This window comes from Shewanella sp. UCD-KL12 (assembly GCF_001957125.1).
Lineage (GTDB): Bacteria > Pseudomonadota > Gammaproteobacteria > Enterobacterales > Shewanellaceae > Shewanella.
Genome location: NZ_MPHJ01000001.1, coordinates 1210414 through 1439284 on the forward strand (window position 1 = coordinate 1210414; position 228871 = coordinate 1439284).

196 protein-coding genes and 1 pseudogene are annotated in these 228871 nt (G+C 41.8%); 118 read left to right on the plus strand and 79 right to left on the minus strand.

Annotated features, from left to right (window positions below; all coding sequences use genetic code 11):
- Positions 1-298: 298 nt before the first annotated feature.
- The 6 genes from BM736_RS05125 to BM736_RS05150 all read right to left on the minus strand — a co-directional run bounded on the left by BM736_RS05125 (position 299) and on the right by BM736_RS05150 (position 7546).
- Positions 299-1600, minus strand: a complete 1302-nt coding sequence (locus BM736_RS05125) for an anaerobic C4-dicarboxylate transporter (protein WP_076409373.1) — start codon at positions 1598-1600, stop codon at positions 299-301.
- Positions 1601-1879: 279 nt separating this feature from the next.
- Positions 1880-2200: a YdbL family protein gene (locus BM736_RS05130; protein WP_076409375.1), complete on the minus strand. Its 321-nt coding sequence runs from the start codon at positions 2198-2200 to the stop codon at positions 1880-1882.
- A 29-nt stretch (positions 2201-2229) separates the two neighbouring features.
- On the minus strand, positions 2230-2430 hold the full coding sequence (locus BM736_RS05135) for a YnbE family lipoprotein (protein WP_076409378.1): 201 nt from the start codon (positions 2428-2430) through the stop codon (positions 2230-2232).
- Positions 2431-2554: 124 nt separating this feature from the next.
- Positions 2555-6175: a YdbH domain-containing protein gene (locus BM736_RS05140; protein WP_076409380.1), complete on the minus strand. Its 3621-nt coding sequence runs from the start codon at positions 6173-6175 to the stop codon at positions 2555-2557.
- 152 nt (positions 6176-6327) lie between these two features.
- Positions 6328-6603 (minus strand): hypothetical protein, encoded by a 276-nt coding sequence (locus tag BM736_RS05145; RefSeq protein WP_076409383.1) that lies wholly within the window; start codon positions 6601-6603, stop codon positions 6328-6330.
- A 94-nt stretch (positions 6604-6697) separates the two neighbouring features.
- Positions 6698-7546 (minus strand): D-hexose-6-phosphate mutarotase, encoded by an 849-nt coding sequence (locus BM736_RS05150; RefSeq protein WP_076409386.1) that lies wholly within the window; start codon positions 7544-7546, stop codon positions 6698-6700.
- Between the two features lie 390 nt (positions 7547-7936).
- Here BM736_RS05150 and BM736_RS05155 point away from each other — a divergent pair, with 390 nt between their 5' ends.
- Entirely contained in the window at positions 7937-9727 is a 1791-nt protein-coding gene (locus BM736_RS05155; protein WP_076409389.1) for an acyl-CoA dehydrogenase C-terminal domain-containing protein, read from the plus strand.
- A gap of 161 nt (positions 9728-9888) precedes the next feature.
- The gene (locus BM736_RS05160; RefSeq protein WP_076409391.1) at positions 9889-11931 is read left to right on the plus strand and encodes a methyl-accepting chemotaxis protein; all 2043 of its coding nucleotides are present in this window, start codon (positions 9889-9891) and stop codon (positions 11929-11931) included.
- 38 nt (positions 11932-11969) lie between these two features.
- Here the strand turns inward: BM736_RS05160 and BM736_RS05165 are convergent, their stop codons facing one another.
- On the minus strand, positions 11970-12596 hold the full coding sequence (locus BM736_RS05165) for a DUF938 domain-containing protein (protein ID WP_076409392.1): 627 nt from the start codon (positions 12594-12596) through the stop codon (positions 11970-11972).
- Between the two features lie 214 nt (positions 12597-12810).
- Between BM736_RS05165 and BM736_RS05170 the strand changes: the two genes are divergently transcribed.
- The 5 genes from BM736_RS05170 (at position 12811) to BM736_RS05190 (ending at position 15748) form a co-directional block, all read left to right on the plus strand.
- Positions 12811-13308, plus strand: coding sequence for an N-acetyltransferase (locus tag BM736_RS05170; protein ID WP_076409395.1), 498 nt, complete (start codon positions 12811-12813; stop codon positions 13306-13308).
- 11 nt (positions 13309-13319) lie between these two features.
- On the plus strand, positions 13320-13790 hold the full coding sequence (locus tag BM736_RS05175) for an OsmC family protein (protein ID WP_076409396.1): 471 nt from the start codon (positions 13320-13322) through the stop codon (positions 13788-13790).
- 43 nt (positions 13791-13833) lie between these two features.
- Complete coding sequence (locus BM736_RS05180) at positions 13834-14184, plus strand: 5-carboxymethyl-2-hydroxymuconate Delta-isomerase (RefSeq protein WP_076409399.1); 351 nt, start codon at positions 13834-13836, stop codon at positions 14182-14184.
- Between the two features lie 64 nt (positions 14185-14248).
- The gene (locus BM736_RS05185) at positions 14249-14659 is read left to right on the plus strand and encodes a GFA family protein (protein ID WP_179079008.1); all 411 of its coding nucleotides are present in this window, start codon (positions 14249-14251) and stop codon (positions 14657-14659) included.
- A 240-nt stretch (positions 14660-14899) separates the two neighbouring features.
- Positions 14900-15748, plus strand: a complete 849-nt coding sequence (locus BM736_RS05190; RefSeq protein WP_076409403.1) for a 2',3'-cyclic-nucleotide 2'-phosphodiesterase — start codon at positions 14900-14902, stop codon at positions 15746-15748.
- Positions 15749-15810: 62 nt separating this feature from the next.
- Here the strand turns inward: BM736_RS05190 and BM736_RS05195 are convergent, their stop codons facing one another.
- The 4 genes and pseudogenes from BM736_RS05195 to BM736_RS05210 all read right to left on the minus strand — a co-directional run bounded on the left by BM736_RS05195 (position 15811) and on the right by BM736_RS05210 (position 23561).
- Positions 15811-17889, minus strand: coding sequence for a bifunctional 2',3'-cyclic-nucleotide 2'-phosphodiesterase/3'-nucleotidase (locus BM736_RS05195; RefSeq protein WP_076409950.1), 2079 nt, complete (start codon positions 17887-17889; stop codon positions 15811-15813).
- Between the two features lie 387 nt (positions 17890-18276).
- A pseudogene (locus tag BM736_RS05200) lies at positions 18277-18690 on the minus strand (M3 family metallopeptidase); the annotation flags it as partial.
- Between the two features lie 261 nt (positions 18691-18951).
- Entirely contained in the window at positions 18952-21003 is a 2052-nt protein-coding gene (locus tag BM736_RS05205; RefSeq protein WP_076409407.1) for a bifunctional 2',3'-cyclic-nucleotide 2'-phosphodiesterase/3'-nucleotidase, read from the minus strand.
- A gap of 377 nt (positions 21004-21380) precedes the next feature.
- A complete protein-coding gene (locus tag BM736_RS05210) occupies positions 21381-23561 on the minus strand; it encodes a M3 family metallopeptidase (RefSeq protein WP_076409409.1) in 2181 nt (726 codons plus the stop codon).
- A gap of 528 nt (positions 23562-24089) precedes the next feature.
- On the opposite strand from BM736_RS05210, the gene BM736_RS05215 reads away from it, so the two are divergent.
- Entirely contained in the window at positions 24090-25670 is a 1581-nt protein-coding gene (locus BM736_RS05215) for a PAS domain-containing methyl-accepting chemotaxis protein (protein WP_076409411.1), read from the plus strand.
- A gap of 69 nt (positions 25671-25739) precedes the next feature.
- Here BM736_RS05215 and ggt read toward each other — a convergent pair whose 3' ends face one another.
- A complete protein-coding gene (gene ggt, locus BM736_RS05220; protein WP_076409413.1) occupies positions 25740-27488 on the minus strand; it encodes a gamma-glutamyltransferase in 1749 nt (582 codons plus the stop codon).
- A 95-nt stretch (positions 27489-27583) separates the two neighbouring features.
- On the opposite strand from ggt, the gene BM736_RS05225 reads away from it, so the two are divergent.
- The gene (locus BM736_RS05225; protein ID WP_143562321.1) at positions 27584-28885 is read left to right on the plus strand and encodes a GNAT family N-acetyltransferase; all 1302 of its coding nucleotides are present in this window, start codon (positions 27584-27586) and stop codon (positions 28883-28885) included.
- 22 nt (positions 28886-28907) lie between these two features.
- Here the strand turns inward: BM736_RS05225 and BM736_RS05230 are convergent, their stop codons facing one another.
- Together BM736_RS05230 and hppD are read right to left on the minus strand one after the other, a co-directional pair.
- Complete coding sequence (locus BM736_RS05230; protein ID WP_076409415.1) at positions 28908-29525, minus strand: LysE family translocator; 618 nt, start codon at positions 29523-29525, stop codon at positions 28908-28910.
- 150 nt (positions 29526-29675) lie between these two features.
- Entirely contained in the window at positions 29676-30716 is a 1041-nt protein-coding gene (gene hppD / locus BM736_RS05235) for a 4-hydroxyphenylpyruvate dioxygenase (protein WP_076409417.1), read from the minus strand.
- A 278-nt stretch (positions 30717-30994) separates the two neighbouring features.
- Here hppD and BM736_RS05240 point away from each other — a divergent pair, with 278 nt between their 5' ends.
- The 3 genes from BM736_RS05240 to BM736_RS05250 all read left to right on the plus strand — a co-directional run bounded on the left by BM736_RS05240 (position 30995) and on the right by BM736_RS05250 (position 32727).
- The gene (locus tag BM736_RS05240) at positions 30995-31888 is read left to right on the plus strand and encodes a LysR family transcriptional regulator (RefSeq protein ID WP_076409419.1); all 894 of its coding nucleotides are present in this window, start codon (positions 30995-30997) and stop codon (positions 31886-31888) included.
- A 60-nt stretch (positions 31889-31948) separates the two neighbouring features.
- A complete protein-coding gene (locus BM736_RS05245) occupies positions 31949-32188 on the plus strand; it encodes a hypothetical protein (protein ID WP_076409421.1) in 240 nt (79 codons plus the stop codon).
- Between the two features lie 182 nt (positions 32189-32370).
- Positions 32371-32727, plus strand: coding sequence for a DUF6508 domain-containing protein (locus BM736_RS05250; protein ID WP_076409423.1), 357 nt, complete (start codon positions 32371-32373; stop codon positions 32725-32727).
- 344 nt (positions 32728-33071) lie between these two features.
- Here BM736_RS05250 and BM736_RS05255 read toward each other — a convergent pair whose 3' ends face one another.
- Together BM736_RS05255 and BM736_RS05260 are read right to left on the minus strand one after the other, a co-directional pair.
- Positions 33072-34064 (minus strand): cytochrome-c peroxidase, encoded by a 993-nt coding sequence (locus BM736_RS05255; RefSeq protein ID WP_076409425.1) that lies wholly within the window; start codon positions 34062-34064, stop codon positions 33072-33074.
- Positions 34065-34300: 236 nt separating this feature from the next.
- Positions 34301-34525, minus strand: a complete 225-nt coding sequence (locus tag BM736_RS05260) for a PGPGW domain-containing protein (protein WP_076409427.1) — start codon at positions 34523-34525, stop codon at positions 34301-34303.
- A 177-nt stretch (positions 34526-34702) separates the two neighbouring features.
- On the opposite strand from BM736_RS05260, the gene BM736_RS05265 reads away from it, so the two are divergent.
- Positions 34703-35491, plus strand: coding sequence for a transporter substrate-binding domain-containing protein (locus tag BM736_RS05265; protein ID WP_083699844.1), 789 nt, complete (start codon positions 34703-34705; stop codon positions 35489-35491).
- 143 nt (positions 35492-35634) lie between these two features.
- On the opposite strand, the gene BM736_RS05270 is transcribed toward BM736_RS05265, so the two are convergent.
- Positions 35635-36222 carry a carboxymuconolactone decarboxylase family protein gene (locus BM736_RS05270; RefSeq protein ID WP_076409432.1) on the minus strand — a complete coding sequence of 196 codons (588 nt, stop codon included), beginning with the start codon at positions 36220-36222 and terminating at the stop codon, positions 35635-35637.
- A gap of 170 nt (positions 36223-36392) precedes the next feature.
- Between BM736_RS05270 and BM736_RS05275 the strand changes: the two genes are divergently transcribed.
- Positions 36393-37814, plus strand: a complete 1422-nt coding sequence (locus BM736_RS05275; RefSeq protein ID WP_179079009.1) for a PLP-dependent aminotransferase family protein — start codon at positions 36393-36395, stop codon at positions 37812-37814.
- Between the two features lie 60 nt (positions 37815-37874).
- Here the strand turns inward: BM736_RS05275 and BM736_RS05280 are convergent, their stop codons facing one another.
- Positions 37875-38282 carry a YccF domain-containing protein gene (locus tag BM736_RS05280; protein WP_076409437.1) on the minus strand — a complete coding sequence of 136 codons (408 nt, stop codon included), beginning with the start codon at positions 38280-38282 and terminating at the stop codon, positions 37875-37877.
- Between the two features lie 218 nt (positions 38283-38500).
- Here BM736_RS05280 and BM736_RS05285 point away from each other — a divergent pair, with 218 nt between their 5' ends.
- Entirely contained in the window at positions 38501-39427 is a 927-nt protein-coding gene (locus BM736_RS05285; RefSeq protein ID WP_076409439.1) for a pyridoxal-phosphate dependent enzyme, read from the plus strand.
- Here BM736_RS05285 and BM736_RS05290 read toward each other — a convergent pair.
- Both BM736_RS05290 and BM736_RS24960 read right to left on the minus strand, forming a co-directional pair.
- Positions 39420-39677: a hypothetical protein gene (locus BM736_RS05290; RefSeq protein ID WP_076409441.1), complete on the minus strand. Its 258-nt coding sequence runs from the start codon at positions 39675-39677 to the stop codon at positions 39420-39422. The genes BM736_RS05285 and BM736_RS05290 overlap by 8 nt on opposite strands.
- A 272-nt stretch (positions 39678-39949) precedes the next feature.
- On the minus strand, positions 39950-40123 hold the full coding sequence (locus BM736_RS24960; protein WP_143562322.1) for a hypothetical protein: 174 nt from the start codon (positions 40121-40123) through the stop codon (positions 39950-39952).
- A 563-nt stretch (positions 40124-40686) separates the two neighbouring features.
- On the opposite strand from BM736_RS24960, the gene BM736_RS05300 reads away from it, so the two are divergent.
- Positions 40687-42216, plus strand: coding sequence for a mechanosensitive ion channel family protein (locus BM736_RS05300; protein WP_256717722.1), 1530 nt, complete (start codon positions 40687-40689; stop codon positions 42214-42216).
- 118 nt (positions 42217-42334) lie between these two features.
- A complete protein-coding gene (locus tag BM736_RS05305; RefSeq protein ID WP_076409447.1) occupies positions 42335-43276 on the plus strand; it encodes a chemotaxis protein CheV in 942 nt (313 codons plus the stop codon).
- A gap of 23 nt (positions 43277-43299) precedes the next feature.
- Here BM736_RS05305 and BM736_RS05310 read toward each other — a convergent pair whose 3' ends face one another.
- Together BM736_RS05310 and BM736_RS05315 are read right to left on the minus strand one after the other, a co-directional pair.
- Complete coding sequence (locus BM736_RS05310) at positions 43300-43971, minus strand: hypothetical protein (RefSeq protein WP_076409449.1); 672 nt, start codon at positions 43969-43971, stop codon at positions 43300-43302.
- A 66-nt stretch (positions 43972-44037) separates the two neighbouring features.
- Positions 44038-44397, minus strand: coding sequence for a DUF2750 domain-containing protein (locus tag BM736_RS05315; RefSeq protein WP_076409451.1), 360 nt, complete (start codon positions 44395-44397; stop codon positions 44038-44040).
- Positions 44398-44712: 315 nt separating this feature from the next.
- Between BM736_RS05315 and BM736_RS05320 the strand changes: the two genes are divergently transcribed.
- The 8 genes from BM736_RS05320 to BM736_RS05355 all read left to right on the plus strand — a co-directional run bounded on the left by BM736_RS05320 (position 44713) and on the right by BM736_RS05355 (position 53927).
- Complete coding sequence (locus BM736_RS05320; protein ID WP_083699886.1) at positions 44713-45846, plus strand: lytic murein transglycosylase; 1134 nt, start codon at positions 44713-44715, stop codon at positions 45844-45846.
- A gap of 169 nt (positions 45847-46015) precedes the next feature.
- Complete coding sequence (locus BM736_RS05325; RefSeq protein ID WP_076409456.1) at positions 46016-46891, plus strand: WYL domain-containing protein; 876 nt, start codon at positions 46016-46018, stop codon at positions 46889-46891.
- 150 nt (positions 46892-47041) lie between these two features.
- A complete protein-coding gene (locus tag BM736_RS05330) occupies positions 47042-47524 on the plus strand; it encodes a peptidylprolyl isomerase (RefSeq protein WP_076409458.1) in 483 nt (160 codons plus the stop codon).
- A gap of 177 nt (positions 47525-47701) precedes the next feature.
- Positions 47702-47920, plus strand: a complete 219-nt coding sequence (locus tag BM736_RS05335) for a DUF3389 family protein (protein WP_076409460.1) — start codon at positions 47702-47704, stop codon at positions 47918-47920.
- 130 nt (positions 47921-48050) lie between these two features.
- On the plus strand, positions 48051-48722 hold the full coding sequence (locus tag BM736_RS05340; RefSeq protein ID WP_076409462.1) for an alpha/beta hydrolase: 672 nt from the start codon (positions 48051-48053) through the stop codon (positions 48720-48722).
- Between the two features lie 362 nt (positions 48723-49084).
- On the plus strand, positions 49085-50851 hold the full coding sequence (gene ushA / locus BM736_RS05345; protein ID WP_076409464.1) for a bifunctional UDP-sugar hydrolase/5'-nucleotidase UshA: 1767 nt from the start codon (positions 49085-49087) through the stop codon (positions 50849-50851).
- 621 nt (positions 50852-51472) lie between these two features.
- Entirely contained in the window at positions 51473-53197 is a 1725-nt protein-coding gene (gene ushA / locus BM736_RS05350; protein WP_076409466.1) for a bifunctional UDP-sugar hydrolase/5'-nucleotidase UshA, read from the plus strand.
- A 289-nt stretch (positions 53198-53486) separates the two neighbouring features.
- On the plus strand, positions 53487-53927 hold the full coding sequence (locus tag BM736_RS05355) for an Hsp20 family protein (protein ID WP_076409468.1): 441 nt from the start codon (positions 53487-53489) through the stop codon (positions 53925-53927).
- Positions 53928-54074: 147 nt separating this feature from the next.
- On the opposite strand, the gene ilvN is transcribed toward BM736_RS05355, so the two are convergent.
- The 4 genes from ilvN to BM736_RS05375 all read right to left on the minus strand — a co-directional run bounded on the left by ilvN (position 54075) and on the right by BM736_RS05375 (position 59675).
- Positions 54075-54569: an acetolactate synthase small subunit gene (ilvN, locus tag BM736_RS05360; protein WP_076409470.1), complete on the minus strand. Its 495-nt coding sequence runs from the start codon at positions 54567-54569 to the stop codon at positions 54075-54077.
- Positions 54569-56290 (minus strand): acetolactate synthase 3 large subunit, encoded by a 1722-nt coding sequence (locus tag BM736_RS05365; RefSeq protein ID WP_076409472.1) that lies wholly within the window; start codon positions 56288-56290, stop codon positions 54569-54571. Before BM736_RS05365 ends, ilvN begins: the two co-directional genes overlap by 1 nt.
- Positions 56291-56692: 402 nt before the next feature.
- Positions 56693-57913: a multidrug effflux MFS transporter gene (locus BM736_RS05370; RefSeq protein WP_076409474.1), complete on the minus strand. Its 1221-nt coding sequence runs from the start codon at positions 57911-57913 to the stop codon at positions 56693-56695.
- Between the two features lie 391 nt (positions 57914-58304).
- Positions 58305-59675, minus strand: a complete 1371-nt coding sequence (locus tag BM736_RS05375) for a PLP-dependent aminotransferase family protein (RefSeq protein WP_076409476.1) — start codon at positions 59673-59675, stop codon at positions 58305-58307.
- Positions 59676-59792: 117 nt separating this feature from the next.
- Between BM736_RS05375 and BM736_RS05380 the strand changes: the two genes are divergently transcribed.
- Positions 59793-60401 (plus strand): LysE family translocator, encoded by a 609-nt coding sequence (locus tag BM736_RS05380; protein WP_076409478.1) that lies wholly within the window; start codon positions 59793-59795, stop codon positions 60399-60401.
- Positions 60402-60483: 82 nt separating this feature from the next.
- On the opposite strand, the gene BM736_RS05385 is transcribed toward BM736_RS05380, so the two are convergent.
- Positions 60484-61122, minus strand: coding sequence for a class I SAM-dependent methyltransferase (locus BM736_RS05385; protein ID WP_076409480.1), 639 nt, complete (start codon positions 61120-61122; stop codon positions 60484-60486).
- Between the two features lie 353 nt (positions 61123-61475).
- Here BM736_RS05385 and BM736_RS05390 point away from each other — a divergent pair, with 353 nt between their 5' ends.
- Positions 61476-62078 (plus strand): DUF4124 domain-containing protein, encoded by a 603-nt coding sequence (locus BM736_RS05390; protein WP_076409482.1) that lies wholly within the window; start codon positions 61476-61478, stop codon positions 62076-62078.
- A 197-nt stretch (positions 62079-62275) separates the two neighbouring features.
- On the opposite strand, the gene BM736_RS05395 is transcribed toward BM736_RS05390, so the two are convergent.
- Complete coding sequence (locus BM736_RS05395) at positions 62276-62926, minus strand: glutathione S-transferase (RefSeq protein WP_076409484.1); 651 nt, start codon at positions 62924-62926, stop codon at positions 62276-62278.
- Positions 62927-63179: 253 nt separating this feature from the next.
- Here BM736_RS05395 and BM736_RS05400 point away from each other — a divergent pair, with 253 nt between their 5' ends.
- The gene (locus BM736_RS05400; RefSeq protein WP_076409487.1) at positions 63180-64166 is read left to right on the plus strand and encodes a rhodanese-related sulfurtransferase; all 987 of its coding nucleotides are present in this window, start codon (positions 63180-63182) and stop codon (positions 64164-64166) included.
- Positions 64167-64317: 151 nt separating this feature from the next.
- On the opposite strand, the gene BM736_RS05405 is transcribed toward BM736_RS05400, so the two are convergent.
- Positions 64318-65115, minus strand: a complete 798-nt coding sequence (locus BM736_RS05405) for a slipin family protein (RefSeq protein ID WP_076409489.1) — start codon at positions 65113-65115, stop codon at positions 64318-64320.
- Entirely contained in the window at positions 65096-66550 is a 1455-nt protein-coding gene (locus BM736_RS05410) for a nodulation protein NfeD (RefSeq protein WP_076409491.1), read from the minus strand. Before BM736_RS05410 ends, BM736_RS05405 begins: the two co-directional genes overlap by 20 nt.
- Before the next feature lie 186 nt (positions 66551-66736).
- Between BM736_RS05410 and BM736_RS05415 the strand changes: the two genes are divergently transcribed.
- From BM736_RS05415 to BM736_RS05435, 6 genes are all read left to right on the plus strand, one after another.
- Positions 66737-67282 (plus strand): aminoacyl-tRNA deacylase, encoded by a 546-nt coding sequence (locus BM736_RS05415; protein WP_076409493.1) that lies wholly within the window; start codon positions 66737-66739, stop codon positions 67280-67282.
- A 229-nt stretch (positions 67283-67511) separates the two neighbouring features.
- Complete coding sequence (gene yegD, locus BM736_RS05420; RefSeq protein ID WP_076409495.1) at positions 67512-68894, plus strand: molecular chaperone; 1383 nt, start codon at positions 67512-67514, stop codon at positions 68892-68894.
- Positions 68891-69385, plus strand: coding sequence for a CreA family protein (locus BM736_RS05425; RefSeq protein WP_076409497.1), 495 nt, complete (start codon positions 68891-68893; stop codon positions 69383-69385). Before yegD ends, BM736_RS05425 begins: the two co-directional genes overlap by 4 nt.
- 273 nt (positions 69386-69658) lie before the next feature.
- Positions 69659-69850 carry a hypothetical protein gene (locus BM736_RS25110; protein ID WP_179079010.1) on the plus strand — a complete coding sequence of 64 codons (192 nt, stop codon included), beginning with the start codon at positions 69659-69661 and terminating at the stop codon, positions 69848-69850.
- A gap of 272 nt (positions 69851-70122) precedes the next feature.
- Positions 70123-70575, plus strand: a complete 453-nt coding sequence (locus tag BM736_RS05430) for a GNAT family N-acetyltransferase (RefSeq protein WP_076409955.1) — start codon at positions 70123-70125, stop codon at positions 70573-70575.
- A 74-nt stretch (positions 70576-70649) separates the two neighbouring features.
- A complete protein-coding gene (locus tag BM736_RS05435; RefSeq protein WP_076409500.1) occupies positions 70650-71531 on the plus strand; it encodes a sulfurtransferase in 882 nt (293 codons plus the stop codon).
- A 42-nt stretch (positions 71532-71573) separates the two neighbouring features.
- Here BM736_RS05435 and BM736_RS05440 read toward each other — a convergent pair whose 3' ends face one another.
- Positions 71574-72827: a diguanylate cyclase domain-containing protein gene (locus BM736_RS05440; RefSeq protein WP_076409502.1), complete on the minus strand. Its 1254-nt coding sequence runs from the start codon at positions 72825-72827 to the stop codon at positions 71574-71576.
- 260 nt (positions 72828-73087) lie between these two features.
- The gene (metG, locus tag BM736_RS05445; RefSeq protein WP_076409504.1) at positions 73088-75160 is read right to left on the minus strand and encodes a methionine--tRNA ligase; all 2073 of its coding nucleotides are present in this window, start codon (positions 75158-75160) and stop codon (positions 73088-73090) included.
- A gap of 161 nt (positions 75161-75321) precedes the next feature.
- Between metG and apbC the strand changes: the two genes are divergently transcribed.
- The 8 genes from apbC to BM736_RS05485 all read left to right on the plus strand — a co-directional run bounded on the left by apbC (position 75322) and on the right by BM736_RS05485 (position 81765).
- Positions 75322-76437, plus strand: a complete 1116-nt coding sequence (apbC, locus tag BM736_RS05450; protein WP_076409506.1) for an iron-sulfur cluster carrier protein ApbC — start codon at positions 75322-75324, stop codon at positions 76435-76437.
- An 8-nt stretch (positions 76438-76445) separates the two neighbouring features.
- Complete coding sequence (udk, locus tag BM736_RS05455; protein WP_076409508.1) at positions 76446-77081, plus strand: uridine kinase; 636 nt, start codon at positions 76446-76448, stop codon at positions 77079-77081.
- 146 nt (positions 77082-77227) lie between these two features.
- The gene (pabC, locus tag BM736_RS05460) at positions 77228-78043 is read left to right on the plus strand and encodes an aminodeoxychorismate lyase (RefSeq protein ID WP_076409510.1); all 816 of its coding nucleotides are present in this window, start codon (positions 77228-77230) and stop codon (positions 78041-78043) included.
- Entirely contained in the window at positions 78040-79047 is a 1008-nt protein-coding gene (gene mltG, locus BM736_RS05465; protein WP_076409512.1) for an endolytic transglycosylase MltG, read from the plus strand. Before pabC ends, mltG begins: the two co-directional genes overlap by 4 nt.
- Positions 79044-79676 (plus strand): dTMP kinase, encoded by a 633-nt coding sequence (tmk, locus tag BM736_RS05470; protein WP_076409514.1) that lies wholly within the window; start codon positions 79044-79046, stop codon positions 79674-79676. The genes mltG and tmk overlap by 4 nt, the downstream gene beginning before the upstream one ends.
- Positions 79676-80593 (plus strand): DNA polymerase III subunit delta', encoded by a 918-nt coding sequence (gene holB / locus BM736_RS05475; protein WP_076409516.1) that lies wholly within the window; start codon positions 79676-79678, stop codon positions 80591-80593. The genes tmk and holB overlap by 1 nt, the downstream gene beginning before the upstream one ends.
- Before the next feature lie 7 nt (positions 80594-80600).
- Positions 80601-80927 carry a PilZ domain-containing protein gene (locus BM736_RS05480; RefSeq protein WP_076409518.1) on the plus strand — a complete coding sequence of 109 codons (327 nt, stop codon included), beginning with the start codon at positions 80601-80603 and terminating at the stop codon, positions 80925-80927.
- 49 nt (positions 80928-80976) lie between these two features.
- A complete protein-coding gene (locus BM736_RS05485) occupies positions 80977-81765 on the plus strand; it encodes a TatD family hydrolase (RefSeq protein WP_076409521.1) in 789 nt (262 codons plus the stop codon).
- 202 nt (positions 81766-81967) lie between these two features.
- Here BM736_RS05485 and rsmF read toward each other — a convergent pair whose 3' ends face one another.
- Entirely contained in the window at positions 81968-83398 is a 1431-nt protein-coding gene (gene rsmF, locus BM736_RS05490) for a 16S rRNA (cytosine(1407)-C(5))-methyltransferase RsmF (RefSeq protein WP_076409523.1), read from the minus strand.
- A 229-nt stretch (positions 83399-83627) separates the two neighbouring features.
- Here rsmF and BM736_RS05495 point away from each other — a divergent pair, with 229 nt between their 5' ends.
- Positions 83628-84854, plus strand: coding sequence for a nucleoside recognition domain-containing protein (locus BM736_RS05495; RefSeq protein ID WP_076409525.1), 1227 nt, complete (start codon positions 83628-83630; stop codon positions 84852-84854).
- Between the two features lie 79 nt (positions 84855-84933).
- Here BM736_RS05495 and BM736_RS05500 read toward each other — a convergent pair whose 3' ends face one another.
- The 3 genes from BM736_RS05500 to BM736_RS05510 form a co-directional block, all read right to left on the minus strand.
- Entirely contained in the window at positions 84934-85368 is a 435-nt protein-coding gene (locus BM736_RS05500; protein ID WP_076409528.1) for a hypothetical protein, read from the minus strand.
- 281 nt (positions 85369-85649) lie between these two features.
- A complete protein-coding gene (locus BM736_RS05505) occupies positions 85650-86558 on the minus strand; it encodes a hypothetical protein (RefSeq protein ID WP_179079011.1) in 909 nt (302 codons plus the stop codon).
- 299 nt (positions 86559-86857) lie between these two features.
- Positions 86858-87229, minus strand: a complete 372-nt coding sequence (locus BM736_RS05510) for a diacylglycerol kinase (RefSeq protein ID WP_076409530.1) — start codon at positions 87227-87229, stop codon at positions 86858-86860.
- 164 nt (positions 87230-87393) lie between these two features.
- On the opposite strand from BM736_RS05510, the gene BM736_RS05515 reads away from it, so the two are divergent.
- Positions 87394-88353 carry a DNA ligase gene (locus tag BM736_RS05515; RefSeq protein WP_256717724.1) on the plus strand — a complete coding sequence of 320 codons (960 nt, stop codon included), beginning with the start codon at positions 87394-87396 and terminating at the stop codon, positions 88351-88353.
- 354 nt (positions 88354-88707) lie between these two features.
- Here the strand turns inward: BM736_RS05515 and BM736_RS05520 are convergent, their stop codons facing one another.
- Entirely contained in the window at positions 88708-89658 is a 951-nt protein-coding gene (locus BM736_RS05520) for a hypothetical protein (protein ID WP_076409532.1), read from the minus strand.
- Between the two features lie 502 nt (positions 89659-90160).
- Between BM736_RS05520 and BM736_RS05525 the strand changes: the two genes are divergently transcribed.
- The 7 genes from BM736_RS05525 (at position 90161) to BM736_RS05555 (ending at position 100095) form a co-directional block, all read left to right on the plus strand.
- Positions 90161-90940: a hypothetical protein gene (locus BM736_RS05525; RefSeq protein ID WP_143562325.1), complete on the plus strand. Its 780-nt coding sequence runs from the start codon at positions 90161-90163 to the stop codon at positions 90938-90940.
- Between the two features lie 309 nt (positions 90941-91249).
- A complete protein-coding gene (locus BM736_RS05530; protein ID WP_076409536.1) occupies positions 91250-91831 on the plus strand; it encodes a hypothetical protein in 582 nt (193 codons plus the stop codon).
- Between the two features lie 82 nt (positions 91832-91913).
- Positions 91914-92456: a hypothetical protein gene (locus BM736_RS05535; protein WP_076409538.1), complete on the plus strand. Its 543-nt coding sequence runs from the start codon at positions 91914-91916 to the stop codon at positions 92454-92456.
- Positions 92453-95236 (plus strand): TcfC E-set like domain-containing protein, encoded by a 2784-nt coding sequence (locus BM736_RS05540; protein WP_076409540.1) that lies wholly within the window; start codon positions 92453-92455, stop codon positions 95234-95236. The genes BM736_RS05535 and BM736_RS05540 overlap by 4 nt, the downstream gene beginning before the upstream one ends.
- A 77-nt stretch (positions 95237-95313) precedes the next feature.
- Positions 95314-95961, plus strand: a complete 648-nt coding sequence (locus BM736_RS05545) for a hypothetical protein (RefSeq protein WP_256717736.1) — start codon at positions 95314-95316, stop codon at positions 95959-95961.
- A gap of 7 nt (positions 95962-95968) precedes the next feature.
- Positions 95969-97021, plus strand: a complete 1053-nt coding sequence (locus BM736_RS05550; RefSeq protein ID WP_076409544.1) for a hypothetical protein — start codon at positions 95969-95971, stop codon at positions 97019-97021.
- A 152-nt stretch (positions 97022-97173) separates the two neighbouring features.
- Positions 97174-100095 (plus strand): hypothetical protein, encoded by a 2922-nt coding sequence (locus BM736_RS05555; protein WP_076409546.1) that lies wholly within the window; start codon positions 97174-97176, stop codon positions 100093-100095.
- A 202-nt stretch (positions 100096-100297) separates the two neighbouring features.
- Here the strand turns inward: BM736_RS05555 and BM736_RS05560 are convergent, their stop codons facing one another.
- Positions 100298-101182, minus strand: coding sequence for a helix-turn-helix transcriptional regulator (locus BM736_RS05560; RefSeq protein ID WP_076409548.1), 885 nt, complete (start codon positions 101180-101182; stop codon positions 100298-100300).
- A gap of 757 nt (positions 101183-101939) precedes the next feature.
- Between BM736_RS05560 and BM736_RS05565 the strand changes: the two genes are divergently transcribed.
- The gene (locus BM736_RS05565; protein WP_076409550.1) at positions 101940-102413 is read left to right on the plus strand and encodes a low molecular weight protein-tyrosine-phosphatase; all 474 of its coding nucleotides are present in this window, start codon (positions 101940-101942) and stop codon (positions 102411-102413) included.
- A 57-nt stretch (positions 102414-102470) separates the two neighbouring features.
- Here BM736_RS05565 and ylqF read toward each other — a convergent pair whose 3' ends face one another.
- Both ylqF and BM736_RS05575 read right to left on the minus strand, forming a co-directional pair.
- Complete coding sequence (gene ylqF, locus BM736_RS05570) at positions 102471-103409, minus strand: ribosome biogenesis GTPase YlqF (RefSeq protein ID WP_076409552.1); 939 nt, start codon at positions 103407-103409, stop codon at positions 102471-102473.
- A 248-nt stretch (positions 103410-103657) separates the two neighbouring features.
- Positions 103658-104497, minus strand: a complete 840-nt coding sequence (locus tag BM736_RS05575) for an isopenicillin N synthase family oxygenase (RefSeq protein ID WP_076409554.1) — start codon at positions 104495-104497, stop codon at positions 103658-103660.
- Between the two features lie 317 nt (positions 104498-104814).
- Between BM736_RS05575 and BM736_RS05580 the strand changes: the two genes are divergently transcribed.
- On the plus strand, positions 104815-105717 hold the full coding sequence (locus BM736_RS05580) for a bifunctional methionine sulfoxide reductase B/A protein (protein ID WP_076409556.1): 903 nt from the start codon (positions 104815-104817) through the stop codon (positions 105715-105717).
- Positions 105718-105798: 81 nt separating this feature from the next.
- Here the strand turns inward: BM736_RS05580 and BM736_RS05585 are convergent, their stop codons facing one another.
- The gene (locus BM736_RS05585; protein WP_076409558.1) at positions 105799-107355 is read right to left on the minus strand and encodes a SulP family inorganic anion transporter; all 1557 of its coding nucleotides are present in this window, start codon (positions 107353-107355) and stop codon (positions 105799-105801) included.
- 129 nt (positions 107356-107484) lie between these two features.
- On the minus strand, positions 107485-110994 hold the full coding sequence (gene rne, locus BM736_RS05590; protein ID WP_076409560.1) for a ribonuclease E: 3510 nt from the start codon (positions 110992-110994) through the stop codon (positions 107485-107487).
- Positions 110995-111588: 594 nt separating this feature from the next.
- Here rne and rluC point away from each other — a divergent pair.
- Both rluC and BM736_RS05605 read left to right on the plus strand, forming a co-directional pair.
- Positions 111589-112548, plus strand: a complete 960-nt coding sequence (rluC, locus tag BM736_RS05600; RefSeq protein WP_076409562.1) for a 23S rRNA pseudouridine(955/2504/2580) synthase RluC — start codon at positions 111589-111591, stop codon at positions 112546-112548.
- Positions 112545-113195, plus strand: a complete 651-nt coding sequence (locus BM736_RS05605; RefSeq protein WP_076409563.1) for an HAD-IA family hydrolase — start codon at positions 112545-112547, stop codon at positions 113193-113195. Before rluC ends, BM736_RS05605 begins: the two co-directional genes overlap by 4 nt.
- Positions 113196-113677: 482 nt before the next feature.
- Here BM736_RS05605 and BM736_RS05615 read toward each other — a convergent pair whose 3' ends face one another.
- Entirely contained in the window at positions 113678-115033 is a 1356-nt protein-coding gene (locus tag BM736_RS05615) for a GGDEF domain-containing protein (protein WP_076409565.1), read from the minus strand.
- Between the two features lie 293 nt (positions 115034-115326).
- Positions 115327-115911 carry a nucleoside triphosphate pyrophosphatase gene (locus tag BM736_RS05620; RefSeq protein WP_076409567.1) on the minus strand — a complete coding sequence of 195 codons (585 nt, stop codon included), beginning with the start codon at positions 115909-115911 and terminating at the stop codon, positions 115327-115329.
- A gap of 279 nt (positions 115912-116190) precedes the next feature.
- Between BM736_RS05620 and yceD the strand changes: the two genes are divergently transcribed.
- The 11 genes from yceD (at position 116191) to BM736_RS05675 (ending at position 124688) form a co-directional block, all read left to right on the plus strand.
- A complete protein-coding gene (yceD, locus tag BM736_RS05625) occupies positions 116191-116715 on the plus strand; it encodes a 23S rRNA accumulation protein YceD (RefSeq protein WP_076409570.1) in 525 nt (174 codons plus the stop codon).
- Positions 116716-116732: 17 nt separating this feature from the next.
- Positions 116733-116903, plus strand: a complete 171-nt coding sequence (rpmF, locus tag BM736_RS05630; RefSeq protein WP_020913118.1) for a 50S ribosomal protein L32 — start codon at positions 116733-116735, stop codon at positions 116901-116903.
- Between the two features lie 15 nt (positions 116904-116918).
- Complete coding sequence (plsX, locus tag BM736_RS05635; RefSeq protein WP_076409572.1) at positions 116919-117947, plus strand: phosphate acyltransferase PlsX; 1029 nt, start codon at positions 116919-116921, stop codon at positions 117945-117947.
- Positions 117948-117958: 11 nt separating this feature from the next.
- Positions 117959-118918 carry a beta-ketoacyl-ACP synthase III gene (locus tag BM736_RS05640; RefSeq protein ID WP_076409574.1) on the plus strand — a complete coding sequence of 320 codons (960 nt, stop codon included), beginning with the start codon at positions 117959-117961 and terminating at the stop codon, positions 118916-118918.
- Between the two features lie 86 nt (positions 118919-119004).
- Positions 119005-119931 carry an ACP S-malonyltransferase gene (fabD, locus tag BM736_RS05645; protein WP_076409576.1) on the plus strand — a complete coding sequence of 309 codons (927 nt, stop codon included), beginning with the start codon at positions 119005-119007 and terminating at the stop codon, positions 119929-119931.
- A 9-nt stretch (positions 119932-119940) separates the two neighbouring features.
- On the plus strand, positions 119941-120687 hold the full coding sequence (gene fabG / locus BM736_RS05650) for a 3-oxoacyl-ACP reductase FabG (protein WP_076409578.1): 747 nt from the start codon (positions 119941-119943) through the stop codon (positions 120685-120687).
- Between the two features lie 263 nt (positions 120688-120950).
- Positions 120951-121184 carry an acyl carrier protein gene (gene acpP / locus BM736_RS05655; RefSeq protein WP_011496723.1) on the plus strand — a complete coding sequence of 78 codons (234 nt, stop codon included), beginning with the start codon at positions 120951-120953 and terminating at the stop codon, positions 121182-121184.
- Between the two features lie 167 nt (positions 121185-121351).
- Positions 121352-122590 carry a beta-ketoacyl-ACP synthase II gene (gene fabF, locus BM736_RS05660; protein WP_076409960.1) on the plus strand — a complete coding sequence of 413 codons (1239 nt, stop codon included), beginning with the start codon at positions 121352-121354 and terminating at the stop codon, positions 122588-122590.
- Positions 122591-122793: 203 nt separating this feature from the next.
- Positions 122794-123162 carry a hypothetical protein gene (locus tag BM736_RS05665; RefSeq protein WP_076409580.1) on the plus strand — a complete coding sequence of 123 codons (369 nt, stop codon included), beginning with the start codon at positions 122794-122796 and terminating at the stop codon, positions 123160-123162.
- Between the two features lie 103 nt (positions 123163-123265).
- On the plus strand, positions 123266-123742 hold the full coding sequence (locus BM736_RS05670; RefSeq protein ID WP_076409962.1) for an acyl-CoA thioesterase: 477 nt from the start codon (positions 123266-123268) through the stop codon (positions 123740-123742).
- Positions 123743-123812: 70 nt separating this feature from the next.
- Positions 123813-124688, plus strand: coding sequence for an NAD(P)-dependent oxidoreductase (locus tag BM736_RS05675; RefSeq protein WP_076409582.1), 876 nt, complete (start codon positions 123813-123815; stop codon positions 124686-124688).
- 65 nt (positions 124689-124753) lie between these two features.
- On the opposite strand, the gene cdd is transcribed toward BM736_RS05675, so the two are convergent.
- Together cdd and sbcB are read right to left on the minus strand one after the other, a co-directional pair.
- On the minus strand, positions 124754-125644 hold the full coding sequence (gene cdd / locus BM736_RS05680; protein ID WP_076409584.1) for a cytidine deaminase: 891 nt from the start codon (positions 125642-125644) through the stop codon (positions 124754-124756).
- Positions 125645-125738: 94 nt separating this feature from the next.
- Positions 125739-127151 (minus strand): exodeoxyribonuclease I, encoded by a 1413-nt coding sequence (sbcB, locus tag BM736_RS05685; protein ID WP_076409585.1) that lies wholly within the window; start codon positions 127149-127151, stop codon positions 125739-125741.
- A gap of 266 nt (positions 127152-127417) precedes the next feature.
- Here sbcB and BM736_RS05690 point away from each other — a divergent pair, with 266 nt between their 5' ends.
- The 3 genes from BM736_RS05690 (at position 127418) to BM736_RS05700 (ending at position 129601) form a co-directional block, all read left to right on the plus strand.
- Positions 127418-128260 carry a hypothetical protein gene (locus BM736_RS05690; RefSeq protein ID WP_076409588.1) on the plus strand — a complete coding sequence of 281 codons (843 nt, stop codon included), beginning with the start codon at positions 127418-127420 and terminating at the stop codon, positions 128258-128260.
- 29 nt (positions 128261-128289) lie between these two features.
- On the plus strand, positions 128290-129093 hold the full coding sequence (gene rlmA / locus BM736_RS05695; RefSeq protein WP_076409590.1) for a 23S rRNA (guanine(745)-N(1))-methyltransferase: 804 nt from the start codon (positions 128290-128292) through the stop codon (positions 129091-129093).
- A 301-nt stretch (positions 129094-129394) separates the two neighbouring features.
- Positions 129395-129601, plus strand: coding sequence for a cold-shock protein (locus BM736_RS05700; protein WP_076409593.1), 207 nt, complete (start codon positions 129395-129397; stop codon positions 129599-129601).
- A gap of 308 nt (positions 129602-129909) precedes the next feature.
- Here the strand turns inward: BM736_RS05700 and BM736_RS25115 are convergent, their stop codons facing one another.
- The 5 genes from BM736_RS25115 to BM736_RS05720 all read right to left on the minus strand — a co-directional run bounded on the left by BM736_RS25115 (position 129910) and on the right by BM736_RS05720 (position 133996).
- The gene (locus tag BM736_RS25115; RefSeq protein WP_179079012.1) at positions 129910-130056 is read right to left on the minus strand and encodes a hypothetical protein; all 147 of its coding nucleotides are present in this window, start codon (positions 130054-130056) and stop codon (positions 129910-129912) included.
- Between the two features lie 450 nt (positions 130057-130506).
- Positions 130507-131409 (minus strand): ABC transporter ATP-binding protein, encoded by a 903-nt coding sequence (locus BM736_RS05705; protein ID WP_076409596.1) that lies wholly within the window; start codon positions 131407-131409, stop codon positions 130507-130509.
- Complete coding sequence (locus BM736_RS05710; protein ID WP_179079013.1) at positions 131406-132248, minus strand: ABC transporter permease subunit; 843 nt, start codon at positions 132246-132248, stop codon at positions 131406-131408. The genes BM736_RS05705 and BM736_RS05710 overlap by 4 nt, the downstream gene beginning before the upstream one ends.
- 121 nt (positions 132249-132369) lie before the next feature.
- Positions 132370-133032: a YceH family protein gene (locus BM736_RS05715; protein WP_076409598.1), complete on the minus strand. Its 663-nt coding sequence runs from the start codon at positions 133030-133032 to the stop codon at positions 132370-132372.
- A 127-nt stretch (positions 133033-133159) separates the two neighbouring features.
- Entirely contained in the window at positions 133160-133996 is an 837-nt protein-coding gene (locus BM736_RS05720) for a S1 RNA-binding domain-containing protein (RefSeq protein ID WP_076409601.1), read from the minus strand.
- A gap of 361 nt (positions 133997-134357) precedes the next feature.
- Between BM736_RS05720 and speA the strand changes: the two genes are divergently transcribed.
- From speA to BM736_RS05765, 8 genes are all read left to right on the plus strand, one after another.
- Positions 134358-136268 (plus strand): biosynthetic arginine decarboxylase, encoded by a 1911-nt coding sequence (speA, locus tag BM736_RS05725; RefSeq protein WP_076409603.1) that lies wholly within the window; start codon positions 134358-134360, stop codon positions 136266-136268.
- A gap of 116 nt (positions 136269-136384) precedes the next feature.
- Positions 136385-137311 carry a hypothetical protein gene (locus BM736_RS05730; protein ID WP_076409606.1) on the plus strand — a complete coding sequence of 309 codons (927 nt, stop codon included), beginning with the start codon at positions 136385-136387 and terminating at the stop codon, positions 137309-137311.
- A 23-nt stretch (positions 137312-137334) separates the two neighbouring features.
- Positions 137335-138270: an agmatinase gene (gene speB, locus BM736_RS05735; protein ID WP_076409608.1), complete on the plus strand. Its 936-nt coding sequence runs from the start codon at positions 137335-137337 to the stop codon at positions 138268-138270.
- 17 nt (positions 138271-138287) lie between these two features.
- A complete protein-coding gene (gene pdxH, locus BM736_RS05740) occupies positions 138288-138929 on the plus strand; it encodes a pyridoxamine 5'-phosphate oxidase (protein ID WP_076409610.1) in 642 nt (213 codons plus the stop codon).
- 192 nt (positions 138930-139121) lie between these two features.
- Positions 139122-139697: a YceI family protein gene (locus BM736_RS05745; protein WP_076409613.1), complete on the plus strand. Its 576-nt coding sequence runs from the start codon at positions 139122-139124 to the stop codon at positions 139695-139697.
- A gap of 123 nt (positions 139698-139820) precedes the next feature.
- A complete protein-coding gene (locus BM736_RS05750; protein ID WP_076409616.1) occupies positions 139821-140174 on the plus strand; it encodes a DUF3802 family protein in 354 nt (117 codons plus the stop codon).
- Between the two features lie 423 nt (positions 140175-140597).
- Positions 140598-140969 (plus strand): STAS/SEC14 domain-containing protein, encoded by a 372-nt coding sequence (locus tag BM736_RS05760; RefSeq protein WP_076409621.1) that lies wholly within the window; start codon positions 140598-140600, stop codon positions 140967-140969.
- 118 nt (positions 140970-141087) lie between these two features.
- Entirely contained in the window at positions 141088-141957 is an 870-nt protein-coding gene (locus BM736_RS05765; protein WP_076409623.1) for a RimK/LysX family protein, read from the plus strand.
- Positions 141958-142402: 445 nt separating this feature from the next.
- Here BM736_RS05765 and BM736_RS05770 read toward each other — a convergent pair whose 3' ends face one another.
- Both BM736_RS05770 and BM736_RS05775 read right to left on the minus strand, forming a co-directional pair.
- Positions 142403-145018, minus strand: a complete 2616-nt coding sequence (locus BM736_RS05770) for a PAS domain-containing protein (protein WP_076409625.1) — start codon at positions 145016-145018, stop codon at positions 142403-142405.
- 231 nt (positions 145019-145249) lie between these two features.
- Complete coding sequence (locus BM736_RS05775; RefSeq protein ID WP_076409966.1) at positions 145250-146650, minus strand: methyl-accepting chemotaxis protein; 1401 nt, start codon at positions 146648-146650, stop codon at positions 145250-145252.
- Positions 146651-147077: 427 nt separating this feature from the next.
- On the opposite strand from BM736_RS05775, the gene pheS reads away from it, so the two are divergent.
- The 4 genes from pheS to lpxM all read left to right on the plus strand — a co-directional run bounded on the left by pheS (position 147078) and on the right by lpxM (position 151890).
- Complete coding sequence (gene pheS, locus BM736_RS05780) at positions 147078-148061, plus strand: phenylalanine--tRNA ligase subunit alpha (protein ID WP_076409627.1); 984 nt, start codon at positions 147078-147080, stop codon at positions 148059-148061.
- Between the two features lie 14 nt (positions 148062-148075).
- Entirely contained in the window at positions 148076-150463 is a 2388-nt protein-coding gene (gene pheT, locus BM736_RS05785; RefSeq protein ID WP_076409630.1) for a phenylalanine--tRNA ligase subunit beta, read from the plus strand.
- A gap of 4 nt (positions 150464-150467) precedes the next feature.
- Entirely contained in the window at positions 150468-150764 is a 297-nt protein-coding gene (gene ihfA, locus BM736_RS05790; protein WP_012142935.1) for an integration host factor subunit alpha, read from the plus strand.
- Positions 150765-150954: 190 nt separating this feature from the next.
- Positions 150955-151890 carry a lauroyl-Kdo(2)-lipid IV(A) myristoyltransferase gene (gene lpxM, locus BM736_RS05795; protein WP_076409632.1) on the plus strand — a complete coding sequence of 312 codons (936 nt, stop codon included), beginning with the start codon at positions 150955-150957 and terminating at the stop codon, positions 151888-151890.
- Positions 151891-152076: 186 nt separating this feature from the next.
- Here the strand turns inward: lpxM and BM736_RS05800 are convergent, their stop codons facing one another.
- On the minus strand, positions 152077-153183 hold the full coding sequence (locus tag BM736_RS05800; RefSeq protein ID WP_076409635.1) for a phosphoribosylaminoimidazolesuccinocarboxamide synthase: 1107 nt from the start codon (positions 153181-153183) through the stop codon (positions 152077-152079).
- 365 nt (positions 153184-153548) lie between these two features.
- Between BM736_RS05800 and BM736_RS05805 the strand changes: the two genes are divergently transcribed.
- Positions 153549-154337, plus strand: coding sequence for an ABC transporter substrate-binding protein (locus BM736_RS05805; RefSeq protein WP_256717725.1), 789 nt, complete (start codon positions 153549-153551; stop codon positions 154335-154337).
- A 34-nt stretch (positions 154338-154371) separates the two neighbouring features.
- Here BM736_RS05805 and BM736_RS05810 read toward each other — a convergent pair whose 3' ends face one another.
- The 11 genes from BM736_RS05810 to BM736_RS24970 all read right to left on the minus strand — a co-directional run bounded on the left by BM736_RS05810 (position 154372) and on the right by BM736_RS24970 (position 164353).
- The gene (locus BM736_RS05810; RefSeq protein ID WP_083699848.1) at positions 154372-155133 is read right to left on the minus strand and encodes an ABC transporter substrate-binding protein; all 762 of its coding nucleotides are present in this window, start codon (positions 155131-155133) and stop codon (positions 154372-154374) included.
- 177 nt (positions 155134-155310) lie between these two features.
- Positions 155311-156093, minus strand: a complete 783-nt coding sequence (locus BM736_RS05815) for an ABC transporter substrate-binding protein (protein ID WP_076409641.1) — start codon at positions 156091-156093, stop codon at positions 155311-155313.
- Between the two features lie 143 nt (positions 156094-156236).
- Positions 156237-156878 (minus strand): bifunctional phosphoribosyl-AMP cyclohydrolase/phosphoribosyl-ATP diphosphatase HisIE, encoded by a 642-nt coding sequence (gene hisIE, locus BM736_RS05820; protein ID WP_076409643.1) that lies wholly within the window; start codon positions 156876-156878, stop codon positions 156237-156239.
- Positions 156879-156939: 61 nt separating this feature from the next.
- The gene (gene hisF / locus BM736_RS05825; RefSeq protein ID WP_076409645.1) at positions 156940-157713 is read right to left on the minus strand and encodes an imidazole glycerol phosphate synthase subunit HisF; all 774 of its coding nucleotides are present in this window, start codon (positions 157711-157713) and stop codon (positions 156940-156942) included.
- Positions 157703-158461, minus strand: coding sequence for a 1-(5-phosphoribosyl)-5-[(5-phosphoribosylamino)methylideneamino]imidazole-4-carboxamide isomerase (hisA, locus tag BM736_RS05830; protein ID WP_076409648.1), 759 nt, complete (start codon positions 158459-158461; stop codon positions 157703-157705). The genes hisF and hisA overlap by 11 nt, the downstream gene beginning before the upstream one ends.
- Complete coding sequence (gene hisH / locus BM736_RS05835; RefSeq protein ID WP_076409650.1) at positions 158458-159153, minus strand: imidazole glycerol phosphate synthase subunit HisH; 696 nt, start codon at positions 159151-159153, stop codon at positions 158458-158460. Before hisH ends, hisA begins: the two co-directional genes overlap by 4 nt.
- Positions 159150-160229: a bifunctional histidinol-phosphatase/imidazoleglycerol-phosphate dehydratase HisB gene (gene hisB, locus BM736_RS05840; RefSeq protein ID WP_076409652.1), complete on the minus strand. Its 1080-nt coding sequence runs from the start codon at positions 160227-160229 to the stop codon at positions 159150-159152. The genes hisH and hisB overlap by 4 nt, the downstream gene beginning before the upstream one ends.
- Positions 160230-160291: 62 nt before the next feature.
- Positions 160292-161374 carry a histidinol-phosphate transaminase gene (gene hisC / locus BM736_RS05845; RefSeq protein WP_256717726.1) on the minus strand — a complete coding sequence of 361 codons (1083 nt, stop codon included), beginning with the start codon at positions 161372-161374 and terminating at the stop codon, positions 160292-160294.
- Positions 161371-162666 carry a histidinol dehydrogenase gene (hisD, locus tag BM736_RS05850; RefSeq protein WP_076409969.1) on the minus strand — a complete coding sequence of 432 codons (1296 nt, stop codon included), beginning with the start codon at positions 162664-162666 and terminating at the stop codon, positions 161371-161373. Before hisD ends, hisC begins: the two co-directional genes overlap by 4 nt.
- A 5-nt stretch (positions 162667-162671) precedes the next feature.
- On the minus strand, positions 162672-163571 hold the full coding sequence (hisG, locus tag BM736_RS05855) for an ATP phosphoribosyltransferase (RefSeq protein ID WP_076409656.1): 900 nt from the start codon (positions 163569-163571) through the stop codon (positions 162672-162674).
- 653 nt (positions 163572-164224) lie between these two features.
- Positions 164225-164353, minus strand: a complete 129-nt coding sequence (locus tag BM736_RS24970; protein ID WP_076409658.1) for an AzlD domain-containing protein — start codon at positions 164351-164353, stop codon at positions 164225-164227.
- A gap of 520 nt (positions 164354-164873) precedes the next feature.
- Here BM736_RS24970 and BM736_RS05865 point away from each other — a divergent pair.
- From BM736_RS05865 to BM736_RS05935, 15 genes are all read left to right on the plus strand, one after another.
- Positions 164874-165254, plus strand: a complete 381-nt coding sequence (locus tag BM736_RS05865) for a Rid family detoxifying hydrolase (protein ID WP_076409660.1) — start codon at positions 164874-164876, stop codon at positions 165252-165254.
- 135 nt (positions 165255-165389) lie between these two features.
- Complete coding sequence (locus BM736_RS05870; RefSeq protein WP_076409662.1) at positions 165390-166664, plus strand: serine dehydratase subunit alpha family protein; 1275 nt, start codon at positions 165390-165392, stop codon at positions 166662-166664.
- Between the two features lie 59 nt (positions 166665-166723).
- Positions 166724-167368, plus strand: a complete 645-nt coding sequence (locus BM736_RS05875) for a transcriptional regulator (RefSeq protein WP_076409664.1) — start codon at positions 166724-166726, stop codon at positions 167366-167368.
- A gap of 414 nt (positions 167369-167782) precedes the next feature.
- Entirely contained in the window at positions 167783-169846 is a 2064-nt protein-coding gene (gene nosR, locus BM736_RS05880; RefSeq protein WP_083699850.1) for a transcriptional regulator NosR, read from the plus strand.
- Positions 169847-169927: 81 nt separating this feature from the next.
- Positions 169928-171829 (plus strand): TAT-dependent nitrous-oxide reductase, encoded by a 1902-nt coding sequence (nosZ, locus tag BM736_RS05885; RefSeq protein ID WP_083699852.1) that lies wholly within the window; start codon positions 169928-169930, stop codon positions 171827-171829.
- A gap of 157 nt (positions 171830-171986) precedes the next feature.
- Positions 171987-173351, plus strand: coding sequence for a nitrous oxide reductase family maturation protein NosD (locus BM736_RS05890; RefSeq protein WP_143562327.1), 1365 nt, complete (start codon positions 171987-171989; stop codon positions 173349-173351).
- Between the two features lie 4 nt (positions 173352-173355).
- Positions 173356-174330 carry an ABC transporter ATP-binding protein gene (locus BM736_RS05895; RefSeq protein ID WP_076409668.1) on the plus strand — a complete coding sequence of 325 codons (975 nt, stop codon included), beginning with the start codon at positions 173356-173358 and terminating at the stop codon, positions 174328-174330.
- Positions 174327-175145 carry an ABC transporter permease gene (locus tag BM736_RS05900; protein WP_076409670.1) on the plus strand — a complete coding sequence of 273 codons (819 nt, stop codon included), beginning with the start codon at positions 174327-174329 and terminating at the stop codon, positions 175143-175145. The genes BM736_RS05895 and BM736_RS05900 overlap by 4 nt, the downstream gene beginning before the upstream one ends.
- An 85-nt stretch (positions 175146-175230) precedes the next feature.
- Entirely contained in the window at positions 175231-175725 is a 495-nt protein-coding gene (locus BM736_RS05905; RefSeq protein ID WP_076409672.1) for a nitrous oxide reductase accessory protein NosL, read from the plus strand.
- Positions 175726-175802: 77 nt separating this feature from the next.
- Positions 175803-177017, plus strand: coding sequence for an HD-GYP domain-containing protein (locus tag BM736_RS05910; RefSeq protein ID WP_076409674.1), 1215 nt, complete (start codon positions 175803-175805; stop codon positions 177015-177017).
- Positions 177018-177111: 94 nt separating this feature from the next.
- Complete coding sequence (locus tag BM736_RS05915; RefSeq protein WP_076409676.1) at positions 177112-179037, plus strand: ATP-dependent DNA helicase; 1926 nt, start codon at positions 177112-177114, stop codon at positions 179035-179037.
- 378 nt (positions 179038-179415) lie between these two features.
- Complete coding sequence (locus tag BM736_RS05920) at positions 179416-184473, plus strand: PAS domain S-box protein (RefSeq protein WP_256717727.1); 5058 nt, start codon at positions 179416-179418, stop codon at positions 184471-184473.
- A gap of 8 nt (positions 184474-184481) precedes the next feature.
- Positions 184482-185315, plus strand: a complete 834-nt coding sequence (locus tag BM736_RS05925; RefSeq protein WP_218638745.1) for a protein-glutamate O-methyltransferase CheR — start codon at positions 184482-184484, stop codon at positions 185313-185315.
- Positions 185308-185883, plus strand: a complete 576-nt coding sequence (locus BM736_RS05930; RefSeq protein WP_076409680.1) for a chemotaxis protein CheB — start codon at positions 185308-185310, stop codon at positions 185881-185883. Before BM736_RS05925 ends, BM736_RS05930 begins: the two co-directional genes overlap by 8 nt.
- Positions 185884-185900: 17 nt before the next feature.
- A complete protein-coding gene (locus BM736_RS05935; protein ID WP_076409683.1) occupies positions 185901-187184 on the plus strand; it encodes a hybrid sensor histidine kinase/response regulator in 1284 nt (427 codons plus the stop codon).
- 16 nt (positions 187185-187200) lie between these two features.
- Here BM736_RS05935 and BM736_RS05940 read toward each other — a convergent pair whose 3' ends face one another.
- Entirely contained in the window at positions 187201-188502 is a 1302-nt protein-coding gene (locus BM736_RS05940; RefSeq protein WP_076409685.1) for an NAD(P)/FAD-dependent oxidoreductase, read from the minus strand.
- A gap of 283 nt (positions 188503-188785) precedes the next feature.
- Here BM736_RS05940 and BM736_RS05945 point away from each other — a divergent pair, with 283 nt between their 5' ends.
- From BM736_RS05945 to rnd, 13 genes are all read left to right on the plus strand, one after another.
- Positions 188786-189760 (plus strand): LysR family transcriptional regulator, encoded by a 975-nt coding sequence (locus tag BM736_RS05945; RefSeq protein ID WP_076409687.1) that lies wholly within the window; start codon positions 188786-188788, stop codon positions 189758-189760.
- Positions 189761-189951: 191 nt separating this feature from the next.
- Complete coding sequence (eat, locus tag BM736_RS05950) at positions 189952-191412, plus strand: ethanolamine permease (RefSeq protein WP_076409690.1); 1461 nt, start codon at positions 189952-189954, stop codon at positions 191410-191412.
- Positions 191413-191668: 256 nt separating this feature from the next.
- Positions 191669-193036: a glutamine synthetase family protein gene (locus BM736_RS05955; protein ID WP_076409691.1), complete on the plus strand. Its 1368-nt coding sequence runs from the start codon at positions 191669-191671 to the stop codon at positions 193034-193036.
- A gap of 87 nt (positions 193037-193123) precedes the next feature.
- Positions 193124-194626, plus strand: coding sequence for an aldehyde dehydrogenase family protein (locus BM736_RS05960; protein ID WP_083699854.1), 1503 nt, complete (start codon positions 193124-193126; stop codon positions 194624-194626).
- Positions 194627-194694: 68 nt separating this feature from the next.
- Entirely contained in the window at positions 194695-195864 is a 1170-nt protein-coding gene (locus tag BM736_RS05965; RefSeq protein WP_076409692.1) for an iron-containing alcohol dehydrogenase, read from the plus strand.
- 62 nt (positions 195865-195926) lie between these two features.
- Complete coding sequence (locus BM736_RS05970; RefSeq protein ID WP_076409693.1) at positions 195927-196625, plus strand: GMP synthase; 699 nt, start codon at positions 195927-195929, stop codon at positions 196623-196625.
- Between the two features lie 258 nt (positions 196626-196883).
- Complete coding sequence (tsaB, locus tag BM736_RS05975) at positions 196884-197603, plus strand: tRNA (adenosine(37)-N6)-threonylcarbamoyltransferase complex dimerization subunit type 1 TsaB (RefSeq protein WP_076409694.1); 720 nt, start codon at positions 196884-196886, stop codon at positions 197601-197603.
- A gap of 112 nt (positions 197604-197715) precedes the next feature.
- Positions 197716-198090: a hypothetical protein gene (locus BM736_RS05980; RefSeq protein WP_076409695.1), complete on the plus strand. Its 375-nt coding sequence runs from the start codon at positions 197716-197718 to the stop codon at positions 198088-198090.
- Complete coding sequence (locus tag BM736_RS05985) at positions 198083-198787, plus strand: M50 family metallopeptidase (protein ID WP_076409697.1); 705 nt, start codon at positions 198083-198085, stop codon at positions 198785-198787. The genes BM736_RS05980 and BM736_RS05985 overlap by 8 nt, the downstream gene beginning before the upstream one ends.
- Positions 198788-198928: 141 nt before the next feature.
- Complete coding sequence (locus BM736_RS05990) at positions 198929-199759, plus strand: class I SAM-dependent methyltransferase (protein WP_076409700.1); 831 nt, start codon at positions 198929-198931, stop codon at positions 199757-199759.
- Positions 199760-200128: 369 nt separating this feature from the next.
- Entirely contained in the window at positions 200129-201004 is an 876-nt protein-coding gene (locus BM736_RS05995; RefSeq protein ID WP_076409976.1) for an alpha/beta fold hydrolase, read from the plus strand.
- A 195-nt stretch (positions 201005-201199) separates the two neighbouring features.
- Complete coding sequence (fadD, locus tag BM736_RS06000) at positions 201200-202873, plus strand: long-chain-fatty-acid--CoA ligase FadD (RefSeq protein ID WP_076409702.1); 1674 nt, start codon at positions 201200-201202, stop codon at positions 202871-202873.
- 78 nt (positions 202874-202951) lie between these two features.
- Positions 202952-204070: a ribonuclease D gene (gene rnd, locus BM736_RS06005; RefSeq protein WP_179079014.1), complete on the plus strand. Its 1119-nt coding sequence runs from the start codon at positions 202952-202954 to the stop codon at positions 204068-204070.
- A gap of 75 nt (positions 204071-204145) precedes the next feature.
- Here the strand turns inward: rnd and minE are convergent, their stop codons facing one another.
- From minE to minC, 3 genes are read right to left on the minus strand one after another with little or no spacing between them, the layout of a single operon-like run.
- Entirely contained in the window at positions 204146-204403 is a 258-nt protein-coding gene (gene minE / locus BM736_RS06010) for a cell division topological specificity factor MinE (RefSeq protein ID WP_076409706.1), read from the minus strand.
- 2 nt (positions 204404-204405) lie between these two features.
- Positions 204406-205215 carry a septum site-determining protein MinD gene (minD, locus tag BM736_RS06015; protein ID WP_076409708.1) on the minus strand — a complete coding sequence of 270 codons (810 nt, stop codon included), beginning with the start codon at positions 205213-205215 and terminating at the stop codon, positions 204406-204408.
- 27 nt (positions 205216-205242) lie between these two features.
- On the minus strand, positions 205243-205908 hold the full coding sequence (minC, locus tag BM736_RS06020) for a septum site-determining protein MinC (RefSeq protein ID WP_076409711.1): 666 nt from the start codon (positions 205906-205908) through the stop codon (positions 205243-205245).
- 121 nt (positions 205909-206029) lie between these two features.
- Here minC and BM736_RS06025 point away from each other — a divergent pair, with 121 nt between their 5' ends.
- The 4 genes from BM736_RS06025 (at position 206030) to BM736_RS25365 (ending at position 208101) form a co-directional block, all read left to right on the plus strand.
- Complete coding sequence (locus BM736_RS06025; RefSeq protein WP_076409713.1) at positions 206030-206311, plus strand: YcgL domain-containing protein; 282 nt, start codon at positions 206030-206032, stop codon at positions 206309-206311.
- 23 nt (positions 206312-206334) lie between these two features.
- On the plus strand, positions 206335-207330 hold the full coding sequence (locus tag BM736_RS06030) for a lytic transglycosylase domain-containing protein (protein WP_083699856.1): 996 nt from the start codon (positions 206335-206337) through the stop codon (positions 207328-207330).
- A gap of 105 nt (positions 207331-207435) precedes the next feature.
- Positions 207436-207876: a YcgN family cysteine cluster protein gene (locus BM736_RS06035; RefSeq protein ID WP_076409715.1), complete on the plus strand. Its 441-nt coding sequence runs from the start codon at positions 207436-207438 to the stop codon at positions 207874-207876.
- 93 nt (positions 207877-207969) lie between these two features.
- A complete protein-coding gene (locus BM736_RS25365; protein ID WP_256717728.1) occupies positions 207970-208101 on the plus strand; it encodes a hypothetical protein in 132 nt (43 codons plus the stop codon).
- Positions 208102-208187: 86 nt separating this feature from the next.
- On the opposite strand, the gene dsbB is transcribed toward BM736_RS25365, so the two are convergent.
- Both dsbB and nhaB read right to left on the minus strand, forming a co-directional pair.
- Positions 208188-208736 carry a disulfide bond formation protein DsbB gene (gene dsbB, locus BM736_RS06040; protein ID WP_372828345.1) on the minus strand — a complete coding sequence of 183 codons (549 nt, stop codon included), beginning with the start codon at positions 208734-208736 and terminating at the stop codon, positions 208188-208190.
- A 130-nt stretch (positions 208737-208866) separates the two neighbouring features.
- Positions 208867-210453: a sodium/proton antiporter NhaB gene (gene nhaB, locus BM736_RS06045; RefSeq protein ID WP_076409719.1), complete on the minus strand. Its 1587-nt coding sequence runs from the start codon at positions 210451-210453 to the stop codon at positions 208867-208869.
- Positions 210454-210758: 305 nt separating this feature from the next.
- Here nhaB and fadR point away from each other — a divergent pair, with 305 nt between their 5' ends.
- Positions 210759-211514 (plus strand): fatty acid metabolism transcriptional regulator FadR, encoded by a 756-nt coding sequence (fadR, locus tag BM736_RS06050; protein WP_076409721.1) that lies wholly within the window; start codon positions 210759-210761, stop codon positions 211512-211514.
- Positions 211515-211951: 437 nt separating this feature from the next.
- Here fadR and BM736_RS06055 read toward each other — a convergent pair whose 3' ends face one another.
- Both BM736_RS06055 and BM736_RS06060 read right to left on the minus strand, forming a co-directional pair.
- A complete protein-coding gene (locus BM736_RS06055; protein ID WP_076409723.1) occupies positions 211952-215986 on the minus strand; it encodes a translocation/assembly module TamB domain-containing protein in 4035 nt (1344 codons plus the stop codon).
- Complete coding sequence (locus BM736_RS06060) at positions 215983-217755, minus strand: autotransporter assembly complex family protein (protein WP_143562328.1); 1773 nt, start codon at positions 217753-217755, stop codon at positions 215983-215985. Before BM736_RS06060 ends, BM736_RS06055 begins: the two co-directional genes overlap by 4 nt.
- Before the next feature lie 211 nt (positions 217756-217966).
- Between BM736_RS06060 and BM736_RS06065 the strand changes: the two genes are divergently transcribed.
- A complete protein-coding gene (locus BM736_RS06065; RefSeq protein ID WP_076409726.1) occupies positions 217967-219004 on the plus strand; it encodes an isoaspartyl peptidase/L-asparaginase family protein in 1038 nt (345 codons plus the stop codon).
- A gap of 73 nt (positions 219005-219077) precedes the next feature.
- Here the strand turns inward: BM736_RS06065 and BM736_RS06070 are convergent, their stop codons facing one another.
- The 5 genes from BM736_RS06070 to hyaA all read right to left on the minus strand — a co-directional run bounded on the left by BM736_RS06070 (position 219078) and on the right by hyaA (position 224962).
- On the minus strand, positions 219078-220802 hold the full coding sequence (locus tag BM736_RS06070; protein WP_076409727.1) for a NiFe hydrogenase: 1725 nt from the start codon (positions 220800-220802) through the stop codon (positions 219078-219080).
- Complete coding sequence (locus tag BM736_RS06075; protein ID WP_076409728.1) at positions 220789-221346, minus strand: HyaD/HybD family hydrogenase maturation endopeptidase; 558 nt, start codon at positions 221344-221346, stop codon at positions 220789-220791. The genes BM736_RS06070 and BM736_RS06075 overlap by 14 nt, the downstream gene beginning before the upstream one ends.
- An 89-nt stretch (positions 221347-221435) precedes the next feature.
- The gene (gene cybH / locus BM736_RS06080) at positions 221436-222098 is read right to left on the minus strand and encodes a Ni/Fe-hydrogenase, b-type cytochrome subunit (RefSeq protein ID WP_076409729.1); all 663 of its coding nucleotides are present in this window, start codon (positions 222096-222098) and stop codon (positions 221436-221438) included.
- A gap of 20 nt (positions 222099-222118) precedes the next feature.
- Positions 222119-223822, minus strand: a complete 1704-nt coding sequence (gene hyaB / locus BM736_RS06085; RefSeq protein WP_076409731.1) for a nickel-dependent hydrogenase large subunit — start codon at positions 223820-223822, stop codon at positions 222119-222121.
- 3 nt (positions 223823-223825) lie between these two features.
- Positions 223826-224962 carry a nickel-dependent hydrogenase small subunit gene (gene hyaA, locus BM736_RS06090; RefSeq protein WP_076409734.1) on the minus strand — a complete coding sequence of 379 codons (1137 nt, stop codon included), beginning with the start codon at positions 224960-224962 and terminating at the stop codon, positions 223826-223828.
- Between the two features lie 419 nt (positions 224963-225381).
- Here hyaA and BM736_RS06095 point away from each other — a divergent pair, with 419 nt between their 5' ends.
- Positions 225382-225798: a CBS domain-containing protein gene (locus BM736_RS06095; protein WP_076409736.1), complete on the plus strand. Its 417-nt coding sequence runs from the start codon at positions 225382-225384 to the stop codon at positions 225796-225798.
- Between the two features lie 875 nt (positions 225799-226673).
- On the opposite strand, the gene BM736_RS06100 is transcribed toward BM736_RS06095, so the two are convergent.
- Positions 226674-227045 carry a hypothetical protein gene (locus BM736_RS06100; RefSeq protein ID WP_076409739.1) on the minus strand — a complete coding sequence of 124 codons (372 nt, stop codon included), beginning with the start codon at positions 227043-227045 and terminating at the stop codon, positions 226674-226676.
- A 617-nt stretch (positions 227046-227662) separates the two neighbouring features.
- Here BM736_RS06100 and BM736_RS06105 point away from each other — a divergent pair.
- Positions 227663-228475, plus strand: a complete 813-nt coding sequence (locus BM736_RS06105) for a TIR domain-containing protein (protein WP_076409743.1) — start codon at positions 227663-227665, stop codon at positions 228473-228475.
- Positions 228476-228871: the final 396 nt, after the last annotated feature.

Sequence of the window (228871 nt, forward strand, 5' to 3'; positions counted from 1 at the left end):
AACAAGAGTGCACATGCCTCGCCGGACAGGCGTTAGGTTACATTGAAGGCGCGAGCTTCAAATGCACGACTAAAGATAAGTAAGTTATATAAAAATGAATGAGCCTTCATACGAAGCCTTACTTACATTAGTTTAGAGAGTAAATCAGAGTACTGCTCCGCCAATGACAAATCCCAAAGCTACCGATGTCGATATTGTCACTAGGCCTGGGATAAAGAGTAATGCATGGTTAGACACTAAAATGCTAATTCTCAATTTATAGCATTAGCCCATCAATTTATAACACTAGTCCGCCAATTTATAATACCAGTCCACCAATCAAGAATCCTAAAGCTACCGAGGTCGAAATAGTCACTAGACCAGGTATAAAGAAAGGGTGATTAAAGACTAAGTTGCCAATACGGGTGGAGCCTGTGTCATCCATCTCCACAGCGGCGAGCAGTGTCGGATAAGTGGGCAGTACAAACAGGGCGCTAACCGCGGCAAATGAGGCTATTGCTGTGATAGGAGCCACGCCAATAGCGAGTGCAGCTGGCATTAAGGCTGTGGTGGTTGCGCCTTGTGAGTAGAGCAACATAGAGGCAAAGAATAGGGTGACAGCGAGCATCCAAGGGTACTGATTGAGGATATCTGCTGAGAATGTTTTTATCGCTTCAATGTGGCTTGATACGAACGTATCACCAAGCCAAGCGACACCGAGTACACAGATACAGGCGCTCATGCCTGATTTAAATGTGGCGGCATTAGCTATTTGTGATGCATCAATTTTAGTGAAGGTCACGATAGCTGTTGCGGCTGATAACATAAATACCATGATGGCATCGTTGCGGCCCAAGGTTGGGTTTTCTATGATATTGACCGCATCAGAGATCAAGGTTGCGTAGACAATCACCCCTATAATGGCGGTAACAAAAATCCCTGTTGCCAGTTTTGCACTGGGTAATATCTCTCTGTGTGTTTGACCCTTTAATTTGACCAAGCCTTTGGCTAGTCGCTGCTGATAGATGGCATCATCTTTTAGCTCACAGCCTAAGAAGTTAGCCACGAACGCGCCTACCATACAGGCGATAAAGGTTGTTGGGATACAGATGGCCAAGAGAGTGAGATACCCCACACCGAGTGGCTCTAAAATACCAGAGAAAAACACTACTGCCGCTGAGATAGGCGATGCAGTGATGGCAATTTGTGAGGCGACCACTGAGATACTTAAGGGCCTTGATGGGCGTATGCCTTGCTCTTTTGCCACTTCCGCGATGACAGGAAGTGTTGAGAATGCAGTATGACCCGTCCCAGCGAGTAAGGTCATAAAGTAGGTGACTATAGGGGCATAAAACGTGATTCTTTTAGGGTGTCTGCGCAGGAATCGCTCTGAGAGTTCGACTAACCAATCTAAGCCTCCTGCGACCTGCATTGCAGCAATGGCTGCAATGACAGACATAATAATTAATATAACATCGACAGGAATGTGGCCGCTGTCGACACCCATAAACAGGGTTAACACCAAAACGCCAGCACCGCCAGCTAGGCCAATACCGATACCGCCAATTCGAGCGCCAAGATAGATAAAAGCAAGGACAACAAAGAACTCTATAGCGATCATAAATAACCTTAGTTTGAACAAAAAATGGCGAGTATGTTTGGTTTTATTACTATGAGTCTAATCGTTGGAGAAAGTGAATTAGACAGAGGAATACTACTCTTGTTATCGCTTAAGTAGAGGAGGGTAATTCACTATTTGTTAAAGCTGTGAGTTCTCTCACGTGTGGTGGGCTGTAACCTTGCGCTTGTGCACAAAAATAGCCGCGACAGAAAAACAAAAGCCCTTAAAGAAGGGCTTATGATCGTGTTTGAGCGACTACAGAAAAGCGATATTGCTGGGTTACTTCTTTATCCACTTGCCATTTTTGCTCTGGATATATTGACCCTTCTTGGTTGCCTTCATGGCCTTTTCAGCAGCTAGTTTGGCAACTTCATTGACTGATATGCCATTTTTCTTAGCAATTTTTTGATAATGCGCTTTACGCTTACTATTGACCTGTTTAGCCAAAGCATTAGCATCTGAGCTGGACTTCACTATGCCAAGATAGCCATTGGTCTGCTCGCCAACGAGCCCTTGTGTTTTGGCATCTTGCAGTGAAATTGCAAATGCATTTAGGCTTAATAGTAATCCAGTAACTAGTACTAATAACTTAGTTTTCATTTTATATTCCTTCAATGTCAAAGCCGAGATTAAAACAGTTCGTCGTTGCTGAGTAGTTCGTCTAGTTCTTTGTCGACTTTGATTTTTATCTCATGTTCAATCTTTACGTTGAGATTGATAACGATCGGTTTATCTGGTGGCTCAATCTTTACTGTTGGTGTACAGGCTGTAAGCGCCAGTAGAGCAACCGTCGCGCTTATTGCTATTCGTAATTTAGTCAGTCTCTTCACTGAATGTTCCTTATTATCTGACAAAGCGCTGTAAGGTCTTTGCTTAAGCTAAATGATAAATTAATTATGGCGTAAATTTACTATATGCGGTTCAAGATGACGATAAGCTGAACGTCAAAATGAGTTAATTCATCGATTGCTCGATTTGGGTCTGCAATTTATCGCCAATCTGTAAGCTCTTTAACAGTTGCAGCATGTTCTCCTCTTGAGAGTAATTCAAGTGGATAGGCCGTTCAATACCTTTTGCTTTTCCCTTCACACTCACCTTTAATACCGCATCGCCAGTGGTATCCATATCGAAGGTGCTTGCCAGTTCTGAGTACGCGAGGTGCTCCATGGTTGAGAATGCAAAATCTAAATAGGGTTGTGACAGTCGCATCTGATCCACCGCAGGATTACCGCTGACAGATATCAGTCCGCCTGGCGCCCTGGCAGCTAAGCGGCCGCCAGATACTGCGACCTCTCCTTTGATAAAGTCTACTGGCAGGACACCATCAAATACACCATCGGCGTATACACCTATTTGAGGTTGTATTGCTAGAAGTTGCTCAAGCTCTAACCCTTGCAGTACGAGGTAGCCATGGGACTTATCATGTAGCCTTAAATTAAACTCAGGTAATAGCAGTTGTCCCCCAAGAAGTGCGCCACTGGCATTAACCTGTATATCGGCAGCGCTGAGCGTGTCAGGCACAGCTGCAATCTTATTTTTGGCTCCGTGAGCAGGAGGAACCTCATTTTGTAAATCATCACCCAACACTGGATTGCTGTCATCATGGGAGATGCTAAAGTCTGCCTGTGCTTTAATATCTGTGATTAGCACGCCGGGATTAAACGCTGCAGCTGAAAATTGTATATCTGGGCAGGCTAACGTGCTGCTGTTTTTCTCTTTAGGCTCCTGAAGTTTTGATTGATTTAGTTTTTCCATCTGATAGTGACAGCGGGCCTGAATATCAGCTTGCTCGAAAGGTAGATCATTAATGCTACCGCTCAAAGAGGTGAGTTCAGGTGAAAAGTTGATATTTACTCGGGTTAAATGCTCGCTTTTATTCAGTACATAGTCAGCTTGCAGCTGAGTCTCGCCAGTCATAAATAGCGACTCTGGCAAGGTGTAGTTATTGTTCACCAGAGACAAAATATTACCTAGATCGCTGACTAAGTTAACACTTCCTGTCAGCATTAACGCTGAGTCGTCATCTGGGTGGTTTGCATCAGCAGTCATTAGAGGCTGTAAGCTATGTTCACTCGAAAATTCTAGGCCATCGAACGACCAGCTTTCTTGGGTATCTAATTGAGTACCGCTCCAGTCTAATGGTTGTGAAAGGCTCACAGTGTAGAGGTCTAGTAGTTTATCAGCGCGTTTTCTTCTGTTTTTAAGGTGATGGTGAGTCAGTGCTAAACCATTGAGTTCATAGCGGGCAAGATTGTGCCATCGGTTTTTGTCTAAAAGCCTGCTTAACATCGCATTGGCGCCTAGTGATGTAAGCCCAGGTATGACTAATGAACTTGGCTTTTCTAGTGCAAAATGCAGATCTGTTAACTGACCGATATATTCACTTTTGTCAGCTGTTGGCAAAGGCTTAAAAGCTAGCGCATTGTCAACTTGCGCTAAACTTATTGGCGGAATGCTTATCTCGAGGTCTTGAGAGTCTTTACTCTTTGAGTGAGCGACTTGTTTAATGACCATTTGATCTTGGCTGATAAAGCGCGTTATCCCCGTTGATACCGAGAGGCTTTTACCTGACTTATACACTTGCTCAAATGCAGCTTGAGTAGACGCTAAGCTGAAGGGGGCTAATGTAAACGAGCTTGATGTAAAAGAGCTCAATGTGAACAGGCTCATTTCGTGGGTGGCAAGCTCAAGCTCATTCACATCGAAGCTTATCTCGTTATCTAGCGAGCCTGTATCCTTGTGTATGCTGTGCTGATAATGGCTAGGACCCGTTGATAATGTTAGCCTTGGCAGCGCTATGTTTATCGGTTTTTTTTCATTTGAGGTCATCACCATCTCGTCATGGCTAACGAGTTTAAGTTTGCTAAGTTCAAATGTGAACCTAGGCTGATTGCCCTTGTGACTGACACTGTTTATTTGTGCCTGTAGATCAGGCTTGATACTCAGCGTAAATTGAGATGCTTGCTTTGCATCTGTGTCTATATCGATATGACCTGCCATGGAAATAGAGGAAGCACCTAGCTCTATATCGGTAACCGCTTTACGGTCACAATCACTCATATTGTCACTGTCACTGTCACTTTTGCCTTCACCTTCATTGCCACCGCCAGAACCACAAACATCATCAGTGAAAACGTTCAGCTTGTTAGGCATGGGCATGTTAGGAATGAGCTTGTTAGGCATTAGCTGACTAAGTCGCAATGTTTGTTCCCGGGATGCGGCGAACTGCCATTCACTTTGCAGTGCAAACCCTTGACTGTCAGTAGGAAGCTGTAGTGTTAAGTCATTCGCTGATAATTGCGCATCGACAATGGCATCATGAATAGACAACTGGGCATGATTCATCACCATCTCTTTTGATGAAAACGCATACTCTAACGGCTCAGATAGCGTTAATGAGAGCTTGATTGCTTGAGGTGCATGACTTAGCTGTTGAGACTTATCACTTGGCTGATTGCCTGACTTTTCGCTTGGCTTATTGTCTGGTTGGGGAGTCATTGCTCTGGGCTCAAGCATTGCTTTGATAAGTGGCGTGATGCCATCATTATGAATAAGTGGCAGCAAGCTGTTTATCTGTCGGGTACTCGGATTCACCTCTAGGGTAAAAGGGTGTACAAGCAAATTAAGCTGCGCAAGGTGCCCTGAAATTTCAAATTTCAAGCTGTCTATCGCTGAAGGTGCTTGATTCAATGAGCTTAGTGATTGAGGGGCCAAGACAAGCCCCTCGAACTGCTTCAGTGTTAGGCTCGATTTTTTTAACGTGTGAGAAGATGTTAATTGCGCCGATTTCAAATCTAGCGTCGCGGATGATGCCAGTGTGCCATTTAACGCGAGTCCAGCTTGCTCACTCTCTTGTTTAAATGTGAGTAGAGGGGCAAGGGCGCTTTTATCGAGCTTTTTCTGTGCAGCAAGCTTACCAAGAAATGTGTATAGCTCACCGAAAACGAGTTGGCTCGAAACGTGCCATTGATCTTCTGTTAGCTGAGCATCCAATTGGAAGATACTACTGCCTTGTCGGCTGATGGCTGTACTTAGGTGACCTGTTTCATCTAAAGTTAAATGCTCCATGGTCAAACTGAGTGTTGAAGGGGGAATGCCTGCTAAGCTCAGTGACGTTGCGCCTATCTCTATTTGGGGCAGTGCATTGAGATCCAGCGCCGCAGTTGGCCCTTGCTCATCGACATTTTTGCCCTCATCAGTCAGCACACTCGGGTTGAGGTCGACTTGAATCGCTTTGATAGCGATCGCTTCAATTGAGCTCATCACTTGACTGGCTGAGAGCGGCTGCGACAAAAGACTAAAAAGGTTTATATCTTCATCTAAGGTTAGCGCTAAATCTTTAATTATTATCTGACTATCATGAACCGTTAGAGAGAGTTCAGGTACATGCCATTGATGCAGTGAGGTGGGGCGAATGCTGAGGTGACTTATTTGCGTATTATATTCAGCAAAGTAATGATTGGCCACTTTCTTAGCCAGCAATTCATAGGTGTTCAGGAGTATGAGTACCAAGGCAATTAGGCTAAATAATATGGCCAGTAGTCGTCGCTTTGCCGAAAATGAGTGACTCAACATGTAAGGTGGTTTATTTAATCGATAATATCATTTGAGTTTAGCATGGAGTGAACTTGAACCGAAGTAGGCGATAACAAGAATCTAAGATCAATGATAAAGCCTATAACTCAGTAGATTACTCAATTCAGTTGGTTATTTAATAGAGTATCAGCTTACTTGGTAAAGCCTTTCGTGATAGCGGTGATAGAGAGGTGTGCTAAGGCTGCAATAACCGCAAGATAGAGAAAGCTTGGCATAAACCAACTGCTGGCAGTATCAAACACAAATGACCAGTTAAGCCCTTGCTCATTATGAAAAATACCACCTGGGTTTTCAATGAGCTCCCAGATAGTGATCACACTGGTGATAAGCGATGCGCCAACAAGTCCAACCAAGAGGCCGAAAAACCAAAACTGGCTTGATAAGGCTTTTATATTACTCAGAGTCATTCGAACTCCATTATTTAGTATCCCTCAAATCACAAAAAGGGCCTATTGCAGATGAATAAGCCCTTTACCCAGATGTGAGTGATGAAAAATTGATTTAACCCTTCCAGGCTATCTTAGTGGTCAACACATGGGTTTCATCTGGTGCCAATGTGAGTTTGTCTTCTAACACATTTGCCGCCTCTAAACAGACCATGCTTTGATAATCATCGCTGTTAAAACGAGAAAGGCGTTGAGATTTTTCTATCCAAGGGTTCCACAGCACTGCTGAGTGGCTATTCTCACGACTAACGCTAATGATGCCATCAGGTGTGTGCAGCTCTTGCATATCACTAAGCTGGGTATATACCCTATCAGTCTCTTTATCGAAAAGAACATGATCGCCATTTTGTTTAAACGGTCCCTCACCAAATTCGATATATTGTGAACCTTCAAACCCTGTGGCTTTGAGCTGGCTGATATCAGAGATAGGGAAGTAGGTATGTAATGCTTGAGTAAGGCTTACTGGATAACTTGCAAGGTTAGTGTTTTTAAGTGAGACAGTGAGTGTATCCGTTAAGGTAAATAACATCTCAACACGGGTATCGTGAGGCCAGTAGAGCTTATCTTCTTCACTAATGTTGAGCGTGAGTTTAAGTTCGACGGCTTGGTTTTTCATCTGGACCGACTCTAATGCCCAGAGGCGAGTTCTAGCAAAGCCATGTTGTGGCCAGTCAGGTGTATCACTCATTCCAAACCAAGGCCAACAAACTGGAATACCACCGCGGATCCCTGCGCCAGGCTGATAATCATCGGCGCTAGAGACCCAAAGAAGCGGTGCTTTATCCGTGGGTTGAAAAAAATCTATTTGGGCACCTTGCAAGAAGATTCTGGCTTTACATAGTGGTGTATTAACATCGACATATTCTAAGCCATTGGCATGTTTTTTAGTGGTTACTGAGCCCATTTACTGCTTCCTCATTCCGTCAATACGAGCGGTATATACAGGAAACCTAAACAATTTAGGCTTGTTGTATCTACTGCGGACCAATCTTGGATGATTAGCTTACCCTGTTTTACGCCCTTCTTTAAGGGGTCGTTATGCTGAATTTATGGTTACGCTGTTCTAGGCGCGAAACAAACTTGTGAGAAGGCTATTTTTTAGTCTCAATTTAATATGAATGTTAGATGAAAATGGTTAGATTCTGCTCTTGTAAAATACAAAAATTAAACGCATGATTGAAACCTGTGTATGAAAGCGTCACTTCGATGAATAGATGTACGCAATTGTAAGCCGCAAGACCTGATTAAAAATACCTGAGCTTTACCATTTAGTATAAAAATAAAGGGAACAGGAATGCCAACATATCAAGCGCCACTTCGAGACTATCAGTTTGTACTCAACGAACTTCTGAATATTTATCAACGTACTGAGCTTAAGGGGTTCGATGAGATCGATGCCGAACTCGGTGATGCTATTTTACAAGGCGTCGCCGATTTCACGACTGAAGTGATGTTACCACTTAACAGTAGTGGTGATGTGGAAGGGTGCAAGCTTGTTGATGGTAAGGTGATAGCGCCTAAAGGCTTTGCCGATGCTTATCAGCAGTATGTTGATAACGGTTGGGCAACGCTGACCTGTGATCCTGAATATGGCGGTCAAGGGCTTCCTGAGTCGATTGGTGTTTTTGCCACCGAGATGAAAACAGCAACGAATATGGCTTTTGCTATGTATCCGGGCCTCACACATGGTGCTTATGCAGCGATCCATGCCCATGGCAGTGATAGCCTGAAACAGAAATATTTAGATAAACTGGTTTCTGGCGAATGGACAGGCACCATGAACCTGACAGAGTCCCATGCGGGAACAGATCTGGCTTTGCTAAGAACCAAAGCGGTGGCAGCGGGTGAAGGGTTATTTGCCATTTCAGGCGAGAAGATATTTATCTCATCTGGCGATCATGATTTGGCCGAAAATATCATTCACTTAGTACTGGCAAGGCTGCCCGATGCGCCAGAAGGCGTGAAAGGGATCTCATTGTTTGCTGTGCCTAAAATAATGGTTAACGCTGATGGCAGTTTAGGACAAGCCAATAGCCTGTGCGCTTCGGCGCTCGAGCATAAAATGGGGATCCACGGTAACTCAACCTGTGTGATGAATTTCGATGGTGCGATTGGTGAATTGATTGGCGAAGCCCATGAAGGTTTAAGAGCCATGTTTACCATGATGAACCAAGCCAGGCTCGGTGTTGGGGTTCAAGGTTTAGGTGTGTCAGAAATTGCTTATCAAAATGCACTTATTTATGCCAAAGATAGAATTCAAGGCCGTGGCTTAAGTGGCGTAAAAGATCCCCAACAAGCTGCGGATCCAATTTTAGTCCACGGTGATGTCAGACGTATGCTAATGGCGCAGAAGTCTTTTAACGAGGGGGCCAGAGCATTAATTGGTCAGCAAGCCTTGTGGTTAGATGAAGCGGAGCGCCACCCAGATGCTGAAAAGGCCAAAGCGGCGAATAAGCTTGCTGCACTTTTTACGCCTATAGTGAAAGGTTTTATCACAGACAGAGGCTTCAATGCTTGTGTCGATGCGCAGCAGGTTTTCGGCGGACATGGTTATATTCATGAGTGGGGGATGGAGCAGTTTGTACGCGATATTCGAATTGCTATGCTCTATGAAGGCACTAACGGCGTGCAGGCGCTCGATCTCGTGGGTCGTAAGCTGATGTCTGATAAGGGAGCAACCTTAATGGCTTGGTCTGAGATGGTTAAAACCCTTATCGCTGAGAATATGAATAATGATGCGATGAAACCTTATCTCGCAGGGTTAATGGATGCATCAGGGGATCTCGAAAAAGCCACCCAGTTTATGGCTGTTAATGCTGCTAAAAATCCAGATGTGCTGGGCGCTGGCTCTATGCCTTATATGCAAATACTTGGGATCACTGTTCTGGCTTGGATGTGGACTCGAACAGCTGCAACGGCATTAGCTGCACTAGAGGCTGGTACGCAAGATACTGCTTTTTATCAGGGTAAGCTTAAAACCGCACAGTTTTATATGAGTTACTGGGCGGTGCAGACGCGCAGTTTACGTAAGCAGATAGAGTCTAGTAGTGAGCTCATCACTCAATTTGATGAAGCTGATTTTTAAATAAAGTGAAGTAAACTAACCGTTTACAACTCATCGAAATAAAAGAGCGCCACTTTTAAAAGTGGCGCTTTTTTTTATGCGAAAAGTTAACTAGTTGTTGCAATAAAAGCGATGTCCTTCAGGTCTCAATACTCTCTATCATTGCGAATGGACGCTTTTAAATGTCAGTATTGTTTTCTTTCGGCGTAGGTATAGCTAACAAGCTTAGCTTTAAAAAGAAATTTACCTTGCTAGCCATTGCAACACTATTGCCACTATCAATAGGTGCTGCGTATTTAATTGCTCTGCAGCTTCAACAAGTGACTAAGGTCCAAGATGAGCTCAATGGTTTATCGTTTGTTGAACAGTTAACGAGTATAGAGCAGCTGGTGGAGCGACTCAGGCTAGCAAGTGTTGAGCAAGAGGGCCAAACAAATACTCATCAGCAGATGTTATCTGAGCTGCTCGCTCAACTTTCTGCTCAATCAGAGCAGTACTTAATGGTTAGCCCACAGGCAGTGAGATCATTACAGGCTAATATTGTGTCAAACAGCCGACAACTTTTATCTGATGAGCAAGATGTTAGCCGCTCTGTTCATCAGCTAAATAGGTTTGGCGATCAAATTCAGGATTTAAAAGAAGACATAGGTGCTGAGTCAGGTTTGTCATTAGATGCTAAGCCGAGTGGATTTTACCTCTCTGAGCTCTATTTAGTTCGCCTATCTAGTATTAAAGATTTCAGTGAGAGAGTATCGGCAGTGTCGGCTCAAGTGCTTATAAATGAAGGGTTTACCCAAGACTCATACACACAACTCGTGGCCTTAAATAATCGGTTAGCCGAACTATTACAAAGTAGTGAAAAGACGCTCTCTAGGTTGAGTGAACTGCAAAGCGATGAAGTAAGCAACTTACTGATTGCTGACATTGAACAGAGCCATCAAGCGACTGCAAACTTTATTCAAACGGTAAATAAAAAGCTGATTGAACCTGATGACTTAGCCATTAATTTCCAACTGTTTAAGCGAGCATCTCAGCAGCTCAATGAGCAGCTTAAACAGGCTAAGCTGCAAACGTATCAGTTTCTTAAATCACAGTTGATGGCACGTGAAAAGAGCAAGTTGATGACGATGATGTGGTTAATTGGGATTGTGGTCATCGTGGTTGTCGGTTCTCTTTATTCTCTTATCGTTATCTATCGAGCCATTGCGACTAATGTTGAACAGATTAAGCTCATTGCCAACCGAGTTTCAAAGGGGGACTTAAGTCATGATATTAGTTTATCCAATAGTGACTCTGCTAGTGGGGCTAATACTGCCAAAAATGGTGATGAGTTTGCGCAAATTGCTAATGCGTTTAATGTCATGCTAGTGAGTATCCGCAGTTTGATCACTGAGGTGCAGACGCTAAGTGAGCAAGTTGTGTCAGCCAGTCACGCTATGTTGGAGGTGACCCAAGATGTCGAGTCTACATTGACGGCGCAGCGTGTTGAAAGTCATGATGTCGCAAGTGCTGTAGGCCAAGTTTTAGTATCAGTAAATAGTGTCGAAGTGAGTATGGGAGAAGCTACTCAAATTACTGAAAAAGCGCAGCAGGCAGTGATGCAAGGTCAAACCGTTATTTTAGATACGGTTCAAGGAATAGATAACATTGCCAAGGAGGTCACTTCCGGTTCTGAGGTGGTTAATCAACTTGCGATTCATACTGGAGAGATTGGCAATGTGGTCGATGTGATCCGCGCTATTGCTGAGCAAACTAACCTGCTGGCACTCAATGCTGCTATTGAAGCTGCTAGAGCAGGAGAGCAGGGAAGAGGCTTTGCTGTCGTCGCTGACGAAGTCCGGTCATTAGCGAGCCGCACGCAAGCATCGACCCAAGAGATCCAATCCATGATTGAACAGGTGCAGACTGGCGTAAAACAGGCTGTTGCGGCAATGGAGTCGGGGACATTTCAGGCAGATAAAGGGGTATTGCAGGCAAAGGAGGTCAGTGCAAGCATGACTCAGCTAACTGCTAATATGCAGCAAATTGTAGGCGTGACCCAAGAGGTAGCTCATGCTGTCGCTGAGCAGCGTTTAGCGACAACACAAATTGACAACAAAACCCTTACGATAGGCAAAGGCGCTGATGATGCGTTACTCTCTGCACAAGGTGCATCTGAGATCTGTGTAAACTTAGCAGTCGATGCCAAGAAGTTGGCTGCGCAGATAGAAGGCTTTAAGCTGTAAATAACAGTAAAGCCAATTTGTACTAAATTAAATTGGAGTTACTCCTTCGTAAAGTGCAGGAGTCGGTTATTAGCAGGCATTTGGTGATCGTCAATTAACTTAAGTCCCTGCTTATTAGCAAGCTGAGTTATCCACTCTATGTCACGTATCGCACTGCTAGGGTCTTGCTGTGCTAGCCAGATATCAAACCTAGCATTACTGTCACTGGTGTAGTCACCATTATAATTAAATGGTCCATAAATACATAAGCTGCCACCTGTTTGCAGATGTTTACCTGCACCGGTAAAGAAAGCTTCTACCATCTCTTTAGCCATAATATGCAGAGTATTAGCGGTAAAAATACCCTCTACTTTCCCCTTAAGTTCATCTAGTGGCCAAGATTGAGTGACATCTAATGTCAATGGGCTTTCAATATTTACGATTGGGCTTGCTTCATTAATGTTTGAGGCGTGTTCGATTTGATTGTTTATGCCGTCAATATAGCAAGCTTGATCGCTGGTTTGCCAAGTTAAGTGTGGCATAGCTTGAGCAAAATGTACCGCATGTTGACCCGTTCCTGTACCTATCTCTAAAACAAGTTGAGCGTTTGAGAAAACCTCAATGATGACGTTGAGTATTGCTGACTTGTTGTTTTCACATGATTGTGAGAAGGGGACTAATGACATAAATGTGAACCTTAATGGATTAGATTATTTCGTTACAACAAATTATAAAAAATAGAAGGTAAAGGGTTAAAAATCTTACTTTATCTTTTGTGAATACTGTACATTGGAAAGTCATAGACAGATAGTGATTTATGTCACTTATTCTAGGCCAGCTTTAGGTTGCTTTGATACAGAGTGTGGGATTTGGAAACCGCTAAGGGATAGGAACATTATTATGGAGCTGGTAAGTGTTGATAAGGCACATCTACAACAGATGATGAGTTGGTTTACAGACCAAAGCGAACTGCAGACTTGGGCGGGACCAGGTTTTAGCTATCCATTCACTGCTGAGAGTTTTAAAAAAGATCTTAATCTTACCGAGTTACGCTCATTGTCATTAGTCAACAGCGTAGGCGAATTAGTCGGTTTTGGTCAGTGTTATCTTCGTAATGAAAAGTGCCATTTAGGCCGTTTAGTCATTGCGCCTGAATGTCGCGGACAACATTGCGGCTCAGGTCGCTTTTTAGGACAAAAATACAGTCATATTTTGATTAGTTTTCTGAGTGAGCTGGGTTGTCATCATTTAAATGTCCCCAATATGCCAGGCAATGTCTCGCTATTTGTGCTCAGTCATAACTTACCCGCCCTGAACCTATATCTAAACCTTGGCTTTGTACAAACTCAATACCCTGAGCCTATAGGTCTAGATGATTGCCTTTATCTGGTTAAATAAAGAGGAATAGCATGTCTGAATATTTTGCAAAAGTGACTTGGCGTAGGCAAGGGTCAGAAAACTTTGTCGATAACCAATATAGCCGTGGTCATGAGTGGATTTTTGATGGCGGCGTTGTGGTGCCAGCCTCATCATCGCCCCATATTGTTCCTCTGCCATTTTCTGTCGAGATCAACGTTGATCCAGAAGAAGCTTTTGTGGCGTCATTATCAAGCTGTCATATGCTGTTTTTTCTCTCGATTGCCGCTAAGCGTAAGTTTGTCGTCGATGATTATACCGATAATGCCCTTGGAATAATGGGCACGGATGGGGAGGGGAAAATGGCTATGACTCACGTTTTTTTAAGACCTAGAGTTATTTTTTCTGGGAGTAAGCAACCCACTGATACGCAATTGGAGAAGATGCACCATCAGTCCCATGAGTTATGTTTTATCGCTAACTCAGTTAAGACTGAAGTGATCACTGAAATTGTGCCGGCATAATAGATAGCTTGCGTGTTCAAACCATTAAACTTAGGAGTTGTTCGTGCCCCATTGTGTGATTGAGTGTCCAATTGAACTTAAGTCTGTCGTGGATTTTAATTTACTTGTCTCAGCGGTGCATGAGGCTGCTGTATCATCAAATTTATTTGAACAAGGCGATGTAAAAGCCAGGCTCAACGTCGCTGAATATTATGTGGTTGGTGGTATTAAAGCGCCCTATGTACATACCTTAGTGCATCTTTTGAGCGGGCGAACTGAAGCACAAAAGAAGCGATTAGCCGATTCGGTCACTAAAGCGGTTTGTGAACTGTTACCGAGTGTCAGAATGGTTTCCACAGAGGTGAGAGATATTCCTAAACTTGCTTATAGTAATCGAGGTGCAATAAGCGGATAAAAGCGTGTATTAATTATCAGTTTTTTTTCAATGGCAAATACCAATCAAAATAATAGGAAATGTGATGTATCAAGGAAAGTGCTTATGTGGTGAGGTTGAAGTATCAATAAAGGGGAAAATCTCCGATATCATTCATTGTCACTGCTCGTTATGTCGTAAAAATAGCGGAACGGCATATGCAACTAATGGCTTTGTGAATAGTGAGGATTTTAATGTGGTTAAAGGCTTAGAGAAATTGAGCCAATTTAGCTTCAAACCAGGGCGTACTCGCCATTTTTGCCAGCATTGTGGCTCACCTGTATATAGCACTAATAGCGACGATAAGAGCCGAATTCGATTGCGCTTAGGCATTTTAGATACTGCTATTTTAGAGCGACCTATGTCTCATAACTTTGTGTCTTCAAAAGCTAACTGGGATGATCTCGACGCTGAAATACCTCGATATGATGGACTAGAGCCAAACCGTAGAGGATAAAACCGATAATAAGGCTGTAAGACTTAAGCAAAGAGGTTTGCATTAGGTTTTCTATTTGAGGATAAGGAAAAATTCACTTTAATCAGAATAACTGTTTTTTACTGCTATAGTTTTAATAACGAGCTGTTGAAATTTTAGGTTCCAGGATAGGGGCTGCAAATTATCAAGATCACAGCATCCTATGAGCCAAGTGTTGAAGCTAACATTATCTGCTCGTACAGTAAGATACAGGGAAGTAGCATGATTAAATATCGATCCCCAAGCCAGCAAAGCCAATATGTTATCTGGGCGCTCACCTTCACTATTTTCATTTTTACTACCTTCTGGTCTGTATTGTTTTTTGAATACATTGACCCTGATTCCTATTTATGGAAACAGTTTGAACAAGTTGAGATTATTGAGCCCCGCTTGGTCGCCGAAGGTGTGTTAGAGCATCTATTTAATGCCGTATTATTCAGCGCTTTTCTGAGTATAAGCATCTATTTTGTACTTAAGCATTTGTTTATTAAAGTGTCACAAAGAGGGTTGCCTGAGGGGTTTTATACGCAAAACTCTTGGTTGGACGTTGATGATAAGTATTTAGTGTTAATCCAAGCTGATGAATTAGTATTTTTTAAGTTTGAACGAAAAGTGGCTAAACGGCTGCAAATTGAGTATCAGCATGGTGAAACAATTGATGCGCTGATTGCTTTAGCCGAACCTCACGAAGTCCAGCGAATTCCCTTTGATGAGATTAACGAACTCGTGAGTGATCATAATTCAGATATCTTTTATGTTAAGCACCACGGAGTGCGACATAAAGTGGTTTTTATTAATCAAGCAGTCAAAGCTCACGCGCTAGAGTTGGTGCAGCTATTGTTGCCTGAAGAGTTAGCCTACCACCGTAATGAGAGAACTAAGTTTAAGGCTGCACTTCCATTTTTGACAGCGTTCATCGGTCTCGTCATCTTTGCCATGACGGTTGATATGGTACTCATTCGCTATCTGTTCAGTCTAACAGCGCTATTTATTGCCATGCCTAAACTGTTTTCTAGCTATATGGATCCCAAAGTGACAGAAACCTGGTCCCACAATGAGGTCAGCACTTAAATTCATACTAAGTAAAAAGGCTCCCTAGGGAGCCTTTTTACTTACAAGCATCACCAAGAAAACTACTTAGTGACTGGATCTAAGGTTAAATTGATTTGATATACGGCGAAACCTAGTTCATCTACAGACACTTTGGTCATAGTGCGCTGCTTTGTTTCATCGATGAAGGTAGCGGCTTTATCTGTGTTTTGAGTTTCGAAGCGAATATCCAGCGCGGTGTTCGTATCGATAGTCTTAAAGCTCCAGTTATGGTCGGCTGCGGTATTGACCTGGCCATGTGCTTCAGTTTGAGCCGTAATGTACTGAGCAAGTACGTCACGGTTTTCATCTGGTAGCTCAAGGACAACATGCTCAGGGCCTGTTCCTGCAAATTTACCACCAAATGCACGGTAGTTATTTGTGGCGACAATAAATTCCATAGCGGCAAGATCTTCGCCGGTATGAATCATCCCTTGTGCATCTTCAAAGCTCAGCTCTGTAATACGTTCAGCGTTTTCGTTACCTTCGACAATCGCACAATCGTTATCAAACTTTGATGGTTGAGTCACATCAATTTGATAAGTCACGCCATCAATCACATCAAAGTTATACGTTCTATGGGTATCCCAGTTAATCAAGCTTTGCGGCTCAGTTGAGCTGGCATCAATTTGATTGAATTGATTCGCACTACACTCTAACCAGTCTTTAAGCTCGGCGCCATTGAGTTTTACCGCAACCATAGTATTTGGGTAGAGGTAAAGGTCAGCAGCATTTTTGTAGGTTAGCTCGCCTTTATCAACCTGTACGTATTGGTCTGCATCGCTTGGTACTTCATGGCGACCACCGGCTTTAAATGGCGCGGCAGCTGAAAGTACAGGTATATCTTTCAATGAAGGGATACTGGCTATTTGCTGCTTAACTTTGTCGATTTGTGCATCTGAGACAATCTGAACAGTTGGATCGTCTTGGACTAAGGTTAAGAAGCTATACATGTTGGCAGAACCCACACCAATAGGCTGATCAACAAAGTCTAGCGTGCCTAAATGTTCCTGTTCAACGGCATCACGGATAGATTGATCAGCTTCAACGTAGGCATTTTCACCATTTTCGTCAGTCCAAGCTATCGGTCTTGCTTCTGATTGAGAACCAACCACAGACCACTTACCGTCTTTAAGCTCGAGCTTAAGATCGACAACACCTAAGTTATCGCCCCAACGCCCAGGCATAACAGCTGCAACGCCATTGATTGTTCCTTTTTCGATATCAATATTTTCGATACCGCCATAGTTAGCACCAGGGAACACTGAATGGCTATGACCAAACATAATGGCGTCGATACCCTCGACAAGACTCAATGCATAAGTGGCATTTTCAGCTTCAATTTCACCTGGATTCTCAGGAGAACCTATACCTGAATGCGGAATGGCGATGATCACATCAGCACCTTCAGCTTTCATCTGAGGGACGAATTTTTCTGCAGTTTTGATAATGTCATCAGCTCTGACTTTGCCTTCAAGATGCTGCTTATCCCACTGTAAAATTTGTGGTGGAACAAAACCAATGTAACCAATCTTGATGGTGTGCTTGTTACCTTTATTGTCGATAACTTCTTTATCTTGGATCAGGTATGGCGTGAATAGGTTATCGCCGCGCTGTAGATCGTTCCAACAATCATATGCATCACAATACACATTAGCATTGATATACGGGAAGTCAGCCCCTGAGATGGCTTGCTCTAAAAAATCTAAGCCGTAGTTAAACTCATGGTTACCTATGTTACCCACAGCATAATCTAACGTGTTCATTGCCTTATAAGCGGGGTGTGTCTCACCTGCTGCAACGCCCAAATCTTTCTTAAATTGGTCGGCAACATAATCCCCCATAGGGCTACCTTGTAGTAGATCGCCATTATCAACCAGTACGAAGTTCTCGCTCTCAGTACCGGCCGCTGCAATTAATGTGGCAGTACGGGCTAGACCAATGGTCTTGTCTTCTTGACCACTGTAGTAGTTGAAATCCATGATATTGGTGTGTAGATCAGTGGTTTCTAGGATGCGAAGATCAACCTGCGCGGAAGTGATCATGTCATCATCAGAATTACTACAAGCGGCTAGACCGAGTGTAGATGCAATTACTACAGCTAAAGCTTTTTTATTAAACATATCCATCATTCTCATTTTATTTAAGACCCCGAAACAGACTCATTGAAAAGTCTTGTCTCATGTAACTAACGTGATATTTCTTGTGATAGCACTGTAAGCTTGGTCGCAAGTATATGCTCAATGAGTTTCAGAAATGTGATTTAGAGTAAGGCTTTAGTGGATTATTTGCGATCTAGGTATTGTTTGCTTGTTATCTGTACGCATGTGTATCACCTCGTTGATACGGGTGTGTTTTTAATGCTGGTTTTGTGTGGGAACAAGTTGCTGGTGTGAGCAAACATGATAGGCATCTGTGCTTTGCCATTTTATTTACGTTTTATGCCTGCAATATAAAGAGCCCTAAAACGGGCGCTTTATAAAATGACAAAATGATATTTGTGTCAGCAATTACTTAGCAAGTAGTCCACGGCTGCGAAGTAGTGGGTCGATGCCAGCTTCTTTACCACGGAATTGCTTGTATAACAGCATAGGATCTTTACTGCCACCTTGAGACAAGGTGTTGTTTCTGAACGCTTCTGCAGTAGATTGATCGAAAATGCCATTCTCTTTAAATGCTTCGAATGCATCGGCACCTAAGATATCAGACCAAAGGTAGCTGTAGTAACCAGCTGAATAACCACCTGAGAAGATATGTGAGAAGAACGTACTGCGGTAACGCGGTGCTATCTCGTTAATCAGTCCCATTTTATTTAATGACTCAGCTTCAAATTTAGCCGCATCTTTCGGGGTGAAATCAGTCACTGTATGCCAGTCTAGATCCAGTTTTGTTGCAGCCATATATTCAACACTCACAAAACATTGGATACAAAGGAAATATTGTGTGAATGGTATCAATGCTATGTTGCGTAGGTGTTCTTGGGAAAAGTGAGTCAAGCAATAGATAGTTAAGTGAAAGCTCTACACATTAGTCGAGACGGACTTTACAGCAATAGTAATAGTTTTGTGTATTAAGTAGCTGAAACTAAAGTAGGTGTTACTTTTCAATTCTTGCCTTACTTTCAAATAAAAAGGCTCCGAAGAGCCTTTATCTAATTAAATAGCGTTATTTATGAAACGTACATGCTAACTTTTTGTTAGATCGATTTGATAAACAGCAAAGCCAAATTCATCGCTTTCAGCGAGTTTAGTCAAGCTACGCTGTTGAGTTTGTTCAATGAATGCATCAGCTTTTTCACTGTTTTGGGTCTCGAAGCGAATATCAAGGGTAGTAGCTGGAGTGATAGTGACAAAGCCCCAGTTGTTATCAGCTGTAGGATCGACTTCTCCGTTCGCCTCTGTTTCTGCCGTTATGTATTGAGAAAGTGCCTCACGGTTTGTATCAGGTAGCTCCATAATCACATAGTCTGATCCTGTACCGGCAAATTTGCCACCAAACGCACGATAGTTATTTGAAGCAATGATGAACTCTTTACTGGAAAAGTCGTCTCCAGTGAAGATTGTTGTACCGTCTGAGTATGCTAAATCGACAATACGGTTTGCATCACTATTAATGACTTTACAGTCACCATCAAACTTAGCTGGTTGTGTGACATCAATTTTGTAGCTGACACCATCTATAACATCGAAGTTATATGTTCTGTGTGTATCCCAGTTAATTAAGTACTGAGGCGCAGCAGAATTTGGATCTATCTGATTAAACTGATTTGCACTGCACTCTAGCCAATCTTTTACTTCTGCCCCTGTTACTTTTAAGGCGACCATAGTATTTGGGTATAGGTAAAGATCTGCAGCATTTTTGTAGGTTAAATCTCCTGCTGGTACCTGTACATAAGAGTCTGCGTCAGCTGTTGTGCTATGACGGCCCCCCGCTTTAAATGGTGCAGAAGCAGAAAGAACCGGAATGTGCTTAAGATCCTCAGTTAAGTTAGCTTGTACTTTAGCTATCTGAGCATCTGAAACAATTTGAACTGATGGATCGTCTTGAACTAATGTTAGGAAGCTGTACATATCGGTAGATGCTTTACCGATTGGTTGGTTAACGTACTCGAGTGTTCCTTGATGCTCCATTGCTACAGCATCACGGATCGCAATATCTGCGTTAACCAATTCTGGTGTTTCTGCATTTTTATCATAGATAGGGGCAGCTTTTGCTACACGGTCAATGACAACCCAGCCATCATCTTTCATTTCAAGTGTTAGGTCGATAATTCCTAAGTTATCTCCCCAGCGCCCAGGCATAACCGCCGCCACGCCGTTGATGGTACCTTTTTCTAGATCTGCGTTTTCTAGTCCTTCAAAAGTAGATGATGGGAATACTGAATGGCTGTGACCAAATGCAATAGCGTCAATACCTTCAACAAGCGAAAGTGTATAAGTTGCGTTTTCATCATTCACATCAGCAGGATTAGATGGCGTGCCGATACCTGAGTGTGGAATAGCGACAATAACATCAGCGCCTTCAGCCTTCATCATCGGAACAAATTTCTCAGCGGACTCAACAATTCCCATCACAGAGACACGGCCGGTAAGGTTTTGCTTATCCCATAAAAGAATTTGCGGTGGTACAAAGCCGATATAACCAATTTTAACGATCTGCTCATTGCCAAGGCTATCAATGACTGTTTTTTCTTCGATAATGTAAGGGGTGAAAAGGTTGTCGCCTTTCTCTTTACCATCCCAGCAATCTGCTTCACATAGGACGTTAGCATTTATATAGGGAAAATTAGCACCTGCTAGGGATTCTTCAAGGAAGTCTAGACCATAGTTAAACTCATGGTTACCAATATTACCTACTGAATAGCCTAAGGTGTTCATCGCTTTATATGCTGGATGAGTACCACCTATGGTGTTATCTCGCTTAAAGTTAGCGGCAACATAATCTCCCATAGGGCTACCTTGTAGAAGATCGCCATTATCGACAAGAACCACATTATTCACATCACTACCGTGTGCTTTAATTAAGCTGGCAGTACGAGCAAGACCAATTTTGGCATCGTACTTTGTCTTATAGTAATCATAATCCATGATGTTGGTATGGATATCACTGGTTTCTAGAATACGTAGGTCTACCTGTGCAACGGGCTCAACAGGTGTACTATTATCGTTATCTGAACCGCAAGCTGTTACGCCTAGTGCTGATGCGATGACAACCGCTAAAACATTTTTAGTTAACATATTTAAATTCCATCAATTTTTGACCCCAAGCCATTCTGCATTTTTATGTAGATATGGCTCATTTATGCCGCAAAGTTACTTTTTTGGTTTATATGCTGGCATTGTGGTTATTATATGATGCAAATATGTTTAATTATGTGATCTGGATGAGGGCTTTACACTCTTTACAGTAGCAAAAATACCAAATACCTTTTTAAATGGTGTTTTAGTAAACAATTGATTGGATTTCTCAGGGGGAGAATAGCAATATTGAGGTATGTTATTAACGAGTTTGTATTAAAAATACACCGCGAGGCGTTTACTCCTGGGTTTACAATCAATAAAAAAGAGCCCTGAAGGCTCTTTTTTATAAAGGGGTTAACGAAAAAAAATTAACCTTATTTTGCCAACAGACCTCGGCTGCGAAGCAGTGGGTCGATGCCAGCTTCTTTACCACGGAACTGCTTGTATAACAGCATAGGATCTTTACTTCCACCTTGAGACAAGATGTTGTTTCTGAATGCTTCTGCAGTAGATTGGTCGAAAATGCCATTCTCTTTAAATGCTTCGAAGGCATCGGCACCTAAGATATCAGACCAGAGGTAGCTGTAGTAACCAGCTGAATAACCACCCGAGAAGATATGTGAGAAGTACGTACTGCGGTAACGCGGTGCTATCTCATTAATCAGCCCCATTTTATTTAATGACTCAGCTTCAAATTTAGCCGCATCTTTCGGGGTGAAATCAGTCACTGTATGCCAGTCTAGATCCAGTTTTGTTGCAGCCATATATTCAACAGTCGCAAAACCTTGGTTGAACTTACTAGCAGCTTGGATCTTCTTCACAAGCTCCTGTGGGATCACTTCACCTGTTTTATAGTGCTTAGCAAATTGAGCCAAAACTTCAGGTTGTGTCATCCAGTTTTCCATCACCTGTGAAGGGAACTCCACATAGTCACGAGGTACTGAGGTACCAGCCTGAGAGCGATACTCAACATCAGACATCATGCCGTGAAGCGCATGGCCAAATTCATGGAATAGGGTGCTTGCTTCATCAAATGTCAGTAATGATGGCTCACCCGCAGCAGGACGTGGGTAGTTAAGCACGTTAACAATAATTGGCTTAGAGTCGACACCGTTCATATTGTACTGTTGGCGATATGAGTTCATCCATGCGCCACCACGCTTGCTGTCACGGACATAATAATCGCCCATGAAGATAGCCATCAGCGAGCCGTCTTTGTCGTAAACTTCCCATGTACGAACTTCATCGTTGTACTTAGGTAGGTCAGTACGCTCTTTTACTGTGATCCCAAAGAGGCGGTTTGCTGTATAGAAGACACCTTTAAGGGTATTTTCTAGTGAGAAGTAAGGGCGGGTCTGTTGCTCATTAAAGCTGTACTTTGCAACGCGGATCTTATCTGAGTAGTACCACCAGTCCCAACCAGCAAGTTTGAAGTCGCCGCCTTCACTATCGATAAGCTCTTGCATAGTAGCAACTTCTGCTTCTGCTTGACCAAGCGCTGCAGGCCATACCTTATTAAGCAGTTCATAGACATTTTCAGGTGTCTTAGCTGTACGCTCTTCTAACACAAAATGTGCATGGGTCTTGTAACCCATAAGTTGAGCTCGTTCTGCTCGAAGGGCCGCCATCTTAGCTAAGATTTTCTTGTTATCGTTAGCATTGTCGTTGTTACCACGCATGATATAGCCGTTGTAGATCTTCTCACGAAGCTCACGGTTATCAGCGTAGGTTAGGAACGGAGTGATTGATGGACGTGAAGTGGTAAATACCCACTTGCCTTCATGGCCACGCTTTTTAGCGGTCTCTGCAGCAGTGCTGATGACATCTTTTGGTAGGCCTGAAAGATCATCGACATTATCGATAATTAGCTCAAATGAATTTGTTTCAGCAAGCAAGTTATCACCAAACTCTAGGCTTAACTTACCAATCTGCTCATTAAGGCCACGAAGCTTAGTTTTATCAGCTTCATTTAAGTTTGCGCCGCCACGGGTAAATGATTTATAGGTATCATCAAGTAGTTTAGATTGCGCCGTGTTAAGGTTTAGGCTATCACGTGAGTCATAAACCGCTTTCACTTTTTTAAACAGCTTGTCATTAAGTAACACATCATCGCTAGCAGATGACAGCATTGGAGAGACCTCTTTCGAGATCTTCTGCAGCGCATCATTGGTATCAGCACCTGTTAGGTTATAGAAAACGCTGGCAACTTTTGAGGTTAACTCACCTGAAAATTCCATCGCTTCGATAGTGTTAGCAAACGTTGGCTTTTCTGGGTTATCGATAATAACTTGAATTTCAGCTTTGTGCTGAGCAATACCGGCTTTAAAAGCAGGTAGGTAGTGCTCTGGCTTGATTTTGTCGAAATCAGGGATCCCGAGATAAGTATCGTATGGCTTAAAGAATGGGTTACCGGCATTATTTTCAATTATCTGCTGTGCAACAACATTAGGCGCTTGATTAAGATCACTGCTGCCAGTTGTTGAAGAGCTACATGCGCCTAAAGTAATGGTCAATGCCATAGCTGCCACGAGTGGTTTGAGGGTTAATCCCTTCATAATATAATATCCCCGGATTTATTGGTTTAATTGCTTGCGTTGTGAATTTTATCGCAGTGTCACATTTGAGTTAACACGAGCGGAATTTCTAGGTAAATCTTATACGTCAAAAGTCTTAAGTAGACGTTAAAGGCTTTTAAGTATCATGGTTGAAGGTGTTAAAGCTATCAAAATAATGTTTTGTTTGTAACAAATGTTTTGAATGCCTTGTTTTTATACAAGATAAGCCTGGTTACTTGTACTTATATGGGCTTTATCATCGATGCCCTTCAAACCGATTAACTATAATCGTTTGAATGTAATTTAGGCATAACCAACTAATTATATGAGGTTTAATTTAGCTTTGTTTAAAGTTTTTTCGGGAATATTGCTCAGCGCTGTCATTGAACATTGATTAGAAATAGTGCGAATGGTTTAAAGCTGTGAATGCCATTTTAACAATTGATGTAAATATTGACGGTTGTCAATATTGTTCCTCTCATCATTTGTGAGAATGTTGCGACATTTATAACCATAAGACCCAAATGAATGAATGAACATCGAGCTGTAACGCAGAAAGAGAAGCTGCTTAGCGAAGACTGTATCTTACTATCAACGACAGATCTGAAGGGTAAGATTAAATATGCCAATGAAGATTTTTTGCGGTTGAGTGAATACAGCGACGAAGAAGTTCATCGACAGCCTCACAATATGTTAAGACACCCAGATATGCCAAAGGCGGCATTTCAATCGATGTGGCAACGTATTGAGCAGGGGAAGCCTTGGGTAGGTATAGTCAAAAACCGTTCAAAGAGTGGCGATCATTATTGGGTAAATGCCTATGTTGCGCCCGTTTTTGAGAAGGGTGAGATTCATGAGTTTCAGTCAGTAAGACGTAAAGCCACCCCTGAGCAGATAGCCTCTGCAAGCAGTATCTATCAAGACTTAAATGAAGATAAAAAGCCTAAAGCGTTAAAATCGCCAGTTCTTGGGTTTAGTGGGCGCTTATTTTTATGGTTCTTCCTCACAATAGTATTAGGCGTTAGCTTGGCGGGGATCTCTGTGGTGCTGGCGGTTATCGCGGCAACGATATTCGGCGCGATTGGATTAACCATGATACTTTCGCCCTTTAAAGAGCTTGTCGATATGGCGAGTAATATTGTTGATGATCCGCTCGCAACAGGGGTATTTACTGGCAGGCAAGATGAGTTAGGAAAATTGAGCTTCGCTATGCAGTTTCTCGTCACTGAAACTGGTGGTGTCGTCGGCCGTATGGCTGATTCTGCTGGTGCTATTCAGCACCAAAGCCACAGCCTAAATCAAACTATCTCTAGCACTCGCGAACGCGCCGATAGTCAAAGCATGCAGACCAATCAAGCAGCGACAGCGATTGAAGAGATGAGCAGTAGCTTTTCAGAAGTGAATCAAAATATTCATTTAGCCGCTCAAGAGATGGTCAAAAGCTTTGAGTCAGCAGAGAGTGGACATCAAAGAATGCTTGCCGTGATCGATGCTATTAATAAACTGAGTGATGAAGTCGGTAACTTTTCATCGGTTGTAGCATCAATCGAGCAAGATAGTCGCGATATCAACGAGGTATTAGAAGTGATCCGTGGTATTGCCGAGCAAACTAACTTGTTAGCCTTAAATGCTGCTATTGAAGCTGCACGGGCTGGAGAGTCAGGGCGAGGCTTTGCCGTTGTTGCTGATGAGGTGAGACAGCTATCGAGCCGAACAAGCGATTCAACATCGCACATTGAGTCTATCGTAAGTAAGTTTAAAGAAAGTACAACGCGAGCCACTCAAACGATGGAGTCGGGACTAGAAAAAGCGGCACATTCAGTAAGTTTGGCTGAACAAGCGGATACCGCGTTTAATCAATTAAGAACCTCGATGGGTAAGATAAATGTGATGAGTGATGCTAACGCAGCTGCCATGTCACAACAAACCTCAGTGGCCGGTGAGATCAGTCAGTCAATTCAACTGATCAATGAACTGGCGATGGACAGTTTAAATCAAACCCAAGATGCGACGGCAAGAGGCGAGCAAGTGTCTAGGTTGTCGACTAAAACCCATAATTTGTCACAGCAGTTTTGGCGTCAAAGTGTTCAGCGAAATATTGCAAGCTAACATTAAATGATAGTAACTAAGCCTATTTTACAGGCTTAGTTACTCGAGGACGTGCTTATCGTGATGGGGTTAGTAGCCTAACGTTTGGGCTCCTGCACGGCGAGGATCGGACGAGCCAAATATTCCCTGCTCAGTAACCATGATTGATTGGGTTGAGCCGATGGCATTCCCCACTTTGACCTTATGGCCTTTAGCTTCGAGTAACGTAATCGTGTCACGGTTTAAACTCTGCTCGACGCGTAACAGGTCAGGTAACCACTGATGATGAATACGTGGGGCGGCGGTGGCTTCAGCGATGTTCAAGTCATGATCTATCACATTCATTATCACTTGCATTGTCGTCGTGATAATACGTGAGCCACCTGGGCTTCCCGTTATAATAAACGGTTTACCATCTTTCATTACAATGGTTGGGCTCATTGAGCTTAAGGGGCGCTTGTTACCTTCTACAGCGTTGGCTTCTCCACCGACAAGGCCATAGCCGTTAGGCGTGCCAGGCTTTGCTGAAAAGTCATCCATCTCATTATTGAGTAAAATACCTGTGCCTTTCGCGACTAAGCCTGAGCCATAACTGAAATTAAGTGTATAGGTGTTTGATACGGCATTGCCCCACTTATCGACGACAGAGTAGTGGGTGGTTTGATTGCTTTCATAGGGGGCGAGTTTACCCGGTTTAATTTCACTGCTCGGGGTTGCTCTATTCATCGCAATTTGGCTTGCTAATTTCTTCGCATAATCTTTACTGGTTAACGCTGCAACTGGGACATCATAAAAGTCAGGATCGCCGAGGTACTCACTTCTATCTGCATAAGCTCGTCTCATCGATTCTGTCATAAGGTGCAGAGTCGCCGCAGTATTGTGCCCAAGTTTATCTATGGGGTAGGGCTCTAACATGTTGAGCATTTCAATGATGTGTACACCGCCTGATGAGGGCGGCGGCATTGACACCACTTGATAACCTCGATAATCACCTGTGACGGGCTTACGCTCGACAACCTTATACTGTTTTAGATCGTCTAGCGTCATAATCCCACCGGCACCTTGGATAGCAGAGACTAGCTTTTCGGCAGTTTCACCTTCGTAGAACCCACTGCTGCCATGCTCAGCAATCAAAGATAACGAGTGAGCTAGCTCAGGCTGTTTAAGTGTTTCACCGACCTGATAGTCGCTGCCATCTTTCTTGTAAAAGATTTCGGCTGAGCTAGGCCATTGGGCAATACGTCTTTTAAGGCTTGTTAAAGAGGTTGAAAGGTCTGGCGTTACCGAAATCCCTTTTGAGGCCATTTCAATAGCTGCTGAGGTGACCTGTTTCATGGTCATGGTGCCATATTTCTCTAATGCTAACTCCATTCCCATTACGGTACCTGGAACGCCAACGGCCAGTCCGTGCTCTCGACTGAGTGTAGGGTTTACATCGCCTTGCTCATTAAGAAAGATATCTCTGTGGGCTTTTGAAGGCGCCATCTCTCGGTAATCGATAGCAACTGTTTTATTAGACTCACCAAGATGAACAAGCATAAAGCCGCCGCCACCGATATTACCCGCTCTTGGCAAGGTCACAGCGAGCGCAAAACCGACAGCAACAGCGGCATCTATGGCATTACCGCCTTGCTTTAATATTTCAACGCCAGCTTGAGTCGCCAATGCCTCTTGACTCGATACCATTCCATGCTGCGCCCAAATGGGTTGCACCGTCGCCATGTGGCTGTATATTGAAGATTCAGTAGCTTGTGCTGGCACACTAGTCAGTGCAGAGGAAGCCCCAATGAGAGGCAGAGCCACGGAGATGGCAACAAATAGACGTTTAAGCGAGCGCATGGCGATCCCTTCTCTTATATTAGAAAGTTATAGTTATATATCAGCAATGTGACGTTAATCATATTAAATTGCAAGTCAAATAAGCGGAGAGCAGATTGTTAATCTCAGAGTTGAAAGTGGAGTTTTTAGCGTCAATTGAACTTATTCCAACCACACAGTGGAATAGCTTGATGCAGGGGAGTGCAAACTCAGTGAACCCTTTCACTCGTCATCAATATCTGTCGGCTCTGGAAAAAAGTCGATGCGTGTGCACTAAGTCTGGCTGGACGCCTATGCATCTATCTGTGCTTTACAAAGGAAAACGGATTGCGGTCATGCCTTTGTATAATAAAACACACTCCTATGGGGAGTATGTGTTTGACTGGGCTTGGGCCGAAGCATACGAGAGGAATCATATCGAGTATTACCCTAAGTTATTGAGTGCAATTCCGTTTACTCCTGTAACGGGTAATCGAATGGGGATTGACGTGAGCTTATCGGGTAAAGCGACTGCTGATGTCATTACATTCATTTTTCAAAGTCTGAACCAAGAGGTGACGCGTGGTGAGTATTCAGGATGGCATTGTTTATTTATGCCCAAGACTCAACATAACTGCATTAGCAACACTCAGCGCAGTCTATTGCCCATATCGACGAGTATACAAAGCCCATTAGAAACCAGTTTAGGGCTAGAGCAAGCCACACCGCCGCTTAAGCGCACCGGGACACAGTTTCACTGGCAAAACCATGATTATCGTGATTTTGCTGATTTTTTATCAACAATGAGCTCAAGAAAACGGAAAAATATAATCAAAGAGCGAGCAAAGGCAATAAACCAAGGTTATACATTTAGATTTATTGAAGGTGAGTTAGTGACCGATGCGCAATGGCAGGCGTTCTATTACTGTTATCAGATCACTTATGCAAAACGATCAGGACATTACGGCTACCTGAATCTAGAGTTTTTCAAGTTGCTTGGTAAAACCATGGCGGAGCAGGTACTGCTGCTTGTGGTTGAGAAGCCAATCACATTAGCAGATAACACATCCTCTCTAATCAATGAATCTGATACGAGTCAAATCGTTGCTGCGGCAATCTATTTTAAAAGTGATACTCATCTATACGGCCGTTATTGGGGAGCGTTAGAATCAGCTGATGTGTTGCATTTTGAAGCTTGTTATTACCAGGGAATAGAATACTGCATCAAGCATGGGTTAGATACGTTCGATGCTGGTGCGCAAGGGGAGCACAAAATTGCTAGAGGCTTTGAACCCGTAGTAACTTATTCAAACCACGAAATTGCACACCCCGCTTTTAGGGAGGCCATTGAAGGCTTTGTCCAACAGGAATCAGAACAAAATCGTCGTTATATGATTGAGGCTGCTAAATTGTTGCCGTTTAAGGATAAGGGCAAATAAGCCGATAGCCCCAATCTCGCAGTTAACCCAGTGCCAACCAGAAACCCACGCCAACCATCAATGAGCCTGCAATACGGTTCATCCACTTGATGTTGTCACCTTTGGTTAAGAATACTTTTAAGGTTTTCCCACCGGTGGCGTAGGCAGTCATGCTAACAAACTCGGTAAACATGATGATACTTAGCAGCGCAATAAACTGAGGGGCAAGATCGCGGTCAACATTTATAAAAGGCGGTAGCAGTGAGATCATAAATGCCCAGCCTTTAGGGTTGGCAATGGCTGTGATAAAGCCCTGAGACATGAGTGCTTTATTGCTGATGTTGTTTGACTGCTCATCTAGGCTAGCCATTTTGCCTTTTGCACGCCACATCTGAACGCCGATATAGGCGAGATAGATGCCACCGACCCATTTTAGTATTTCAAAAATGTGTGGGTAGTTAAGCATGATACTTGCGACACCCATTACAGCTGCAACAGCGACTAAGGCCACACCGACTAGCTCACCAATCATCATCCAAAGGGTACGCTTGATGCCGATACTCATGCCTAACGTCATGGCTAAGGTCATACACATTCCTGGCGTGATAGACACAAAGAAAAAGGTAGGTAGGAAAACGGCAAGTAGGGCGATATCAGGCATCAGTCAGTCATTTCTTAGTTTTGTTATCAAGGGTTGTCAGTCTAGTGAATATTGTCTGCAGTGAAAACAAAAAACCAGCCCCATGGGCTGGTTTTACATCTAGCTAACTAAAGAGTGCACACTAGTTAACCTGATATGGACTCATTTTGATTAGAGGACACCGCGGCGCTTCTGGTCACGCTCAATTGATTGGAATAGGGCGGTAAAGTTACCTTCACCGAAACCTAAATTATTCTTGCGCTGGATGATCTCAATAAAGATTGGACCAAATAGGTTCTTAGTGAAAATTTGCAGTAAGTAACCATCTTCATCGCCGTCAATCAAGATTTGATGATGTTTAATACGCTCTCTGTCTTCAGTTACTTGAGGCAGCTTGTCGAAGATGGTGTCGTAATACTCAGGGATAATATCTAATGTTTGAATTGATGAGCCTTCCATCGCATCTAGAGAGTGGACTATGTCACGGCTTCTAAAAGCTAAATGCTGTACACCTGGGCCATCATACTCTTTTAAATATTCATCGATCTGGTTTTTCTCGCTGCCTTTACCTTCGTTAATCGGAATGCAGAAACTGCCATCTGGTGAACGAAGGGCATATGAGATAAGTGCAGTTTGGCTTCCTTTGATATCGAAATAGCGAACTTCAGTAAAGCCAAAGATATCTTTATAGAAGTTAGACCAAAATTCCATAGTGCCTTGGTAGACATTGTTAGTTAAGTGGTCAACTTCGATAAAGCCTTTCTCTTGGGTGATGATTGGCTCTTCAAGATCGACAAAGTCTTTCTGGTAGATATTGTTCTCTTCACCGAAAACGTCGATGAAATAAATTAGACTGTCACCGATACCATAAATAGCAGGATAAGGGTGGTCTTTCTTATCATCAGCAGCAGGTTTTGCACCACGTGCTACAGCGCCTTCAAAAGCAAACTGTGCATCTTCAACACGCCAACCCATCGAACAGATAGCTGGGCCGTGGCTCTTAGCAAATTCAGCCGAAAACCCTTGCTTCTCATTGTTAAGCAGAAAGTTAATATCGTTTTGTTTGTAGTAGCTAATGTCTTTACTTTTACTCTTTTTGAGCTTAGAAAAACCAAAGTCGATAAATACTTGGTGCATGAAATTAAGATCTGGTGTGGCAAATTCGGTAAACTCGATGCCAAGTAATCCCAGTGGGTTCTGTTCGCTAGCCATTATAATATCCTCTTTCGATGTTTCTACTCGCAACCGTTCTTTGGCGGTTTTCAGGAGCTTATGTGATGTCCTCGTGGAGCAACATCATCATTCCGTGATAGGCGGTAGTCGTAGGTCTTTACTGCCTTAACTCTCAATGACTCAAAGCAATCAGTTCAATCAATTTGTGATCTACTTATCAATTTAGTTGCTTGAATGAGCAAAAAAAAGAATAATAATTGGTGTGACTCCATCTATTTAATTGATGGTAATGTAAGCTTTACAGACTTGAGGTTAATATGCGTATTGATGTAGATGCATTTAAGGTGCTCGAAGTATTGGTTGAAGAGGGCAGCTTTGCTAAGGCTGCAGAGCGTTTACATAAGGCGCAGTCGGCGGTGAGTTATCAGGTTAAGAAGCTTGAACAACACTTAGGTGTAAATCTTTTTTGTCGCGATCAATACCGAGCAGAATTAACCGCTGAGGGGAAAGTTATTCTTGCTGAGGGGCAAAGGCTACTTCAATACTTGAATAACATTGAACACTTAGCGAGCAGGTTCAGTGAAGGGTGGGAGCCAAAGCTTGAGCTAATTATCGACGGTTCACTGCCTATGCAGCCAATTATGAAAGCCTTAAAGCGGATGGCGGCTCAAGATATCCCGACAAAGATCCAGCTCAATATGGAGTTTCTTGGTGGTGTTCAGGACAGGTTTGAGCGTGATAATGCCGATTTGATGTTGGTTAAAGACTATCGTACTGGTCCTAATTATCGCCCCCAATCTTTGCCAGATGTAACCAGTTTATTGGTGGCCAGTGCTCAACATCCCTTAGCATCCGATACTAATATCTCCCTTTTTGAACTTCAAAGGCATGTAGAGTTAACCATTGAAGACTCCTCGCCCGAAATAAACTATCAAGATGAACTGCAATTTGGCGGAGATAAAGTATTTTACCTTTCGGGGTTTATGATGAAGAAGAACGCGCTGCAGATGGGACTGGGGTTTGGTTGGATGCCTGACTTCTTAATCAAAGATGAGCTTGAAAGTGGGGAGCTCATTGTGGTTGATTTTAATGGAGGCAGTAAGCACAGCTTTACGCCTAAACTCGTTTCTACGATGCAACGTCCTTTAGGTAAAGCGGGTCGATTATTTACAGAGCTCATTTTAGAAGAGTTCGATAATGCCAAGCTCTGAATGCATAAGCTTGCATTAGTTAAGTTGGAATAATACCAGTTTGGATTGTAGCAAAGAGTGATGGCAACAGACTTTAATGTCACTGGGATAAGCAGATTTTTAGAATGCTATTTTAATAATCGACTTGCTTCGCAAATTGATAAAGCATTGAACCATTTTGCGCTGTTTGATTTTTTATCAAATAAAAACGCAAGTTTTGATTGTTCTACAGCACAAATTAAAACAGTAAAAATGGGAAAAATCACAGTAGTGGTTAAGGCTGAAACGCTAAAGAAAACGAGGACTAGTGCCGATATTTAAGACATAACGTACCGTTAAGCTTAGGTTCAGACCCCCTCGATTAGCATGGGCTTATATTATGAGTGGTACGGCATATGCAGGCTATCTAAGTAAGAATGAAAAATGATAGCGAACATATGTGTAAGTGACATTTCATTGGAAATAGCTCACTTCACTCAGGGCCTGTTCGTTGGAGGTGTCAGATGAATGCATTAATAACTCGCCATACATCAAATCTTTATACTAAATATGTTGGTAATTTTGCTTGCGGAGAAAAGCCCGTTTCAGTGTGTAAGCTTCAAGAATTTCTGGCCGACCTTAGCAAGAGTGAGCTGTTGTTAACCGACTTTAAATGGGATGAGTGGTATCACAATAGCCATTTGGTTGACAGACCCGAATACATCGCGGATGCCAGCCTATATGAATGTCAGCTTTTATTGACCGCTATGGTCCGCTTAGAGAAGTTTAGCCCAGGTGTGATGGACAATATGAGGCGGCAGGGGGTGGTGATTGCCATCCTTGAACGGATCAATATGTTCTCAATGAAGCTGGCATGCTAATTCAAATGCTGAAATGAACAAGGCACAAAGTCGATTATGTATCGTCCGGGTTAATCGGCACGCTTTGTTTAATTGAAAGAGGTGTTCCAGACACAAAGTCGATTATGTACCATCCATGGTAAATCGACACGCTTTGTTTAATTGAAAGAGGTGTTCCTGACACAAAGTCGATTATGTATCATCCATGGTTAATCGACACGCTTTGTTCAATTGAAAGAGGTGTTCCAGACACAAAGTCGATTATGTACCATCCATGGTTAATCGACACGCTTTGCTTAATTGAAAGAGGTGTTCCTGACACAAAAATGCCAGCTGATGCTGGCATTTTTTATTGTTGACTAAGTTTACTTGTCAAAAGGAACTGGTCTTGGCGTGTTGGCATTAGATGGTGGCAAAATTGGTAATACTATCTGAGGTTGCTCACCTGTTAGAGATTTAAGGAAATCGACCATTTGAGCCGTTTCATTCTCTGTTAGTGCCTGGCCTAATTGAATATCTGCCATTGTATTTACCGCTTCCTCTAATGTCCAAGTCGCTCCATCATGGAAGTAGGGGTAGGTCAGTTCAATATTTCGCAGTGTCGGAACTTTAAATACGAACTTATCAGCATCTTTACCGGTTACACCTTTACGGCCAATTGCAGGGTTATCTGTATGGAAAGGCTTTACTAACCCCATCTTCATATACATGGTGCCGCCAACAGCTGGGCCATTGTGACAACTCGTACAACCTTTATCTTTAAACAGTTGATAACCCGCTTGAGCACTTTCAGTGATTGCGTTTTTGTCACCCTGTAAGTACTTATCGAATGGGCTGTGTGGTGTTACCAGTGTTTTTTCAAACTCAGCAATCGCATCGGTAATATTATCGATATTGACAGAGTTTTCACCGTAAATAGCCGCAAATCTTGCTTGATAAGCCGGCATTGAGTTTACAGTCGATACTGCAAGTTCATGGGTATATCCCATCTCTCCCGGGTTCGCAATTGGACCACCTGCTTGCTCTTTGAGATCTTTTGCGCGGCCATCCCAGAACTGAGCTAAACCATATTCAGCATTCAATACTGTTGGTGAATTGATTGGACCTTCCTGCCAGTTGTGGCCAATTGAGGTCGGTAATGCATCAACACCACCTAATGAAAGGTTATGGCAAGAGTTACATGAAATAAAACCTGACTGTGATAGGCGTGGTTCAAAAAACAGCATTTTTCCAAGCTCTACTTTTTCAGGCGCTGTGATTTTAGCAGGTTCAATTATCTGTATTGGTTCATTGGCAATAGCGGGTGCTGCGCTTATTGCTGCGATAATTCCGATAGCGATAGGGGTTAATAGTTTCATGTACGACCTCACATTAGGACTTGTTTTTTTATCTATATTTCGATGTGAGGCAGTGTATTTCTTTTTAGGTAGGTTAGGGTAACGCATTGTTTCGATAGAGACTATCGCAGCTTTGGATTAAGTTTGTGTGAGCTTTGTCTCGGACATGTTGAAGGTTCTCAGGCAGGATAAGCTCGCGGCTTCAAATTAAATTCAATAAAGAGACCTATATCACTGTCACGCCTGTTGGAAGTTTGTTATCTCATCTTTCTTAATAGCATTTTTCTATCGAGCCAAGCTGCTGAGCGGTAAAATTGTCGCTGACTTTTACGTAACCAAAATTTAGCCCATGGGTATTCTAGACTTAAAATGGCTAAACCTACGGGTAAAAGTAACCATGCCGGTCCAGGCAATATCAATAGGGCTGCACCGAGTAGGGTTAGGCTCCCCCCGATAATTGTTACAGCGGCTTTCTTTAGCATTCGATTCCCCACTCTCAGTCTTCTTAAGCTTCACTTTTGCTACTTTCTCATTAATAAGTCTAGTTGGGCTAGTTGATTAATGTAACAAAGGATAATTTTCTCTCGCTGTGAACTGTCTATAATTATACCTATTAGAAATTCGGATCGCTTGTATACGGGCAGGAGGCGTAGCTGTTGATGTTCTTATCAGTAACTATTTTTGCAAAAGTGAAATGTCGTACAGTGAGCTACCTATTACCTGTGATGGCATTACTGCTAGGTTTGCCCACTAAGGCTGAAACTTTGTTGCTAACTTCTCTGCATTGGCCACCCTATTCCAGTAGTCAACTTGATCAACAGGGAGCATCGATTGCTGTAGCGAGAGCGGCAGTGATTGCAATGGGGCACCAAGTGAAAGTTGAGTTTTATCCATGGAGCAGGGCTGTAAGGCTAGTGGGTAGAGCAAGTTCAAAATATTTAGGCTACCTTCCTGCTTACTCTTATCCAACGGAGGATTTTATCTTTTCTAACAGTTTAGGGAGTAGCCCCCTAGGAATTGTTGAGCGAGAGGTTTACCCAATTAGGTGGTCTGAGCTTAATGATTTAAATCAATACACCTTGGGGGTCGTAAGGGATTACGTCAATACTGCAGAGCTCGATACGATGATTAAACTTGGCACTCAGAAAGTAGAGGTTGTGACATCAGATGAACATAATGTAAGAAAGGTCGCTTCAGCTAGAGTGGATGCTGCGGTGATAGACCTACACGTTCTTCGGTATATCCTTTCACAAGGTGAACTGCAGAAAGTCGCTAAGAAGCTTCAAGTAAACAAAAAACTATTACAAGATAAACAACTGTTTATTGCATTTAGAAATAGCCCTGAAGGTATCTATTGGCGTGATATTTTTAACCAGGGACTAGCTAAGATTGATGCAAAACTGATTTTAGATGAGTATATGGAAAAAGTGACAAAGCAGTATGAGTGAATGAGAGAGTAGAAAAGTGCTAAATGGGTCATTTAGCACACTCTATCGATAGAGAAAGGGCATTTATTTTAAACGCCTATTTTTTAGTTTTTATTTTTATCTCCTTGAATGATTGCAGATAAACCCACCAGAAACTGACTCTATCAAGTGTGTTTTCCAACTTCCCAGCCCTGTAGGGATAATAAACTGTCACCAGAATTGATAGCACCTTCCTCTAGGGTTGTAGCCATTGAATCATTCCAGCGATTAAGATACCCAAAAAGTGAAATAACACCGAGGATTTCGACAATTTCTCCCTCGTCCCAGTGTGAGTGCAATCGCTGATTTAACTCATCATCGACACCGTTCGGTATGGTGGAGGCTGCAACAGAAAAATCGAGTGCAACACGCTCTGCATCTGTGAAAGCATTATGGGTTCTGTATTCCCATATATTATCTAGCTGTAGTTGCTCCGCTTCATAACGCTCTGCGGCACGTATTGTATGTGCCTGGCAGTAACGACAACCCGTTACATTACTTGATACGTAAGCGATAAGCCTTTTAAGGGCACTGGTTACTCGCCCCTTATTATCCATGACCGCCATATTGAGATTGATAAAAGCGGTCGCGATTTTTGGTCTTCTCATCATTGTCAGGACGCTGTTAGGGCAAAAGCCTAAGGTCTCATTAAAAAACTTTGCAAGCTCAATGACCTCAGCATCTGTTTCTTGTAGGGGGGTGACTAACGGCATAAATAACTCGAGTTGTGTAGGTTGATAATTAACTTACCTTGGCAACAGCTAACAAAAAATAGACAGAAATGACTTGAAAAAGCGGTACAGTTGGCACTATCTTGATTTATTTGTCTAAGTTTGCTCACTGTATGGTAATGCAACAAGTTAACACTGGGGATTTAGTCGTAATGAAAAGCAAATATCGACAGATAGCATCGAGCTTATCCAGGCAGATTTTGGCAGGCAATATTCAACCTGGAGAAAAGATCCCTTCTGTGCGTGTCAGTTGTGAATTACATGGTGTTAGCATGACGACGATACAGGCTGCCTATCTTCTATTAGAGGGGGAGGGCCTCATCTTTGGAAGGGCGGGGGCTGGTTATTATGTTTCTGACTTTAGTCAAATTGACCTTCATGAGCTTACTGAACCTGTGGGGCTATCAGTTCATAATCGGGTGCTAGAGGTACTCTCTCAATGCCACAAAGAGGGAGTGTGTAATCTAGGTACAGCGGTGATAGACCCTAAACTACTACCTATTAATCAGTTGCGTTCAGTGTTAAACAAACTCAGTCGATACCATATGGAGGAGCTTGTTTCTGCTGAGTTTTCATCGGGATTTCAACCACTAAGAAGACAGTTTGCCAAGAAAATGCTTAACGCCAGCATACATGCACACCCGGATGAGATATTGATAACGGGTGGATGCCAGGATGCTATTTCACTTGCTTTATCGGCGGTGGCCAAACCTGGAGGCATTATCGCTGTTGAGAGTCCCTGTTTTCCTGGTCTGCTGCAGATCATTGAAGCTTTAAATATGAAGGCATTAGAGATCCCGACCTCTTTGCGATCGGGAATGGATATTAATGCTTTAAAAGAAGCACTATCCCAATGGACTGTGTCGGCAGTTGTGCTTGTACCTTCCTTTAGCAACCCTACTGGCAGTCTTATGCCTATAGCAACAAGGAGAGCGCTTGTTGAGCTTAGTGCTAGCATGAAATTGCCATTGATAGAAGACGATCTATTTTCTGAATTGAATTTCAGTGGTAAGCCTAAACCCTCGCTGAAATCTATGGATAAAGCAGGTTATGTTATCTACTGCTCTTCAGTGTCTAAGTCATTAGGCTCTGGCTTTAGGCTTGGCTGGTTGTCAGGAGGCAGGTTTCATAAAGAGATTATTAAGCTTAAGGCATTTAGAAATGTATCAGAGCCACTAGTAATACAGATGCTGATCACTGAGTTTCTAAAAAGTGGTGGTTATGAACGACACTTAAAGCGGTTAAAGTCTAAATTGATAGATAACTATCGCCAAATGAGCGAATGCATTAAACAGCACTTCCCTAAGGGTACCATGATAAATACGGTTCAAGGTGGCTATCTTGTTTGGGTAAAATTACCCCCAGACTGTGACTCTAGGGTGCTATTTAAACAGGCAATATTTAAAAACGTGGCATTTTTCCCCGGCGATCTGTTTTCACAGCATGGTCATTACATTAACTATATAAGATTAAATTTGGCTATCTGCTGGAGTGAGTCTGTTGAGCAATCTATTATCGTATTGGGAAATATTGTATCGAGAATGGTCAGAAGTGAGTCGCTCAGTAAGTGCTAGTTTTTTATAAAATGGCTCAATACAATGTATTGAGCCAAATAAAATCAAGACTGAGTACCTTTAGGCTTTTGAAACAACCGTTTGTCCGATTGGGGTTAAGCTTAGCATAGCGAGTTTAAGGTGTTGAATCCCGAAGGGAATACCAATAATTGTAACGAAACAAGCTAATGCATGGGTTAAATGACCTATCGCTAACCAGATCCCAAAGAGTAAGAACCAGATAATATTACCAACTGTGCCGAATGCACCAGTACCTAAGTCCTCTTGACCCGTAAGGTGCCTTCTATTCATCTGCTCTTGGCCAAATGGCCAAAATGTCATCTCTCCGATGACAAAACATGCTCGGCCAAATGGAATACCAATGATGCTAATGAAACACAGTAATCCTGCAAGCCACCATGCTAGTCCCATGACAAATCCACCTAATACGAACCATGCGATGTTAAAGATTAATCTTAATACTGCCATTAAGGCCTCCAAATGAATGCAAAAACAGGTCAAAAATAGAAAATTCAATTACAAATAGTTAAGCTAAAATCGTGCCATATTTATTTATTTTAAATATCAGTGCTTTAATCTTATTGTTGGCATGTTTGTTTGGTGGTTTTCATCATGATTTAGTACTTTTAGTCGATTATTTGCAGTGGTAAAATCTCCTTATATATCCTTTTTCGTTAGATAAAAAGATGAAGCTAAGTCAAACCCGAGTAGATTCAATTGAAATGTTCAACAGGGTCATTCACGTAAAGCGTGATGATCTGCTTCACCCTGAATTCTCAGGCAATAAAGCCCGTAAGTTTGCTTACTTTCTTGAAAACGACTTTCCTGATGTAAAGACACTGATTGGTTATGGCTCTGCTCAGGCTAACTCTTTGTACTCAATGTCTGCATTGGCAAAACTAAAGGGCTGGCAATTAGACTTTTATGTCGATCATATCGCTTCATACATAAAGCAGCAGCCAAGAGGGAATTATAGGGCTGCATTGGAGAATGGAGCCAAGATTATTGCGTTAGATGAACAAGGAGATAGAGAGGGGAGAGATACGCTGGATTACATTACAGAAGTTGTGTTGCCGAAAACTGAAAATGCCGTTTTTGTTCCTGAAGGCGGACGTTGTGAGTTTGCCAAGCACGGTGTGTATCGACTGGCCAGAGAAATTGCTTTATGGTCAGAAGCACAAGGTTTACCTCAGCTTACGGTCTTTTTACCTTCAGGAACCGGCACTACAGCCCTTTTCTTAAATCAATACTTTGTCGAGCATGAACGAGATATTCAGGTATTAACCTGTGCGACCGTTGGAGGGGATGACTATCTTCATAGTCAGTTTTCTGAATTAACGGACAACTCCCTCTACCACCCTAAATCCGTCATGCTCCCCAAGAAATACCATTTCGGCAAGCTGTACCGAGAGTGTTATGAAATGTGGAATAAGGTATCTGGAGCGGGGATTGAATTTGAATTACTTTATGATCCCGTCGGCTGGATAGCCCTTGAACAGTATTTACAGTCAGATGAAAGCAATGGGGCGATACTTTATCTACACCAAGGTGGAATGCTTGGCAATGAGACGATGTTGCCTAGGTATCGACGGAAGTACCCTGATCTTAAATAAGCTTATTACGTTCAAGTATTTTATGGGTACGCTTACTTAAGGTGGTTAGTTCACCAAGATCCACAAGTCCAGGCTTCTCTTGTGATGATTCCCAATAGCCCAGCTCTGTATCTAACATCTCGAGCATCTTCTTGCTGCAGCCTAAGCAGCGACCTTGGCACATCTGTGCTTCATCTAAATGAAAGGGAATCGTGGCTCTAATCTTCGTGATTAGCAGAACCATGGCTGTGCTTACGTCAGGCTTGGGCATATAAAGGAATATATGTTTGTGGGTTGTTTGATAGTGTAAAGCTGAGGGTATTTTAGAGCAAGTGGGTTTTTACCGTTTGGTCAGGCTAAGTATCTGTGAAAGTGATACAGCCTGGACCAAAGGTAGGTACTGCTTGAGTTGCTGAGTAGCCAGCTTAATGGTGCCGGTCCTACTTGTCGTTAGCGTAACCCGCTTCAGACATTCGATACAGATGAGAGGAGGTGTATCGATTAGCTTAGGTGTAACTATAATTCAGTACTTTGATAACGCTTTTATTTATTGCCTGAAAGTAGCCAGTTCATAAATTTAAGTGCTTCAGTACGTTTTGAGAACGTTTGTTTATTTTTTCCATGGCTATCGGTAAATGCGATAGAAGATTTATTTACTGAAATAGAATCTACTGGAAAATTAACTGTGATCTCATGACCGTTTACATTGTACGACATAGGTCATACTCCTTATTGATTGCTGCTAAAAATAACTAGCAGGCATTTGTATTTAATAATAAAAATCCTTAGCGAATTGCAAAAGATGAGCATTAAGTGTGTCTTGAGACTACCCAGCTTCAACATCTTAATCAAGTTATCTAGATTCAAACTGTGTGACTAATTGTAACAAGATGAATATAGCTATCTTCAATCCTGTTCAGTTCAACATAGTGATATGACAGTCTGATGACGAAAGATGATGTATCGGAGCTTTTTATATTTTGCGAGGCGGAGACGATAATAGGTCTAGCGAAAGGAAAATATAGCAGTTATCTCAAATCTGTTGGTGATTATATAGACACAAGCATACTTGTCAATATACGAATGCACAAATTTGGTCATTTTCGTTGGAGTGAGGAAATTGTGTTGTGAAACTGTTGTTTATGGAAATTGGTGGTAGAATTTGTCTGTGTTTTGTTAATTAACGGTCGTAGTGAATGAGATTGAGTTGCTGGAGCATTGTCCTTTTATCGTTTTCTTTATTATTTTGCTCGCACGGTTTTGCTGCGGGAACGCCAAGTATGGCGAGTGTGCTTAAAGGTGCTTCAACTGAAGAGGAGAAACCTGCTGAACTTTCTGTTCATAAGAAGTATGAATATAAAGATAAGTTAAAGCGTGATACGCCAAGAGGAACCTTAGAAGGTTTTACTCAAGCATCCTATGAACAAGACTATGAGCTAGCTGCAGAATTTCTTGATCTTAGATACCTCCCTGAGGGGATGACAAAGGCGCAAGGTGCTGAATATGCATCAAAGCTTCAGGCGATTATTGACAGAAATATCTGGGTCGATCTTGACGAAATTAATGACTCCCCCCGTGGTCTAGATAACGATATGTTGCCTGCATACCGTGATGCTTTTGGCCGTATTAAAGTTGAAAGTGGCGAGGTTTCCCTCCTTTTGCAGCGAGTTCCTGGCGAGCAAGGCTCTATCTGGAAAATCTCGAATGCCACGGTTGCAAAAATCCCGACCTTATATGAACAGCTTGGTTACGGGCCTGTCGTTGAATGGTTTGTCGATAATATTCCCGAAGGCCGTTTGTTTAAGGTTAATCTGTGGGAGCTAACCTTATTACTGGTTTATTTAGCCGCCGCATTTTTAATTGTGGTCCCAATAACTTGGGTCACAAAGCTCATCATATTGAAGAGCCAGTATTCCCTTAAACAAGAACTATCATACATAGTGGCAGGCCCATTACGCTTCTTTTTAGCGGTTGTCTTAGATAGAGCGTGGATAGCGAACAGTAGCATCTCTGCCATGGCATTAGAGATGATAAACACTGGCTTTTTGATGTTTATCGCGATCATATGGCTGGTGTGGTCCTCTTTAGGCATTTTACAAGCTGGGCTAAAAAGGCGATGGCTTGATAAAGATAATCAACAAGGGGCTTCTCTGCTTGGCCCGCTAACTAACTTTGTCAGGGTCATTTTTGTCGCACTTGCTACCTTGGTCTGGCTTGAACATCTTGGGTTCAGTGCCAGCGCGATTTTAGCTGGTATGGGGATAGGTGGCGTCGCTATCGCACTGGCATCTAAGCAATCTATTGAGAACTTTATTGGCACAATAACCTTATACTCAGCAGCACCGATTAGGGTTGGACACCTGTGCCGCTTCGGGGCTATTAACGGTACTGTCGAGGAGATAGGTTTAAGGTGCACGCAAATAAGAACGCTAGATAGAACGCTCATCCATGTGCCTAATGCTAAGTTGGCGGAGATGGAGATAGAAAATATCTCAGAGCGCGAAAAGATAAGGTTTAAAGCTGATATTAGACTCGAATATGGCACTTCATCAGAGCAACTTAAGGCGATAATTTCCGATATTACTTCAATGTTAGAACAACATGATAATGTTGATGAAAGCCCATTGAGAGTGACATTCCAAGGCTTTGGTTTGCATGGATTACAGGTTAATGTTTTCGCCTATGTCGGCACAACAAGTTACCCAACTTATCAATTGGTCGCTGAAGAGCTTCATTTAGGCATTATGGATATAGTGGTTAATCACGGCTCAAGGATTATTCCAGTAGCGCCTATAGCGGCAAAAATCTAGCGGTTTTTCAATGATAGTATGATATAAACTTGTTTAAAATCAGTTATCGCAGCTTAATAAATACTATAATAAGCAAGAATGATTTTTTAGTTTTTCCAATTTTTTGAGAGTAAACATAATGGCTAAAGTACTTGATTCAGTAAACCAACGCACACAACTGGTTGGTGAAAATCGGCTGGAACTATTACTCTTCAGAATCAATGCTACTCAACTATTTGCCATTAATGTTTTTAAGGTTAAAGAGGTGGTTAAGCTCCCTGTGCTAAGTGGCATGCCAGGAAGTCATTCTCATATTAGCGGTGTCGCCAATATTCGAGGCTCCTCTATTCCCGTTATCGATCTGCGCAGTGCTATCGGTTTTCGCCCGATAACAGGTGAGCATGAAGCAAATATGATCATTACTGAGTATAACCGCAGTGTACAAGGCTTTAAGGTTGGAAAAGTTGAACATATTGTTAATTTAACTTGGGGGGATATCTTACCTCCACCAAAGTCTGCTGGAAATCATAATTATTTAACGGCAATCACTCATATTGAAATGGATGGTAAACAGCAACTGGTTTCCATTATAGATGTAGAGAAGGTATTAGCTGAGATCATCCATTATGATATCACCTTATCGGAAGGTGTATTAGATGAACAACTTAGCCATGAGATGGTTGGGCGTAAGATACTTATTGCCGATGACTCATCTACCGCAAGGCGACAAATAAAAGAGACCCTTGAGCCTTTAGGTATTGAGATCTTAGAGGTCTCTGACGGCCTGCAAGCGTTAAGAACATTGCAAAAATGGTGTGATGAGGGAAAAACAATTCAAGAAGAGATCTTGATGTTGATCACAGATGCCGAAATGCCTGAAATGGACGGTTATAAGCTCACCCATGAGATCCGTAATGACAAACGAATGAAAGATCTGTATATCACGTTAAACACATCATTAAGTGGCAGTTTTAATAACGCTATGGTGGAGAAAGTAGGCTGCGATCGATTTATTTCAAAATTCCAACCTGATCTTTTAGTTGATGTCGTACAGCAACGACTTAGAGAGATCTTATCTTAAGCTAGCTAAGTGAAAAACCAATTTTAAAACCAGGTTTTTTTATTTAACTCGTTGCCTTGTTCAACAGCGATATCCTTGACCACTTCTTGTTTAACGCGTTTTGTGGAGGCTATATTGATGCGGGCTATTCTAACCGCATAACCAAAGCGCTGCCGGCCCACTTGGGATAAGATGGCTTCAAAAAAAGGTCTATCTAACCCTAAGGTTTGGCTGTAATGGGTGACAGCCTTCGACATTGAGCTATATTTGACACCGTCAAATTCGAAACCTGGTGAATAACTCGCTGTGTCTATGGTTATCCCATCTAAAATTATTGGCCATCCTGTGGCATTGACTCTATCTCGGGCGATAAGGTACATCATCCAAGCGCTTTTCTTGAATCCTTCAAATACCTTACAAGAAAATTCAGAGTCTATGAGTTCTTGCTCGGTCCAATTCACGCCTATGGCTAAATGCTTTGCATAGATCCGCATGAGTTCATCTTTAACCGCTATTTGACAGTCCCAAATTGAAGTTAACGGACTTTTTTGGGCCAGTTTCAAGCACTCTTTACAGGCTGGAATGCCAAGGCTTGGATGCGGAGTATGGACGCTGGCATGGTATTCAAATACACAGTTACTTGGCTCACTGCAGAACCAACAGGTATGACGAAGTTCAAAGGGAACATCGATTAGGGGAACTGATTGCGTCACCATTTTATTGAAGTGACGCAATAGGAGAGCAAAAACTCATTTGCAGATAATTAGAAGTAAGCTTTGAGCTTACTCCTCTTCGACATTAACTAAAGAGGTCGCAAGTTCGATAGGATCGATCTCTAGGCATTCTTGATCCGCTAGCCAATCGGTACCGACAAGTACACCATCATCGTTCAAATCGGATACCCAGAACTCTAAAAATTCAACTAAAGTGATAGATACAGGCTGGTAATCTGCCCACTCTTCACTACAGTGAACCTTTGCTCGCTCTTCAGAAGACCAAAGAGGCATAACATCAGTGTTTTCATACTCTGATGAATCACATACTACCCAACCTTCACCTGTCTCATCTTGTAATCCCCAGACGACTTGATGTTGTTTTACATTTTCGATAAAGCTAGCTAGTTCAGGGGTTATTTCGCTCATGATAGGTCTCTTAAGTGTGATTTTAACCGGGCCATTATACGGCAAGTACGAGGTTCGCCAAGGAAATCTTCAAAGAAGTCACCTGGAAAAGCAAACATTAAGTAAAAATAACCTTTTTCTAGCAAAAAACGCGGATTAATACTTAATATATGTTGTTCGTATAGTTATTATGGCTCAGATTGTTGTCGTTATAGCGATACAGAGAGTTTTTTCTTTCTTCATTATGGTCAAATTTTTTATTGCATTCTTGGAGTTGTCGTTTTGAATAAAAATGTCCCAATAGCATCCGCTTTATTTCTTTCCTCTCTGTGGGTGATGCCCGCCGTAGCCAATGATTTTGCCAGTTGTGTGGTTAAGCTAAAGGAAACAGCGCAGCAGCAAGGTTTGTCACAAGATACCATCGACAATACTTTAGCTAATGTTAAGTACGTTTCTAGAGTGATTGAGCTCGATAAGAAGCAACCTGAGTTTAGTCAGACTTTCGATAACTATTTTAGTAAGCGAGTGACTGATTGGCGGGTGCAACAGGGCCGCAAGATGCTTAAAGAGAATAAGGTGTTGCTGGAGCAATTACAGGATACCTATGGTATTCCACCTCAGTATCTGATGGCGTTTTGGGGGCTTGAAACAAATTTCGGTTCTTATAAAGGCAAAATGCCTGTTTTAGATTCATTAGCGACTTTGGCTTGCGATCCGCGCCGCAGTAAATATTTCACTGGCGAACTGATGAAGGCTCTGAAGCTCAAAGAGAAGTATGATTTCGATGCGTCTCAAATGGTTGGCTCTTGGGCTGGTGCTATGGGGCATACTCAGTTTATGCCGAGTGCTTACACCCATTATGCTGTAGACGGTGATGGTGATGGCAAAGCTGATCTTTGGAACAGTACGGCAGATGCGTTAACCTCAGCAGCAAACTTTTTGAATCAACTTGGCTGGCAGCGTAATGAGCGTTGGGGCAGGGAGGTTAGCTTGCCCGAGAATTTTGATTATGACTACTTGGGCAAAGCAAAATCACAGTCGCTTATAGAGTGGCAAAAGCTTGGTGTTATGCAGAGTAATGGCGGTGCTCTTTCTACACCAGATATGAATGCAGCACTTTATCTTCCCGCCGGATATACAGGGCCAGCATTTCTTGGTTATAAGAACTTTGATGTGATAATGCGCTGGAATCGTTCTATATTTTACGCCATCGCCGTTGGACATTTAGCGGATAGAATCAATGGTGGTGTGAGTTTAGTGGTATCTCCGCCTAAGCAGGATAACTTGAGCCGTGCGAGAGTGAAAACACTGCAAGCAAAGCTAAATGCAAAAGGTTTTGATGTCGGTAAGCCTGATGGCGTCATGGGCACTAATTCAAAAGCTGGTTTACGTGCTTATCAGAAAAGCATTGGTTTAGTTGCTGATGGTTTCCCTAGTGAAGCCACATTTAAAGCCATTGGGGTAAATTAATCAGGCTAGTTTTATAATGTTCGCCTGAACCTACTTAGCGCTGTGCTTTCCTATAAAGGTGTAATCATTATGATTGCACCTTTTTGTTTTATCCATTACATTATTGCTATCAACAGTATGCACTGAAATCATTTCTGCTGCAGAGAACAATACAAAGAGAGAACAGTATATGACTCAAATGGATAACCTTTCTCATGCACAGAAACAGCGTCTTGCATTTATCGACTTTAGCCTACAGTATTTTGGTCAAGTCTCTCGCCAAGATTTAATTAAAAAATTTGCTACAGGGCTGGCTGCTGCAACTCGGGATTTTTCCAGTTACCGCACCTTAGCACCAGATAATATGGCTTTGGTCCATCAGACTAAAAGTTATCATCGTAAACCCGAGTTCACTGCGTTATTTAGCCATGAACCTGAAGGGATATTGCATGGCTTGGCTAAAGGGTTTGGTGATGGTTTATCACACCCAATCTCTCCGAGTGAAATCTGTATTGACGCTGTGCAGCTTATTCACCCAAATACCGAAATTATTGCCGCCTTGATGCGTGCAATACAAAACAAGCAAGCAATTAAGATCAAATATGTATCAGTATCATCGGGTGAGAAGAGCCGGGAAGTCGTTCCCCATGCACTCGTTAATAATGGTCAGCGTTGGCATGTTCGCGCTTTTGATCGTGAGCATCAGGTATTTACTGATTTTGTTGTTACACGTATTAAGTTAATTGCTGCAGCTGAAACCGTGCCTAGTTTCAATGAAACCCAGGCTAAAGATCGCCAGTGGGATAATGTCGTCACATTAAAACTGATCCCCCATCCAAGCCTTAAGCATCCCGAAGCGATAGCACTCGATTATCAGATGCAAGATAATCAACTCGAAGTACAAACTCGTGCGGCGTTAGCGGGTTATCTGTTAAGGCAGTGGAGTGTCGATTGCTCTGCTAAGCATCAAATTACCTCTGGGGTATGCCAGCTAGCCTTGTCTAATACAGAAGTGCTTAATGAAGTTGAGCATATCGCTATAGTGCCAGGTGGAGCAAGCCGTTAAAGCCTGTTCACATTATGGATATAGTGTCGGTTGTGCACAGAGAAAACAGTCCATTGAATGGACTAATGTTAGATATAACTAGAGAGCTTTATGTACTTTTGTTAAGCTCTTTCACCAAAATTTAGTAAGCATGAATTCAAAGGACATTCGATGAGCATTAAAAATGATATGGTTGTGCAGTTCAACTATACCTTACGTGACGAAAAGGGAGAGGTATTGGAGACAAACGAAGGCTTAGATCCTATCGCTTATCTGCATGGACATGACAACATGATGCCTGGTGTTGAGGATTCAATCGAAGGTAAAGCTGTGGGGGAAAGTTTTTCTGTCACACTCGCGCCAGAAACGACTTATGGCATTCGCAATGAAGAAGCTGTTCAACGTGTATCTGTGAAGCACCTTCAGGGAGCTAAAACTTGGAAAGCGGGTATGAGAGCCCTCATCGACACTGATCAAGGCCAACGTCAGGTTACAATCATCAAGATGGGCAAGTTTATGGCCACAGTTGATGTTAATCACCCACTAGCTGGACGTGAGCTAACCTTTGATATTGAGATAATTGATGCTCGTGATGCAACTGAAGAAGAGATTGCACACGGTCATGCTCATGGTAAAGGTGGCCATCAACACTAAGTAGAGTTTGATACTACTTTTGTTAAACATAAACCAGCTTTTAGCTGGTTTTTTTCAATGTTTAGATTTTATACCAGTTGCTCACTAATGCGCCTTGAATTGAAAAGCCTAAGGCGCTCTGAATTGTTCAAATACTTAATGCAATTGGTATTAAATAAACGACGATAAGAAGATGATATGGTTATTGAGTTTTCTCAAGGTAAAATCATAATTACCCCATTTGAGATCCAGATAAGACTTGGTCTCTCAGGCTCAGGTTTATATGCCATGGTTGAAGATATTAAGTTTAATGAACAAGCTTTGATTATCTTCGCCGATGCAGGTGCTGTTCGCTGGAGCCTGAAATTAGATAGCATTGAGCAACTTAAGCTACTTCGTGATGAGTTAGGTATATAGTTTTTATTCAGTAAACTACTTCTAGGTACTCATCGTCACTTGTCGATAATCAAACCATGTATGGGCTAGCTATACGAGCTAAGCGTAGGCATTGTTTTGCAGAAAACATAAGAACAGAAAAGGAAGCAGAATGTCCGCAACACCATTAGAGAGGATCACAATCGAGCCAAGCACACAGGCTAATGCCTGTGTGATCTGGCTACATGGCTTAGGAGATTCAGGTGCAGGTTTTGCGCCTGTTGTGCCAGCCCTAGGTTTACCAGATGATCATAGTATCCGTTTCGTGTTTCCTCATGCGCCAGAGCAAGCTGTAACGATTAACCAAGGTTATATCATGCGAGCTTGGTACGATATTAAAAGCATGGATCTACATAACCGAGCAGATATGCCAGGCGTCTTAGCATCAGAGCAAGCAGTGATAGCCTTAATTCAAGAGCAGATAGACTCAGGGATCCCAGCTAATAAAATAGTGCTTGCAGGTTTTAGCCAAGGTGGCGTTATGAGCCTCTTCACTGCACTAAGGTACCCTGAGACTCTTGCAGGTATTATGGCCTTATCTTGCTATCTTCCTACTGGGGATGTTTTACCAACAGACTTAAGCCAAGCTAATAAGCAAACACCGATATTACAACATCACGGCGAGCAGGATGATGTGGTGCCTCTGTTTGCTGGAAAGATGGCTAATGATCTGCTTAATCAAGCTGGTTATCTAACACAGTGGCAAACCTATACAATGGGGCATAGTGTTTTACCTGAACAACTGCAAGATATTGCCAAATGGTTGTCTTTGCGTTTGCTATAGGTTTATTTCGTGTTCTTGAGTTGTTTTTGAATTGATTCTGATACAAGTTGTTTCTTTTGGCTGCTGTTTTAATTTTGGTATAGTCAAAAGTAACAGCGTGTATTTATCACGCCTTGTTCTATAAGTATTTTCTTCGCCGCACATTCCGTAATCATCTCCTTTTAAACTTGTCTCAATGCGCGCTTTACTCTGCTGTTTTTTATCTGAAACACACTTTGTTAATGGTGGGCTGGTTTTGGTTACATTTTAGCTGAGCTATCAATTAATTAGATAAAAACTGTCATACCTCTTTGGTATCATTTTGCCAGCTGGATCAGAGAATCCTACTTTCTAAGTAAAGTGAAAACCTAGGGGTTGATGTAATGACAAATAAACTTATTAAAGGCGTAGTAGCCACAGCTGTTTTAGCGGCTTTAGCGGGTTGTAATTCAAGCGATAATGACACGCCACAAACAGGTTGTGAATCAGGCAGTGATACATGTACCGGTTTTACTGTTATTCATACAAACGATAACCATGGCCGCTTCTGGCAAAATAGCGATGGTGAATATGGTATGGCTGCACGTAAAACTGTCATCGATCAGATACGTGATGAAGTTGAACGTAGCGGTGGTGAAACCATTTTGCTCTCTGGCGGTGACATAAACACAGGTGTTCCAGAGTCAGATATGCAAGACGCTGTGCCTGACTTTATCGGTATGAGCATCTTAGGTTATGATGCTATGGCTGTCGGTAATCATGAGTTTGATAACCCGTTAACTACATTAGATATGCAAGCTAATATTGCTCAGTTCCCAATGCTTGCTGCAAACATCTATAAAAAAGATATTGATGGCAATATCACCGAAGAGCGTTATTTTGAACCATATCGTGTGTTTGAAGTGAATGGTTTGCAAGTTGCCATTATAGGCTTCACAACCGTTGATACCCCTAAGGTTGTAAGCCCTGATAATGTAGCCAGCTTGTACTTTACTGATCCGCAAGATGAAATTCAGACCGTGCTTGCTGAGATTGAAGCCAATGAAACCGTTGATATGGTATTTGCTTTGACTCATATGGGTCACTATGCCGATGGTAATCATGGAACAGAAGCTGCTGGCGATGTGATGTTAGCGCGCTCTTTAGAGCAAGGTAAACTTCAAGCAATAATTGGCGGCCACTCACAAAACCCTGTCTGTATGGAAGGTGATGGTTATGATGAAAACTTCCAGCCTGGTGATGAGTGTAAGCCAGATATTCAAAATGGCACCTTTATCATGCAAGCCCATGAGTGGGGCAAATACGTTGGCCGTGCAGATTTTGAATACCAGGACGGTGAATTAACCCTAGTTAGCTACAACCTGATCCCAATTAACCTTAAGGTCGAAGATGAGAACGGCGACAAAGTCTTTGCTACCGAAGAGATAGAGCAGGACCAAATCGTTATTGATGCATTACAGCATTATCAAGATATTGGTCAGGAGCTTTTAGATGTTGTCATTTCAAGCACTGATGGCAAGCTAGAGGGTGATCGTGATGTAGTGCGCGTTGAACAAACTAATCTTGGTCAGTTGTTGACACGTGCATACGGTGACTGGGTTACAGAGAACTTTGAGCCGACAGTTGATTTTGGCGTGATGAACTCAGGCGGTATTCGTGCTTCAATTGCTGCTGGTGATGTCTCTTACCGTGATGTATTGACTGTACAGCCGTTTGGCAATGATGTTGCTTTTGTGACTATGTCAGGCACAGAAGTTGAGTCATATTTGGCAAACGTGGCACAGAAGACGGGTGGCGGTATGCCACAGCTCTATCCTATGGATATGATTGTTCGTTGTGATGCGGTTGAAATTAACCCTGATGCTACACCTGCGGATATTGTAGAAATTAGTTCTTTAGGTGGCCGAGAGTTTAATCTTGAAAGTGACTACACCTTCTCATTGATTAACTTTAGTGCCTCTGGTGGTGATGATTACCCTGTGATCACAGGCCATGCAAACTATATTGATACTCAACGTAGCGATGCATCAGTTCTTCGTGAGTACTTTGAAAAAAATCCAAGTATTGAAACTGCTGATTACGCGCCAACGAATGGCGGACATCCGGTATTTATGCGTGGTAATGACGTAGTGAAGAGTTGTGCTAAATAAATAGCGAGTGACGAGTAACACCCGTTGAATAAAAGCAGCCTGCGGGCTGCTTTTTTGTCTCTGCAGATTTTGTAAAACGAGCCCTTAACTTGGCCAGTTTTATTGGGAGGCAAAACCCTATATAAATCTCCATTTAAATCTTAAAGGGCTAATTTAACAACTCCTTATCTTTTGGCTGGAAAAACCTGAATTTTGTTATTTGAGTACAGTATTTCACCGGCTGTAACTAGATTAGCATCGCGGTAATGTAAAATAATCCATTTAAATTTATCAAAACCATTTAGTTGCGCCTTACCACTGTTCTCATTATGCGTATTCAGTTTACATATGCTTGAGTGAGTTAATTGACTGAAAAATAAAGTAAGAGTTGCTTTGTTTAATCAGCCTCTTGAAACAAGCCTATAGCCTTTAAAAAATATCATTGAGCTTGTTCTTTATTGAGAACAATAATTGATATAAATCACTGTAATTGCATACATTAATCTCACATTTATTCATGAAAATGACACATTAACCAAATATTCTTTGCTATCATGTTGCCAGCGAGATCGAAGAATCCGTAATTGTAAACAATGATGGTTACCAAAAAGATATTTAAAAATAATCTAGGGGTTGATAGTAATGACAAATAAGCTAATTAAAGGTTTAGTTGCAACTGCAGTTTTAGCAGCATTATCAGGTTGTGGTAGTGATAACGATGATGTAACAGTACCAAAGACATGCGCCGAAGCGGGTGATGCTTGTACGACTTTTACCGTACTTCACACTAACGACAACCATGGTCGCTTCTGGGAAAACAGCAATGGTGAGTACGGCATGGCTGCTCGTATGACCCTGATTGAACAGATCCGCGCAGAAGTAGAGGCGAATGGTGGTGAAACTATTCTTCTTTCTGGTGGTGATATCAACACCGGCGTCCCTGAGTCTGATATGCAAAATGCAGTACCTGACTTTGTCGGTATGAACTTGATTGGTTACGATGCAATGGCTATCGGTAACCACGAGTTTGATAACGATCTTGACGTGCTTGATATGCAGGCACAACTTGCAGATTTCCCAATGCTTGCTGCAAACATCTATCATAAAGATGATGAAGGTAATGTAACCGATGAGCGTTACTTTGACCCATATAAGGTGTTTGATGTAAATGGTCTTAAAGTTGCCGTTATTGGTCTAACAACCAAAGATACCGCTAAGCTAGTTAATCCTGACAACGTGGCTAAGATCCACTTTGCAGATCCTGAAGTTGAAATTGCTAAGGCAATTGCAGAAATTAAGGCTAATGAAACTGTTGACCTTATTTTTGCAACAACCCATATGGGTCACTATGCAGATGGCCAACACGGTAGTGAAGCACCTGGTGATGTCACGCTTGCACGCTCTTTAGAGGCGGGTCAATTAAACGCAATCATTGGTGGTCACTCTCAGAACCCTGTTTGTATGGAAGGTGATGCATACGACCCTGAATTTACTCCAGGTGGCGAATGTAAGCCAGATGTTCAAAATGGTACTTACATTATGCAAGCCCATGAATGGGGTAAGTATGTTGGCCGTGCAGATTTTGAATACTTCAATGGTGAACTCACACTGGCAAGCTATGATCTAATTCCAGTGAACCTTAAAGCAAAAGATGAAAATGGCGTTCGTCAGTTCATTCAAGATGAGATCAAGCCTGATGCGACTGTAAAGGCTATCTTGCTTCCATACCAGCTGGAAGGCCAAGAGCTACTTGATGTAGAAATCTCAGAGACTGATGGGAAGCTTGAAGGTGACCGTGGTGTTGTGCGTGCTCAACAGACAAACTTAGGCCATCTTCTTGGTCATGCCTACAGAACATATAACTTAGTGAACGCTGATTTTGGTGTCATGAACTCTGGTGGTGTTCGTGACTCTATTGCTGAAGGTACTATTACATACCGCGATGTATTAACTGTACAGCCTTTCGGTAACTTCGTTACTAAAGCAACAATGACAGGTGCTGAAGTTAAAGATTACCTTAATGTTGTTGCAACTAAGACGGCAGGTTCTGGTGCTTATGCTCAGCTAGACAACATCACTATGACCGTTGATTGTACTGCAGGTGAAGTTGATATTACTGATATCAATGGCAAAGGCTTTAAAGCTGAAGATACATACACATTCTCAGTGATAAGCTTTAGCGCCGCTGGTGGTGATGATTATCCTGTGATTGATGTTGAATCAACTCAGATAACTGACGCTGCAGTATTACGCCAGTTCTTTGTAGATACACCGACTGTTATTGCTGCTGATTATGAGCCAACGCCTGGTCAGCTAGTTTATATGGACAATGGTACTGAAGTTGCGGGTTGCCCAGCTTCTAACTAAATCATTTTAGTCTGTCCTTAAGGTCGCCATTGGCGGCCTTTTTTTATGGGAGCATTTTATTTTTCTGGTAATAAATTTTTCTTTTTTTAATTTATTCCCTTGAAAAGGAAATTTTCGTCTACATATATTGATTATGGAGCGCTCAATGAGGTTCCTCAGTTAACTTAAATCGTGATGCCTTCGGGGTCATAGAAGTTAACAACAATCAAAGCGGCGCAACAACATACTGTTTTAACAGTTGAGTTGGCCAACTTAAATTAAATATATTGCTTAAGACAAGGATATAACTATGCGTAATTATGATCTCACTCCCCTATACCGCAGTGCCATTGGTTTCGATCGTTTAGCCCAGCTTGCAGAGCATGCTGCATCGAATAAAGGCAACTCAGGTTACCCACCTTATAACATCGAGCTACTTAACGAGAACCGTTATCGTATCACTATGGCCGTTGCAGGCTTTACTATGGACGAGCTTGATATCACCAGCCAAGGTGAAAAGTTATTAGTGAAGGGCACAAAAGCGGCAGAAGATAAATCCCGCAAATACCTGTATCAAGGTATTGCAGAGCGTGGATTTGAACGTACTTTTCAACTCGCCGATTATGTCACAGTGATAGGTGCAAACCTTGAAAATGGTCTACTCAATATTGATCTTCAGCGGGAGATCCCTGAGGCGTTAAAACCTAGAAAGATTGAGATAGGCGGTGCACAGGTGCTTGAGTCTAAATAGATACTCACACGCTTTGGCGAATAAACGGGTTAATGCTCATTGTATTGAGTGATGGCCTGGACTCCGTACTCGTTTATTGCTGAAGACGTAAAAAAGGGAGCTATCGCTCCCTTTTTAGTGTTTGTATCAGCCTAACACTGATTAGTGTTAGGCTTTCATTGCCTTTTCGCCGCGCGAGAGACCCACGACGCCAGAGCGCGATACTTCAACAACTTTCGTCACTTCGCCAACAGCCTGGATAAAGGCATCTAGCTTATCTGTAGTACCAGTAAGTTGTACGGTATAAAGATCTGCTGTCACATCAACTATCTGGCCTCTAAAGATGTCTGCAGAGCGTTTAACCTCTTCACGCAAATTACCTTTAGCTTTCACTTTGACTAATGCAATTTCACGCTCAATGTGATCAGACTCGGTGATATTAGATACTTTTAAAATATCAATGAGCTTATGTAGCTGCTTTTCTATCTGCTCTAATGAGGCTTCATTTGCTACAACAGTAATGTTAAGGCGAGATAGGGTTGGATCGTCAGTAGGCGCAACGGTTAAGGTTTCGATGTTATAGCCACGCTGAGAAAATAGGCCAACAACGCGTGATAGGGCGCCTGGCTGGTTTTCGAGTAATACAGATATTATACGACGCATTAGCTTTTCTCCGTTTTACTTAACCACATTTCATTCATTGCTCCGCCTCGGATCAACATGGGGTAGACGTGTTCGGTTTGATCGACATTGATGTCAACAAAGACCAGCCTATCTTTCATGGCTAACGCTTTTTCAAGTCCAGACTCAAGTTCTGACGGATCGCTGATAGTGATGCCTACGTGTCCATATGCTTCAGCAATCTTGGCAAAGTTGGGGACTGAGTCCATATAGGAGTGAGAATGGCGACCAGAGTAGATCATATCTTGCCATTGCTTAACCATACCTAGGAAACGGTTGTTTAAGTTGATGATTTTCACTGGAATATCATATTGAAGCGCCGTTGAAAGCTCCTGAATATTCATCTGAATAGAGCCATCACCCGTTACACAAAGGACAGTTTCATCAGGTTTCGCAAGTTTCACACCCATAGCGGCAGGCAATCCGAACCCCATGGTGCCAAGTCCACCTGAGTTTATCCAGCGGCGTGGTTTATCAAATGGGTAATATAAAGCAGCAAACATCTGATGTTGGCCTACATCTGAGGCAACATAGGCATCACCATTGGTGAGTTTATGAAGTGCTTCAATCACTTGTTGAGGCTTAATTTTGTCTGTGGTTGTGTCGTAGGCTAAGCTCTTTCGTGCTTGCCATTGATTTATCTCACTCCACCAGCAATCGATGGCAGCTTCATCTTCATTTTTATCATTACTTGAAGCTAACTGTACCAGCATTTCATCCAAGATTTTGTCAGCAGAGCCAACGATTGGAATATCGACTCTGATCGTTTTCGAGATAGAAGATGGATCGATATCAATATGCAAAATGGTTGCATTGGGACAATATTTCTCGACATTGTTGGTAGTGCGGTCATCGAAACGAACACCTATACCAAAAATAAGGTCGGTATTGTGCATCGCCATATTGGCTTCATAGCAGCCATGCATGCCGAGCATACCTAGGCTATTTTTATGACTTGCAGGAAATGCGCCTAGCCCCATTAAGGTACTGACAACAGGAATATTAAGCTTTTCTGAGATGGCCAAGATCTGTTTGTCACACTCAGAGATCACCGCACCGCCACCCACATAAAGTACTGGCTTCTTGGCCTTTAACAGCGCTTGAAGGCCACGACGGATCTGGCCTTTGTGGCCCGACGTTGTCGGATTATATGAACGCATACTGATATCTTTTGGGTATTGATATTCATGTAAAATTTCAGGGTTCATACAGTCTTTAGGGACATCGACAACTACTGGACCTGGGCGGCCGCTGGCTGCAATAAAGAAAGCCTTTTTGATGATAGTTGGGATATCTCTAGCATCTGTAACCAAAAAGCTATGTTTAACCACAGGACGTGAAATACCAATCATGTCACACTCTTGGAATGCGTCATTACCAATCAAGTTACTGGGCACTTGACCTGATATTATTACCAATGGGATAGAATCTGTATAGGCGGTGGCGATACCTGTAATGGTGTTAGTAGCACCGGGCCCCGATGTGACTAAAACAACACCGACTTCACCGGTTGATCGCGCATAACCATCAGCCATATGGACAGCCGCTTGTTCATGGCGAACCAAAATATGTTCAATTTTTGATTTTTCGTGGAGGGCATCATAGATATCTAACACAGAACCGCCAGGATAGCCGAAAATGTGTTTAACGCCTTCATCGATAAGAGAACGGACGACCATGCTGGCCCCTGATAACTTCTCCATTTTTAAACCCTCATAAGTTACCGCTACGGTATGCAGTATCTAGCTACAGCGACGGTAATCGCAGTAAAAAATTAAGTTTGAACGGTTATTCAAACTCTCGGTGTGCCAGGCAACGTTTTGATTAAAAGTTGTTTTCACTCTGTAAAGTGTGACACCTGTTTCAAATGAACAGATTTTCATCATTATAAAAATAACAGTGTTTTTCAAGCCTTTTATGCAAAAAAAGGCCTAAATATGACAAAAATTCATATTAACTATGCATTTTAGGTGGAAAAGTAGGCGTGAGTAGAGTGTTTTTAGTAGTTTTTATTTAAAGATTTAACGAATTAACTTGAGTGGTTAACCTGATGAAACATTGAGGTCTACTGGGTTATCAGTAGACCTCAGATGTGAGGCTGTTAGCTATTCAATAATTTGCCTGTTGGCAAAAAACTGGCAAATCGCGACTAAGAGCACTGCACTTAACATTAAGGCAGAAAAGGGGACTGCAGTGCCAGTATAGAACATGGCTAATAAGGGACCCGCTAAAGCGCCAAAACCAAATCTTAGCGTACCCACAACAGCGGTTGCTGTTCCAGTTTCTTTTTGAAACTTCATAAGTACTATAGCGTCAGCATTGACAGACATGATGCCTAGGCAGGCCATAAATGGCAGTAAGGTTATCACGGTATAATGAAAGCTCATTCCCAGCCAATTGACACTAAACAGTGCGGTTCCTGCAATGATACCAAGCAGTGTTGACACTTTTAGCATACGCCTTGAGCCATAGTGGACCACGATTCGACTATTAACAACATTTGCCAACATCAGTGCGCCAACATTGATACTAAAAAGGATAGCAAATACTGATTTATCTAGACCAAACACTTCCATATACACAAAAGGTGAAGCGGTCAGGTAACAGAAGAAAGCAAACGAGGTTAACACACCGCTGGCAATATGCAGTTTTACGCCGGGTTTAGTAAATACGACGGCATAAGCGCCAAAGAATGATTTTTGGCTGCGACTCGTTAAGTCCTTGTCACTTGGCATTCTTAGCTTCCAAAAGACTAAAAGGACTAAACCTGCCGCATAAAAAGCCAGAATAAAAAAGATAAGGTGCCATTCACCAAATTCTAAAATAAGGCTGCCGATACTCGGGGCTATGAGGGGGGCGAGCATCATGATGAGGCTGACATATGACATCCCTTTCGCCGTATTCTTACCATAAACTTCTTTGATGTAACCAGGCACAACAACGGTGGCTGCAGCGCCTATAAAAGCTTGTAAAAACCGAAGAGATAAAAACCACTCAATGCTGGTGACAAAGGCGAGAAATAAGCTCACGATACTAAAGCCTGTTAATCCCAGTATGACCAAGGGCCGTCGACCAATTCTGTCAGCAAGAGGGCCAAAACATAGCATTCCCAAGGCATATCCAGCTAAATAGATACTCAGTGATTGTTGCACCATGGTGATGTCGGTATGGAAGCTTGTTGCTAACGTTGCCATTGCTGGTAGGTAGAGATCAATAGCCAAAGGGGTTATGGCGATGATCGCTGATAACATAGGGATTAATATGGCAAGATTTAACTGTGCTGTAGATTTTGTCAACGCGTGTGCTTGAGTAGGTGTACTTTTCACTAATACCTCATTAAGTTTATGTCTATTTGTATTTATTCCCTATCCGGGGTTAGGAGCAGAAAATCTACTGACAACAAATATAAAAAAGACAACCTATTTGATGAATTGAAGCCTATGCTGGTGTCGTTATTTTGATTGAATCGCTTAGCTGGGCGTCACTGAGTAAATCGATTAAACAGCAAGTGTAGGAGAGGAGCTTGCTGCTAGAAAGATGGATTATTTTACGACTAATGCCCACTATTAGCCATTGTAAATTTAACTTTAAGCTTATTTTAATCGTTTTAAATTGTAACCAAATACAGCCTTACTTTACTGCGGTAGAGTAAGGCGTTGATGATGGAATAGTTATTATTTTCGGGTGTATCTATGCACCTGCTACATTTAGCTAAGTTCACACCACCGAGTAGGTGTTTTGAGATAAGTTCGTGATACTTGACTCAATCTGTAATAGTGAAGACTCAAACTCTGTCTCACTATTCGCACCACCGATGCTTAGCCGTATATGGTTATCATGGTTGTCAAAGTCATCACCATTACGAACCAAAATTCCACTACTTGCTAAAGAGGTCACTAAATGATGCGCTTTTACACCGGGCATGAGTTGGACCCAACCATTTAAGCCGCGCCAATTGCTAGTGAGTCCGAGCCTTTCACACATTTCAATGCAGCGTTGTTGTCTATGGGCTATCAGTTTCTCCCTGTCTCCCATCAAGGCCTTAGCGCTAATGAGTTGTGTTGCCAGTTCAATATTTAATGGCGAAACCATCCAGCACTGGCTATGAAGCGCTTGTTTTATTTTTGGCCTAAGTGGTTCAGGTATTAACACGAAGCCTTGTCTTAGGCCGCCCGAAAAAAGTTTAGATAAACTTGATAGGTAGATGACTCGATGAGGCCGCTCTTTTGTTGTTTGCTTAACTGACAAATTCCAAAGCGGGCCTTTCCACTCATGGGGCAAACAATAATTGACATCATCCTCTATGATATAAAAATCATGTTCTTGAGCCAACTTCAACAAGGCGTGCCTTTGTTCATCAGAGTATTGAATGCACGTTGGATTTTGATTATTTAGAGTCAGATACAGAAGTTTTGGTTGATGTTTTTTGACCAATTTTAGTAAGGCGTCAAGATCTAACCCGTCCTGACTCAAAGGCGCGCCGTAACTTGTTATTCCTAATTGCCTTGAAGCAAGTTTTATTCCTGGGTAACAATTTTCTTCATGTAATAGCACCTCTCCAGCTTGCATCAAGCCATTAATGATGGCGAAAAGCCCTTGCTGCGCTCCATGAGTGAAGAGTAGATCTTCACTAGACTGTACTATCCCACGATTTGTTAACCATTGATGAAAGGCAAACTGTTGCTGAGGCAAGGGGTTGGCATGGTATCCAAGCAATACGCTTAATTTATGCGGATCTTTTGCGAGTTGACTTAGTGCTTCACCTAGCGCATCGACTTGATTGGTTAATGGCTGCTGACACGTGGCGAAATTAGTTTGTTGCTGTGCGAGTGTCGGTTTGAACTGCGGTTTTACGTAGGTACCAGCACCCACTTTAGCTTCGACGAGCCCTTTGAGCTCAGCTTGTGCATAAGCTCGAGTGATAGTGCCTACGGTAAAGCCAAGTTTATCGGCAAGTAGCCTTTGAGGAGGAAGTTTGACCCCGTCAATCAACTCTCCGCGTTTAATTGCCTCTTCAATGGCATCAAATAAACGTAAATATTTTGGCCCGGTGAACGTGCTGAGGTCTGGAATCCAAATTGTACCCATGACAATAAAACCATTGATCCATTTTTAGTAGTCGTTATTATGCGTTTACCAACTAACTGTGTCAATTATTGTATGCATACAATAATTGGTGAAACGAGTAATACTAAGGAGAAATAGATGGATCAATCGTTATGGGCATTGATGATCTCAGCAGGAATATTTGGCGCTACGATGACAATGACCCCAGGGCCGAACAATATTTTACTGGCACAGTCTGGCGCAAACTATGGAATAAAAAGCTCCTTACCCCATATCTTGGGAATACGAGTTGGGCAGACGACCTTGCATGTGTCTATTTTATTAGGTCTAGGGACACTCTTTGAAACGTGGCCAGTGTTTCATCAGGTACTTAAATATTTATCGATCGCTTATCTGTTATTTTTGGCTTATCGAGTGGCCACATCCTCTGTGTCAGAGACGCAAGCGGATAGTCATGCAAGGCCGATGACCTTAAAGGAAGCAGCTTTATTTCAATGGGTAAACCCAAAGTCTTGGATGGCGACCATCACGCTTTGTAGTGCTTTTACCATAGCGGGTGAGGCGTTTTGGCTTAGTGCTATTTTAGGTGTAATTGTTTTTAATTTGGTCGGTTTCCCAGCCTCCTTTACTTGGGTATTTCTTGGGGCGGCTATTCGTAAATTATTGAGTTCAGCCAAGAGACGCTTACATTTTAACTGGATGATGGCAGCGCTGTTAGTCGCATCTATCCCTATGGTTATTAAGTGATTGCCATTCACAGCTCAATAGAAGTGACTGACTATTGCGAAGAGATGACGGTTTACACTTATACGGCTAATGGCTAGGGCGTTTACTCCGTTAACTTGGCAATAATAAATAGATCATTTTCGCTGCTACCTTGTTGGGCTGGACTGGTTTTACGAATAAGTTTGAGTATTTCAAATCCATTGGCTTCTAAGTGCCTGATTAAATGGTCAGCTTGATGGTAATGGGTATACACTTTATCGCCATCACTGTTTTCTGAATACTTAGATTTGTCATAATCATCTTCCATAGTACTAAGGTAGATGACGCCATTTGATGTTAATAGAGATGCACTGGATTTTATTAGTTTCTCTGCATCAGATTTGGATAAATAAGGCAGGCAGAAACCGCTCATAATGGCGTCAAAGCGTTCATCAAGTTGAGCTATCTCACGGCTGTCCATGACATCAACCTTTACGCTTGGGTTGTTTATCTGTGCGAGCCTAACCATATTTGGGGAAAGATCTGTCGCATATATCGATAGTTCAGGTAGCTGCTCATTGAGCAAACGTGTGATATTTCCGGGACCGCAAGCCATCTCAAATAGTGTACCTGCTTTGTTGAGCCTTAATTGTTCAATAAAGGCGTCAAAGGTATCTTGGTAAAGGGACAGTTCCATATATTTGTCTTGATACTTTTCAGCTAATTTATCGAACGTACTAACAGTGTGCTCATATTTGTCCATATTATCCCTTTTGAACGATTTTTAACTTAGATCTAAACTGAAAGACTGACTTCAATTTAACTGTCCTTACAATCTAACAGCCATATATATCAAGCGTCGATAGTGCTAATTACAGTTAGTCTAGTGCTGTGTACTGTCATACAAGGTTTGATACGCATATGACGGTAAAGCCACAATCTATCAGTTTGGGACTATAGATAATAATGACCCCTTAATAGATTTGTACACGAATTAAGTTATGTTACTTTATATCAGCTGACTGTTTACATACTAACTTTGCTGCTAGGTAAAAATAGGCGGCAAGTAAAAATGAGTGACAGGTAAAATGGACTAGTAAGATCAGGGAGATAAGTATGGATACTAGGGGCATTAATAGAAATGCAATGGCAATTTGTTTGCTCGCGATAGGTTTTTTCACTTCAACTTTAGCGAATTCTGCCGTATATAAATGTATTGATGAAAATAACAAGCCTACCTTTAGTGATAGACCTTGTGCTGACGATGCGGTCAGAATTGATAAGCTGATCCCTGAGATCGAGGGGCTCGAGAGACTCACTAAAGAGAATGTAAAAGCAGCATTTTTACTATTAGCTAAATATCAGAAGAACAGTGATATAAGTAAGATCAGAAACTTTCTCCATGTCGACGCCAAACTCTCAATCGATCTTCCTGAGGAGATGGGAGGCCTTCAAACTTACTCAGTAGAAGAGTATTTACGCTCAGCTAAAGGCAATAAGAACAAGAATAATGTCTCTTATGATGTTGAAATTACAGCTATAGATATTAAAAATGATGGCTATAGTGCAAGGGTTGAAGCCAATATTATTCAAGTTGGCAAGGTTGAAGGTCAGCGTTTACAGCTGATAACCTCTGAAGTCGATGAGATAAAGCTCATTGGAAAGTCACTTCGTATTACTAAGGTTACAGCTAAGCTCAATGATATGAAGCTACTTTAAGGCTCGTTATCCAAGGGAAGTACAAATTTATCCAAGAATTGTGCAAAACGTTATCAGTTAAATAGTGTGAAACCCATTGAGCAGGAGTGGCCTTAACCTCACGACCTGATGGGTTTCGACTGTTCTAGAGGTGCTTTGATCTCGCGGAACCTTGATCTAGAAGAGTTTCGCAACAATTTTCAATTCAGAAGTAACATCTAATGCGGAAATGTAAATGATTCGCCGCTCTCTAACCAAGTGGGATATTTATTCATAATAGCCTTAAATGTTGGGCTATTAACATGTTCATTTAACCACCTTTGGACATTAGGATAAGGTGCTTGGTTAAACCACATAGTATCTACTGCTGCAAATTGACGAATAAAGGGGAAAATGGCTATGTCGGCAATACTCATCGAGTCGGCTAAAATGTTTTTCTGTTTACTTAATAAGTGATCCAACTGAGCAATAAACTTCTCACCTTGGCTTCGATAAAACACCTCTGTGTTTTCAGGGTACCTGTCGGCATATTTATACTTGTCTAACCATGGCTTAAAGTCATTATCATTACTTTCTATCAAAGCTTTTGCTACCTCTTGCTGCCTTTGATTATCTGCGAGCAAAAGGTTGTTGGGATCTGACTGATGCAGTGCCCAGCACATAATATCGAGACTTTCTTCAATAACCTCTCCGTTTGCTAGTAGTAGCACTGGCACTGTTCCCTTAGGGGAGGCATCAAGCATAGGTTGAGGCTTATGTTTAAGTACAATCTCTCGTAAATCAACACAAGTGTTAGACAGGTAAATACCTAAGCGTGCGCGCATGGCGTAAGGGCATCGCCTAAAAGAGTAAAGTGTGGGTAGTGGCATTGTGTTTGTCTAATCTTATTCATTTTTAACAATTATTTTTGACTGACAGCGTAAAAATAACAAGCATTAAATAGCTTGTTTATCAAAAAATGGACTGTTAATTAGAGATAGTGCCAATAACCTTACATTTTATACCTGTTTGTAAACATGTGACTCATGTAGAATTCCCGCTGTTTTTGTGGCCTAGCACATGCCTAAGGTCGTCACTATTTTATGCACAGGAGATTAAGCTCCTGCCAGCATTGAGGTTAATATGTCCCAAGTTGTTGTATGCGCGTTATATAAATTTGTTTCTCTGCCAAACTTTGAATCCATTCAAGCACCATTACTTGATGTGATGACTGATGCGGGGATTATGGGAACCTTGTTACTGGCCAGCGAAGGGATCAATGGCACCGTTGCTGGTTCACAAGACTCTATTGATAAGTTATTGAGTTGGCTAGAAAGCCAGCCGGGGCTCGATAACATAGTACACAAACTCTCTTTTGATGATGCGATGCCATTTTATCGTACTAAAGTAAAATTGAAGAAAGAGATAGTGACTATGGGGGTCGAAGGTATAGATCCACTAAAAGTCGTTGGCACGTATGTAAAGCCTAAAGACTGGAATGAATTAATTTCAGATCCGGATGTCATTGTTGTTGATACTCGAAATGAGTATGAAGTTCAGATTGGTACTTTCAAGAACGCCATAGACCCGAAAACAGATACATTCCGCGAGTTTCCTGCTTACGTTAAAGAGAATCTTAACCCGGAAAAACATAAGAAAGTAGCGATGTTTTGTACCGGTGGAATACGTTGTGAAAAGTCCACTGCTTACCTAAAAGAGCAAGGTTTTGATGATGTATACCATCTAGAAGGTGGCGTACTGAAATACCTTGAAGAGGTTAAGCAGGAAGATAGCTTATGGGAAGGTGAGTGTTTCGTATTCGATAATAGAGTTGCGGTTAACCACGATCTAGAAAAAGGTCAATATGATCAATGTAATGCCTGTCGTATGCCGATAACAGAGTCTGAAAAGGCCAGCGAATCGTACGTAAAAGGGGTCAGCTGTCCGCACTGTGTTGGTAGTATAACGGATAAGCAACGTCAGCGTTTCGAAGAGCGTGAGCGTCAGATGCAACTGGCTGAAAAGCGCGGAGAAGCGCATATCGGCAGTGAAGTTAAGACTGTGATTCAATCTCGTCGTAATGAGAAAGAAACCTTAAAACAAGCTCAGCTTGAATTGAATAAAAAATAACTTAGTCGGTTACGGGCATATTAAAAATAACTTGCTATAGTTAGTTGGCATTTGAGTTTATTGAACCCTGTATCGGGCGATTCATACCTCATTGATGCAGCTAAAAAGCCGTCGCAAGACGGCTTTTTTATTGGTGAAAATTAGGTTTTGGTTATTTTTCTTTATCTGGTTTATCTGGTTTATCTAGGTTCTTCTTCATCACTCCTTCAAGAAGATCCATAGGCAGAGGAAATAAAATCGTAGAGTTCTTCTCGCCAGCGATTTCAGTTAAAGTTTGTAGGTATCTGAGTAATATGGCATTAGGCTCTTCGGCAAGTTTATTAGCAGCTTCAACCAGCTTAGCCGATGCTTCCATCTCTCCCGATGCATGAATGACTTTTGCACGACGTGTCCGCTCAGCTTCTGCTTGTCTTGCGATAGCCCTGACCATCGTCTCGTTAAGATCCACATGCTTTATTTCAACATTCGAGACTTTTATCCCCCAGCCATCGGTGCGGGTATCGAGAATACTTTGTATATCGGTATTCAACATCTCCCTATTGGCGAGCATCTCATCGAGATCGTGCTGACCTAAAACGGATCGCAAGGTAGTTTGGGCTAATTGAGAGGTTGCTTGAAGGAAGTCTTCGACATTAATTATTGCTTTTTGAGAGTCCAAAACCCGAAAATAGATCACCGCATTGACACGTACCGACACGTTATCTCGACTGATCACATCCTGAGTTGGGACATCCATGACTATGGTTCTCAGATCGACTCGTACCATCTGTTGAATGATCGGAATGACTATGATGAGACCAGGGCCTTTCACTCGGTAAAACCGGCCTAACATAAAGATAACGCCTCGTTCATATTCTCTGAGGATCTTAAATGCACTGAGTAGCAGAGCAAGAAATAGTACCAATACAGCTAGGGTAAACATGGCACCATTAGGCAGAATGTGATCCATCATTTGTCTCCTTATCAACCCCTTTATGACTCGAGGTTGCTTCATCGTTGCTATATTGTCCAAGGATCAGAGTGAGGTTATCGACATCACTCACTTTAACCCACTTACCTTTTAACATGGGAGCCTCGCTTTTAGCTGCCCAGCGTTCCCCACCAAGTAAAACAAACCCTTGGCCAGTAAAGTCTTCTAATACTTTAGCATTAGCCCCAATCATAGATTCACGGCCACTGACAACCTTGTTATGGCGTGCGCGCCACAAGTAACCTAAGCAGAGTATGACAAAAGCGGCGCTGACAAAGGTCACAGCGGCAATAACGGGGAGAGATATCTGAAAGTCTGTGTTTTTGGTATCAATAAGAAATATAGAACCTAAGGCAAAGGCGATTACACCACCTACACCAAACACACCGATACTCGGGGCCATTGACTCTGCAACCATTAAACCTATACCTAAAAGTAGTAAGAGTAGGCCTGCGTAATTTACTGGAAGCATCTGAAAAGCATACATGGCGACGACAAGTGCTATGGCACCTGTTATGCCCGCAACACCCACACCTGGGCTATAAAACTCTAAGATCAGACCGTAAACACCAATTAACATTAAAATATACGCAATATTGGGATTAGTAATGGTTGCAATGAAATCATTGCGCCAATCAGGTTTTATCTGGGTCAATTTTGATGAAGAGAGTTCAAGTTGTTTTGCTTGCTGGCCAATTGTGATCGTCCACCCATCTATCTGTTTAATTAAGTCAGAGCTTGAGGTGGCGATAAGATTAATCACATTTTTTTCTAACGCTTCTTGTGCTGTTAGTGTTGCAGCGTCAGTGACGGCCAGCTCTGCCCACTCTTCGTTACGCCCTCTAAGTTGTGCTAAAGAGCGGATATAGGCGATGGAATCATTAAGAACCTTTTTTTCCATTGCTGATGGCGAGCTTGGTTGCGTTTCTTTATCTTGGGGACTGGGCGATTTGGGTGAGCCGCCTATGCTGACAGGAGTTGCTGCGCCTAAAGTTGTGGCGTGGGTCATCGCGGCAATATGACAGGCATAGAGAATGTAAGTACCAGCACTTGCTGCTCTTGCCCCTGATGGGTGAACCAAGCAAGCAATAGGAATACTTGAGGTTAATATAGCCTGATTAATATCACGTAAACTGGATACTAAGCCACCCGGGGTATCGATAACAATAATAAGCAGTGGTGAATTTAGCTGATTGGCAACTGTTATCTCACTGGTTAAGTAATCACTGACTGCAGGGCCAATAGCCCCTTTAATATTAAGGATCGGGATAATATCTGTTTGTGCTGTTTTTTCGACGGGAGCTTGCAGTTGTTTTTCAGATGCCGTTAAGGAATATGAGATAACTAGCATAAAAAACAGCATGCTAGTTAAGCATAGTTGTAATGAATGATATTGCTGAGTCGCTGGTTTCATGGGTGAGTAACTTAACAGCCATTATTGTATAGTTTAGCCAAGAATAAGCTTCACTGCTTAATACCTAGTCTCGCTGAGCTTTACTATAATTATACCTAGACTAGGCTAAGGCTTGACTCAAAGCCTCAATACGAACTGTTGGTTTTTTCGTGGTAGGGAGCATTGAGGTAAGTAGAGGGTGTTTCTATGGCTATCGCAATGACTTTGTCATCATTTCTAAACAAAAATCATGTTGACTACTCTGTGGTGAAACATAGAAAAACGCTCTCTTCGCTCGACTCATCAGCTTCTGCACATATACCGAGTTCTCAACTAATTAAAGCGCTGCTATTAGTCAACGAAGAGGGTGATTACATGTTAGCCGGTATTAGTGCTGGCCACAGGTTATCAATACTTAAAGTCAGTGAGCTAATGGGAGAGGTTTACCATCTAGCCGATGAGAGTGAGTTATTGTCACTGTTCTATGATTGCGAAAGAGGTGCAACCCCTGGACTTGCAGAAGCTTATGGCGTCAAGATGATGTTAGATAAACAGCTTATTGATGAAGAGGCTGTGTATATCGAAGCTGGCGATCATTGTCATCTAATCAAAATCAATCATCTTCAGTACGCGCCTTTACTCTGTGGGACTTTACTTGCCGATATCAGCGGTGAACTGATCGGTGCGCCTGCATTTGGTGATTATGATAATGCCTACAGCAGGGATGAGCGGAAAATTGCACATGTAAACTAGCTAACAGTAAACAGAAATCATTTGTTTAGCGTTTGTTTATGGAACTTATCCGCGATGTCATGTTCCTTGCTACCTGTTGCTGAAGAAAAAGCCAGACAGTAATCTACGTGGATATTAAAGCAAATTTTGGCTGTTTACTCTTGCAATTCTATGTTACTTTTCTCGGCTTTTTTATCTCTTTTCGTTTCTGCTTCTGTTGAACGGATCCTTTAATTATTGGGGCGAGTGAATGTTTGTTGGTTTTGATTATGGCAGTGCCAATTGTGCCATAGGTATCATGGAAGATAGTGAAGTTCGGTTGCTCCCATTATCAGCTACCTCTAATTATCTGACTTCCACCCTTTATGCGCTCGACAGAGAGCTGATCGCCGAAGCTGTTTACCAGCAGATGCCACAACATCAAAAAGCGGATTATGCCAAACTGCGAGGAGCACAATTAAGTCGTGCCAAGCATGCAAGGCGAGAGTTAGACCTCGATAGCGGTGAGCAAGCTGTTTTTGTGGGTGAACAAGCTGTTAAGGCGTATTTGGAGATGCCAGAAGAGGGCTTTTATGTTCGCTCCCCTAAATCATTTCTTGGAGCGAGTGGGTTAAGGCTAGATCAAGTTGCCCTGTTCGAAGATATCGTCACCATGATGATGTTGCATGTTAAGCAGCTGGCGGAGTCAAATACAGGTCTCAAGCAGCAAGGAATCATTACACATGCGGTGATAGGTAGACCGGTCAATTTCCAAGGTATTGGCGGTGAAGATAGCAATCTTCAAGCCGAGGCCATACTGCGCCTCGCTGCGCAGCGTGCAGGCTTTATCGATGTGGATTTTTTGTTTGAACCCCTCGCTGCCGGTATGGATTTTGAGGCCACGTTAACCGAAGATAAAGTCGTGCTAGTGGTTGATGTTGGTGGTGGTACTACCGATTGCTCTGTGGTGCGAATGGGTCCATCCCATATTCATTTAAATGAACGCAGCCAAGACTTTTTGGGGCACAGCGGCCAACGAATTGGCGGTAATGATCTAGATATCGCTTTATCGATGAAGGCCTTTATGATCCATTTAGGTTTAGGGTGCCATATGGTTAATGGTTTACCTGTTCCTAGTAAACCTTTTTGGAATGCGGTTGCAGTAAATGATATCAGTGCTCAACGTGATTTTGTGTCATTAAGCTCAAAGAAGATGATAGAGGAGCTTATTAAAGATGCTGAAAGCCCAGAGCTACTACAAAGGTTACTCAAAGTTCAGCATGACCAATTAGGTTACCGCATTGTTCGAAGTGCTGAGCAAGCCAAAATAGCACTATCAGAGTCAGAGTCTGTGGTGACTAAACTTGATTATATTTGCCCTTCACTGGATGCTGAGGTGACACGTCAACTCTTTAGCGATGCCATTGAGCTACCAAGTGCCAAGATTGAAGTCTTGATGAAACAAGCGTTAAGTGCTGCAGATGTCGATGCCGACATTATCTATGTCACTGGCGGGACGGCAAGAAGCCCTGCTATTTACGATAAAATTGCGGGATTACATCCTCAGACTCCTATTGTAGTCGGTGATCACTTTGGTAGTGTTACAGCAGGCTTAACCCGTTGGGCACAGAAAGTATTTAAGGAGAACACATGAAAATCCTTGCAAGGTTAACGAAAATATCAACTGCAGCTGTTATTTTTCTCGGCTTAACTGCGTGTGGCGGTGACGATGTAGCCAAAGTCAGTCTCGGTTTGTTTACCACTAAAGATGTCATTATCGATGCACGTCATGATCCTAAAGTTAATGGAGTAACTTGTCATATCAGCCGTATTGAGGCCAATTTGAGCCTAGCTGATCCATCTGATATGAGTATATCCTGTCGTCAAACAGGCCCGATAACAGCAGCGGATATAGCTGGTATTGATAAAAGCAAGAATGGTGAAATTGTATTTAAGCAATCTTTGAGTATCTTGTTTAAATCATTAAAAGTTCGCCGTATCTATGATGCGGAAAACCAAACTTTGCTCTACCTTTCTTACTCTACCAAAGAGACTAAGGGAAGCCACAAACATGCTTTATCTACAGTGCCTTTATATAACACGGCTGCATGGCTGGAACCTGGCAAAACAGATAAAGTGAATTAAGCCGTGATGGTCTAATAGAGCGGTGAGTTGAGCGTATGCTGCAGCTTGCCACTCTTTCATTCGCACTGGAGTTCTCTTATCTCACTGCAACTGCTAGCTCAAAAAATATTGAGTATCGTTATAGTCTTATACGGGATAATAGGTGCAGGCATTCTGCTGTTGTCTGAAGCGAGGCATGACTCACTTAGTCGGCTTTGTATTTATGCGGCCGTGTTTATTTTCGTGCCGATAATAACGGCTTATGGCATTTGGACAAGTAGGCGTTGGGCCGAATTGCTTTCTATACTCTTTTTCACTCTGCAATGCGTCAAACCGCTTTATCTGCTGCAATGGCTTCCCTATAATCCACCATTTTCCTTAGGCATACCTTTTGGTAATTTTAATGATGGCTCAGCGGTATTGATAGATGGTTTTGCTATCTTGATGTTAGCCATCTCCACAATCATCATCTATTTTCGAAAATAGACTTAGCCCTTGAACTTAAATGTTGAGCTTAGATGTTGCAGTGTAAGCTTGGACTTAAACTTTGGAGCTAAAGCTTGGACGTAAAGCTTGGACGTAAAGCTTGGAGTTAGTGCTTAAGCTGAGTACTAGAAGTTAAACCGATTGGTTTTCAATCTTAGTCTTATCGCTATCTAAATGACTCATACTGACGTATTACTGAAATTGTATAAGTCTCTGAACGAACGTAAGTTAAGATGATATTCACTTTTTGATAAGAGTAAAATTGTGTGCAAATGATTATAAGTGCGGTACCTCGCTCGAAATATAAAGATTTACTTGCAGTGTGGGAGGCATCTGTTCGATGCAGCCATGATTTTTTATGTGACTCTGAAATTAACAGGTTGAAGCCTCTCATATTGGAGCATTATTTCGATGCCGTTGATTTGCGCTGTATTGAGGATAAAAGTGGAAGCGTTCTTGGTTTTTGTGGCGTTGCCGATGGCAATGTAGAGATGCTCTTTGTCGAACCAAATAGCATGGGCTTAGGGGCAGGTAAGGCATTGATCACATATGCCATTAAGCATCAAGCTGCCACTAAGGTCGATGTTAATGAGCAAAACCCTAAGGCCCTCGCTTTTTATTTGCATATGGGGTTTAGTGTTATTGGGCGCTCGCCTTTAGATAGCCAAGGTAAACCATACCCATTATTACATATGGCTCTGAATACAGTCGATGCGCTGGTATAGTGAAACTGTTTAGAACTGTTAACCATTTAATCTCATGTTTTTAAACCTATTAAAATTTGGCAAGAGAACCTGCTATGACACTCACTTCAAAGTCGCCGATAGTCACGACACAATGGCTTGAACAAAATCTTGATAATGAACGGGTTATTTTACTCGACGCCAGCATGGAAAAGGTGGTTGGGAAAACACCGATAGAATACGATTCTTTGAGTTGTATTCCTGGGGCGATGAAAATTGATCTGGAAAAAGAGTTGTGTGATTTGAGCTCTACGCAAGTTCACGCTTTTCCCACAAGAGAAAAGTTTGAGCTGATTGTGTCTGTCTTAGGCATCAAAAAAGACAGCCTTGTTGTTATCTATGACAATCAGGGGATCTATTCATCTCCTAGAGCCTGGTGGATATTTCAGGTAATGGGGTTTGAAAATACGCTTGTGTTAGATGGCGGGTTACCTCAATGGTTAGCCGAAGGGCGAGAGACGACTTCTCATTATAAGCAAACGGCGCCTTTACCTTTGCTTAATAATAAGGAGTCGCCAGTTGATTTATGTTCAGACAAAGTGTGCGATTCACGTTACGTGTTAGAAAAAATGGCCGACAAAAATATCTCTATTTATGATGCTAGGGGAGCAGCACGGTTTTTAGGACAAGCCGCTGAGCCTAGAGCAGGGATTCGCAGTGGTCATATTCCAAATGCAACCAATCTACCATTCGCTAAGGTTTTACACGGACATTGTCTAAAAACGCCTGTTGATCTTAGAGCACTTTTTACTGAGGTCACTGCAATTGACAGTAATAACCCGATTGCTCAGACTGAGCGTATTTTCAGTTGTGGCTCAGGAATAACGGCCTGCATCTTAATTTTGGCCTCAGTAACAGCAGGGCACGATAATAACGTACTTTATGATGGCTCATGGGCCGATTGGGGGAGCAATCATAGATTACCCATTGAAGTCTAAAAACGACACATCTATCACTCATGAACCTTGTATTGATTGCTTTTATAAGTAATAAATAGAGGTTCCTGATATCTGTTTTGCTTGGTACATCGCTTCATCAGCGAGCTGTATTAAGGTTTGTACATCGGTATTATTACCATAATAAACGGCGACCCCTAAACTCGCTGCTACGTGAAGGGTGTTTGGACCGATATGAAAAGGGGAGTTAAATTTTTCAAGCAGTTTCTCTGTCATCAGCTTAACTTGCTCCTCTTTTTTAAAGCCATTTACTACGACTAGAAACTCATCGCCTCCAAGTCGTGTAATGATATCTGACTCCCTAATGCAGGCTTTTAGCCTCTTGGCTGCTCCTTTTAATATTCCGTCTCCCGTAGTATGCCCATAGGTGTCATTGATGATTTTAAACTTATCTAGATCAATATAGATAAAGGCAATAAACAACGTATCTTGCTCAGCTTTAGCAAACAGCTGAGTAAGCTTCTGCTCCATGATTCGTCTATTAGGCAGATTAGTCAAAGGGTCTAAATTCGCTTGCTCTAGCACCTCTAGCTCTTTTTGCTTGCGCCTAGAGATATCTCTGACAATGGCAATTAAGTACTCTGCACTGTTATATTCTATAAAGCTGATGTTTGCTTCAATTGGAATCGCTGTACCGTCTTTACGGTTGTGTGTTGACTCTATGACTTGGCTACTATTGTCTTTAATATTTTTGACATGCTGCTGCCATTTTCCATCTTGCTTTAATGCAGGATGAATATGAGGAACTGATAAGGTCAACAGTTCCTGTTTACTGTATCCGAGCCTCCTGTAGCCAAGGTGATTAGAGTTAAGAAAGTCCCCACTTTTTGGGTCAACCACATATATGGCATCATTAGATTGATTAACAAGGTGGTTGAGTAACACCTCAGCAGCTTCAGATTTTCTTATATTGGTTAGATCAACCAGCTGTGAAATGTACCTGACTATGTTCCCCTCCATGTCAGGTTGAGCCACAATATTTAGTTGCGCATAGATAGCATGTCCATTCTTGTGTAAGTAGCGCTTTTCAGTTGTGACAGGAGAATAGGGCTTTTCTGTGAGTTGACGTCTGACTTCTTGGTTGATTGGGATATCGTCATGGTGCGTGATGATGATACCGTCTGCATAGATCTGTTCGTTTTCGTATCCAAGCATCTTATTAAAGGCTGGATTTACATATTCGAGCTTGCCACTTGGGTAGGACAAAACAACGGGGATCGGGGTGATCTCAAAAAGCCGATAAATAGATTGTTCAATTTGGGAGTTATCCTTCATCATAGTCATTCACTCATGGTCAGTTATTGAATGATTTACAGATAATTGATATTGAACAGTGTTCCCTACCGTTTTGTTATTCGTTAATCCTTTAGATATATCATCTGCACTACTGCTCTTATGTAGAGCTATACTCTGAAGTATTTAAGGTAATGCAAAATTACTACAATAGGAAGGCCTAATGTAAATAAACTGTTGCGAGTGGATTTCGAAGACAAAAAAGGCCGCATAACAGCGGCCTTTTTAACAGCAATTGATGACGCTTATTTAACGCGCATACCTGGTTGTGCACCTTCATGTGGCTCGACAATCCAGAGATCTTTCTTGCCAGGACCTGCAGCAACGACCATGCCTTCAGACATACCAAAGCGCATTTTACGAGGGGCAAGGTTAGCGACCATAACCGTTAACTTACCTTCAAGATCTTCAGGTGCATAAGCCGACTTAATGCCAGCGAAGACCTGTTTAGTCTCACCGCCTAAATCAAGCTGTAACTTCAGCAATTTGTTAGCTTCAGGAACATGCTCAGCTTTTGCTATGCGTGCGATACGCAGATCAATTTTGGCAAAGTCTTCGAAGCTAATCTCTTCAGAGATAGGGTCGAGTGCTAACTGGTCAACATCGGTCATGTCGGTAGCTGTTTCAACGTCGGCTTGCTTTGTTTTAGTCGCCTCTGGCTGTGCGGCAAGCAAGTTTTCTTTAGAAGCTTCAATAATGGCCTCGATATTTTTCATATCGACGCGTTGCATCAAGGCTTTAAATTTAGTGATTTCGTGTCCAGCAAGATCTGCCGCTAAATTTTCCCATGTCAGTGGGAACTGCAGGAATGCTTCAACATCATCAGCGAGTTTTGGCAATACAGGCTTAAGATAAGTCACAAGAATACGGAATAGATTAAGCGCATTTGAACAAACTTGATGTGCTTCTTCCTGCTTATCTTCCTGCTTAATCAGTTGCCAAGGTGCTGCATCGGCAACATAGGCGTTTGCCATATCAGCTAGCGCCATGATCTCACGCATCGCTTTACCAAACTCACGTGTTTCATAAAGCTCAGCGATAAGGTCAGCTTTTGCAAGGAAAGTTTGCTCAAGGCTTGTATCGGTAACGTTAGCTAGCTTACCTTCAAAGCGTTTGGTGACAAAACCTGCTGTGCGGGAAGCAAGGTTAACCAGCTTACCGACTAGATCTGAGTTAACACGTTGAGCAAAATCTTCTAGATTAAGGTCAAGATCGTCAATTCTGCTACTTAGTTTTGCAGCGTAGTAATAACGAAGATATTCAGGCTCAAGGTTATCAAGGTAGGTACGTGCCTTAATAAATGTCCCTTTCGACTTAGACATCTTAGCGCCATTTACAGTGACATAGCCGTGTGCGTAAACATTGTTAGGCTTACGGAAGCCTGCACCTTCTAACATCGCTGGCCAAAAGAGGCTGTGGAAGTTGACGATATCTTTACCGATGAAATGGTAAACTTCAGCGGTAGAATCTTTAGCCCAGAAATCATCAAAGTTTAAGTCTTCACGTCGGTCACATAAGTTTTTAAATGAGCCCATGTAGCCGATGGGGGCATCAAGCCAAACGTAGAAGTACTTACCTGGCGCATCAGGGATCTCAAAACCAAAGTATGGTGCATCACGGCTGATGTCCCACTGCTGCAGGCCTTGTTCAAACCATTCACCGAGCTTATTGGCTATCTCATCTTGCAGGGCGCCAGAGCGGGTCCACTCACTGAGCATCTCTTCAAAAGCTGGAAGGTCGAAGAAGAAGTGCTCTGAGTCTTTCATCACTGGCGTCGCGCCAGAAACTGCAGACTTAGGATTAATTAGATCTGTTGGACTGTATGTCGCACCACAGTTATCGCAGTTATCTCCGTACTGATCTTCGCTCTTACATTTAGGGCAGGTGCCTTTAACGAATCTATCAGGCAGGAACATAGATTTTTCAGGATCAAATAGCTGAGAAATTGTACGAGTTTTAATGTAACCAGAGTCACGCAGCTTGATGTATATCTTACTGGCTAATTCACGGTTCTCTTCGCTGTGAGTACTATGGAAATTGTCGAACTGAATATTGAAATCGGCAAAATCTTGCTGATGCTCTTTATTAACCTGAGCGATCATCTCTTCAGGCTCGATACCCATCTGCTGAGCTTTGAGCATTATCGGCGTACCGTGTGCATCATCAGCACAAATATAATGACACTCATGGCCACGTAGCTTTTGGAAACGAGACCAAATATCAGTTTGAATATATTCCAGCATATGGCCTAAATGGATAGGTCCATTTGCGTATGGAAGTGCACTTGTGACTAGGATTTTACGTTGTGAATTTGCCATCTTGTCTCAAAATCAGTTAAAGGCCCATAAATAATGGCATAGATACTAACCGATCCTTGCAAGAGTTTCATTAAAAGGTGATTTAAGTGGGTTAAAACTACACGAATATTTGTGGTGTTTTCTGGTACACTTGGGCAAATTATTAATAGGGGGTAGCACTTTTGTCTTCAGCTTCTCAAAATTATCGTTTAAGCGACGATCTTCTCGGGCCTGTTTTGGCCATCTTAGATGCACATCAGGACCCATATCTAGCGCAAGGTTTAGTTTCTGCTGGATGTGTGAACAAACTCGATATCGAAGGTAAACGCCTACTACTAGGCCTTGTCTATCCCTATCCTTGTATGACTCAGTATCGCGATACTGTGATGGCTATAACGAACAAGCTCGCAGTGCTTGATGCCATCGACGAAGTCGAATGTGAAATTGATTTTCAGCCTGCGACTATTTCAGCGATTAGTGCAGTAGAGCCTATCCCTAATGTTAAGCAGGTTATTGCTGTTGCGTCAGGTAAAGGTGGCGTTGGTAAATCAACTACATCGGTAAACCTCGCGCTTGCGTTGGCAGCAGAAGGCGCCAAAGTTGGTATCTTAGATGCTGATATATATGGTCCTTCAATCCCACTAATGTTAGGGGTTACCGATTTTAAACCTGTGTCTCCAGATGGCAAAATGATGACGGCGGCTGAGGCTCATGGCATTACTGCTCAATCTATTGGGTTTATGTTAGGTCAAGATGAAGCTGCAGTTTGGCGTGGGCCTATGGCTGCGGGTGCGCTTGCTCAGTTATTAAATGAAACGCTTTGGCCTGAGATAGATTACCTAGTTATTGATATGCCGCCAGGGACAGGTGATATTCAGCTGACCTTGTCACAGAAAGTACCCGTTACTGGTGCTGTTGTGGTGACGACGCCACAAGATATTGCACTTGCTGATGCGAAAAAAGGTGTAAGCATGTTCCAAAAGGTCAATATCCCTGTACTGGGTATCGTTGAGAACATGAGCTTCCATATTTGTAATGAATGTGGTCATAAAGAACATCCATTTGGCAGTCTCGGTGGCAGCAAGATGGCGGAGCGTTATCAAGTGCCGCTTCTTGGTGAATTACCGCTTAAACTTAATATTCGTGAAGATGTAGATAAAGGCGCACCTACAGTGGTCGCTCATCCAGAAAACGATGAGTCAGCAATCTATCGCGAAATAGCAAGAAAAGTGGGAGCACAACTTGCTCTTACTCAAGCAGCATCTAGTGTTTCAATTAGTATCTCAGAAGACGAATAAGGTTTAGCATGAATTCTCAGTGTGTCATCATCGGTATTGCAGGGGCTTCTGCTTCAGGTAAAAGTTTAATCGCTAAAACAATTTATGAAGAGCTGTGTCGTGATTTAGGCACAGATCAGATTGGTGTTATAGCGGAAGATGCTTACTATAAAGATCAGAGCCATATGTCTATGGATGAACGTGTTTTGACCAACTACGATCATCCTAAAGCACTCGATCATGAACATCTTTGTCGTCATTTGCAGGCCCTTAAATCAGGAGAAGCAGTAGATATCCCACAGTACAGCTATAGCGAGCATACTCGTATGGCTGAGACCATTAAAATGACGCCTAAGAAGATCATCATTTTAGAGGGGATTTTGCTGTTAACCGATCCTAATTTAAGAGCCTTGATGGATGCGAGTGTATTTATGGATACACCACTTGATATCTGTTTTATGCGTAGATTAGCACGTGATGTGGCAGAGCGTGGCCGTACTATGGAGTCTGTAATGACTCAGTATACAGATACGGTACGCCCAATGTTTTTACAGTTCATTGAACCATCAAAACAGTATGCCGATATCATAGTGCCACGTGGCGGGAAAAACCGCATTGCAACTGATATATTGAAAACTAGAATTCAACACCTTTTAGATAAGTAGTCTAAAACGTACCCTACAGATGCCTTTACTTTATAAGTTTGAATATACAAACAGTAAAGAGGCAATCAATGAAAGTTATAAGCAGCCTTAGCGAGTTTTTATTAGCCAAGATGGCTAATCATCCTAGGTATTAACTCGGAGCATGCATGACGCAAGTCTGGATTAATGGTGAGATTGATAATCAGCTTGATCCCTTTGATCGAGGTTTGAGTTATGGAGATGGCCTGTTTGCGACCATGAGAGTTGCAGATGGTTGCCCTCTGTTTCTTTCTCAACATCTTAAGCGCTTATCTCAAGGCGCTAAGCGTCTGGGATTTCACTGGGAGCCGCAGCCAAGTCTTATTGAGCAGATAATGCAGGTTGCTAAACCTCATGCTCAAGCATGCCTTAAGTTATTAATCACTCGAGGCGCTGGTGGTCGGGGTTACGCACCTCCTTCTGCGGTGACAGTAACAGAAGTTCTTTCTGTTCATGCGATTCCCCTTCATTACTCCTCATGGCAGCAGCAAGGGATCGCGTTGAAAACCAGCCCTGTTCTGCTTTCATCTCAGCCAAGGTTGGCGGGAGTTAAGCACCTTAACCGGCTCGAGCAGGTGTTGATTAAATCACAACACTTGGATGGGGACTATGATGATTGGCTTGTTTTAGATGCAAACAGCAGGGTGATAGAAAGCTCAATGGCCAATATTTTTTGCGTCAAGGGGAATCAGGTTGTAACCCCTGCCATCTCTCATTCAGGTGTATCGGGTGTGATGCGCGAGCAGGTGATTTATGAGCTCATTGAGTTAGGGTTAGACATTAATGTCGGTGACCTAGCTTATAAGCAGCTTGCTACATTTGATCAGATATTTATTACCAATAGCCTTTTGGGGGTTGTCGATATCAATCGTATTGATGATATCAGCTTCTCTAAAGCAGATTTTAGTGACAGGATAAGAGAAAAGTATCAGTTAACATTATGAAAAAAATATTAATATCACTTCTAGGGCTTTTCTTTACCTTATCCTTGTTAGCTGGTGGAGCTGGCATCTGGGTTTACCAAAGTGTGATGGACTATAGCCAGTCACCGTTAAACCTGACTCAGTCTGAAGACCTACAGCTCCACAGAGGTACATCATTTAATCAGTTGGTGACGGACCTTGAAACAAAAGCGTTAATCAAAGACGCTTGGAAGCTAAAAGTGCTGGTAAGAATTGATCCGCAACTTGCCAAAATTCGTTCAGGCTATTATGAGCTCAATCCCGGTGAAACCGTTAATCAATTACTGTTAAAGCTCACTCAAGGTAAAGAGAAAATCTTTAGTGTGACGTTAGTTGAAGGACAGAGCATAAAAGAGTGGAGCGCTATTTTACAGGCGTTGCCTCACAGTCAGTTTGATCCTCAGGTCTTTAATCAGGTATTAGCTGAAAACGGTGATGACTCAGCGCTGCCTGAAGGTAAGTTTTTCCCTGATACTTATCATTATGTGGCGGGTGAGAATATTCGCTCTATCGTGCAGCAGAGTTATCTCAAAATGCAGCAGCAGCTCAACGCTGCGTGGGAGAGCCGAGATGAAGATCTCCCACTAAAGACACCTTACGAGCTGTTGATCATGGCGTCTATTATCGAAAAGGAAACAGGAAAAGCGAGCGAGCGGCCATGGATTTCAGCGGTATTTGCCAATAGGTTAAATAAAGGAATGCGACTACAAACTGATCCTACTGTTATTTATGGCATGGGTGAGAGTTATCAAGGCAATATAACCCGCAAAGCTTTACGCGAGCATACTCCATTTAACACTTATAGAATCAATGGGCTGACTCCAACGCCTATTGCCGCTCCAAGCGGAGCTTCATTACTTGCCGCTGCGCAACCTGCTGATGTGAATTATCTCTATTTTGTATCTAAGAATGACGGCAGCCATGTTTTTTCAAGAACACTAACCGAGCACAATCGTGCAGTAAATAAATATCAGAGAAATCGATGAGCAGAACAAATAATAGCAAATTTATTGTTATCGAAGGTTTAGAGGGAGCGGGTAAGTCGAGTGCTATCTCTTTAGTAGGTGATTTTATCGAAAAGCATACAGGTAGGTTAGCTGTATGTACTCGAGAGCCTGGTGGCACCCCTTTAGCTGAAAAGATGCGCGACTTGGTCAAGATTGCAGAGGAAAACGATCCACTGTGTGATGAAGCTGAGTGTTTATTACTCTATGCCGCTAGAGCTCAGCTAGTTGCTAATGTCATTAAGCCTGCTTTAGCGAGTGGTGACTGGGTGTTGGGTGATAGGCATAACTTATCTTCATTGGCCTATCAAGGCGGCGGCCGTGGCTTAATGCCGTTAGTTAAGGTCGTTAGCCAGGCGACATTAGGTGACTTTAAACCAGACTTAACGATCTATTTAGATATTGATCCAGAGTTAGGGCTCAAGCGTGCGGCGAATAGAGGTGAGCTCGACCGAATTGAAAAACAAGCACTGGATTTTTTTGAACGTGCACGGGCTACCTTTTTAGAGATTGCTGATAGTGATGACACCATCGCGGTGATTGATGCTGGCCAAACTATGGCAGAAGTTCACAAAGATATCCTTGCTTTGTTGCAGTCTCAGGAGTGGTAATGGAGCAGCTTCCTTGGCTCGCTTCACCAATCCGTGAGTTTAGCCATCAGGCAAAAGGTGGATTAATTGGTCATGCCTATCTTGTTGGGTTGCACTGTGGCTATGGCGGCGATCGCTTTATAGAGGAGATGGCGAAAGTTGCACTTTGCCATACCCCATCAGAGCAGGGAGCTTGTGGCTTTTGTAAAGCTTGCCAATTAATTGAATCTGGTAACCACCCTGACTTTTATCAGTTAAAAGCAGACGGTAATCAGATTAAAGTTGATCAAGTTAGAGCACTGTGTCAAAAGTTAACTTCAACCTCTCAGCAAAGTGGCCGACGAGTTGCGTTGATTTACAATTGTGAAAAGCTTAATCAAGCATCAGCGAACGCGTTGCTCAAGACTTTGGAAGAGCCAGGTAAAGATACCTTGCTACTGCTGCAGTCAGATACTCCGGCTAGATTGATGGCAACCATTAATAGCCGTTGTCAGCGTGTTCATGTGGATCTTCCCTCTATTGCAGAGATCAATGCCTGGCTATCAAGAGCAAGTACGCTTAAATCAGATGTAACTTGGTGTTTGCCTGTGATGGGGGGCCCACTGGAGTTGTCACTTGCCTTACAGAGCGAACGTTATACACAGCTGCTACAATTTAGAAAAGACTGGGCTCAAAGTTTGTCCTCTGGACACCTGTGTGCTAGTTTAATTAACATAAATGAAAAGCAAGTTTCTGATGCACTTAAAGTTTTATACCTTTTGATAAGGCAGAAACTCATTAAACAGTCTGATTTAGATGCATTGTTGAGAGTCAAAGTAACGGAGTTTGCCATGAAGGTAATGGATACCTATCATAAACTGAGTGTCATGCCGAACGTGAATTACTTAGCTCTTTTTAATGGTTTTATCTTAGAATATAATAAGTTAGCTAAGAGATAGCCGTTTTATGATAGATCTAGTTGTTAATTTTGATACTTTACACCAGCTTTATCGCGCCTACATGCCTTTTATACAGCCTGTAGGCCTATTTATTGCGACCAGTGAAAGCCATTATCTAGGTCAAGAACTCAACATCAGCTATCAACTTCCTGGTTCAACCAATAAACATGAATTTCAAGGCGTGGTTGTTTGGATCAACCCTTTAGGGGCCTCTGGTGGCCGGCCAGCTGGGATTGGTATTAAAGTTTTATCTGATGCCTTAACGCATAAACAACACATTGAAACTCTATTATCTGCCGAACTCGCTTCAGGGGATTTGACCTGTACCATGTAGCTCTGTATTCTTTGTCGACTTTTTTGTTTCAACAAAGCTGGAAATACACGTGCTCATCGACTCCCATTGCCACCTAGATAGATTAAAATCAGCCCCTGATCAACCTTCATTAAGACAAGTCATATCTGATGCTCATGCACGAGATGTTGCTTACTTTCTCTGTGTTAATGTAAGGCAGCAAGGCTTTACCTCTATGCGAGATAAAATGGCTGAGTTTGAACAGGTGTTTCTATCTGCTGGTGTGCACCCGCTCGATGTTCAAGAGGGGTTAAATACTAGCGAACTCAATGAGTTTGTAAAAGAGCGCAAGGTTATCGCCGTTGGTGAGACTGGTTTAGACTATTTTTATGCTAATGAAACCAAAGCGCTGCAGCAGCAATGTTTTGAAGAGCAGATAGCACTCGCCGTTGATGTTAATAAGCCCTTAATCATTCATACTCGTGATGCTAAAGCTGATACCTTACATTTTTTACGTAATGGACATGCTGATAAAGTGGGCGGGGTATTGCACTGCTTCACAGAAGACTGGGAGATGGCTAAAGCGGCGTTGAATTTAGGTTTTTATATCTCTGCATCTGGTATTGCTACCTTTAAAAATGCAGGAGAGCTACGCTCTGTTATCAGAAAAGTCCCTCAAGATCGCCTGCTTGTAGAAACCGATTCACCCTATTTAGCGCCTGTCCCCCACAGGGGAAAAGAGAATCAGCCTGCCTTTGTTCGAGACGTTGCCGAAGCGATGGCAGAGCTTAGAGGGGACTCTTATGAAGAGTTGGCTGCTTATACGACAGATAACTTCTTCAGATTATTTAAAGATGCAGCAAGGCTAGCTGCTCGCTAAGCCAAATTTCAGACAAAAAAAGACCCAAAACTATTCCGATTGTTTTGGGTCCAGGGGAATGGCTCTACTTAAAGAGCCGTGCGCTACTGTTGAGATCCTCATAAGGAATTAACTCTCTGGCATATAGTGTAGACTACTATTGGAAATAACCTCGCTTATATGCACTTTTTTTAATGCACCTTTGTAACTAAATATTTCAAAACTATTCACTGCAAGTCGAATTGACTATTTTGTCTCTGACAAGGTCACGTGGCAGTGAGTTTTTAAGTCTTTTTCCTAAGTGCTTAGCAAGTCCTAATGGACTGTTATGATAGGCAAGAATTACCTCCCCCTGAGGCTTACCACCATCGTTAAGCGGGATGTCTCTACCCATAAGGTATTCGCAAGCTTGAGCTTGGGTCAGTTCAATCGTCTCTGTGTTTTTCCCCAGTACAGTAATTGCCTGATGTTGGGCTTTAAATCCTTTTTTAATTTCATCAGCCAGCTTTATCCCAATTCTCTGGTAGCGCATACGGCCGATGAGACTTTCTATCTCCTTGGGAAATAGCCAGTACTCAAGATCTCTTTTCATAAGGAGAGCATCATCAGGTATCGACAAATTAAAGGTATCGCTAAAGTAGGTGCTTAGGGCTGCTTTCTCTTTGGTTGATGCAGGCGAAAAGGGGAAGTTTTTCTGTCGCTTAGGCTCTGGCTTTAATCTATCGATTGAAGCTAATTTACCTATTTTAGCAATAAAAAAACCTTCACTATCAAAAATCTGCGGCCATACATGTAGGAACCCCTCTTCAGTGCAAGCTTTGTCAGCTTCAGGAAACAGGTCATTTAGAGGCAAAAACGTGACAGCGTCAGGGAATCTGTTTTTGAGATACTGACACACTTCTTGGTTCTCACTACGGCTTAGAGCGCAGGTAGAATAAACTAAGGTTCCTCCTGCTTTTAGCGCTAAGAAAGCAGACTCAATCAATGACTTTTGAGTCTCAACTATCGACTTTGAGCTTTCTATGCTCCAATTTTTAAGTGCGAAAGGATCTTTTCGTATCGTACCTTCACCACTACAAGGTGCATCAAGCAGTATGCTATCAAATGTCTCATAAAGGTACTCTCCAAAGACACGCGCATCAAAGTGCGTAAGGGCGGTATTGCTCACTCCCATGCGCTGAATGTTGGCATGTAATACTTTTACTCGGCTTGATGAATACTCGTTAGCAATGAGTAATCCCTGATTATTCATTAATGCAGCAATTTGAGTTGTTTTAGATCCCGGTGCAGAAGCCATATCTAATATCTTGATATCATGCGCTTCTTTTAACTGGGAAAATAGTGCTGTTGGTGGCAACATAGAGCTGGCTTCTTGAATATAAAATAATCCCTGCAGATGTTCGATAGTATTGCCGAGCTGTATCTCACTGTTTAATGAGATCCAAAAGCCATCTTCACACCATGGTATTGGCTCAAGGTGCCAACCCTTTGGTGACATCATAGTGATAAATGACGCTGATGAAATTTTTAGGGTATTGACCCTAATTGAGGGGCGCAGTGGCTTTTGACTGTAGTGTATTAAGTCATCCATTGAGAGGTGAGAAGGTAACTCTTTTGCGATACAGTCGATAAAATCTTGATTTAATTGAGACATAGAGAAGGTGCAGGAAGTATTTTGCTGGGATTATAGCATAGTGATTTTATAGGACGGCGACTTTAATAGGGTAGTGACTGTATAGATTGACGGTTTTAAAGATAGGCCAGTTTATCAACCTGCTTAACGAGCAGTAATTGGTATTAGACTTCTCTAACCGTTTTAGTGAGTTGAAATAGTAACTAGAGTTAAATTGAAGCGCTTTAGTATGATATTAAAAGGGATGTGAGTGTTAAATCGGATTTGGTTTTTCTTTTTTGCTACAGCAATGGTCTCCATAGTCATCCAACTGCTTAATGGTCATGTCGATGTGTTATCTGATGCCGTTACTGCGCTGTTTTCGAGCTCAAAATTAGCTGCAGAGATTGCATTAGGCTTGATTGGTGTATTGTCGCTGTGGATGGGCTTGATGCGAGTCGGTGAAAAAGCGGGGGTAGTCGGTGTCTTTGCAAAAGCCTTTGAACCCCTTCTTTCAAGGTTGATGCCTGAAGTGCCACGAGGGCACCCAGCTTATGGCAGCGTAACCATGAATTTAACGGCTAATATATTGGGGTTAGACAATGCTGCGACCCCGCTGGGCTTGAAAGCGATGCAAGATCTGCAGTCGCTTAACTCTGATAAAGCAACGGCGACCAATGCCCAGATATTATTCTTAGTACTAAATACCTCATCAGTCACCTTAGTGCCGGTTACTGTGTTTCTATACCGTGCACAGCAAGGCGCAGCTGCCCCTGCTGATATTTTCTTACCCATCCTCCTCGCCACATCCGCTTCTACCATTGTTGGTGTACTCGTAGTGGCAATGTTTCAACGCTTATCTTTATTTAACACCATTATTATGGGCTATGGCGCCTTGATTTTTGGCTCTATTATGGCCTTGGTGTTTTACTTAGGAACGCTAACAACGACTGCAATTGGTACTTTATCTACTGCGATGGGAAATGGCATTTTACTCCTGTTAGTCTTTAGTTTTATTCTGGTCGCCGGCCTTAAGAAAGTTGCTGTCTATGATGAGTTTATTGAGGGGGCTAAAGAGGGCTTCGCGCAATCAATCAAACTCATTCCATACCTTTTAGCTATGTTACTGGCAATTGCATTGCTCAGAGCATCAGGTGCTTTGGATTACTTGCTGCATGTGATTTCTGTAATGGTTTCTGTTATTGGGGGAGACACTCGATTTGTGGATGCTTTGCCAACGGCAATAATGAAGCCTTTTAGTGGTTCTGGGGCTAGAGCCATGATGTTAGAAACAATGGACCATTATGGCGCGGACTCTTTTGCTGGCCGATTAGCTGCAATCTTTCAAGGAAGTACTGAAACCACCTTTTATGTGTTGGCTGTGTATTTTGGTGCTGTTGGGATTCGAAATGGCAGACATGCACTCTTCTGCGGACTAACTGCTGATTTTGCCGGCATAGTTGCTGCCATTGTTGTCTGTTATCAGTTTTACGGTTGATTAGATATATGCTATTTAACATGAGTGGTTCATTATAAATGAACCACTCATGTTTGTTTTTTTGTAAAAAAAAACAAGCCTATTTAAGTACTGTGACATGACCTCGGTGGTCTTTCTTTGTCATTGAACGTGTGCTTATTACGCTACATGTAGGATCACAGACAATTACCATTTCAGCGAAACGAACGCCGTCTTGGCCTGACGAATCTATATTCATTATTCTGTATTTAACCATTGCTGAATAGCGCTTACCTTTTCCTGTACTATCTGGTGATGATGATAAGTCCATTGATAATATTTCAGTGTCAAATGTACTTGTAGCACCACGCTTTGATTGCATTTCAACGCTTGCTGTTAAATCTAGTGGTGAAAGTGAAGGACTTCCATCAGCTGTTAGTTCTATATCAAAAAAAACATCGAAAAATGAGTCAGGTTGAGCACTCGTAGGTATCGCGATCACCAATGAGCAAATCGCAATACACAGAGCAATAGTTTGTGTGATTAATCTAGCCATCATAATTTCCTCAATTACATCTCTATTTCAATGTAGTTATTGGCAAGTGAAGTTTCCAAGGCTAGAGGTGGGATTTATTAATATTTTGAACCCTTATGGATTCTGGTTGGCGAACTGTTTTTTTTTGCTTCAGATTCAAATGATTAATGGTGTAGATTTAATAGACTATTTTGATGCTATAGACAGGGTTGATACTACTTGAAAGAATAAATGAGGAGAGAGTTGAGCTAACCGAGTGATCACATTTCAAGTGGAGCCGTTGCTCACTCGGTTGGTTAGATTTAGAACCTATAGCTGACCGACAGCATAGGACCTATGAAGCTATAGTAGAGGTTGTAGTCTGCTACGTGAATATCAGCATTATTACTTTTTTGGCTATAATCGACGTCTACTTCATAAAAGTTAAACGCGGCTGTCATATGCCAGTTATCGGTGATCTCTGCCTCAACGCCAGCTCTAATATCAATTAAACGTCCTTTTAGATCATCGAGCTTGATGTAAAAGTATTGCGCGTGGGCGGTAAACCTAAAGCCTGGGCTAAACTCATAATCTCCGTATAGGCCGATATCGGGTAGGGGAGCGGTAACACTCTCATCTACGGCTTTATCTAATGGCTGCTGATTACAATTGAGAACAAGTTGCTCTTCAATACAAGCGCCGATATCACCTTCAAACCCGGTTTTTATAAACATGGTATGTAAGCCGACAGACAGGCCCAAGTTATAGTTATTACCTTGATAAAAGTTATAACCATAACCTAAACGAGCGATATCCATATTCAATGTCGTTTTTAACTTTGCACCGGCTTTCACATCATATATTTTGTCTTCAAAGTTAACTTGGAAAGGTTTAGTGATTTGTTGAACTTCAGCATTACGGTGTAACTGCTTCCAGTCAATGTAAAGGCTATGTCTTTCATTAAAGTGATAAAACAATTCGAAGAATGGCAGAAACTGTGACTCTTCGAGTTTGAGATCTTTCTCAAAATCGATCTTGAAGTCCTCGCCTAAGACAGGATTTGTTACATCCATACTCGAGTTCGAGTTTGAATAAAACCCACCAACTCTTATAACCACTTCATCGTTAGCTGTAGTATGAACAGAATTAGTCTTAAGTGGACTCGTTTCATCTGCGTAGCTCTGGCAACTAGCCAGTAGGCATAAAAATGAGATGCCTAATCTTGTTAACATTAAGGCTGCTCCATCAAAGTTTATTATTTTTATAATTATTGATAAGTAGTTGATTATATTGAGTTCAAATTAATCATTAAGACTATAGTAGCAGAATGTGTCTAATTGTGAATGATTTGTATCAAAGAATGTGTAAAAAATTTAAGGAGGGTGTTTTTCGCACTAATAAGAGGAAGGAGGTAAGTGAGCTTTAGTCTTGAGTGTGAACAGGTGAGTTTACACTGTTTGTTTGAATCCTGTTAAATGCAAAATAGCAGCTAGGTCTAGCTGCTAAGCCATGCAACAATAGCAAATAATATTTAAAGATACCTAGTTGTCAGAATGATAGTCCATGTGATCCCTGCTAGGGCTAAACTCATAAAAACAGCGGCTGATGCAATGTCTTTAGCTTGCCCACTTAAGGTGTGAATTTCATCACCAATCCTATCAACAACAGCTTCAATTGCAGAGTTTAATAACTCAACAATAATGACGATAAACAGTGTGAGAATGAGCAATAGTTTCTCTACAATCGTGACATCTACAATGAATGCAATCGGCAACATTATAGCGGCTAAGATGAGCTCTTGTCTGAAGGCTGCTTCATGAGTCCAAGCAGCTTTAAGACCTTTCATCGAAAATCCAGTCGCTCTGATAATGCGTTTTATACCGTGATTATTTTCAGGTTTCATATTTTTCCATTATTTAATTTGAACTTAATCCAAGAGCATAAACAGGAGTGCTATCCGATGTTCTTGTCATCCATTTATTGTTGCCGAGTATATCATTTGAAATGTTTGAGACCAGTTTCATATAATTTGGTTCATGTTCTACACTCATTATTGGGGATTTATTAATGCCTAACCTGGTTAAAGGAGTTAATCGGGTCACTTTAGACGAAGGAATGTATATGAACGTCCTGCCTCATCGATACATCACTATTTTTGTTATTGCTTTAACCTCTTCATTCGCTTTTGCAAACCCTTTAGGGCGTTGTGAGGTAAGCGGGTGTGATCAAGAGAGTGATAATACACAAACACAACTTACCTTTGAACATATTCAGTTGGCTACACATGGAGACCTACAAGGCGTTATCAATGACTACTTAGTGAGTGAGAAGCTTGATGGGGTTAGGGGGTTTTGGGATGGAAAGCAGATGTTTTCACGTTCAGGAAGAGCTATTGCGATACCTGATTGGTTTACTAAAGACTTTCCTACATATCCGCTAGATGGTGAGCTTTGGATGGGAAGGGGAGCATTTGAACAAATATCTGCTTTAGCAAGGCGCAAGGTACCTATTGATGAGCAGTGGCGCAAAGTTCAATTTATGGTGTTCGATCTTCCGGCCAGTTCAGAGAGTTTCAAACAGCGATATGCTCAAGCACACCGTGAGTTAACCAATATTTCCCCCTTTCTTGAAGTCATTAAACAAAGGAGATTCCAAACACTGGCGAATTTAGAGTTTTGGTTTCAACAAATACTTGATGAAGGCGGGGAAGGGTTGATGCTGCATAGGCAAACAGCCATTTATAGCGCAGGTCGTAGCAGCGATCTCATAAAGCTTAAACCTTATTATGATGCGGAAGCGACTGTCATTGCATATCAAGCGGGGAAGGGAAAACTCGAAGGCATGATGGGGGCATTATTGGTAGAAAATGAACAGGGAGTGAAGTTTAAAGTTGGAACAGGCTTTACGATTAAGGAAAGACTTAGTCCACCACCACTAGGTGCCAGAATAACGTATCAATATTCAGGTTTAACACAAAAAGGAACGCCTAGGTTTGCTCGGTTTCTTAGGGAAAGGTTAGAGCAATAACGCTACCTAACTAGATGTACGAGTTAGATTATAAATGAAAATAACGGGTTATCGACTTGTGTTGACGATTAAGATAGATGTTGGATTTTTACTTAATTTTACAATAATAACTCTTAGTTGATTAATGAGGTTTATAGTTAATTTGCAAATAATAAATAGTTGGTTTATGAATTATATTAGGTTGTAAGTTGGGGTTTAGCAGTCAGCGACGTATTTCCATGTTATTTATAGTCAACTGACTAAGTTGAAACCTCAAATAAAGCTGATGTGTAAATATTAATTTTAATGACGGCAGTTCTAAACTAGCTTTTGTAAGTGTAAGGTAAGCTGGTTAGTTATCTAGTAATGAACGTTCTAATCTGTTTTTATGTGATCGGATAAATTACAACGATTGCAGAGTTTATTAGAGCAACTCTGTAAGCAATGAAGTTGTTTTTGAGCTGAAGGAAATAATATTGAATTGCACAACGCCTTCATTATATCTATTTTAAATAGATAAACACCTAACTTTGAATCAGGGTTTTTAGGTGGAAAATACATAGTTTCTTCAATGCCCAACAAGCTTCTTGTTATATCGAAAAGAGGGTATCCGGCAACAAAAAGATAAAGGTTCTTTTTGTTGATTTTTGATATGATATAATAACAAATGGAATAATCTAATAATTCCATGTAATGTTTGGAGTTATTAAAATACCCAACGTTGATCAATGAGCTTGTAGATAGGTCGGATTTATCAATAAACTCAAATAAAGATAACCCTTCTAACTGACTTAGATCTTCTATTCCGCTGTAGTGGCTTAAAATTTCCCCCTTTGAGTTCTCTAATGTTATACTCGTATAATCTACACTGTTACCGAGCTTATGGAGTTCATCGAAGTAGTCACTTAATGAGCAAATGTTTTTATGGAAATCAGAAAAATATTTATTATATTCTTCAAAGTTTTGATGTCTTATTTTACAAATAGATTGTTTAGGTTGTTGTTTATAAGATAAAGTCAATGATGAAAAATCTAAAATTGTAATAAGGTTTTTGAATGTTTTTGATATTTTTTCTGAAACCTTTAAAGTTGAACTTTCCACTCTGCAAATGATGTCTACAATATCAACACCCATATACTGAGCAATTAGCAGTTGTTTATGTAATGGTGGTACAGTTTTTCCAGTGGTCCAGCGACTGACAGTTATACTATCAAGTCCTTTAAACTCTTCATAATTTGAACTCTGAAGAAGAAATATAAATTCACTTCTTGAAAGTTCTTTCTCTTTTAACCATGTAATCAATTCATTTTTAAATATGTACTTCATAGGTTATTACCTTGTAGAGATAAAATAATTCCAATAACGAGCTAATGAACTGGGTAATGATTTAATATGTGCCAAAATGATAGGTGCATAAGATTAAGCATTAGCAATGTCTCTAGATTATGTGTTGAAGTGCTATTTTACTAATGCGTTACAAATATATCGTTAGCACGTGCGAAATTTGTTTGTGCAGCATGCTAACGACATGTTGCTCAGAGCTATTTACAATCCATTACTTAAGTTACAACTACTTTGCTAACAGTGCAGTCGAATACGCGTGAGTATTATCAAGAAAAGAAAGCAAGTCCCTAACTATTTTTATTAGTTGTACTGAGCTCTTTACTTGCACTAGTGTCAAAGATTCATTATCAAAAAATGCTTACTTGGCACTGCTTACTTAGCTTTTAAGTGAAGTTTAGTAGATAAAAATTTGTGAAGTAACAATTAGTTAATTCCAGTGTTATCTATGTAGGTCGTGTTATGAACTCATAGTAAGTTAATTATTATGTTGATAGTAAAGCTATTTAGAAGAGAAATAACTATGAATGATTGCTATTTATTAAATTCAAACCGTTATGAGACATCTAGAATGTTGAGCTCTTTATTACTTTTTAAATGTCAAAATATATTCGACCCCTTAATAGAGAGTTTTAAAAATAATCGTCATTGTATAATTGGCGCTGAATTGCTTGTTGATTTCCAGCATCTTAAGTCATTAGGTGTGCCTTTGGAACAGTCAAATGAACTGATCTCTTCAGGTGAGGCAGCACATAGCTCACTTGATTATGCTTCTACAATATTGGGTAAGGAAGTGGTTTTTGTTAATGTTGAAAGGTGCAATCTTTGTGATATGAAAATTTTGAAACGCATAATTACGCTAAGTAATCAGTTATTGTTGATTGGGATTGAATTAGTTATTGAAATAACTGAAAGAAATTTTTGTGGTATATGTGTTAGAGTGGTTGAGGGGTTGACTTATTTAAAGGAAAATAAAGTAAAGCTAGCAGCTGATGATTTTGATTATATTGGGTATAAAAATGATAGCAAAGAGAAAGAGCTTGTTTTGTATTATGATTATATAAAATTAGAAATGCCAGTTAATGAATTTGAAAGAATGGTTTTTAACGATTTTATTGATTGTTACTCAAGTGTAAAGAGAATAATAGTTGAAAGAGTAGAAACAACAAGGCAAATGAAAAGTTTACCTGTTGATAAATTATGGGGAGTTCAGGGTTTTCTTTTTTGTAAAGGTTATATGGTTCCAAGAATTTCTTTTTCCATTTAATACATTATCCACTTAAAGATATGTTTGTCATATATTTATCAATTATTTTATTTTAAAAAAATATTTTTACATTTTTCTGGTGGAGTAAAGCCGTAAAGTGATTGTTCTAACATGAAATTACAACTACTAATGTGAGTTAAATGTTATCTTAGGTAATCATGTGTTTATTTTAATCTAGCATTAGCATTGTGAGTAATATTAAATACTTCGTGCTAACGCAATTGTTGTTGATATTAAATAAAATGTTTTTGGCGTAAATAATCTCGCATTGTTATATGTGTTAAATGTTAATAACTAGGAGTTTTAAATATGAAAGTTAACAAATTAGTAGCATTTTTGGGGATGGTAGTTGTAAGTCAAGGTGTTTATGCAGCAGCTGGTGATACAGCAACGGCAACAGCTAATTGGCAAGGAAAGGTACCTGGAGTTATTCAGTCTGATGCTTTTGTAATCACAGGCGAAGGTGGGGATTTAGTCACTCCTATAGGTCAATTAATGCGTACAACAGACGGAGCTATTGTTGCGCCAAGTATACAGCTAGAAGCGAGGGATAATACAGGAACTGTCGCTGCTCCGATTGTTGGAGAATTAGTGTCTACTACAACACGTGACGATGGTGCAGGTAGTACGGAGGCGCGAGCTATAACATGGGCTGTATCAGATGTTGCTTTTTTCGCTAATGGTACTCCTGTGGCTGGGCTTGATTGGTCAGTGATGCATGATGGGATTGTACTTGCAACTTCTACTGCAAGTGGTGTAACTCAAATTAGCTCGCATGCTGGAGATATTCTAAAGCTAAATGCACTATCTACTTCAGCATCTGCTGATATTGATATGTATACGGGCAAAGATGCAGCACTATCTGTTACCGTTATTGCGTCTGAAATTTAATTGTATTGTTCTTAATTATATTGTCCGATTAAATTGATAGTGCTTGTCTTGAAATAACGATGTCCCAAAATGGTAAGTCATGATGAATATTTCTTTCAAAACGACATTAATTATGAGTTCGATATTTTCTCTTAGTGTTACTGCAAAGCATTTTACTCATGACTTTCCTGTATCAACAACTATCGATAGATCAAATATGCTATCAGAAACTGTTAACTTAACATTAAATCCAAGTGCGATAACGTTAATGTATGATGGTGAAATAAAAACGTTCGCAAATACTAAGGTAGATTTGAATATTGAGTCAACGGTTTATTCATTAGGCTCGAAAGTTGATGTTGATAGGTATGAATTGTTTCTTTTAGGAAACAGTTCATCATGCTATTCATCTACGATAAAAAATATAACTCAAAAAGTTGTAGGTTATGAAGATATCGTAAAAATATATCTAGACGATGATGTATCAGAAATGAATGTAAACAAAGCATATAGTATTACCGATAGTTCGTTGTTTGTAGAGGGTTCAAACAAAAAGCATAAGTTGGTACTTAGGTTTTCAACGCTAGGAAATGATGTTAGATATTGCGACGGTTCATTTGTAATTGGCTTTAGGTATGATCTATGACATTTATATTTAGATTGTTTTTATATTTGTTTTTTGCAATCACCTCATTTATGTCAATGGCTAGTAAAACGATAGTCCCAGAAGGGTTTGAGGATTTTTACAAGTTTAAAGAATCAAAGGTTAAAATAAAAAGTGCAAATGGAAAGTATTATGATGCAATTTTGGATGTATCATATAATAAGATAAAACTTAATACCAATGAACATGAACAAAATTTGATTAGAGTCAAAGACATATTAGCAGCTAACAATATCAAGGGAAAATATATTTCATTAATGGTTAATGACCTAACTACAGGGGTAGTTGTTGATAATGCTCGTTGTATTGAAAAACTGATAACAAACTGTGTCATTACGCCCAATGATTGGGGGTATTCCTTTGTATTTGATTATGATAGTAAAACTGTTCTGATATTTATTAGTGATAAAATATTAAATGTTATTAATCCCACTAATCAGTCTGTTTATCAAACTGCTAAAAGTGATAGCCCTGCACTAATAAATCATTTTTCTGTGGATATAAATAAATATGTGCAATCAGATGTTGATTTTAATATAAACGATGAAGTTCTTTGGGGCTTGAAGTATGGCCATTTTGTCGGTGACTTTCAATATCAAAGTGCTAGTAGTAGTTTTGATGTTTACAAATTGGCATATCAATTAGATTTCGACAAGTATCGCTTTAGATTGGGTCAGTTCCTGGGGGGGCAAGTTATAAATAGCACTGATTTTTTAAAAAATAGTTCTGTACTAAACGGTGTAACTGAAAGTGTAATTGAGTTTGGAACTTCGAACCGTTTACTACTTGGCAAGAAAAATAAAAACAAACAATTATACTATTTTTCTCCTGCAGTTGGCAGACTAAAGATTAAAGAACTCGGTAGTGATCGTATTATCCTTAGTCAGAACACAAATCAAGGTCAGCAATTTATTTCGTACTCTGAATTGCCATATGGTGTTTATGAGGTAGTACTTGAAGTAATGAACGGTGATAATGTTCTGTTGAGCCAAATTCATACAATATATAATAAGCCTTCTGATAGCTTAACTGTTGGCGATTATGATTTCTTACTTACATTAGGAAGTTTGAATGGTCATGGTATTTTAAGTGATAGTGATAGTGATAGTGATAGTGATAGTGATGAGTTATTATTTGCTCGTGGATTAGCCAGTTTAAAAGTTACTCAAGGGGCGTTACTGGCGCTTGGAATTACAGGAAGTGAATCTGGTGCGATTGTGTCGTCAGGGCTTTCATGGGATATGCAAGACATTGCTAAATTTGAAACATCATTTAATTATTCTGACTCAGGTGAGTTTCTGTTTGATACGAGTTTTAATTTTGGCAACTTAACAACTTCCTATCTGAATTATTCAGGGTCAGAAAATACTAACTTAGCGTCTACCTTATATGGATATGGAGATTATCAAAGGCTTTATGTAAGTAGTTCATTTGATTTTTTTGAATTAGGACACGCAAGATTAACTAGTTCTTATAATTTTAGTGAGAGTATTTTAACTCCATATAACTATGAAAATTATAATGTTAGTTTTGGTATTAGTAGACAAATAAATAACTATCTTATGTTAGATCTTAATGTAGGTTATGATACTGACTCTATAAGTGCTAACTTTGATGCGGATAAAATAAATGCAATGTTATCGTTATCTATAAGTTTGTCACCTAAACATTCTTTGTCATATAGAACCAGTGTTCATGCATATGGTGGTGATGTGTCATCATTTCGAAATACATTATCAGCCTCATCTTTGATCGAAATGAAAAATTACCATGACTATGGTGAAATTAGTCACATATACTCAAATTCACTTGATGGAACAACAGAATTCAATGCTACATATTCTGGTAACCTTTCCAATAAGTGGTTGAATTCAAATGGCTACGTAACAGGGAATTCAAATGGAGATAAAGGGGCTACTATTGGGTTTAATTCATCACAAATTTTGTATGATAACTCTTTCTTTTTTACGTCCAGTAAAAGTGAAAGTTATGGTCTAATTGATTTGAAAGGAGCTGGTTCTAATGTGTCTGAACCATCATTGAAGGCATACTTATCCATTAAGGACGAGCAAGGTCTAGTTAATCGGGAATCACTATATTCAGCTAAAAGCATATTGCCTTTGAAGGAGTTTAAAAGGTATGAGCTTGGTCTAAACACAGAAGTAGGTGATTTGCTAAATAGTGGCCGGGAGTTTTCATTTGGGTATTCTTATCCATCAAGCGTGATAGAGTTTTCTACTGAAGTTGGTAAAACAAGAAAGATAATATCAGGGTTCAAGACTGTTTTCGATGAGCCAATCACTAACTTAATCTGTGAAGGCTCAGGATGTATAGACGTTTTTCCAATAACGGAAGGTGTTTTTGACGTTACTGTATTAGATGGAAAGGGTTTTCTGTTAACGCATGATGATTTGTATTGTGATATAGATTTACAAGATGGGATAACAAATTATGGGACTAACTATTGTTTTCCAAATGTTTTATCTGGGGAGTCAAAATTAATAACAAATGTTTCCGGTAATAAAATTAATTTAAGATATTTGGGTGAATATCTTAAGGATGAAAATACTATGCAGTTTATCGATAGATTAGAAGCCAGCGAGGTAAAGCTATACACTCTTGAAAGGAAATTGACGTTTGCAATATATGTTACATACTCTAATGGTTCTTTAATCCCTGAAGAGTTGTTTAACTATATTAAAGAATTATCTGAGTACGCTCTAAATAATAACCAAGTGAATAATAGTGGAGTAGGTAAATGAGGCTTTTTAAATGCATTTATATTTTTGTTTTTAGTACTTTGTGTTCTCCGGTATCTAATGCAATTTACCTGGATAAAATGTTGACCATTGCAGATGAAAATAAAAATGGCTCATTTATCATCACTAACGACAAAGAAACTACATATTTTATAGAAACTAAAATTAAAGAAATTATAACTCAGGAAGATGGGTCTATAGTAAGGAAGGAATACACTAAAGATAATGTTGATAGCTGGGGAATAGCAGTCAGTAACCCTCGGTTTATTATTGAACCTGGTCGAACCAAAAATCTTGGCGTTAGAGCAATTTGCGGAGAATTATGTGATGTGAATAAGGATAAAACTTATGAATTATTATTAATACCTAGGCCATATAATTCTATGGATGAGGATATCCAACAGTCAATTAGCATTTTTGTTGGTTACGCACCAATTTTTATCATTCCGTCAGAAAATCCTGAAATTGCATTTGATATTAGCGTGGATCATGATGTTATTACTATACACAATAATAGTAATACCTTGATAAGGGTGTTGATTGACAATTGTACCGGAGTTAAGAATGGTTCTTGTAGCACTTATTATACACTAATTGAAGGTAGGGAGAAAAAATATTCACTTCCTCAGAAGCTTATTGGAGAAAACCTAAATATATCTATTTTGAATCATGACGAAAGTTATAATCAAAAAATTATCATTCCATCTAACGGCCGTTTCTCTAGGTAGGTTGCAAATGAAAAGTTTTCTTGCAATTATAGTTTATATATTATGCCTTCATCCAGTTTATGCTATTACGGTTAATATCAATATTAATGGAGATAATGTTAAGTATGAGAATGCAAGGCTTGATAAAGGTAATTACATAAGTACTGCTTCGGAGTTTGTTTCAAATTTGGAGCCTACTTCATCTTGGCTTCCTGCATCTAGTAGTAAAGAGCTTAATTTCAACCTATTTGGTCCAGATAAAAAAAATGCAAGCCTTCATGTTCAATTAACTGGGTTAGAGTTTGATTGGGCTGGTAGTAGTTCAAATTCTGATTCAATAAATAACACAGTTATGGGACTAGAGTCTGGAATTTGCAATACATATATATTGGCTGGGACTAAAGTTCAGTTAACTAGTGATTCGTCTTCTTGTATTAGTAACAGATTCATCAACTCTGCAAGCGAGTTGAACCCATTTTATTTTGTGAGACCAATATTTAAAGTTCACAGCTTCAGCACATTAACTGGCTTACCAGAGGGGGTTTACGTTGGAAGCGAAATAATAAAGTATAGATACTATTATTATAATAAACATAATGTTTTTACATACAGAGAGCTAAGTTTCGATTTGACTTTTCAGATAAGTTATACTCCTTCTGTATTTTCTTCATTAGAGGTAGTGGCAGAAAACGGAGGGATAATAGAGCCTAAATATGAAACTGATAAAGTTAAAGGGGAAACTAAATATAATGTAGTAGCATCTGGATTCTTTGATACTGGTATTAAAATGAAGTTTGATACAGGGGGTAACTACTCGCTCATTCATGAGTCAGATTCAACGTCAATAATCCCTTATTATATTCATTGTTCAACTTGTGATAATAAAGTGATCGTAGGAGATGATGGCAAAGTAGTGAGTGCCGTTTTAAGTAGTTCAGGAATAGTGAATGTACCTGTGGGCGGTAACCATAATACTATTAGTTTTGATTTGGTTGTTGGGTATAGAAATAGAGAGTTTAACGAAGTAATTACTGGGCGTTATTCGGCTTCATTTAATGTTATATTTGGTTTGGATTTTTAATATGGTTAAGTTTATATTTTATGATATTTTAGTTGGGCTGGTTTTAAGTGGGTAAATATATTTCAAACAGATGTTTAATCTTAAGCATAAACATAAACATAAACTTAAACTTAGATTCAAGTGTTTTTTACTTTGATAGTTAAGGAGTATCCGTGGGCCTATTATCATGTACTTTTTTTCAACGCAAATGTATAATTATTTCATTACTATTTTCTTTATTAGGGTGTGGCGGTGAAAGTTCAACAACTAGTAATGAAACTGAAGTAATCTCACCATCTGAACTAGATGCTATTGTGATTAGTCAAGATAGTATTGATTTAGGCTCATTATATCAAAATAATATTGTGGATCTTAGTAGTCGTAATATTATTTCTACAGGTGAAGCTTTAGCAATTTCAGATTTGATAAATATATCAAGAAACTCACAATGTGAGCCGCTTCTCATTTCAAACATGAATTTCACATTGGATAAGTTTGAAGCTCCAACTCTTTGCAGTTATAAGTATTCTTTGAAAAGTTTAAGTTCCGGAATAGTATATGATAATAATAATATGGTAGCCCAAGTTATCATTAAGGATGCTTCACCTGTTGTACAAAATAGTCGAGCGAGTGTCCGTATGCTTCCGTCAACAACACTTCCTCCAATTCAGTTGTCTATATCTGCACCTGGAGAAGTAGTTAATATCGATTTAACATCTAGATTGGCAACCCAATTCCCTAAAGATGATGCTAATAAAAGCTATCAGTTATCTAATAATGTACTTGTGCTTGGGAAAGGCACGGCGGTTGTTAAATCTGATGATTTAAACAAAAGCGTAATTAGCTATAGTAGTGATGTTAGTGACGTTGGTGGTATTACAAGATTACTGTATTCACTATCAGATGATTTTGATGGAGATGGTTATGGTGATTTTCAAATTGGTTCTATTGATATTAGTGTCCATGGCGGTGGTAGTAATATGAGTCCAGTTGCGAATAATTTTCTGCGGGACAATGGAGATAATGAATTAATTATTAATAAAAAATATACGATTAATGTTGCAAGCCAAACCTCTGATGACTGTATTTATGAGCGAAAACCTACTGAGTCAGTAGGAAGTTGTATTTTTGATTCAGACGGAGATAAACTTCAATTAGTTGGGGTGTATTCATATGATGCACAGGTTGTACCAACTAGCTTAACGAATATAGTATCAACGGAGTTTGACATTACATTTGAACGTACTGGCATTCATGATGTCACTTACGAAATAAGTGACCATAACGGCGGTTTTGCAAGCGGCATTGTACGTTTTTATGTGAAAGAAAATCTTGCACCAGTACCAGATAATAACCCTTATATCATAATAATGGAGGAATCTAATAGTTGGCTAACTAAGACTGTTAACAGTTTTGCAAGTGATCCAGATGGAGATATTATAACTATAAAATCATTAGAAGAGTCTGTGGATGAAATTACCGTTGAAATCGATGACATATACCCTGATAAAGGTGACGCAAGAGTAAGGATAAAAACGGGAGTAAATTCAGAAGGTGTACATGAATTTTCAACAGTTCTTACTGATGGTATAAATGATGTTTTACAAAAATGGGTTATAATTGTCAACCCCGCTAATCACCTATCATTAGCATCAATTGATAAAAGGACATTTTCTACCGATACTAATATGCCAATTGAAATTGATATCACATCGATAATTAGAAATATCAGACCTGGTAAGGTGGTGTCAGTAAAAAAAGTATCAGGTGGCCAGTATGGTGAAGTTGCAATAAGCTCAACTGATGAAAGTAAAGTTATTTACAAGCCTCATAAAAATATATTAGGTATTGATGATTTTATCTTTGAAGTTGAAACGACTTCGGGAGCCTATATTGCCGGTGATGTAATTATAAATATCGGCAACCCTCCTGAATTACTTATATCTGATGTTACGGCAACTGAAGGGGTAAATGATCTTATTAGTGCTTCAGTAATATGTGATAACTGTGATGTGAGTAAATATGAATATAACTGGGTTATTGATGATCAAGTAGTATCGACTGATAAATCATTCACAATTACTCCAGAACAAAGGATTTATAATGTTACATTATTAGTTGTCGGCACTGATGTTTTTGGACAAAAGGCTCATAATGTTTCGATTTATAATTTTTTTGAGATTGTAACTGGTTCGTATAACTTTCCTGCTACGGATTGTCAGGAAATATATACTACTTATAATTCTCCTTTTGGGTTGACGGTTGATGATGGTGAATATTGGTTGAGAAGTGCCGATGATTCATATACTTATAAAACTCAATGCGACATGGTATCTCAAGCAGAAGCTGATGAATTGGATAAAAGTGTTGGTGGTTATACTTTAATATGGTCCTATTCGGAGAAGACCAACTTAACACGTTTTGGTGGTTCTACTGATAAGTTCTCCCAACGGAGTAAAGGTGTTGAGTTTAATGGTCGTTCATTTGTCGATGGTAGAGGGTTAGTAACCACTGAGAGTGGCATAGTTGACTATAATAATTTTCGTGTGACCAATGATGAGTTGAATAAAAAGTTTGGCATTTCTTATTCACGAGTAACATACACATCAGATATATCTATAGATTCTATTAATAGAGATGTGGATCATACTGTTCAAGATTGGTACATGCAAACCACAGAGCCAGTAAATTTTTATACAGGCTCTGTAGATTTTAGCTCCGCTGGTTTCGAATCTGGCATTGCTGGGCGATTAGCAGGGGTAAAAATCGACGGTATCTATAAATCCTCACGTGTTGTAGAGCTAAGAAATAATGTTGGTGAGGTTTTAGGTGATATGACTATGTATGGAGGAGCTTACGGTTTTCACTACTCTGTAGATGAAGTGTACAACGGTCAGTATCTTAATAATTTATGGGGCTTTTGGGGAGAAAATGATCATGATTTGGACTTGTTTGGTCTATGTACTAACCCTAAAGAGATAACCCTCGGAGGGGTTAAGAGTTTAGGGTGTAATGGTGATACTGCAGGTGCCAAAACTTACCATGAGAGTATAAATGGTGGTGAAGGATATGTTATTCAGTGGTGGGCGCTATAAGATACTTCTTTGTTCTCGCTTGGTTTAGAGTGTATTAATATAGGGCCTTGTCAGGCAGGCCCTTTATTGAGATATTGTTTTAACTATTAAAGGGTTTTAACTTAACGCTTGGGTATTGAATAAAATATAGCTATTGCTGTCTTCAAAGTAGTTAAAGGTTTGTACATTTATGATTCTACTGTAAAATCATTTTTTATTAACATTATATATAGGATTCATAAACTGGAGATTGTCTTATTAGTGATGTCATAGGTATTAAAAAACCTAGCCAAGCATAAGTTTTGGTGAAATGAGTGAGCCCATGTGATGATAATGGTCCGAATGTGGATACTGTACCACCTAATGACTCTGCGTAAACTTTTAGATCTGTATTATATAAGCGCAGATATACATAACGAGCTTTGAATTTCTTTTTGTCGCAATATTCTAAAACGCCTAAGATATTTTGCAAAAAAATTACATCTGATGAGGAGTGGCTGCAAGCAAGCACTGCAACATAATCACTACCTTTAATCGATGTATTGCTAGGTGAAAACTGATTACCAATATTTTTTATGATACTTTCAAGCTTATTAATACATGTAAAGTATATTATTTGGTGCCCAACTAAATGTTTTTTATCGAGATAAAACTCTGTTATTGAATAGCAACATATTCCAACTTCTTCAATAATTTTATTGTACTCATTATAACTGTTTCCCCACGCATTGTGGTATGCCTCAGATATCAAAGGGTTTACATGTGATTTTTCGTATGTAACTTTTTTACTTAAATGTCTGTGAGACAAGTAAAAATTATCAAGAGTCCTATCTCCCACACTACCAAATCGATTATGGATAACTTTGGTTTCATTCTCATTTTTTAATGTAAATGTTCTAGCTAATTTTTTTGCCAATTGGATGGTAGATAATTGAAAAATTGCAGAGATTTGTTTTATTTCTGAAGGGCGCGTATGGCCATTTTCCCAGCGCGAATACGTTACTTTATCCAACTTTTCGAACTCGTCTAGACTTCTTAAAGACTCTATAGCGTCTGATTGACTCAAAGATTGTTTAACACGGATCTCTTTTAAAAGAATATCGAACATATATACCTCTTTGTTAAACTACCTTGTTGTGGAGGACATTCTATTACTTGATAATGTGAGCATGTTTAAACAAATCTTGTATGTGTTGGTCGGTACATAACTTTATTAGCCAGCCATGTAGAGACTTTAGTAAGGCTAGCTCATTTGTTTAAAAAGCTTACAACACTCTCATGTCGCACACCTGTTGTTATCTTATTGTTATTGTACATGTGCAAGAGTTTGGGCGTTCCCACTTTGTTGTAATGATTTAAAATCTTTTAATATCAGTGGCTTATTTGTTTTTTAGTTGTATTCAAGGCTGTTTCGTTTCTTTATTTAGAACTCTAAATCATATTTGTTAATTTGAAAAAGGTGATTGAAATAAAGATTATCTTCTCTTATCTATATAACTAGTTTTCATTGTTACTTGTGGTGATTTTCTCACAACCTAACCGTTCAGTATTTAACTTTTAATAGAATAGCAGTTGTTACTTTCTTATCAAAATTGTGCTAAAAATTTACCAGCTTTTTGTACTCATGGAAATATCTAACTACATAAGACTCTGAATTTATTTAGCATGTTGCCTTGAAGTTTACTATGGCAAATGGTGATGTTTAAATGCTAATATTTTAATGAATACTCTCCAAGAAGTCCCCAAAAAGTCTTGTAACTGATTGAATTTAATAGTAGCTAAAGGAGTTAAAATGATGTGGTTTTCTACTGTTCTGCTTTATCTTTGAATTGTAACCAAGCGTAATTAATATAAAAGGTATTGAAATGAAACCAATTAACTCCGTCCTTTTTGTATGTATGGGTAACATATGTCGTTCTCCTACGGGTGAGGCTGTATTTCGTCAAAAAGCTGGTGATGCAGGCTTATCGATAGAGGTTGATTCTGCAGGTACGATTGCCCATCATCAAGGTGAGCAAGCTGATCCTCGTTCACGCGCAGCTGGTGAACAGCGTGGCTATAGTTTTAAGGGACAAACTGCTAGGCAGGTAACGGATGCCGATTTTGTACACTTTGATCTCATTTTAGCTGCAGATAGCGCTAACCTTTCGGACTTACAGGCTGCTTGTCCAGAAGAGTTTCAGCATAAGCTAAAATTGATGTTGAGCTTCATAGGCGCAGATGAAAACAAAGAGGTCCCCGATCCCTATTATGGTGCTGGAAATGGCTTTGAGCTTGTTCTTGATTTGATTGAGGAGAGTTGTGATAACTTGATAAATAAAATTAAAGTCAACGAGTAACTAGAATGAGTTAACAGGCTCTATGACACAGATAATAGAGCCTGATTTCAGTCGTCTTTACTTATGTCGCTTACCAGCGCGCTTAAGTGCCTCTTTCTCTTTACGGGCTTGTTTCTTTGCTTCTTTCTCTGCAACAAGCTTAGCGACTTCAACCTTTTCAACTTCAATCATTTCAGGTGTTTCGAGTGAGAGTAGTCCCATTTTACCTGAACGAAATTCGTGTAAAACTAATTCAGACGCCTTATGAAGATCAATCCGTCCACCAGGTCGTAGTGCACCACGTTTCCGGCCAATAGCTTCTAACAGTTCTATATCAGTATTAGGGAGAGAGTCTAGCTTGTAACGCTCTGCAATGGCTTCTGGATAAGCGTGTAGGAAGTATTCGGCAGCAAACATAGCAACATCTTCATATTCCATAGCGGTATCTTTTATAGCACCTGTAATTGCTAGGCGATAACTACTTTTGTCATTATCGACCTTAGGCCATAAGATGCCTGGAGTGTCAGACAGTACGATACCATTTCGCAAGTTGATCCTTTGCTGCACTTTTGTCACAGCTGGCTCATTCCCCGTTTTGGCAATCATGCGTCCAGCGAGCGTATTGATAATGGTAGATTTACCTACATTAGGTATTCCCATTATCATGGTGCGAATGTCTTTCTCAATTTTGTCACGGCTAGGCACAAACTTACGACAAAGTTCTGGTAATTTTTTCACTTGAGCTGGTTGCAGTGTGGTAATCGCCATGGCCTTAACGCCTTGCTCTTGCTCTAGATATTCTATCCAGGCTTGAGTGACTACTGGGTCGGCCAAATCAGATTTATTCAGTAACTTAATACAAGGCTTATCACCTCTAAGGCTTGATACCATAGGGTTTTCGCTACTGTAAGGTATACGGGCATCGAGCACTTCAATCACAAGATCAACTTGAGGCATGACCTCTGCAATCTCTTTTTGTGCCTTGTGCATGTGTCCTGGGTACCACTGAATTGCCATTTTGTTACTCTGTTTTGTAGATCAATGTGGGGATTTTACCTTGTTAGGGGGAAATTTCCTACTTAAGTCATTAAAAAGTAAAAGCGCCAACTGGCGCTTTTGACAGGGGTGTCATTATGCCCGGAGTCCATGGAAGGACCATGAGGGTATTTGACAGGGATGTCATTATGCCCGGAGTCCATGGAAGGACTATGAGGGTATTTGACAGGGATGTCATTCTTATGTGTTTATTTGGGCGATAAACAGCGCTATATAACCCCTAGCTCTCTTAATCTCTCCATCAGGTAACTGTCGGCTGTGTATCTGCTCGATAGTTTGACCTCTGGATTAGGGTGTAAAAACAGAGGGAGTGAAACTCTTGGCTTACTCATGTCCGTTCCTTCTGGATTTATCACTCTGTGGGTTGTGGATGGGAAGTAGCCCCCCGAGGCTTCTTGTAGCATGTCACCTATATTGATGATGAGGTTACCAAAATCACAAGGAACATCTATCCATTCACCGTCCTGGCCCTTTACCTGAAGGCCGGGCTCATTGGCCGCAGGCAATAAGGTAATAAGGTTTATATCTTCATGTGCCGCAGCGCGAATAGCACCTGCCTCTTCATCACCTGTCATACCTGGGTAATGTAAGACTCGCAAAAGAGTTTTTTGGCTATTCTCGATCATTTTTGGGAGTGCGATTGAGTAATTTACCGCGACTTCTGCAGGTGTATGCTCCTCAATCCATTTCAAAAGTTCTTCAGCCAATTCATTTGCACGTTGATAATATGTCAGTATATTCTCTTTTAATGATTCAGGAATGCGCCCCCAAGGGTAAACATGGAAGTACTCTTTAATATCTTTAACTGTGTGACCTTTGGCTGTTTCAGATATTTCAGCAGGAAAGAATCCATCTTGTGTTTCAGGTTTAAATAGAAAATTCTGTTTTTCTTCGCTGTTAAAAAAAGCCTGCCACTCAGTGTAAATATTCTCGACTAACGCTTTATCTATGGGATGATTTGACAGTACACCGAAGCCTGTTTCTTTGAGAGATTGTACGAACTTTGCTGCACTTTCAGCTGCTTGATAATCGATAGTTTCTAGTTTCATTATGATCTTCTTATCTTGTAATTATTAAAACCCCACACTAGTTTAACTAGGGCTAAGCTAAGGGGCAATTAAGTGTGATGGAAATCACAAGGCTATTGTTTGTTACTATGAGGAGTTATATTTTTTTTGTGAAATACTTAAGTCAATAGAATGAGATAGGCTAGAACGGGTTAACTGAAAATAATTTCATAAGTTGTCTAGAATTATGAGTGGGTACTTTGTTTTATTTTTCACTCTATGGGTGAAATACAATAATCAGAATAAAGGTCTATTAAGCCCCAGGTTTTGAAAAAGCACAAATTTAAAGAGTACAAAGAATGCGTAAATTGACTGAATTTGAGCGGTATGTCATTGAAGATAAAGGGACCGAGCGTCCATTTAGCGGAGAGTTTCACCTCCATGATGCAAAAGGCGTATACCTATGTAAGCGATGTGAAGCCCCGCTTTATCTATCAGAGCATAAATTTAACGCACATTGTGGCTGGCCAGCGTTTGATAATGAGATTGATGGCGCCATAAAGCGTCTTCCTGATGCTGATGGTCAAAGGGTTGAAATTGTCTGTGCGCAATGTGATGGTCACTTAGGTCATGTATTTGAGGGGGAACGGCTTACAGAGAATAATATTCGTCATTGTGTTAATTCTGTGTCTATGTCCTTTAAACCGCTCGATGAGCTAGCTCGCCTGAATCAAAATGAATTTGCGACATTTGGAGGTGGATGTTTTTGGTGTCTTGAAGCCATGTTTACTAGCCTTAATGGGGTGATAAAGGTTGAATCTGGCTATAGTGGTGGCGATGCGCAAACTGCGAACTATAAAGCAGTATGCAGCGGCGCCACAGCGCATGCAGAAGTGGTACATATTGAATTTAATCCTAACGTGATTAAGTTTAAGGACTTACTGGCTGTGTTTTGGCAAAGCCATGATCCAACAACTTTGAACCGGCAAGGTAATGATGTCGGGCCACAATATCGCTCTGTTGTCTTTATTCACAGTGAAAAACAAGCTTCATTGACTAATGAGATGATTGAAGAACTTAATCTATCTAAGTTATGGCCAGCGCCAGTGAACACTGAGGTGAGTGCTTTTTCTACGTTTTATAAGGCTGAGAATTATCACCAAGATTATTATGAACAAAATGGCGAGCAGCCTTATTGCCAGATGGTGATAAGGCCAAAAGTTGAAAAGATTAAGATGATATTCGCCGATAAACTTAAGTAAGAATGGATGGCTTAATAACTGGTGGAGTACAAAAAAGGCGAGCATTGCTCGCCTTTTTACTGTCAATTAGTTATTAACCGCTTAATCTAGCTTATCATCGGCAATCTTGTAATGAGGATCTTCGATTAGGTTTACTTCAACCAGATCGCCTGCCTTGTGAAGCAGTTGCTTACAGTCATTACTCAGATGACGTAAGTGAAGCCTTTTACCCGAAGAAACGTAACGCTCGGCAAGGGTGTCGATGGCATCAAGGGCTGAATGATCACACACTCGAGAGTTTTGGAAGTCGACAATGACATCCTCAGGATCGGTATTAGAGTGGAATAGCTCTAAAAACTCAGCGACTGAACCGAAGAACAGTGGACCGTTAAGCTTATACACTTTCCAACCGTTTTCATCTTCAGAGATGTCAACATTGATGTGCTTAGCGTGTTCCCAAGCAAATACTAGCGCAGACACAATGACACCAACGAATACTGCGAAAGCGAGATCGGTAAATACAGTAACGATAGTGACTAAGATAATGACGAAGGCATCATGTTTTGGTACTTTGCGCATAACCTTAAAGCTTGCCCATTCAAACGTACCTAATACCACCATAAACATCACACCGACTAGCGCTGCAAGTGGGATCATTTCGATTAATGCTGAACCAAAAAGAATAAAAGCAAGCAATGCAAGCGCTGCTGTGATACCTGAAAGTCGTCCGCGTCCACCAGAGTTGATGTTGATCATAGACTGACCAATCATGGCACAGCCGCCCATAGCGCCAAAGAAACCACTGGTAATGTTACCAACGCCTTGTCCGATACACTCTTTGTTACCTTTACCACGGCTATTTGTCATCTCATCGATAACAGTTAATGTTAACAGTGACTCAATCAAACCAACTGCAGCTAAGATAAGTGAGTAGGGAAGAATGATATACAGAGTCTCTAACGAGAAGGAGACTGCTGGAATAGAGAATGTCGGTAATGAACCCGCTATGGTGGCATTTTCATCACCACTCATCGACTTAAGAAAGTCGAGTACAGTTCTAGTGTCTAGCTCGAGAAAGACAACAAGGCCAGTAACTGTAACAATAGCTGCTAATGATGAAGGGATAGCAGAAGTTAGCTTAGGCAGAAACTGGATAATAGCCATAGTTAACAACACAAGACCTAACATCAAGGTGAGCTGCTCCATCGGCAACCAAGTTAATATTCCATTTGCATCAGGGGCTTTAAACTGTCCTAGCTGGGCTAAGAAAATGACAATTGCCAAGCCATTTACAAAGCCTATCATGACAGGGTAAGGCACGATTCTGATGAACTTACCTAACTTAAGTAGGCCACAGGTAACTTGGATCAAGCCTGCTAACACCACCGCAGCAAATAGATATTGGACACCGTGTTCTGCAACGAGTGCCACCATTACAACGGCCATAGCGCCTGTTGCACCAGAAATCATTCCTGGACGGCCACCGATGAGCGCCGTGATTAAACCCATGATAAATGCAGCGTACAAACCAACCATTGGCTCTACACCTGCGACGAAAGCAAAAGCCACCGCTTCAGGTATAAGTGCAAGTGCAACTGTTAAGCCTGAAAGCAGATCTGCTTTACTACTGGCAGTTTTGTGACGAATGAGATCGAACATTTAGCCTCTGTTGTAATATTGTTGATTTAGATTGAATTTTGGTCGCGAATTCTAACAAATAATCCGCGCAATGAACATAAAAAAGCCATGCACTAAGGCATGGCTTATTTTGAATGGCTTAATTATAACTTAAGGGCGAGCCATTTCCGAGTTTGCACTGTTAGATACTCGAGGTTTTTCTGAAGTTTCGCTATCAGTAGACGTTTCATATTGACGACCAGCAGGAGTGTCAATATTAGCGCGTGTTTCAACGACAGGTGCTGTCATATCAGAAGTTACCATAGTACCAAAGCGGCTATTGCTCTTTGGTGCCATTGGCTTAGTCTCGACCTTAGCAACAGGTTTTGCAGCGGCTTCTGCCACAGGTACTGGTGCTTCGATAACCGGTGCTTCAACAACAGGTGCTGTTTCAACAACATCAGCTTTAGCTACAGGCGCAGTGACTTCAGCTTTAGCAGCTTCTGGCTTAGCCGTTTCAGGTTGCGTACCTACAGGCTTGACTGTTTCAACTTCAACTGGCTGAACATTGTCTGCAGTTACTTCAGGCTTAGCGGCAACCTCAACAGGGGCTGCTGTTGCTATAACAGGCTTACTTGGTGAAGACGCTGCTGATGTCGCAGAGCTCTTCTTCGTCACAGTACGCTTCTTTGGCGCTGGTTTTGCTTCAGCTTTAGTGGCTGCAACTTCTGCTGGCTTAGTTGTTGCAGTTTCTTCTGCGTTAACCACCTTAGGTGCAAGTGCCGCTGGTTTGGCTGCAGCAGCAGAAGCGCTTTTTGCAGAAGCCTTAGCAACTTTCTTCTCAGCAACCTTAGCTTTAACTGGTTTAGGCGCTTCGTCTGTCGTTTCAGTCTTAGCAACCTTTGCAGTCGTTACAGGAGCAGGTGCAATAGGCGCAGGTTTTGCTGGTGCTGCTGCTGCACTTGATGCTGATACTGCGCGTGTTTCGTTTTCAACGATTGGCGCAGAAACTACCGCGTCAGCTTGAACCGTTTCTTGTTCAGCACTCTGGTTTACTTCTGCCTTTATTTCAACAGTGTTAACTTCAGCAGATTCAACGTGAGCAGGTTCAATGTTAGCCGGTTTCATGGCTTGTGATGAACTGGTTTGTTGAGTAGCTTCTGATGCAGCAAGCTCTCTTGCCTGCGCTTCAACCTCTGTTTCGTTAGATACAAATACTGGTGCTGATTCAACGTTTGTTTCATCAGTGTCTTCGTCTCTACGACGACGCTGGCCAGCTGCACGTAAATGTCTTGGGCTGCGACGACTACGACGCTGTCCTTCACGTGGCTCTTGCTTGTCATCATTAGTCGCTTCAACTTCAGGTGCGACAGCGCTATCTAGCTGAGCCTCTTTAGTTTCAACAACTGGCGTTTCAACTTTTGCCTTAGCTTTAGCTGGGCTCGATTTTACATCAGCCTGTTTTGCATCAGTGCTTTCAACAGTGGCTGAAACATCAAGGGCCTTCTCAGTAGCTTCAGTTTTTTGCTTCGGCTTGCGAGGTTGGCGCTTAGGACGAGTGTTTTTCTCCTCCTTGCTAGCAACTACAGCTTCAGCCTGCTGGCTTGATTGCTCATCAGGTTTCTGTGCCTGCTCAGTTTCAACACGTACCTTTCGACGCATATTGCGGCGTTGACGACGCTCTCTAGCCACTTCTTGTTTAGGCTGTTCACTATCATCACGGTTTTGAGAACCACGTGAGGCTTTATTGTCATTATTAGCTTGACGTTTGCCTTGGTCACTCTTGTTACGCTCATCTTTGTTATCTGGGCGTTTATTGCGGTTATTACGTGGATTACGCTCACTCTTCTCGCCTGTCTGCTCTTTATCATCGCGGTTACGACGTGTGTCATTACGACGAGAGTCATTTTTGCGAGATGGACGGCGATTGCGGTTTTGATTACTGCGAGCAGCTGGTTTCTTTGGCTCTTCTTTCTTCTCTTCGCCTTTGAACATGGCGCCGATAGCAGCAAAGAATTTGGCAATCATGCCAGGCTCAGCTTTAGTTTCAGCAGCAGGTTTTACTTCTGCTTTGGTTTCTGGCGCTTTTGTTGGCGCAGAGAAACCTTTTAGTGCAGGTTGCGGTGGTGCTGCACGTTCAAGCTTACGAGGCTCATAAAGTTTCGCTTCAGGTTGATCAAGCAGTTTGTAGCTTGATTCACTGATTTGGTCATCTTTACGGTGACGAACGACACGGTAATCAGGCGTTGTCATGTTTGGATCTGGGATCACATACACTTCAACATCATGGCGCTGCTCTGTAATGCGAATCGCTTTACGTTTTTCATTGAGCAAGAAGGCGGCAACATCGACAGGAACGATGGCTTCGATTTGAGAGGTGTTCTCTTTAATCGCTTCCTCTTCCATAAGACGTAGAATTGATAGCGCCAAAGACTCTGTACCACGAATTGTACCTTGACCATGACAACGAGGACATAGGTGTGCAGCTGATTCTTCTAGAGACGGTCGTAGACGCTGACGTGACATCTCCATTAGGCCAAAGCGAGAGATTCGACCTAGCTGTACGCGTGCTCTGTCTAAATGCACGGCATCGCGCATTCTATTCTCAACTTCACGTTGGTTACGCACTGGAGTCATATCGATAAAGTCGATAACAACAAGCCCACCTAAATCGCGAAGACGTAGTTGGCGAGCAACTTCGTCAGCAGCTTCAAGGTTGGTGTTCAGCGCTGTTTCCTCAATATCACCGCCCTTAGTTGCACGAGCAGAGTTAATATCAATTGAGGTAAGTGCTTCTGTTGGATCAATAACGATTGAACCACCTGATGGAAGGCGGACTTCACGCTGGAATGCCGATTCAATCTGAGTTTCAATTTGGAAGTGAGTAAACAAAGGTACTTCAGCTTCATAACGCTTAATTCTGTCCACAAAGTCAGGACGAACAAGGGATACATGCTGCTTAGCTTCTTCGAAAATACGTGGGTGATCGATAAGCACTTCACCGACATCACGACGTAAATAGTCACGGATTGCTCTTACAATCACGTTACTCTCTTGGTGAATAAGGAAAGGCGCAGGGCGACCTTCTGAGGCTTCTTTAATCGCAGCCCAGTGGTGCTCTAGAACTTTAAGATCCCATGCAAGTTCTGCAGAATCTTTACCAACACCAGCGGTACGGACAATCAGTCCCATGCCATTTGGCACTTCTAGCTGTGATAGTGCGGCTTTAAGCTCTGTGCGTTCATCACCTTCGATACGACGAGAAATCCCACCTGCACGAGGGTTGTTAGGCATAAGAACAAGGTAAGAACCCGCTAAACTGATGAAAGTTGTTAGCGCTGCACCTTTATTGCCACGCTCTTCTTTATCAATTTGAACGATAACTTCCTGACCTTCTTTAATCACCTCTTTAATATTTGGGCGACCTTGGAAGGAGTAACCTTTAGGGAAGTACTCTCTTGCAATCTCTTTAAGGGGTAAAAAGCCATGGCGCTCAGCACCATAGTCAACAAAAGCTGCTTCTAAAGAAGGCTCTACGCGAGTGATTTTACCCTTGTAGATGTTGGCTTTTTTCTGTTCATGACCTGGGCTTTCAATATCTAGATCATAAAGCTGTTGCCCATCAACTAGGGCTACGCGCAACTCTTCAGATTGAGTTGCATTAATTAACATCCGTTTCATGATGACATATTTCTTCTAAAATAAGGTCATCAAACGACTATATTTCGTTGCATTACGGGCCTAGCATTAATAACAAAGCCTCACGGCAGGTGTCTAGGCAAGGTGCGCATTTCTGTTAGACGCAGTCTCTGCGTGTCGCATCCATTTATGGCTTATTTTTTAATATCTACAAAAACAAGGAATTCGTCGCAAAATGCCAACTAACCCCATAAATAATTAGGTACTTTCCAGTAATGCCAAAATCGAATAGTGCTCGTTTGATGATAAGTTTAAAGTTAATCTTCGAATTTGGGACGCATTGATTAGAGAAACCACCTATTAATGTGGCTTTTTCAATCTGTTTAGCCGTTACCATATCTTTTAGGTATTGTATTGAAAAAAACGGCTTGTAAATAAGTTACTTACTACAGATGAAAAAGGTTTTTAGTCTCTACTTCTTGCGTAAGGGTTGAGGGTTTTGTGAACACATTATTCACTTTTTATCCCCAACCGCGGATGAAATATAGCAATAATCAATAAATTCAGCAAATGGAAAGGCATAAAATTCTTGTTACTTGATGTACAATGCGCATCCTGATGAAGACAAGGTTCACCATGAATAGCGAAGCACCTAAACAAAAAGTTCAGTTAGTAACCATTGATGAAGATCATGTCGACCAAAGAATCGATAATTATTTACTGACAAAATTAAAAGGCGTACCAAAGAGCATGATCTACCGGATTGTGCGCAAAGGTGAAGTCAGGGTTAACAAAAAGCGTATCAAGCCAGAGTATAAATTACAGGATGGGGACATAGTGCGGATCCCTCCTGTACGAGTTTCAGATAAGAATGAGCGACCAGGACCTTCTGCAAAGCTAAGTAAAGTGTCGCAACTTGAAGAACGTATCTTGTTTGAAGATAAATCTATCATTGTACTGAACAAGCCTGCTGGTATAGCGGTACATGGTGGAAGTGGCGTCGATTTTGGTGTTATTGAAGCAATGCGCTCTTTAAGACCTACACAGAAATTTCTTGAGCTAGTGCATCGACTCGATAAAGACACATCAGGTGTGTTACTCATTGCCAAAAAACGAAGTGCTTTGAGACATCTTCATGATCAACTTAGATTCAAAAAGATGCAGAAAGATTACCAGGCTTTAGTTAAAGGTACGTGGCAAGCCCGAGATAAAGCCATTAAAGCGCCTTTACTCAAACTAACGCTAAAATCAGGTGAACGGATCGTACGAGTCAATAAAGAGGGCAAAGAGTGTGAAACTCGGTTTAAAATCATACAGCGCTATCAAGGTGCAACACTTGTTCAAGCAAGCCCTGTAACCGGAAGAACCCATCAAATTCGTGTGCATTGTCAATATACTGGGCATCCAATAGCCTGTGATGATAAATACAGTGAGCAGAAGTTTGATGACAGTATGAGAGCCCACGGTCTTAACCGTTTGTTTTTACATGCAGCTCAACTTAAGTTTACTCATCCTGGAACTGATGAAGTGATGGAAGTTAAAGCCCCGTTAGATAAAGTACTAACAGAAACTTTAAGTCAGTTGGTTAAAGCATGAAGCAGTATGAATTAGTAATTTTTGATTGGGATGGCACGTTAATGGACTCTGTTGGCAAGATTGTTACTTGCTTGCAGAGTGCTGCAGTCTCGTTAGAACTTGCTGTTCCGACAGAGCAGGCTATTCGTGACATTATAGGTTTATCGATTGATGAAGCGCTTGCTGTGTTACACCCTGAGAGTGATCACTCAGTGCATGCAAAGATGAAAGAGGGCTATCGCATACAGTACCTTGAGTTAAACAATACCCCAAGTCCGCTATTTCATGGTGTCGAAGATTTGCTCATCGAGCTTCAGCAACTAGGGATTAAACTTGCTGTAGCGACAGGAAAGGGCCGTTCAGGGCTAGACCGTGTACTTACCTCTACTGAGCTCGATAGACATTTTTCTGCTAGTCGCAGTGCTGATGAGGCATCGAGCAAGCCGAGTCCCGAGATGATTTTACAGTTACTCAACGAACTTGAGGTCGAAGCATCGAAAGCATTGATGATTGGTGACTCTATTCACGATCTTAATATGGCCAATAATGCCGGTGTTGATGCTATCGGTGTCGATTATGGCGCCCATAATAAAGAGAGGCTCGCGCTAGCTAATCCGATTGCCGTTATTAGCTCACCGCTCGAATTACTCCATCACATCTCAAGATAACGCTCAGGATGCTAAGCCACTAAGCCACTAAGCCACTAAGGCACTAAGATATTAAGCAATAGTGCTGTTGTAGCAGTGCTAATGGTAAAAGGTTAGAATTACAGTCTCTGTTAACTGACTTGTGGCTATACTAGTGAGCGTTATTCCCTATGGCTTCTAATACCAGTCAGTATAAGAAGGTGATCTACTCAGAGTTAATTTTGGTAACTAATTCAAGGCGAGTAGCTGATGGAATGGTTATTCCCTTGTGAAGCTATTCAACGAAGAAGTAGGCAGCCAAAAACACTCCTGAAAGGCGAGTTTTAGCGCTTCATATGCTGTGTTAACGAGCTAGAACGTAGAATAACTATGCCCTTTACTCGTTGCTAGCCACATGGATGTGGTGAATGTCATTAATGCAGGAGCATTTAATGACCTTGCCTCTGAAACGCTAAACTCTCGCTGAGCGATCACATCTTTATTCTGATTGGTATAAAGTCTAATCATTGCTTGTTTCTACTTTCAAACATGTTTTTATCAGCATGTGAGATGATGGATGCAAGCTCCATGTCTGTATTCTCCACTAAGTAGTGGCCAATATTGGCCGAGATAGGTAAGGAATACCCCTCAACATCAATGGTCATTTTAAAATCCGCTAGAAGCTGTTTACTGCGGTTAATTAAGATTGATTGAGCGTTCATGTTAATCGACGGGGGGGGGAAGCTAGATAAGATGATAAATTCATCGCCACCAATTCTGGCGACTACCTCTTGTTGATGAGTCACTTGCTTGATGCGACTTGCAACATCTTTAAGGATCTTGTCCCCGTGCAGATGACCGTAGGTTTCATTAATTTCTCTAAACCCCTCTAGATCAATATAGAACACTGCTAACTGAAGCTGCTCTTGCTCTTGTTCAAGCAACTTTGCTTCCATCTGTTTAAATATTGCTCTTCGGTTATATAAACCAGTGAGTGGGTCATGATTGGCTAAGTGGGCGATGGCCTCATTGGCATGATGTAAGTCTGTAATGTTGTGCGCCGATACGATCACCCCAATGATATTGCCCTGTTCATCATAGTAAGGGCTATGATGAACATTGATAAAGAGAGGCTCATCATGGTGCGGTGGTTGGATCCAAGCTTGTTCGCTAACAGTTTCCCCTCTTAATGACCTATCTAGAAGTGGCTTTAAATGCTCAGTGAAGACTTTATTACCATGTATTTCTGCAACCGTCTTGCCTACGATACTTATTGAAGGTCTATTGAATAGCTTTTCATAACCAATAGACACGACATGATATTGATAGTCTCTATCCACAAACGACATAAGCTGTTCAGTGTGAGCGATCATTTTTTTGTGTAGCGCCAGCTCTCTTGCAATGAGCAGTCGCTTGTATTCGACACCAATTCTTTGTGCCAATAATCTAAAAAACTCTCTGGATTTGACCGATTCACTCTGAGGGAGGCTATCCATTACGAGTATGTGACCAATAGCCTCTCCTGAATCGTTCCAGATTAACTCGGCCTGATAACTATTTGCGCCAAGCTTTTTGATTAAATCAAAGTGTGGAAACTTGCTCTGCAGCTCATTGGGAAAGAGAATATGGGTATTAGGGGGAGTAAGTTGGTAAATAGACTCACAAGGTGAGCCTTTAAGAGTAAATTCAAAGCCAGGGACATTATGCTTTAGATCGCAAAAAGCGATAATCTCTATGACACCGAGTTTATCTGAGGGACGGCCAAAGGCCGCCCAACGACATTGGGTAACTAGGGCTAGTGCTTTTAAGGCTCGTTGGAAAAAACGCTCATCAATGCAAGGTGCAGCAAGGAGCGCAAGAGCTTCTTCGATGTCAGTCATAATACGTTGTCACCTAAGTCTACTCTGAAAAAATTTTCGACCTCCATGTCGCTAATTAACAGTAAATAGTAAGGATCACTTTATATAGTGAAACGCTAAGTGTAGTGCTTCTCATTTAGAATTGTCAGCGTTATGCTCGATTTCATACTAACTTATCAGCCTATCGATAATGGCTGACACTTAAGCACTGCACTTTCATATCATTCAGTGAGAAGTTTTTATCGTTTCAGGTATTGTTAGATTTGTTGACTACTGTGCTGCCAGCCTCGTCATTCATTAGTTCTGCGCTTTGATTATGCTAAAACATCGAAACCTTGATTTGCTAGCATCTCAGTTAAGGTGATCAATGGTAACCCTACTAATGTATTAGGGTCTTTTCCCTCCAGACGCTCAAACAGTGCAATACCGAGCCCTTCACACTTGAAACTGCCTGCACAGTAATAAGGTTGTTCTCTGGTAAGATAGGATTCCACTTGTTTAAGATTGAGTGTCTTAAAATGAACATTAAAGGTTTCACATACGCTTTGGCTGTGCTGGGTTGAGATATTGTATAGGGCCAGTCCTGTATAGAAGGTGATGACTTTCCCTGAACAAGCCATCAGTTGCTTGATTGCATTTTCGTGGTTTAGCGGCTTACCTATGATATTGCCACCGATTACCGCAACCTGATCTGAGCCAATCACTAAACCCTCTTTAAACTGAGCTGCCCCAGCTAAAGCCTTTTCCTTAGCGAGTCTAATAACTAGGTCTTGAGGCGCTTCATGTTGCCTATGTGCTTCATCGATATTCGGTGAGCAAGTAGAAAATGCGAAATCAAGTTTAGCTAAGAGCTGTTTTCTATAGGGGGAGGTGGAAGCTAAGATGATCTTATCTGTCATAATTTTACTATCAAATGAGATAAAAGAGTAAGTTGTCTAATTAGTTTACCCTTGATATTGATTAGGGAATACGCACTTTATTTAATAGTTAACTAAAATCTATGTGAACGCTTCTATTTTAAGCATGAATGACTTGAGAATAGTGCAATGGTTGGGTAAAATTTCTAATCCATCAATTTTTGTTTTTAGGGTCAAAATGTGTGATTGTTTCCTCTTCTTATCAAAGTAGGGAAATTTTCCTTTGACTCTGAGGATTTCAAACTATAATATGCGCGCCTTATGCAAACAGTAAAGATACCGGTTTCAATTGATCCAATACGTGCGGCCTCGAGTCTGCTTTCTTATGAAGGTGTGATCCCGAGTAAGCAATTAAAACGATTAAATGAGTTATGTGCCGGCGACTGTTCCGATGTGACAGTGTCGTTAGAATGCGGTGTAGATATACAGGGGATAGTCTACCTGAAAGGGAAGGCTGTGACGGAGCTCACTCTGAATTGTCAACGCTGCATGACACTATTTACCACTGAGGTTACGGTCGACTTCAACTTCAGCCCTTGTGGCAACGAAGCTGAAATCGATGAGCTCCCGGATGCGTATGACCCTATTGAGTGTAATGAAATAGGCGAAGTTCGTCTGCATCAATTGATTGAAGATGAATTGATAGTCGCTATGCCTTTGATCCCAATGCATGCTAACGAAAGTTGCACTAAGGGTGACCAAGATATAGTAGTAGGCGAGATTGAACCCGCTCAGCAGGAGCGTCCAAATCCGTTTGCAGTGTTAGAAAAACTGAAGAGCAAGTAACCCAGGAGACAGGTCAAATGGCTGTACAACAGAATAAAAAATCTCGTTCAAAGCGCGGAATGCGCCGTTCACACGATTCTTTGAGCACTGCTCAATTATCTGTAGACGCAACGAGTGGTGAACTTCACCGTCGTCACAACGTGACTGCGGATGGTTTTTACCGTGGTCAGAAGGTTATCAACAAGTAATTTGTTGCTAACTTTATGACTAATCTGACGCTCGCGTTAGATGCGATGGGGGGCGATCATGGCCCTCACATCACAGTGCCTGCAACCTTGCAGGCACTTCGTTTATCCCCCTTTCTAAATGTTATCCTCGTGGGTGACGAAGCTGCAATTTTACCTTATCTATCTTCAGTTGATGCAAAAGTAAGACAACGTATAGAGATCCTCCATACAACAGAAACTGTCAGTATGTCTGATAGGCCTGTGCATGCATTGAGAAATCGTAAGCGAAGTTCGATGAGACTGGCTATTGAATTAGTCAGAGACGGTAAGGCGCAAGCATGTTTAAGTGCCGGTAATACAGGCGCGCTGATGGCGATGTCTAAAGTATTATTGAAAACCCTGCCCGGTATAGACAGACCTGCACTTGTTAGCTGTCTACCCGCGGTAAATAAAACGCCTGTATATCTTCTAGACTTAGGTGCAAATGTCTCATGTTGCTCAGAGACCTTATTTCAATTTGCAGTCATGGGATCGGTGCTGTGTGAGGCTGTAGATAAAAATGCGTCGCCTAAAGTCGCACTCCTTAATGTTGGTATTGAAGAGATAAAAGGCAATGATCAGGTTCAACAGGCTGGTCAATTGCTACAGCAGAGCCCGCAACTTAATTATGCCGGCTTTATTGAAGGCCACGACCTCTTCTCGGGTCAGGTTGATGTGATTGTCTGTGATGGGTTCGTTGGTAACATAACCTTGAAAACGTCTGAAGGCATTGCAAAACTTCTGGTTCATCAATTAGAAAAAGGCTTGAAAAAAGGCTTTTTTGTTCGACTAATGGCCAAAATGATCGCGCCTCGTATTAATTCTGTACTCAATCAGATGAACCCCGACCACTATAATGGTGCAAGTTTGATAGGATTGCGCGGAATAGTAGTAAAAAGTCATGGAAGTGCTGATCAATCAGCTTATTTACAAGCGATTAATCTAGCAGTGACAGAGGCACAACGTCGGCTCCCCAAGATGATTGAAGAGCGTCTTGAGTCGATTCTTTTAGACATTAATAACTGATACCTCCTTATATGCATACAAAAATTCTTGGAACTGGTAGTTATCTACCAGAGCAGGTGCGTAGCAATTCAGATCTGGAAAAAATGGTGGAAACCACAGATCAATGGATTGTTGAACGTACTGGTATTTCAGAGCGTAGAATCGCAGCGTCTGATGAGACAGTGTCGACTATGGGCTATCAAGCTGCGTTAAAAGCACTTGAAATGGCAGGTATTGAGCCCTCTGAACTCGATATGATAGTTTGTGGTACTACGAGTGCAAGTAATGCATTTCCAGCCGCGGCTTGTGAAATACAAGCCATGCTTGGCGTACATACCATTCCTGCATTTGACATTGCAGCGGCATGCTCTGGTTTTGTTTATGCACTTTCTATTGCCGATCAATATGTAAAATCAGGTGCTGCAAAAAAAGTGTTAGTGATAGGGGCAGATGTTTTATCTCGTCTGTGCGAACCCGATGACCGAAGCACTATTATCTTGTTTGGCGATGGGGCAGGGGCTGCTGTTATTGGTGCCTCGACTGAGCCAGGCGTTATCTCAACGCATATCTACGCAGATGGTAGACAAGGCGACCTTCTTAAATGTTCATTCCCTCCTCGTGCAGGTGAATCATCAGAAGCTGTTGGTTATATGACCATGAAAGGTAACGATGTGTTTAAAGTTGCCGTGACTCAGCTCTCTCATGTTGTCACTGAGACTTTGCGTATTAATCAAATTGATAAGTCTGAGATTGATTGGTTAGTCCCACATCAAGCAAATTTCAGAATCATTAAAGCAACGGCTAAGAAGTTGAACATGAGTTTAGATAAGGTCGTGTTAACCTTAGCTAAACACGGCAATACCTCTGCCGCTTCCGTGCCCATTGCGCTTGATGAAGCTGTCCGTGACGGTCGAATTCAACGAGGCCAACTTCTGTTACTTGAAGCTTTCGGTGCCGGTTTCGCTTGGGGTAGTGCGCTCGTTCGCTTTTAATCGTTTTAAAAACAGTGATTAGAATTTTACTTGGGTTGTGATTTACAGCCCAAGAGTCATGTTGTGAATTGTCATAGGTAATTATTATGGAAAATTCTGCTTTTATATTTCCAGGCCAAGGCTCACAAGCTATTGGTATGTTGGCTGAACTTGCTACTGAGCATGAAATTGTGGCTCAAACTTTTTCCGAAGCAAGTGAAGTATTAGGTTATGACTTATGGGACTTGGTTCAACAAGGGCCTGTAGAAACGCTGAATGAAACAGATAAAACTCAACCTGCATTGCTAACGGCTAGTGTTGCAATTTGGCGAGTGTTTGTTGCGAGCGGCAAGGCACAACCTGCCGTTATGGCCGGTCATAGCTTAGGTGAGTATTCAGCACTGGTTTGTGCTGGAGTGATGGATTTCACCGATGCCGTTAAACTCGTTGAGCTACGTGGTCAACTCATGCAGCAGGCAGTACCAGCAGGTACTGGGGCTATGTTTGCCATTATTGGTTTAGATAATGATGCAATCACAAAGGCATGTGATGAAGCAAGTCAGGGAGATGTTGTTAGCCCAGTTAATTTCAACAGTCCAGGTCAAGTGGTTATTGCCGGTAGTAAAGATGCCGTTGAGCGCGCAGGTGCATTGTGTAAAGAGGCGGGCGCTAAAATGGCGGTAGCCTTACCTGTGAGCGTGCCTTCACATTGTGAATTGATGCGTCCTGCTGCAGAAAAGCTTGCTGTAGCGCTAGAGAGTATTGCGTTTAAAACGCCGCAAATAAAAGTAGTGAATAATGTCGATGTTGCTAGCCCTGAAGCTGCAGCGGAGATTAAAGATGCTTTAGTACGCCAGCTATATTGTCCAGTTAGATGGTCAGAGACGGTAAATGCCCTTTCTGCGCAAGGTGTGACAGCCTTGTTTGAAATTGGGCCTGGAAAAGTACTCACCGGGTTGGCGAAGCGTATCGATCGTTCGTTAACTGCGAAAGTGGTCAATGATGTGGTATCAGTTGCCGCGTTGACCGAATAGGAGATAGACATGAGCGTTACAATAGATTTATCAGGAAAAGTGGCTTTAGTGACTGGTGCTAGCCGTGGTATTGGCCGTGCAGTGGCTGAAACATTAGTAGCCGCTGGCGCGACCGTTGTTGGTACAGCAACTAGCGAACGCGGGGCTGCAGCTATCCAAGAATACTTAGGCGACAGTGGTTTTGGACTCGTGCTAAACGTAACTGATGCCGATTCTGTTACTGAACTGTTTGCCAGCATTAAAGAGAAAGCAGGTGAGGTTAATATTCTTGTAAACAATGCAGGTATCACACGTGATAACTTGTTAATGAGAATGAAAGAGGACGAGTGGGGCGATATCATAGATACCAACCTGACCTCAATCTTTAGAACCTCAAAAGCCGTTATGCGTCCAATGATGAAAAAGCGTAATGGACGTATCATCAATATTGGCTCAGTCGTAGGCTCTATGGGTAATCCAGGGCAAACAAACTATTGTGCAGCAAAAGCTGGTTTGATTGGATTTACAAAATCTCTTGCAAAGGAGGTTGCATCTCGTCAAATAACAGTGAATGCTATTGCTCCTGGTTTTATCCAAACGGATATGACGGATGAGCTGACTGAAGAGCAGCAACAGGGTATCATGTCGCAGGTTCCGATGGAGCGATTAGGACAAGCACAAGAGATAGCTAATGCTGTGCTGTTCTTAGCATCGGATTCAGCAGCATACATTACTGGTGAAACTCTCCATGTAAATGGCGGCATGTATATGGCTTAGGCCTGATTAGCTAGATAGTTGTAATTAGACTATCTAGCACAGGCTTTTCAAATTTATCTTGATATTTATCAAGTTTAAAAATGAAGCATAATGATAATTTTTTAGGGTGACAGACTGTTTTTGCATCGATCTATTGATGATCGGCATCAACATATGCATAATTCGTGGTTAGACCACAAAAGTTAAGCTTGCATTGTTAGCCAAATTGAATAAACTACTCGCAATCTTGCGCAAGTGCGTAATTTGAATAGGAAAGAAAACTAATGAGCAACATCGAAGAACGTGTAAAGAAAATCATTATTGAGCAACTAGGTGTTAAAGAAGAGGACGTTAAGTCTGCTGCATCTTTCGTTGACGACTTGGGTGCAGATTCTCTGGACACGGTTGAGTTGGTTATGGCTCTAGAAGAAGAGTTTGACACCGAGATCCCTGATGAAGAAGCTGAAAAGATCACTACTGTTCAGGCAGCGATCGATTACGTTTCAAAGAATCAGTAATCCTGAATTCTAGAAAACAGGCAGCATTTATGCTGCCTGTTTTTGTTTCTGGCTATTGGAAAAGCGTGTTCCCTTCACTAGTATTTAAACTTCTAACAGTCCAGATTTCTTCAGAAGCGTAGTCCAATGCTTCTATCATGTTTAACTCACTACAAAAAGGTGAAAACGTGTCTAAACGTCGTGTAGTCGTAACTGGTCTTGGTTTAGTTAGCCCTGTAGGCAATACCGTTGATTCATCCTGGAAAGCGCTCGTTTCAGGAAAAAGCGGAATAGCCCCTATCACTAAGTTTGACGCTAGCGAGTTCTCAACTCAATTTAGCGGCTCAGTAAAAGATTTTAATATTGAGACTTACCTTTCTAAGAAAGATGCTCGTAAGATGGATCTCTTCATTCAATACGGAATGGCTGCTGGTATTCAAGCGGTTGAAGATGCTGGTATTGAGATGGACAAGCTCGATCCTGCTCGCGTCGGTACCGCAATCGGTGCTGGCATGGGCGGAATGCCGCTGATTGAAAAAGGTCATGCTGCATTAATGAAAGGTGGGCCTCGTAAAATCTCTCCATTTTTCGTACCAAGCACTATCATCAATATGATTTCAGGTCATCTATCTATTAAATATGGAATGACGGGGCCTAACTTTGCAGTGACCACTGCCTGTACTACAGGTGTGCATAATATCGGTTTCGCTGCGCGTACCATTGCTTATGGTGATGCAGATATCATGGTTGCGGGTGGGGCAGAAGATGTGACTTGCCCATTAGCTGTCGGCGGCTTTGGTTCAGCTAAAGCGCTCTCTACTCGTAATGATGATCCACAAGCTGCGAGTCGCCCTTGGGACAAGGACAGAGATGGCTTTGTTATCGGTGATGGTGCTGGTGTTATGGTGATGGAAGAGTATGAGCATGCCAAGGCGCGTGGTGCGACCATCTATGGTGAGCTTGTTGGTTTTGGTATGAGTGGCGATGCTTTTCATATGACATCACCTCCGGCTGATGGAGCGGGCGCGGCTGCAGCGATGGCTAATGCGCTTAATGATGCCAAACTTGCAAAAGAGCAAGTGGGCTATATTAATGCTCATGGCACTTCAACACCGACAGGTGATAGGGCTGAAGCGGCTGCAGTGAAGTCGACGTTCGGTGATCATGCCTACGACTTGCTAGTAAGCTCAACGAAGTCTATGACTGGCCATTTACTCGGGGCGGCGGGCTCAGTTGAGGCGATCATCACCTTACTGGCTCTGCGCGATCAAGTTGTGCCTCCGACGCTCAACTTAGATAACCCTGATGAAGGTTGCGATCTTGATTTTGTGCCACATACTGCACGAGACCACAAGTTTGAGTATGCACTTTGTAACTCATTTGGATTTGGTGGCACTAACGGTTCGCTCTTATTTAAAAGAGGCTAACTTAGTGTAACGCTCCTTAGTTACAAGATTAAAAAAAGCGCCTAATGGCGCTTTTTTTATAACAAACATCCAATTTTAACTCAGAAGATTAAATATACGTGTCCCAATGGTTAAGCTTAGTTAATCCAGTGGATAACAGCTTGGCACATCGCCTTGATAGGCAGATACTCTTCACTTCTAAAGTTATTTGCTAAGGTAAGAAAATGTTAAATCTTGTGGTGGTACCTCTAATGCCTTTAGTCGGTGCATTAACGGCCAATTTAAGTGAGTTGATACGTGGAGAGAATAAAGAGTTTCACCCTAACCTTTCCGTAGGTATAAAGACCTTTACGCTTGCTGCTGCGGCATTTACTTTAGTATGGTTTGCCTTACTTATTACCGCTATAACGACCGGTGGTGGGTCTGATGTTCTTGCTGGAATAGAAGTTTTAGCGCTATTTATGATTGGGCTCGGCCTTTATTTATCATTAAAAGCAACCCGCTTTTTGAGTGAGACTGCTCAACTATGGATGTATCGACTGGCTTTACCAGTGACATTAACCGCATGTCTTTTAGTCTCTCTATTTGGATAAATGTGCGTTTGCGACTTAATTCATCTAAGTCCTTACTTTAGAGGTACTCTCCAGCTAGTTTTTGGCATACACTAAATGAATATTATATTGATTCGAGATGGCGATGGCTGGAAAAGAGAGAGAGATAACTTTAAGGTTTCTTGCTGAACCTGCAGATGTGAATTTTGGTGGTAAAGTTCACGGTGGAGCCGTAATGAAATGGATCGATTTAGCGGCGTATGCTTGTGCTGCAGCATGGAGTGGCAAATATTGTATCACGGCTTATGCCGGTGGAATCCGCTTCGTTAAACCTATCCATGTTGGCAATATCGTAGAGACGAGTGCTAAGGTGATCTACACAGGGCGCAGCTCTATGCATCTTGGAATAGATGTGAAAGCTGGCGATCCTAAGAACCCTGAACGCCATCTTACGACTCACTGTATTGTTATTATGGTTGCAGTGGATGATGCAGGTCACCCTACAGAAGTGCCAGAGTGGATACCAGAAACAGATCAAGATATTGAGCTTAGAGACTCCGCACTTCGCTTGATGGAGATGCGCAAGAAGATTGGCGCTGAAATGGAAGCTCACGTTAAGTAAAAGTCATATTGAGTAAAGGCACCTTTGGGTGCCTTTTTTATTGGATTAAAAACAAAAAACAGGAATTGAGATGGCAAAAGTTGCATTTTTAGGGTTAGGGGTGATGGGATATCCGATGGCTGGGCATCTTGTCAAATCAGGGCATCAAGTTTCAGTTTATAATCGTACGGCTGCTAAGGCGCGGGCTTGGGTTGATGAGTTTGGTGGCCGGTATGAAGTCAGTCCTAAACCTGTGGCTCAAGATCAAGATATTGTCTTTATCTGTGTGGGTAATGATGATGATTTACGTCAGGTAACTTTAGGTGATGAAGGTGTACTAAGCGGTATGTCTGCAGGCGCAATTTTGGTTGATCATACCACCGCATCAGCAGATGTGGCCCGTGAAATAGGCGCAATTGCTGCAAACGCTGGCATTGGCTTTATTGACGCGCCGGTTTCTGGTGGTCAGGCTGGCGCTGAAAATGGTGTACTCACTGTAATGGCTGGCGGCGATGAGGTAACTTTTGAGAAAGTGACACCTGTAATTGAGTCCTATGCGCGCTGCGTGGAACGTTTGGGCGAGGTAGGCGCAGGACAATTAACTAAAATGGTAAACCAGATCTGTATTGCTGGTGTGGTACAGGGCTTATCTGAAGGACTTCACTTTGCAAGAAGTGCAGGGCTTGATGGCGAAAAAGTGGTTGAAGTGATCAGCAAAGGTGCTGCTCAATCCTGGCAGATGGAGAATCGATATCAAACCATGTGGCAGGGAGAATATAACCTAGGGTTTGCCGTTGATTGGATGAGAAAAGATCTCAATATTGCGTTAAATGAAGCAAGAAAGAATGGCTCACACCTGCCATTAACAGCATTAGTGGATCAATTTTATTCAGAGGTGCAAGCGATAGGTGGCAGTCGCTGGGATACGTCAAGCTTACTGGCTAAGCTTGAAAGAAATAGAAATTAAGACGTAGTTACCAGCCCCGAATAAAAAAGGACTGCCAAAGCAGTCCTTTTTATATTTGATGGAAATTACTCTGGTTCGAGAACGATATGTTCAAGCTCTACAGCTGCAACGGCATGTAGTGCGTCCATCGTCGCCCCAACAAGAGAAACCTTTCCTTGAGATGATTCGATAAGCACTGCGCGCGTTATCTCATTAAACTCTCGGTTGTGCCTCGCCATCGTAGAAAGAGCCATCTGCATAGGTAACATAGAGGGGTTAAATGCAGCATTTTCTGCATAGCGTCCACAATAGGTTGCACCATCTTTGGTCTCTAATACAACAGCGGCAAAACTTGCTGTGTAAGGGGCATAACTTAAACTTGCGTGATCTAGGCCTTCGATAATCATAGGATCTGAACTCTCTAAACTAAATGTATGTTCCTGCTTAGAGAGGAGTGGTGCGGTAACATTGAGATCGCTCGGGCCAAAGGCGTAAGGCAAATAATGGCTAAGAGGATTAGCTTTCTGCTCTGGAAGGTGAATGTTTACTTTAGAGCCTTCCACTAATTCGTTCATAAATTGACGACAATGGCCACACGGAGAGAAATTGACCACTATATCTACAATTTGAGTTTCACCACTAAGCCAAGCGTGGCTGATTGCACTTTGTTCTGCATGAACTGAGTGGAATAGCGCTTCTCCCTGAAGTTCCATATTCCCACCCATATAGATATCACCACTCTTGCCTTTGGCAATAGCACCAACATAAAAGTCACTGATGGGCGGTCTTGCGAGTGTAGCTGCTATGGGTAATAAGGCGATTAATAACTTATCTTCAGCGAGACCGCTCTTACTGACTAATTCAGCCAATTGTTGCGCATCAATATGTCCTGCAAAGTCTTTATGTAATAACGGTACTAGCGCATCGGAAAGCGCCTTCGGCAATTGAGAAATACTATTGATAAATCTATCTTGCATCTGCCATATCCTACTTTGGTATGTTAGTTAAGCTCATTCTAGTAAGCAGCTTTTAATAATAATGCGATCACAGTCACACTTATCTTTGGCTATGTTATAAGTTGCTAAGATAATGACATAAAGCTGTAAGTAACTTTTGCTTTTCATCATCCGTCTCAGTTTCAATGAGTAAGTTTTCTAACTTAAGCATGTAGTCAGGATCGTTGAGCCTTGTTTGGCAAAACTCTCGCCATCGGATTGATTCAGACTCATCAAGTGTTGCAGGGTAGTTTCTTGCTCTGTACCTAAACAACATCTCCTTAAGCCTAGTATCATCAAAGTTAAGCTCTAAAGCGGCTAAGTTTTGAGGCAAGGTGTGACGAATTATTTCCATTTTTTCTTTGTCTGCAGAGCTGAAAAAACCACCACTATATAATTGAAGATCTGGGTCGGTAATATCTGAGTCATGTTCAACATCAAATACCATGACCAATTTTTCTCGTAGCTCAGGGTGTTGTTTTAATAATTTGTACTGCTCACGCGCAAAGGCTTTATCTATATTCAACCTTTGAGCATTTTCATCGGTCAAAATTTTAGGTGAAGTAATGAACGGGCATTTATTAATATGGATCTGTTTTAAGCTTATAGGAAGCTCACCCTCCGCAAGATCTGATCTACGGGTATACATTCTTTCTCTTATCTGTTCAACAGTGAGTTCTATAAGCGGGGAGATATCCATTGCTAAATTAATGCATATAACCGCATTTTTGTTTGTCGAGTGGTGAGCGACAGGTGCGATTAATGTTGTGCAACCATGTTCAGCACTGATTTTTGAGCTTACATGGACTAATGGCAGCATATTTAGTACATCAATTTGCTTGCTCACTTCTTGTTTACGTCTTAGCTGGAAGTAATATTCAAAAAGTTTAGGCTGTTTTTGTTTAATGAGTTTTGCCATATCGATGGTGGCATAGACATCTGACATGGCGTCATGGGCTTTTTCATGACTTAAATCATTTGCTTGCGTCAGGTGCTCAAGTTTAAAACTTGGCGAGCCGTCATCCTTCAGAGGCCATTCAATGCCTTCAGGCCTAAATGCGTAACAAGCCCTAACGAGGTCAATAATATCCCAGCGCGAGTTACCCTGTTGCCATTCGCGGGCGTAGGGGTCGTAAAAGTTACGGTAAAAACCATATCGAGTGACTTCATCATCGAAACGGATTGAGTTATATCCAGCAACACAAGTGTTTGGCTGACTGAACTGTTCATTGACCTTAGCCATAAACTCAGCTTCTGGCATGCCTTTCATATTCGCCAGTTGTGGCGTGATCCCCGTAATTAAAATAGCTTCAGGAGAGGGGAGGTAATCGTTGGCAACTTTACAATAAAAAGTCACAGGCTCTGAGACAAGATTAAGATCCATATCTGTTCTTATTCCAGCAAATTGAGAGGGTCTATCTTTCGCTGGATTTGCACCGAAAGTTTCATAATCGTGCCAGAAGATGGTGTTATTAGAACTGTGAGACATAGAGAACAAGTATTAGGAGGTAGTTGCTAATAATCATAGCATTGTAAACTATTGCTTGTCGTTACTTAGGCTAAGGACAATTTGAACATATGGGTAAATTTAGTCCTTGTTATCACTTATTAAGGTCTAGTTTATCGAGAATGTGTGCAATAAATTTCTCTAGCTATGACAGTTATATCATTTATTTGTTTAAATTTAACTGGTTACAATCTGGTGCCTGGGGTTTGTGCAGGGTACAATCAATCTCTAACCAGAGGCAGTTATAGATGTTTGAACCTTTATTAACCCAACCAGCAATTATTACCTTAGTAAATAGTGCTAGCTTGAAGATCACCCTAAATGAAAATATTAGCGACTTTGGCCTATTTCAGGCCATTAGTGGACATTTAGGTGAGTTTATTGTCGTAGAGATCAGTGATACTTCGATGTCGCTGCTATATCGTTTACACCCATTTTTATCGTTAGTAACACTTCCTTCAGATTTATCAGACCCATCTGACTCATCAGGCGCGTCAAAGCCATCAAATTCGTTTAACCCAAGCTTGAGTCGAAGTGGTGGGCAAGGTTGGAGGTTGTTTTCCGGTCTTGGTGTTGCGCCTACAATAAGTAGTCAGCAGCTGCGAGCAGGGCTTGAAATCGATGTGCAGTTTACTAATAAGGTCGATTTCAGCCTTTCCAGTGACGCCAAATGGCAATTAGTCGCTTTAGAGGAAGATTTCAGGGTTTTTCATGGTCCAAGAGAGCTTGTACAAGCAAGAGCTTTAGTATCGAGGGCGTTTAGCTATGACTCCACGACTGAGCAGATCTTGTTAGAGTTATCGGAGCTTGAGAATGTTCGTAGCGACTTGTCACGTTTTGGAAACAGTGAGCTTGTTTTGAGACATCCAGATGTCAGCGCAGAGGTTTTAAAGCTAGATGCCCAGCTATCACGTAAGAAACAGTGGCTATCAAGAAGCTTTAATCAATCTGTCGAACGACATAATTGGCAAACTGCGTCTAATCAAATTGCCACAAATGATGTTCAAACGAGGCAATTAGAGTATTATCGCCTGCTTTCGACTCCAGCTGTCAATGAGATGGTTCATCAGCTTATAATTGATGAAGAGTAAATCGTTCTACTAGTGCCTTGGATTAATAAATGAAATATGTTTGCCCCCTATGTAAAAGTGCATTGCAACTGCAACAGATGACTTGGTCCTGTGATAAAAACCATCGATTTGATTGTGCTAAAGAGGGCTACGTTAATCTGTTACCCGTTCAGAAAAAGCGCTCTAAAGATCCTGGTGACAATAAAGAGATGATGTTTGCTAGAAGGGAGTTTCTTAACAAAGGGCACTATCAAGGGCTCAGTGATAGAGTCAATGAACTCGCACATCAGTATTGCCCAGATGCTAAGTTAGGCCTTGATATCGGTTGCGGTGAGGGATATTACAGCCATCGTTTATCAGAACGTTTACCTAATATGACACTTCAGGGGTTAGATATATCAAAATCGGCACTTAAGTATGCCTCCAAGCGATATAAAGATATCAGCTTTTGTGTTGCTAGTGCTTTTGAGATGCCTTTTGAACCTGAGCAGTTTGATCTGTTACTTCGAATTTATGCCCCATCATTAGATGAAGAGCTGAGAAGGGTGTGTAAACCTGGCAGTATTTTGATAACGGCTTCTGCCGGTCAGAATCATCACTTTACTTTAAAGCAGATGATCTATGATGACCCCAAGCACCATATAACACAAAGTAGTCATATTGAGGGGTTTGAACTACTACATCGCGAAAACCTTGAGTTACAGTTAGTGCTATCTGATGAGGCTGACATAAGTCACTTTCTTAATATGACACCTTATAGTTGGAAATTAACCGATGAGCAGAAAGCCGATTTAGTGAAGACTGGGCTGAGCTGTGAGCTTGATTTTAAAATTGAAATTTTTAGTGCCATTTAATCTTCAAAAGTACAAAAGCGGTCAAAAAACAAACAAGCGCTTGTTTTTAGTGTTTTTACACCACTTTTATCTTGGTTAAACTTAGAACAAGCAACAGAAAATAAAGCAAAATTATAGTGATCATATTGTTTTTGTTTGTTGACATAGGCTGAGAATGATTTATAGTGGATGCAGCTTGAAGGTTGGGCTTATTTCTATGTATCAATACGATCCGTTCGTCCTGTTAACATAAGTAATACCGGCATATTCCAGCTTTACTGCCGTTTTGGCTTTATTTTATTTTAGTTACAGGATTTATATCATGTCTCAAGTTACTGGCGTTGTTAAGTGGTTCAACTCTGACAAAGGTTTTGGATTTATCGAGCAAGAGTCTGGTCCAGACGTATTCGTTCACTTCCGTGCGATTCAATCTGACGGTTTCAAAACTCTTGACGAAGGTCAGAAAGTTCAATTCACTGTGACTCAAGGTCAGAAAGGTCCACAAGCTGAAAACGTAACTGTCGTTTAAGTTTGGGCTTTCGATTAGCATTAAGCTAATCCAAAAGAATTTAGTAAGAGCTGCGATTTATCGCAGCTCTTTTTTTTACATCAAAATTTGTCTGATACATATAAATCTTATAGCTGTAAGCCTGATAGTTGCAAGCTCTATAGGTAGTAAGTCTTATAGTCGTAAGTTTTATAGTAGTAAGTCTTATAGCAGTAAAAAACTCAATTTTTCTAGAAACCCCAGATAGCAAAAAGTATCGAATCTCAATAGATAAACTCACTCCCGACCAATAAGCTCTTCATACCTCATCAATTGATTGTATCTCTTGTTTATTTATAGCGCTCTGAGACGTAGTACAAGCTGCTATTAACGCTATAGTTCAACAGTAAAACAACTTTCAAACTGATTAGATTCATTTTAATCGGCATATGATGCGGTCGCTCAGCGTGACGGTAGCGCTTTAGAGGTAAGGTCATTAATTGCTCCTTGATAACTGCTACTGCGTTACTCTCGATAATAGCTCCTGCATTATTCTACCTTCGACCATCCATGGTCTCGTACCTCCTATATCCATATAGTCGTGAATAAATGACATTCACAACATCTGACCTTCATGGGTCAAGGAAATGTCTAAAGTATGTAGGGAACATACTAGACCATGTTCTTTGTAACGAGTGAAGCGCATAGTTGTTGAAATAGGCTTGATAGCGTTTCTGAAGTGCAAAAGTCGCGCTGAGCAGGCCGACATTAACCCAAGAGGTAGGTATTGCTGAAAGCTTTATAATATTACACGCGGGTATCAAAGTGGGGGCTTAGATATAGGTTGGTACTTGAGCTATCGTTGTTAGTTATAATGGTATTAGGTTGAACCTTGGAAGGCTGTAAAGAGTGGAGATGTCATTGCCATCTCCACTCATTGGCTTAACCTATGAGGAGAACAGTTTATCTTCCAGCGTCCTTCCTTTCAAAATTGCTTTGTAGCGCCAACCTTGAGCTAAAAACAGTTTGAAAAGCTGCAGTTCAAGATCAGTGATCTGCTTGGCATTGTAGTGGATTAAAAACTCATTCTCTTGCTTAGCGGTAACAGAGTTGACCCCTGATAGCTTCTCTACTTCTTCGATTAGCGCCGTATTATCACATTCTTGCATTGAAATAGTGACGTATTCATCGAGCAAGTTTTCCTGCATAGAAACAGATTGGCCAAGCTTGCCATTGTCGAGATAGAGCACTTGATCACATAGCTTTTCAAGTTCATCGAGATTATGAGAGCTGATAACAAAGGTGATCTCATGAGACAATGAACGTACAAGCTCACGTATAACTTTGGCATTAACAGGGTCGAGTCCGGCGGTTGGCTCATCTAATAAAACAAGTTCTGGTGAGCCTATTAAAGCCTGCGCAATAGATGCCCGCTTACTCATGCCATGGCTAAGCGCCGTTGGCTTTTGCTGGGCGACATCTTTGAGGCCTACAAGCGAGAGCACTCTTAGCCCTTCAGATTTTGCTTGAGACTTGCTCAAGCCTTGTAACGTACCGAAGAGAGTGAATTGTGTGATCAGGTTTAAGTTTGGATCTAAGGCAGCATCTTGAGGGAGGGATGACACTTTACCAAGCAGCTTTCTACTTCCTGGTTGCTCTCCCATGATCGTAACGTTGCCGCTACTAGGAAGCAGATAACCACACAGTAAACTAAATAGTGTTGTTTTTCCTGCACCATTAGGTCCAACAAGTGCAATTGGTGCACCCGTCGAGAGGGATATGCTAACAGAGTCTAATGCCTGTTTGCTTCCGTAAGATTTACTCAAGTTTTCGCAAGTGATTAGGCTCATAATGCACTCCTTGTCATATAAGTTCTGCCAAGGAAAAGTAATACCGCAGCTTGGATGAGGGGGATTGGTGCATAGACTAAACTGGATATTCCTTGAGTATTGATCATCATACTCAGTTGAGCGCCGGGTAGAAACCAACTTAATATTGAGCCAACAGCTGGGAGTTGGCTGTTAATTAACGCAATAATGATAGCGCTCGCCGCCCAAAGTAGTATTGCGTAGATGGTTGCCTGTCTAGCAGAGCCTGCATAGAGAGATAGCAATGCCATGATCGCAGTATAGGGGAGTAAAATGATAAAAATATTGATGAAAACCATGAAACCAGAGGTCAATGCTGCAAGCACTAGGGTGCCATCTCGAGACAGTGCCAGTAAGACGGTTGCTAATACTGTCAGCAGCAAGAGTAAAGATTGAATTAACATATGGCCGATAAATCGTCCAAAGAAAAGGCTATCTCTGCCGGTTCTCAATGTCAAAAACCTAAAACTTCCCCTTTGTTTATCTGAAGCAAATTGATCGGCAGATACAAAAATGCTGAATAGTGGAAAGATATAGAGTGCAGCAACCCAAAATATGGCCATTTCAGCGACTTTCCATTGAAACAGTTTATCGACGGATGATTCACCAAATACGCTCGTGATCAACTGTCTAAATTCAGGGCTTAGTAGAATGTCAGAAGCACTGCGGATTGGGTAAAGTAGGATTAATAACCATACTAAGCCAAAAGCTATGAGTGCAATGAGTCCCTTAGGGTTAAACAGTAATTTTTTTAATTCAAATTTGGCTAATATGAGCGTATTACGCGCAAATCCATTGTTGAGATTAGCTTCCAAAATCATCCCTTATTGGTTATTAAACATCCTCACTCAAGACTAACACGCTTAAGGTTTGAGAAGGTTTCAATGAGTAACATGTTGTTTCGTCGTAGAGCTTAACTGATACGTTTTAATAAAGGTCGATTTAATTAAGTAGATCGTGGAGTGCTTCTTTTAATTGTGCAACCTCTTGCTCGAGTTTCTCAACCCGTTGTACTAACTCATCTTGCTGTTGATTGGCTGCTCGAGCTGGTGAGGATGAGATGGCCGACACTTCACAAGAGGGGGCTGTTATCGTTTCTCTTGCTTGGTCGGAAAATAGACCAATAAAACGAGAGTCTCTCTTGCCTGGTTCCCTTGGCAGTTGTTTAACCAGCGCAGGCTCTAATTGAGCTAAAGCACTGAGTGTCTTATCAACTTCAATAACATCACTAAATTGATGCAGTCGGTTACTGCGCGTCTTGAGCTCACCTGGCGTCTGTGGACCTCGTAAGAGTAATAAGCATACGATAGCAAACTGAGCTGGAGTAAATTGAAGATCGCTAAATTCAGTATTACAAAATCTATGTTTAAATTTGACTACACGAGAGCCGAAACCTGATTGCTCAGTAACAAACCTCAATTTCATTAAAGAATCTAAAGCGGCTTGTGTTTCTGACTCTGTCATTGCCATTACAGGTTCACGGCTAGACTTTTGATTACAAGCTAAGGTTAACGAATTGAGTGATAAAGGGTAAGACTCTGGTGTGGTGACCTCTTTTTCAAGTAGGCAACCAATAACTCTTGCTTCATGGAGTGATAAATTCATTTTGTTTGACTCATAAAAAAAGCATGACTTTGTTATAACAGAGTCATGCTTTCAATCAAAGGCGCAAGTCAGAACTAATTGCCTTTATGGATGATATCTAATCAACTTACGATATTGAAGTGTAAGATTAGTTATCAGCCAGTCTGATCCCATCAGTATCTATGGTGATCTGTTTGCTCTTATATAAGCCGCCAATGCTCTTTTTAAACGCTTTTTTGCTCATTGATAATTTAGCATAAATGGTATCGGCATCAGTTTTATCATTTAAAGGAAGGAAGCCGCCAGCTTGCTCTAATTTAAACATGATAGTTGTAGAGTACTTATCAAGCTCTTGCTTAACACCTGTCTGTAAGATCAGGTCGATTTTGTCGTCGGCTCGAACTTGTTTAATATAGCCTTTTAATTTTTGGCCAAAACTTAAGGTGCGATAAACTTCATTCTTGAAGATCACCCCCCAATGGCTTTGGTTAACAATCGCTTTGTAACCAAGATCGGTTGTACCACCTATGATCAGATTGACTTGTTCGCCTTTAGTATAAGGAGGAGGCGTGGTGTCGAGGAATTTATCAATTTTAGACGATGCAACAATTCGGTCATCGACATTGCTGGTATAGATATAGACTAAGTAAGAGCGACCCTCTACGATCTCTCTGTGCTGCTCACCAAATGGTAGCAGTAGGTCTTTATCTAAGCCCCAATCTAAAAATGCACCGTATTGCCCCGTTGCAACCGCTTTTAAAAATGCAAACTGACCTACCTGAGCGAGCGGCTTTTTAGTGGTCGCTATCACCATATCGTCAGAATCTAGATATAGGAAAACGTCTACCATGTCACCGATGTTACACTCTTTTGGGGTAACTTTACTTGGAAGCAAGACTTGGCCAAGTTCTTCTGCATTAAGGTATACACCAAAATCCACAAGCTTAACGACTTCAAGTGTGCATGTTTTTCCTATTTGTATCATGAGACTCTCTATTACTATTGGTAATGATATTTGGACATTTTGATTGCGGATTATAGTGGAAAATCGCGCAACAATCTGTAAGTGATTTTACTCTCTTTCTCAATTTTGAGTAAAAAATTGATGTTGGAGGTTCTTTTTGCTCATTACATGCTAATGTTGACTGGATCTGCGAGCCATTTATTTTGTATCTTTAAGTGATATTTATGCTTGCAATCAAGTTAACTCGGGTGTTTAATTGCGCCCCATTTTTATCGTCTGGTGATGGACTTACTGTTAATCACCAGGCTGATTACTCAATGGTTAGAGATGGCATATTTCCTTTGGTTTTTGCTTTTCGATTTCTTTTATAGGTTTAAAAATTATGAGTGATTGGTCTATTAATGATGCCCGAACTGGGTATAACGTTAATTATTGGAGCCAGGGGTTATTTGGTATAGATGATGGCGGGGAAGTCACTGTCTCTCCAGATCAAGCAAACCCCAATTTTACTATTGGCTTAAATGAGCTGGCAAAAGATATGGTCAAGTCAGGAGTCAATCTCCCTGTTTTGGTCAGATTCCCCCAGATCCTTCACCACAGAGTCAACAGTCTGTGTCATGCATTTAACCAAGCCATTGTGAAATACCAATACGAGGCCGACTATTTACTGGTTTACCCTATTAAGGTAAATCAACAGCAAACAGTCGTTGAGGAGATCCTTGCTAGCCAAAAGTTTAAAGAGGTGCCTCAACTAGGGCTCGAAGCGGGCAGTAAACCTGAGTTAATGGCCGTTCTTGCTATGGCACAAAAAGCCAGCTCAGTGATCATCTGTAATGGGTATAAAGATATTGAATATATCCGCTTGGCTTTGATTGGCGAGAAGTTAGGTCATAAAGTTTATATTGTTCTTGAGAAACTCTCTGAGCTGAAAGTGGTGCTGCAAGAGTCTAAGAAGCTCGGGGTTACCCCAAGACTTGGTTTACGAGTTCGTCTTGCCTTCCAGGGCAAAGGTAAATGGCAAGCTAGCGGTGGAGAAAAGTCTAAGTTTGGGCTTTCAGCGGCTCAAGTGCTTACTGTTATCAAGGCGCTCAAAGATGAGCAGATGTTGGACTCATTACAGTTACTGCACTTTCACTTAGGTTCTCAAATTGCCAACATTAGGGATATTAGACAAGGTGTGAGTGAAGCGGGTCGATTCTATTGTGAATTGCAAAAGCTCGGCACTAATGTCAAATGTTTTGATGTCGGTGGTGGCTTGGCTGTTGATTATGACGGCACACGCAGTCAAAGCAGTAACTCGATGAATTATGGTCTGACAGAATACGCAAATAATATTGTGAGTGTGCTGACTGATATCTGTAATGAATATCAGCAACCTATGCCGAGGATTATCTCTGAATCAGGTCGTTTCCTGACGGCTCATCATGCAGTGCTCATTACCGATGTTATTGGTACAGAGGCCTATAAAGCTGAGGTGATAGAAGCCCCTGAAGATGACGCTTCGCAGTTATTGCAAAATATGTGGCAATCTTGGATAGAGGTTAGTGGCCGCGCGGATCAACGGGCGCTGATTGAGATCTATCATGATTGTCAGAGTGATTTAGCTGAGGTTCACTCATTATTTGCTCTGGGCCAACTGACATTGACTGAGCGTGCTTGGGCTGAGCAGGTCAATCTACGTGTTTGTCATGAGCTTCAGGGTGTTTTAAGTTCCAAGTATCGTTTTCATAGACCCATTATTGATGAATTAAATGAAAAGCTTGCTGATAAATTCTTTGTAAACTTTTCACTGTTTCAGTCACTACCTGATGCATGGGGGATTGACCAAGTCTTTCCTGTATTGCCGCTTTCAGGATTAGATAAAAAGCCTGAACGCCGTGCTGTTATGCTTGATATCACCTGTGATTCTGATGGCACTATTGACCAGTATGTTGATGGCCAGGGGATTGAAACGACGCTTCCCGTTCCCGCGTGGAGTGCAGAGAGCCCCTATTTGATAGGTTTCTTCCTTGTTGGGGCGTATCAGGAAATTTTAGGTGATATGCATAACCTCTTCGGTGACACCAATTCAGCTGTCGTGAGGGTGGATGAAAACGGCTTAACAAATATTGAGTCAGTGCTAGCGGGTGATACCGTGGCTGACGTACTTAGGTATGTCAATTTAGATGCCGTCTCCTTTATGCGTACGTATGAAGAGTTAGTCAATTTACATATTGAAGAGGGCGAGAGAGCTAATATCCTAGAGGAGCTACAGCTTGGTCTGAAAGGTTATACCTATTTAGAAGACTTTTAGTAATTAGAAGATTCTCTGTAATTTGAAGATGTCTCGTATTATTGGCGCTGTAACCGTACTATAGGGCTACTCCTATAGTACGGTGATTAGAATGTGTAAAACTAGGTGCAGTCGTCATGATATTTGAAGGTTCAGAGAAGATTATTGAGATAGGTTTAACTGAACCATCTTCTTCACTAAGACAACAGCCAGCAAGCTTTTGGCAGGAACTGGTTGCGAGTGCGGGGGCTGAAATTATCTCCCACATTCAAAATGATGATTGTGATGCCTACTTGTTGAGCGAGTCTAGTTTATTCGTGTGGGATAAGCGTATAAGAATGCTCACCTGTGGCGAAACACAGCTGTGTGATGCTTTAGTATTTTTTATTGAGCATTTCGGTTCTCATTCTATTGCCTATTCGACCTATCAAAGAAAAAATGAGTACCTGCAACAACCTGAGATCAGAAGTTTCCAGCAAGATTTAGAGTTTATTAAAACATCTATTTGTGGAAAAGGTTATCGGGTAGGGCACTTAGACAGCCATCATCACTACCTTTTTGTGTCAGCCAATCAAGATACAAGTATTAAGCCACTCTCAACGACAGAGTTGTTGATGTATCATTTAGCTGAGCCCAAAGCTGTATTTTATCGTTCAAAAGGCCAGACAAGTGCAGCGATACGCGCTCAGTTGGCGCTCGATAAGTTGTTTCAGGGATTTATTTTTGACGATCACCTCTTTACTCCTTTTGGCTATTCGCTCAATGGCATTAAGGGAGATAAATATTTCACGATACACATTACTCCTCAGGCGCAGAGCTCATATTGTAGTTTTGAAACTAATATTGCTGCGGAGGAGTTACCGGCAAAGGTGTTAGAGCAATTTTTAAAAAATATGGCACCAGAGCGATGGGATCTTATTGCCTTTGACCGACCTTTAGTCCAGGTTGAACCATGCCGTGAGTCATGTATTAATACTTGCTCAATTAGAACTGAAGGGGATTACGATGTACATTTCAAGCATGTACATCAACCTCATAAATTACCATTTGCAGAAGTTATATAATAAATAAAGATGTTGGAGAGTGTATGACCACCATGATTGATAAGCCAGATTATTCCTTGTATTCCAATGCGTTCGGCTATTTGAGGCAACCATTGGATTTCAACCCAATCGCCGCTGATGCAGATGTTGTTATCTTAGGTCTGCCTTTTGATATGGCAACCACTGGACGTTCAGGTGGCCGTATGGGACCGGGAGCAATCAGACAAGCTTCGATCAACCTAGCATGGGAAGAGACGCGTTGGCCTTGGGATTTTAAACTTTGTGACACCTTAAAGATCGTTGATGCTGGCGATCTTGTTTATGATTGTGGTGATTCAGCTGACTTTACGCAACGTGTTGAAGACTTTGCATCTGCCATTCTCGATTCTGGAAAAGCAATGCTGAGTTTTGGTGGTGATCACTTTGTGACTTTGCCGCTATTAAGAGCGCATTTTAAGCAGCATGGCAAGATGGCCTTGCTACATTTTGATGCCCATACAGATACATACAGTCAAGGCAGCAAGTATGATCATGGCACTATGTTTTACCACGCACCTAAAGAGGGGATTATCTCTACTGAACATTCTATTCAAGTAGGGATAAGAACCGAGTATGAACGAGACTCTCACCAGTTTCAGGTGATTGATGCTGCAACGGCTAATGATATGAAAGCGGAAGATATTGTTGTACAAATTAAAGCGCGTGTTGGTGATATGCCCTTGTATGTGACTTTTGATATCGATTGTCTTGATCCCGCTTTTGCGCCTGGGACGGGGACACCAGTATGTGGTGGATTGACCAGTGATAAGGCGATGAAGATTCTTCGTGGTCTGAGGGGAATGAATATAGTCGGTATGGATGTTGTCGAAGTGGCTCCAGCCTACGATTCAGCAGAGATAACAGCGTTGGCTGGTGCAACATTAGGACTTGAGATGCTCCATCTTTGGGCCGATAAAAATATGAGCGTTCAAAGCAAATAGCTTGTCAGGAATTGAAAATGTCAAAACTAAGCGATATTAGGCGTGAATATACGTTAGGAGGACTCCATCAAGAGGACGTACCAAGTAACCCTATGGTGCTCTTTACACGTTGGATGGAGGAGGCTAGAGACAGTGAGTTACTCAGTGATCCGACAGCTATGGTCGTTGCCACAGTTGATGAAACGGGTCAGCCATTTCAAAGGATAGTGCTGTTAAAAAGGTTTGATGATGGTGGCTTTGTATTTTTTACAAATTTAGAAAGCAGAAAGTCACAGCATATTGCATCAAATGCCAAAGTTAGCCTGTTGTTTCCTTGGCACTCATTAGAGCGACAAGTTGCTATCACAGGTGAAGCTACCGCGTTATCTACTGCTGAGGTGATGAAGTACTTTATTACTCGTCCAAAAGAGAGTCAGATCGCAGCCTGGGTGTCTAAACAGTCGAGCAAAATATCGGCAAGACAAGCCTTAGAAACAAAATATGCTGAAATGAAGGCTAAGTTTAGTAACGGTGAGGTGCCATTACCAAAGTTCTGGGGTGGCTATATTGTTAAACCTGAGAGTATTGAGTTTTGGCAGGGAGGAGAGCGCCGATTACATGACCGTTTCCTCTACAGTCTAGAGGGGAGTCATTGGCAGTCTAACAGGCTTGCGCCATAGCGATATCATCTTTTTAGAATGACGCCTATAAACCTTGAGCCATCAACTGGTTCAAGGTTTTTTTGTATCTGTTTAGTGCTAAGTCATCAATATACTGGTCAAGATGCACATCAGTATTTACTTATGTAGATTCATTTATATACTGTATTTAGACATAAGTTTTAAATAAATAGAAATACAAAGGGAGCATGTATGAACAAAGCACTAATCGGTTTGTTACTCAGTTCAGTAATGGTTTCAGTATCAGCCAGTCCTTGGACTGTTGATAATAAGAATTCAAATGTAAATTTTATCTCAACCAAAAAAGTGAATGTTGCTGAGGTGCATCAGTTTCACACTTTTTCTGGTCAACTTGACGATAGTGGCAAGTTCTCTTTATCAATAGATTTAGCGAGTGTGTGGACTAATGTTGAGATAAGAGATATCAGAATGAAAGAGCAACTTTTTGAAGTTGGCAAGTTTCCTAAGCTCACCTTAAGTGCCAATGTTGACAAAGAGGTCGTTAATTCTATTGCCGTAGGCGGTACAAGTGTGATGGATATCTCTGCTGATTTGACGCTACATGGTATTACGCAAACCATGCCTATTTCAGTGACAGTGGCTAAATTGTCTGAGAATCAAATTTTAGTGGTCAGTACTCAGCCAGCCGTCATTAATGCTGCAAACTTTGAGCTTTCAGCCGGCATTGAAAAGTTAAGAGAAATTGCTGGGTTAACCTCAATTAGCCAAGCAGTACCTGTTTCATTCATTTTGACCTTGAATCGTTGAACAGAGGCTGATGTAGATCACCTCAAACGATAATAACGGTTCAATTCTATAAAAAAAACGATAAACTGGACAGTGGGCATGGTATCAACCATGCTCTAACTGATTAGGTGAATAGGTTTAAAAATGGTTACAGATAAAGATGGTTACATGCATCTCATTCAGTATCTCACAGAGCATTTAGGTCTGTTTGAGGCTAAAGAAGCGGTCTCTACAGCCGGTGATACGGTAATGGAATTATTTGAAGAGCAGTTGTCGGCTCAGATCATTATGGTATGCGGACAAAACCCATCGTTAAGTTTTGCGCAACGTAATATGGTCATTCGTGAAATTGATGCAATTGTATATGACCTAGAAGAGATTTTAGCGAATGTATCTAAGCGTATAGCCACACCAGAGCAGACCTTATTTATCACTGAATTTTCTGGTTTGATAAAGAATCTATTTGATCAAGAGATAGCTAAACTCATAGAGGAATAATGAGTTTTTATATTTAGTTACAGTATTTTACATCTCTATCATTGTCACGCCATCAATTGAAGCCTAATGTTTATTATAGATAAACATTAGGACTAACTGGTTGAAATCACTTACTCGTTCACTACATTTTCAACATATAGCAGCTTATGTGGTTTTGCTCATCTTCTGGTGGGCTATTCATGTCTTCAGTGTTAACGCTCTTGATCTTGGTTGGGGATTTTTCCCATTAGTTGTGTCACTTCCGTTTGTACCGTTTATACTTGTTTGGCTAGGGGTTCAATTTTCTCGTCATTATCGATGTTTTAAATCGGGTATTAATTTGGGTAAACATCTGCTTCATTGCTTTTGTATCTTGATATTATTTACTCTGTTTGTGTTCCATTTTATTTATTGATTAAATATTTGAGCTGCAAGGAGTGCACTATGCTGGAGATCTTGGATGGTTTTAATCATGACACCGTTGCGATAAAGGCGAGTGGTGTTGTTACCGGCGATGATTATGATAATCGTTTGTTACCAGCTATAGAGGGTAGGTTAAAAGATCATGCATCAATTAAGCTCTGGTATGAGTTTGATGTTGGCTTTAAGGGCATTTCTGTCGAAACCCTTTGGGATGATGCAATGTTAGGTTTTTTTCATTTGACTGATTTTTCTCGAGTTGTCATTATTACTGATAGTGACTGGATCACTGCGATGGCAAAAGCGATGGCGTATATGATCCCCTGTCCTGTGAAAGTTTTTGATCGAAGTGATAGCCAGTTAGCGGCAGAGTGGATAGCTGATAACGGAAATTAGCTTCTCGCTTTTGATCTCTTCTACATGCTATGCAATAGCACTGATATTATCAGGTCGACTCTTGAGTCGGCCTTTTTTACTGTTAATTAAGTTTTAATACTTGGAGCGAGTAAACCTAATGCTTAAAAAATTAAGTTTATGTATCTTATTTCTCTCAACATCTGTGGTTGCTCAAGATAAAGTTATGATCGGGCCAACAGCTGTGATGTCAGTTGCCGACACTAAATTATCTTATGAAGCCAGAGTGGATACTGGTGCTGTAAATACTTCACTTCATGCATTTGATCTCGAGGTCGAGGGCGGAAGTGAAAAGAACATGAAAGACAACATAGGGAAAACACTTCACTTCACCACTGAAAATGGCTCAGGTGAACGTCAAAGGCTTTCTGCGACCATTGCAAAGACATCAACGGTGAGTAACTCACAAGGCAGAGAAACGCGCTATATGGTGAACCTTGATGTGGGGTTCCATGGCTCTGAGCGAGAGGTGATGGTTAATCTCCGTGATCGAAGCCATATGGATTACAAACTTCTCATAGGGCGTAATTGGTTAAAAGGTAAGTATATCGTTGACGTCTCTGAGAAGAAGTTAATTGGTCCAGTCGCCCCAATCAGTATCCTTGAGACAGGTTTGATGTTTAAAACACGCATCGATACTGGTGCTGTAGAAAATTCTCTACATGCTGTCGATCTTAAGGTTGAAGGTGGTGTCGACGATATGGAAGAAAATGTCGGCAAGATGCTTACTTTTATGACTGAAAATGAAAAAGGGGTTTCACATAAAGTCAGAGCACGCATTATTGAAACATCGCTTATTCGCAATGCTCAGGGCAGTGAAGTGCGTTATATGGTTGAACTTACGATTGGAGAGCCGGGGTCTGAGTACAAGGTGAAAGTGAACTTGAGAGATCGTAGTAAAATGAGCTATAAGCTACTTATTGGACGTAACTGGTTACAGGGACATTACCTTGTAGATGTGGACCGTTAATGCTAAACCCTATTAATAAAAAGAGAGGCTGCGGCCTCTCTTTTTTTAACTCTGAAGCATCTACTTCTGAGGTGCTTTCATCCACAGTCTTTCCCTGAAGTCGTTAATAAAGAGGCCATATCTTTATCCTTAACTATGCATAAAGGTATCTTGTTAAATTAAGGCAATCCGTGAAGATTCGCTTATCCCATTCATGGGATACACAGTACGATATAGCCTTTTTATGGCAAATGCTGTGCAGAGGGTTAGCGAGCCGTGCAGTGCAAGCTTCTAAATCAGTGCTGGAAATGTTCCATCAATTTACCTGCATTCCCTGCCATCCATAGCGGTCAGTGATGTAGTAGCACTTATTAGGGAATTATCTATGGCGACTTGCAAGTGCTGGGCGCTAAATTTCGCTTTTAGGCAATAATTTTAAAGCCACCTTCTTCAGAAGGTGGATGCTTTATCTAGACTCATCTATGGTACAAGTTACGGTTGTATATTGGTTTAGTACCGAACTAACAACCACCTTGCCCTTAAACTCCATCTCCAGCCACAAAGACATTTCAGCTAAAGTACCTCCAGCAGTATGCTCAGAAATATGATTGTTTATCTCTAATAGCTCACTTGCAGAAAGGCCTTGTCCATTATCAGTCACTGATACCGAGAGCTGTAGATCCCTCTTTAACTCAATAATGATCTCTTTATCATGATTTTGTCTGCTAACACCCTCTTTAAAGCCGTGGGTTATTGCACCTTGAATCAATTTATAGAGTAAGGTTAACAGTGACCAAGGGGGAAGATTTAGCGTTAATGTTTCTGGGCAAATTAGGCGGCATTTTATCTGCAGCTCTGCACATTGAGGCTCAAGGGTCGCAAGCAAATGCTCTACAAACTGTTTAGCATGAACTGATTTTATCTCTTCACTTTGAGGAACAACTAAGTTGAGAAGGTGCCTTATTCGATCCGTTTGACTGACGATAATAGCGATTAACTCTTGCCGTCTCTGGCTAGTGATCTGCTCATGATTTATTGCTGTGAAAATTTGTTCACTTTCCATCAACTGCTGCTTAAGCAAGTCAGTGATCATCTGGGGCATGAGTTTGTGACTTTGAGCGCCTATTTGATGTAATTTTAAGGACTGCTCTCTATGTTGTTCAATAGAGATACTTGTCTGCTCAACTTCATTCAGGTTTAGGTGTAATTGCTCTATCTGCATCTCGCTATGCGCACAGTGTTGTTTGAGCTGTATGACTTGTTCTGAAAGCTCTTCATTATGAGCTTTAATCGTACTGATATCGAATGCCATTGCGCCAAGAGCAATGATGTTGCCCTCATTATCATGTATCGGGTATTTAGTGACTTGGTAGGTTATCTCACCTTGATTGGTTGGAATAGGTTGTTCAAAGCTTTGTGGACTTTGGCTGGTTAAGATGACTCTGTCATGCTCGGCTATAATTTCTGCAATATGGTTAGGAAAAAGATCTGAATCTTTCGCGCCGATAACCTCACTTCTTTCTTTGCCTAACACTTCACAAAATCTATCATTCACTAAGCTATAGCAGCCTGCTTTATCTTTAATACAGATAAGGTTTTGTGATGAGTTTAATAGATCGTTGAGCTGGTCTTTATGGGTATTTAACTCACTTTTAGCCTGTTTTTGCATCGCGAGTTGCTGCTCTAGGGCAACATTTCCTGCATCTAAGCTAGAGTATGCAATTTCTAACTGCTGACTTCTTGATATAAAGGCCTTCGCAAGTTTTCCTATTTCATCATTACGTTGGTTTGCTGTGAGTTCAAGTTTAGCGATGTTCCCTTGCTGTAGGGCATTAACCATTTTCGATATAGGCTTGATAAAAATTTTGTGTTGAAAGCCAATCAGCACAACAAGTGCTATAAGTTGAGTGAAAAGTAAGTAAAAACCGATTTGGGCCGTGATGGCATGCTCTTTATTACCAACCTCACTCAGTGGAGTCACTAAGACTATTTTCCAATAAGTTTTAGGCATATGGAAGATTGAAACTAAAGCTGGCTCCTTACTTATAGGATCATTTTTCAGTATTAAGCTTGAACTACGCTCTGAGGTTGTCGATAAGCCATGAGTATTGGCATTAATTAGGGCTAATAAACGTTGTCTTTTGGCTAAATCCATTGTGTTGAGTAATGGTGTTAACTGTTTCTGATCAAAGCCACTTGTCAGTTGAGTCTGTTGAATAAATCGAGTATCTAGACGTTCAATCTCAGTTTGGATATCGGCGTAAGCAGGCTGTTGTTGGGTGAAGTGTTTAAATGGTTGGCTCAGATAGGAGGACAGTTCTGCTGGATCTTTAGGGGAAAAATCATCTGGGTGCGCTAATACGTTATTATTGCTATCAAGCGCAAACAGATATCCTTGATGAAGCTCAAGCTTGTTGAAGAATGATTTCAATGATGAAAGTGCTAAATCTACCGTAGATACACCGATAAACTCATGTTCGACCCACATCGGAACCGACGCTGTGATCATTGTTTCTTTTGTATATGGGTCAATGTAGGCATCAGACCAATATGTCGTACCTATCGGGTAGTAACGTGTTGGTTTATACCAAGTTTCAGAATGGTAACCTGAGCCGTTTTGATCGTTGTAGCCCTTGACTAAATTAAATTCGTTTAACGCACCTTTGGCCCAAAAGTAGCTGTCACGTTTTTTATTCAAGTCAAAAGCACCAGGCTCAGGCCATAGGCCCCCACCGGCAATAAAGTGATCTTGTCTGTCAATGTTTAGCAATGCAGGGATGACTCGGGTTAGTTGTGCAGGGGATTTAGCGTAAGTCTCACCAACGGATGCCATAGATGCAGCTAATGCTTCAATTTTGGAAGTGGTTTGTTGAAGTTGAGCAACTATGGTTAAGCCTAAATTTTGGCTTAAAGATAACTGGGTTTCTTGATGATGTTTTTTCTCAATTGATAAGATTAGCCAAGTACTAGAAGCAATGATCAACCCAACAATACAAAATTGAATCATTGAGAACTTGAACGGTAAGCTATTTAGTTTATCCGATTTAAAAGAGGGGAGGTAAGAAGATCCATTCTTTCCCATTGGGGCACACTTCCTTTATCTACTTGCCATATGTTAACTAGCTTAATAGAAAAGCGGCTAGGTTTAAACTGGTGATGGTAGCAAGATAAAGCTAGGCCCTCCCTTGAGTGCTCTATCTTGTTGTAAAAATAATGCCCACTTCATCAAATCAGTGAGCATTAAGCTGAAATTAAAAACGCTTCAGCTATATTTATGATGTTAAGTTAAGCGATAAATCTTTAGCGCTATTACCTAGATCTTAAGCCCTATTAAGAGTTGATCGAGTTGCTCTGCTGTCGCATGCAGTTCATCACAGCCTGAAACAGACTCATTCGCTGATTGTTCAACGTTGTGAGACTGGTTGCGGATCTCCATTAAGTTTGTAGCTATTTCATTAGCAACAGCAGATTGTTCATCTGCAGAAGTGGCAATCAATACGCTCATATCGTAAACACGGCTACTATGCTCTGCAATGGCTTTAAGATCATCACCTGTATCTAAAACATGACGCTTACCTTCATCAGCCTTGTCGACAGTCCGTTTCATGACTTGAGTCAGATCTTGTGACCCTTTTTGAAGGGCTTCAATCATTGACTTTATTTCGACTGTAGCCTCCTGTGTGCGACCCGCTAAAGTACGTACTTCATCAGCAACAACAGCAAAGCCTCGACCTTGTTCTCCTGCACGAGCAGCTTCAATGGCGGCATTTAATGCAAGCAGGTTTGTTTGTTCTGAAATGGCGTTAATAGTGGTAACCACTTCATCAATTTTCGCGGCGTTATCATTGAGGGTATTTACGGCTGTTGACGCTTCACCAATCTCTGTCGACAGCATCTCAATGGCATCCACTGTGGTTGCGATATCTTGCGAGCCAGCATCGACTTGGGTATTAGCCTCTTGCGTCTCATTTGATGACTGCTCGGCATTTCGGGCGACCTCTTTAACCGCAGCGGTCATCTCTTCCATTGCTGTCGCTAGCGAGTCTAGGTGTTGCCTTTGATTTGATGCTAATGATTGTCCTTCTTGGGCATTTTGACGGAATGATTGCACAACTTGGCGGATCTGATTACTGGCATGGCTTAGCTGGGTGACTAAGTTATGCTGACGCTCGACTAAGGTATCTATGCTGATAGCTAGAATACTAAACTCATCTTTAACCTCAAAGAAATTGAGCCTACCAGTAAGATCGCCATCAGCGGCTCGTTTCAAAGCCATGACGTTAGTATAAAGCGCACCACCGACAAAAGATGAGATGTAATAATTTGCAATAAAGATGATTAAAATCAGCACGACTAAGCATGTGATGACATAGGTACGGCTGCTAGCCATAACATCTGACACATCAGATTGTATCGCAGTTGCTACGCCATTGTGATTGACCAAGTCTTGTCTTTTCAGCGCTTGCAAAAATTCAGCTTGCTTCTCTTGAGGAATATATCGATTGCTTAAAGACACTAACTCATTGACTGAGCTTGCATGGTTTTGCGCAGCCTCTTGATGGCTGTGATCCAGTTGTTCTGTAAATTGGCTGTAGAGGATAAATGACAGCCCAATTAAGGTGAAGATCGGAATAATCGCTAATATGGAAAATTTTGTTTTTAGGCTCATCTGGATAAGAAACTGGTCTACCCATCGAAACTTTACTTCTTTCATAGCACTTCTCTGTTGCTGAATGTCATCAAACATCATTATCGGGCGGTTCCCCAAATTCTTAACGTCTTTTTAGCATTTGATTGTTTGATTGTTTGAGTTTTGGTCGGTTTGTTGTTTTTTTGATGGTTAAAGTATAGATGTTTCACATTTGAAGCTAGCAGGGTTCGATAAATAATATTTCAATGAGGAGGAGGGGAAATACCGATATAAGAGGTGCTATTTATCTGAGCAATATTAGTCGATGTGAAAGAAATCGTGACCTAAGCTTGATAATTCGTGGTGTTATGGGCAAAAAGGATGAATTAGCGCTAGTCAAAATAGGTCTGCTCACGTAAAATTTGTCTCTTTTTCTATTTTCGTAAGATAAATAGACAGTAACAGAAAAGTAACGGCCTTAATTAGAAGGTCGAACGCATTGGAAGAGATGATGTCACAGTTAACAGAGATCGTAGAACAGGCCTTGCTGGCCGTCGATGGGGCGAGTGATCTTAAAGCCCTCGATGAGCTTCGTGTCGAGTACCTAGGTAAGAAAGGTAAGATCACCGACATGATGAAGATGATGGGTAAACTTAGCCCAGCAGAGAAACCCGCTTTCGGTCAAGCTGTGAACCAAGCCAAACAGGCTGTTCAACAGAAGCTGTCAGAGCGTATCGAAGGCTTAAAAGCGGCAGAGCTCACCGCTCAGTTAGCCGCTGAAAGTATAGATGTGACTCTACCTGGTCGTCGTATCGAAAACGGCGGATTACATCCGGTAACACGTACTATCGAACGTATCGAAACCTTCTTTGGTGAACTTGGCTTTAGCGTGAAGCAAGGTCCTGAAATTGAAGATGATTTCCATAACTTCGACGCACTGAATATCTCTGAGCATCATCCTGCTCGTGCAGACCACGATACGTTTTACTTTAACCCTAAAGTAATGCTTCGTACGCAAACTTCAGGCGTACAAATTCGTACCATGGAAAATGAAAAGCCACCGCTGCGTATTATCTCTCCAGGCCGCGTATATCGTAATGATTACGATCAGACTCATACACCAATGTTCCATCAGGTTGAAGGGCTTTTAGTCGCTGAAAATGTGAACTTTGCTGAGCTTAAGGGAGTATTACATGACTTCTTGCGAAACTTTTTTGAAGAAGACCTAGAAGTACGCTTCCGTCCATCTTACTTCCCATTCACAGAGCCTTCTGCGGAAGTTGATGTTATGGGTAAAAATGGTAAATGGCTAGAAGTACTAGGTTGCGGCATGGTACATCCAAATGTATTACGCAGTGTAGGAATTGACCCTGAGAAGTATTCAGGTTTTGCTTTTGGAATGGGTGTTGAGCGTCTATCTATGTTGCGCTATGGCGTTAATGATCTACGTTCATTTTTCGAAAACGATCTACGTTTCCTCAAGCAATTTAAATAACGGAGCAGTACAAAATGAAATTTAGTGAATCTTGGCTCCGTGAGTGGGTTAACCCAAGTGTAAGCCGTGATGAGTTGTCACATCAAATTACTATGGCCGGGCTTGAAGTAGATGGCGTAGACGCTGTTGCTGGTGACTTTTCTGGTGTTATTGTTGGCGAAGTCGTTGAGTGTGGTCAGCACCCAGATGCTGATAAATTGCGTGTAACTAAAATCAATGTGGGTAGCGATGAGCTTATCGATATTGTTTGTGGTGCGCCAAACTGTCGCTTAGGTCTTAAAGTTGCTGTAGCTATGGTGGGTGCTGTACTACCTGGTGATTTTAAAATTAAGAAGGCAAAATTGCGTGGTGAACCATCATTTGGCATGCTTTGTTCATACGGTGAGCTCGGCATTGAAATTGACAGTGACGGCATTTTAGAGCTGCCTGTTGATGCGCCTATCGGTACTGACTTACGTGAATACTTATCTCTTGATGATGCCATTATCGATGTTGATCTAACGGCAAACCGCGCCGACTGCCTTGGCATGTCAGGGCTGGCTCGTGAAGTTGGTGTATTGAATCGTCAAGCGGTGATAGAGCCTACATGGGAAGCAGTTGTTCCTTCGATTGATGATAAGGTACAGATAGATCTTCAAGCTCCAGCATCTTGTGCTCGTTACCTCGGTCGCGTAGTGAAGAATGTTGATGTTAAAGCACAATCACCTTTGTGGATGCAAGAGAAGCTACGACGTAGTGGCATTCGCTCAATTGACCCTATCGTTGATATCACTAACTATGTGCTGATTGAGTTTGGTCAGCCTATGCATGCTTTCGATTTGGCTAAGCTTGAAGGTGATGTTCAGGTTCGCCTTGCAAGTGGTACAGAGAAGCTTACATTACTTGATGGTAATGAAATCACCGTACCCAATGACATGTTAGTCATTGCTGATCAACAAAAGCCGCTTGCACTTGCTGGTGTCTTTGGTGGTGAAGATTCAGGTGTGAGTACTGAGACGCAAGATATCATGCTTGAGTGTGCCTTTTTTGCACCGCTTGCTATCTTAGGTAAAGCGCGCAAACTTGGACTACATACCGACTCGTCACACCGTTTCGAACGTGGTGTCGACCCTGAGTTACAACAGAAAGTAATGGATAGAGCAACACGTCTAGTACTAGATATTTGTGGTGGTGAAGCAGGCCCAGTTGTTGAAGCAAAGTCAGATGAACATCTTCCTAAGCCTGTCGCTATCACTTTGCGCCGCAGCAAGTTAGATAGAATTCTAGGTCACCATATTTCTGATGCTGAAGTGACTGAAATACTTGAACGTCTAGGTTTCGCTGTTGATGCTCAGGCTGACAGCTGGAACGTTGTCACTGCGACCTATCGTTTTGATATGGCTATCGAAGAAGACTTGATAGAAGAAGTTGCTCGTATCTATGGTTACAATAATATTCCTAACACAGCGCCAGTTGCTTGTTTGAGTATGCCGGACCATAAAGAGTCTGATATTAGCTTAAGACGTGTACGTAATGTGCTGGTGGCTCGTGGCTTCCAGGAAGCGGTAACTTATAGTTTCGTTGACCCTAAATTGCAGGATAAGGTACATCCAGATTGTGAAGCGATGATCTTACCTAACCCTATTTCTGTGGAGATGTCAGCGATGCGCTTGTCGCTGTTCACAGGGCTTTTAGGTGCAGTTGGTTATAACCAAAGTCGTCAACAAAACCGTGTACGTTTGTTTGAGACGGGTCTTCGCTTTGTTCCTGATACTTCTGCTGAGTCAAATGTACGTCAACAGCCAATGTTGGCTGCAGTAATTTCTGGTAATCAGAATGACGAACATTGGACAATGGAGTCTAAAACTGCTGACTTTTTCGACCTTAAAGGCGATCTTGAAGCAATTATCGGCTTGACAGTTTCCGATGAAGAATTTACTTTTAGATCAGCAACTCATCCTGCACTTCATCCTGGGCAATGTGCTGAAATCTTAAGAGATGATCAGGTTATTGGTATCATCGGTGCAGTACATCCGAGCTTAGAGAAGCCATTTGGACTCAATGGTAAAACAATTGTTTTCGAGCTTGAATTAGACGCTTTATTACATGCTAAATTGCCGCAAGCTCAGGCTGTATCTAAGTTCCCGGCCAACCGTCGTGATATCGCTATAGTGGTAGATGATAATATTTCTGCAGGTGATGTTGTAAAAATGATAAGAAAAGTTGGCCAAAATCAGTTGGTTGGCATAAACTTATTCGATGTATACCAAGGTAAAGGCGTTGAGCCAGGCAAAAAGAGCCTAGCAATCGCACTTACATTACAAGACAACACTCGTACACTTGAAGAGAAAGAGATTGCTGAGATGGTTGATTCAGTCGTTTCATCACTCAAGTCAGAGTTCAACGCATTGTTGAGGGATTAAAAGTATGGCACTTACCAAAGCCGAAATGGCAGAGCATCTTTTTGAAACGCTTGGAATCAATAAGCGTGTAGCTAAGGAGATGGTAGAGACGTTTTTCGAAGAAATTCGTCAAGCACTCGAAAGTGGTGAGCAGGTCAAGTTATCTGGCTTCGGCAACTTTGACCTTAGAGATAAGAATCAAAGACCGGGAAGAAACCCGAAGACAGGTGAAGATATTCCAATCTCAGCTCGTCGCGTAGTGACTTTCCGCCCAGGACAGAAACTAAAAAGCCGTGTAGAAGAGGCAAACGCGAAAAAATAATTTCGCTTCTGCTTATAAAGTTAAGGCCACTCCCAAGAGTGGCTTTTTCCGTTTCATTTTTACACTATTTTTACCTGCCGGTTTCTATAAGTTGATATCTTCTGATTAATTACCTATTAATCATGCTATTAGTTTATACACACACTAGGCATTTTTAGATGCTAGTCATCATCAGTTCGAGGGCTGTTTTTTGTCGAGAAAGCCAAAGTATTTCGATCGTCGTTTTAAACTCGAATTATTACATCCAAAATATTGGATAACTTGGGTTGGTATTGCTGTTCTTGTTTTGTTTGGGCTTATGCCTGCTTGGCTTCGAGATCCTATCGCTAAACAATTGGCTCGCGTAGTCACTAAAATTGCAAAAAAACCGATATCAATTGCCCGAATTAACCTCACTACCTGCTTTCCGGATAAGTCTTCTGAAGAGATAGAGCAACTCATTAACGAGAATATTGAAAACTTCGTAATGATCTTGTTGGCACAATCAGAGCTCATGGTGCGCTCTAAGGCTAATCTTAGACGGAGAGTTAAGATTTCTGGTTTTGAGCATGTGGAGAAGGCGAGGGCTGCTGGCCAGCCTGTGGTCTTTATCATGCCCCACGTTTGGGGAATTGAATATGCGGGGTTAAGGCTCAATCTTGACTTGCCTATGGTTAGCATGGCGAAGGCTCACAGAAATGGGTTATTTAACTGGTTCAATAACCGTATGCGCAGTTCACTCGGTGGTAATATCTATATGCGTGAAGCTGGGATCCGCGCACTGCTGTCAGAGCTAAAAAATGACAACAGCTTTTTCTATCTACCTGATGAAGATTTAGGTCCAGAGAAGAGTATCTTTGCTCCATTTTTAGGGACTGTTAAAGCGACTCTGCCCGTCGTTGGGCGCTTAGCTCAAGCTGGCAATGCTCAAGTCATGCCAGTTAAAATTGGTTATGATCAGCAGGCAAGGCGATTTGAGTTAACTGTTATGCCAGCCGTAGATCCAGATGATATGAAAGGTAAAGATAATGAAGCTTTGGCACTTAACAAAGTGGTAGAGCAGGTAATTCTTGCATATCCTGAACAATACATGTGGTTCTTAAAAGTGCTTAAAACCCGCCCAGAGGGTGAGGCGCCGCTTTATTAAGTATCGTCTTTAGCTAAATTTTACTTAACTGTATATTTCTAATGGTTGGGTTATACCAATCAGTATAAAGTAAAGAAAGCCCAAAGCCTGCAAAGAAAAGTAAAAAGCCGTCACTTCTAAAAGTCACGGCTCTATTTTCTCGTCGATAAGCGTTAATCGCTTTATCGAATTTTAATCTAATTGCTATTACTCAGAAATCAGCTGATATTCATCACGCAAAATATCAATGATCTCTTGCTTAGGGTCTTCACTGATAGTCAGCTTCTTGCCAATGACTTTCTCTGCAATACCGACATAGGTATTAGAGATATCCATCATTACTGCTGTTGGGAGCTCATTGTCAGTAGCAAGTGCTAAACGCTCTGGCATACGCTCCTTATTGAGTAAAATATCAGGGTCTGGGAAGTGGTTAAGCAACCACTGACGGAAACCTTCTTTAGATTTCTCTATGATGCTTCCCTCACGGTGGGCTGCCCCGTCCCAAATACGTGAGCTGTCTGGAGTGCCAACTTCATCCATATAGATGAGCTTCTCATTACCATCAGCACCATTTACGTAACCAAATTCGAACTTAGTATCGATAAAAAGCTGGTCTTGCTCAGCAAGCGCATTGCTGATAACGGCAAAGCCCTCTTTTAATAACGTCTCATAAAGGTCAACATCACTCTCTGCACGGAAGTTAAAAGCTGCCAGATGGCGGATTAAGTCGGCACGAGAGACATTAACATCATCAGCTTCTGGTACGCCTTCAAGGCCTGTCAGCACACCTTTAGTCGATGGTGTGATCAAAATTTCAGGTAATTTTTGGTCTTTTGTTAGACCTTCAGGCAATCTAATGCCACAGAAGTCACGTTCACCTTTGCTGTAAGCACGCCACATTGAACCGGTAATATATTGCCTTGCAATCGCTTCAACCATAACAGGCTTTGCTTTTTGCACAATCCATACAAACGGGTGCGGTATATCTAAGATATGGCTATCGGCTAATCCCTTCTCTTTAAAAAGCTTAAACCAGTGATTAGAAATAGCGTTAAGTGCAGCGCCTTTTCCTGGCACGCCTTTTAAGCCATTCTCACCTTGCCATATACAGTCAAATGCAGAGATCCTGTCACTGATAACCATAATTGCCAGTGGTGTATCTTTAGGTACGTCATAATTCTTTTGTTCGATTAGACGGGCACTGTCCTCAGCTGTAAGCCAATAGACACTGCGAACCTTACCTGAATGAACTGGCTTATCTGTACGGATAGGGAGATCATCATTTACTGCTAATACTTTGTTTGAATGATTCATAGGGTATTTTATTATGGTCAATGTTATTGATTGCTTTTATAAGCGTTAGTGGACGGCGGAATTGTAGCAGAACTTGCATTTAGCGACACTATGTCAAAAAGAGAATTGAGTGTTTTGAGGCGATTTTATGATGAAGCCGCACTCTGGCGTATCTTGAACCTAAAAGGTGCTAATCAAAGCTAGTCTAAGCTTAAATTGTGCTATTACTATAGAGTAATTTGCTCAATTATATTTGTTAGTCAAGTGAAGAGGAGCCTAAGGGAGTTTTGAAAAACAAACCATTTTTTACAAACCTTCAGTGCTATCTATATCGAGCTCATTGCTCTCGTGTAACATTTGGCCTTAGGCAGTTATGTTTTTCTGTTTTGTTATTCCTCATATTTGCGTTTATACAATCTTCTCCGGCCAGCGAATTATCAAACAAAGAGACTATTTATCAAGGCAGTGAAATTAAGCCTGTGGTGTTTGTCACGAGTGCTTATGCCCCGTATGTGATAAATGCTAATGGCGTTGCCAGTGGTATGTTCCCTGATATTGTTGCCTCAGCATTTCGGGAGATGGGCCAATTGGTAAGGTTTGAATTTCAGCCTTGGGTAAGGGGAGAGTTATCAGTTAAAGCTGGTAGGGCTTTTGCGAGTTTTCCATACTTGAAAACAGCGGCAAGAGAAAAAGATTTTGAATTCTCTGAGCCTGTGCTGTATTTCTTTCCTAAATTCTTCTATAGCACAGACAGGTTTCCCTTTGGCTTTGAATGGGATACTTTGGCAGATTTTAAAACTTATAGAGTAGGTGGTGTACGTGGATATTGGTATGAAAAGAAATTTAAACAAGCGGGGATAAAAGCACATTATGTGACATCCGATAAACAAAATATTGAGATGCTTTTGCTACAACGTATCGACTTTACGCTAATTGATGAACTGGTCGGGTGGAATTTAATTCGGGAGACTGCTACAGATCAAATCACTCGTTATGCTGTGGCGAGTAAACCAGAAAGTCATGATGCATTTCATTTAATGATTTCCCGTGATTACCCAGACTCTAAGCTACTTCGGCTGACATTTAATTTAGGCTTACTCAAAATCAAACAAAATGGTGTTTACCAACAGATACTCGATAGATATCATGTATCATCTGAATATGCGACACCTTGACCTTCTTAACGGTTTGATTGTTTAAGTTAATCCTCTAATTTCCTTGGTAAAAATCAATTATTTTATTTATTTCCCCCGAATATTTTAAAGCAGAGATAGCTTGGTCAATTTGCTGTTTAGTCTCCTCAGCCACTAACTCGCTATATGAGAAATGAATAGGGTAGGGCGGAATAATGCTAGAGAAGTCGAGAAACGTAAAGTCGTTACGATCTAATTTTGCTTTGTTTATCGTATATAAGGCGCGAGTTTTCATCGCAATAAATGCAACACCTCTGCTGTTTTCAACGGCTTTTAAGGCACTTTCATGGCTTTTTACTTCGACTTTGGTGATTTCTCCACTGGCAAAATACTCATCAAGACCTGGATAGTTGAATCCATTAAGGGTGATCACCGTTTTGCCAAAAAGGGCTTCGATGGAGTAGAGGTTAATCGGCCTTTGCGCCTTAACAACCAACACGTGGGAGACATTAAACAAGTTTTCCTTAGAGAGGTGCCGGCTTTGGATATTAACCTCGGAATCACCTTGCCAAGCAGGGGAGCCATAGCTTATCCATAAAGGGGTTTTATCACTTTGCATCATTCGGATATAGCGCATGAAAGGGTAGGCTTGTTCTGTCACGGAAATATCTAGATCAGTGATGGCCTGCTCAAGAATATCGGTCACTATACCTTTATGTGCTTGATCTATGATTTGAAAGGGTTCAGCTTGAGTTGAAATAGCAAGATAGGTGAGAGACTGCGACTGAACACACAAAGAGTAAGAAAATATAAGTAAAACCATTATTACACGTAACATTACTAACTCAGTTAATCCTTTATCTGTGTTGGTATTCTATTCTCGAACAAAAAAAATAACAGTATAGTTTTGAAAACTCTTAATTTTAATAAATGCCTTTGTTCACATCTGTTAGTTTATCTTAGTCGTAATTGTCTATTTGTGCATCTAAGTTTGTTTCACATGAGCTACCAAAGATCATCTTTTTGATTGACCCAAATAGAAATTAATAATTTCGTCTATCCTGCCAGCTTCTTTCATAGAGACAATCGCTGTATCAATATCATGTCTGGTTTTATTGTTTACATTATCACTATAGGAGAGGTGGATAGGGTAGGTGGGGATAACACTGGAAAAATTTATAAACTTAAAGACAGATGGATCGAATTTATCGACTTTAATCGAATACATGGCTCTTTTTTTCATCGCAATAAATGCAACAGCCCTGCGATTTTCAATAATGGTTAACGCTCTCTTATGGCTGCTGACTTCGATATGTTCAATTTTCTCGTTGCTTAGGTATTTATCTACCCCAGGGTAGTTGAAGCCTGTGAGTGTGACGACAGTAATTTTAAAAAGATCATTAATCGAATTGAATATAAAATCGGAATCATGCCTGATCACTAATACATGTGAAACATCGAAGAGCTTTTCATTGGATAGGTTTTTACTTTGAATTCTCGCTTTAGCTGGCTCTTTCCAGGCCGGTGAGCCGTAGCTTATCCAGTTGGTATGTGTGCCTTTGTGCATAGTACGGATATATCGAGTGAAGGGGTAGGCGTAGTACTTTAGCTGGATATCAGAGCCATGAATGGCTTCAGATAGTATGTCTGTAATGATCCCTTTATTGGAGTGACCAATAATTTGAAAGGGCTCGGCTTGTGACGAGATGGTTAAGTACGAAAATTCATCAGCTAAACTCCTTGAAGATATAAGTGTTGACGCTAGTAGGCAAAAGCAGAGATAAGCTCTATATATCACTTTTTATGCTCCTATATCTCTCGTCCCTATTGAGTATAGTTGCAGAATATATAGCGAACTAAAAATATCAGTCTTAAGCATCACTTTTTATAGAGTGTGATCACAAGAGTACATTTATACTCTTGTGATCAATGTCTACACGGCTACTTTTTCTCTGTTGTAGCTTGTTGGTGGCGTTGCATTAAGTTATGAGTAATATCACTCATTGTTAGCGCTTGGTCTTCAAGCAACACTAATAGGTGGTAGATAAGATCTGAGGCTTCATCGATAAGTTCAGGCTTATCGTTGGTTGCAGCAGCGAGCGCTGTCTCTAAGCCCTCTTCACCGACTTTTTGAGCAATACGTTTAGTGCCGCGATCAAACAGGTACGCCGTATAACTCGACTCAGGATCTTCACCTTTACGAGATGCGATAAGCTGCGTTAAATTATCGATGAAAGGATGGGCATTGCTATCTGGCCAGCAGCTTTCACGTTTCAGATGACAGGTTGGCCCCTGGGGAATAACTTGTACAAGTAGACTGTCGTTATCGCAATCTTTATCTATGGCTATTAAATTAAGTGTGTTGCCCGACTCCTCTCCTTTAGTCCAAAGACGGTTTTTGGAGCGACTGAAGAAGGTGACTAAGTTTGTTTCTAATGTTTTTGCTAAGGCGGCTTGGTTCATATAGCCAAGCATTAACACTTTACCGGTTAAGTGGTTTTGAATCACAGCCGGTAATAATCCACCTTGCTTTTCCCAATCGAGTTGGCTATTTAGTTCATCGTTAATTTTGTTATCTGTCATGATTATTTCCTGCTGCACTTAGCGCTGATTCTCGTTCAGCTAAGCGATGGCTTAAATTGTTTTAGCAACGCATTGCGATATTTTGCTGACTCAAGTACTGCTTAAGTTGCTGAATATCTATGATCCCTTTATGGAACACGCTAGCCGCAAGGGCTGCATCGACATTTGCAATCTTAAAAACATCGGCAAAATGGGCCATAGTACCCGCTCCACCCGAGGCGATAAGGGGAACCTGACAGATCTCACGCACCATGGATAACTGCTTAAGATCGTAGCCCTGACGAACACCATCTTGGTTCATCACATTAAGCACGATTTCCCCACAGCCACGCTTTTGTGCCTCTTGAACCCAGTCTTGGGTATACCATTGTGTGTCTTTAGTCGCGGCTTCATCACCAGTAAATTGTTTGACTTTATAACTGTCAGACTCATTGTCGTAATAGGAGTCGATACCGATCACTATACATTGGCGGCCAAACTCATCTTGTAGACGCTCGATTAAGCTAGGATCGCTCAATGCGGGTGAGTTAACCGATATTTTATCTGCGCCAAAGGCGAGTTTTTCACGAGCTTGTTCTATGGTTTTGATCCCCCCAGCGACACAAAAAGGGATATCTATTTGCTCGGCTACACGGCTTACCCAGGAGCGGTCAATCACCCTGTCATGGGCACTGGCTGTAATATCATAAAAAACCAGTTCATCGGCACCTTCGTCTGCATAACGCGTTGCCAGTGGCACTATGTCACCGACGACCTCATGGTTTCTAAATTGAACCCCTTTGACTACTTTGCCATCTTTGACATCAAGACAGGGGACGATACGTTTAGCTAACATCTTTGTCTCCAGGAGTCGTAGGCCAACATGCAATGGCTTGTGTTACATTAAAGTTCTCAATAAGCAGTGCTTTACCTATGATGATGCCATTGGCGCCGCTATCACGGACCGCGGCAACGTCATCTAGGCTGGCTATGCCCCCAGAAGCTTGCCAATTTATCTCAGGATATAGCGATGCTATCTCTTGATAGAGCGACGTATTGGCCCCTTGTAGCGTACCGTCTCGACTAATGTCGGTCACGAGTGCGTGCTTAAGTCCATATGGCTTGAAAGCTTCTACTAATGACTCTAATGATTTTCCACCGCCAGTTTGCCAACCTGAAACAGCGACGACCTTTTCGCCCTTGTCATTAATATTGACATCAAGTGCTAAACAGATGGCTTCTGGACCATACTTCTTAAACCAACTCTGCACAAGCGCTGGCTCTTTAACGGCTAAAGAGCCGATAACGATACGTTTAACCCCAATTTCTAATAGCTCAGCTACTTGGGCCTCTGCTCGAATGCCGCCCCCGACTTGGATATTTGCGCTTAGGCCGTTAACCAGTTCGGCAATAAGTTGAGTCTGGCGCGCATTTGGGTCTTTAGCCCCTGTGAGGTCGACAATATGTAACCAGTTAGCGCCTTGGTCTTGATATGACTTTAACTGAGCAAGCGGTGATAAGTCGAAGGTGGTTTTTTGATTATAATCACCTTGATAAAGACGAACCACATCACCTTCAATAAGATCGATAGCCGGAATTATCATGTTCTATTTTCCCTATTTTGCTGCCAACTAGCGTTATTGAGCGTTTGAGTATCTAAGGCTAAAAAATTCGCTAATATTTGTGAGCCTATTTCAGCACTTTTTTCCGGATGAAACTGCACGCCCATAAAATTATCTTTGGCGATTGCAGCACTGAAAGTTTCTCCATATTCACACTGTGCGATAGTATAGTCACTTAATGGCGCTTTATAGCTATGGACGAAATACAGGTAACTTCCCGGTTTCACTCCTTTAAAAAGAGGGTGTGATGAAGGGGTGATTTTATTCCAGCCCATATGAGGAAGAGGCGCTCCTTGGCTGTCAAGGCTTGTGATATTTGTGGCTATCAAGCCTAAGCAATGACAAGCTTCCTTAGCGCCACCATTGCGCCCTCCATGCTCAATTGATTGCTCAGTTAGCATCTGCATTCCCAAACATACACCAAGCACGGGTTGTGTCAGTTTTTGGATAAGGTCAACGAGTTGCTTATTTTTCAAAGACTCCATGGCGGCGCCAGCTGTGCCAACACCAGGGAGTACGACTCTTTTGGCCGCTTTAATGATGTCATGGTCATCACTGACAATAATGTTATCTGTTAACCGCTCAAACGCGTAACGTATAGAGTTTAGGTTTGCGCAGCCAGTGTCTATGATCACAGTAGACTGGCCTGCCTGATTTATATCATCTGTTTTCATAAGACGCCTTTACTTGAAGGTAACTCGGTGCCTTCAACTTTGACTGCTTGACGAAGCGTACGGCCCAATACTTTAAAGAGGCTTTCCACCTTGTGGTGATCATTATCGCCTAGCGTTTTAAGGTGTAAGGTACAGCGCAGTCCATCTGCAAATGAACGGAAAAAGTGTGGCACCATTTCAGTGGCCATTTCACCAACCATCTCACGCTCAAATTCACCGCTAAATTTGATGAAAGGGCGACCCGACAGATCGAGCAGGCACTCGGCGCTAGCCTCATCCATTGGGATCGCTTTTTCGAATGCATCACCAAAGCGGGCGATGCCGCGTTTATCTCCAAGGGCCTCTCTTAATGCATCTCCAATCGCCAAAGCTGTATCTTCGACGCTGTGGTGATCGTCAATTTCTAAATCGCCATCAACTGAGACTTCCATCTTAAAATTGCCATGGGTGGAGATCTGTTCAATCATATGGTCAAGAAAACCTATGCCTGTGTCTATTTTACCCTTGGCTTGTGAGTCGAGATCGATATTAACTCGAATATCTGTCTCTTTCGTTGTACGTACGACACTGGCAACACGATTTCTACTCAGGAGTTGCTCAGCAATGTCGTCCCAGTTTAGTGATTGACGGTTATACTGTAAGCCTTGTATTCCCATCGCTTCGGCCAATCCCATATCTGTTTGGCGGTCACCAATGACTGCAGATTGGGTAAAGTCGACCTTACCTAAGGTCAAGTAATCCTTAACTAACCCAAGCTTAGGTTTCCTGCAGCTACAGTTTTCATCATCAAAGTGTGGGCAAATAAGGACTTCATCAAATTTTACGCCCTGGCTTTGTAAGATCTGCATCATCATGTCTTGAGGGGCATCGAAGTCATCTTTTGGAAAAGAGGGAGTGCCAAGGCCGTCTTGGTTACTGACCATCACCAAACGGTAGCCCGCACTTTGCAGCTTTAGCAGTGCAGGGATCACTTGAGGCTCGAAAACAAGCTTGGCTAGGCTGTCGACCTGTTTATCAGATACCGGTTCTTCGATTATGGTGCCATCGCGATCGATAAATAGAATCTTTTGTTTCATGAGTATTTCGCCTTATTCAAATCTTCTTTCTAAAATGAGTTGTTGGGTACGTTTGCGCTGACTTATATCGAATCGAGAAGCCTAATGAGATAGTCAGTCTCTTGTGTGTTTGTGAAGCTAAAGCGAATACAGTTAGCTAAACGCGGATCGTTATAAGCTCTAGCAACGACCCCATGTTTAGCGAGTGCCTGTTGAACCTGTTCTACATCAACAAATTGGGCTAAAACAAAGTTACCATTTGCGGCGAGTACGTGAGCGCCATAAGACACAAGTGCTTCACTGAGTCTTACGCCATTTTGCTTGAGACTCATGACTTGGCTTTGCATGGTCTTAATACCTGATGGGCTCAAGGCATTCGTGGCAATTTCAGATACAGGTAAGGGCACAGGGTAGGGCGCAATAACTCGCATTACCATTTCACAAATATCTGGGTTTGCCATTAAAAAGCCGCAACGAGCGCCAGCTAGCCCAAAGGCTTTAGATAATGTTCTAAGCACGACTAAGTTTTCGTATTTATCAATCAGATCTGCCACGCTATATGTTGACTGAAACGATGAACAAAACTCAATGTAGGCCTCATCAACGACAACAAGCTTGTTAGGAAATTGCTGTATAACCTGCTCAAGCGTGTTCTTTTCTATAACCGTGCCTGTGGGGTTGTTAGGATTACAGATGAACAGTATTTTTGAACTCCCGACTTGACTGCTAATGTCTGCCGGGAGCTGGTAGTCTTCAGTTAACCGTAGCGCGTTAACACCCACATTAAAAGTCTGAGCACTAATTGCATACATGCCATAAGTTGGCCCAAAACAGGCGATAGAATCATTGCCTGGTATGCAGAAAGTTCTGATTAATAGCTCAATGGCTTCATCTGCACCACGTCCTGCAATAATGCAATCTTTGGATACCTGGCTATATTGCGCATAGGCGTCGATAAGTGCTGGGGGCTGACACTCAGGATAGCGATTCACTCCTTCGATGCTAACACCAGCAAGCTGCGCATTGTTGTAGGGAGATTCATTCGCATTTATCCAAATATCTCCCTGACCACCTATTCGTCTTGCTGATTGATAGGGCTTCAGGTCGAGTAACTCTGGCCTAGCTAAGCGTTGTGCTAGTGTATTAACGAAGGTTTGAGTCATCATTGACCTCCTAAACTATCGAGGCGAACCTGAACTGCATTTTTGTGGGCATCGAGTTGTTCTGCTGCGGCTAAGGTCATGACTGTTTCTCCGAGTCCTAAAAGCCCATCTGCAGAGAGCTCTTGCACAGTAAAACGGCGAGAGAAATCAGCGAGGGAAAGGCTAGAAACGGCGCTACTATAACCATAGGTCGGCAGAACATGATTAGTGCCACTGGCATAGTCACCGACAGATTCGGGGGTGAAAGCGCCAAGAAAAACGGAGCCGGCCGCGCGAATCTTCTTAAGCAGCTCACGGGGTGACTGTGTTTGAATGATAAGGTGCTCAGGCCCGTAGCGGTTAGACACAAGCGCAGCTTGATTGAGATCGGCGACAAGTAAAGTCCGGCTGGACTCCAGTGCCTGTTTAGCTATATCTATCCTTGGTAGCGCTTCAAGTTGGCGGCTCAAGGCTATATCGACACGACTGGCTAAATCTTCACTATCGGTAACTAACATGACTTGTGAGTCTACACCGTGCTCAGCTTGAGAAAGAAGATCTGCTGCAATGAACTCAGGGTTTGCGTTTCGGTCTGCTATTAATAGCACCTCAGAGGGGCCAGCAGGCATATCTATGCTTACGACACATCGACTATCTTGAGACACTAATCGTTTAGCTTCGGTGACATAGCGATTGCCTGGACCGAAAATCTTATCAACGGCTGGTATCGACTCAGTGCCAAATGCGAGCGCTGCAATAGCTTGAGCGCCGCCAACCTGAAAGATCTCTGTGATGCCACAGGCTTTTGCTGCATAGACGATCGCATCGTTGATAGGGGGCGGGCTCACAAGGACTCTTTGCTCACAACCTGCAATTTTTGCAGGTAGTGCTAACATCATCACTGTTGAGATCAGTGGCGCTGTGCCACCTGGAATATAGAGACCAACTTTCTCAATGGCTTCAGATCTGAGCTCGCATCGAACGCCTACCTGAGTGTCTACCGTAACGGGCTCAAATTGCTGAGCAATATGAAATGACTCGATATTAGCCATGGCTTGTGCCACGGCTTGCTTGATATCCTCAGTGACACGACTACAAGCGGTATCAATTTCAGTTTGAGACAACTTTAACTCACTGAGCATGACACCATCAAACTGCTGATTGTATGAGATCAAGGCGGCATCTTTATGAAGGCGTACTGTATTGACTATCGATGCAACATTTTGCTCTAAGTTCTCATCACCGACGAGCGGCGAGCGAGACAGTGCAGCTTCACGTGCTGTCTCATCTAATGATTGCCAATTGAGGATCTGCATCTGCATTACCCCATCATCTTTTCAATCGGCATAACTAATATAGAGCTTGCACCAAGCTTAGTGAGCTCCTCCATCGTATCCCAAAACAGGTCCTCGGTACTGACGGCGTGAATTGCAACTCGGTTCGTATCATCATTGAGTGGCAATACGGTTGGGTTTTCTGCACCTGGTAGCAGCGCAACTATCTGCTCAAGGGTTTCTGTTGGCGCGTGCAGTAAAATGTATTTACTCTCTTTAGCGCGAACCACACCATTGATCCGCGAAAGAATTTTATCAATAAGTGCTTGCTTTGAAGGCTCCTGAGTCTCGGTTGATTGAATGATACAAGCTGTAGAGCGGTAGATGACTTCAGTTTCATAAAGACCGTTAGCTTCTAATGTGGCACCTGTTGAGACTAAATCGCATATGCCATCGGCAAGGCCTGCACGGGGTGCGACCTCTACAGAGCCTTTTAGCATACAGTCATTATAGGTGATGCCTTTCTTCTGCATATAACGACGAAGCAGGTTAGGGTAAGAGGTTGCTATACGTAGGCCTTCGAGAGATTGGGCATTTTCATAGCTAAACTCATTAGGTACTGCAAGTGAGAGCCTGCATGCACCGAAGTCGAGATCGCGAAGCTTAATACAACGAGATGGTTTATCGAGTCGTTCACGCTCTATTTGCTCCTCTTCGAGAACATTCTCTCCGATGATCCCAAGATCCACTACACCGTCCATGACTAGCCCAGGAATATCGTCATCACGAACTCTTAGTAGGTCGATGGGCAAGTTATCACTGTGGGCAATAAGGCGCTGTTCATTGATATTGAATTTTACACCACAGCTTCTTAACAGCTTCATGGACTCTTTTGAAAGACGGCCTGATTTTTGGATTGCAATGCGTAATCTGTTTGACTCTGACATAGTGTTATTCCTATAAGTTGATTCAAATATCATAAATTTTATTACTGATTTCATTAATTAAATCAGTCGACTAAATATAAAAAAATCGTTAAAACGAAAAACCCCCGGAATTCCTTCCAGGGGTTTTTGATATTCTTGAATCAACCGCCGGAAGGAAATAGTCCTTCGGCAGTGAGCTTCCGAAGGCTACCGCATATGGTGGTGATGATGGATAGTGTTCAGAAGCTGTATCATAATCTTGTCTCTCTAAATTGAGCTAGAGTCTGGTGACTCAGAAATAGTTAAAAGGGCAAATTTCCTGCGTTGATAATTAAACTAATCATTTTCCGTTTGCATTGCAACACCTAATTTCCCTTGTTGAAGATTCTTCAACTATATCTTATACCTTACTAAAAATGACCATCAAGTTTGTTGATTGTTCATCAATGAAATCAATCTATTTACATGTTTGTTGCCAAAATTAATATTAAAAAGTAAGCGTGAACGTTACGGCTTGGTGAAAGGTGTCCAAGATATCTGTTTGTATTTCAAGAGTATATTTTGATGTCTGTTATGACCCTGCTTATATGTGGTTGGCGAACTGAAATACCTGCCTAATAAACAGTAGTGCTCTTTGATTGTGACACAGCCTGAAAATAACATAATTGTTTTCGCTATGTGATAATCGCAGGCAGTACCGTGACAGGAACGAACCTCAACGTCTTTTTTAACCTTTCTGGCATTTTGAAAGAGCCAGCCATACAGAACACTGAAAAACAGATGATAAATGTTGCTATTACCATGACTGACGAGATGAGTTAAAAAGTACTCATATCGAGTTGCGGGTGAACGTGTACATAATCTATACCTCACTTTGTAGCGCTGGAAGGGGTTTAACTTGAGTGTTTGCTTTGGCTTGTGTGGCTATCCTTTCAGTAGACAGGTCCATTCGGTATCCGGCGTACACCCATACATAGGGGAATAATTGCTTTTAATCCTGCCTTGATAAGTTTGTTCATAGTGGATTTTAGGTTAATGGTATTTCGTAACGCAAATATATTTGACAAAAATCCTTACCAACCCATGAAAATTAAAACGTCAAATAAATTTGATATCGATCAGGTTCTTAATTACTAAGAAAATTAGTGACTATTAGCAAAGGGTTTTAATATTTAATCCCTTGCGGTATCTGGGTTTAAGGCTTTGAGGTGCTTGGGATCATATTTGTGAAATTTCATTGAAAAATAAAATACAAAAATACTTGCGCAAAAATATTTGCACGTTTAATCTAGGCCGCAAGTTACATTAACGAGGAGTAAGACAATGAAAAAAATAATCACTTCAAACAAAGCGCCTGAGGCAATCGGTCCATATTCACATGCTAATGCATATGGAAACCTAATCTTCACATCGGGTCAGTTACCTGTCTGTAAAGACTTAGGTGGAGTGGTAGAGGGAGGCGTTGTCGCGCAATCACGTCAATCATTAGAAAATCTTAAATCAGTGCTAGAAGCGGGGGGCGGTGAGCTAGAAACTGTGCTTAAAACAACCTGTTATCTTGCAGATATTGCAGATTTTGCTGAATTTAACAAAGTTTACCAAGCGTATTTTGGTCATGATTGTCCAGCGCGTAGCTGTTTTGCAGTAAAAGATCTGCCTCTGGGCGTTAAAGTTGAAATAGAAGCCATCGCGTTTATTAAATAGAAACCATCGTGTTTATTAAATAGAAGCCCTCGCGTTTATTAAATAATAGTGTAGATAGTTGATATCTCGCATTTACAAAATAAACAAAAAGTTAGTTATTGTCATTTAGACAGAGAAAAAGCAGTGGAGAGTTCCATGAAACATCAATGGCAGCAGTACCGTGCAATCCTTAATGCCGTGGTTAAGCCTGCATTAGGCTGCACTGAGCCAATTTGTGCAGCGTATGCCTCAGCTGTAGCTGCCGCTACGCTAAAAGAGCAACCTGAGAGTATCTCTGTTCATGTATCAGATAATCTCTATAAAAACTCTATGGGTGTTTTTGTTCCTGGAACAGGCAAGATTGGACTTGCCATTGCTGCAGCTGTTGGCGCCGTTGGAGGCGATGCTGATGCAGGCCTTGAGGTGCTAGCAGCAATTACTGCAGATCAGGTCGACACAGCACAATCTATGATTGATGCAGGAAATGTCACAGTAAGCCGAACAGCAACTGATGAATTCATCTACTGTTTTGTCGAAGCTAAAAGCGGCGATAATATAGTCACTGTTGAGATCTCTGGTGGGCATACCCAAGTGATTGAAAAAACGCTGAATGGTGAAATTATTTTCTCACAAGCGGTTGCGGCGAGCGGCGCTACTGCCGGGATTTGTGATGGCGTAGATATCAGCATTAAAGGGATCTACGATTATGCGACTCAAGTAGACTTTGATGATATTCGTTTTATTCTAGCCTCATCAGATCTCAACAGTAAACTTGCTCTAGAGGGGTTAGAGAAAGAGTATGGTTTGCAAGTTGGGCGTAGCATAGAGAAAAGTATTCAGTCTGGCTTTATGTCTGCAGACTTTGCAAATAAGATCATTATGCATACTGCTGCAGCATCTGATGCCAGAATGGGTGGAGCCAGTCTACCTGCAATGAGCAATTATGGCAGTGGAAATCAAGGGATTGCGGCCACGCTGCCAGTCGTCATTGCGGCTAAACACTTCTCATCATGCGATGAGCAGTTAGCAAGGGCACTGATAATGAGCCACCTTGGTGCGATCTATATCAAATCTTACTACCCGCCACTATCTGCATTTTGTGGTAATACAGTGACCAGTGCAGCAGCGGCTATGGCGATGGTCTATTTAGCTGGTGGCACCTATGAGCAGTCATGTTTCTCAATTCAAAATGTATTGAGTGACTGTTCGGGTATGGTATGTGATGGCGCCAAATCGACCTGTGCGATGAAAGTCAAAACGTCTACAAGCAGTGCTGTAAATGCGTTTATTTTAGCGATTCAAAGTAGCGCAGCAAAAGAGCAAGGGATCGTGGCTGAAAATGTAGAGCGTACTATTCGAAATATCGGCAAGCTAGTAACGCACGGAATGGGTACCACAGATACGACAATCATTGATATAATGTCTGCTTAAAGCTAGGTTTTTGGGTCGTAAATGAGTCGTTTATGACCCAATCTTATAGGAGTCATTAAGTGCGAGAGTTAACTGAAACTGACTATGCCATCTTAAAAGCCAGTGAGAATATCGTTGACGGCATAGCGGCTATGTATGGTGAGCATACTGAAGTTCTGCTGCATAGTTTAGATATCAACAACCCCTCTATCACTAAGATTGCCAACGGCCATATCACGGGACGTAGCGTAGGTGCGCCGATCACTAATCTTGCTTTAATGAAGCTGAATGAGGGCCAAGATGTATCTAATTCCTATATGACAAAGAGTCCTGATGGAAAATCGTTACGATCGATCACCATAGTTATCCGCAACTCACAGCAAGAGGCGATAGGCTTACTATGTATCAATTCGAATATGGATGCGCCATTTCAATCTGTCATGAAAAGCCTGCTACCTGACTTTGCACCTGCTGTCGATGTTGTGTTATCTCCTGAAACCTTCGCACGTAGTAGCGATGAGATGATGCAGAGTTCTATTGAAACAGTACGTACTCAAGTCACAGATGATGCGAGTATTGCTCCCTCGAAGAAGATCCGAGAGATAGTCATACGCCTAAATGAACTTGGGATTTTTGATCTTAAAGACAGTGCGCAGATCGCTGCAAAAGGTTTAGACATCTCAATACATACTATCTACCGATACCTCAGAGAGATGAAGTCTTAATACATGACTTAATCTATGTTTTTAATACATGTCTTTTGTATCAAAAGGCTGTTTAATATCATAAATGACATTTATCTTAACCTCTTCTGATTGAACCAAGTACGCTAATTAACAAGCATTATGCTTTGGTTAGCGTCTACATTTATCTCCCATCACTCTGCTTACACATAGCCACTACGTAAATGCCCGCTATCAATTAATCTTCATTTTCATAAAATAAATTTAACAAAAGTAGGCGATTAGTTGATCTCTGTCACGTATCACCCTTAAAGGTGCATTTAATATGAATGTCAATATTCTTGACTGTGGCAATTTGTCGCACCTTGATACTTGATATTAAGAAGGGTTTTTCTTTTGGGTAGATTGACTAGCTTTAGAGTATGTTGCACGGGAGTAGTTCTGGCATTGCTGCTTATGTCAAAACCGAGTCATGGGCTTTTTGTCAGCCCTCCTAAGCCTTCAAAACCCGTGATTGAAGCGATATTTCCACAAGCGAGCTATATATCAGAAAAAGAGGGAACGCTTGCTCTTAGAACGGTATATAAAGGAGAGGAAATTCTTGGTTATGCATTTGAAACGAATGACTTAGCCAGAATACCTGCCTACTCGGGAGAGCCTGTTAATACCTTAGTGGCCATTGACCCAAGCGGGAGATATCTCGCAGCTCGTGTACTTGAGCACCATGAACCAATCATTCTCGCTGGGATCCCTGAAAGTAAGCTGTGGAAGTTTGCTGAGCAATATACAGGTTTGTTTGTCCAAGACCGACTGAAAGTCGGTGGCAATATCAGCCAAGGGTATGTGGCCATAGACGGCTTGTCTGGTGCAACTGTCACTGTGATGGTGATGAATGTTGCCATCACGAAAGCTGCGACTCTAGCTGCACAACATATAGGTATTATTGAAAAGAAGCTCGCTGCTATCCAACCAGCTTCAACAATAAAAGCTGATTTGTTTGAGCCTGCGAATTGGCAAGATTTAGTGGGCGATGGTTCTATTCGAAAACTCTACCTTACTCGAGCAAGTGTTGATGATGCTTTTGCCGAAACGGCGGCAGAGCATATTGATGAGGCAAGGGCTGAGCAGAAACAAGATAGATTTTCTGAGATCTATTACACCTTAGCCGATGTCCCTACCATAGGAAGAAACTTACTGGGGGAAGCTGACTATAAGTGGTTAATGGCGCAGTTAAAGCCTGGTGAGCACTTAGCATTGCTTATGGGCAATGGCTATTCCTTCAAAGGGTCAGGCTATGTGCGAGGCGGCATTTTCGACAGGATTCAAATTCATCAAGGTGAAACGGCCATCTCATTTCGCGATCTGGATCATGAACGTATAACCGACCTTTACGCCCAAGGGGCACCGAATTTTCATGAGATGTCCGTGTTTATTATACGGTCGGAGCATGAATTAGATCCAGGGGCTCCTTGGCAAATAGAGCTATTAGTTCGTCGTCAAACAGGCCCTGTAGATAGCCTATTTACCAGTTTTAAAGGGCAATATGACATGCTGGAAAAGTATGTCGATACTCCAGCTGCCATGATTCCCCAACCTGAACTTTCGTTAACTGAACAAGTGTGGCAAGAGCAGCAAGTAGAGATAATTGCTCTGTTATTACTGATGTTAATTTTGCTACTCATCTTGTTTTTTCAAGATATTTTAGTGCGCTACCCCCATTTTATGCATCGACTTCGTCATGGTTTTCTCATTGTTACTGTGGTGCTAATTGGTTGGGTGTGGGGAGGGCAATTGTCAGTGGTTAATGTGTTCACCTTCCTCAATGCTTTGATGGGGGATTTTCGATGGGAGCTGTTCTTACTCGACCCTATTATCTTCATTCTCTGGTGCGCTGCAGCAGTGACAATGTTGTTATGGGGGCGTGCGGTTTATTGTGGCTGGCTCTGTCCATTTGGTGCGCTGCAAGAGCTGGTAAATGTATTTGGGCGCTACATTAAGCTGCCACAAGTTGAGTTACCTTTTGCAGTCCACGAGCGATTATGGGCGATTAAATATCTTATTTTATTAGCACTATTTGGCCTCTCGTTAGATTCGTTAGCAATGGCGGAGCAGTTTGCTGAAATAGAGCCTTTCAAAACAACCTTCTTGCTTAAGTTTGATCGCCAGTGGCCTTTTGTTGCTTGGGCGCTGCTTCTTATCGTGATCAACCTATTTAACCGAAAAACCTTCTGTCGTTACCTTTGTCCATTGGGCGCAGCATTGTCGGTCAGTAATAGTATCCGGCTATTTGACTGGTTAAAACGTCGTCCTGAGTGTGGCTCTCCCTGTAAGACTTGTGCAAAAGAGTGTGAAATTCAGGCCATTCAACCAAATGGGGTGATCAATATGCGCGAGTGCCATTACTGCCTAGATTGCCAAGTCACTTACTTTAATGAGCAAAAATGCCCGCCACTGAAAAAAATGGCTCGTAAGAAGAGAAAGGATCAGCAAGTTGAAATCCCTATTGCAGTGACCGAGTAGTGCAGGTTTGGTTTGGGAGTTCATAGATTGATAATTGAAATAAAACGATAAATGAAATCAACCTAGGATGGAGACGTAATTATGCAAGATAAAACAGATGATGGCGTGACGAGTCATCAACAAGCTGAGTTGCAAGATGCTGGACGCCGCAAATTTATGGGCAAAACGGCCATGATTGGTGCTGGCGCTGTCGCCGCTCCTATGACAGCTGGCATGTTTGCCACAATGGCAAAAGCAAAAGCTGCTGAAGCGTCAAACAGTCCTTTTGTGCATCCAGGCGATCTCGATGAATATTATGGTTTCTGGAGTGGAGGTCATTCAGGTGAAGTCCGCATCATGGGACTTCCCTCTATGCGCGAGTTAATGCGTATCCCTGTGTTTAATGTCGATAGTGCTACAGGTTGGGGGTTAACCAATGAAAGTAAGCGCATTAAAGGTGACAGTGCGCATATTCTTGCCGGTGATTCACATCACCCGCATATGAGCATGACTGATGGTAGCTACAACGGTAAATATGTATTTATTAACGATAAAGCTAACTCACGTGTCGCGCGGATACGTTGTGACGTCATGAAGACAGATAAGATGATCACTGTACCTAATGTCCAAGCGATACATGGTCTACGTGTTCAAAAGGTGCCATACACTAAATATGTTATCTGTAATGGTGAATTTGAAATACCGCTTGATAATAACGGAAAAGAGAACTTAGAGGATGTGTCTACCTACCGCTCACTGTTTAATGTGATTGATGCGGAAACGATGGAAGTCGCGTTTCAGGTGATGGTTGACGGCAACCTAGACAATACTGATGCTGACTATGATGGTAAGTACTTTGCCTCAACTTGTTATAACTCAGAAATGGGGATGAACTTAGGTGAAATGATGACCGCTGAGCGTGATCATGTGGTGGTCTTTAGCCTAGCGCGTTGTGAAGCCGCCCTGAAAGCTGGCAAATTCAAAACCTATAATGGCAATAAGGTACCAGTACTCGATGGGACAAAAGGCTCTGAGCTAACTCGATATATCCCAGTACCTAAGTCACCTCACGGCATGAATACCTCGCCAAGTGGTCAGTATTTTGTGGCTAACGGTAAGCTGTCACCCACAGTGTCGGTTATCTCCATCGCCAAACTTGATGACCTTTTTGCAGACAAGATTAAGCCAAGAGACACCATAGTTGCAGAGCCTGAGCTAGGTCTAGGGCCTCTGCATACCGCATTTGATAACAAAGGTTATGCCTACACAACACTCTTCTTAGATAGTCAAATTGCCAAGTGGAATGTTGAGGATGCCATTAAGGCTTATAACGGTGAGAAAATTAATTACATCAAGCAAAAGCTTGATGTGCATTATCAACCTGGGCATAACCATACTTCACAAGGTGAAACTCGAGATGCGGATGGTAAATGGCTGGTTTCACTTTGTAAATTCTCTAAGGATCGATTCCTACCAGTGGGACCCCTGCGTCCTGAAAATGATCAGCTTATTGACATATCCGGCGATGAAATGAAGCTCGTCCATGATGGCCCCACATTTGCCGAACCCCATGATTGCATGATTGTACATCGCTCTAAGATGAAGCCAAACAAGCTGTGGACTCGTGATGATCCTATCTTTGCAGAAACTGTTGCGATGGCAAAGGCGGATGGTGTCAACCTTGAGATGGATAATAAGGTGATCCGTAAAGGTAACAAGGTGACCGTTTATATGACCTCTATTGCGCCGGCATTTGGCTTAAGTGAATTTAAGGTCAAGTTAGGTGATGAGGTCACCGTAGTGGTGACTAATTTAGATAGAGTTGAAGACGTCACTCATGGGTTCTGTATGACTAATCATGGTGTGCAGATGGAAGTCGGGCCACAAGCCACCTCATCGATCACCTTTGTAGCGAATAAACCAGGTGTGCAATGGTTTTACTGTAACTGGTTCTGCCATGCACTGCACATGGAGATGAGAGGTCGCATGCTGGTTGAAGCATAAGCTTTAATATTGCATGAAAACTTGAGTATCGAAGGAGTATGCCTCTGCGTTTGATAGCCAGAAGTGCTGTTTCGGTACTCGTGTTTATTTGTTAACCGTAACAAATAGGGCATTAACTTTGGCTTTATCCCCAGTGTTAAGAGGCAATATCATACTCATGAAACGATTACTGTTGTTTTGTTTTATCTCTCTCTGGCAGCTTAACTCTGCGCAGGCTAAACGTATCGAAGTGAATGCGCAGCAAGAGCTGCAAGCCGTTTTGGATATGGCTGCCTCCGGTGACATCATCTCGCTAGGAAAGGGCAGATATATGGGGAACTTCATTATCAAGCAAGCCTTGACGTTAGATGGCAACCACCACGCCACGATAGATGCTGGGGGGAAGGGGCATGGCTTGCTACTCCAAGGGTCAAATATTACGGTAGAGAATCTTTCAATCACCAATTGGGGCGATGATCTTACCGCACAAAATTCAGGGATCTATTCCGATAAAAAGGCAAGTTCACTCATCATTCGTAATAACAATCTGCAGGGGGATGGTTTCGGGATCTGGTTGCAAAAAGGCAAAGAGATAAAAGTCACAGGTAATGCTGTTATAGGTAACCCTAAACTACGTTCCGCTGATAGAGGCAATGGCATTCAGTTGTCGATAGTGCAAAACGTCGAAGTGACTAACAATGAGATAAGCTTTACCAGAGATGGCCTCTATATCATCTCGAGTCAGCACAATCTATTATCAAACAATACCATGCACGATCTTCGTTATGGTATTCACTATATGTACTCCCACAGTAATCAAGTCAAAAACAATCTGGCCTATAACACTCGAGCGGGTTACGCCTTGATGAGCTCCAAGATGCTCACCGTGACAGATAACGTTACTCGAGACAGTGAAGATTATGGTTTTCTTCTTAATTTCATTACCGCTTCAACCATAAGCCATAACCGTATCAGTAATGTGTGGACTAAGCCTGAACACAAGGTGATAGGCCGAGAAGGTAAGGGGCTATTTGTTTATAACTCCGCGTATAACACTATTAGCCACAATGTGATTGATACTGCTGAAATAGGTATCCACCTGACAGCAGGCTCAGAGAATACCAAAGTATATGCCAATAGCTTTATCAATAATCCACTACAGGTGAAGTATGTCTCAAATGCCGAGCAGGAGTGGAGCTTGGACGGTACAGGAAATTTCTGGAGTAACTATCTTGGCTGGGATCTCAATAATGATGGTCGAGGAGATGATGCTTTTGAGCCCAATGACGGCATAGATAAACTCGTGTGGCAGTATCCTGAAGCTAAGGTACTGCTTGATAGTCCTGCAGTGCTAATTCTTCGTTGGATCCAGACGCAATTTCCAGTATTAAAACCAGCAGGAGTAAAAGACAGCTTTCCCTTGATGGAAAGTCCTGTATTGGTATCTAACAAATCAAGTAACCCACTAGAGCCAAGCAAGATAACTATTGCAGCCGATACGCTTGTAGTAGCTCAAGGCAACACAATGAAAGAGGTTAAGTAATCGTATGAGTACAAACATTGTGTCTCTTAATCAGGTCAGTAAGCAGTACCGTGGGGTACAGGCGCTAAAGGATATAGATCTACAACTTAGCGCTGGGGAGGTCATGGGGCTTTTTGGTCATAATGGGGCTGGCAAGACCACCATGATGAAATTGATATTGGGGATTTTAGATCCATCCGACGGTGAAGTGGCGGTGTTTGGTGTTGATCCCTTATCAAAGCTGGCATTCGAAGGGCGAAAAAAAATTGGTTACCTTCCTGAAAATGTTAGTTTTTATGATCACCTCACCGCAACAGAGTGCTTGACCTATTTTGCCAGGTTGAAATCTGTGCCTAAAAGTCATGTGGTTAGGTTACTGGAGCAGGTTGGTCTGATACATGCGATGAACCGTCCAGTTAAAACTTACTCGAAAGGGATGCGTCAGCGGCTTGGTTTAGCTCAGGCTTTTCTTGGGCAACCTAAGCTATTACTCCTCGATGAACCTACTGTGGGGTTAGATCCTATCGCGACTCAAGAGTTTTATCTGAGTGTAGATAAGCTCAAATCGGATGGCGCGAGTATTATTCTTTGCTCTCATGTCTTACCTGGCGTTGAGCAACATATCGATAGAGCAATGATCTTATCTGATGGTCAACAACGCGCTGTGGGGACTTTGCCTCAACTGCGTGACAGGGCAAGTCTGCCCGTCAATATCTACACCTCAGGCTTAAATGGCTCGTTAAGAACCGATAGCCGTTTTAGCCCATTACTCCAGGGAGCAGATAAACTTGTGGTTCCAGAAAGTCATAAAATGATCTTGCTTAAACAGTTGATGGCATGTGAAGGAATAACTGATATTAAGGTTGAAAGCGCGACGCTTGAACAAGTTTATCAATACTACCTGAGCGCCAAGTTTGCTTGTTCATCAGGTTCAACTCTCACTGTAGCCCGTGATTCGAATAAGATTAGCAAAACGCATTTAATGGAGGCCCGTCCATGAATCCATCTATTGCCGTAGCGTTAAAGGAATTTCAAGATGGTTTAAGAAACCGCTGGTTTATCTCGATCACTTTGATTTTTGCGATCATGTCTTTGGGGCTGAGCTACTACGGTACGCTTGCTTCTGGTCAAATTGGCGCAGCTTCACTCTCGGCGACAATTGCGAGTCTATCTAGCCTTGCTGTTTTTCTTATTCCGCTTATCGCTCTGTTGATTGCCTATGATAGTTTTGTTGGCGAGCAGGAGTCCGGTACTTTATTACTCTTGCTCAGCTATCCGATCACTCACAGTCAACTCTTGTTAGGTAAGTTTATCGGCCAGGGAATGATCATCAGTTTAGCAACCTGCTTAGGGTTCGGTGCAGCTGCTATTTTGTTATCGATTCAATCAGGGCCTGAACAAGTTATACCAGCGTTTGCACTCTTTATTTTAACTGCCATCTTACTCGGGCTATGCTTTATTGCTATCGCTTACTTGATTAGCCTCGCTGTCAGTGAAAAATCAAAAGCTGCAGGGCTTGCCTTAATGGTTTGGTTTTTCTTTGTTTTAGTGTTCGATCTCGCGCTGCTTGGCCTCTTGATTGGAGTCGAGGATGGGCTTAGTCAGCAAAATCTAGTGCATTTATTGATGCTTAATCCTGCCGATCTGTTTCGCTTAATTAACCTCGCTAGCCTTGATACTTCTGATGTTAACGGTGTTTTATCAGTCGCGATTAATGCGACTCAATCCCCGATGACGTTACTGATCACTATGGCAATCTGGATAATCGTTCCACTTTTTATTGCCAATATTATTTTTAATAGAAAAACACTATAAATTAACCGTTTAGATTTAGTTATTTAGATTGAGTGGGTTGCATTTAGTTTATTTGATTTATTGCCTTATACAGAGTGAGTTGCGAATGAAATATATTACACAAGCATTTGTTATGTCGGCCTTTCTTACAAGCTTAATCCTTTCCGGTTGCAGTGAGAGTAAGCAGCAAGTTAGTGTGCGTCAGGCTGCATTTATCGAATCTGATGATGAGTGTCACCTATGCGGCATGCTTATTAGCAACTTTCCAGGCCCTAAGGGGGAGAGTTACATTAAAACATCAGACGTGGTGAAGAAATTTTGCTCTACCCGAGATCTGTTTAGTTTTATTCTTGACCCTGAATTCCAGCATCAAGTGAAAGAGATCTATGTTCATGATATGAGTCAAGTTCCCTGGGGGAGCCCGGATGATGCACACTTTATCGATGCTCGTCATGCTTGGTATGTCGCTGGCTCCAATCAAACTGGTGCGATGGGGAGAACCTTAGCCAGCTTTAAACAGCAGTCTGATGCAATCGCATTTTCAACAGAGTTTGGTGGAAAAGTCTATCGATTTGAAGATATTAAATTAACGCTATTGTAGTGCAATCTGCTCTATGGTGCGGTGGATAGTGACTATACTTTTATTTCTTATCAATATTGCACGGAGTCTTCCGGCCTATGAGTCATCCAGAAGAGGCTTGCTTTAACAACATCTCAATCAATGCCTTAAAACCAGGTATGTATGTTGTATCTGTTTCGACTGGCAGCAATAAACTCAGTGTAAAATCTGAGGGGTATATTCAAGATGATGAAGCGATTAACAAGTTGATAAAGCTTGGGGTTAACAAGGTTTGTGTTGATCCTGCTCGTGAAAAATTGCGGGAAAACATTGATAACATCATGCTTGAACCTGTGAGGGAACAACCTAAAGATGAACAGCCTAAAGTGTCTTTAGCGCAGGAGATGAAGCAGGCTAATAGTCTCTACAGCAATGCTAAGCTACTGCAGCAAAAAGTGCTGACATCTATTACGGAAGGGCGGGTAATCGATCTTGCTGAAGTACAGGAAAGTACCAATGCCATGGTCGACTCCATTTTTAGAAATCAAGACGCACTTTCCTGTATGTCTCGCCTTCGAATAAAAGATGAATACTTGGTAGAGCACTCCTTAAATGTTTCCATATTGATGACCATTTTTGCTAAGCACTTAGGCTTTGATAGGCCGACTATTGAGGAGCTGGCTTTAGGGGCGTTTCTCCATGATATTGGTAAAGTGCTGGTTCCAGATGAAATTCTTCATAAGTCTGGAAAATATACTCAGGTTGAGTATGAGGTCATGCAAGATCATGTGTTACTGGGGTTAAGAGTACTTGAAGAGACGCCTGAGATCTCTGATATCGTGCTCAGTATCGTTAAAGAGCATCATGAACGACTAGATGGAACCGGTTATCCAGATGAACTGGAGGGAGGCGAGATTTCAGAGTACGGATTGATGATAGCAATTATTGATAGTTATGATGCGATGACTGCCGAGCGTGTGTACAAGCCAGGCATGCACCCCATTGCCGCCTTTAAGAACCTGATTATGGATGCGCCAACTTGTTATGATGAGGCGTTAGTTGAGCAGTTTATTCAATGTTTAGGTGTTTATCCTATAGGGACATTAGTCTGTCTTAACAGTGGTAAAATTGGGCTTATAAGTAAACTCAATAGAAGTAAGCCACTGACTCCTTGCGTGCGTGTTTTTTATAATATCAGACTAAAACAAGCCGTTGCTATGGAAGAGATTGACCTCAGCCACTCTAAGTATAAGGACCAGATTGACCGCTGTATTAAGCCTGAAGAGTTTAATCTTAACCTGCTTGCATTCTTTAAGGCCGCTTTTATCGACTAATCATTTATTTCCAATATAAATAGCTCCCTTAGCCTTGAAGCATCGGCGTAAACAGGGATAATACTGCTTTTAATGTTCTAAATATGAGAACGCATTGAGCAGCAGACTGACAGTTAACAGTGAGCAAGCCTTCGATACGGATGGCATACTCGCTCAGCATATTAAGGGCTATAATGCTCGAGCCGTTCAAAAACAGATGGCATCGGCCGTCAGCCAAGCTATCAGTGAAACGAGTAACTTAGTTGTCGAAGCTGGCACTGGTGTTGGGAAAACATTTGCCTACCTTATCCCGACACTGCTAAGTGGTAAGCAAGTTATTGTCAGCACTGGCAGCAAGAACTTACAAGAGCAACTTTTTTTCAAAGACCTCCCAGCTCTACTTAATATGTTATCCCTCTCTCCCAAGGTCGCGCTGTTAAAGGGACGTAGTAACTATTTATGTCAACTCTTGCTAGAGAATCAGATCGCAGCATGTGATTCACACGATCCTAAGGTGGTAGACGATCTCCTTCGCATTAATCAATGGGCAGGACAAACAAATGATGGCGACCTCGGCGGGCTGACTTCGGTCTCAGAGAATTCAGCGGCTTTACCTTTAATCGCCAGTACACAAGATAAGTGTACGGGTAAGCGGTGTGATCACTATGAGGCTTGTTACAGTCGTAAAGCTCGGGTGCGAGCCATGGATGCAAAGGTTATCGTGGTAAACCATCACCTTTTCTTCGCCGATCGAGTGCTTAAAGATACTGGTTTTGCTGAATTGCTACCCGATCCCGATGTGGTGATATTTGATGAAGCACATCTGCTTCCCGATATTGCTGTGGCAACTTTCGGTCAGCAAGTTTCAACCCGAAGCTTAGAGCGTTTACTTGGACAGATCATTGAAGTTTATCGAGCTGAATTAAGGGACTCTGCGCAAATTGAGCAGCTGGCGGCTCGTTGTGTAAGTCAGCTACATGGGTGGCACCAACAGATGTTTGACCTCTATGAGACTGATTGGCGCTTGTTAATGGGCAATAGAGATATTGCAGCGGCTTCTTGGACCATAATCGAAGAGTTAAAGGCCTTAGAGCGTCAATTACTCGGGCATATAGGCCGTAGTGAGGCACTTGATGATTGCACTGAAAAGTTAGTGACGTTGTCCAGCAAGCTCAGTGTGTTTTTTCACTGTGAAAATACACAAGCCGCTTACAGTATCGACTATGGCCATCGATATCTCATACTCAATATTGCGCCTATTAATGTGGCAAAAGAGTGTGAGAAGTTATTTGAAGCTAAAACAAGCTGGATATTTACCTCTGCAACACTACAGATAAATCGTGACTTGAGCCTCTTTACCAAAGGACTCGGTATTGATGGCAGTAAACAGATGATATTAGACAGTCCCTTCGACTATCACAATAATGCGCTCCTTTGTGTGCCTAGGCATCTATCAAAAGTCAGTAACCAGCAGGCTGCAGTGAGAGAGTTAGTCGATATTGCCATAAAAGCTGTTGATGCGGCTCAAGGCCGTACCTTTATTTTGTTTACCAGCCATAGAATGATGAATGCTGTCGCTCAGGTATTGATGAGTCGGCTTCAGTATCCAATATTAGTGCAGGGCCAGGCAAATAAACAAAGCTTACTAAGTAAGTTCAGACAGTTAGGCAATGCTGTGTTGCTTGGGACGGGGGCATTTTGGGAAGGTGTCGACGTCAGAGGTAAGCTATTAAGTTGTGTCATTATTGATAAGCTGCCCTTTGTTTCACCCAGCGATACCTTGTACCGCGCAAGAGCTGAGAGTGTTGCAAGAGGGGGAGGCGATCCTTTTACCGCTCTTTCCCTGCCTCAGGCTGTGATATCCCTAAACCAAGGAGTCGGTCGCCTTATCAGGGATGAAAAAGATAAGGGCGTATTGATCTTATGTGATAACCGTATCGTTAACCGTGAATATGGTCAGGCATTTTTAAACTCTCTTCCGCCTATGGCACGTACCCGCGATTTAGATCAAGTGGTGAGATTTTTAAAAGAGATTAAATAACTCACCGTTTATCTACTTTAGGGGTATCTATTCTTGTATTGAATGCGTTCAAAAGAGGGGATGACTCCGGCATTTATTCACCATAGATTAAGCAGTCAAACAAGCTGATTAGCTGACCACTTCTTATACCGAACGGTATAAACAAACTACATTTATGAATATCTAATAAGCTAATGGCGACAGTGGAAAATTCATGCCGATATTTAGCTGAATAATACAGTCGTAAAACCGAGCCTGACGCGCAGGTGATCAGACTTTGATTTTATTTACTATGCTTTTACATAAATCGACACCTTATAGCGTGCTATTCGATGGTAAGAGTCAATAGCAATTCCCTAATGCTCTCCTAAATATTAGAAACAAGCAGGTATAAGTCTCATGATGACTCAAGTTAAAGCCCGCTCTATGTTTAAATTTACTATCACTAAAAAATTAATCCTTGCAGCCTCACTGAACCTAACACTTATGATGATGTTAGGGGCTTACTCTTTGGGCTTGATGGCCTTAATTAGTAGTGAGATAGAGGAGGTGGCTCAAACCGATCTGCCTTTGATAAAAAGCTTAACGAGTATTGAGTCTCACCTATTAGAAATGGAGGTGTTTTTTGAAAAGTCACTGCGATTAGGCGAGGAGATGCGAATTGATGAGGAGCTTGCTGCGGATAACAGTTTAAGCCTATCTAAGCTGAGTAAAAGGTTTAACACGGCAAATCAAAAGTTTCTTAGCCTATCAAATACTGTTGCTGTTGAGATAGATGATGTCATTTCTGAAATGGAACAGGATATAAATGCTAGCCTCAACGGGGAGGACATTGCGGAGTTTAGCTTGGTCGTTGACAGGTTAATAGAGCTAAAAGCTGAGCATCAAAAGTTTGAACGGGATTCACTTTCTATTTTAAATCAAATAAGCACAGGCCAGTGGGATCATAACAAAAACCAATCCATTATTGCCGCTGTAGAAAAGCTAGAGGAGGTACTTGGTGAGCAGATAGTCGCTTTGCTTGCTGAGGTTGAGGTGTTTACTGATAACTCTCTGATGAGCGCAGAGCGGCATGAACAAGAGGGGCTGAAGGGAATTATGCTGTTGGTTTTAGTCTCTGCACTATTAAGTTTGTTAATCTTTTGGGTGATGGCTAGACAGATCATCAAGCCTATGAAAGAGTTAAAGTTTGTTGCTGACTCGATTGCACTTGGCGATCTTAGCCGGACAGTTTCATGGTCTAGTGCTGATGAAATTGGAGCGTTATCTCAATCAATTAATACCATGATAGCGACCTTAAATACGGTTGCCGAACACGCAGATGCTATAGCAAGGGGCGATTTTTCAAAAGAGGTGATCACTAAGAGTCAAACAGACCGTTTAGGTGTGGCTTTACATGAGATGAAGACTCAGATCCTGGAAAGAAATTTATCGCTAGCAAAAAGTGAGTCCATCAATAAAGGCATAGTGAATACAGCAGTTGATGGCATTATTACAATTACTCCTGAAGGACAAATTTTATCGGTCAATGCGTCGGTTGAGAAGATGTTTAATTATTCATCTGAGTCACTTTTAGGCCAAAATATCAAAGTCTTAATGCCTGAACCTTTTCACTCTGAACATGATGCTTATTTAAGCCGATATAAATCATCCGGTATTAAAAATGTGATAGGCCAAGGTAGAGAAGTGGTAGCACTTCGTAGTGATGGGACTACCTTTCCGATTTTTCTATCCGTCGGCGAGGTAACGTTAGCTGATGAAACTATATTTACTGGGTTTATTCGAGATATCAGTGCTCAGAAACAGTATGAAAAAGATATTGTTAGCAGTGAGTCATTAAATAAGGCGCTGGTTAATACTTCACTCGATGGCATTGTCTCCATTAGCCCTAAAGGCATTATCTTATCGTGCAATTCAGCTACCGAAGTGCTGTTTAACTATTCCAGTGAGCAGTTACTTGGGTCAAATGTGAAAATGTTAATGCCTGAGCCATTTTCTAGCGAGCATGATGGCTACCTATCAAACTATCTAAATACAGGCATTAAGAAAGTCATAGGAAAAGGTCGAGAGTTACTCGGGTTGAGAAGTGATGGTAGCCAGTTTCCGATATATTTATCGGTTGGCGAGGTGCAGCTAGAGTCTGGGGTTATCTTTACCGGTTTTATTCGTGACATTAGCCAACAAAAACTATTTGAGCGTGACATGCTCAAGAGTGAAAGTCTTAACCGTGGCATGGTTGATACATGTTTAGATGCCATCTTATCTATTTCGACTAAAGGGGGGATTATTGCTTGTAACTCGGCAGCTCAGTCCCTGTTTCAATACCGTGCTGATGAATTAATTGGAAATAAAATTAATTCCTTAATGCCAAGCCCGTTTACCGAAGAGCATGACGGTTACCTTGATAATTACCTTACAACAGGTGTTAAGAAGGTCATAGGACAAGGCCGTGAAGTTATCGGCCTTAAAAAAGATGGGTCAACGTTTCCTATGTATTTAACTGTTGGGGAAGTTAAACAAGGTGATGATACGGTATTTACTGGCTTTGTACGCGATATCAGTAAAGAGAAACAGTATGAGTTGGAACTCAAGGCAAAGAATGATGATCTGTTGAAACAAAATGAATTAAAAAATCAGGTGTCAAAAATCAATGAGCTGACTCAAGGGGCTACCAATGTAGAGTCGATGGCCGATGACATCATCTCTGCGCTTGCTGAAATGATGAATGCTGGTCACGGGGTACTCTATACCTATACGAAAACTGAGCAGCAACAGGGACTATCACTCTCAGGGAGTTATGCATTTAAAAAGCGAAAAGCTGTTCTATCTTTAATTCCTTTGGGAGAAGGTCTTGTTGGCCAATGCGGTAAAGAGAGAAAAACAATACTACTCACCCAAGTACCTACAGACTATATACAAATCAATTCAGGGTTAGGTGAAAAAGATCCGTTAAATATATTGCTGGTGCCAGTGCTATTTGAGACTGAGTTAATGGGAGTGATTGAGCTAGCCTCTTTTCAGTCATTTTTAGATGAACAAGTTGAATTAATGGAGTTGATAAGTTCAAGCCTTGGGATTGTGATTAATAATTTACGCAATCAAGAGCAGACTCAAATATTGCTCGTTGAGACTCAACGGCAATCACAGGAGTTACAAGCTCAGCAGGAGGAGTTAAAAAGTTCAAATGAAAACCTGATGGAGCAGACTGAACTGCTTAAGGCGTCTGAGGAGGAGCTTAAGCAGCAAAGTGAAGAGCTGAAAGTATCAAATGAGGAGCTCGAGGAGAAACAAGTTTTCTTAAAGAGACAAAGAGATGAGATTGATGCGGCAAAAAATGATTTAACGATTAAAGCTAATGAATTAGCGTTAGCGAGTAAGTATAAATCTGAGTTTCTCGCGAACATGAGTCACGAATTACGCACGCCATTGAACAGTTTACTTCTACTTGCAAAGGGCTTAGCCGATAACAAAAGCCAACATCTTGATGAGATAGAAGTTGAAGATGCCAAGGTAATATTTGAAGGAGGCAATAACTTACTCTCACTGATTAATGACATCATGGATCTGTCTAAGGTTGAGGCGGGAAAATTAAGCGTTCATATCGAAGCGGTCAGCTTTGTATCAATTTCTAGAAATTTAAAGCAAGTATTTGAACCTATCGCTAAAAGTCGAGGGCTTGAACTTAATATTAATCTTGATGAAAGCTTACCAGATACATTTACCAGTGACGGACAACGGGTTGAGCAGGTGTTACGTAATTTACTCTCCAATGCGCTTAAATTTACTGAAACTGGCTCAGTCACACTTAATGTGGGGTTCTCGGATCCTGATATGCTCTTTACACACAGTAGCTTAGATGCCAGAAAAGCAATTGCATTTTCTGTTCTTGATACGGGTATCGGTATTCCTGAGGATAAATTATTGGCTATCTTTGAGGCTTTCCAGCAAGAGGATGGCTCAACGAGTCGTAAATATGGCGGTACAGGTTTAGGGTTAACGATCGCAAGGGAGCTTACACGTCTGCTTGGTGGTGAGATCCAATTACAAAGTACAGTAGCACAGGGTAGCCAGTTTACCTTGTACTTGCCTAATAGTTATGACTCAGACGGCATCGATGAAAAAACTGGGGGCGCAAAAGGTTTGGTTTCGGATGTGAAAATAGTTAATTCTGGCCAAGCTAAAGCTACAAAAACTGGGTCTGAATCAGAGCCAGATGTTGTTGTGCTTCAACCTTATCCTGAGTTTATACCTGATGATCGTGACACGATAGCTGATGATGACCGTAGCTTACTCATTATCGATGATGATAAGAATTTCGCGAAAATTTTAAGAGATCATGCTAGGGAGAACGGCTATAAAGCCTTAGTTGCGGGTGATGGCCGGATGGGGATCTACTTGGCACAACAATACCTGCCAACGGGAATTATCCTCGATATTATGTTACCTGATATTGATGGTCATCAGGTGCTTGAACAGCTCAAGTTTAACCTTAAAACTCGCCATATCCCTGTCGAGATAATCTCTGCGCACAGTGAAGACCGTAATATGGCGCTCGTTCAGGGAGCCATAGGATTAAAAACTAAACCAGTTAGTCAGGAGCAACTATTAACTGTCTTTGACGAAATAAAATCATTTTCTGCTTCAGAGTTACGCCATGTTTTAGTCATTGAGGATGATTTAGGTAACCGGACATCGATCATTAGGCTGCTTGAAAACAGTGATATTGATATTGAATGTGTAGATAACGGTATTGAGGGAGTTGAGGAGATTATGACAGGTCAATATGACTGTATTATTTTAGATCTCGGCCTTCCAGATATCAGTGGTTTTGAAGTCCTTAAGCGCGTTGATGCGAGCGACCTGGCGCGCACACCGCCTGTGATTATCTATACGGGCAAGGAGATCACCGACAAAGAACAAGATGAACTGAATAAATACTCATCGAGCATCGTGATTAAAGGCGTAGGCTCCGCAGAACGTTTACTCGATGATATCTCATTGTTTCTGCATGATATTGAATCAAGGTTTTGCCCTGACAGCAAAGAGAGTATTCATATGCTTCATGATGAAGACGCTATGCTAAAAGGCAGGAAAATTTTATTGGTTGATGATGATATGCGAAACACCTATGCACTCTCTAAACGTCTGATTGAAACTGGCTTTGAAGTTGATATGGCACATAACGGAAAGGAAGCGGTTGAACAGCTTAACCTTGAGCACGATTTTGAACTGGTGCTGATGGATACCATGATGCCTGAGATGGACGGGCATGAGGCTACGATAAAAATCCGTGCAATGAGTCATTACAGCAATATCCCCATTATCGCCTTAACAGCTAAAACCATGCCTGAAGATAGAGAGCAATCCCTACTAGCTGGTGCATCTGAATACCTGACGAAGCCGATTGACTTTGAAAAGCTATTATCAATTATGCGTATCTGGTTATTTAGAAATTAGAGGAGTTAATGATGAAGCGGGAGGAGATGCTTGAATTTGAAGTTAATCAGCTGCTTGAAGCAATAAACTTCCGATATGGTTATGATTTTAGAGATTATGCCCGTGCATCAATTGAACGCAGGATCCTCAATCGAGTTCAGTTATCTGATCTAAATTCAGTGTCTGAAATGTTGCCAAAAATTATGCATGATCAAGCATTTTTTGACCTATTTCTTCGTGATATGTCAGTCACAGTCACAGAGATGTTTCGTGAGCCAAGTGTATTTAAAGTAATAAGAGAAGCGGTTTTCACCCAGTTAAAAACTTATTCACGAGTCAATATTTGGCATGCTGGTTGTGCCACTGGCGAAGAGGTCTACTCGATGGCGATAATGCTAAAGGAGGAGGGATTACTCGATAAAACTAGGCTATATGCAACCGATTATAATAACCATTCTTTAGAGATAGCTGAAAAAGGGATCTACCCAGCTCAGAAGATAAAACTGTTTACGAAAAATTATCTAGAAGCTGGTGGGCGGGGATCGTTTGCGGACTATTACTTAGCTAAATTTAATTCTGCAATCATGTCTGATTCATTAAAAAAGCATATCACCTTTGCCAACCATAACCTGATGAAAGATCAATGTTTTGCTGAGATGCATCTGATTGTATGCAGAAACGTTTTAATCTACTTCAATCGTCAGCTCCAAAATAGAGTTTTTCAGTTATTTAAAGAGAGCCTTATACCACGCGGTTTTTTATTATTAGGCGATAAAGAGACCTTAGAATTTAGTACAGTGGCAGATAGTTTTGAACATTTTAGTGAGAAAGAGAAGATTTACAGGCGGCTCATTTATGTATAAAGCGCTGGTAATAGGTGTGTCAGCTGGTGGTCTAAACGCACTTTCTCAAATTCTACCTAAGCTGCCAGCAGACTTTAGTTTATCTGTGTTGATTGTTCAGCATAGGCACCATGATGCTGATCATTTTCTAGTGGAGTATTTAGATGACCTTTCAGCGATTAGAGTGAAAGAAGCACAATCAGGGGAGCCTGTATTGCCCTCAACAGTTTATATTGCTCCTGCTATGTATCATTTGCTTGTTGAGCGTAATGAAACAATAAGTCTAAGCATAGATCCGCCTGTTAACTATTCTATCCCCTCTATCGATGTATTGTTTGAATCTGCAGCGGCTTGCTACAAGAATCAATTAATTGGACTTATACTTACTGGAGCTAATGCGGATGGCAGTCAAGGTTTATTAACGGTAAAACGATATGGCGGGTTGGCAGTTGTGCAAGAACCTCTCACGGCAGAGATTGATGTAATGCCAAAAGCTGCACGTGATCTCGTTGATGTGGACGGCTTAGTACCGCTTGATGAACTTGGGCAATATTTAGTTGATCTGGGTCTCGTTAAACCAGACGATTAATCGAGGACAAGCTAATAATGGAACAGATTCGTCCTAAAATTCTCATTGTTGATGACGAGCCGAATAATCTAAGGGTCTATGAACGTATTCTAGCTCCTTTGAATCTAGAGTTTATTAAAGCAATGTCTGGTCAGCAGGCATTAGCTGTGGCCCATAAACATGACTTTTTTCTTATCTTAATGGATGTTCAGATGCCCGGCATGGATGGGTTTGAGGCCGCTTCTTTAATATTGGACCATCCAAAAACATCGCATATTCCTGTTATATTTATTACTGCTTTTGCTCGTGAAGAAGCGTTTGAATTTAAAGGCTACATAAGTGGCGCTGTTGATTACTTAGTTAAACCGATTAATGATGAAATATTAAAGAGTAAAGTAGGGGTCTTTCTTGAGCTTTTTAAGGAGAGGTTAAGGCTAGATAACGCTTTTAAAACTAAAAAGCGTGCTGAAGAGGAGTTAAGGCTTCATAAAGAGCATCTTGAGGAGTTAGTTAAAGAGAGAACTCGAGAGTTACAGGAGTCGATGGAGCATCTACTTTCAGCTCAAGATAAATTGGTGAAAGCTGAGAAAATGGCATCATTAGGTCGCCTCGTTGCTGGTGTGGCTCATGAGCTTAATACACCTATTGGAGTCTGTGTGACAGCAGCGTCCTATATTCAAGGAGAGGTGAAACATCTTGAAGACAAGTTAAAAGAGGAGAGTTTAGAGGTACAAGATTTGGTCAGTTATTCTGAATCCACCATTCAATCTTCAGAGATGATACTTTCAAATTTAACTAGAGCCACCAATTTAATTAAAAATTTCAAGTTGGTTGCTGTCGATGTGTCATCCGAGGTGCTATCTAGATTTAACCTTATGGCGCATATTGATGAAATGATTGCTGAAATACTGCCAGATATCGATCCAACTCACCATAAAATCTTGATTGCTGGCGACCGTGACACTTGCGTTGAAACCTACCCAGATACATTGAAGTTAGTGCTAAGAAACTTACTGTTAAATGCAACAACCCATGCTTTTGAAAGTGATACAGATGGCGTCATAACCATTAATGTTCAGCAAATTGAAGACAATGTTCAACTTAGTTTTAAAGATGATGGACACGGCATGGAGCCTGAAACCGTTGCTATGGTGTTTGAACCATTTTATACCACCCGGCGAGGTACGGGTGGGAGTGGTCTAGGCCTCTATATCGTGTTTAACCTCATTACACAGGTACTTAAAGGGGAGATAACCTGTGTGAGTGAAGTTGGCAAAGGGACAAAGTTTAATATAGTTTTCCCTATTGCCAGACACCCCTAGATATTAAATCCTCCCTTTAGTGAAGTTTCATCCTAGGTCGTACGACTCTTAATACTTTTTCTGCTAGCCAGAGCGCTAAGGTTTTGAAGCTGCCATGTATCGCTTTTTGATGCATACGATAAAGTGATATATACACAAACCGAGCAATTTTACCTTCGATAAACATACTATTTTTGGTCAAATTGCCCATCAGGCTACCTACAGTGCTGAAACGAGACAGGTTAACTAGGGAGCCATGATCGACATAATTGTAAGATTCTAATGCTTCGCCCTTAAGGTCATGAAGAATATTTTGCTCGACACATTGTGCCATCTGATGCGCCGATTGAGCCCTTGGGGGCACAAAGCTGCCATCGGCTTGCTGACAGGCACAGCAATCGCCAATCACAAAGATATCATCATTGGTGCTGCTGCGTAGGTTTGCCTTTACCATGATTTGATTGGCACGATTTAACTCAAACAGTTCGATATTTTTGATAAAGTCTGGCGCCTTGACCCCGGCGGCCCACAACATTAAATTGGCTTCGATCAATTTCCCGTCTGATGTAACGAAACCAGAGGCGTTTGCTTCGCTTATGCGGGTATTTTCCATGACGTTAACGCCAAGCTTACTGAGCTCGCGTCTAGCAGACATTGCTATGCGTTCGGGCAATGCGGGAAGAATACGCGGTCCAGCTTCAATCAAGTGAATATTGAGTTTATCTTTGGTCATCTTGCTCAGACCATATATCTTTAGCAGATCAGTCACATGGTAAAGCTCTGCAGACAGTTCTACGCCAGTGGCACCACCGCCAACAATGGCGATATTAAGCTCATTGATAGACTCAGATTGATGTACTCGGGTGAAGCTATCTAGTAAGGCGTGGTGAAACCGATTGGCTTGCTGATGAGAGTCGAGAAAGAAGCAATGGTCTTTCACTCCCGGTGTATTGAAGTCATTGCTGACGCTCCCGATAGCAATAACTAATGTGTCATAGTGAATTTGTCGCTCAGGTAATAATACGTTTCCTGTTTCATCTGTAATAGGAGCGACCTTGACTGACTTATTATCTGCATCAAGTCCGCAAAAGGTACCGAGCTGAAATTGGTAACCATGTTTTGCTGCATGAGCAGAATAAACCACCCCATCGAGATCGGCATCTAAGGAGCCTGTAGCGACTTCGTGTAGCAGTGGTTTCCAGATATGCGTTCTGTTTTTATCGACAAGCACAATTTGTGCTTTATTCTTTCTGCCAAGTTTATGGCCTAGCTGAGTCGCAAGCTCTAAACCACCAGCGCCCCCACCAATGATCACTATCTTTGGACATGATGATTCCATTACGTCTTCCTTACTCGATTTCCGGGACTGCTTGCCATTGAATACTAATTAATGAAGCGCTGATCTACTGCTATTATATTGTCGTAAATTAAAAAACAAGTCATGGTTGTTATCACTGTATTTTTATTTAAATCCAGTTTAATGCTCTAAATCTCTATTTGAGGGAGGTTGAATGTTAAATGTATCTAAGCTTATCAATTTACGATTTTTGAACGAAAAAGCTACTAAACAATACTATTTCATGGCATGTTTTTGAATCTATTAAGCCAAAATGTAGGTGACAGTGCGCTCATTTGACTTTGATTTAAAAGCTTTGCAAGTGTTTGTTATGACGGCTCAAACGGGCAATATGACAGAAACGGCAAGACGCCTTGGCTTAACACAATCTTCGGTCTCCCAGACGTTAGCTGTACTGGAAAAATCGGTAAAGGCCCAGTTACTCGATCGCAGCGTCAGACCGATAGGGGTGACCATTGCTGGCCGGTATTTTTTCGACCAATCAACTCACCTTCTGTCCCAAGCAGAGCAAACCCAGAAAGTATTATCTCAAGGCTCTTTTGAGCAACTTCATTTAGTGCGCATCGCTTTGGTTGATTCACTGGCTACGGCATTAGGTAAGCCTTTGATTGAGTCTGTTAAAAAACGGACTGAAAATTGGACCTTAACCACTGGGCGTTCACACATGCATGCTGATGCGCTGCTTTCGAGGCAGCTTGATATCATCATCTCAGATGATGCCTTAGAGGATAACCCTGATATCTGTAGATACCCCATTATCTCAGAGCCTTTTGTGCTGGTTGTGCCTAAGCATTTTAAAATGAGTGTCCAAGATGAGAGCACTCTGCTGCAATTAAAGCAACTCGAAGCTCAGCTCGATTTTGTACGCTATAACCAAGATTCTCTTATCGGTACTGAAATAGAGCGCTATCTGAGGCGATTGGGTATAGAGGCTAATATTAGGCTGCAATTGGATAATACCTTTGCTGTGCTCTCTATGGTTGCGGCAGGTATTGGCTGGACTATCACTACGCCGCTTTGTCTATATCAAAGTGGTATCGAACTCAATCAAGTTCGCTGTTTACCTTTACCGAATAAGGCACCGCTTCATCGTCAATTGACCTTAGTGTGCCGACGTCATGAACTCGGCGATCTACCTTTGCAGATGGCGAAAGACAGTTGTGAGATTATTAAACACACTTTTGTCACGGAACTAAGAAAAACACTGCCTTGGTTAGAGGCTAAGATCACTATCGGTTAGCACTTATACTGCTTGGTACTATCTTGAATGATTTCGAAGGGGAAATGTATTTAGTATAAGAAATATTAATACTAGAAAGTTAGTACAAATGATTGTTGTTGTCGTACCGGCTGGAGGCCATTAGGTTTGAGAAACACCAACTTTTGGTGTGTATTCGGGCCATTTCGCAAACCAAGATAAAGGGAAGTGTCATGTCACAAGAGTCAAAGTTACAAGGATTAGAACAATCCAAAGATACTAATATCGAGAGTCAAGCCGTTTCCGATGAATATATGAGTAAGAGGCAGCTAAAACAAGGCGTTGCAGGTTGGGTTGTACTGGCGAGCCTCGGTGTGTCTTATGTGATTTCAGGAGATTTTGCAGGTTGGAATTTTGGGTTAGCGCTTGGCGGTTTCGGTGGTATGTTTATCGCGACCTTAGTCATGGGGCTGATGTATATCTGCTTAGTGTTAAGTCTGGCTGAAATGTCCTCCTCTATGCCAACGGCTGGAGGTGGCTATAGTTTTGCCCGTCGAGCCATGGGACCCTGGGGAGGTTTTTTAACCGGTACTGCTATCTTACTCGAATACGCCATTGCGCCTGCTGCAATTGCGATATTTATCGGCAGTTATGTCCATGAGCTAGTCGGTATTGATGGGCCCATTGTTTATGGCGCATTTTATCTTATCTTTGTTGGACTTCATCTATGGGGGGCATCACAAGCCTTACGGATCATGATGGGGATCACCCTACTTGCGGTGATCGCTATCGGTGTATTTACCTTTGGTATGTTGCCACACTTTTCTGTCGATAATCTTTTCGATATTGCGGCTAACCCCGATGTTGCAGGTTCAAGTAGTTTCCTACCTGAAGGCTATATGGGGATCTGGGCTGCACTGCCTTTTGCTATGTGGTTATTCCTTGCTGTTGAGGGAGTGCCGTTAGCCGCTGAAGAAGCCACCAATCCAGCCAAAGATATGCCAAAAGGGATAATCGCTTCGATGTTGGTGTTAATTGTGTTTGCCGCACTCGTTTTGTTGCTGGTACCAGGTGGTGCCGGGGCGGAAGCCATGAAAGAGCACGGTGCACCTTTGGTCGGTGCGTTGCAATCAATCTATGGCCTCGATTCAATCGCTGCCAAATTTGTCAATTTAGTCGGATTGTTTGGCTTGATCGCCAGCTTTTTCTCGATTATCTATGCTTATTCTCGTCAAGTTTTCGCCCTGTCTAGAGCGGGATATATTCCGCGATTTCTCTCTTTGTCTGGTGAACGTAAAGTGCCTGTATGGGCCCTAATTGTCCCTGGGGTGATTGGTTTTCTCCTGTCGCTTACCGGTGAGGGCGATCTGATGATCACAATGGCGGTATTTGGTGCAACCATCTCCTACGCCATGATGAGTTTGTCACACATCATACTGCGTAAGAAAGAGCCTGAATTAGTGCGACCCTATAGAACTCCGGGGGGAATACTAACTTCTTCAATTGCGTTAGTGCTGTCGATTGTGGCACTGGCATCAACTTTTGTTGTCAGCATGCAAGCTGCTGCTTGGTCGGCGCTGTTCTACCTTGTGATGGTGACCTATTTTGTACTCTATAGTCGTCATCGCTTAGTGGCTTCAGCGCCTGAGGAGGAGTTTGACATGATAGCGTCGGCTGAATCTGAGTTGAACTAAATTTCCCAAAAGGGGACAGGACTATTTTTTAGGCTGTCCCTTGTTATAACACTAATCGTTTTCAAAGCTATTTTAAAAGTTACTTAAATAACTTGTTATTTCAAATGCTAATGGTTTTAAAAGCTAATATTAATTACATGATGGGTAAATAGTGCACTGTGTATTACGTGTTTCCATTTACTGATTACGTATTGATAGTGGCAAAGCTCATTAAGCGCTCATGGCGTCACTGGTATTAATAAAGGAAGGCTCAATTATGGAAGCAAGAGAAGTTCAGTCGGTGGCAGATGCCATGGCCATTATTGAAGAGCGAGGATTAAGTCATATCAAAGTAGGTATTTTTGATAATGATGGTGTGATGCGCGGCAAATATATGTCTAAGGCTAAGTTTTTCGCTTCATTAGAGAAAGGTTTTGCCTTTTGTGATGTGGTGCTTGGCTGGGACATGAAAGATCAGCTTTATGATAATGCCAAGTACACTGGCTGGCATACAGGATACCCGGATGCGCCGGTTAAAATCTTACCTCATACCTGTAGGGATGTGGTTGATGAAGACGGCATGTTACTGTTTATTGCTGAATTTACACAAGAAGCAGAAGCCGTTTGCCCCAGAGGCACACTTAGACGGATCATTGAAAAAGCCGATAAAATGGGCTTTAAGGCACTGGGTGCGCTTGAGTATGAGTTCTTCTTGTTTAATGAAACGCCTCACTCCATTCGAGAAAAAAACTTCCGTAATTTAGAGACCGTGACACCAGATTGGTTTGGCTATTCTATGATCCGTAATTCGGTACATTCTGATCTGTATGAAGCGATTTTATCTATGGGAGAAACCATGGATTTTCCCATAGAAGGGATCCACTCCGAGACAGGCCCAGGCGTTATTGAGGCTGCCATTGCAGTAGATGGTGTAGAGGCGGCGGCAGATAAAGGCGCATTATTTAAGACCTATATGAAGGTTTTGGCACAAAAGCGCGGTTTGATGGCAACATTTATGGCGAAATGGTCCGGTGATTATCCAGGTCAAAGTGGTCACATCCATCTTTCGCTGCAAGATAAAAGTGGCCAGTCGGCATTTTTCGACCCCAGCCAACCCCATAATATGAGTAAGTTGCAGCGTCATTTCCTTGCCGGACAACAACAGCTTATGCCAGAGTTTTTGTGCATGATAGCCCCCACCATCAATAGCTACTCTCGTATGGTGCCCGGTTTCTGGGCCCCAACTGATGCGACTTGGGGCGTTGAAAACCGCACCACTGCGCTAAGAGTGATCCCCGGCAGCGCAAAATCTCAACGCATTGAGTATCGATTAGGCGCAGCTGATGCTAATCCCTATCTTGCTTTGGCCGCGGCGCTCGCAAGTGGTTTATATGGTATAGAGCACCAACTTGAGCCTAAGCCTCAGGTCAAAGGTAATGCCTATGAGCAGGAGCATGATGCCTCGCTTGCACTTCCAGGCACCCTTTGGGACGCTGCTCAACGATTTAAGCGGTCTAAGGCGGCGAAGGAATGTTTTGGTGAGCAGTTTGTTGAGCACTTTGCCATTAGTCGTGAGTGGGAAGAGCGAGAGTTTAGGAAGCATGTCAGTGATTGGGAGATGGAGCGCTATTTCGAGATTATCTAATCAGATTTCGTAGCATTAACGCTCAATGAGCCATATAAAGCCTATCCGTTTTTTTGAAGGGAACTTTTGAAGGGAGTTCAGTAGTAAATGAACATGTCACAATTTGCAAAATTATCAGGTGAAGCCAGTGAGACCAATGCTCAGCAGACTAGAGGTCAACAGGCTAGAGGTCAACAAAGTAGTGCTCAAAAGGAAAAGATACAACAAACTATTTCACCCATAGATGGCAGTGTTTATGTCACCCGTAATTTAGCTGATAAGCAGCAAGTGAATGCCTGTGTGAAACGAGCATCTGAGGCATATAATGGCTCAGAAAAAAGTTGGAAATCGACCTCGCTGGCGACACGTAAAGCGCTTTGTCAGGCAGCCATCGATATTTTAGTGAGTCATAAAGAGGAGATAGCTTCAGAGTTAAGTTGGATGATGGGGCGTCCTATTCGATACGGTGCTGGGGAGCTTGCTGGCGTTGTTGAGCGTTGTGAGTACATGATATCTGCGAGTGAACAGGCGCTCGCAGATATCGAGCCAGATAACAAGCCGGGTTTTACCCGTTATATCAAACGTGAATCACTTGGGGTGGTTTTAGTCATTGCGCCGTGGAATTACCCTTATCTTACAGCTATCAATGCCATTGTACCTGCGTTGCTCGCGGGCAATACCGTTATCTTAAAACATTCAGCCCAAACACCTCTGTGTGCAGAGCGATTGTTTGATGCCTTCACCCAAGCGGGCATGCCTGAAGGGGTATTTCAGTATTTGCATATGAATCATCAAGATACCTCAGCACTTATTGCTAATGAGCAGATAGCCTATGTGGCATTTACCGGTTCAGTATATGGGGGGGAAATGGTAGAGAAGGCCGCTCAAGGGCGGTTTATAGGCGTAGGTTTAGAGCTTGGGGGAAAAGATCCTGCTTATGTGCGTGAAGATGCTGATATTGATAATGCAGTTGAAACTTTAGTGGATGGCGCGTTTTTCAATACTGGCCAATCATGTTGTGGTATTGAACGTATCTATGTCCATCAGAGTGTCTATAAAGCGTTTGTCACAAAAGCTGTGGCGTTAACTCAAACCTATCAATTAGGCCGTGCCGATAATAGTGATGTGACGTTAGGGCCCTTAGTGAAAGTGGCGGCCGCAGATTTTGTTCGTGGACAAATTAACGAAGCCTTATCCCAAGGGGCCATTGCACATATAGATGAATCATTATTTCCCTTAAGTCAGCCAGGAACGGCTTATCTTGCCCCGCAGATTTTAACCAATGTCACCCATGATATGAGAGTTATGACTGAGGAGTCATTTGGTCCAGTAGTAGGGGTTATGAGTGTTGAGGATGATAATCAAGCGATTGAGTTGATGAATGATAGTGAGTTTGGTTTGACTGCCAGCATTTTTACCCGAGATGTTCATCGAGGGATAGCACTGGGGGAACGGCTTGAGACAGGGACATTTTTTTTAAATCGTTGTGATTATTTAGACCCGTCATTGGCTTGGACAGGAGTTAAGCAATCTGGCCGAGGGTGCAGTCTATCTGTACTTGGTTTTGAGCAGTTAACACGCCCTAAGTCATTTCATATCAAACATAGTTAGCGGACAACTATTGTTCTTGAAATGGCGCTTTATATGACTTCTGAAATGGCAAGGTAAGGGAGCAAACAATGGAATTATCAGCAAGTTGGAATTATCCTACAGCGATCTCTGTAGGAGATGGCTGCATTAGCAAAATCGCTGCTGCCTGTATTGAACTCAATATGTCGAAAGTTATTTTGGTCACCGACCCAGGTCTTGCGAACTTAGACATGGTTAAGCAGGTGGTTAAAATTGGTCTCGATGCGGGGTTAGTGATTGAGGTTTTTTGCGATATACAGGCTAATCCCACGGGAGATAACATTCGCACAGGCTGTAAAGTGTTAATCAGGGGAGAGTTTGATGGTGTTATCGCTTTTGGCGGCGGCTCGAGTTTAGATGCCGCAAAAGCCATTGCTATGCTTGCTAGGCAGTCATTATCATTGTGGCAAACAGAAGATATCAACGATAATTGGACTCATATTGATGCGAGCTTAATCTTACCGGTTGTTGCTGTACCAACCACAGCAGGTACTGGTTCTGAAGTTGGCCGAGCAGCAGTTATCACAGATACAGATAGTCACCCCCATGTTAAACGCATTATTTTTCATCCAGATATGTTGCCAAAACGCGTACTGCTTGATCCAAGCCTGACGACGGGCTTACCTGCTCATATTACTGCAGCAACAGGACTCGATGCACTCTCTCATAACCTAGAAGCGTATTGTGCGCCATCTTATCATCCAATGGCTGAAGGCATTGCTATCGAAGCCATTAGACTCATCAAAGAGTTTCTACCTTACGCTGTAGAAAATGGTGACGATATTGAAGCGCGGACTCAGATGTTAGTCGCATCAACAATGGGGGCTACCAGTTTTCAGCGAGGACTTGGGGGCATGCACGCGCTAGCGCATACATTAGGCGCCTTGTATAACAAACATCATGGCTTGCTAAATGCGATTCTAATGCCCTATGTCTTGCAGCGAAACCGGTTGGTTTTAGAAGATAAAATCACTCGATTGGCACGTTATCTTGGGCTCGAGGACACAAGTTTCGATGGTTTCCTGTATTGGATTTTAGCATTCAGAAGTCGCTTGTTAATTCCTCATACACTCGCGGATATTGGTATCACATTAGACGATAGTTCATTGGTCGGTGAGATGGCTGTGATTGATGCTGCTGCAGGTGGTAATCCGATAGCATTAACTGCCGAGCAGTATTCGTTGATTTTTACCCATGCGGTAAAAGGTCAGCTAAATTGAGAAGCGATTCGAGATGAATACGTGTATTTCTAGTGTGAGTGTGCGCAGAACAGGAGAGCAAAATGAACATAGGCATTTTACAATGTGATGACGTCACTGAAGCGTTGCAAGATAAACATGGTAACTACCCTGAGATGTTTGCTCGATTGTTCAATTCGGTTGAAGAACATCTCGAGTTTAGCACCTACCGGGTAATAGATGGGGAGTTTCCAGAATCGATAGATATATGTGATGCATACATTACAACCGGTAGTCGATATGGTGCTAATGACTCCTATGAATGGATACAAGAGCTTCAAACATTTATCTGTCAATTGCACCATGCCCGTAAAAAGTTAATTGGGATCTGTTTTGGTCATCAAATGATGGCTAAAGCGTTGGGCGGGACAGTCGAAAAGTCATCTAAAGGTTGGGGAGTTGGCATTAATACTTCTCGGGTAACCCATACTGAAGAGTGGATGGAGCGCGGGCATAACGAAATATCTTTGGTCGTTAGCCATCAAGATCAAGTTAAACAACTCCCCCCGGGGGCGGTCATTTTAGCGGCAAGCGAATTTTGCCCTCACTATATGATGCAAATTAATCAACACTTTATCGGTATTCAGGGCCACCCTGAGTTTAGCAAACTCTACTCTAAAGATTTGATGAACGCACGCCGCGACCGTATCCCCCATGAGCGAATCGAATCAGGAATCGAATCTCTCTCTTTATCCGTTGACGATAAACTTGTAACCCAATGGCTGATTAATTTCTTAAAATGAACAATCTGTTGGTTAAAATGAACTAAGTGTTGGGCGTTATTTAACCATTGAGTACGGTATTTAAATCTCAGTGGCCGACAACGGGTAGTGACATAGGTTATAATCTGAAATTGCTGTTACTAAAATAGTTATGATTTTGAGTCTATATTTGTCAGAGTAAATGAGTTACTCACCTCAAATAGTGGCCATAATCAATTTACTTCATCTGCAATTGATGTGATGAGACCTGCTTTTTAACCTTAAAGTTTGTGGAAATAGATGACTGAACGAAAGAAATCCCCTGATGACCTCACTATACTTTCATTAGATACGTGTACCGAGTCTTGCTCGGCCTCTCTGCTCATCAAGGGTGAACAATATTCTGAATTAGCGGTTGTGCCACGTGAACACAGCCAGCGCATTCTGCCTATGGTAGATAGTGTGTTGTCTCAAGCAAATATTAAATTAGCAGATGTTGACTTGATTGCTTATGGACGAGGGCCTGGCAGTTTCACTGGGATCCGCATCTGCACGAGCATGACTCAAGGGTTGGCGCTCGGGCAAGATATTCCTGTGATCGGTATATCTACACTTCAAACAATGGCTCAAGCAGTGTTTGATGACCAAGGTGCAGAGCATATCATTACTGCGATAGATGCAAGAATGGGTGAAGTATACTGGGGGCAATTTATCGTCAAAGACGGCCTTGCTGAGCTCGTTGGTCATGAGGCTGTCATTGCGCCAAACTTAGTGAACCTGACGCTAGAGACTGACGCATCAATTACCGCGACAGGCACTGGTTTTGATACTTACCCTGAACTACTAGAACTTGCTAGTAATATTCAAATAGCTAACAATATAAAATTCCCTGATGCTAAATCTATGTTGGCATTAGCGAAACAAGGATATGCAAGTGGTCTGTCGACCAGTGTTGATGAGCTTGCACCTGTCTATGTCAGGGATACCGTGTCTTGGAAGAAGTTACCAGGCCGCGAGTAAGGCAGCTTACCAGGAGGCTTTATAAACCTGGTTGACTTAAGTCTTTCACTGAACAATGGATTAAGTCTTGAACAGTTGAACGGATTAACTTTTAAGGGAGGGTCTAAGCACAATGCTCATACAAAATACTGTTTTTGACGCTCCTAAGTCAAAGCCGATAACGGCGAATGGCACTGAGACGGTTAATCCATCTAAGCAAGTTGAGGTAACAGGCTTTGTAGAAGGAATAGAAAAGTCTCAAGCCCTTGTTAATCAAAACAAGTCAATACAACAAGCTAGTGATGAACCTCAGGGTGAGCAACAAGGTCAATCAGCTGAACCACAACTCCCCACCCCAGAGCAAGTGTCTTCACGTGTCGATGCAAAATTACACTATGAGCAACAAACTCAATCGAGTGCTGGCGCTGTCGCACAGTATTTGACAACTCAACATGCCCAGGAGAGGGAAGCGATACAGCAGATGGTAGGTATTGACCTGTATGCATAACCAATCAGATTCATTAATAAGCCCAGCTGCATCATCGACTTCAGGCGCGCCGAGTCGTGGTCGCTTCTTGATTGAGCTATTAATCGCACTGCTTATCACACGCTTACCTTTTATCAGCATTCCTTTCAAATGGCTTGAAAGCTACTTTCATGAATTGTCCCACGGTTTAGCCACATTAATAACGGGGGGAGCTGTCAGTCATATTCAGCTTTTCCCTAATGGCGCAGGCCTGTGTTATAGCCAAGGTGGTTGGCCTGTCGTTATTGGTTTTAGTGGCTATTTTGGCGCTGCGCTATGGGGATATCTGATTTTTATTCTCGCGACTTGGCCAAGAGGTATTCGGGTTAGTTTCGCTTTACTGGGTAGTGCTGTGGTGTTGACCGCCATTCTATGGGGGCGAGATCTACTGACTATCTCTATTTTAGCGAGTTTAGCTGTACTGTTTTTGTTGCCATTAAAGCTAAGTACAAACCGCTTTATGGGTGGTGGCTTGAGAATCATGGCCTTGATGATCATGCTTAATGCGCTGGCAAGTCCAACGGTGCTTCTTGGTCTTAGCGGCAAAGGTGATGCAGCTATGCTTGCTGGCGCCACTTGGGTTCCAGCTTGGATTTGGGTTTTTGTCTGGCTAGCTATAAGTGCATTAATGATATTTCTATGCTGGCAGCGAGTCGACAGAGCCGCGCTTAAATCATAAGAAAGCGATTCTTTTATTACCTTTGTAACATTTTCTCACGATTTTTAACCTGTTAACTCATGCTTGTTGCTGTAAACCTGCTTGGATTTTGTGCCCTCTGCTGCTAGCTTGGGGCAGTAAATATACCAACAAGGAAGAAGCATGAAAAACAGTTCACTTATCGCCAGCTTACTTTTTACTGCTACTGTCAGTACAGGAGTGAGTGCACATTCAACTGGTCATGAAGCTATGACATTGCAGCAAGCAGTGAGTAGCGACTTCAGGCAAGCAAAAAATGCTGAGCGAGATAATTATCGACATCCAGCAGAAACCCTCGCATTTTTTGATATTAAGCCGTCAGATACTGTGGTTGAGCTTTGGCCTGGCGGTGGTTGGTATGCAGAGATTTTAGCACCATACTTGGCCAGTGAAGGGCAATATGTCGCTGGTAACTTTGATACAAAAACTGATGATGAGAAAAAAAAGCAAGGTTACCGTGTTAAATCTGGCTTAAAATTCGAAGCTTGGCTTAAGAGTAACCGTAACGTTTTGGGCAAGGCGACAACAGTCACTTTTGAGCCACCAAAACATTACGCTTTAGGCACTGAGGCCAGCGTAGATACTGTTCTGACATTCAGAAACCTACATAATTGGGCAATGAAAGGGCACCTAGAGCCTGTGTTTGAGTCTGCTTATGATGTACTTAAATCAGGTGGTACGTTTGGGGTTGTTGAACATAGAGCAAATCCTGGGATGGATGCAAAAACTGGCTATATGGATGAAGCAGAAGTCATCGCTTTAGCTGAAAAAGTTGGCTTTACGCTTGTCGCTAAGTCAGAGATAAATGCCAACAGTAAAGATACTAAAAACTACCCTAAAGGGGTTTGGACTTTACCACCTAGACTTGCTCTTGATGCCCAAGATAAAGAAAAGTATCTGGCGATTGGTGAGAGCGATCGCATGACGTTAAAATTTATTAAAAACAGCCAATAAATAACTGACATCATCGTTTATCTATGGCAATCTTGCGCCCCCTGATACCAATCAGTATAAAGATAAGATTGCTCAGTGAGAGTTTAGCGCTTCAGAGGTAAGGTTATTAATTGCTCCTGCATTAACGACATTCAGAACATCTATGTCTAAGCTCGTTAACACAGCATATGAAGCGCTAAAGCTCGCCTTTTAGGCGTGTTTTGGCTGCCTAGCTTTTCGTTGAACAGCTTCACAAGGGAATCACCATTCCATCAGCTATTCGCCTTGAATTAGTTGCCAAAAATACGTTGAGCTGCTCTCTTTCTTACAATGATTGGTATTAAGGAGGCGTTTACGTTGATCACAGTCAATAGAATGAGGGTTGATGATATGTCGGAGCATTACAACTTGGGCAATGACCTTGAGTTTCAATTACCCCATATTCGTTTATCGGGAAAATGCTGGGGTGACTCTAGTAAACCATTACTACTTGCACTACACGGTTGGTTAGACAACGCAGATAGTTATGTCCCCCTCGCTCAACATTTATCAAAATACCAGATTATAGCGATCGATTGGCCAGGGCATGGGCACTCAGAGCACAGACCTGGTTTATATCCATTACATTGGATTGATTATCTTTATGATCTTGAGGTCCTGATTAATCGTTTGAGTGAGCAAAATCAACTTGCGGGACTTATTGGTCACTCGTTAGGTGGCATTGTTGCTGCAGCGTATACCGCAGCTTTTCCTCAAAGGGTTGCTAAGTTAGTTTTGATGGAGGCTGTATGCCCCTTGTTTGAGCCTGCCTCAAACAATAATCATAGGTTAACTAATAGCTTTGCAAGTCACTTACAGATGCTAAGAAAAGTAGGGGCGCCTGCTGCAGTTTATGACTCAATAGATGTGGCTGTTAAAGCACGTACGCGGCTAACAGGGCTACAAGCATCATGGTGTAAGCTAATTGTTGAGAGAAACATGATGGCATCGAGTCATGGCGTGAGTTGGCGAAGCGATCCTCGACTAAAATTAGATTCACCTTTGAGGCTGACTTTTGAGCAAGTAGACGCCTTGATGACAGAGCATGAGGTAGAAACACTGCTAATCACGGCAGATAATGGTTATAAGCAGATAGATACTTTACTTCCTAAAGCGCAAGGATGGTTCAAGCGTCTCTCATCGGTAAAGTTAAGTGGTGATCACCATTTACACATGGGGAATGCCGAAAATGTGGCGAAGTCGATTGAAGAGTTTATGTCGAAATGATGAAATAAGATAAACCCTAAAAAGGGACTAGGTTTTTTACTCTATTTATGTGATGATGATCAAAATTAAAACACCTGTATGAAATCGGTGTTTATTATAAAAACAATTAAAATCAGCGTTTTTGCTTGTTGATTTACAGGCTATTTATAGACCGATAGGTTTATATCCACTGAATGTGGCTTTAGGAGAATTTTTGTGGAACAGATTTGGATTAACAATTTACCGGATGATGTACCCTCTGAGATCAATGTTGAGCAGTATGACTCACTTGTTGAGATGTTTGAGACCTCAGTGTCCAAGTATGCCGACCAGCCTGCATTTGTTAATATGGGCGCGACATTAACTTACCGGAAACTTGAAGAGCGCAGTCGCGCTTTCGCCGCTTACCTTCAAAACGAGCTTAAGCTTAAAAAGGGCGACAAAGTTGCGATAATGATGCCCAACCTGCTGCAGTATCCGATTGCACTGTTTGGTGTTTTACGTGCAGGTTTAGTGGTCGTAAATGTTAATCCCCTTTATACACCCAGAGAGTTAAAACACCAATTAAATGACTCTGGTGCCAAAGCCATTGTGGTTGTGTCTAACTTTGCTCATACACTTGAGAAAGTCGTTGATCAGACACCCGTTGAGAGCGTTATTTTAACAGGGCTAGGTGATCTGCTTAGTGCACCAAAGCGCACCCTAGTAAACTTTGTTGTTAAATATATTAAAAAGATGGTCCCTAAGTACGACCTTCCACATGCGATATCGATGAGAAAAGCACTGAGTAAAGGACGTCGATTACAGTATGTTAAGCCTAAACTGGTCAAAGAGGATCTTGCATTCTTACAGTATACCGGTGGCACAACGGGTGTATCTAAAGGTGCCATGCTGAGTCATGGAAATATTGTCAGCAACTTGCTACAAGCTGATGCAGCATATTCACCGCTTTTGATCGATGGCAAAGAATTTGTCGTTACAGCACTGCCGCTTTATCATATTTTTGCACTTACGGTTAACTGCCTATTGTTCATGCATAAAGGCGCCAATAACTTGCTGATCACTAACCCAAGAGATCTACCTGCATTTATTGGTGAATTGAAGAAACACCCTTATACCGCAATTACCGGTGTGAATACGCTATTTAATGCACTGGTGAATTCAGATGAGTTTAGTCAGCTAGACTTCACTCATCTAAAGCTTTCGATTGGTGGCGGAATGGCTGTCCAGCGTGCTGTTGCGGATAAATGGCAGTCCATTACCCAAACTAAATTACTCGAAGGTTATGGCTTGACCGAAGCTTCACCTTTAGTTTCATGCTGTCCCTATAATCTTGTTGGCTATAATGGCTCAATTGGCTTTCCTGTCGCCATGACTGATATTCAAGTGCGCGATGATGACGGTAAAGTGTTAGCACAAGGTGAGGTTGGTGAACTGTTTGCCAAAGGGCCGCAAATAATGCTGGGCTATTGGCAACGTCCAGAAGAGACTGCAAAAGTTATCGATGAACAAGGTTATTTAGCGACCGGCGATATCGGCTATATGGACGAGCAGGGCTACTTTTTTATTGTCGATCGAAAGAAAGATATGATCTTAGTTTCAGGCTTCAATGTATTCCCTAATGAAGTTGAGGATGTTGTTGCTATGCATGCCAGTGTGGTTGAGGTTGCAGCTGTAGGTGTTCCTAACGATATTTCTGGTGAAACAGTGAAGGTGTTTGTCGTTCCAAGTGATAAATCTTTGAGCGAACGTGATGTCATTGACCACTGTCGCGAGCATTTAACGGGATATAAAGTACCTAAGCTGGTAGAATTCAGAGATGAGCTACCGAAGACTAACGTAGGCAAGATCTTACGTAGAGAGTTAAGGGATGAAGTGAAGTCAGCTTAACCCTCATCCTATTAGATTCTCGAAACCGGCTTTAGGCCGGTTTTTTTTATGGTAGTGACATCAACTTGGGAGAAGAAATTGTTAACGTTTGAATATATAGATGATGATGCGAGCTTAACAAAGCTAGTTGCGCAATATCGCCAGAGTCAATTACTGGTATTAGATACAGAGTTTGTTCGCACACGCACATATTATGCCCGCTTAGGCCTTATTCAAGCCTATGATGGCAAAACGTTGGCATTAATTGACCCTGTGGCTGTGAGTAATTTGGCAGAGTTTTGGCAACTGCTGACGGTGCCAGAGATCACAACTGTACTGCATTCTTGTAGCGAAGATTTAGAAGTGTTTGCCCGTAATGGTAATTGTCAGCCCTTTAAACTGTTTGATAGCCAGATAGCGGCATCACTTTGTGGCTTCGGTCATGGGCTAGGGTATGGCAAACTTGTCGAGCAAACGTTAGATATCGTATTGGATAAAGGTGAGTCTAGAACAGATTGGATGAAGCGCCCACTGTCAGAAGCTCAGCTTAATTACGCAGCCAATGATGTGTATTACCTCTATAACCTCTATCCTCAATTGATTGAAAAGCTAGAAGAACAAGATAGATTAGCTTGGGTCTTCGAAGAGGGGGAGCGAATGACGAAAGACCGATTGACTCCGCCTAACCTTGACCAAGCATACCTTAAAGTAAAAAATGCATTTCAACTGAGTCCTAAGCAACTCGCCTTTTTGAAAGTGCTGGCTAAATGGCGTCTACAAAAAGCGTTATCTCGCGATTTAGCTGTTGGCTTCGTGGTTAAAGATCATGCTTTGATTGGCTTAGCAAAGAAACAGCCTAAGTCTAATAATGAGCTGTTTAATATGACGGAGCTGACTGAGCAGGAGAAGCGGATCCACGGAAAGGACATTCTAGCCTTACTTAAAACCGCCGATCTGGATAATCCACCTAAAGCGATTGATGTGATTGCACTCAAAACAGGCTATAAGTCTTCATTTAAAGCGATTAAAAATTGCTTAGTGGCTATCGCAGAAAACAAGCAGGTATCGATTGAACTGTTAGGCTCGAAGCGACACATTCATGAGTACTTGCAGTGGTTATGGGATGGTAAAGTCACTGCTACGCCACTCTTGTTGACAGGTTGGCGTAAAGGGTTAGTAGAGACCAGTTTGAATGAGCTGAAGCTATCGAATATCTAGCCCTAGCGTGTATATAGGCACAATAAAAAACGCCGTATTTTAATCAATACGGCGTTTTTGTATCTTGCGGGGAAACTACTTCTCAGGAAGAGTGACATTGAGCTCTAACACTGAGAGCTTGTCATCGTTTTGATCTAACTGTACTGAGACCTGATCGGTTTCAACCTGAACATACTTTCTGATCACCTCGATGATCTCTTGCTTCATCTTTGGGAAGTAGTCAGGGGCATCACGCTCTCCGCGTTGATGTGCAACTATGATCTGTAACCTTTCTTTGGCTGTAGATGCAGTACTGGACTTCTTTTTTGTTTTGAAATAATCAAGTAATGACATAATTAGCTACCAAATATCCTTTTCAAAAAACCTTTTTTCTCTTCAGTGACAAAGCGTAAAGGAAGCTCTTCACCAAGTAAGCGTTCTACACTGTCGCTGTATGCTTTTCCTGCATCACTCTCTTGATCTATGATCACTGGAACACCTGAGTTTGATGCTTTTAACACAGCTTGTGATTCAGGTATGACACCAATAAGTGGAATTGCGAGGATCTCCTCTACATCTTCAACACTTAACATCTCACCTGTAGATACGCGAGCTGGAGAGTAGCGAGTGAGTAGCAGGTACTCTTTAACTGGCTCAAGACCTTCCTCTGCACGTTTAGACTTACTCTGTAACATGCCTAGAATACGATCTGAATCTCTTACTGAGCTCACTTCTGGGTTTGTTGTTACAATGGCAATATCAGCGAAATAGAGTGCCATCATGGCACCTGTTTCTATGCCTGCAGGTGAATCACAAATGATATATTCAAATGTTTCAGCAAGATCTGCCAGTACTTTACCCACACCTTCTTTTGTTAAGGCATCTTTATCACGTGTTTGTGAGGCTGGAAGTACATAAAGCTGTTCACAACGCTTATCTTTAATCAGAGTCTGGTTTAAATTTGCTTCACCATTGATAACGTTAACGAAGTCATAAACAACACGACGTTCACAGCCCATGATAAGGTCCAAATTTCTAAGGCCAATATCAAAATCGACAACAACAGTTTTATGTCCTTTTAATGCCAACCCTGTAGCAATAGCTGCACTAGAAGTTGTTTTTCCTACACCGCCTTTGCCTGAGGTGACAACAATAATTTGTGCCATGTATTCATCTATCCTTATTATCTGTCTTTAAAGTGGTAGCGACTCAATGGTAAGCGATTCGCCTTCGAGTCGAATACAACCACTTTTTGTTGTGCTATTTGCTTGAATGTGTTCGGTCAACCAGTACTGACCAGCGATTGAAACAAGCTCTGCTTCAATCGATTTTGCGACTATTACCGCATGTTTATCACCTGATGCGCCCGCCATTGCCTTACCACGAAGGGAGCCATAAACATGGATGCTGCCATCTGCGATGAGCTCTGCACCATTACCAACAGTACCGACGATAATCAGATCGCCATTTTTGGCATACACTTGTTGGCCTGAACGAATGTTTTTACTGATAACTTTAGTTATCTTCGGCATTTGAGGCTGGGTTTGGCTTTGTTTACCTGATTTTATCAGTGCAAGGCCAAGGGCTTTCGCTTTAGTGGCTATCTCTGTAATAGCTGCTGTAATACCTACAATGACAAGTTGCCTTGAAGTGAGCAGGTCTTTTAATGCATCAAGATTATAATCAGGATCAGTAATTGAACTAAGATTGACGACCAAAGGGGCGCCAATAAAAAATTGAGGGGCAATAGCTAACTTGCTATCAAGCTCTGCTGCGACTTTATCCAGATCAAAATGATTGATATGAAGCACAGAAAGCGTAAAAGAGGAGCCCTTTAACTCTAGGCTGGGTTTCTGCATTCCGATATTGCTCTTTATTAATGGCCAGCATAGATGCTGATGTGCATTATATTCCTGACTGTCCATGTTATAGTGTGGCTCTGTAACTGGCAAGTTGAATAGTTTGGAAAGTTGGTAGTATATGATCTGTGCTGTGTATAAGAGTCGCCGTAAGGCTGACAGTTATCTTTTTATTGAAAAACGCAATGAATTTGAACGGGTTCCTGAAGCATTACTTGAGATGTTTGGTGAAGCTGAACTTGTGATGATGTTGCCTTTATCTAAACGTGATCACTTAGGGTTTGCTGATATCAATAAAGTAAAAAGTGAACTGAAAGAAAAAGGTTATTATTTGCAACTGCCTCCACCTAAGGTTAACTTACTAGAAGCGCATAAAAAAGAGATTGGATATAGCAGGGATTAAGATATCCAAGTTAAGGAAGGTTTATGGTTTTGAAAAAGTGTGGTTTGTTTCTCGTTTCTTGCTGTCTAATTGTTTCACCGACTATTTTTGCTCAAGAGATACAGAGTGCCACACGTTTTAGCGATTATCTGCTAACGCTAAAGCAAGAGGCGATTACGCTTGGCATTAGTGAATCGACAATAGCATCAGCTTTCCCTAAGATTAAACGCTTTCGCAAAGCTGTCGTCACCAATGACGACAGTCTTGAAGGTCTCACCCTAGAAACCTACCTGCCTAATCGTGTCACCGAAACCAATGTGCTTACTGCACGTGCACTTTACAAAGAGCATTATGAAGAGCTTAATGTGTTGGGCAAAAAATACGGTGTACAACCTCGCTTTATTGTCTCAATGTGGGGTATTGAATCAAATTTTGGCGCACATTTAGCCCATTACCCCGTCTTATCTGTAACGGCGTCATTAGCGTATAACAAGACTAATGAGCCTTATCATAAGGCTGAGTTTTTCTCAGCGCTAAAAATACTCGATAACGGTCAGCTTGAATACAGTGAACTCTTAGCTTCTGGAGAGGGAGGGTTAGGCTTAATGCAGATGTCTGCCTCACATTACCTCAGCGCTACACAAGATAGCAATGGTGATGGCAGTCAAAACATTTGGAGTGACTCCTTCGATGCCATGGCGCTAGCTGCTGCTTACCTGCAAGGGGCTGGCTGGAAAAGTCAGGAAACCTGGGGACGGCAAGTGTTAACCCCTGAAGGTTTCGATGAAGCATTGGTTGGTTTATCGACTCAAAAGACCTTCTCACAATGGTCAGAACTTGGTATCACTCGCTTTGATGGCAGCCAGTTACCTAAACGTGACGATATGCAGATCTCTTTAATCATGCCGGACGGTATTACAGGCAGGAAGTACCTTGTTTATGATAATTTCCGGGCTTTATTGACTTGGAAAAACTCTGCATACTTTGCCGTTTCTGTTGCCTATCTCTCTGAGCGGATTAAATATCCCCCAATTGAGTGAGCGCCATCTCATCAAGGATATTTAATGGCTCGACCCAAGTCACTACAATGTGTACTGCAGCTAGTGTAAAATAGTGCTATTGAGTTAGCTTTATAGAAAATATTAATGGCATTTTGGAAAGAAAAAACCTTAGCTGAGTTGGATATCACTGAGTGGGAATCTCTATGCGACGGTTGTGGAAAGTGTTGCTTAAATAAATTGATTGATGATGAGACGGAAGATCTCTACTACACGAATGCCGCTTGTAAACTGCTTGACCATAAAGAGGGTCATTGCATTCACTATATTCAAAGATTTAATTTTGTCCCTTCATGCACCCAGGTCACGATAGATAACCTTGCACAGCTCACTTGGTTACCAGATAGTTGTGCTTATCGTCGACTTTACTTAGGTAAAGAACTGCCAAGCTGGCATCCATTGATTACTGGCTCAAAAGATTTAATGCACCAAAAAGGGATGTCGATACAGGATAAGGTCGTTTGTGAGAACAAGGTAAAATATATGGAGGACCATATTGTGCTTTGGCCTCTTAAAGATCTCGATTAATGCTAGCTAAGTTCAGATATAACAATGCCAGTCAGTGGTGCTGACTGGCATTGTTATATTTAGTGTTCAGATTGGGTTACTTGGCTTTATACCATGTCGCATAAAGATGTGATCACTCAGCGAGAGCTTAACGCTTCTGAGGCAAGGAAGCGAGTGAAGGGCATAGTGATTCTACGTTCAAGCTCGATGACGCGGCATTCAGAAGTGCTAAGACTCGCCTTTTAGGAGCTTTTTAGGCTGCCTATTTCTTCGTTGAATAACTTCGTAAGGGAGCCACCATTACTTCAGTTATCCGCCACGAACTAGTTTGCCTAAAATAGCTCTGAGTTGAGCACTTTCTTATGCGAAATGGTATTAGTTGCCGATAGGGCTGGAATAACAAAGATAACCAATGCAAGCAGGTAGGCTCCGAAAGCGCCAATCATGTACTGACCCATAGTGATCCCCATAAACTCCCAAGGCACATCACTACACATTCCTGTCGGTAGGAATATTGAAGGCAACCACTCATGTAGTGGCATCCAGCTTGGAAACTCAGGTAAGAAAGAGCAGGTCGCAAATGGTGAGGGGTTCATCTGCATATCGACTAACTCTAGCGCAACCTTTAAACCCCAAGCTGCACTGACTCCCCAACCTATCACCGCAAGTAACCTAGCGAATCGATTCTTGTGTCCGACTATACCTATTAACCCTGCAGCCAAAATGCCAAAAATTGCCAGTCTTTGGTATATACACATGACACATGGGTCTAGCTTCATCACATGTTGGAAAAAGAGCGCACAAAGCTCCAGGCCTAGGGCGCTACCAGCAAGGATGCCCCAAGCCAAACGTGATTGGGAAAACTTAATCATCGGATTCAACAGTATATTCTCCATAATATTCTTGAAATGGTATTGTCAGCGAAAATGGGTATTAAACCAATAAAAAAAACGCCCGTTATGGGCGTTTATAAGACTTTAGTGAACTTGAAAAGTTCATCGAAAACCTAAATTAATGGCTACTCATAGCACCTTGTGCTGCTTCTTTGACCGTATGGTGGAGAATCATATGAGTGTCATAGAAGTATTGAGTCATATCTTCGAGGAAGCCAAATTGAATCGCTAAAACACCAACAATTGATAATACAATCGTGTAAGGCAGTGCCATCCAAACCATACGACCATAAGACAGTCTAATTAAAGGTGCAATTGCCGAAGTCAATAAGAACAGGAAGGCTGCTTGTCCATTAGGCGTGGCGACTGAAGGCAAGTTTGTACCTGTATTAACGGCTACAGCAAGCAGGTCAAACTGATCACGTGTAATTTGGCCGTCAAGCAATGCAGCTTTAATCTCGTTAATATAAACAGTACCGACAAATACGTTATCACTAACCATAGATAATAAACCGTTAGCAACATAGAAAATAACTAACTGTGTATTACCTTCATAGCTCAGTGCCCATTGAATAACAGGAGCAAACAGCTGTTGGTCGATAATGACGCCTACAATAGCAAAGAAAACAGCAAGTAGTGCTGTAAATGGTAAGGCTTCTTCAAATGCTTTACCTAGCGCATGCTCGTTAGTGACACCATTAAATGCGGTTGCAAGTATGATGACAGATAAACCAATTAGACCCACTGAGGCTAAATGCAGGGCAAGTCCAACAACTAACCAAACACCTATGATGGCTTGAACAAATAACTTCATCTTGTCATGTTTGGTACGGTGTGCATCTTCATGAGCATCGTAGTCAGATAGAATCTTATGAACCGCTTCAGGTAGCTGCACGCCATAATTGAATACTTTGAACTTTTCAACGAGGAAGCAGGTTGCGATACCAGCAACGAAGACAGGCACAGTCACAGGGGACATACGCAGTGCAAATTCAGCAAACTGCCAGTTAGCTTGTGCTGCAATGATCAGGTTTTGAGGTTCACCAACCATAGTGCAAACGCCACCTAACGCAGTACCAATACCGGCATGCATCAGTAGGTTACGTAGGAATCCTCTAAATGCTTCAAGTTCATCTTCACACAGCTGGTTACCGCCCTCAGAAGTATGATCGTGAGCATCTGCAAAACTCTTACCGGATGCAACTTTGTGATAAATAGAGTAAAAACCTACTGCGACAGCAATGATTACCGCAATAACGGTTAGTGCGTCGAGGAATGCTGAAAGGACAGCTGATGCGATACAGAACATCAGTGAAACAACCACCTTTGAACGTATCTTAGTGATCATCTTTGTGAAAGCAAATAGCAGTAACTGCTTCATAAAGTAGATGCCGGCAACCATAAAGATAAGCAGCAGTAGTACTTCTAAGTTTGCCTCTATCTCATGCAATACCTGGCTGGGGGAGGTCATGCCGATGATCACAGCTTCAATTGCTAGAAGACCACCAGGTTGTAGTGGATAGCATTTAAGGGCCATTGCTAAGGTAAAAATAAACTCTAATACCAGTAACCAACCTGCAGTAAAGGGGTCTATGTAGAAGACAATTGGGTTGATAATTAAAAAAGATATAATTGCGATTTTGAACCACTTAGGTGAATTACCTAAGAAGTTATCAATAAACGCCTGACTCATTGTCACAGGCATGGCACCCTCTCAAATTGAAAAATATTGTTGTTAACTAGATACAGTCTATTTTGATCGGCCACAGTTTAGCTTAAAGAAAGCATGAATTTAATACCTTAGTCACATCTAAAGCTTAAAAATGCCTTAAAAATTTGAGCTAATTGGTAAAAGTGTCCTTAAAGTGTGACTCGAGGGCGATTTTGGGGCTTTTTGAGGGATTAAACTTTGATCTTAACCAGTATTACCTCAGATAAGGTTTCCATTTTTTGTCGCTCTGGTATGATCAGTTATAAAATAACACGAACTAGAGTGGGAACATTACCCTGATGACAATTGCCCAAAAAGCTCCTACAGCGTCAAAGTCCAATGATATTATTGAAGCTAAAGGACCTGCGAGCTTTGCTGAAAAATATATTGTCCGATCTATTTGGGAAGATAAATTCCCACCAGGTACGATATTACCTGCTGAGCGTGAATTATCAGAATTGATAGGTGTTACTCGTACCACATTAAGAGAGGTGCTTCAGCGCTTAGCAAGAGATGGTTGGCTAACGATTCAACATGGTAAACCAACTAAAGTGAATGATATTTGGGAGACTTCGGGCCTTAATGTTCTAGAGACCATTGCAGATCTGAATCCAGAAGGTGAGCCTGCGCTACTAGAGCAGCTACTTTCAGCTAGAACGAATATCAGTGCTATCTATTTCAAGGGGGCGGTACGCCATAACCCTGACAAGGTGTTAGCTGTCCTTGATACCTTAACTGAGCTTGATGATGCACCTAAAGCTTATGTGGAGTTTGACTATCAACTGCACCATACTTTAGCGTTTAACTCTGGTAATCCACTGTATGTACTTATTCTTAATGGATTTAAAGGGTTATACAGCAGGGTAGGTGAAGATTACTTTGCCATTCCTAAAGCACGTGAACTCGCATTTGAGTTTTATGAGGCGCTTAAACAGTTAGCTCAAGAGAAAAACCACAACGCTATTCCTGGTCTAATGCGCAGTTATGGTATTAACAGTGGCAAAGTGTGGCAAAGATTTAAAAATAGCCAGGCTGCAGAACTTGATAAAAGTTAATATTGCAGCTTCTGTGATATTTTTAAAGAAACGCCTCTAAACAGAGGCGTTTTTTATTGCATGAATATAAGTCATCTTTTACTGCCAAGCCTATTTATACCAATCGGTATAAGAAAGTGGTCAGTTCAGAGTTATTTTTGGCAGCATAATTCAAGGCGAATGAGTGAGGGAATGGTAATCCCTTTTGACCTTATTCAACACAGAAGTAGGCAGCCAAAAACACTCCTGTTAGGCGAGTTTTAGCGCTTCTGATACGGCGTTAACGAGCTTAAACGTAGAATAACTATGTTTCTCACTCGTTGCCTTGTCTCACAATCGCTAAACTCTCGCTGAATGGCCACACCTTTATACCGATTAGTATTATTCCCCCATTAATTATTAGAGGTTGGAGTGAATAGCGGGGATGTTAACTTTTAAAAGCTTAATCAATATCAAGCTTAATCAATATCAAAGTTGTAATAGATATCAAGTGACTGCTCTATGGTTCCTGATACGGTTTCTAAATAGAGTTGAGATAATAGATAGTAACGAACCGTCATCTCATAGCCCGGATTAAATACACCATAGCCATATTTCACCATCAGATCTTCACCAATAAAACCGCTGATAGCGACCTTACCATCATCATTAGCGTCAAGTTGTACATTAGAGAAGCCCAGCTTTTCAATGAGTCCTGTTGCAGAATCACCTATATTATTAATAGCGCCGCCACCTATCTGATTACTTAACGTTAATGCTGCCCCCAACATTAAGCCACTGTTTTGTTCACTGTCATTGCTGTGAAACCCAGTGCCTTTAATAATGTAAGACAGAATTTCGGCCTGCTCTTTAGAGGGCGTGGAGAAGAGGGTGACTACAGGTTTTAACGGTGTACCAGTTATACGAACCCCAGCAACAACATCTTCATCTTTTATCTCTCTTACCGCTTCAATATTGAGGTTAGGCACCTCTAATGGGCCGATAAACTGAACTTCACCCGCCTTGATGTCTAAGGTTTGCCCCATGAATTTATATTTGCCGTCAACAACACGAATATCACCATACAAAAGAGGTGGCTTAGCGGCCTCTTGTTTTAACTCAAGGGTTCCTGTTAACCGTCCTCTTAAACCCATACCGTCAATTCTGAGTTTATCCGCGACATTTATTTTTATATTGGTCGTTAATGCAATTGGGCTTGCGTCCATCTCTCCTGAAGAGATGCTGTCATTAAAAACCACATCTTTAGATTCAGCGATACCGCCTTCAGGCAGTTGAACGATCTTGATATGACCCGTTGGTAGATCGACAACGCCTCTGATATCTAAATTATCTTTATCGAAGGTGATGTTAAGGTCTGGCGATATAGTCAGAAGGGCAAGAGGGGGTTGAATAATTGCCAGCTCTTCCCCATTAAAGCGGATATCACCTATAAGCTTATCTTGGCTCCAATCAATGTCACCGTTAAGTTTTGCCTGACCCTCTCCCATTTGCCAATGGCCATCAATGAGTGCGTGTTGACCTGCAAGTGAGACATCTAACTCAATATTCTCTAATAATGTTGGGTTAGCTGCAGCCAGTAACTTGCCACCTTTTAGCTGTGCTTTTCCTGATACATCAGGATCACTAAGGGTACCGGATATCTGGAGTTCACTGGAAATTTTACCTTTAATGACAGCAAGCTGTGGAAGAAACTCTGACAGTGCATCTAGGTTAATTTTATCTAGCTTGGTATAGCCTGAAATTGAGTGCTCGGGGCTGACAGTGATATCAAGGTGGCCCTGCCAACTCGCGATATCGTGAGAATCGAATTGAAGCTGCGTAGAAAGCTGCTTTTCATCCAGTGAAGCATCAAGTTTGAGTGTTCTGTAACCTATATCAACATTTCGATTATTGTTACGAAAACTCACATGACCAGGTGAGAAGTTAAGCGATAAAGCGCCTTGAGGCTTACTGTCTTCTTTCCAAGTAAGGTGAGACTGCATACTGGCAGGCCCCTGCCAAGTGAGGTTTGTAGGTAAAAGCGGTGCGAGTATCGCACCTATGTCACCATCAAATTTAATACTAGCATCGCCACTTTTATCTAACTCAATGGCATCATCTACACAGAGCGAACCATCTGAATGCTGCCAGCAAAACGGCGAGATGAGACCAGTTTGATTTTGATTGCTCCAACTTAACTCAAAAGCATTTGCTAAAGACCAATCACCGAGCTTTGACCCTAAACTTAAAGCCCTTACTTCAGCGGTTAGTTGCTGAGTTTCTGAGTCTAATTGTGAGTATATCTTAGTATTTACCCTCAGCTCACCAAAGGTTTGTAAGCCAAGCTTCTGCTTATCTTTGTCGCCTTTAAAGCCCAGCGTGATAGAGCTAATATCTAGGCTATCGTATTGAAGTTCGCCGGTTCGTACAGAAAGCGCAAATTCTTGATTATCCAGCGGGCGATAAAAACCTTTTACTTTTGCCTGTTCCAATTTCAATTGTTCAAATTGCAAATCTAAAGCATCAGCAGAGATCATAACTTCAGGGTGATCGTTTTCACCAGATACATTGATTTTTGCATTGATGCTGCCAGAGGAGTCTGCATGCCATAAGCTAAGATCGGGAATGGCTAATTGAGCGTTAATTGCCCACTGCTTATCTGCACTTCCTGAGATAGATAGTTCTGATTGTAGTGCTGTTAATTTGAGGGCATCGGCACTCAAATGGAACTCATTATCTAGCCTTAAATCACCAATGAGGTGGAATGGAAATCCTTGGATCTCACCAGATAAGTCAGACTGATTAACGTTAATATCCCAGTGTTTATTGCCGATCACGCCTTGAGTATTAAAGCTACCACTAATAAAACTATCTGGTAAAGGTTGACTTAAATTGAGCGTCAGCTGCTCCATATCGAAATCTATAGTACTTATATCGGCTTGCCAGCTAATCGTTTCACCATAGTGAAGCTTACCTGAAAGTGTTGTCTCCCCTAATTGACCTTTAGTACGCAGATGCCTTACTTCAACATCTGTTTGGGTGTGACTAAAGTCAGTATCAACTGCAAGCAATGGATGATAAGGGGTGTTGATATTGCCGGTAAACTTAATGTTTTGTTGTGTAATATCTCCATCACTTTGCAGTTTCAGATCTGTGGCTGAATAGAGCGGGGTATCGAGTGGCCAGCCTAGCGCGGTTGATGAAAGGTCGAGTGAGTAATCAAGCTCAGGATTCGCTAATTCAATATCACCTGTTAATGTAAAGTCATAATGGCCTTTACCAGTTACATGAGCTGAGAGCTTGTTAAACCCTCCTGATGCATCCACTTCAAGTTGCTGCTTACCTAAGAGGGGAACTTCAGCAACATGATTTGCATCAATCATGGCTGAAAAATCCATTGGGTAATCGTTAATTAATGATATCTCACCATTAAGCTCAACTTTACCGTAAGTATGTTCAACATAAAGGGAGTCAACATGGATTAAATAACTGTGATAGCTGGCATCAAAGTTAATTTTCTCAAACAGGTCATCTCGATCACCAAGCCTTAAATGGCTTTGACTAAGAGCAACTTTCTCTGCAAAAACAGGAATAGGCATGAAGACCTTTGGCAGTGCAGCCATTGCCCATTCTGAGTCAAGTTCATCAGCAAGGGCCAAGGGTTCTTGTTGAGCAGAATGCTGCTCAGTTTCTTGTTGGCTTGATGTTTGTTGCTTGTCTTTTGGTTGGCTATTAGCTTGTGAGCTAGACAGCGGGATATCGACTAAGAGTCCCTGGGACTTAAGGTAACTGACTCTTATTCCTGTTTCTTGCCACTGGGCTTGGGTTTGTAACCTATTGGTGTTGAAGTGCATGTCATTAACTCGCACAGCGACATTAGAGAGATCCGCTTTGGTTAAATCAATGCCAAACGGGAGGGTGATCTCCTCATCCTTATCGGTTTCATTGTCATTACTGCTCGATAATTCATTCTTAGCCACTTCACTTTCACGTGCTGTACTTTTACCTGTTTCATCTTGTAGTGCTTCGGCTTGGCGAGATGCTTGGTTTTCTTTTACGTCTACTTCATTTACCTCAAGGGGGGCGTCATCACCTAAAAGCTGGGTATCTATTTCAACCACCACTTTTTGAGCGCTAAGCTCATCAACGCATAGTTGCTTTCGCAGTAAACATAACGGATGCCAATCTAAGGTTAAGTCATCGACTTGAACAAGAATACCTGGCATCTGCCATTGAACATCTGTAGCCAGCAACTTGTTATTAATCGAGCCATCTATGTATGTAATTTGTAGGCCGGGTACGAATGTGTCGGCAAGGTTTACCGCAATTCGGCTGCCTATGTCTGTACCAATTAAAATCGCAAGCGTAACCAGCAGGCCCAATGGGATATAAAAAATAGTCCGTGAGACAGCTTTAAAGCTTTTCCATAAACGAGGCAATAAGCCAGAGCGCTTTTGTGGCGGCTTAGCTGAATTTTGCTTATCTGTGTTATCTGGCTTTGTCGTTGGGGTCATAACTCTGTCCCCATAGTGAGGTGAATACGCCAAGGTCTATCAACAGTGTCGGTCTCTTTGAGGCCGACACCCAGATCGATTTTAATCGGTCCGATAGGTGATATCCAATGTATGCCGCCCCCCACAGAAACAATGGGCTCGATTTGATTCACATCAAATGCATTACCAGCATCGATAAAGGTACCAACACGCCAAGTTGGCGTCACATAGTATTGGTATTCAATGCTGCCCACCATTAGGTATCGTCCACCGACCACTTCCCTTGCTAATTCACCATCATCGTTGGTGTAGTCTAAATAGGGGCCAAGTTCTTGATAGCTGTAGCCCCTTATACTTTGATCGCCACCTGCAAAATAGCGAAGAGAAGGGGGGATTAACGCTAAATCATTTTCATCGGCAAGGTTCACCCCAAGATCTAATCGTGAGACAAATCTGTGTTTCTCAAAAAATGTTTCTATCCATTTATATCGAGTTTGAATGCGGGTTAATTGTATGGCAGAGGCTAAATTTGGATCGGCATATTCGATGCTGTAATACTGAAAGAAGCCAGATTTAGGATCTAAGGTATTATCGCCGCGGGTTGTTTTAGAGATATTCGCGCCAAAAAGCAAAAACTCAGGAGAGTAATCGATGCCTGATTGGGTGTAATACTCTTTCATGGCCTCTACAGAGTAGTTGAGCACCCAGTTATTTTTGAGCCTTTGCTGGCGAATAACCGCGATTAATCCTTTGCTGCCTTCAAGCTCTCCCGTATTAGAGAAGTTTTTATCTTCCGCGTCGTAAACTTGCGTTACGCCATACTTATCTCTGAGCATACCAAATCGAATTTTTAGCTGATCATCCAGAGGATGAGTCAGTGGTATGGTGTAGGTGGTTAGGTATTTGGGTCTGTCAGGCGACCACTCTAGACTGGTTTCTTGAGAGTGACCATAACTGTTAATTTGCGGCGTGCGCCAATTGAGGCTGATCCTTGGCTCAAGATTACTCTCTGTGGTATTACCGATATCAGCACCCAGACCTAACTCTATCGAATGACTCGCTCTAGGGGTTAGCTCAACTTTTATGGGCACTTCAAGCCCCTGAGCTTTGTCTACTTGTGGCAGTACCTTAATATTAGAAAAGTAGCTCGTGTCTAACAGTTCACGATTTAAACTGCTTAGGCTACTTGTGCTGTATGGGGTCTTTTCTTGAAAAGGAACCAGTTCACTCAAAATTCCCTCTTGTAAGGTATGACCTTCAAAGGTGACTTTTCCTAAGTTGTATCGCTGACCTGAATCATAATGCAGGGTTATTTTTGCACTGTTAAAGTCACGGTTGATCTCTATCGAGGACTTAATGTATTTACCGTCAAAATAGCCACGAGCCAGCGCTATGGTGATTAACTGTGATTTTATTTGCTCATATTTACCATGATTGAGGATATCGCCTGGTTTGATGGTGATTTGGTCGAGCCACTTAAGGATAAATGGATCATCTAAAATCTCACCATCAAAGTGTATATCAACCCAATCGACTCGAGTTGGTTCACCAGCTTGGATTTTAAGAGACAGAGCCCATGGGCCCTTATCATTTTCTGTGACTTGTTGTTCTATGACGGAGTGATAGTAGCCCAGTGAATGCATGGCGGCATTGGCGTTGTCCTCAGCATTAAAGATAAAGGCTCTACGTTGAACTTCTGAAGTTGGCAAGGTGCCTAAATGCGCTTCAATATTTTGCGTCAACCTAGGTGTGACACCTGTGACCTTTAACGTAAGAAAGTCATCCGCCATAACCTGAGTTGCGCAGAGTAAACTGCACAGAAATAAAAGGCTTAACGACCATAGACGAGATGGAAATATATGCAAAAAATCGGGCTCTAATCAAGAAATAGAAGATGCTCCTTATATTGTCCCTATATAATTGATTTCTAGCAAGCTGATGATTGTAATTAGATGCAAAAATGGTTACAAAGAGTGCAAATAAAAAATAAAGGACCTGTTTGTGAAAAATAAAAATAAATTATTGGCTGTGTTGCTTGCCATCACGAGTGTTTCAGCGCCACTTTCTTGGGCTGATGATAAGCCATTTTCAATCGCAATACATGGTGGCGCAGGGACGATTAAGCCGAGTAATTTTACCCCTGAAAAAGAGCAAGCTTATCGTGAAAAACTGAAAGAAGCTGTTGATGCAGGTTATGTGGTTTTAAATAAAGGCGGCTCAAGTTTAGAAGCTGTCACCAAGGCGATTAATGTTTTAGAAAATTCCCCCTATTTCAATGCTGGCAAAGGGGCTGTTTACACTCATAATGGTGAGCATGAGATGGACGCTTCCATTATGGATGGCAAAACCATGAATGCGGGGGCTGTATCTGGGGTGAAGCACATTAAGAACCCGATAGATCTGGCTAGGCTGGTTATGGATAAGTCAGTGCATGTCATGTTATATGGTGAGGGAGCAGAGGAGTTCGCGTTGGCTCAAGGCGTTACTTTAGTTGCAAACGAATCATTCGATACCCCCCACAGGTATGAAGCGCTACAGCGTGCTAAAGAGAAGATGCAACAAGCTAAAGAGCAGAATAAGGATTACCTTGCCGCTCATAGTGAGCTAGATACCGAATATAAAGTCGGCACTGTCGGCGCTGTTGCACTGGACAAACAGGGAAATATCACAGCGGGTACCTCAACAGGTGGCATGACGAACAAACGTTTTGGCCGTATTGGTGACTCACCGATTATTGGCGCAGGTACCTATGCAGAAAATGGTGTCTGTGGCGTGTCAGCAACGGGTCATGGTGAGTACTTTATCCGCTATCAAGTTGCTGGTGATATTTGTGCAAAAGTTAAATATCAAAGTAAATCCATTATTCAGGCTGCCGATGAGGTGATCAATCAGCGTTTAATTACAGCCGGTGGTACTGGTGGTGTGATTGCAATCGATCAGCGAGGCAATATAGCTACACCATTTAATACAGAGGGGATGTATCGTGCTACTCGTAAAAGCGGTGAAGAAGCACAGGTGATGATTTGGCGTGATAAGTAATACCTAATTTATTGATTAATCAGCAGGCAAGGCGAGACGCTTTGTCTGCTGATGTGTTACACCTCTCGCAATCCTATCTTCTTTGCCTCAAATAAAGTGCACCTATCGCAAGATTGTTACCATCAATATCAAGCTGACGATTAACTTTTAGCGGAAAGTTTTTCCCCAACCTTAATGAAAGTCGCTGACTGAGCACTTCGTTAGCAAATTCACTGCCAGCAAGAATGACTGACTTAACCCCTAAATTCAGATCAAGATGCTCTATCCAGTTTGAGATGAAATCAGCTAAAGAGTCCTGTAAACCAAAGGCCAGTTTTTTGCTGTTCTGATCATCAGCGAGTCGATAACTAATTAATGAACCGATAGTTTTACACCAGTTTAGGCTCCTATGCGCTTCCCCCTTTGTTAGCGGGAAGTCTATTCTAGGTGCTTTACTGCCTTGATGTTGCATGGCCGAACTGATTAAGGCATCGCAAAGGCCTTGTTTTGTGATGTTATCGCTCTTTAAACCGAGAACAACAGCGGCAATTGCCCATAGGCTCTGCAGATTATCTGTAGGAGAGCTGAGCTTAAGGTCGAGCAGTTTTAGGTAATCATCAGGATATTTTGCTTTAAATTTCTCTACCACTGAGCGCTGAGGACTCTGCTCTAATTGATAGTAGATATCATAGCCGGTTGAAGGCAGGCTAGGTAAGCTAAAGAAAAGCTCAGTTACCTGTTTACGGTTTTGTGTGATGATCTGGCCAGTCTGCCCTTCACTGAAATAGATCACCGCACTGTTTTTATTTTGTTTGTGCTCCAAGTTACCCGCGTGAAGCGCACAGATCCCTGCAGTGTCTTTGCTGATGAGATTATCTGTTCTAATACGTTGCTCATAGTAGATTTTGCCATTTTCACTACGGGCTGAAAATTGATTAAAACTTGCATTGTCGTGAAGAGGTTCTGGTGAGGAGGGCATAGAGGAGACTGATGCCAGCTCCTTTGGTGTAGAGCACACTTCACTCCACGCCGATTGAAGCCAGATCATCGGCTTATCTTCAGAGTCTGATTCAAAATAAAGCCAATCAATCCCTTTTTGTCTTAATATTTCACAAACCACCACTAACGCGCGGCTATTAGCGAAACAGACATCATATAAAGGGGCGGTGAGGCTTGGATGCTCACTAATCGGGCGCAGTGTGATTAACGGTTTCTCTATGCTTGAAAGCCCTAAGATCTGATGATCTTTGATATGAAATTGAGCGTTTAATGTATTGGGGTTACATATCAGCAATTTTTGCCTGTGCAGATCTGAGCAAGGTTTAAGGTGCAGGCTAAGATTGTTAACTCCCTTAAGTTCGCAAGACCCTGTTTGCATTACCTGCTGAGCGATTAATTGTAAGTCGGTAAGTTCTAGCTGTTGGTGATGTTCATTAAGCCTTGTAGCACCTTGGCAGCAACTGCATGGGATTGAGATGTCACCAAATTTAGCCGCTTGATTATCGCCAAACTCTGGGTAGCACTGCTGACAAAACTCCTGGGTAATGTTGGCACCTTCTAATAGCTGATAACTCCCCATGCGGGACTCTATTAAGGTTATCTGGGTATCAATTAGCCATACTGAGATTAAAAAATCATGGGCGATGGCGTCAGCAAGGCTTTCAAGCTGTTGAAGTTGTCCTTCAGCTTCAATGAAATAACTGTTTTCTATGCAGCCTACTGTGATATAGAGTTCATTGTGACTGAGGTACTGATTACATAAGTGAGAATATAGTGCTACGGGTCTAGAGCAAGTAAATTCGAATTTAATCATCTTCATTATGTAGTACACCACGTTTATACGAATTGGGGATCAATGCATTGATACTCACATCCTTGATACGCTGATAGGTGAAACCTATCTTGACCATGTGTTGTAGCAGTGTTTTCTCCATTAGGGGGACAGCGGCTTCAATTTGTGGGGTAATGCCTAATACCATAGGCTCAAGTACAGTAGGGGTTACGCCAAGAATAAAGGTTTTAGGTCTGTCTCCAACCATCTCCATCATGTTCAGTGTTTGTAGCATCTCAACTTCATGAGCACTACCTTGCCAGTCGATCTCAGCGGGGGCTTTATCAAAATCAAAAAAATAGACTTCACCGGGCGTCACCCCCGATGCGTTCACGGTATCGACGACTATCATGTAATCGTATTGAGACAGCATGGGAATGAGGCCTTGTGCTAAGGTGCCGCCATCTGTGATATCTAAGGTGTCATGAGGATGAGTAAAACTATAGTTCTCTGAAATATAGTTAATAAAATGCACCCCAATGCCTTCATCAGCAAAGAGCACATTACCAATTCCTAATAGCAATATTTTCATTAAAAACTTGCCTTATTTATAATTATTTTTGTTATGTCGCGAAAATACGCCGATAAATTATCGGCGTATTTAATTACGAAATATAACTACTAATGCTTGTGGTAGTCATAGCCTGAGACAATAGAGTCAACAGAGTTATGTTTAAATCTAATGCCTGACCAAACTGCCATATAGACATGTATCACAGTAAAAATGATAAATACCCAGGTGAGGTAGTGGTGCCATAATCTGACTGGAGCCAGCCCGCCCATAAGCGCTATAAACCAGTTAGATACCTCCCAAATTGCCCCCCCTAATCCTTGGTGGTAAACATTGGCATACAGAGCAAGGCCTGTGATGCAGATAAAAATTGCAACAACAGAGATGGCTAAGTAAGTCATAAACTGCAAAGGCCCATAGATCCCAGCTTTATGCAGGTGGCCGCTCCAAACATAGGATTTAAGCTGGGTGATCCAACTCTTAATACTCATCACATCTTTAAATGAGCGGCGCTCGATATCACTTCGGCTAAAAAAGAATAGATATACCCTCACTAAGGTGATGGCGGTTAACAAAAATCCAAACACCAGATGAGCAAAGCGTATATAACTTTGTACCTGTATATCATTTGTTTCAGGGGCCACTAAAAATGGCCATGAGATATAAAACCCTGTCACAACTAGAACCAGAATTGACAATGCGCGAAGCCAGTGAAAAATCCTGATCGCAGGACTGAAAATCAGATGCCTAGTGTGGGTTGCAGACTGTGTCATTTGCTATCCCTCCCTATCGATTATTGGCCGTTGGGGTCAATTCTGAATTGTCCTAACTCTTGACCTTTAAAGTCCATGACATGTACAGAACATGCCATACATGGATCAAATGAGTGGATAATACGAATCACTTCCAATGGCTTGCTAGGATCTTCGAGCGCTAATCCAATGAGAGAAGCCTCATAGGGGCCCATCTTTCCATTAGCATCAACAGGGCCAGCATTCCAAGTGGTTGGTACAACCGCCTGATAGTTTTCAACTAAACCACCTTTGATTCTGATCCAATGACTTAGCATGCCTCGCGGCGCCTCAATCATTGCATGGCCGATATACTCTTGATCTGAATGGATCTCAGGTTTGGTATAGGTAGATTCATCTGACTGCATATTGACTAACATGGCATCAAATGTTTTCAGTCCCTCTTGGGCCACTATCACTGTTTGCAGCATGCGAGCGGCAGTACGGCCTAAGGTCGTAAACAGCGCTTCAATGGGTAAACCCGTTGTTGAAAGTAGGTCGTTGACAGCATCAATGACAACCTGGTTACCACGGGCGTAGCTAACAAGTAGGCTTGCAAGGGGCCCAACTTCCATAGGCTCCTCATCATAGCGTGGCGATTTAACCCAGGTATATTTACCATCACCATCAACCGTAGGAAGCTTGCCATAGACAGTGTCACGCTCAACAAAACCAGTGTAATCAGGCACTGTAGTACCATCATATGGGTGCTGCGCCTCATCTGCTTGATACCAAGCGTGAGTGACATCTTCTTTAATCAAGTCTGGATTAATATCTGAAACACCTGCAAGGTCTCCATCCATAATCACGCCTTGGTCGAACATAAACTTGCCGTCAGCTAAGACAAAGTCTTCGGTGGCCATGAAGTTTTTAACGTTTACGCCGCCTAAGACACTTGGCTCATTACCAAATGCAGCTGCCGCCATAACAATGTCTGCTTTATAAGCACGGTGGATAAAGTCTGTCACAATGGCGTGCTTTTGTTTCCACTCCTGTAATCGTGCCGGGCTTAGCATATCGCGCACTGAAGTTACGCCACCGACAACCAGTGATTGTGGGTGAGGGGACTTGCCGCCAAAAATAGCTAACATTTCAGAGGCAACACGCTGTACTTCTAATGCTTTAAGGTAATGTGAAAGTGCGATTAGGTTCTGCTCAGGCGTAAATCTATAGGTTTTATTGCCCCAATAAGCATTTGCAAAAGGCCCAAGTTTTCCTGTTTCAACAAAGCCCTTAACCCTTTCTTGTACCGCACGTAGATCGCCTTCACCTGCAGCGATAGGCTTATCGGTATACTTAAGTGCTTCTTGTGCAGCCAGTGCAGGATCAGCACTTAATGCAGACACCACATCAACAAAGTCTAAGCCGTGAAGGTGGTAAAAATGAACGATATGATCATGCATATACAGAGAGGTTTGCATCAATGAACGCAGGTACTTAGCGTTTAAAGGAATTTGAGTTCCCAATGCGTTCTCAACAGCTTCTATGCCACAGCGATAGTGGGAGTAGGTACATACACCACAGATACGCTGCACGATTAAGCCAACATCCATCGGGGTTCGACCCTTTAGGATGACTTCGATACCACGCCAAAGAGTAGAAGATGACCATGCCTTTTGGACGACATTATTTTCATCAACTTCAACTTCAATGCGCAAGTGCCCCTCAATTCGGGTGATAGGGTCGATAACAACACGCTTGCTCATGGATTAATCCTCTAATGGTTTGGCAAAAATACTGGCAACTGCATGGGCACCTATGCCTACTGCTGTTGCGCCAAGAATAACGGCTCCAACGGTATCTGCCGTTGCATCAACTCCATGAAGTAACTGTCTTCCTAGTGGCTTCTCAAAGTCAGCCATGTCATCCCAAAAGTTTGGCTCTGAGCAGCCCATGCACCCATGTCCTGCGAGTACTGGCCAGCTGGTGTGGTGGTTAAATCGCTCTGTCGGGCAGTTGTTGTAGGTATAGGGGCCTTTACAGCCGACTTTATAGAGGCAGTAACCATCTTTAGCGCCTTGATCGCCGAACTCTTCGACAAATTCGCCCGCATCAAAGCGGCCGCGTCGTTCACAGTTGTCATGAACGCGCGCGCCATATGCCCATTTAGGGCGGTTAAACATATCCAGAGCGGGCAGTTTGCCGAACATGATGAAGTACATCAGTGTGCCAACAATATTCTTTTCACTCGGTGGGCACCCCCCTAAGTTGATGACTGTTTTGTCGACAACTTCATACACCCCTTTAGCACCCGTCGGGTTAGGTGCTGCAGCTTGGATCCCACCGAAAGAGGAGCAAGTTCCCACTGAAATAACTGCCGCTGCGTTATCAGCGGCATGTTTGACTATTTCAAGACCGGTATGGCCTTTACAGCCCACAGTTAGATAGGCGCCATTGTTAGCGGTAGGTACAGCGCCCTCAACGGCTAACAGGTAGTTACCTTTATAGGCGTCTAAAGCATGCTCGAGGTTTTCCTCTGCTTGCCAACCAGAAGCCGCCATTAAGGTTTCATGATATTCAAGGGAGATATGATCAAATATCAAGGAGTCTAAATTAGGTGTATCAGTACGAATAAGTGATTCTGAACAACCAGTACATTCTGCTAAATGCAACCAGACTAAGGGGACTCTGTCTGAAAGTTCAGCGGCTTGTGCGACGAGGGAGCTAAATGGAAGGGGAAGTGCAAACATGGCCGTGACTGAGGCTGTCCACTTCATAAAATCACGACGGGTGATGCCATGATTTTCCATTTTCTTATTAAATGATTCTGATTGGCGAGGTTGGAGTTGTCTTAGCATCTCCAAGCGCGCTTTACCCTGTTCAAAAAGGGCTGCATGTGTATCCATGTTAAACCTTTATAGTTATTTAGTTTTGATTTCTGCTCACTTGCTTAACAAATTCTATGCCTAATAAATTGAAGAATATTGACATGCATCAAGCTTTATTTTGCTTAGCTAAAAACGGTGAAAATGGTGTTTATCTATATGATGTTGATCGTCATTTATGTCGAAAGTGGGTCATTTTGTCGCAATATTTTCGAATTGATTCGTCATGTCACACTTTTGATTGAGCTTGAAATAATGGCCATTAGGTTATTGATTTTATGACTGATAAAAGATAGGGCGTGATAACAAATACCAATGCAAATGCATCGTAATTAGCCCGATGGTTAACTTGCTGGTGATTACTTCTTGCTCAGTTTCATCTTCTGTATGTATATTGGACATTGCGCATGTACGATTAATGGAAACGACAGGGGAATAATATGGATTCAATAAAGGTAAGTGATCACATGGATCGTCAGCCTGTATTACTGACACCCGATATGCCGTTGGTAACAGCAGTTGACGCACTATTAGAAAGAAAAAAGCTTGGCGCACCAGTTGTTGATGAGCAGGGAAAATTGGTGGGTTTTTTATCTCAACAAGATTGTATGTCTGTCATGCTAAAAAGCAGTTACCACTGTGATTTAGTCGCTAAAGTAAAAGATTGTATGAGTGAAGAGGTATTGAGTGTCACGCCTGTTCATAGTGTCCTGCAACTCGCTGAGCAGATGCTTGGCTCTAAACCTAAAGTTTATCCTGTCGTTGAAAATGGCAAAGTGATTGGCACCATAAACCGTACCAACGTACTGAACGCTATCAATATTTATATGCAACAATGTTATCTGGCACCAGCTTAGTTTAACTCGCTTTGAATGAAGCTAGAGCACATCTTATATTGGTTCATTTGGTTAAGTGTGGCCTCCATCGTCACTCCGGCAATGCTTTTAAGCCGGAGTCTAGCTTTGTGTTTTGGCCTGATTTGGTATCGGCTAGAGTGTTGAAATTCAGACCTTCACTGTAATCAAACGCCTGACCGGCGAGGCATGTGCACTCTTGTTTTGAGAAAGTTCTGCGAGGCGCCGTGAACACATCTGACCGCTATGGATGGTGGGAATGCCGAAAAATGTATGGAACATTTTTGGCCATGTGGGCTCTGCGATGACATCCATGTCCTCGAAGTCCGCAGCCGCACCTACACAGGGGGATTTCTCTCTTCGATTGTGGCTTATGGCCAGTATTTGGTAACTCACTTTTGCCCCAAAGTGTGTTTCGCAGTTCAAAAGGTAAATAGGGCAAGTATAGTTTTGGCTATAGAGAAACTAACATGATAGATTTTTGCACAACCTAAAAGTTATGCCGGTCCCATCTTTAGCACTCAACAAATCAAGCTGAAAAATAATCAACCATACCCACTTAGCTATTGTAGAAGAGTAATAAATTATGTAAATTCAATTAGATGAGAGTGTGCGACCTTGACTTCTCATTGCAAAAAGAGATAACAGGTAAGCAAAGTGTGCTTGCCTGTTTTGGCCGAGAGTGTATTGGATACAATTTGAGTATTGCTTGGTTATTAAATTGTTTTTAATAGGCTTTTATCAATGAGTTGAGCGCACGCTTTCCCAAGAGGGCTTGGCAAAACGCGCAAGCCGTATATAAAAATGTTAGCTGTTTCTGTAATATTGAAGCGTCCTTTAATAAAGTAGTAATTGTTTTTGAAATAAATGGTTTTATATCATAGCTCTTGTTCTAATTTCTTTCTGGAAAGCTCTTCAATTTCAATTGCACGTGCATGTATTTTTTCAATAATACTAAACCAATTGTTAATTTTGATAATATTATCTTGAGTGTTAACAACTTCGATAGGTATTTGTTCAGCTAGATGTAATTCTAGGTTGGATAATATTTCGTACATGAAATTTTGCTGTTGCACAAATAATGAATGTAATTCAACCGAGTGCTCATTGAATGCATTTCTCTCAATGTGAATCTTCGTCGCAATCAACTTTTCTAATTGAACTTTTGAATTGCAAATGACTTGTGTTTCATATGCTAAGTGCTCATAGGCATGCTTTGGGTTGTTGATTCCGTTTTTACATATACTCAAATAGCCTCTAATTTGTTGACTAGATTTTTTTAGTGTATAGGCATTATCTATAAGTTCACCAAATTGAGCTAATTTTTGGTCGTATAATTTTTATTTTCGCCAGTTTGATAAACCTAGAAGTGCTATAACTACACCTATTGTTGTAGCCCAATATCCAATGATAGTTGATATGTCTACCGCTAACTTAAGATGGCTTCCCGTAATTTGGTCAGCGAAATGAAATAACGCTAATGTAATTGCTAATAGATTAATTGCACATACAAACACTATGGATTGTATTAGTTTTGCTCCTAGCGCTTTTTTTTGTTTTAGTAATAATGTGCTTTAATTTCATGATGTTATTTTTCATGGGCATGATTAGAACGAACTGTCATTATACAGAATTTCACGTGATTAGTCGGCTTTGCTTACAAAAGTAATTAACTAGATAGTATCTTTTGTTAATTATAGTAATATTGCTAGTATTCAATGAGCAACAGCTAACAAGGGTTTTCAAGTCGGACTCGTAACAGTTTGCTTGGTTCCGCTTCGCTTCACATTGTAGCAAACTATTACAAGCCGCTTAAAACGGCGTTAGGCTTTAAAGCAGATTTGGTTGCACATCATAAGGAATTAACTTGAGTATTGAATTTTTGGAAAATGATTTTGACAAGGTAAGCTATCTAGCGAATTTGTTAACAGCAAGAGCTACTGGATTGTCTGCTGAAAATAGTGAATTTGAATTTCTTCGACGAGAACTTTTACAAAATTCAAATATTGCATCCATGCTACCTAACTGGATTAAACAACATAGAAATTTAGATTCTTTTTGGGGCTTTATTAAAGAAAAGTACGGCACTTATGCAGAAAGACGTACATATATTTCAGAGCAATTTACTCCTTTATTAGATTTACTTGAGTTTGGACAGCAGCCTGCGCCTATAAAAACACAGCCTAATATTACTGCTCCAGTGCCGCCGGTAAGTGCTCCAACCGTTGCTAGAAATAAACGCAAGGTTTTCATTGTTCACGGTCGTGATGACGTAGCAAAATATGAAGTTAGTCGGTTCATAGAACAGCTTGGATTAGAGGCAATAATTCTGCATGAGCAGGCTAATGCAGGTATGACCATAATTGAAAAAATAGAACACTATTCCAACGATGCTGATTTTGCATTGGTTTTATATACTGGTTGTGATCATGGGCGTGGCGTACATGAGCCAAATGTCTCTCTTAAGAATAGAGCCAGACAAAACGTAGTCTTTGAGCATGGGTATCTAATGGCAAAGCTAGGTAGAGAAAATGTGTGCTCATTGGTTAAAGGCGATATTGAAACACCGAATGATATTAGCGGTGTTGTTTATGTCCCATTAGATCCTAATTCTGGTTGGAAAAATTCGGTAGCAAAAGAACTCACTGCATGTGGTTACAAAATTAACACTTTCTTCTAGTGTAATTAAAGCCTAACAAGCTGTTAAACAAGGACAAAAAACAGTTGGCTTTTGCTCCTTCGTCGCTAATTTTAGCCAACAATTTTTTGCCTGTTAACTGGGCGTTGGTATGACTCCCCACGTCAAGCAGAACACCACTCTTTCGGCCTAAATATTTAAGCCTGCTTTTGCTCTTTTGACTCAATTGGGATTGAGCTAACACAGTCGATGAAGCAAGTAATTTCGTCGGTTGTCATGCTGATATCCGTGGATTACTTATCTTTCAATAAGCAGCGCCTACCTTACATTACCCGTCGTGACACCTGTCTTCAGTCTATGTTCGTGGTTCAACACGGAGTTAACCGTATTGCCATCCTAACGCCCTCGGTGATCGTGTCACATCCGATGCTTGACCCA

What these genes read in the sequence shown, in the direction of transcription:
- BM736_RS05125 (WP_076409373.1), bottom strand. Translation starts at nt 1,600, where the DNA reads ATGATCGCTATAGAGTTCTTTGTTGTCCTTGCTTTTATCTATCTTGGC.
- BM736_RS05130 (WP_076409375.1), bottom strand. Translation starts at nt 2,200, where the DNA reads ATGAAAACTAAGTTATTAGTACTAGTTACTGGATTACTATTAAGCCTA.
- BM736_RS05140 (WP_076409380.1), bottom strand. Translation starts at nt 6,175, where the DNA reads ATGTTGAGTCACTCATTTTCGGCAAAGCGACGACTACTGGCCATATTA.
- BM736_RS05145 (WP_076409383.1), bottom strand. Translation starts at nt 6,603, where the DNA reads ATGACTCTGAGTAATATAAAAGCCTTATCAAGCCAGTTTTGGTTTTTC.
- BM736_RS05150 (WP_076409386.1), bottom strand. Translation starts at nt 7,546, where the DNA reads ATGGGCTCAGTAACCACTAAAAAACATGCCAATGGCTTAGAATATGTC.
- BM736_RS05155 (WP_076409389.1), top strand. Translation starts at nt 7,937, where the DNA reads ATGCCAACATATCAAGCGCCACTTCGAGACTATCAGTTTGTACTCAAC.
- BM736_RS05160 (WP_076409391.1), top strand. Translation starts at nt 9,889, where the DNA reads ATGTCAGTATTGTTTTCTTTCGGCGTAGGTATAGCTAACAAGCTTAGC.
- BM736_RS05165 (WP_076409392.1), bottom strand. Translation starts at nt 12,596, where the DNA reads ATGTCATTAGTCCCCTTCTCACAATCATGTGAAAACAACAAGTCAGCA.
- BM736_RS05170 (WP_076409395.1), top strand. Translation starts at nt 12,811, where the DNA reads ATGGAGCTGGTAAGTGTTGATAAGGCACATCTACAACAGATGATGAGT.
- BM736_RS05175 (WP_076409396.1), top strand. Translation starts at nt 13,320, where the DNA reads ATGTCTGAATATTTTGCAAAAGTGACTTGGCGTAGGCAAGGGTCAGAA.
- BM736_RS05185 (WP_179079008.1), top strand. Translation starts at nt 14,249, where the DNA reads ATGTATCAAGGAAAGTGCTTATGTGGTGAGGTTGAAGTATCAATAAAG.
- BM736_RS05190 (WP_076409403.1), top strand. Translation starts at nt 14,900, where the DNA reads ATGATTAAATATCGATCCCCAAGCCAGCAAAGCCAATATGTTATCTGG.
- BM736_RS05195 (WP_076409950.1), bottom strand. Translation starts at nt 17,889, where the DNA reads ATGTTTAATAAAAAAGCTTTAGCTGTAGTAATTGCATCTACACTCGGT.
- BM736_RS05205 (WP_076409407.1), bottom strand. Translation starts at nt 21,003, where the DNA reads ATGTTAACTAAAAATGTTTTAGCGGTTGTCATCGCATCAGCACTAGGC.
- BM736_RS05210 (WP_076409409.1), bottom strand. Translation starts at nt 23,561, where the DNA reads ATGAAGGGATTAACCCTCAAACCACTCGTGGCAGCTATGGCATTGACC.
- BM736_RS05215 (WP_076409411.1), top strand. Translation starts at nt 24,090, where the DNA reads ATGAATGAACATCGAGCTGTAACGCAGAAAGAGAAGCTGCTTAGCGAA.
- ggt (WP_076409413.1), bottom strand. Translation starts at nt 27,488, where the DNA reads ATGCGCTCGCTTAAACGTCTATTTGTTGCCATCTCCGTGGCTCTGCCT.
- BM736_RS05230 (WP_076409415.1), bottom strand. Translation starts at nt 29,525, where the DNA reads ATGCCTGATATCGCCCTACTTGCCGTTTTCCTACCTACCTTTTTCTTT.
- hppD (WP_076409417.1), bottom strand. Translation starts at nt 30,716, where the DNA reads ATGGCTAGCGAACAGAACCCACTGGGATTACTTGGCATCGAGTTTACC.
- BM736_RS05240 (WP_076409419.1), top strand. Translation starts at nt 30,995, where the DNA reads ATGCGTATTGATGTAGATGCATTTAAGGTGCTCGAAGTATTGGTTGAA.
- BM736_RS05245 (WP_076409421.1), top strand. Translation starts at nt 31,949, where the DNA reads ATGGCAACAGACTTTAATGTCACTGGGATAAGCAGATTTTTAGAATGC.
- BM736_RS05250 (WP_076409423.1), top strand. Translation starts at nt 32,371, where the DNA reads ATGAATGCATTAATAACTCGCCATACATCAAATCTTTATACTAAATAT.
- BM736_RS05255 (WP_076409425.1), bottom strand. Translation starts at nt 34,064, where the DNA reads ATGAAACTATTAACCCCTATCGCTATCGGAATTATCGCAGCAATAAGC.
- BM736_RS05260 (WP_076409427.1), bottom strand. Translation starts at nt 34,525, where the DNA reads ATGCTAAAGAAAGCCGCTGTAACAATTATCGGGGGGAGCCTAACCCTA.
- BM736_RS05265 (WP_083699844.1), top strand. Translation starts at nt 34,703, where the DNA reads ATGTTCTTATCAGTAACTATTTTTGCAAAAGTGAAATGTCGTACAGTG.
- BM736_RS05270 (WP_076409432.1), bottom strand. Translation starts at nt 36,222, where the DNA reads ATGCCGTTAGTCACCCCCCTACAAGAAACAGATGCTGAGGTCATTGAG.
- BM736_RS05275 (WP_179079009.1), top strand. Translation starts at nt 36,393, where the DNA reads ATGAAAAGCAAATATCGACAGATAGCATCGAGCTTATCCAGGCAGATT.
- BM736_RS05280 (WP_076409437.1), bottom strand. Translation starts at nt 38,282, where the DNA reads ATGGCAGTATTAAGATTAATCTTTAACATCGCATGGTTCGTATTAGGT.
- BM736_RS05285 (WP_076409439.1), top strand. Translation starts at nt 38,501, where the DNA reads ATGAAGCTAAGTCAAACCCGAGTAGATTCAATTGAAATGTTCAACAGG.
- BM736_RS05290 (WP_076409441.1), bottom strand. Translation starts at nt 39,677, where the DNA reads ATGCCCAAGCCTGACGTAAGCACAGCCATGGTTCTGCTAATCACGAAG.
- BM736_RS24960 (WP_143562322.1), bottom strand. Translation starts at nt 40,123, where the DNA reads ATGTCGTACAATGTAAACGGTCATGAGATCACAGTTAATTTTCCAGTA.
- BM736_RS05300 (WP_256717722.1), top strand. Translation starts at nt 40,687, where the DNA reads ATGGCGAGTGTGCTTAAAGGTGCTTCAACTGAAGAGGAGAAACCTGCT.
- BM736_RS05305 (WP_076409447.1), top strand. Translation starts at nt 42,335, where the DNA reads ATGGCTAAAGTACTTGATTCAGTAAACCAACGCACACAACTGGTTGGT.
- BM736_RS05310 (WP_076409449.1), bottom strand. Translation starts at nt 43,971, where the DNA reads ATGGTGACGCAATCAGTTCCCCTAATCGATGTTCCCTTTGAACTTCGT.
- BM736_RS05315 (WP_076409451.1), bottom strand. Translation starts at nt 44,397, where the DNA reads ATGAGCGAAATAACCCCTGAACTAGCTAGCTTTATCGAAAATGTAAAA.
- BM736_RS05320 (WP_083699886.1), top strand. Translation starts at nt 44,713, where the DNA reads ATGCCCGCCGTAGCCAATGATTTTGCCAGTTGTGTGGTTAAGCTAAAG.
- BM736_RS05325 (WP_076409456.1), top strand. Translation starts at nt 46,016, where the DNA reads ATGACTCAAATGGATAACCTTTCTCATGCACAGAAACAGCGTCTTGCA.
- BM736_RS05330 (WP_076409458.1), top strand. Translation starts at nt 47,042, where the DNA reads ATGAGCATTAAAAATGATATGGTTGTGCAGTTCAACTATACCTTACGT.
- BM736_RS05335 (WP_076409460.1), top strand. Translation starts at nt 47,702, where the DNA reads ATGGTTATTGAGTTTTCTCAAGGTAAAATCATAATTACCCCATTTGAG.
- BM736_RS05340 (WP_076409462.1), top strand. Translation starts at nt 48,051, where the DNA reads ATGTCCGCAACACCATTAGAGAGGATCACAATCGAGCCAAGCACACAG.
- ushA (WP_076409464.1), top strand. Translation starts at nt 49,085, where the DNA reads ATGACAAATAAACTTATTAAAGGCGTAGTAGCCACAGCTGTTTTAGCG.
- ushA (WP_076409466.1), top strand. Translation starts at nt 51,473, where the DNA reads ATGACAAATAAGCTAATTAAAGGTTTAGTTGCAACTGCAGTTTTAGCA.
- BM736_RS05355 (WP_076409468.1), top strand. Translation starts at nt 53,487, where the DNA reads ATGCGTAATTATGATCTCACTCCCCTATACCGCAGTGCCATTGGTTTC.
- ilvN (WP_076409470.1), bottom strand. Translation starts at nt 54,569, where the DNA reads ATGCGTCGTATAATATCTGTATTACTCGAAAACCAGCCAGGCGCCCTA.
- BM736_RS05365 (WP_076409472.1), bottom strand. Translation starts at nt 56,290, where the DNA reads ATGGAGAAGTTATCAGGGGCCAGCATGGTCGTCCGTTCTCTTATCGAT.
- BM736_RS05375 (WP_076409476.1), bottom strand. Translation starts at nt 59,675, where the DNA reads ATGGGTACAATTTGGATTCCAGACCTCAGCACGTTCACCGGGCCAAAA.
- BM736_RS05380 (WP_076409478.1), top strand. Translation starts at nt 59,793, where the DNA reads ATGGATCAATCGTTATGGGCATTGATGATCTCAGCAGGAATATTTGGC.
- BM736_RS05385 (WP_076409480.1), bottom strand. Translation starts at nt 61,122, where the DNA reads ATGGACAAATATGAGCACACTGTTAGTACGTTCGATAAATTAGCTGAA.
- BM736_RS05390 (WP_076409482.1), top strand. Translation starts at nt 61,476, where the DNA reads ATGGATACTAGGGGCATTAATAGAAATGCAATGGCAATTTGTTTGCTC.
- BM736_RS05395 (WP_076409484.1), bottom strand. Translation starts at nt 62,926, where the DNA reads ATGCCACTACCCACACTTTACTCTTTTAGGCGATGCCCTTACGCCATG.
- BM736_RS05400 (WP_076409487.1), top strand. Translation starts at nt 63,180, where the DNA reads ATGTCCCAAGTTGTTGTATGCGCGTTATATAAATTTGTTTCTCTGCCA.
- BM736_RS05405 (WP_076409489.1), bottom strand. Translation starts at nt 65,115, where the DNA reads ATGGATCACATTCTGCCTAATGGTGCCATGTTTACCCTAGCTGTATTG.
- BM736_RS05410 (WP_076409491.1), bottom strand. Translation starts at nt 66,550, where the DNA reads ATGAAACCAGCGACTCAGCAATATCATTCATTACAACTATGCTTAACT.
- BM736_RS05415 (WP_076409493.1), top strand. Translation starts at nt 66,737, where the DNA reads ATGGCTATCGCAATGACTTTGTCATCATTTCTAAACAAAAATCATGTT.
- yegD (WP_076409495.1), top strand. Translation starts at nt 67,512, where the DNA reads ATGTTTGTTGGTTTTGATTATGGCAGTGCCAATTGTGCCATAGGTATC.
- BM736_RS05425 (WP_076409497.1), top strand. Translation starts at nt 68,891, where the DNA reads ATGAAAATCCTTGCAAGGTTAACGAAAATATCAACTGCAGCTGTTATT.
- BM736_RS05430 (WP_076409955.1), top strand. Translation starts at nt 70,123, where the DNA reads ATGATTATAAGTGCGGTACCTCGCTCGAAATATAAAGATTTACTTGCA.
- BM736_RS05435 (WP_076409500.1), top strand. Translation starts at nt 70,650, where the DNA reads ATGACACTCACTTCAAAGTCGCCGATAGTCACGACACAATGGCTTGAA.
- BM736_RS05440 (WP_076409502.1), bottom strand. Translation starts at nt 72,827, where the DNA reads ATGATGAAGGATAACTCCCAAATTGAACAATCTATTTATCGGCTTTTT.
- metG (WP_076409504.1), bottom strand. Translation starts at nt 75,160, where the DNA reads ATGGCAAATTCACAACGTAAAATCCTAGTCACAAGTGCACTTCCATAC.
- udk (WP_076409508.1), top strand. Translation starts at nt 76,446, where the DNA reads ATGAATTCTCAGTGTGTCATCATCGGTATTGCAGGGGCTTCTGCTTCA.
- pabC (WP_076409510.1), top strand. Translation starts at nt 77,228, where the DNA reads ATGACGCAAGTCTGGATTAATGGTGAGATTGATAATCAGCTTGATCCC.
- mltG (WP_076409512.1), top strand. Translation starts at nt 78,040, where the DNA reads ATGAAAAAAATATTAATATCACTTCTAGGGCTTTTCTTTACCTTATCC.
- tmk (WP_076409514.1), top strand. Translation starts at nt 79,044, where the DNA reads ATGAGCAGAACAAATAATAGCAAATTTATTGTTATCGAAGGTTTAGAG.
- holB (WP_076409516.1), top strand. Translation starts at nt 79,676, where the DNA reads ATGGAGCAGCTTCCTTGGCTCGCTTCACCAATCCGTGAGTTTAGCCAT.
- BM736_RS05480 (WP_076409518.1), top strand. Translation starts at nt 80,601, where the DNA reads ATGATAGATCTAGTTGTTAATTTTGATACTTTACACCAGCTTTATCGC.
- rsmF (WP_076409523.1), bottom strand. Translation starts at nt 83,398, where the DNA reads ATGTCTCAATTAAATCAAGATTTTATCGACTGTATCGCAAAAGAGTTA.
- BM736_RS05500 (WP_076409528.1), bottom strand. Translation starts at nt 85,368, where the DNA reads ATGGCTAGATTAATCACACAAACTATTGCTCTGTGTATTGCGATTTGC.
- BM736_RS05505 (WP_179079011.1), bottom strand. Translation starts at nt 86,558, where the DNA reads ATGTTAACAAGATTAGGCATCTCATTTTTATGCCTACTGGCTAGTTGC.
- BM736_RS05510 (WP_076409530.1), bottom strand. Translation starts at nt 87,229, where the DNA reads ATGAAACCTGAAAATAATCACGGTATAAAACGCATTATCAGAGCGACT.
- BM736_RS05515 (WP_256717724.1), top strand. Translation starts at nt 87,394, where the DNA reads ATGCCTAACCTGGTTAAAGGAGTTAATCGGGTCACTTTAGACGAAGGA.
- BM736_RS05520 (WP_076409532.1), bottom strand. Translation starts at nt 89,658, where the DNA reads ATGAAGTACATATTTAAAAATGAATTGATTACATGGTTAAAAGAGAAA.
- BM736_RS05525 (WP_143562325.1), top strand. Translation starts at nt 90,161, where the DNA reads ATGTTGATAGTAAAGCTATTTAGAAGAGAAATAACTATGAATGATTGC.
- BM736_RS05530 (WP_076409536.1), top strand. Translation starts at nt 91,250, where the DNA reads ATGAAAGTTAACAAATTAGTAGCATTTTTGGGGATGGTAGTTGTAAGT.
- BM736_RS05535 (WP_076409538.1), top strand. Translation starts at nt 91,914, where the DNA reads ATGAATATTTCTTTCAAAACGACATTAATTATGAGTTCGATATTTTCT.
- BM736_RS05540 (WP_076409540.1), top strand. Translation starts at nt 92,453, where the DNA reads ATGACATTTATATTTAGATTGTTTTTATATTTGTTTTTTGCAATCACC.
- BM736_RS05545 (WP_256717736.1), top strand. Translation starts at nt 95,314, where the DNA reads ATGTTGACCATTGCAGATGAAAATAAAAATGGCTCATTTATCATCACT.
- BM736_RS05550 (WP_076409544.1), top strand. Translation starts at nt 95,969, where the DNA reads ATGAAAAGTTTTCTTGCAATTATAGTTTATATATTATGCCTTCATCCA.
- BM736_RS05560 (WP_076409548.1), bottom strand. Translation starts at nt 101,182, where the DNA reads ATGTTCGATATTCTTTTAAAAGAGATCCGTGTTAAACAATCTTTGAGT.
- BM736_RS05565 (WP_076409550.1), top strand. Translation starts at nt 101,940, where the DNA reads ATGAAACCAATTAACTCCGTCCTTTTTGTATGTATGGGTAACATATGT.
- ylqF (WP_076409552.1), bottom strand. Translation starts at nt 103,409, where the DNA reads ATGGCAATTCAGTGGTACCCAGGACACATGCACAAGGCACAAAAAGAG.
- BM736_RS05575 (WP_076409554.1), bottom strand. Translation starts at nt 104,497, where the DNA reads ATGAAACTAGAAACTATCGATTATCAAGCAGCTGAAAGTGCAGCAAAG.
- BM736_RS05580 (WP_076409556.1), top strand. Translation starts at nt 104,815, where the DNA reads ATGCGTAAATTGACTGAATTTGAGCGGTATGTCATTGAAGATAAAGGG.
- BM736_RS05585 (WP_076409558.1), bottom strand. Translation starts at nt 107,355, where the DNA reads ATGTTCGATCTCATTCGTCACAAAACTGCCAGTAGTAAAGCAGATCTG.
- rne (WP_076409560.1), bottom strand. Translation starts at nt 110,994, where the DNA reads ATGAAACGGATGTTAATTAATGCAACTCAATCTGAAGAGTTGCGCGTA.
- rluC (WP_076409562.1), top strand. Translation starts at nt 111,589, where the DNA reads ATGAATAGCGAAGCACCTAAACAAAAAGTTCAGTTAGTAACCATTGAT.
- BM736_RS05605 (WP_076409563.1), top strand. Translation starts at nt 112,545, where the DNA reads ATGAAGCAGTATGAATTAGTAATTTTTGATTGGGATGGCACGTTAATG.
- BM736_RS05615 (WP_076409565.1), bottom strand. Translation starts at nt 115,033, where the DNA reads ATGACTGACATCGAAGAAGCTCTTGCGCTCCTTGCTGCACCTTGCATT.
- BM736_RS05620 (WP_076409567.1), bottom strand. Translation starts at nt 115,911, where the DNA reads ATGACAGATAAGATCATCTTAGCTTCCACCTCCCCCTATAGAAAACAG.
- yceD (WP_076409570.1), top strand. Translation starts at nt 116,191, where the DNA reads ATGCAAACAGTAAAGATACCGGTTTCAATTGATCCAATACGTGCGGCC.
- rpmF (WP_020913118.1), top strand. Translation starts at nt 116,733, where the DNA reads ATGGCTGTACAACAGAATAAAAAATCTCGTTCAAAGCGCGGAATGCGC.
- plsX (WP_076409572.1), top strand. Translation starts at nt 116,919, where the DNA reads ATGACTAATCTGACGCTCGCGTTAGATGCGATGGGGGGCGATCATGGC.
- BM736_RS05640 (WP_076409574.1), top strand. Translation starts at nt 117,959, where the DNA reads ATGCATACAAAAATTCTTGGAACTGGTAGTTATCTACCAGAGCAGGTG.
- fabD (WP_076409576.1), top strand. Translation starts at nt 119,005, where the DNA reads ATGGAAAATTCTGCTTTTATATTTCCAGGCCAAGGCTCACAAGCTATT.
- fabG (WP_076409578.1), top strand. Translation starts at nt 119,941, where the DNA reads ATGAGCGTTACAATAGATTTATCAGGAAAAGTGGCTTTAGTGACTGGT.
- acpP (WP_011496723.1), top strand. Translation starts at nt 120,951, where the DNA reads ATGAGCAACATCGAAGAACGTGTAAAGAAAATCATTATTGAGCAACTA.
- BM736_RS05665 (WP_076409580.1), top strand. Translation starts at nt 122,794, where the DNA reads ATGTTAAATCTTGTGGTGGTACCTCTAATGCCTTTAGTCGGTGCATTA.
- BM736_RS05670 (WP_076409962.1), top strand. Translation starts at nt 123,266, where the DNA reads ATGGCTGGAAAAGAGAGAGAGATAACTTTAAGGTTTCTTGCTGAACCT.
- BM736_RS05675 (WP_076409582.1), top strand. Translation starts at nt 123,813, where the DNA reads ATGGCAAAAGTTGCATTTTTAGGGTTAGGGGTGATGGGATATCCGATG.
- cdd (WP_076409584.1), bottom strand. Translation starts at nt 125,644, where the DNA reads ATGCAAGATAGATTTATCAATAGTATTTCTCAATTGCCGAAGGCGCTT.
- sbcB (WP_076409585.1), bottom strand. Translation starts at nt 127,151, where the DNA reads ATGTCTCACAGTTCTAATAACACCATCTTCTGGCACGATTATGAAACT.
- BM736_RS05690 (WP_076409588.1), top strand. Translation starts at nt 127,418, where the DNA reads ATGTTTGAACCTTTATTAACCCAACCAGCAATTATTACCTTAGTAAAT.
- rlmA (WP_076409590.1), top strand. Translation starts at nt 128,290, where the DNA reads ATGAAATATGTTTGCCCCCTATGTAAAAGTGCATTGCAACTGCAACAG.
- BM736_RS05700 (WP_076409593.1), top strand. Translation starts at nt 129,395, where the DNA reads ATGTCTCAAGTTACTGGCGTTGTTAAGTGGTTCAACTCTGACAAAGGT.
- BM736_RS25115 (WP_179079012.1), bottom strand. Translation starts at nt 130,056, where the DNA reads ATGACCTTACCTCTAAAGCGCTACCGTCACGCTGAGCGACCGCATCAT.
- BM736_RS05705 (WP_076409596.1), bottom strand. Translation starts at nt 131,409, where the DNA reads ATGAGCCTAATCACTTGCGAAAACTTGAGTAAATCTTACGGAAGCAAA.
- BM736_RS05710 (WP_179079013.1), bottom strand. Translation starts at nt 132,248, where the DNA reads ATGATTTTGGAAGCTAATCTCAACAATGGATTTGCGCGTAATACGCTC.
- BM736_RS05715 (WP_076409598.1), bottom strand. Translation starts at nt 133,032, where the DNA reads ATGAATTTATCACTCCATGAAGCAAGAGTTATTGGTTGCCTACTTGAA.
- BM736_RS05720 (WP_076409601.1), bottom strand. Translation starts at nt 133,996, where the DNA reads ATGATACAAATAGGAAAAACATGCACACTTGAAGTCGTTAAGCTTGTG.
- speA (WP_076409603.1), top strand. Translation starts at nt 134,358, where the DNA reads ATGAGTGATTGGTCTATTAATGATGCCCGAACTGGGTATAACGTTAAT.
- BM736_RS05730 (WP_076409606.1), top strand. Translation starts at nt 136,385, where the DNA reads ATGATATTTGAAGGTTCAGAGAAGATTATTGAGATAGGTTTAACTGAA.
- speB (WP_076409608.1), top strand. Translation starts at nt 137,335, where the DNA reads ATGACCACCATGATTGATAAGCCAGATTATTCCTTGTATTCCAATGCG.
- pdxH (WP_076409610.1), top strand. Translation starts at nt 138,288, where the DNA reads ATGTCAAAACTAAGCGATATTAGGCGTGAATATACGTTAGGAGGACTC.
- BM736_RS05745 (WP_076409613.1), top strand. Translation starts at nt 139,122, where the DNA reads ATGAACAAAGCACTAATCGGTTTGTTACTCAGTTCAGTAATGGTTTCA.
- BM736_RS05750 (WP_076409616.1), top strand. Translation starts at nt 139,821, where the DNA reads ATGGTTACAGATAAAGATGGTTACATGCATCTCATTCAGTATCTCACA.
- BM736_RS05760 (WP_076409621.1), top strand. Translation starts at nt 140,598, where the DNA reads ATGCTGGAGATCTTGGATGGTTTTAATCATGACACCGTTGCGATAAAG.
- BM736_RS05765 (WP_076409623.1), top strand. Translation starts at nt 141,088, where the DNA reads ATGCTTAAAAAATTAAGTTTATGTATCTTATTTCTCTCAACATCTGTG.
- BM736_RS05770 (WP_076409625.1), bottom strand. Translation starts at nt 145,018, where the DNA reads ATGGGAAAGAATGGATCTTCTTACCTCCCCTCTTTTAAATCGGATAAA.
- BM736_RS05775 (WP_076409966.1), bottom strand. Translation starts at nt 146,650, where the DNA reads ATGAAAGAAGTAAAGTTTCGATGGGTAGACCAGTTTCTTATCCAGATG.
- pheS (WP_076409627.1), top strand. Translation starts at nt 147,078, where the DNA reads ATGTCACAGTTAACAGAGATCGTAGAACAGGCCTTGCTGGCCGTCGAT.
- pheT (WP_076409630.1), top strand. Translation starts at nt 148,076, where the DNA reads ATGAAATTTAGTGAATCTTGGCTCCGTGAGTGGGTTAACCCAAGTGTA.
- ihfA (WP_012142935.1), top strand. Translation starts at nt 150,468, where the DNA reads ATGGCACTTACCAAAGCCGAAATGGCAGAGCATCTTTTTGAAACGCTT.
- BM736_RS05800 (WP_076409635.1), bottom strand. Translation starts at nt 153,183, where the DNA reads ATGAATCATTCAAACAAAGTATTAGCAGTAAATGATGATCTCCCTATC.
- BM736_RS05810 (WP_083699848.1), bottom strand. Translation starts at nt 155,133, where the DNA reads ATGTTACGTGTAATAATGGTTTTACTTATATTTTCTTACTCTTTGTGT.
- hisIE (WP_076409643.1), bottom strand. Translation starts at nt 156,878, where the DNA reads ATGACAGATAACAAAATTAACGATGAACTAAATAGCCAACTCGATTGG.
- hisF (WP_076409645.1), bottom strand. Translation starts at nt 157,713, where the DNA reads ATGTTAGCTAAACGTATCGTCCCCTGTCTTGATGTCAAAGATGGCAAA.
- hisA (WP_076409648.1), bottom strand. Translation starts at nt 158,461, where the DNA reads ATGATAATTCCGGCTATCGATCTTATTGAAGGTGATGTGGTTCGTCTT.
- hisH (WP_076409650.1), bottom strand. Translation starts at nt 159,153, where the DNA reads ATGAAAACAGATGATATAAATCAGGCAGGCCAGTCTACTGTGATCATA.
- hisB (WP_076409652.1), bottom strand. Translation starts at nt 160,229, where the DNA reads ATGAAACAAAAGATTCTATTTATCGATCGCGATGGCACCATAATCGAA.
- hisC (WP_256717726.1), bottom strand. Translation starts at nt 161,374, where the DNA reads ATGATGACTCAAACCTTCGTTAATACACTAGCACAACGCTTAGCTAGG.
- hisD (WP_076409969.1), bottom strand. Translation starts at nt 162,666, where the DNA reads ATGCAGATCCTCAATTGGCAATCATTAGATGAGACAGCACGTGAAGCT.
- hisG (WP_076409656.1), bottom strand. Translation starts at nt 163,571, where the DNA reads ATGTCAGAGTCAAACAGATTACGCATTGCAATCCAAAAATCAGGCCGT.
- BM736_RS24970 (WP_076409658.1), bottom strand. Translation starts at nt 164,353, where the DNA reads ATGGTAATAGCAACATTTATCATCTGTTTTTCAGTGTTCTGTATGGCT.
- BM736_RS05865 (WP_076409660.1), top strand. Translation starts at nt 164,874, where the DNA reads ATGAAAAAAATAATCACTTCAAACAAAGCGCCTGAGGCAATCGGTCCA.
- BM736_RS05870 (WP_076409662.1), top strand. Translation starts at nt 165,390, where the DNA reads ATGAAACATCAATGGCAGCAGTACCGTGCAATCCTTAATGCCGTGGTT.
- nosR (WP_083699850.1), top strand. Translation starts at nt 167,783, where the DNA reads ATGTCAAAACCGAGTCATGGGCTTTTTGTCAGCCCTCCTAAGCCTTCA.
- nosZ (WP_083699852.1), top strand. Translation starts at nt 169,928, where the DNA reads ATGCAAGATAAAACAGATGATGGCGTGACGAGTCATCAACAAGCTGAG.
- BM736_RS05890 (WP_143562327.1), top strand. Translation starts at nt 171,987, where the DNA reads ATGAAACGATTACTGTTGTTTTGTTTTATCTCTCTCTGGCAGCTTAAC.
- BM736_RS05895 (WP_076409668.1), top strand. Translation starts at nt 173,356, where the DNA reads ATGAGTACAAACATTGTGTCTCTTAATCAGGTCAGTAAGCAGTACCGT.
- BM736_RS05900 (WP_076409670.1), top strand. Translation starts at nt 174,327, where the DNA reads ATGAATCCATCTATTGCCGTAGCGTTAAAGGAATTTCAAGATGGTTTA.
- BM736_RS05905 (WP_076409672.1), top strand. Translation starts at nt 175,231, where the DNA reads ATGAAATATATTACACAAGCATTTGTTATGTCGGCCTTTCTTACAAGC.
- BM736_RS05910 (WP_076409674.1), top strand. Translation starts at nt 175,803, where the DNA reads ATGAGTCATCCAGAAGAGGCTTGCTTTAACAACATCTCAATCAATGCC.
- BM736_RS05920 (WP_256717727.1), top strand. Translation starts at nt 179,416, where the DNA reads ATGATGACTCAAGTTAAAGCCCGCTCTATGTTTAAATTTACTATCACT.
- BM736_RS05925 (WP_218638745.1), top strand. Translation starts at nt 184,482, where the DNA reads ATGATGAAGCGGGAGGAGATGCTTGAATTTGAAGTTAATCAGCTGCTT.
- BM736_RS05930 (WP_076409680.1), top strand. Translation starts at nt 185,308, where the DNA reads ATGTATAAAGCGCTGGTAATAGGTGTGTCAGCTGGTGGTCTAAACGCA.
- BM736_RS05935 (WP_076409683.1), top strand. Translation starts at nt 185,901, where the DNA reads ATGGAACAGATTCGTCCTAAAATTCTCATTGTTGATGACGAGCCGAAT.
- BM736_RS05940 (WP_076409685.1), bottom strand. Translation starts at nt 188,502, where the DNA reads ATGGAATCATCATGTCCAAAGATAGTGATCATTGGTGGGGGCGCTGGT.
- eat (WP_076409690.1), top strand. Translation starts at nt 189,952, where the DNA reads ATGTCACAAGAGTCAAAGTTACAAGGATTAGAACAATCCAAAGATACT.
- BM736_RS05955 (WP_076409691.1), top strand. Translation starts at nt 191,669, where the DNA reads ATGGAAGCAAGAGAAGTTCAGTCGGTGGCAGATGCCATGGCCATTATT.
- BM736_RS05960 (WP_083699854.1), top strand. Translation starts at nt 193,124, where the DNA reads ATGAACATGTCACAATTTGCAAAATTATCAGGTGAAGCCAGTGAGACC.
- BM736_RS05965 (WP_076409692.1), top strand. Translation starts at nt 194,695, where the DNA reads ATGGAATTATCAGCAAGTTGGAATTATCCTACAGCGATCTCTGTAGGA.
- BM736_RS05970 (WP_076409693.1), top strand. Translation starts at nt 195,927, where the DNA reads ATGAACATAGGCATTTTACAATGTGATGACGTCACTGAAGCGTTGCAA.
- tsaB (WP_076409694.1), top strand. Translation starts at nt 196,884, where the DNA reads ATGACTGAACGAAAGAAATCCCCTGATGACCTCACTATACTTTCATTA.
- BM736_RS05980 (WP_076409695.1), top strand. Translation starts at nt 197,716, where the DNA reads ATGCTCATACAAAATACTGTTTTTGACGCTCCTAAGTCAAAGCCGATA.
- BM736_RS05985 (WP_076409697.1), top strand. Translation starts at nt 198,083, where the DNA reads ATGCATAACCAATCAGATTCATTAATAAGCCCAGCTGCATCATCGACT.
- BM736_RS05990 (WP_076409700.1), top strand. Translation starts at nt 198,929, where the DNA reads ATGAAAAACAGTTCACTTATCGCCAGCTTACTTTTTACTGCTACTGTC.
- BM736_RS05995 (WP_076409976.1), top strand. Translation starts at nt 200,129, where the DNA reads ATGTCGGAGCATTACAACTTGGGCAATGACCTTGAGTTTCAATTACCC.
- minE (WP_076409706.1), bottom strand. Translation starts at nt 204,403, where the DNA reads ATGTCATTACTTGATTATTTCAAAACAAAAAAGAAGTCCAGTACTGCA.
- minD (WP_076409708.1), bottom strand. Translation starts at nt 205,215, where the DNA reads ATGGCACAAATTATTGTTGTCACCTCAGGCAAAGGCGGTGTAGGAAAA.
- minC (WP_076409711.1), bottom strand. Translation starts at nt 205,908, where the DNA reads ATGCAGAAACCCAGCCTAGAGTTAAAGGGCTCCTCTTTTACGCTTTCT.
- BM736_RS06025 (WP_076409713.1), top strand. Translation starts at nt 206,030, where the DNA reads ATGATCTGTGCTGTGTATAAGAGTCGCCGTAAGGCTGACAGTTATCTT.
- BM736_RS06030 (WP_083699856.1), top strand. Translation starts at nt 206,335, where the DNA reads ATGGTTTTGAAAAAGTGTGGTTTGTTTCTCGTTTCTTGCTGTCTAATT.
- BM736_RS06035 (WP_076409715.1), top strand. Translation starts at nt 207,436, where the DNA reads ATGGCATTTTGGAAAGAAAAAACCTTAGCTGAGTTGGATATCACTGAG.
- BM736_RS25365 (WP_256717728.1), top strand. Translation starts at nt 207,970, where the DNA reads ATGTCGCATAAAGATGTGATCACTCAGCGAGAGCTTAACGCTTCTGAG.
- nhaB (WP_076409719.1), bottom strand. Translation starts at nt 210,453, where the DNA reads ATGCCTGTGACAATGAGTCAGGCGTTTATTGATAACTTCTTAGGTAAT.
- fadR (WP_076409721.1), top strand. Translation starts at nt 210,759, where the DNA reads ATGACAATTGCCCAAAAAGCTCCTACAGCGTCAAAGTCCAATGATATT.
- BM736_RS06055 (WP_076409723.1), bottom strand. Translation starts at nt 215,986, where the DNA reads ATGACCCCAACGACAAAGCCAGATAACACAGATAAGCAAAATTCAGCT.
- BM736_RS06060 (WP_143562328.1), bottom strand. Translation starts at nt 217,755, where the DNA reads ATGGCGGATGACTTTCTTACGTTAAAGGTCACAGGTGTCACACCTAGG.
- BM736_RS06070 (WP_076409727.1), bottom strand. Translation starts at nt 220,802, where the DNA reads ATGAAGATGATTAAATTCGAATTTACTTGCTCTAGACCCGTAGCACTA.
- BM736_RS06075 (WP_076409728.1), bottom strand. Translation starts at nt 221,346, where the DNA reads ATGAAAATATTGCTATTAGGAATTGGTAATGTGCTCTTTGCTGATGAA.
- cybH (WP_076409729.1), bottom strand. Translation starts at nt 222,098, where the DNA reads ATGACACAGTCTGCAACCCACACTAGGCATCTGATTTTCAGTCCTGCG.
- hyaB (WP_076409731.1), bottom strand. Translation starts at nt 223,822, where the DNA reads ATGAGCAAGCGTGTTGTTATCGACCCTATCACCCGAATTGAGGGGCAC.
- hyaA (WP_076409734.1), bottom strand. Translation starts at nt 224,962, where the DNA reads ATGGATACACATGCAGCCCTTTTTGAACAGGGTAAAGCGCGCTTGGAG.
- BM736_RS06095 (WP_076409736.1), top strand. Translation starts at nt 225,382, where the DNA reads ATGGATTCAATAAAGGTAAGTGATCACATGGATCGTCAGCCTGTATTA.